Source organism: Humidesulfovibrio mexicanus (genome assembly GCF_900188225.1).
Classification (GTDB): Bacteria; Desulfobacterota; Desulfovibrionia; order Desulfovibrionales; family Desulfovibrionaceae; genus Humidesulfovibrio; species Humidesulfovibrio mexicanus.
This window is the reverse complement of sequence record NZ_FZOC01000008.1, coordinates 1-179,207: the sequence shown is the minus strand read 5'-3', so window position 1 is coordinate 179,207 and position 179,207 is coordinate 1. Positions and strand designations below refer to the sequence as shown.

Annotated in this window: 157 protein-coding genes, 2 tRNA genes, 1 other RNA gene, 1 pseudogene and 5 riboswitches; of the genes and pseudogenes, 75 read left to right on the top strand and 86 right to left on the bottom strand. The window is 65.9% G+C overall.

Features of this window, described 5'->3' with window-relative positions:
- The 5 genes from CHB73_RS16920 to CHB73_RS15005 all read left to right on the top strand — a co-directional run.
- Positions 1 to 271: hypothetical protein (locus tag CHB73_RS16920; protein ID WP_179217081.1), on the top strand; the 271-nt coding region annotated here is incomplete at its 5' end.
- Positions 272 to 446: 175 nt separating this feature from the next.
- On the top strand, positions 447 to 656 hold the full coding sequence (locus CHB73_RS15015) for a Com family DNA-binding transcriptional regulator (protein ID WP_089275418.1): 210 nt from the start codon (positions 447 to 449) through the stop codon (positions 654 to 656).
- Complete coding sequence (locus CHB73_RS16915; protein ID WP_179217080.1) at positions 604 to 777, top strand: hypothetical protein; 174 nt, start codon at positions 604 to 606, stop codon at positions 775 to 777. The genes CHB73_RS15015 and CHB73_RS16915 overlap by 53 nt, the downstream gene beginning before the upstream one ends.
- Positions 774 to 1,901 (top strand): ABC transporter ATP-binding protein, encoded by a 1,128-nt coding sequence (locus CHB73_RS15010; protein ID WP_089275417.1) that lies wholly within the window; start codon positions 774 to 776, stop codon positions 1,899 to 1,901. The genes CHB73_RS16915 and CHB73_RS15010 overlap by 4 nt, the downstream gene beginning before the upstream one ends.
- Positions 1,898 to 2,623, top strand: coding sequence for a formyltransferase family protein (locus CHB73_RS15005; RefSeq protein ID WP_089275416.1), 726 nt, complete (start codon positions 1,898 to 1,900; stop codon positions 2,621 to 2,623). The genes CHB73_RS15010 and CHB73_RS15005 overlap by 4 nt, the downstream gene beginning before the upstream one ends.
- A gap of 344 nt (positions 2,624 to 2,967) precedes the next feature.
- Here CHB73_RS15005 and CHB73_RS15000 read toward each other — a convergent pair whose 3' ends face one another.
- The 4 genes from CHB73_RS15000 to CHB73_RS14985 all read right to left on the bottom strand — a co-directional run bounded on the left by CHB73_RS15000 (position 2,968) and on the right by CHB73_RS14985 (position 11,234).
- Positions 2,968 to 4,518, bottom strand: coding sequence for a DUF3369 domain-containing protein (locus tag CHB73_RS15000; RefSeq protein WP_089275415.1), 1,551 nt, complete (start codon positions 4,516 to 4,518; stop codon positions 2,968 to 2,970).
- Positions 4,515 to 8,198: a PAS domain S-box protein gene (locus CHB73_RS14995; RefSeq protein WP_089275414.1), complete on the bottom strand. Its 3,684-nt coding sequence runs from the start codon at positions 8,196 to 8,198 to the stop codon at positions 4,515 to 4,517. The genes CHB73_RS15000 and CHB73_RS14995 overlap by 4 nt, the downstream gene beginning before the upstream one ends.
- Positions 8,191 to 8,457 carry a hypothetical protein gene (locus CHB73_RS14990; RefSeq protein ID WP_089275413.1) on the bottom strand — a complete coding sequence of 89 codons (267 nt, stop codon included), beginning with the start codon at positions 8,455 to 8,457 and terminating at the stop codon, positions 8,191 to 8,193. The genes CHB73_RS14995 and CHB73_RS14990 overlap by 8 nt, the downstream gene beginning before the upstream one ends.
- Positions 8,458 to 8,579: 122 nt before the next feature.
- The gene (locus tag CHB73_RS14985) at positions 8,580 to 11,234 is read right to left on the bottom strand and encodes a PEP/pyruvate-binding domain-containing protein (RefSeq protein WP_089275412.1); all 2,655 of its coding nucleotides are present in this window, start codon (positions 11,232 to 11,234) and stop codon (positions 8,580 to 8,582) included.
- A 208-nt stretch (positions 11,235 to 11,442) separates the two neighbouring features.
- Between CHB73_RS14985 and CHB73_RS14980 the strand changes: the two genes are divergently transcribed.
- From CHB73_RS14980 to CHB73_RS14965, 4 genes are all read left to right on the top strand, one after another.
- Positions 11,443 to 12,147: an acylneuraminate cytidylyltransferase family protein gene (locus CHB73_RS14980; RefSeq protein ID WP_089275411.1), complete on the top strand. Its 705-nt coding sequence runs from the start codon at positions 11,443 to 11,445 to the stop codon at positions 12,145 to 12,147.
- Between the two features lie 12 nt (positions 12,148 to 12,159).
- Positions 12,160 to 13,227, top strand: a complete 1,068-nt coding sequence (locus CHB73_RS14975) for a Gfo/Idh/MocA family protein (protein WP_089275410.1) — start codon at positions 12,160 to 12,162, stop codon at positions 13,225 to 13,227.
- Positions 13,228 to 13,244: 17 nt separating this feature from the next.
- Entirely contained in the window at positions 13,245 to 14,222 is a 978-nt protein-coding gene (locus CHB73_RS14970) for a Gfo/Idh/MocA family protein (RefSeq protein WP_089275409.1), read from the top strand.
- 82 nt (positions 14,223 to 14,304) lie between these two features.
- A complete protein-coding gene (locus CHB73_RS14965) occupies positions 14,305 to 15,396 on the top strand; it encodes a sensor histidine kinase (RefSeq protein ID WP_089275408.1) in 1,092 nt (363 codons plus the stop codon).
- On the opposite strand, the gene CHB73_RS14960 is transcribed toward CHB73_RS14965, so the two are convergent.
- Positions 15,375 to 16,151, bottom strand: a complete 777-nt coding sequence (locus tag CHB73_RS14960; protein WP_089275407.1) for a metallophosphoesterase family protein — start codon at positions 16,149 to 16,151, stop codon at positions 15,375 to 15,377. The genes CHB73_RS14965 and CHB73_RS14960 overlap by 22 nt on opposite strands.
- Positions 16,152 to 16,295: 144 nt before the next feature.
- Between CHB73_RS14960 and CHB73_RS14955 the strand changes: the two genes are divergently transcribed.
- Together CHB73_RS14955 and acs are read left to right on the top strand one after the other, a co-directional pair.
- Entirely contained in the window at positions 16,296 to 17,213 is a 918-nt protein-coding gene (locus tag CHB73_RS14955) for a LytR/AlgR family response regulator transcription factor (RefSeq protein ID WP_089275406.1), read from the top strand.
- Between the two features lie 161 nt (positions 17,214 to 17,374).
- Positions 17,375 to 19,318, top strand: a complete 1,944-nt coding sequence (acs, locus tag CHB73_RS14950) for an acetate--CoA ligase (RefSeq protein ID WP_089275405.1) — start codon at positions 17,375 to 17,377, stop codon at positions 19,316 to 19,318.
- Positions 19,319 to 19,446: 128 nt separating this feature from the next.
- On the opposite strand, the gene CHB73_RS14945 is transcribed toward acs, so the two are convergent.
- Positions 19,447 to 19,647: a hypothetical protein gene (locus tag CHB73_RS14945; protein ID WP_089275404.1), complete on the bottom strand. Its 201-nt coding sequence runs from the start codon at positions 19,645 to 19,647 to the stop codon at positions 19,447 to 19,449.
- A gap of 204 nt (positions 19,648 to 19,851) precedes the next feature.
- The gene (locus CHB73_RS16585; protein ID WP_143337416.1) at positions 19,852 to 20,055 is read right to left on the bottom strand and encodes a hypothetical protein; all 204 of its coding nucleotides are present in this window, start codon (positions 20,053 to 20,055) and stop codon (positions 19,852 to 19,854) included.
- Between the two features lie 161 nt (positions 20,056 to 20,216).
- Between CHB73_RS16585 and CHB73_RS14940 the strand changes: the two genes are divergently transcribed.
- A complete protein-coding gene (locus CHB73_RS14940) occupies positions 20,217 to 20,873 on the top strand; it encodes a lactate utilization protein (protein ID WP_089275403.1) in 657 nt (218 codons plus the stop codon).
- Between the two features lie 14 nt (positions 20,874 to 20,887).
- Here the strand turns inward: CHB73_RS14940 and CHB73_RS14935 are convergent, their stop codons facing one another.
- Entirely contained in the window at positions 20,888 to 21,760 is an 873-nt protein-coding gene (locus CHB73_RS14935; protein ID WP_089275402.1) for an energy transducer TonB, read from the bottom strand.
- Positions 21,761 to 22,414: 654 nt separating this feature from the next.
- Here CHB73_RS14935 and CHB73_RS14930 point away from each other — a divergent pair.
- From CHB73_RS14930 to CHB73_RS14920, 3 genes are read left to right on the top strand one after another with little or no spacing between them, the layout of a single operon-like run.
- The gene (locus tag CHB73_RS14930; RefSeq protein WP_235641624.1) at positions 22,415 to 23,257 is read left to right on the top strand and encodes a metal ABC transporter ATP-binding protein; all 843 of its coding nucleotides are present in this window, start codon (positions 22,415 to 22,417) and stop codon (positions 23,255 to 23,257) included.
- Entirely contained in the window at positions 23,257 to 24,072 is an 816-nt protein-coding gene (locus CHB73_RS14925) for a metal ABC transporter permease (RefSeq protein WP_089275426.1), read from the top strand. The genes CHB73_RS14930 and CHB73_RS14925 overlap by 1 nt, the downstream gene beginning before the upstream one ends.
- The gene (locus tag CHB73_RS14920; protein WP_089275400.1) at positions 24,069 to 24,548 is read left to right on the top strand and encodes a hypothetical protein; all 480 of its coding nucleotides are present in this window, start codon (positions 24,069 to 24,071) and stop codon (positions 24,546 to 24,548) included. The genes CHB73_RS14925 and CHB73_RS14920 overlap by 4 nt, the downstream gene beginning before the upstream one ends.
- Before the next feature lie 36 nt (positions 24,549 to 24,584).
- On the opposite strand, the gene CHB73_RS14915 is transcribed toward CHB73_RS14920, so the two are convergent.
- The 5 genes from CHB73_RS14915 to CHB73_RS14895 all read right to left on the bottom strand — a co-directional run bounded on the left by CHB73_RS14915 (position 24,585) and on the right by CHB73_RS14895 (position 31,192).
- On the bottom strand, positions 24,585 to 25,214 hold the full coding sequence (locus CHB73_RS14915) for a class I SAM-dependent DNA methyltransferase (RefSeq protein ID WP_179217079.1): 630 nt from the start codon (positions 25,212 to 25,214) through the stop codon (positions 24,585 to 24,587).
- A 267-nt stretch (positions 25,215 to 25,481) separates the two neighbouring features.
- Complete coding sequence (locus tag CHB73_RS14910; RefSeq protein ID WP_089275398.1) at positions 25,482 to 27,812, bottom strand: tetratricopeptide repeat protein; 2,331 nt, start codon at positions 27,810 to 27,812, stop codon at positions 25,482 to 25,484.
- Between the two features lie 12 nt (positions 27,813 to 27,824).
- On the bottom strand, positions 27,825 to 29,306 hold the full coding sequence (locus tag CHB73_RS14905) for an arylsulfatase (RefSeq protein WP_218819440.1): 1,482 nt from the start codon (positions 29,304 to 29,306) through the stop codon (positions 27,825 to 27,827).
- A gap of 547 nt (positions 29,307 to 29,853) precedes the next feature.
- Positions 29,854 to 30,348, bottom strand: a complete 495-nt coding sequence (locus CHB73_RS14900; RefSeq protein ID WP_089275397.1) for a DUF2867 domain-containing protein — start codon at positions 30,346 to 30,348, stop codon at positions 29,854 to 29,856.
- Between the two features lie 190 nt (positions 30,349 to 30,538).
- Positions 30,539 to 31,192 (bottom strand): Maf family protein, encoded by a 654-nt coding sequence (locus CHB73_RS14895; protein WP_089275396.1) that lies wholly within the window; start codon positions 31,190 to 31,192, stop codon positions 30,539 to 30,541.
- Positions 31,193 to 31,536: 344 nt separating this feature from the next.
- Here CHB73_RS14895 and CHB73_RS14890 point away from each other — a divergent pair, with 344 nt between their 5' ends.
- On the top strand, positions 31,537 to 32,244 hold the full coding sequence (locus CHB73_RS14890) for an OmpA/MotB family protein (RefSeq protein ID WP_179217078.1): 708 nt from the start codon (positions 31,537 to 31,539) through the stop codon (positions 32,242 to 32,244).
- Between the two features lie 11 nt (positions 32,245 to 32,255).
- Positions 32,256 to 33,197, top strand: coding sequence for a motility protein A (locus CHB73_RS14885; protein ID WP_089275394.1), 942 nt, complete (start codon positions 32,256 to 32,258; stop codon positions 33,195 to 33,197).
- A gap of 167 nt (positions 33,198 to 33,364) precedes the next feature.
- Here the strand turns inward: CHB73_RS14885 and CHB73_RS14880 are convergent, their stop codons facing one another.
- The 4 genes from CHB73_RS14880 to purM form a co-directional block, all read right to left on the bottom strand.
- Positions 33,365 to 34,762: a cobyrinate a,c-diamide synthase gene (locus tag CHB73_RS14880; RefSeq protein ID WP_089275393.1), complete on the bottom strand. Its 1,398-nt coding sequence runs from the start codon at positions 34,760 to 34,762 to the stop codon at positions 33,365 to 33,367.
- A gap of 4 nt (positions 34,763 to 34,766) precedes the next feature.
- The gene (locus tag CHB73_RS14875; protein WP_089275392.1) at positions 34,767 to 35,525 is read right to left on the bottom strand and encodes a tetratricopeptide repeat protein; all 759 of its coding nucleotides are present in this window, start codon (positions 35,523 to 35,525) and stop codon (positions 34,767 to 34,769) included.
- A 95-nt stretch (positions 35,526 to 35,620) separates the two neighbouring features.
- Complete coding sequence (locus tag CHB73_RS14870) at positions 35,621 to 36,391, bottom strand: tetratricopeptide repeat protein (RefSeq protein WP_089275391.1); 771 nt, start codon at positions 36,389 to 36,391, stop codon at positions 35,621 to 35,623.
- A gap of 162 nt (positions 36,392 to 36,553) precedes the next feature.
- Positions 36,554 to 37,606: a phosphoribosylformylglycinamidine cyclo-ligase gene (gene purM, locus CHB73_RS14865; RefSeq protein WP_089275390.1), complete on the bottom strand. Its 1,053-nt coding sequence runs from the start codon at positions 37,604 to 37,606 to the stop codon at positions 36,554 to 36,556.
- Positions 37,607 to 37,807: 201 nt separating this feature from the next.
- On the opposite strand from purM, the gene CHB73_RS14860 reads away from it, so the two are divergent.
- Positions 37,808 to 38,233, top strand: coding sequence for a hypothetical protein (locus CHB73_RS14860; protein WP_089275389.1), 426 nt, complete (start codon positions 37,808 to 37,810; stop codon positions 38,231 to 38,233).
- Positions 38,234 to 38,280: 47 nt separating this feature from the next.
- Complete coding sequence (locus tag CHB73_RS14855) at positions 38,281 to 38,910, top strand: CatA-like O-acetyltransferase (protein WP_143337412.1); 630 nt, start codon at positions 38,281 to 38,283, stop codon at positions 38,908 to 38,910.
- A gap of 882 nt (positions 38,911 to 39,792) precedes the next feature.
- On the opposite strand, the gene CHB73_RS14850 is transcribed toward CHB73_RS14855, so the two are convergent.
- The 4 genes from CHB73_RS14850 to CHB73_RS14835 form a co-directional block, all read right to left on the bottom strand.
- Positions 39,793 to 39,870: transfer RNA gene (locus CHB73_RS14850), tRNA-Glu, on the bottom strand.
- A gap of 14 nt (positions 39,871 to 39,884) precedes the next feature.
- Positions 39,885 to 39,958: transfer RNA gene (locus CHB73_RS14845), tRNA-Gln, on the bottom strand.
- 75 nt (positions 39,959 to 40,033) lie between these two features.
- Complete coding sequence (locus CHB73_RS14840; RefSeq protein ID WP_089275387.1) at positions 40,034 to 40,390, bottom strand: hypothetical protein; 357 nt, start codon at positions 40,388 to 40,390, stop codon at positions 40,034 to 40,036.
- Positions 40,387 to 40,941 (bottom strand): DUF721 domain-containing protein, encoded by a 555-nt coding sequence (locus CHB73_RS14835; RefSeq protein WP_089275386.1) that lies wholly within the window; start codon positions 40,939 to 40,941, stop codon positions 40,387 to 40,389. The genes CHB73_RS14840 and CHB73_RS14835 overlap by 4 nt, the downstream gene beginning before the upstream one ends.
- A gap of 202 nt (positions 40,942 to 41,143) precedes the next feature.
- Between CHB73_RS14835 and recA the strand changes: the two genes are divergently transcribed.
- From recA to CHB73_RS14805, 6 genes are all read left to right on the top strand, one after another.
- Positions 41,144 to 42,214 carry a recombinase RecA gene (recA, locus tag CHB73_RS14830; RefSeq protein ID WP_089275385.1) on the top strand — a complete coding sequence of 357 codons (1,071 nt, stop codon included), beginning with the start codon at positions 41,144 to 41,146 and terminating at the stop codon, positions 42,212 to 42,214.
- Between the two features lie 62 nt (positions 42,215 to 42,276).
- Positions 42,277 to 44,922 carry an alanine--tRNA ligase gene (alaS, locus tag CHB73_RS14825; RefSeq protein ID WP_089275384.1) on the top strand — a complete coding sequence of 882 codons (2,646 nt, stop codon included), beginning with the start codon at positions 42,277 to 42,279 and terminating at the stop codon, positions 44,920 to 44,922.
- 133 nt (positions 44,923 to 45,055) lie between these two features.
- Positions 45,056 to 45,484, top strand: a complete 429-nt coding sequence (rplM, locus tag CHB73_RS14820) for a 50S ribosomal protein L13 (protein ID WP_089275383.1) — start codon at positions 45,056 to 45,058, stop codon at positions 45,482 to 45,484.
- Between the two features lie 15 nt (positions 45,485 to 45,499).
- Positions 45,500 to 45,889 carry a 30S ribosomal protein S9 gene (gene rpsI, locus CHB73_RS14815; RefSeq protein ID WP_089275382.1) on the top strand — a complete coding sequence of 130 codons (390 nt, stop codon included), beginning with the start codon at positions 45,500 to 45,502 and terminating at the stop codon, positions 45,887 to 45,889.
- Between the two features lie 505 nt (positions 45,890 to 46,394).
- Entirely contained in the window at positions 46,395 to 47,429 is a 1,035-nt protein-coding gene (locus CHB73_RS14810; RefSeq protein WP_179217076.1) for a TIGR00180 family glycosyltransferase, read from the top strand.
- Positions 47,426 to 49,426, top strand: a complete 2,001-nt coding sequence (locus tag CHB73_RS14805) for a B12-binding domain-containing radical SAM protein (protein ID WP_089275380.1) — start codon at positions 47,426 to 47,428, stop codon at positions 49,424 to 49,426. The genes CHB73_RS14810 and CHB73_RS14805 overlap by 4 nt, the downstream gene beginning before the upstream one ends.
- 154 nt (positions 49,427 to 49,580) lie before the next feature.
- Here CHB73_RS14805 and CHB73_RS14800 read toward each other — a convergent pair whose 3' ends face one another.
- From CHB73_RS14800 to CHB73_RS14760, 8 genes are all read right to left on the bottom strand, one after another.
- Positions 49,581 to 49,943: a hypothetical protein gene (locus CHB73_RS14800; protein ID WP_089275379.1), complete on the bottom strand. Its 363-nt coding sequence runs from the start codon at positions 49,941 to 49,943 to the stop codon at positions 49,581 to 49,583.
- Positions 49,944 to 49,957: 14 nt separating this feature from the next.
- Positions 49,958 to 50,335: a NifB/NifX family molybdenum-iron cluster-binding protein gene (locus CHB73_RS14795; RefSeq protein WP_089275378.1), complete on the bottom strand. Its 378-nt coding sequence runs from the start codon at positions 50,333 to 50,335 to the stop codon at positions 49,958 to 49,960.
- A gap of 11 nt (positions 50,336 to 50,346) precedes the next feature.
- Positions 50,347 to 51,264, bottom strand: coding sequence for an ATP-binding protein (locus tag CHB73_RS14790; protein ID WP_089275377.1), 918 nt, complete (start codon positions 51,262 to 51,264; stop codon positions 50,347 to 50,349).
- A complete protein-coding gene (locus tag CHB73_RS14785) occupies positions 51,257 to 52,162 on the bottom strand; it encodes a nucleotide-binding protein (RefSeq protein WP_089275376.1) in 906 nt (301 codons plus the stop codon). The genes CHB73_RS14790 and CHB73_RS14785 overlap by 8 nt, the downstream gene beginning before the upstream one ends.
- Complete coding sequence (locus CHB73_RS14780) at positions 52,159 to 52,554, bottom strand: NifB/NifX family molybdenum-iron cluster-binding protein (protein WP_089275375.1); 396 nt, start codon at positions 52,552 to 52,554, stop codon at positions 52,159 to 52,161. Before CHB73_RS14780 ends, CHB73_RS14785 begins: the two co-directional genes overlap by 4 nt.
- A 295-nt stretch (positions 52,555 to 52,849) precedes the next feature.
- On the bottom strand, positions 52,850 to 53,707 hold the full coding sequence (locus tag CHB73_RS14770; RefSeq protein ID WP_089275374.1) for an Mrp/NBP35 family ATP-binding protein: 858 nt from the start codon (positions 53,705 to 53,707) through the stop codon (positions 52,850 to 52,852).
- Positions 53,700 to 54,131 (bottom strand): hypothetical protein, encoded by a 432-nt coding sequence (locus CHB73_RS14765; RefSeq protein WP_089275373.1) that lies wholly within the window; start codon positions 54,129 to 54,131, stop codon positions 53,700 to 53,702. Before CHB73_RS14765 ends, CHB73_RS14770 begins: the two co-directional genes overlap by 8 nt.
- A 184-nt stretch (positions 54,132 to 54,315) precedes the next feature.
- Positions 54,316 to 55,683, bottom strand: a complete 1,368-nt coding sequence (locus CHB73_RS14760) for a sigma-54 interaction domain-containing protein (protein ID WP_089275372.1) — start codon at positions 55,681 to 55,683, stop codon at positions 54,316 to 54,318.
- A gap of 191 nt (positions 55,684 to 55,874) precedes the next feature.
- Between CHB73_RS14760 and CHB73_RS17015 the strand changes: the two genes are divergently transcribed.
- The gene (locus tag CHB73_RS17015) at positions 55,875 to 56,126 is read left to right on the top strand and encodes a DUF5320 family protein (protein ID WP_143337411.1); all 252 of its coding nucleotides are present in this window, start codon (positions 55,875 to 55,877) and stop codon (positions 56,124 to 56,126) included.
- A gap of 219 nt (positions 56,127 to 56,345) precedes the next feature.
- Positions 56,346 to 58,052 (top strand): FAD-dependent oxidoreductase, encoded by a 1,707-nt coding sequence (locus tag CHB73_RS14755; RefSeq protein ID WP_089275371.1) that lies wholly within the window; start codon positions 56,346 to 56,348, stop codon positions 58,050 to 58,052.
- A gap of 608 nt (positions 58,053 to 58,660) precedes the next feature.
- Here the strand turns inward: CHB73_RS14755 and CHB73_RS14750 are convergent.
- Positions 58,661 to 59,860, bottom strand: a complete 1,200-nt coding sequence (locus tag CHB73_RS14750) for a pyridoxal phosphate-dependent aminotransferase (protein ID WP_089275370.1) — start codon at positions 59,858 to 59,860, stop codon at positions 58,661 to 58,663.
- A gap of 102 nt (positions 59,861 to 59,962) precedes the next feature.
- Between CHB73_RS14750 and CHB73_RS14745 the strand changes: the two genes are divergently transcribed.
- On the top strand, positions 59,963 to 60,319 hold the full coding sequence (locus CHB73_RS14745) for a type II toxin-antitoxin system PemK/MazF family toxin (RefSeq protein WP_089275369.1): 357 nt from the start codon (positions 59,963 to 59,965) through the stop codon (positions 60,317 to 60,319).
- A 69-nt stretch (positions 60,320 to 60,388) separates the two neighbouring features.
- On the opposite strand, the gene CHB73_RS14740 is transcribed toward CHB73_RS14745, so the two are convergent.
- Complete coding sequence (locus tag CHB73_RS14740) at positions 60,389 to 60,739, bottom strand: hypothetical protein (protein ID WP_089275368.1); 351 nt, start codon at positions 60,737 to 60,739, stop codon at positions 60,389 to 60,391.
- 212 nt (positions 60,740 to 60,951) lie between these two features.
- On the opposite strand from CHB73_RS14740, the gene CHB73_RS14735 reads away from it, so the two are divergent.
- From CHB73_RS14735 to CHB73_RS14715, 5 genes are all read left to right on the top strand, one after another.
- The gene (locus tag CHB73_RS14735) at positions 60,952 to 61,662 is read left to right on the top strand and encodes a Bax inhibitor-1/YccA family protein (RefSeq protein ID WP_089275367.1); all 711 of its coding nucleotides are present in this window, start codon (positions 60,952 to 60,954) and stop codon (positions 61,660 to 61,662) included.
- Between the two features lie 52 nt (positions 61,663 to 61,714).
- Complete coding sequence (gene lpxK / locus CHB73_RS14730; protein ID WP_089275366.1) at positions 61,715 to 62,824, top strand: tetraacyldisaccharide 4'-kinase; 1,110 nt, start codon at positions 61,715 to 61,717, stop codon at positions 62,822 to 62,824.
- A gap of 93 nt (positions 62,825 to 62,917) precedes the next feature.
- Complete coding sequence (gene rnr / locus CHB73_RS14725) at positions 62,918 to 65,353, top strand: ribonuclease R (protein ID WP_089275365.1); 2,436 nt, start codon at positions 62,918 to 62,920, stop codon at positions 65,351 to 65,353.
- Between the two features lie 15 nt (positions 65,354 to 65,368).
- Positions 65,369 to 66,250 (top strand): AraC family transcriptional regulator, encoded by an 882-nt coding sequence (locus CHB73_RS14720; protein WP_089275364.1) that lies wholly within the window; start codon positions 65,369 to 65,371, stop codon positions 66,248 to 66,250.
- A 51-nt stretch (positions 66,251 to 66,301) separates the two neighbouring features.
- Positions 66,302 to 67,129, top strand: coding sequence for a methyltransferase (locus tag CHB73_RS14715; protein ID WP_089275363.1), 828 nt, complete (start codon positions 66,302 to 66,304; stop codon positions 67,127 to 67,129).
- A 5-nt stretch (positions 67,130 to 67,134) separates the two neighbouring features.
- Here the strand turns inward: CHB73_RS14715 and CHB73_RS14710 are convergent, their stop codons facing one another.
- From CHB73_RS14710 to CHB73_RS14690, 5 genes are all read right to left on the bottom strand, one after another.
- Positions 67,135 to 68,097 carry an NYN domain-containing protein gene (locus CHB73_RS14710; protein ID WP_179217074.1) on the bottom strand — a complete coding sequence of 321 codons (963 nt, stop codon included), beginning with the start codon at positions 68,095 to 68,097 and terminating at the stop codon, positions 67,135 to 67,137.
- A gap of 239 nt (positions 68,098 to 68,336) precedes the next feature.
- Positions 68,337 to 69,710 carry a sigma-54-dependent transcriptional regulator gene (locus CHB73_RS14705; protein WP_089275361.1) on the bottom strand — a complete coding sequence of 458 codons (1,374 nt, stop codon included), beginning with the start codon at positions 69,708 to 69,710 and terminating at the stop codon, positions 68,337 to 68,339.
- Between the two features lie 16 nt (positions 69,711 to 69,726).
- Positions 69,727 to 71,223 carry a sensor histidine kinase gene (locus tag CHB73_RS14700; RefSeq protein WP_327438391.1) on the bottom strand — a complete coding sequence of 499 codons (1,497 nt, stop codon included), beginning with the start codon at positions 71,221 to 71,223 and terminating at the stop codon, positions 69,727 to 69,729.
- Between the two features lie 3 nt (positions 71,224 to 71,226).
- Positions 71,227 to 72,585 carry a glucose-6-phosphate isomerase gene (locus CHB73_RS14695; RefSeq protein WP_089275360.1) on the bottom strand — a complete coding sequence of 453 codons (1,359 nt, stop codon included), beginning with the start codon at positions 72,583 to 72,585 and terminating at the stop codon, positions 71,227 to 71,229.
- Positions 72,586 to 72,658: 73 nt separating this feature from the next.
- Positions 72,659 to 73,834, bottom strand: coding sequence for a pyridoxal phosphate-dependent aminotransferase (locus CHB73_RS14690; RefSeq protein ID WP_089275359.1), 1,176 nt, complete (start codon positions 73,832 to 73,834; stop codon positions 72,659 to 72,661).
- 387 nt (positions 73,835 to 74,221) lie between these two features.
- On the opposite strand from CHB73_RS14690, the gene CHB73_RS14685 reads away from it, so the two are divergent.
- Positions 74,222 to 76,261 carry a methyl-accepting chemotaxis protein gene (locus CHB73_RS14685; RefSeq protein ID WP_089275358.1) on the top strand — a complete coding sequence of 680 codons (2,040 nt, stop codon included), beginning with the start codon at positions 74,222 to 74,224 and terminating at the stop codon, positions 76,259 to 76,261.
- A gap of 84 nt (positions 76,262 to 76,345) precedes the next feature.
- Here the strand turns inward: CHB73_RS14685 and trxC are convergent, their stop codons facing one another.
- Genes trxC through CHB73_RS14660 form a run of 5 tightly spaced genes read right to left on the bottom strand, consistent with a single transcriptional unit; the run spans position 76,346 to position 79,785 of the window.
- The gene (gene trxC, locus CHB73_RS14680) at positions 76,346 to 76,777 is read right to left on the bottom strand and encodes a thioredoxin TrxC (protein ID WP_089275357.1); all 432 of its coding nucleotides are present in this window, start codon (positions 76,775 to 76,777) and stop codon (positions 76,346 to 76,348) included.
- Between the two features lie 60 nt (positions 76,778 to 76,837).
- On the bottom strand, positions 76,838 to 77,566 hold the full coding sequence (locus tag CHB73_RS14675; RefSeq protein ID WP_089275356.1) for a PilZ domain-containing protein: 729 nt from the start codon (positions 77,564 to 77,566) through the stop codon (positions 76,838 to 76,840).
- A complete protein-coding gene (locus CHB73_RS14670) occupies positions 77,563 to 78,531 on the bottom strand; it encodes a flagellar motor protein MotB (RefSeq protein ID WP_089275355.1) in 969 nt (322 codons plus the stop codon). Before CHB73_RS14670 ends, CHB73_RS14675 begins: the two co-directional genes overlap by 4 nt.
- Positions 78,532 to 78,560: 29 nt before the next feature.
- On the bottom strand, positions 78,561 to 79,427 hold the full coding sequence (gene motA / locus CHB73_RS14665) for a flagellar motor stator protein MotA (protein ID WP_089275354.1): 867 nt from the start codon (positions 79,425 to 79,427) through the stop codon (positions 78,561 to 78,563).
- A gap of 49 nt (positions 79,428 to 79,476) precedes the next feature.
- On the bottom strand, positions 79,477 to 79,785 hold the full coding sequence (locus tag CHB73_RS14660) for a twin-arginine translocase TatA/TatE family subunit (protein WP_089275353.1): 309 nt from the start codon (positions 79,783 to 79,785) through the stop codon (positions 79,477 to 79,479).
- Positions 79,786 to 79,969: 184 nt separating this feature from the next.
- Positions 79,970 to 80,108: riboswitch (cyclic di-AMP (ydaO/yuaA leader) on the top strand.
- 118 nt (positions 80,109 to 80,226) lie between these two features.
- Between CHB73_RS14660 and CHB73_RS14655 the strand changes: the two genes are divergently transcribed.
- From CHB73_RS14655 to CHB73_RS14635, 5 genes are all read left to right on the top strand, one after another.
- On the top strand, positions 80,227 to 82,119 hold the full coding sequence (locus tag CHB73_RS14655; protein ID WP_235641623.1) for a potassium transporter Kup: 1,893 nt from the start codon (positions 80,227 to 80,229) through the stop codon (positions 82,117 to 82,119).
- 78 nt (positions 82,120 to 82,197) lie between these two features.
- Positions 82,198 to 82,334, top strand: a riboswitch (cyclic di-AMP (ydaO/yuaA leader).
- Positions 82,335 to 82,382: 48 nt separating this feature from the next.
- Positions 82,383 to 84,359, top strand: coding sequence for a potassium transporter Kup (locus CHB73_RS14650; RefSeq protein WP_089275351.1), 1,977 nt, complete (start codon positions 82,383 to 82,385; stop codon positions 84,357 to 84,359).
- A gap of 131 nt (positions 84,360 to 84,490) precedes the next feature.
- Positions 84,491 to 85,705: a hypothetical protein gene (locus CHB73_RS14645; RefSeq protein ID WP_089275350.1), complete on the top strand. Its 1,215-nt coding sequence runs from the start codon at positions 84,491 to 84,493 to the stop codon at positions 85,703 to 85,705.
- Between the two features lie 47 nt (positions 85,706 to 85,752).
- Complete coding sequence (locus CHB73_RS14640) at positions 85,753 to 86,322, top strand: hypothetical protein (RefSeq protein WP_089275349.1); 570 nt, start codon at positions 85,753 to 85,755, stop codon at positions 86,320 to 86,322.
- 166 nt (positions 86,323 to 86,488) lie between these two features.
- Complete coding sequence (locus CHB73_RS14635) at positions 86,489 to 92,332, top strand: FecR domain-containing protein (protein ID WP_089275348.1); 5,844 nt, start codon at positions 86,489 to 86,491, stop codon at positions 92,330 to 92,332.
- Positions 92,333 to 92,369: 37 nt separating this feature from the next.
- On the opposite strand, the gene CHB73_RS14630 is transcribed toward CHB73_RS14635, so the two are convergent.
- Both CHB73_RS14630 and CHB73_RS14625 read right to left on the bottom strand, forming a co-directional pair.
- Positions 92,370 to 92,891 carry a methylated-DNA--[protein]-cysteine S-methyltransferase gene (locus tag CHB73_RS14630; protein ID WP_089275347.1) on the bottom strand — a complete coding sequence of 174 codons (522 nt, stop codon included), beginning with the start codon at positions 92,889 to 92,891 and terminating at the stop codon, positions 92,370 to 92,372.
- 17 nt (positions 92,892 to 92,908) lie between these two features.
- Positions 92,909 to 93,922, bottom strand: a complete 1,014-nt coding sequence (locus CHB73_RS14625; RefSeq protein WP_235641622.1) for a TIGR01212 family radical SAM protein — start codon at positions 93,920 to 93,922, stop codon at positions 92,909 to 92,911.
- 117 nt (positions 93,923 to 94,039) lie between these two features.
- Between CHB73_RS14625 and CHB73_RS14620 the strand changes: the two genes are divergently transcribed.
- The 20 genes from CHB73_RS14620 (at position 94,040) to CHB73_RS14525 (ending at position 112,483) form a co-directional block, all read left to right on the top strand.
- Complete coding sequence (locus CHB73_RS14620) at positions 94,040 to 95,080, top strand: rod shape-determining protein (protein ID WP_089275346.1); 1,041 nt, start codon at positions 94,040 to 94,042, stop codon at positions 95,078 to 95,080.
- Between the two features lies 1 nt (position 95,081).
- Positions 95,082 to 95,927 (top strand): rod shape-determining protein MreC, encoded by an 846-nt coding sequence (gene mreC, locus CHB73_RS14615; RefSeq protein WP_089275345.1) that lies wholly within the window; start codon positions 95,082 to 95,084, stop codon positions 95,925 to 95,927.
- 4 nt (positions 95,928 to 95,931) lie between these two features.
- Complete coding sequence (locus CHB73_RS14610; protein WP_089275344.1) at positions 95,932 to 96,399, top strand: hypothetical protein; 468 nt, start codon at positions 95,932 to 95,934, stop codon at positions 96,397 to 96,399.
- A complete protein-coding gene (gene mrdA / locus CHB73_RS14605) occupies positions 96,383 to 98,350 on the top strand; it encodes a penicillin-binding protein 2 (RefSeq protein ID WP_089275343.1) in 1,968 nt (655 codons plus the stop codon). Before CHB73_RS14610 ends, mrdA begins: the two co-directional genes overlap by 17 nt.
- Positions 98,347 to 99,462: a rod shape-determining protein RodA gene (gene rodA, locus CHB73_RS14600; protein WP_089275342.1), complete on the top strand. Its 1,116-nt coding sequence runs from the start codon at positions 98,347 to 98,349 to the stop codon at positions 99,460 to 99,462. Before mrdA ends, rodA begins: the two co-directional genes overlap by 4 nt.
- 242 nt (positions 99,463 to 99,704) lie before the next feature.
- The gene (locus CHB73_RS14595) at positions 99,705 to 100,127 is read left to right on the top strand and encodes an ATP synthase F0 subunit B (RefSeq protein WP_089275341.1); all 423 of its coding nucleotides are present in this window, start codon (positions 99,705 to 99,707) and stop codon (positions 100,125 to 100,127) included.
- Positions 100,128 to 100,185: 58 nt separating this feature from the next.
- Entirely contained in the window at positions 100,186 to 100,731 is a 546-nt protein-coding gene (gene atpF / locus CHB73_RS14590; RefSeq protein WP_235641621.1) for a F0F1 ATP synthase subunit B, read from the top strand.
- The gene (atpH, locus tag CHB73_RS14585) at positions 100,728 to 101,279 is read left to right on the top strand and encodes an ATP synthase F1 subunit delta (RefSeq protein ID WP_089275340.1); all 552 of its coding nucleotides are present in this window, start codon (positions 100,728 to 100,730) and stop codon (positions 101,277 to 101,279) included. The genes atpF and atpH overlap by 4 nt, the downstream gene beginning before the upstream one ends.
- A 4-nt stretch (positions 101,280 to 101,283) precedes the next feature.
- Positions 101,284 to 102,792, top strand: coding sequence for a F0F1 ATP synthase subunit alpha (gene atpA, locus CHB73_RS14580; RefSeq protein WP_089275339.1), 1,509 nt, complete (start codon positions 101,284 to 101,286; stop codon positions 102,790 to 102,792).
- Between the two features lie 18 nt (positions 102,793 to 102,810).
- Complete coding sequence (locus tag CHB73_RS14575) at positions 102,811 to 103,683, top strand: F0F1 ATP synthase subunit gamma (RefSeq protein ID WP_089275338.1); 873 nt, start codon at positions 102,811 to 102,813, stop codon at positions 103,681 to 103,683.
- Positions 103,684 to 103,701: 18 nt separating this feature from the next.
- A complete protein-coding gene (gene atpD / locus CHB73_RS14570; protein ID WP_089275337.1) occupies positions 103,702 to 105,105 on the top strand; it encodes a F0F1 ATP synthase subunit beta in 1,404 nt (467 codons plus the stop codon).
- 10 nt (positions 105,106 to 105,115) lie between these two features.
- Complete coding sequence (locus tag CHB73_RS14565) at positions 105,116 to 105,538, top strand: F0F1 ATP synthase subunit epsilon (RefSeq protein ID WP_089275336.1); 423 nt, start codon at positions 105,116 to 105,118, stop codon at positions 105,536 to 105,538.
- A gap of 127 nt (positions 105,539 to 105,665) precedes the next feature.
- Positions 105,666 to 107,042 (top strand): bifunctional UDP-N-acetylglucosamine diphosphorylase/glucosamine-1-phosphate N-acetyltransferase GlmU, encoded by a 1,377-nt coding sequence (glmU, locus tag CHB73_RS14560; protein ID WP_089275335.1) that lies wholly within the window; start codon positions 105,666 to 105,668, stop codon positions 107,040 to 107,042.
- Between the two features lie 31 nt (positions 107,043 to 107,073).
- Positions 107,074 to 107,256, top strand: coding sequence for a hypothetical protein (locus CHB73_RS14555; RefSeq protein ID WP_089275334.1), 183 nt, complete (start codon positions 107,074 to 107,076; stop codon positions 107,254 to 107,256).
- A 13-nt stretch (positions 107,257 to 107,269) separates the two neighbouring features.
- On the top strand, positions 107,270 to 107,521 hold the full coding sequence (locus CHB73_RS14550) for a cell division protein ZapA (protein ID WP_089275333.1): 252 nt from the start codon (positions 107,270 to 107,272) through the stop codon (positions 107,519 to 107,521).
- A 40-nt stretch (positions 107,522 to 107,561) separates the two neighbouring features.
- Positions 107,562 to 107,745, top strand: a non-coding RNA gene (ssrS, locus tag CHB73_RS14545) — 6S RNA.
- 163 nt (positions 107,746 to 107,908) lie between these two features.
- Entirely contained in the window at positions 107,909 to 109,477 is a 1,569-nt protein-coding gene (gene rny, locus CHB73_RS14540; protein WP_089275332.1) for a ribonuclease Y, read from the top strand.
- A 100-nt stretch (positions 109,478 to 109,577) separates the two neighbouring features.
- On the top strand, positions 109,578 to 110,027 hold the full coding sequence (locus tag CHB73_RS14535) for a Fur family transcriptional regulator (protein ID WP_089275421.1): 450 nt from the start codon (positions 109,578 to 109,580) through the stop codon (positions 110,025 to 110,027).
- A gap of 101 nt (positions 110,028 to 110,128) precedes the next feature.
- Positions 110,129 to 110,668: a bacterioferritin gene (locus CHB73_RS14530; RefSeq protein WP_089275331.1), complete on the top strand. Its 540-nt coding sequence runs from the start codon at positions 110,129 to 110,131 to the stop codon at positions 110,666 to 110,668.
- Between the two features lie 366 nt (positions 110,669 to 111,034).
- Positions 111,035 to 112,483, top strand: coding sequence for a catalase (locus CHB73_RS14525; RefSeq protein WP_089275330.1), 1,449 nt, complete (start codon positions 111,035 to 111,037; stop codon positions 112,481 to 112,483).
- Positions 112,484 to 112,631: 148 nt separating this feature from the next.
- On the opposite strand, the gene CHB73_RS14520 is transcribed toward CHB73_RS14525, so the two are convergent.
- The 9 genes and pseudogenes from CHB73_RS14520 to CHB73_RS14480 form a co-directional block, all read right to left on the bottom strand.
- The gene (locus tag CHB73_RS14520; protein ID WP_179217072.1) at positions 112,632 to 112,958 is read right to left on the bottom strand and encodes a hypothetical protein; all 327 of its coding nucleotides are present in this window, start codon (positions 112,956 to 112,958) and stop codon (positions 112,632 to 112,634) included.
- 14 nt (positions 112,959 to 112,972) lie between these two features.
- Positions 112,973 to 113,842, bottom strand: a pseudogene (locus CHB73_RS14515) (RHS repeat-associated core domain-containing protein); the annotation flags it as partial.
- Positions 113,843 to 113,857: 15 nt separating this feature from the next.
- The gene (locus CHB73_RS14510) at positions 113,858 to 114,091 is read right to left on the bottom strand and encodes an RHS repeat domain-containing protein (RefSeq protein WP_089275327.1); all 234 of its coding nucleotides are present in this window, start codon (positions 114,089 to 114,091) and stop codon (positions 113,858 to 113,860) included.
- Between the two features lie 481 nt (positions 114,092 to 114,572).
- Complete coding sequence (locus tag CHB73_RS14505; RefSeq protein WP_089275326.1) at positions 114,573 to 115,229, bottom strand: MgtC/SapB family protein; 657 nt, start codon at positions 115,227 to 115,229, stop codon at positions 114,573 to 114,575.
- Positions 115,230 to 115,486: 257 nt separating this feature from the next.
- On the bottom strand, positions 115,487 to 118,702 hold the full coding sequence (locus tag CHB73_RS14500; RefSeq protein ID WP_089275325.1) for a molybdopterin-dependent oxidoreductase: 3,216 nt from the start codon (positions 118,700 to 118,702) through the stop codon (positions 115,487 to 115,489).
- Positions 118,699 to 119,898 (bottom strand): NrfD/PsrC family molybdoenzyme membrane anchor subunit, encoded by a 1,200-nt coding sequence (gene nrfD, locus CHB73_RS14495; RefSeq protein WP_089275324.1) that lies wholly within the window; start codon positions 119,896 to 119,898, stop codon positions 118,699 to 118,701. The genes CHB73_RS14500 and nrfD overlap by 4 nt, the downstream gene beginning before the upstream one ends.
- A gap of 10 nt (positions 119,899 to 119,908) precedes the next feature.
- A complete protein-coding gene (locus tag CHB73_RS14490; RefSeq protein WP_235641620.1) occupies positions 119,909 to 120,808 on the bottom strand; it encodes a 4Fe-4S dicluster domain-containing protein in 900 nt (299 codons plus the stop codon).
- Positions 120,809 to 121,181: 373 nt separating this feature from the next.
- On the bottom strand, positions 121,182 to 123,371 hold the full coding sequence (locus CHB73_RS14485; RefSeq protein WP_089275323.1) for a sigma 54-interacting transcriptional regulator: 2,190 nt from the start codon (positions 123,369 to 123,371) through the stop codon (positions 121,182 to 121,184).
- Positions 123,352 to 124,332 carry a substrate-binding domain-containing protein gene (locus tag CHB73_RS14480; RefSeq protein ID WP_089275322.1) on the bottom strand — a complete coding sequence of 327 codons (981 nt, stop codon included), beginning with the start codon at positions 124,330 to 124,332 and terminating at the stop codon, positions 123,352 to 123,354. Before CHB73_RS14480 ends, CHB73_RS14485 begins: the two co-directional genes overlap by 20 nt.
- 1,083 nt (positions 124,333 to 125,415) lie before the next feature.
- On the opposite strand from CHB73_RS14480, the gene CHB73_RS14470 reads away from it, so the two are divergent.
- From CHB73_RS14470 to CHB73_RS14450, 5 genes are all read left to right on the top strand, one after another.
- Positions 125,416 to 127,569 carry an ATP-binding protein gene (locus CHB73_RS14470; protein WP_143337410.1) on the top strand — a complete coding sequence of 718 codons (2,154 nt, stop codon included), beginning with the start codon at positions 125,416 to 125,418 and terminating at the stop codon, positions 127,567 to 127,569.
- Positions 127,566 to 128,894 (top strand): hypothetical protein, encoded by a 1,329-nt coding sequence (locus CHB73_RS14465; protein WP_089275319.1) that lies wholly within the window; start codon positions 127,566 to 127,568, stop codon positions 128,892 to 128,894. The genes CHB73_RS14470 and CHB73_RS14465 overlap by 4 nt, the downstream gene beginning before the upstream one ends.
- Positions 128,895 to 128,899: 5 nt before the next feature.
- A complete protein-coding gene (locus CHB73_RS14460; protein ID WP_089275318.1) occupies positions 128,900 to 129,352 on the top strand; it encodes a very short patch repair endonuclease in 453 nt (150 codons plus the stop codon).
- 66 nt (positions 129,353 to 129,418) lie between these two features.
- Positions 129,419 to 130,414, top strand: a complete 996-nt coding sequence (locus CHB73_RS14455; RefSeq protein ID WP_218819435.1) for a DNA cytosine methyltransferase — start codon at positions 129,419 to 129,421, stop codon at positions 130,412 to 130,414.
- A gap of 689 nt (positions 130,415 to 131,103) precedes the next feature.
- Positions 131,104 to 131,667: a hypothetical protein gene (locus tag CHB73_RS14450; RefSeq protein ID WP_143337409.1), complete on the top strand. Its 564-nt coding sequence runs from the start codon at positions 131,104 to 131,106 to the stop codon at positions 131,665 to 131,667.
- A 235-nt stretch (positions 131,668 to 131,902) separates the two neighbouring features.
- Here the strand turns inward: CHB73_RS14450 and CHB73_RS16905 are convergent, their stop codons facing one another.
- From CHB73_RS16905 to CHB73_RS14435, 4 genes are all read right to left on the bottom strand, one after another.
- A complete protein-coding gene (locus tag CHB73_RS16905) occupies positions 131,903 to 132,058 on the bottom strand; it encodes a hypothetical protein (protein ID WP_179217071.1) in 156 nt (51 codons plus the stop codon).
- 186 nt (positions 132,059 to 132,244) lie between these two features.
- Entirely contained in the window at positions 132,245 to 132,652 is a 408-nt protein-coding gene (locus CHB73_RS14445; RefSeq protein ID WP_089275315.1) for a hypothetical protein, read from the bottom strand.
- Positions 132,653 to 132,666: 14 nt separating this feature from the next.
- Positions 132,667 to 133,719 (bottom strand): hypothetical protein, encoded by a 1,053-nt coding sequence (locus tag CHB73_RS14440; protein ID WP_143337408.1) that lies wholly within the window; start codon positions 133,717 to 133,719, stop codon positions 132,667 to 132,669.
- 1 nt (position 133,720) lies between these two features.
- Complete coding sequence (locus CHB73_RS14435) at positions 133,721 to 133,960, bottom strand: hypothetical protein (RefSeq protein ID WP_089275313.1); 240 nt, start codon at positions 133,958 to 133,960, stop codon at positions 133,721 to 133,723.
- 1,573 nt (positions 133,961 to 135,533) lie between these two features.
- On the opposite strand from CHB73_RS14435, the gene CHB73_RS14430 reads away from it, so the two are divergent.
- The 6 genes from CHB73_RS14430 to CHB73_RS14405 all read left to right on the top strand — a co-directional run bounded on the left by CHB73_RS14430 (position 135,534) and on the right by CHB73_RS14405 (position 142,775).
- Complete coding sequence (locus CHB73_RS14430) at positions 135,534 to 136,193, top strand: tlde1 domain-containing protein (protein ID WP_089275312.1); 660 nt, start codon at positions 135,534 to 135,536, stop codon at positions 136,191 to 136,193.
- Between the two features lie 82 nt (positions 136,194 to 136,275).
- Positions 136,276 to 136,878, top strand: coding sequence for a hypothetical protein (locus CHB73_RS14425; protein ID WP_179217070.1), 603 nt, complete (start codon positions 136,276 to 136,278; stop codon positions 136,876 to 136,878).
- Between the two features lie 161 nt (positions 136,879 to 137,039).
- Positions 137,040 to 137,104: riboswitch (Fluoride riboswitch) on the top strand.
- Positions 137,105 to 137,155: 51 nt separating this feature from the next.
- Positions 137,156 to 138,703, top strand: a complete 1,548-nt coding sequence (locus CHB73_RS14420) for a MutS-related protein (RefSeq protein ID WP_089275310.1) — start codon at positions 137,156 to 137,158, stop codon at positions 138,701 to 138,703.
- Positions 138,678 to 140,288 (top strand): MutS-related protein, encoded by a 1,611-nt coding sequence (locus CHB73_RS14415; protein WP_089275309.1) that lies wholly within the window; start codon positions 138,678 to 138,680, stop codon positions 140,286 to 140,288. The genes CHB73_RS14420 and CHB73_RS14415 overlap by 26 nt, the downstream gene beginning before the upstream one ends.
- On the top strand, positions 140,275 to 141,114 hold the full coding sequence (locus CHB73_RS14410) for a hypothetical protein (protein ID WP_089275308.1): 840 nt from the start codon (positions 140,275 to 140,277) through the stop codon (positions 141,112 to 141,114). The genes CHB73_RS14415 and CHB73_RS14410 overlap by 14 nt, the downstream gene beginning before the upstream one ends.
- The gene (locus CHB73_RS14405) at positions 141,111 to 142,775 is read left to right on the top strand and encodes a dynamin family protein (protein ID WP_089275307.1); all 1,665 of its coding nucleotides are present in this window, start codon (positions 141,111 to 141,113) and stop codon (positions 142,773 to 142,775) included. The genes CHB73_RS14410 and CHB73_RS14405 overlap by 4 nt, the downstream gene beginning before the upstream one ends.
- A gap of 15 nt (positions 142,776 to 142,790) precedes the next feature.
- On the opposite strand, the gene CHB73_RS14400 is transcribed toward CHB73_RS14405, so the two are convergent.
- From CHB73_RS14400 to CHB73_RS16565, 17 genes are all read right to left on the bottom strand, one after another.
- Positions 142,791 to 143,261 carry an HAD family hydrolase gene (locus tag CHB73_RS14400; protein ID WP_089275306.1) on the bottom strand — a complete coding sequence of 157 codons (471 nt, stop codon included), beginning with the start codon at positions 143,259 to 143,261 and terminating at the stop codon, positions 142,791 to 142,793.
- Positions 143,262 to 143,373: 112 nt separating this feature from the next.
- Positions 143,374 to 143,790, bottom strand: a complete 417-nt coding sequence (locus tag CHB73_RS14395; protein WP_089275305.1) for a universal stress protein — start codon at positions 143,788 to 143,790, stop codon at positions 143,374 to 143,376.
- Positions 143,787 to 144,998 carry a cation:proton antiporter gene (locus CHB73_RS14390; protein WP_089275304.1) on the bottom strand — a complete coding sequence of 404 codons (1,212 nt, stop codon included), beginning with the start codon at positions 144,996 to 144,998 and terminating at the stop codon, positions 143,787 to 143,789. The genes CHB73_RS14395 and CHB73_RS14390 overlap by 4 nt, the downstream gene beginning before the upstream one ends.
- Positions 144,999 to 145,040: 42 nt before the next feature.
- The gene (gene eno, locus CHB73_RS14385; protein WP_089275303.1) at positions 145,041 to 146,306 is read right to left on the bottom strand and encodes a phosphopyruvate hydratase; all 1,266 of its coding nucleotides are present in this window, start codon (positions 146,304 to 146,306) and stop codon (positions 145,041 to 145,043) included.
- Between the two features lie 86 nt (positions 146,307 to 146,392).
- Entirely contained in the window at positions 146,393 to 147,508 is a 1,116-nt protein-coding gene (gene cfa, locus CHB73_RS14380; RefSeq protein ID WP_089275302.1) for a cyclopropane fatty acyl phospholipid synthase, read from the bottom strand.
- Between the two features lie 62 nt (positions 147,509 to 147,570).
- Positions 147,571 to 148,152 (bottom strand): fused DSP-PTPase phosphatase/NAD kinase-like protein, encoded by a 582-nt coding sequence (locus tag CHB73_RS14375; protein WP_143337407.1) that lies wholly within the window; start codon positions 148,150 to 148,152, stop codon positions 147,571 to 147,573.
- On the bottom strand, positions 148,149 to 149,393 hold the full coding sequence (locus CHB73_RS14370; protein WP_089275300.1) for a DUF190 domain-containing protein: 1,245 nt from the start codon (positions 149,391 to 149,393) through the stop codon (positions 148,149 to 148,151). The genes CHB73_RS14375 and CHB73_RS14370 overlap by 4 nt, the downstream gene beginning before the upstream one ends.
- A gap of 28 nt (positions 149,394 to 149,421) precedes the next feature.
- The gene (gene crcB / locus CHB73_RS14365; RefSeq protein WP_089275299.1) at positions 149,422 to 149,796 is read right to left on the bottom strand and encodes a fluoride efflux transporter CrcB; all 375 of its coding nucleotides are present in this window, start codon (positions 149,794 to 149,796) and stop codon (positions 149,422 to 149,424) included.
- Between the two features lie 5 nt (positions 149,797 to 149,801).
- The gene (locus CHB73_RS14360; protein WP_089275298.1) at positions 149,802 to 151,289 is read right to left on the bottom strand and encodes an ATP-binding protein; all 1,488 of its coding nucleotides are present in this window, start codon (positions 151,287 to 151,289) and stop codon (positions 149,802 to 149,804) included.
- Between the two features lie 50 nt (positions 151,290 to 151,339).
- Positions 151,340 to 152,542 carry an MFS transporter gene (locus CHB73_RS14355; protein ID WP_089275297.1) on the bottom strand — a complete coding sequence of 401 codons (1,203 nt, stop codon included), beginning with the start codon at positions 152,540 to 152,542 and terminating at the stop codon, positions 151,340 to 151,342.
- A gap of 2 nt (positions 152,543 to 152,544) precedes the next feature.
- Entirely contained in the window at positions 152,545 to 153,771 is a 1,227-nt protein-coding gene (locus tag CHB73_RS14350) for an MFS transporter (protein WP_089275296.1), read from the bottom strand.
- 83 nt (positions 153,772 to 153,854) lie between these two features.
- Positions 153,855 to 153,916, bottom strand: a riboswitch (Fluoride riboswitch).
- Between the two features lie 54 nt (positions 153,917 to 153,970).
- Positions 153,971 to 154,507: a Chromate resistance protein ChrB gene (locus CHB73_RS14345; protein WP_089275295.1), complete on the bottom strand. Its 537-nt coding sequence runs from the start codon at positions 154,505 to 154,507 to the stop codon at positions 153,971 to 153,973.
- 141 nt (positions 154,508 to 154,648) lie between these two features.
- Positions 154,649 to 155,119, bottom strand: a complete 471-nt coding sequence (locus CHB73_RS14340) for an FBP domain-containing protein (RefSeq protein ID WP_179217069.1) — start codon at positions 155,117 to 155,119, stop codon at positions 154,649 to 154,651.
- A 129-nt stretch (positions 155,120 to 155,248) separates the two neighbouring features.
- Positions 155,249 to 155,668, bottom strand: a complete 420-nt coding sequence (locus CHB73_RS14335) for a universal stress protein (RefSeq protein WP_089275293.1) — start codon at positions 155,666 to 155,668, stop codon at positions 155,249 to 155,251.
- Between the two features lie 28 nt (positions 155,669 to 155,696).
- Positions 155,697 to 156,668, bottom strand: coding sequence for an inorganic phosphate transporter (locus CHB73_RS14330; RefSeq protein WP_089275292.1), 972 nt, complete (start codon positions 156,666 to 156,668; stop codon positions 155,697 to 155,699).
- A 158-nt stretch (positions 156,669 to 156,826) separates the two neighbouring features.
- Positions 156,827 to 158,221, bottom strand: a complete 1,395-nt coding sequence (locus CHB73_RS14325) for an ATP-dependent DNA helicase (protein ID WP_089275291.1) — start codon at positions 158,219 to 158,221, stop codon at positions 156,827 to 156,829.
- A gap of 75 nt (positions 158,222 to 158,296) precedes the next feature.
- Positions 158,297 to 158,358: riboswitch (Fluoride riboswitch) on the bottom strand.
- A gap of 175 nt (positions 158,359 to 158,533) precedes the next feature.
- A complete protein-coding gene (locus CHB73_RS16565) occupies positions 158,534 to 158,824 on the bottom strand; it encodes a hypothetical protein (protein WP_143337406.1) in 291 nt (96 codons plus the stop codon).
- Positions 158,825 to 158,932: 108 nt separating this feature from the next.
- On the opposite strand from CHB73_RS16565, the gene CHB73_RS16560 reads away from it, so the two are divergent.
- The gene (locus tag CHB73_RS16560; protein ID WP_143337405.1) at positions 158,933 to 159,145 is read left to right on the top strand and encodes a hypothetical protein; all 213 of its coding nucleotides are present in this window, start codon (positions 158,933 to 158,935) and stop codon (positions 159,143 to 159,145) included.
- A 504-nt stretch (positions 159,146 to 159,649) separates the two neighbouring features.
- Positions 159,650 to 160,567, top strand: a complete 918-nt coding sequence (locus CHB73_RS14315; protein ID WP_089275289.1) for a hypothetical protein — start codon at positions 159,650 to 159,652, stop codon at positions 160,565 to 160,567.
- A 138-nt stretch (positions 160,568 to 160,705) separates the two neighbouring features.
- Here the strand turns inward: CHB73_RS14315 and CHB73_RS14310 are convergent, their stop codons facing one another.
- The 5 genes from CHB73_RS14310 to CHB73_RS14290 form a co-directional block, all read right to left on the bottom strand.
- Entirely contained in the window at positions 160,706 to 162,382 is a 1,677-nt protein-coding gene (locus CHB73_RS14310; RefSeq protein ID WP_179217068.1) for a recombinase family protein, read from the bottom strand.
- Positions 162,383 to 162,769: 387 nt separating this feature from the next.
- Positions 162,770 to 164,053 (bottom strand): tyrosine--tRNA ligase, encoded by a 1,284-nt coding sequence (tyrS, locus tag CHB73_RS14305; RefSeq protein WP_089275287.1) that lies wholly within the window; start codon positions 164,051 to 164,053, stop codon positions 162,770 to 162,772.
- Positions 164,054 to 164,066: 13 nt separating this feature from the next.
- The gene (locus CHB73_RS14300) at positions 164,067 to 164,858 is read right to left on the bottom strand and encodes a TIGR00282 family metallophosphoesterase (RefSeq protein WP_089275286.1); all 792 of its coding nucleotides are present in this window, start codon (positions 164,856 to 164,858) and stop codon (positions 164,067 to 164,069) included.
- 159 nt (positions 164,859 to 165,017) lie between these two features.
- Positions 165,018 to 166,010 carry a GDP-mannose 4,6-dehydratase gene (locus CHB73_RS14295; protein WP_089275285.1) on the bottom strand — a complete coding sequence of 331 codons (993 nt, stop codon included), beginning with the start codon at positions 166,008 to 166,010 and terminating at the stop codon, positions 165,018 to 165,020.
- A 139-nt stretch (positions 166,011 to 166,149) separates the two neighbouring features.
- A complete protein-coding gene (locus CHB73_RS14290; protein WP_143337404.1) occupies positions 166,150 to 168,165 on the bottom strand; it encodes a hypothetical protein in 2,016 nt (671 codons plus the stop codon).
- Positions 168,166 to 168,422: 257 nt separating this feature from the next.
- Here CHB73_RS14290 and CHB73_RS14285 point away from each other — a divergent pair, with 257 nt between their 5' ends.
- Both CHB73_RS14285 and CHB73_RS14280 read left to right on the top strand, forming a co-directional pair.
- The gene (locus CHB73_RS14285; protein WP_089275283.1) at positions 168,423 to 169,019 is read left to right on the top strand and encodes an SIS domain-containing protein; all 597 of its coding nucleotides are present in this window, start codon (positions 168,423 to 168,425) and stop codon (positions 169,017 to 169,019) included.
- Positions 169,012 to 170,025 (top strand): lysylphosphatidylglycerol synthase transmembrane domain-containing protein, encoded by a 1,014-nt coding sequence (locus CHB73_RS14280; RefSeq protein WP_179217067.1) that lies wholly within the window; start codon positions 169,012 to 169,014, stop codon positions 170,023 to 170,025. Before CHB73_RS14285 ends, CHB73_RS14280 begins: the two co-directional genes overlap by 8 nt.
- A gap of 6 nt (positions 170,026 to 170,031) precedes the next feature.
- Here the strand turns inward: CHB73_RS14280 and CHB73_RS14275 are convergent, their stop codons facing one another.
- The 8 genes from CHB73_RS14275 to CHB73_RS16900 all read right to left on the bottom strand — a co-directional run bounded on the left by CHB73_RS14275 (position 170,032) and on the right by CHB73_RS16900 (position 178,199).
- Positions 170,032 to 170,604 (bottom strand): hypothetical protein, encoded by a 573-nt coding sequence (locus CHB73_RS14275; RefSeq protein ID WP_089275281.1) that lies wholly within the window; start codon positions 170,602 to 170,604, stop codon positions 170,032 to 170,034.
- The gene (locus CHB73_RS14270) at positions 170,604 to 171,134 is read right to left on the bottom strand and encodes a hypothetical protein (protein ID WP_089275280.1); all 531 of its coding nucleotides are present in this window, start codon (positions 171,132 to 171,134) and stop codon (positions 170,604 to 170,606) included. Before CHB73_RS14270 ends, CHB73_RS14275 begins: the two co-directional genes overlap by 1 nt.
- Positions 171,131 to 171,925 (bottom strand): glycosyltransferase family 2 protein, encoded by a 795-nt coding sequence (locus CHB73_RS14265; protein WP_089275279.1) that lies wholly within the window; start codon positions 171,923 to 171,925, stop codon positions 171,131 to 171,133. Before CHB73_RS14265 ends, CHB73_RS14270 begins: the two co-directional genes overlap by 4 nt.
- A 4-nt stretch (positions 171,926 to 171,929) precedes the next feature.
- Positions 171,930 to 172,973 carry an alpha-ketoacid dehydrogenase subunit beta gene (locus CHB73_RS14260; protein ID WP_089275278.1) on the bottom strand — a complete coding sequence of 348 codons (1,044 nt, stop codon included), beginning with the start codon at positions 172,971 to 172,973 and terminating at the stop codon, positions 171,930 to 171,932.
- Between the two features lie 3 nt (positions 172,974 to 172,976).
- Complete coding sequence (locus CHB73_RS14255) at positions 172,977 to 173,957, bottom strand: thiamine pyrophosphate-dependent dehydrogenase E1 component subunit alpha (protein WP_218819432.1); 981 nt, start codon at positions 173,955 to 173,957, stop codon at positions 172,977 to 172,979.
- Between the two features lie 9 nt (positions 173,958 to 173,966).
- The gene (locus CHB73_RS14250; RefSeq protein ID WP_089275277.1) at positions 173,967 to 175,034 is read right to left on the bottom strand and encodes a radical SAM protein; all 1,068 of its coding nucleotides are present in this window, start codon (positions 175,032 to 175,034) and stop codon (positions 173,967 to 173,969) included.
- Positions 175,035 to 175,128: 94 nt separating this feature from the next.
- Positions 175,129 to 176,685 carry a PfkB family carbohydrate kinase gene (locus CHB73_RS14245; RefSeq protein ID WP_089275276.1) on the bottom strand — a complete coding sequence of 519 codons (1,557 nt, stop codon included), beginning with the start codon at positions 176,683 to 176,685 and terminating at the stop codon, positions 175,129 to 175,131.
- On the bottom strand, positions 176,685 to 178,199 hold the full coding sequence (locus tag CHB73_RS16900; RefSeq protein ID WP_179217066.1) for an adenylyltransferase/cytidyltransferase family protein: 1,515 nt from the start codon (positions 178,197 to 178,199) through the stop codon (positions 176,685 to 176,687). The genes CHB73_RS14245 and CHB73_RS16900 overlap by 1 nt, the downstream gene beginning before the upstream one ends.
- Positions 178,200 to 178,501: 302 nt before the next feature.
- On the opposite strand from CHB73_RS16900, the gene CHB73_RS14235 reads away from it, so the two are divergent.
- The gene (locus CHB73_RS14235) at positions 178,502 to 179,206 is read left to right on the top strand and encodes a glycosyltransferase family 2 protein (protein WP_179216819.1); all 705 of its coding nucleotides are present in this window, start codon (positions 178,502 to 178,504) and stop codon (positions 179,204 to 179,206) included.
- The last annotated feature ends 1 nt before the right edge of the window (position 179,207 follow it).

Sequence of the window (179,207 nt, the reverse complement as noted above, 5' to 3'; positions counted from 1 at the left end):
GCCGGAACTGGGCACAAACGAGTGCGCCCTTGTGGTGGAGGTTGGGGACGACGTTGCGCCCGGCTGGCTGTGGACGCCGGAGGGCTGCACCGCGCCGCCGGAGCCGGACCCCTGGCCGTCAGCGCCGGATTATCTTGACGCGGCCGCGATCAGCATCGGCCACGCGGAGCGTCTGTACGCAGCCGCCCAGGCCGAGGCCGCCGTCATGGACGCCCAGGGCAACCCTGGCGACGGCCCGGCCACCGTGCTGCTGGAGATATTGGGGCTTTGAGGCGGGGCGACCAAGCGGCCGCCCCGCGCCCAAGAGAGTGGAGAGGCGGGGGAGATTGCGGCTCCCCCACTGGCCCGGCGAGGTAACGCCGGACCACGGCCGAAGCCGCTCTCCGGCCCGTGCGCACGGGTGCCGGAGGACTAGCAGGCGGAGGCGCAACACGTAAAGGCGCAAGATGCAGGAGATTAGATGCGGCAAGTGTAACAGGTTGCTGGCCAAGGGCGAGGCGTTGGACCTCGCCATCAAGTGCCCCAGATGCGGGGCGATCAATCATGTGAGGGACAAGATCCCCGACACTGAAGGCCAGGGAGCCTCGAACAAGGAGGCTCCCCATGGCCGAACCCAAAAAGCTGCCCCCCCTTCCGGCGGGCGCACCCGGTCATAACGCGTTCAGGTACAAGGAACAGTTCGGCGTTGTCGTCATTTGCCGCGATGAGGCCGAGCATAAGCATGTCTTTGAGCGCCTGGCCGCCCAGGGCTATAAGTTGAAGGCGGTGCGCGTATGAGGCTCGCCGTCACGCATGAATGCCCAGACTTCAGTAGCTACCGGGCGGCGCTGGTCAAGTCGCTGTACAATGTGGACACGGGCAGCCGCGTGAGCCTGGAGGCCGACCTCCCGCTTGAAGATGCGGGCTGGAAGCTGGGGCTCATTGTTGGACCGTCCGGCTCTGGCAAAAGCAGCCTCGGCCAAGCGGCCTGGGGCGGCGAGGCCGGGCAGCCCGCACATTGGCCCAACGACAAGCCGATCATCGACGTTATCGCCCTGAATGGCGACTGGCGGGAAGTAACTTCGGCCCTCGCCTCGGTGGGCCTTGGCTCTGTCCCGGCTTGGCTGCGCCCGTATTCCGCGCTCTCCACCGGGGAGCGCTTCCGGGCCGACCTGGCCAGAATCGTGGCCGATGCGCCGGGCCGGGTGGTCATCGACGAGTTCACCAGCGTGGTCGACCGGCAGATAGCCCGCGTCGGGGCTCACGCCTTCAGCAAGGCGTGGCGCAAGACCGGCGGCCAGGCCCTGCTCCTCTCCTGCCACTATGACATCATCCCCTGGCTTGCGCCGGATTGGGTGTTCGACACGGCCACGTGGGAGTTGCGATCTGGGAGGGGGGTTCAACGCCCCGGCATCGAGCTTGATGTGTTCCAGACCGACTGGCGCTACTGGCCGCTTTTTGAGCCGCATCATTACCTGAAGCTGCCGCACATGATCGCGGCCACGTGCTACGTGGGTTTTGTGGGCGAAACGCCCGTTGCCCACGTGGCCGTGTCCACCCGACCGGGCCTGCGCGAGGCGCGGGCCTGCCGCCTGGTGGTCATGCCGGAGTGGCAGGGGGCCGGGGTGGGGCTGCGTTTCCTTGAGGCCGTGTGCGCCATGTGGCGAGCCGGGGAGAACCGCTACGGCAAGCCCATGCCCACGCTCTTTCACACCTCGCACCCTGGCCTTGCCGCCGCCCTGCGCGTGCGTCGCGGCTGGACCCAGGTGAGCGGCAACCTCGTGGGCGAGAGCAAGGCCCGGTGTATCGAAAATCTGCGGAAATCGGCGGTGCGGTACGGGTACACAAACGCAGGATCAGGCTTTGGCGGGCACTTTCGCGCCGTTCAGGGCTTCCGCTATCTGGGGGAGGCCGAAGCATGAACGTGCTGCTCTCAGGACAGAAAGCCTTCGGCGCGGCGGTGTTGGAGCTGCTGCTGGCGCGTGGGCATGGCGTGGCCGCTGTCTCCTGCCCGCCGGAAACAAGCGATGGCCGCCCGGACCGGCTCTGGACGCTTGCGGCCCGGCTGGGTTTGCCGCTGCTCCGGTCTGGGACCCTCTCAGCTGCCACCATGCCGGGCGGGGTGGACCTCATCCTGTGCGCGCACAGCCACGACTTCATCGGCGCGGCCACTCGCGGCAAGACCCGGCTCGGGGCCATGGGCTACCACCCGTCGCTCTTGCCGCTGCACCGTGGCCGAGACGCCGTCTACTGGACTCTCCGAATGGGAGACAAGGTGGCCGGGGGCTCGGTGTACTGGCTCACCGATGTGGTCGATGGCGGGCCTATCGCCGCCCAGGGCTGGTGCTTCACCAGGCCCGGTGACACGCCAAGCGGGCTATGGCGGCGAGAGTTGTTCCCCCTGGGACTGCGGCTCATCGCCAAAGCCCTGGACGACCTGGACGCGGGGCTCATCGTCTCCGTGCCCCAGGACCAGGCCCTGGCGACCTGGGAGCCCTCCGTTGGGCGGCTCCCAGTCTACCGGCCGGACCTGATACCCATTGGCCCTGCGCCGGAGGGGTTTCGGGTGACTCGGGATAGGGCCGCTGAGCGGGAGGGGCTCCTGCGCAGCGGCCCTGTGGCCTTTCCGGTGGGTGATGAATAAGGTTGATTTCTGAAACGGCATTGCAGTATGTGCAACGGCGGGCGAGGGTCAATTATCGCGATTCTCGCCCGCATTTTTAACGACGCGCATCAACGCGGGTCCAGGGGCGCGCAGCCCCTGGCCTGCGGAGCACGAAACAGGCACAGCGTTGTGCCTGTTATGCCTCCGGCGGCCAAGGGGCCTCTCCGGCCCCTTGAAACCCCGGATAAGGGGAAGGCGAGGGAAGCGCCACCCCTTTCCCCATCCACGCGGGTCCAGGGGCGCGCAGCCCCTGGCCTGCGGAGCATGAAACAGGCACAGCGCTGTGCATCTCGCACCAGGCAAAACGTCCCCGAAGGGAACAGCTAGCCCTTGTAGAGTTCGCGCAATTTGAGGAATTCTTCCAAGTTGGCCAGGAGGATGTCTACGATGGCGGGGTCGAAGTGGCGGCCGCGTTCGGCCTTGAAGTGGGCGACGACCTGTTCCAGCGGCCAAGCCGGACGGTAGATGCGGTCGCTCATGAGGGCGTCGAACACGTCGGCCACGGCGGCAAGCCGGCCGTAGATGTGGATGTCCTGGCCCTTGAGGCCGGTGGGATAGCCGGTGCCGTCGTAGCGCTCGTGGTGCTGCAGGCAGATGACGGCCGCGGTCTTGAGCAGTTCCCGGTGCGAGGCTTTCAGGATCTCGTGCCCGATGGTGGGATGCGTGCGGATGACGGCCATTTCTTCAACGGTGAGTTCGCCGGGCTTGTTCAGAATCACATCCGGAATGCCCAGCTTGCCCACGTCGTGCATGGGCGCGGCCAGCCGCAGCAAGGTGCACTCGGTTTCCGGCAGACCGTAGCGCTTGGCCAGCATGTACATGTACTCGGCCACGCGGCGCACATGGTTGCCGGTTTCCTGGGAACGCCATTCGATGGTTTCGCCCAGGGTGAGCACGATTTCGCGCTGGGTGTCTTCCACTTCCTTGTTCAGGTGCAGATTGTCGAAGGCGATGGACACGTTGGCGAAGAAGATTTCCACCAGTTGCAGGTCAAGCTCGGTGAGTTCCTTGCCGCCTTCCAGGTAGATGACGCTCTCGGAGTCGTTCTGGCTGCGGAAGTAGCCGATGTAGCGCTTGCCGTCGAAGAAGAGGCTGGTGCGGTTTTTCACCGCCTGCTCGAAATGCGCGTAGACTTCCGGGGGCACCACGTCCTCCACGTTCTTGCGCACGTGGGGCTGGAATTCGCCGGTGCCGGCCAGAATGCTGAAATGCCCCTTGTTGTTCACCGCGGCGAAGCCCGAGGCTTGGCAAACCAGGGCGTTCCTGTTCAGCTCCAGGATGGAAATGAGCTGCGCAAGCACGCCGGTGGAGAACTTTTCCAAGGATTGCAGCTCGAAGATGTTCTCGCTGGCCTCGATGATCTTTTCCAGGCCCAGGCGGTTGGCCTCGATGGTGGCGATGTCGCTGCTGGTGCGCAGGGCGGAGACGATGGTGGTGAGGAGCTTCTGCGCGGTGAGCTCGGTCTTTTCCTTGTAGTCGTTGATGTCGTATTCGACGATGACGCGCTCTTCCGGGGCCTGGCCGGGCTGGCCCGTGCGCAGGATGATGCGCACGAAGCGGTTCTCCAACTCCTCGCGGATGTACTTGACGAGCTTGAGCCCGGTGTCGTTCTCCTCCATGACCACGTCAAGCAGGATGACGGCGATGTCCGGGTGGGCGGCCAGCATGGCCCTGGCCTCGGCCCCGGTGTAGGCGCTCAGGAACTCAAGCCCGCGCCCCTTGTAGCGGAAGCCGGAGAGCACCAGTCGGGTGACGTTGTGCACCTCGGCCTCGTCGTCCACGATGAGCAGCTTCCAGGCGACGGGGGTGTCCTGGAGCTTGTGTTCGGCCTCGTCGTCGCCGAGGAAGAGCAGTTCGTCCTTGTCGTCGGTCATGTGGGATCCGGTCCGCCCTGGGGCAGCGTGAGTGTGAAGGTGGCGCCCCGGCCGGGCTGGCTCTCGCAGCGCACTTCCCCGCCCAGCTTCTGCGTCACCAGGTTGTAGAGGATGTGCAGGCCAAGGCCGGTTCCTCCCTTGCCTCTACGCGTGGTATAGAATGGCTCGAATATCTTGTCCAGGTGCTCCGGGGCGATCCCGGCGCCGTCATCAGCGTATATCAGCAATACGTATCGCCCCTTTTCCAGGGCGGTGATGGTGATGCGCCCGGCCACGCCGGGCTCGAAGGCGTGCACCAGGGAATTCATCACCAGGTTGGTGACGACCTGCGAAAGCGCGCCGGGGTAGGAATCGAGCGTGAGTTCCGGGTCGCAGATGAGCACCACCTCGTGCTCGGTCTTCTTGAGATGCGGACGAAGGGACAGCAGCACCTCGTCCAGGTAGGCCCGCAGCTTGAAGGAGCGGCGCTCCTCGGTGGAGCGGTCCACCGCCACCTGCTTGAAGCTCCTGATGAGCTCCGCCGCGCGCCGGAGGTTGGAGAGGATCATGCGCGTGGATTCGTCGCACACGCCGAGATACTCTTCCAGGCTTGCGCGCTTGAGCCCCCCGGACCGGTACTCGGCCAGCAGTCCCTGGGTGCGGGCCTCCAGATGCGAGGCCGCGGTAACGCCCACGCCCACCGGGGTGTTGATTTCGTGGGCCACTCCGGCCACAAGCCCGCCAAGGGAGGCCATCTTTTCCGACTCCACCAACTGCTTGTGCGCACGGGTCAGCTGCTCCAGCGCGCTGGTCAGCTCGGCGTTCGCGGCCTCCAACTGCCGGGTGCGCTCGCGCACGCGCTCCTCCAGGCTCTCGTTCATGCGCAGAATGGTGGCCTCGCTCTCGCGCTGGGCGGTGATGTCCCGCGAGAAGCTGGCCAGCTGGCGCACGTTTCCGCCCTCGTCCAGAATGGGGTAGATGGTGATGGAATAGAAGAAGCCCTGGCGATCCTCCTCAAAGGTGCGCGGGCTTTTCGTGCGCAGGGCCTCGCGCACCTGCAGGCGGCGTATCTCCGCGGCGTTCGGCGGCAGGTGGTCGTAGATGTACCGGCCGATCATGTCCTCGGGCATAAGCCCGCGCCGCCTGGCGCCGTGGGCGTTTATGGCCAGCACCACCCCCTCCGGGTCCATGAGGATCACCGAATCCGAGGTGGCGTCGAACAGTGCGCGGATGCGCGCCTCGCTCTCGCGCAGTTCCTCCAGGGCGCGCTTCTTCTCGGTCACGTCGGACAGCAGGCCATCTATGCGCACCACCCGGCCCGTTTCGTCGCGCGTGGCGCGGGCGATGATGGAGCACCAGATGAGGCTGCCGTCCTTCTTGCGCATGGCCAGCTCCATGCCGTCCAGAACGCCCTTGTCCTCCAGGGTGCGCAGCACCCGCTCGCGCGCCAGGGGAAAGGCGTACACCTGGTCTCCCAGGCTGCCCACCAGCTCCATAAGCTCCTGGGGGGATTCGTACCCCAGAATGCGCGCCATGGCCGGGTTTGCGGAGAGGATGCGGCCCTTCAGCGTGGTCTGGAAAATGCCTTCCGGCGCGCTCATGAAGATGCCGCGATAGTTCTCCTCCGCCAGGCGCAGGGCGTCCTCCACGCGCTTGCGCTCCACAATCTCCTGGTCCCGCAGGCGCAGGGTCTCCTTCAGCTCCGCTGCGTGGCGGGTCAGCAGGTGCTCGCGCTCGATGTGGTAGTCGATGCGCCGGGCCATTTCGTCCGGGGAAATGCGCAGCCGCGCCAGCATTCCGCCATAGACATCGCTCAAGGCCCCGGTTTCCTCGGCCGTGAACACGCCCGCCTGCGAAAGGGCCTTGTGCGCAGCGGCCGCGCCCACCACGCCGGAAAAGGCGCGCTCCACCTCGCCGTACAGGGCTGCCAGGGCCGTCAGCGAAATGCGGGTCCTCCCGGCAAGCTTCTGGGACTGCAGGCACTCGTCGATGAGGGCGCGGGACTCGTCGCGCGGCAGATACTCGCGCAGGGGCCGCTCCATGAGGGCGCGTTTTTCGGACAGGTCCGCCTCATCCTCCGCTCCCGGCCCCACGCGGCGGTCGCCCAGGCCCGGCAGCCCCGTGAACTCCGGCAGCACCGCGATCTCCTCCTGCGATTGCCGCGTGTTCAGCGACACCAGCACGTAGAGGCCCGTGTTGAACAAAAGGGTCCAGAACACGCTGTGGGCCACGGGGTCCAGGGCGGTCATGCCGAAGAGCGATTCCGAGCGCAGGAAGGAAAGGCCGAAAAGCCCCTCGCTGACCGGGCCGGACCACACATGCCCGCCCTTGGACAAGGCGGGCAGCAGCATGGTGTGCATCCACAGCAAAAACCCGCCGGAAAGTCCGGCCAGGGCGCCGGACCTGGTTCCGGAACGCCAGAAAATGCCGCCCAGCACGGCCGGGGCGAACTGCAGCACCGCCCCGAAGGCGATGATGCCGATGTTCACCAGGATGTAGGAATCGCCGATGGCCCGCTCGAACCAGTAGGCGGTCAGCACCAGCACGGCCACGCAGGCCCAGCGGCACTGGAGCAGGCGGCGCTTGAGCCCGGCCAGGGCGGGCACCTTGCTGATGACCGGCAAAAGCACGTGGTTGGTCAGCATCACCGCGTTGGTCACCGAGGAGACCATGACCATGCTCATGGCCGCGGCGAAGCCGCCCAGGAACACCAGCAGGGCCAAGGCGGCGTTGCCCTGGGCCAGCGGCAGTCCCAGCACGAAGGTGTCGGCCCTGGCCGGGGAAAGCCCCGTGTCCAGGCCGGCCATGGCTACCGGCACTACCGCCAGGTTGATGCACAAGAGATACAGGGGAAACACCCAGGAGGCCGTGAGGATGTGCCGTTCGTCGGCGTTCTCCACCACGGCCAGGTGGAACTGGTGCGGCAGAAACACAATGGCCGAAAGGGACAAGACCAGGTACCCGGCCCACAGGACATAGGCCCCGCCTTCCTCCCGGCGCAGGCGCAAAATGTCCTCCAGCCGCTCCGGCGTCAGGCCGGAGGCCGGGCCGCCCGCCTCCTGCAAAAGCAGCCACACGGCGAACGCCCCCACGGCCAGCATGGCCGCAAGCTTCAGCACCGCCTCGGCCGTCACCGTGGCCACCATGCCGGGGTGGCGGTCGGTGGGGTCGATGCGGCGCACGCCAAGCACGATGGCGTAAACGATCATCACCGTCACCACCAGCGGGCCGACAACACCAAGCAGCTCGGCCTCGTCACCGGCCAGCATGGAAAAGGTGGAGGTGACGCTCTTGATCTGCAGCGCCACATACGGCACGGAGCCCACGAAGGCCACTGCCGTGGCCAGGGCGGCGACCCGGTGCGACTTGCCGTAGCGCGCGGCCAGCAGGTCCGCTATGCTGGTGACGTGGAAGCTGGTCTTGATCCGCGTGAGCTTGCGCACAAGCACCCACCACAGGGCCGCGCAAATGGTGGGGCCGATGTAGATGGTCAAGAACAGCGGACCGGAGACCACCGCCTTGCCCACGGAGCCGTAGTAGGTCCAGCTGGTGCAATAGGTGGCCAGGGAAAGGGCGTAGACCAGCGGACGGTTGGTGATGGACCGCCCGGCCTCGGCGCTGCGCTCGGCCCACTTGGCCAGCAGCAGCATAAGGCCCATGTACCCGGCCAGAACGCCCAGCACCAGAAACGGGCTAAACATCGCCGCCGCCCGCCCGCTCGTCGCCCGTGCAGGATTCGCCGGTCGCGGCGCCGGGCTCGACAGGCGTCCGGGGCCTCCTGTCCGGGTCGGCGCAGCGCGCCGCCAGGGCCAGCAGCCCAATGCCAAGCACCCAGGCCCCGAACAGCCAGAACAGCAGCCCCCCACGGGGAGGAATGCTCATCATGGGCCAGTTGAAGGCCACCAGAAGGATGGCGAAAACGAAGGCCGCGATGCCTGATCGTGTCCGGCAGCTCTCCATGGACACTCCTTGCGCGCCAGGGTTCCGGCGGACTGGCGCACCGGAACGTTAGCGCGAAACGCGGCGCGCGCGCAATGGCCGCGGGAAACTTTTCTCTGTCCCCGCGAGACCTTGCGCCCGTCCTACGGCAGAGCCCCGCCAGAAGGCGGCGTCTGCCCGTCCACAGGTGGCGGCGGCTGGCCGCCGTCGTCCGCGCCGCGCTCGAAGGCGTAGTTGCCTTTGAAAAACTCCTCCACGTACCAGTCAATCTGCCCATCGTCGGAGAGCAGCATGTCCAGCAGGCGCACCGCGCCCAGGAGCCGCCCCACCATGTCCAGCTTCTGCTTCAGGTCGGTCTGCGAATATTTCCGCACCTCGCCGCGCACCATGTCGCCCTTGATCTCGGTCTTGAACTCCAGGCGCTTCAGGATCTGGGCGATGAGCCTGGCCCGGCGCGAACGCCGGGCGATGTCCGCCGCGCCGCCCTTGAAGGAGAACACGACGTAGTTGTCGTTGATGCCGGGGCCGCAGTAGCTGTCCACCACGGCGAAGTGATAGCCCAGCCGAGTGTTGAAGTTCACATAGTGGTCGCTGACCACGGCGTAGCTGGGGCCGCCCATGGTCCCGTCGGCGTTGGGGTCGGAAAGGATGGACTCGGCCACGATGCTGGCGAAACCGCCAAGGCTCACTCCAACGCCCCCCAGCCAGCGCACGCGGGGGTCGGTCATGCCGTGCAGCAGGCCCTGGAAGGGCGCGCTCTTCACATGCTCCAGCTCCACAACCTTTTTCGGGGCCGTTGGCGTGAGCCCGCCGCCCAGGTCCACCACCAGGATGTTCAGGGGCACGCCCGCGCGCAGGCGCACGGCGCCTTCCGCGTCATCCAGCCCGTCGCCGATGTTGAACATCTCGCGCATCCCCATTTCGTGGGCGAAACGGATGATGTCGTGCAGGGTTCGGCAGCCCTCGGGCGAGAAATTAAGCGCCTTGGGGTCGATGAGGTTCAGCGGGGCCATGCGCCTCAAGGCCTCCTGCGCGGCCTTGTACACCGGGCTGCCGCGCATGAGGTTCACGCAGGGCCTGTCGCGGACAAGCTCCGGCACCACGCCCCGGTAGACAATGCCGCTCGTGGCGTCGAGGGTGATGGTCTCGCCGTGGGCGATGGCCCGGGAGGCGTTCTCCAGCCCCACCAGGGTCGGCACGCCGAACTCCCGCGCCACGGAGGCCATGTGCCCGGTGACGCTGCCCACCTCGGTGATGATGCCGCGGATGCGGCCCAGAACCGGCACATAGGCGGGCGAGGTCTTCCGGGCCACCAGGATGGCGCCTTGGGGCACGGCGGGCAGGTTGTGGTCGCTGTCCAGAACATAGACCGGGCCGGCGGCGCTGCCGGGAGAGGCCATTGCGCCCCCGCGAAGGAGGACCTCCCGGCCATGGACGGGCTCGGGCTGGGCCGCTGGGGAGCAGCCTTCCTCCTGCCCGTGGCCCATGCCCAGGGGCCTGGCCTGCAGGATGAACAGGCGTCCGCCCTGGTCCTGGGCCCACTCGATGTCCAGCGGCTGGCCGTAGTGTTCCTCCAGGCGAACGCCATAGGCCGCCAACTGGCGGATTCTGGTCTCGTCCAGGCAGGGGGCGCGGCGCAGTCCCTCGGGCACCTCCTCCTCGCGGATGCCGTCGTCGGCGCGCAGGCGCAGACGGCGGAGCTTCACGGCCACATCGCGCCGCACGATTGACGAATCCTTGCGTCGCACCGCGTAGAAATCGGCTCCGGCGCTGCCGTCCACCACGCTTACGCCCAGGCCCCAGGCCGCGCTGACGAGGATGTCGTCCGCGCCCTGGCCCGGGACGCCCGCCGCCGTGGGATCGCCCGTGTACATGACCCCGCTTGCGCGCGCGTCGACCATGGTGACGCACAGCACCGCCATGACCACATCGTCGTCGGAATAGCCCATGCTGCGGCGATAATACACCGCGCGCGGGCTGAAGGTGCTGGCCACCACCTCCTTCCAGGCCTGGCCCACGTTGTGCGCGCTGACGTTGAGCACGGTGGCGTGCTGCCCGGCGAAGGAGGCCTCGGAGTCCTCGCAGGTGGCGCTGGAGCGCACGGAGACGCGCACGTCCGGACCGAAAAGCCCGGCCAGTTCGTCCATGCAGGCGGCCATGCCGATGGAGAGTTCTTCGGGCAGGGGCGCGGCAAGGATCATGGCCTGCACTTCCTCGCATACGGCCATAAGCTCGCCGGTGTCTTTCACGTCGATGCGCCGCATCCGCCGCCCGATGCGCTCGGAAAGCCCCGTGGTTCGCAGAAAATGCTGGCAGGCGTAGGCCGAAACGGCGAAGCCGCGCGGCGTGGGCAGTCCGGCGCGGTTGGCCACCTCGCCCAGGTTTGCCGCCTTGCCGCCAACCTCGTCGGCCAGTTCGGCGGAAAGCGCGCGCATGGGCAAAATAAGCTCGCCCTTCTTGATGCGCCTGCGGTGGGCAAGATCCTTGAGAATGGCCACGCCAAGACGCTCGGTGGCGTCGAAGAGGCCGGGGTGCTTGCCTCCGGAAAGCGCGTTCAGATCCTCGGCCAGATCGTAGACCAGGCTGATCAGATCCTCGGAGAGGATGAGCACCTGCTCGATGGTGAAGGGCTTGTTTTCGTACAGCAGGTGCTCGAACTCGGTCAGCAGCTCCAGCGACCTGTTGTTCTTGATGAGCAGGCTCTTGAAATACTCGTATTTGCGCTTGGCCGCGCCGTCCTCCCGCGACACGGCCTGCTGCCTGCCGCTGCCAAGGAGCATGTTCAGGAATTTGAGCATGGCCGTCTCCAGTGCATAAGGGGAAAGACGCCGGTTTGCGACACTGTAGACGGTAGCGAAAGCGCGGCCCGTGCGCAAGGAAATCGTTGCGCAACGGGCGCGGACCGGGCGGCATTGCGGGCCATGGGCAAACAGGCTAGGATACCGCACAGTTTTACGGCGGACCCTAACGGTCCGTGCCGACACGGCGCGCAGCGGAGGTCGCATCATGTACAAGGGCAGGCGCATCCTGGCCACCATCAACGCCCGTGGCGGCAGCAAGGGCCTGCCGGGCAAGAACATCCGCGACCTCGGCGGCCTGCCGCTCATCGCCTGGAGCATCCGCGAGGGCAGGCGCTCGGCCTTCATCGACCGGCTCATCGTGTCCTCGGACGACGAGGGCATTCTGGCCGTGGCGCGCGCCCACGGAGCCGAAACCCCCTTCGTGCGCCCGGCGGAGCTGGCCCAGGACGACACCCCCGGCGTGGACCCGGTGCTGCACGCGGTGGCAGCCCTCGGGCCGGAGGCCTTCGATTACGTGGTGCTGCTCCAGCCCACCTCGCCCCTGCGCACGGTGGAGGACATCGACGGCTGCATCGCCGCCTGCCTGGACGAGGCGGGCCCCTGCATGATCAGCGTCAGCGAGGCCGAAAAGAGCCCCTACTACATGTTCACCATGGACGCGGGCAAGCGCATGGCCCCGGTGATTCCCCAGGAGCGCTTCCACACCCGCAGGCAGGACCTGCCCCAGGTGGTGACGCCCAACGGGGCCGTGTACGTGGCCGACTGCGCCTGGCTGGCCAGGACCAGAAGCTACCTGACCCCGGAGACGCGCGCCTACCTGATGCCGCGCGAGCGCTCCCTGGACGTGGACAGCCTGCTGGATTTCGAGATTTGCGAACTGATGCTGCGCAAGGCCGGACGCCTGGCCTGAAGCGGAGGAACCATGAAGGACATTCGCGCCGCCGTCATCGGACTGGGCGGCATGGGCAGGCGGCATGTGGCCGCCCTGGACGGCCTTGCGGACCTGGGCGTGCGCACCACGGCCGTGTGCGACATGAACATCGCGGCCGCGCAGGAATTCGCCGCCGCGCGCGCGCAGGCCGGTTTCGCCGCCCCTGCCGCCCATGCCCACTGGCGCGAGGCTCTCGCCGCCGGGGGGGTGGACCTGCTGTGCGTGGCCACCAACGGCCCCAGCCACCGCGACATCGTGCTGGCCGCGGCAGAGGCCAAAATTCCCTTTGTGCTGTGCGAAAAGCCCATGAGCACCAGCGGGGCCGCGGCGCGGGAAATGGCCGCCGCCTGCGAGGCCGCGGGCACGCGCCTGGCCGTAAACCTTTGCCGCCGCTTCCTCACGCGCTGCCTGCTGTTCCGGAACGCCCTGCGCGCCGGGCTGGTGGGCCGCCCCAGGCGCTTCTGGTCCGTGGTGGGCGGCGGCGGCGTGGGCTGCGTGGGCCTGCACTATTTCGACTACGCGGCCTGGCTCTTTGACGCGCGCCCGGTGTGGGTGAGCGCGGAGCTGACGGAGAACCCCGCGCCCAACGTGCGCGGGCCGCAGTTCTTCGATCCCGGCGGCCAAGTGAGCGTGGGCTTCGAGTGCGCGGACGGCTGGCGCTTCACGGGCGATTTCGAACTCTCGGAGGACGTGCCCAGGGCCTCGCGCTGCATGGTGGTGGGCACCGAGGGCGTGGCCGAGACCGACGACTACGACCCGCCCCCGGCCGGAGCGGCCAGGGCCAAGGCCCGCCCGGCCGACCAGCGCGGCGTGGTCAAGACCCGGCTGGTGCTGCCAGAGCCCGTGCCCCTGGACCACGGCCCGGCGCTGGACATCGTGCAGGCCACCCGCGACTGCCTGGCCGATCTCGTGGGCCCCTTTGCCCAGCCCACGGTGGCGGCGGGCGTGGAGTCCGTGGATGTGGTGCTGGGCGCGCACCTGTCCTCGCAAAACCGCGGCGCGCGCGTGGCCCTGCCCCTTTCCGGCGCAGGGCTCGCCCTTGACGTGCCCATAACCTGAGAAGGCGAGAATCCCCCATGCCCGCCCCCCAAAAAACCCTCCGCGTCGGCCTGATCGGCGCCGGGCTCATCGCCCGGCAGCATCTGCTCGCCATTGCCCAAAATCCCGGCGTTGCGGCCGTGGGAATCGCCTCGCGCACGCGGGACAAGGCACAAGTCCTGGCCGATGAATTCGGCGTGCCGCTGGTGGCCGACAGCCCCGCCGAACTGGCGCAGGCGGCCCGGCCGGACGCCCTCATGATCCTGGTCTCGCCCCAGGCCGTGGCCCAGGTGGCCCTGGACTGCCTGGGCCTGCGCCTGCCGCTGTTTCTGGAAAAACCCGTGGGCCTGTGCGTGGCCGAGGCCGAAGCAGTGGCCCTGGCCGCGCGTCGGGCGGGCGTGCCCGGCATGGTGGGCTTCAACCGCCGCCACTACTCGGTGTTCGCCAAGGGGCTGGAAATCCTCCGCGAACGCGGACGGCTTTTGGCCGTGCATGTGGAGGGCAGCGAGCGCATGGCCCTGGCCCGCTCCTCGGGACGCTTCAGCGAGGAGGTGCTGCGGGCCTGGATTTTCGCCAACGCCACGCACACCATCGACCTGTTGCGCCACTTCGGGGGCGAACCCGAGGAGGTCTGCGCCTTCTCCGCCAGCCTGCGCGAGCCCCTGGGCGACCAGTTCGCGGCCTGCCTGCGCTTCCCCGGAGGAACCCTGGGATCCTACGCGGCCAACTGGCACTCGCCGGGCGGCTGGGGCGTGGTGCTCAAGGGAGAGGGCGTGAGCGTGGAGTTCCGGCCGCTGGAAACCGGCCGCGCGATTTTTGCCGATGGAACGGTGCGGGACATCACGCCCGACGCCGCGGAAAAGGGCCTCAAGGCGGGCTTCGCCGGACAGCTGGCCGCCTTTGCGGACATGGTGCGCACGGGCCGTCTGGCCCCGCCCTCGCAGGATTTGGACGGCGCGCTTCTGACCATGCGCCTGGCCGAGCGCCTGGCCGGGCGGCCCGTGCCGCTCGGCTAGGGCCTATGCGGCAGGCGGAGGCGGCGCGCCACCCGCAGCAACTCCGTCGGCGCGGCCCGGCAGGCCCGCGCAAGGGAGGACCATGAGCGTCATCGACACGTCCCGCAGCCGCCCGCGCATCCTGGTGGCCGACGACGAGACCATCATCGCCATGCAGATCGGCGAGCTGCTGGAGTCCGAGGGCTACGCCCTGGCCGGGGTGGCCGCAACGGCAAGCCAGGCGGTGGACATGGCCAGGACCCTCCGGCCCGATCTCGTGCTCATGGACATCGTCATGCCCGGCGGCGCCGGGGATCCCGACATGGACGCCCCGTCCGACGGGCTGGACGCCTGCGCGGCCATACAGCGCGAGCTCAACATCCCGGTGGTGCTGCTTTCGGCCCACGGGGAGGAGCAGTTCCTGCGCCGCGCCCGCCGCGCCCTGCCCGCCGCGTACCTGATCAAGCCCTGCCAGAACACCCAGGTGCGCGCGGCCATAGAAATGGCCCTGGCCCTGCGCGTGCACAACGACCCCGCCGCCCCCTTCCGCCTGCGCGAGGCCCACCACCGCATCAAGAACAGCTTTTCGCTGCTGCACAGCATGTTGCGCATCCAGGAGATTCAGGCCACGGACGCCAAGGCCCGGCACGCCCTGGCCGATGCGGGCGCCCGCGTGCTGGCCCTGGCCCGCGCGCACGAGGCCATGCTCTTCGGCGGGCCGGAGAGCATGGTGGACGCCAAGGCCCATGTGGAACGCCTGGCCGAGGCGCTGTTCCAGGCCCAGTCTCCCCCGCCGCCCCAGGCCCCGCTCGCCCTGGAGCTGGACGTGGAGCCCCTGCCCCTTTTGCCCGGACAGGTTATTCCCTGCGGCATCTTCCTGGCCGAGGCCCTCACCAACGCCATCCGCCACGCCTTCCCCCCCCATTGGAACGGCGGCGGGAACGGGGACGGCGCAACGGTCCGCGTGTCGCTCACGGAGGAGGACGGCCAGGCCGTGCTCCGGGTGTCCGACAACGGCCGAGGCTTTTGCGGAGAGGTGCAGGAGCTTTGCCGCCGCTGCTTCGGGCTGCAATGCCTGAAGGCGGCTGCGGAGCAGTTGGAGGGCTGCATGGAGCTGGGCGACGGCCCGCTGGGCGGCGCTGTGGCCGCGGTGCGCTTTCCGCTGTTTTCCGGCTACCAGAGCCGGTCGGCGTAGACCGCGGGCAGCCCCTTCTCGATGATGGCCGCGGCGGTCTTGGCGATGTCGTAGGCCACGCGGCGCACCTCGATGCGGTCGGGCGCGCCGGGCGCGGCGGGCTCCCAAAGCAGATACTTGGCCTTGTTGCCGCCATCGCGCGGCTGGCCCACGGCCCCGGCGTTGATGATGTGCCGGGCGGCGGGGTCCAGCTCCATGACGCCCTTGCCCAGGGCCTTGCGCTCGATCCGGCCGCCGGGCTGCAGGCTCACCCGCTGCAGCTCGTGCGTGTGGCCCACGAAGCACAGGCGGTGGGGATACAGGCCAAAGGCCTCGCGCAGGGCCTCGTCGTCCAACTCGTACAGATACTTCGACACCAGCCCCGGCGGGCAGCCGTGCACGAACAGCGCGCCTTCAGCCTCCCGCGTACGCGGCAGGGTGCGGAAGCTCATGAGCGCTTCCTCGGACAGAAGCGCGCGCGTGCGGTCCAGAGCCTTGCGCGCTTGCGGATTGAACCAGCTGCGGGCCTGGGCTTCCAGCAGGCCGTGCTCGTGGTTGCCCAACACGCTTTCGGCCCCCCGCGCGGCAAGCAGCTTCACGCAGGCGTCGGGCTCCGGCCCGTAGCCCACCATGTCGCCCAGGTTCAAGATGCGCGGGACTCCCTGGTCCTTGCCGGACGCCGAAGCGTCGATGTCGGCCAAGACGGCCTTCAGGGCCTCCAGGTTGCCGTGCACGTCGGAGATGACGGCGATGCGGGAGCGTGGCGCTTGATTCATGCCGCCAAGCGTACAACACGCCGCACGGCGGCGCAACCCGGCCTTGCGCCGGGGCATGTTTTGCGGCACAAGCGCCTGTGAGGCTTCCGTCCATTCGCCCCCTGCAGCGGCGGGGGGCAAACCGCAGCCGGGATTCGCCCGCCCATGGCCAAGCTCAAGACGCTTCTGCTGCACCCCGACCCCATCGTCCGCCGCGACCTGCGCCGGGCGCTCTCCGGCGCGGGCTTCCTCTCCGTGCTGGGCGAGGCGGTGACCGCCTTCGAGGCCATGGAGCTCATCGAGGCCATCCCCTACGGCGCGCTGTTCGTGGGCCTGGACTTGCCCGGCGGGGTCTCCGGCCTGGAGCTGGCGCAGATGCTCTCCGGACGCAAGAACAAGCCCGCGCTGGTGTTTTTGGCGGGCAGCGAGGTCCACGCGTACGCGGCCATCGAGCAGGGCGCCACGGACTACCTCATCTGGCCCGCACCGGAAGAACGCGTGCAAAAGACCCTGGCCAAGCTCTCCGAGTTCAAGGCCCGCTTCCGCGAAGTGCCCATGCCCGCTACCTGGTCCGAGGCCGCGCCCCCGGCCCCCGGCTTCGACTCCGGCCCCGGCGGGCCGGACGGGTATGGAGGCTGGGCCGAGGGCGAGGGCAGGACCGTGTCCCTGCCCCTTGAGGACGACGAGCAGGAGCATTTCCTCTCCGCCCTGAAACAGGCCTGGGACACCAACCAGACCCGCACCCCGGAGATAGAGAAGCTGGCGGTCTCCCAGGACGGGCGCATGTTCCTGGTGCCCTACGGGCAGATTGTGTTCGTGGAGGCCTACGAGGACTATTCCTACGTACACACCGCGCAGCAGAAATATCTCACCAGCTACCGCGTGAAGTACCTGGAGGAGCGCCTGGCCCCGCACCGCTTCTTCCGCGTGCACCGCAAGTACCTGGTGAACCTGGACATGGTGACGGAGATCGCGTCGCTGCCGGGCAGCAACTTCATGCTGCGCACGGCGGGCAGAACGCGCATCGAGCTGCCCATCAGCCGCAGGCGCATCGCAAGCCTGAAGCAGGTGCTGGGCTTCTAGCCCGGGCCATTCACCGCGCCTGCGCCGCCGTCCGTCGAATGGCGGAACGCGAAGCCGGGCGCGCTGGTGTATATGAACCGTCATGCGGCCCGCCACGACGCGGGACGCCCTGGCCCTGTGGCGCGGCACGCCCCCCGCCGCCGCCCAAGGAGGACACGCACATGGACAACAGCGGAACCCTGGACAGCCTGGCGCAGGAGCTGCGCGTGTTCCGGCCCCTGCCCCAACTGGTCATAGAGGCCAACGTGAACCCCCAGGAGCTGGAGGCCTTCCGGCGCCAGGCCGCCCACGACCCACTGGGCTACTGGGAGGAGGCCGCCGACGAACTGGACTGGTACAAGAAGTGGGACCGCGTGTTGGACGACTCGGACGCGCCCTTCTGCCGCTGGTTCCCCGGCGCGCGCTGCAACATCGTGTACAACTGCCTGGACCGCCACATAGAGACCGCCAACAAGAACAAGCTGGCGCTCATCTGGGAGGGCGAACCCGGAGATTCCCGCAAGTACACCTATTACGAGCTCTACCGCGAGGTGAACCGCTTCGCCGGAGCCCTGCGCACCCTGGGCGTCAAAAAGGGCGAGTGCGTCATCATCTACATGCCGCCCCTGCCCGAGGCCGTCATCGCCATGCTGGCCTGCGCGCGCATCGGCGCGCCGCACTCCCTCGTGTTCGCGGGCTTTTCCGCCAGGGCGCTCAGGCAGCGCATCAAGGACGTTGAGGCCAAGCTCGTGGTCACAGCCGACGGCTTCTACAGAAACGGGCAGATCATCAAGCTCAAGCCCGTGGTGGACGAAGCCCTTGTGGGCGGCAGCGCCGACTGCGTGGACTCCGTGGTGGTGGTGCACCGCGCCAAGGTGGACACCGACATGCAGGAGGGCCGCGATTACTGGTACGACGACGTGGTGCGCCGCGAGCGGCCGGAATCGCCCGCCGAGGTGATGGACGCGAACGACACGCTCTTTCTGCTGCACACCAGCGGCGCCACCGGCGCGCCCAAGGTGGTGAGCCATTGCCACGGCGGCTATATGGTGGGCGTGCACCGCACCCTCACCCATGTCTTCGACATCAAGCCCACGGACATTTTCTGGTGCACGGCGGACCTGGGCTGGATAACCGGGCACAGCGCCGTGGTCTACGGCCCGCTTCTGGCGGGCACCACCACGCTCATCTACGAAGGCCACCCCAACTACCCGCAGGCCGACCGCATGTGGCACATCGTCAGCAAATACGGGGTGACCATCTTCTACACCGCGCCCACGCTCATACGGATGCTCATGCGTTTCGGGCCGCAGTACCCGCGTATGCACGACCTCTCCACCTTGCGCCTCTTAGGCACCGTGGGCGAGCCCATCGGCCCGGAAACTTGGCTGTGGTTCTACCGGCACATCGGCCGGGGGGAATGCCCGCTGCTGGACACCTGGTGGCAGACGGAAACCGGCATGTTCATGATCTCGCCGCTGCCCATCTCGCTTTTGAAGCCCGGCAGCGTGACCAAGCCCCTGCCCGGCGTGGAGGTGGACGTGGTGGACCGCGAGGGCGCAAGCGTCCCGCCGGGCAAGGGGGGACTGCTCGTCATCACCCGGCCCTGGCCGGCCATGATGACCGGGGTCTTCGACCCCTCCGCGAAAGCGGGCGGCGCCGGGCGCGAGCGCTTTGCGGAGTCCTTTGCGCGCTTCCCCGGCAAATATCTGGCGGGCGACGTGGCCAAGCGCGACGAGGACGGGTTCCTCTGGATCGAGGGCCGCGCCGACGACGTGCTGAACATCGCCGGGCACCGGCTGGGCACCGCGGAGCTGGAGAACGCCTTCCGCGCGCACCCCGCCGTGGCCGAGGCCGCGATCATCGGCGTGCCGGACAAGATCAAGGGCGAGGCGGCCAAGGCCTTCATCATCCTGAACCAGGGGGTAGCCCCGTCCGACGAGCTGATTCTGGAGCTGCAAAACCACATGCGCAAGGAGCTGGGGCCGGTGGCGGTGATCAAGGGCGTGGAGTTCCGCGACAGTCTGCCGCGCACCAGAAGCGGCAAGATCCTGCGCCGGGTGCTCAAGGCCCAGGAAACCGGGGAGTCTCCGGGCGACCTTTCCATGCTGGAGGACGCCGACTAGCCGTGGAGCGCCCCTGCGCAGCGCCGGGCGCAGGCTTGCCGCGACGGAAAACTCCGTCGGCCCGCGCATTCATGAAGGGGAAGAGCGTGTGCCCAGGGCCGCAAGACGCGGCGGGGCAGGCGAAAGCGTCAGGAACGGGGAACGCTGTTGCTACGCCCGGCTTTGCAAGGGGCGCAGGCGTCGTTATGGGACAGGAGCGTCAGCTGACAGGCGGCCAGCGTCTCGGCAAGCCCGTCCGCTCCACCAAGGCCGCAAAAGGGAAAGCCGCCTTCCGTCCGGTCGCACTCCAGGGGTCGCAGCTCCTCGCCAATGCCGTGCTTCTCAGTCATGGCCGCCTCTCTGTATCGCTGTTTATTATGTCACGGGTGGCATAATTACGGAGTCTGGTCAAGCCCAAAGCGTTCCGGCGCGATCGTGAGGGGCGTCCGGCCGAGCGTGTCGTTGCGGAAACGACGGCGGGGTGTGGACGGCCGCCTGCGGCAGCGGCGGCCCGAATGGCGAGGGCGAAACCCGGCCGCAACGGCGGGCCGGGCTCAGTCGGGGATGGCGGAAGCCATGGTGGCCTCGCCGGGCTGCACAAGCTCCCAGCTGACCACGCGGCCGGCCGCCCCGGGCATGATCTCCCCTTTGCGCACCAGCAGCGGGGGCACGGACGAGTCCAACGCGCGCCACACGCCCGTGTGCGGACAATCCTGCCCGCTGACGGCTATGAACGCTTGATGATGCGCATATGTCATATGCTATGCAACCTCTCCGATTACGTAGAGAAGGGCCGCAAAAAAAGCAAGGCGTGTATTCATATTTATGATCGCGCTGCATCCCCGGCCCTGTGGAGACGCTGTTGACCCGGCGCAGAGCTCCCGGCATACTGCCCGCACACCCCAAGAGAGAGGTACCCATGGACGCACCGATTCTGGCGCAACGGCGGAAGCTCGCCGGACAGATCATGAAACAGCTGGGTTCGCGCCGCATGGCGTCCAGCTATTGCGACACCGCCGCCCAGGCCAGGGACGAGATCCTCGGCCGCATTCCGGACGGGGCCTCCGTGCTGCGCTGCGGCTCGGAGTCCGTCGTCGGCCTGGGCCTGTGGGAGGCGCTGGAAAGCCGACCCGGCGTCACGGTGCTGAACCCCTACGCCCCCGGCCTGAGCCCGGAGCAGGCCTTCGACATCCGCCGCCGGGGCTTCCTGGCCGACGTGCTCTTGACCAGCACCAACGCCCTCACCCTGGACGGCCGCCTGGTGAGCCTGGACGGTTCCTGCACCCGGGTGGCGCCCATGCTCTTCGGCCCGCGCAAGGTCATTCTGCTGGTGGGCATGAACAAGGTGGTTGCCGATCTGGAAGCCGCGTACGCCCGCGTGCGCACGGTGGCCGCTCCGGCCAACAACATCCGTCTGGCGGGCGTCATGGGCCTCAAAAATCCCTGCGTCGAGGATGGCCGCTGCCACAACTGCCGCAGCGAAACCAAGATTTGCAACGCCTGGACCGTCATCGAGGGCTCAAGCGTCAAGGATCGCATCCATGTGGTGCTGGTGGGGGAAGACCTGGGCTACTAGGGAAGTCGGCGCGGCTAGCGCTCCAGGGCGAAGCGCACCGGCAAGGTGAGCCACATGCCCACGGCCGCGCCCTTGTTCATGGCCGGGCTGAAGCGCCACTTGCGCACGGCCTCCAGGGCGCTCTCCTCGAACAGGCCCTCGGGCTCGGCCTTGAGCACGGCCACCTGCCCCACGCGGCCCTCTGCGTCCACGAAGAGCCGCAGCAACACCTGCCCCTCCTGCCCGGCCCGTCGCGCGGCCATGGGATAGCGAGGCTTCACCGTGCGCAGGGGCGCGGGCATACGATCCACGGCAAGGCCGCCCTGCCCCGTTCCCGGACCGGTCGCCCCGCCGCGCCCCGTGCCCTGGCCGCCGCCGGAGCCGCCGCCCGAGCCCCCAAGGCCATCGGACTGTCCAGCGGACTGGCCAGCGCCTGCGGATGCTGTCGCGCCCGTGGTCCGGGCCGCCGTGGCCTGCACCGCCGTCTGCGACACGCTCTCCGGAGCCGCCTTTGGAACTGGCGGGGCGAATGTGCTTGGCACGGGCACGGCCTTGGGCGGCGCCTGCGCCGCGCGCGCCGCTTTTGAGGCCTGGGGCGCCGCGACCTTGGACGCTGATGCGGCAGAACCGCCGCCGCCGCGCGCGCCGCCGATCTCCACGAACTCCACGTCGATGAGGGCGGGCGGCTCGGGCAGGGGGGCATCCAACCCGGACGCCAGCAGGGCAAAGACCAGCAGGGCGTGCACCAGCGCGGAAACGCCCAGGGCCAGACTGCGCACCCGCACCCCGCGCCCGCCAAATCCGGGGACCAGCAAACGCGAGGGCGCGCGCCGGGCAGGACCGCCCTCGGGCAGGGCGTGGGAGGACGGATGCAGACCGCCTGAATCCAGTGCGCAACCATGCTCCATGGCTAGCCCCTCGCGTCGGCGGCGCTTTTCACCAGGCCGCAGGCGTCCAAAGACCAGGCCGCCAGCAGCAAGACCATGGGCGGCTTGAGACGATCACCAGCAGGCCAGCGGCAGGCAACGGCACGGCAAAAGGGGGTGGCCTGGCCGCAATGCCGGTCCTTGCGGGCATGGCCTGGACCGCCTGGTTGCGTCCCATTCCCGGCGGTCACGCCGCGCCCCCACCAAAGATTCGCTGCCTTGCCAAACATGGCGGAACTCTAGCATACGATTTTTGAGCCAACAATCATATTGTGACACGACATACACGTTCGTATCCGCAGGGGCCATATCCTGCACCGGCCACGGGGCAGGCAGCCGAGCATCGTTCTCCCTATGGCAGGCGCCCGGAGCGGGAGGACCGCACCGTCACGCCGCCGCGCCCCAGTCCCACAGGCCCAAGGCCGCAGCCGGACAGACGCGCCATGGCCCCTTTGCGCAGCGGGCCGAACAGTGGCGTTTCCCATCGGAAATGGCCGCCGCCGCCATGCGCGTCCCCGTCCGCCCGGAACAGGTCCGCGAAACCCGTTGCCACGCCCCCGCCCACGGGGGTACAGGACCGGGGATGTGCTCCGCGCGGGCGTCCAGCCCGCCGATGCGCCGTTCAGGAGGTTTTGCTTGGAGAACACCCCGGCCATAGAGATTTCCGACCTCTGGTTCAGCTACGGCGCCGCGCGCGTGCTGGACAAGGTGAACCTGACCCTGCCCGCGGGCGAATTCCTGGCCGTGCTTGGCCCCAACGGCGGCGGCAAGTCCACCCTGCTCAAGCTGCTGCTGGGCTTTGTGCGGCCCGGCGGCGGAAGCATCCGCGTCCTGGGCCGCCCTGCCGGCCAGGCGGGCGGACGCATCGGCTACCTGCCGCAGTTCACCCAGGTCTCGGCCAGCTTTCCCATCACCGTGCTGGGCGCAACGCTTTTAGGCCTTGTGCGGCCCGGCATCGACTGCTTCCGCAGTCTGGAGCGCCGCAGACGGGAGCGCGAGGCCGCCCTGCACGCCCTTTCCCGCGTGGGCCTGGCCGACCTGGCCGGCCGCAGGCTCTCGGAGCTCTCCGGCGGACAGCGCCAGCGCGTCTTCATCGCGCGCGCCATCGTCTCCGGACCGGAACTGCTGCTGCTGGACGAACCCACGGCCAGCGTGGACGGCAAAAGCAGGCAGGAGCTCATGGCCCTCTTGGCCGAGCTCAACCGCGACATGACCATCGTCATGGTCAGCCACGACATGTCCACCGTGGACGGCTGCGTGAACTCCATCGCCTGCGTGAACCGCACCCTGCACCTGCACAAGGACTCGCGCCTTACCCCGCGCATCTTCGCCGAAGCCATGGGCATGGACCTGACGGCGGGCTGCCCTGTGGAGCTCTTCGCCCACGGGCCGGTGCCGCACCGCGTGGTGCTGAGCCACGACGACCCCGGCTGCGGCGACTGCGGCCACGCCAAAAACGATGACAGGAGCCCTGAATGATCCTGGAAGCCCTGTCCTTCGACTTCTTCCGCAACGCCCTCATGGCCGGGCTGCTGGTCAGCGTCATCTGCGGGGTCATCGGCTCGCTGGTGGTGGTGAACCGCATCGTGTTCCTGGCCGGAGGCGTGGCCCACGCCTCCTACGGCGGAGTCGGCCTGGCCTTCCACCTGGGCCTGCCCGTGCTGCCCGTCACCGCCGCCTTCTCCACCCTGGCGGCCCTGGGCATGGCCTGGGTCACCCTGTCGCGCCGGGAACGCGCCGATACCATCATCGGAGTGCTGTGGGCGGCGGGCATGGCCTTGGGCATCATCCTGCTGGACCTGACCCCCGGCTACAACGCCGACCTCATGAGCTACCTCTTCGGCAGCATCCTGGCCGTGCCCGACGCGGACCTCAAGCTCATGGCCTGGCTCTGCGCCCTGGTGCTGGCCCTGGCCGCGCTCTTTTCGCGGGGGCTGCTGGTCATGAGCTTCGACATGGAGTTCGCGCGCGCGCGCGGCGTGCCCGTGCGCTTCCTGCACTTCCTGCTCATGGGCCTTACGGCGCTGTGCGTGGTCATGGTCATCCGCGTGGTGGGCCTCATCCTGGTCATGGCCCTGCTGACCATCCCGCCGTTCATCGCCGAGCGCCGCGCCCGCTCACTGCCGGGCATGATGTTCCTGGCAGGCTGCTTGAGCGCGCTGTTCTGCGTGCTTGGCCTGTACCTGTCCTTCAGCCTTGATCTCACCTGCGGCGCCAGCATCATCGCCGTGGCCTGCGCGGGCTTCGCAGTGTCCACGCTGCTGCCCCGGCGTGGTGCGCTGGAGGAGACATGACGGACGCGGACGACGGCGGCCACCAGAACGCGACACGGGGCAACAACGCGGGTTCCGGCTCGGCCCTGGACATCGCGCGGCGCATCCAGCGCATGGCCCTGCTTGTGCGGCGAGGCGCCGTCCAACACCCGCCTTCCGACACCAGGACGCGCCCCGTGCGTGGAGATGTCCCCGCCAGACCCGGCCACGGATGGACGAACGATGCGCCGCGGCGTCAGCTGGGCTGGTGGGTGCTGGCCCAAGGCCGCGCCCTGGACCCGGAGAATTTCGCCTCCCGCGAGGCCGCGCGCGAGGAACTGCTTGACGCGGTGCGCCGCGCGGGCGCGCTGGTGACGGAAAACGTCTGGGTGTGGGACGAAACGGCCAGGGCGCAGCTGGTGCTGGCCACCCTGCCCACGCGCGAGCGCGCCCAACGCGTGGCCGAGCGCCTGCGCGCCAAGGGGCTCCGCGTGGTGGTGCGCCGGGAGATGCCCTAGGTCCGCGCGCCTTGCGCCAGACCGGGCTGCCCAGCCCTACGCCGGGCTGGCGGCCAGGAAGAACAACGGGTATTCGCGCATGGTTCCGGTGGCGTCGGGTCTGCGCAGCACATGAAACGGCAGCAGGCGGCGCACGGCGAACCCGGCCTCTCCGCACATGGCGCGCATCGCCTCGGGGTCGAAGCCGTTGTGCGCGGCGGAGCCGTCGGCATGAAAACTGCCGTCCTCGGTGAACAAATCTCCCGCCAAAAGCAGCCCGCCGGGCCGCAGGAGCGAACGCAGGCGCGCCAGCATGGGCACGATGTCCGGAACGTGGTGCAGGGCCATAAGGGTCACGGCCAGATCCTGGCTGGCCGTGCCCACGGACAGCCGGGCGATGTCGCCCTCAAGCACCGTGGCCCGTGGCGCGCCTTCCAGCTCCAGCTTGCCGCGCAGCACCTCCAGCATGGCCGGAGAGGTGTCCACGAAGGTGAGCCGCGCCCCGTGTCCGGCCAGACGCAGGCCCAGGGCTCCGGTGCCGCAGCCGAACTCCAGCACGGAACGTCCGTCCAGGCCGCCGTTCTCCTCGGCGGTGCGCAGCACCAGCTCATAAAACGCCCGGTGCATGGCCGCGCGCACGGGGTTGGCGTCCCACTCTGATGCGCGTGCGGCGAAGGCGTCGCTCATGGCCGCCCCCTGCGTCCTGCCGGGAGCGCCACGATGAAGCCAAACGGGAGAATCGCGCCGTGGCGCTCCGTCCATGGGTGGTCCAGATGGTTCATATGCTGTCTCGTGCCTTGCGCGGAGTCGTGGGGGGGGGACCGGAACCGCCGCCGACTCCAGCTGCGGCGGCGCGGATGCACCCAAGGCTTTTGCCGCTTCCGCAAGCACTCTGTCAATGCGCACGCACGCGAAGAATGCGCTCCTGGTACGGTCCGGCTCGCTTGCGCCGCGTCAACGGCCGCGTCCCTGTATCTCCCGCAGCAGCCGCTGCGCATCCAGCTCCCGCGGATGGCTCCGGAGCAGGGCGAAGAGTGTACGCTTTGCGCCATCGGGATCCCCGGAACGGTCCTGGAAGAAGGCCAGAGTATAGGCGTAGCGGGGCTCTTGGGGCCGCAGCCGGGCGGCCTTGCGCAAGAGCGCCAGGGCCTCGGGCATCCGCGTGGGGGCCAGCAGCACGCCCAGATTCAGGGCCGCTTCCGCCATGTCCGGGGCTTGTGTGAGGGCGGCGCGCAAATGCCGCTCCGCGCCTGTGCGGTCTCCGCTCCCGGCCTTGAGAAGCCCCATGTTGAAGTGGGCGGGCGCGTGTCCCGGATCAAGACCAAGGGCCTTTCGCAGCATGGCCTCGGCGTTGGCCGCCTGGCCCATGCGCGCATACGCCAGCGACGCGTTGACCAGCGGGGGCACGCCCTCCGGGTTCAGCCGCATGGCCGCCTTGTAGCGCTCCAGCGCGCGGGCGTCGTCGCCCTGGCTCTGATAGTGGTTCCCCAGGTTGTACTGCGAGGTCCACAGGTCCGGGCGGACTTTCAGGGAGGCCTCAAGTTCGCCGCGCGCGCGCGCCAGGGCGGCGGCCTCCGCCTTGCCCGGCCGGAGCAGCCCGTGCGGCAGGACGGCCAAGGATTCCGCAGCGCGGATGCGCACCACCCGGCATTCGTCCGACACTGCGGCCAGGAGCGCCCCCGCCGACTGACGCGTGGGCAGGGCGCCCAGGGCCTCCGCCGCTGCTGCCCGGACCAGCGGCGATGCCGACGCGGCGGCCCGGAGCACGGCGCTCCACTTGCCGGGGTCCGGACAGACGCGCAACAGGCGGAGCAGCGATGCACGGGCCACGGGATCGGCCTCGCTTTCGTCCAAGAAACGCAGCATCTCGCCAAGACGGCTCCAGTCGCCTTTCCTGGCCGCGTCCACCAGCCCGGCCAGGTGCAACACCGGGGCCTGGTAGTCGCGCGGGAACCAGGCGCGCACCAGCGCATCGGCCCAGGCCGCGTCCTTGTCCTGGTGGCAGGTGTTGCAGGCGTTGGGGGAGCCATGGGCCAGGGTCGCGGCCGGGGTCGGAGGCAGCATGGAATGGTCGCTGCGCCGCATCCGGGCGAACTCGGTCATGGGCATGTGGCAGGAGACGCACCTGCTGCCCGCGCTGCCCTCCGGATGCCGCGAGTGCCGCACGGCCTCGGCCACGCGCTTGGCATGACAGGGCAGGCAGGCCCCGTTGGCCCGGGCCGGGTCCGCGAACCGGTAGCGGCCGCTTGAGGTGTGGCAGTGCAGGCAGTCCAGCGCGCCGCCCTTGGCGCAGGGGCTGCGCGACCAGGAGGTGTAGGTGTAGTTCTCGCCCAGGTCGCGGCCGTCCGGGGCGTAGTCCGGGCTCTCCCAGGTCACCAGGTCGAAGTGGTCGGAGAAGCGGTCGCCGGGCTTCATGCCTGCGGTGAGCTGCCGGGCCTTGGCGTGGCAGGAGGAACACAGGGCGTTGTTCTGCTCCGCGCTGAAGGACGAGCCGCCGCGGATGAGCTTAAGGTCCTTTGGCGGCCTGTCCTTGGGCGCGGCCAGGCAGACGCGCGCGTGCTCCTCTCCGGGGCCGTGGCAGGTCTCGCAGTTGATGCCGGGCTCCAACCAGGTGGTGCGGTAGGTGTCGCGCCTGGGGTCGTAGCCGTCGGAGAGCTGGCTTACGTGGCAGCCCCGGCACGCGGTGTTGAAGGTGTAGGGCCAGGCCTTCCAGTCCAGGGGGCGCTCGTCCGGGGACAGGAAATGGCGCAGGCCGCTGCCCGCCATGTCGAACCACTCGCCCCGGCGCACGTCATAGGCCAGGGGCAGGGTCTGCAGCCGGCCCCTGGGCATGGGGGTCAAAAAATAAAAGACGTTCTTCCCGCCGAGGACGTGGGCGATGGGATAGGTTGTCTCCCGCGCGCCCGTGCGCTCGGTCATCCAGCCCTGGCCGGGGCCGATGGACACCCGGAAACGCGAGCGGCCAATCCCCAGTTCCTGCGGCTGGGGCTTGAGGGACTGCGCGGCGAAGGCGTCGGAATAGGGCCGCATGGCCAGGCCGTGGAAAGAGGTGGACCAGAGCTGGTAGAATTTCTCATGGCAACTGCGGCACCCCGCCGATCCGGTCACGCCCTGTGCCGGGTTCTGCGTGGTCCGGGCGGAGCGGGCCATGGCCCCCCCAGAAGGGAAGGCGACGCCGAGGACGAGGACCATGGCCAGCCATGTGCCCGCTGCGCGGGCGAATCCCGCAATCCGGGCCGCCTGGGCGCTCCAGCGCACCTGCTCGTCTTCGCGTGCTCCCGCCATGGGGCGCCTGGCCTAGGGCCTGGGGTTCACTGGCGGCTGGTAGGGCTCCGGCGTGCCCATGGGAATGGGCGGATATTCCTTGAAGCTCTTCAGCAAATCGTCCGTGATCTTCATCAGGTGCTCGGCCACCCAGGAATTGTGGGGGCCCACGTCGCGCTCCTCCCTGGGGTCCGCCAGCAGGTTCACCAGCTTGGGGATGGGCAACGCCTGCGGGGTGTCGAACATCTTTTCCTGCCACAAGACATGGCCTTTCCAGTTGCGCCACTTCACCGCGGTCAACCGGTTGGCCACAAAGGCCGGGAAGCCCTCGCGGCTGGAACGCTCCTGCCTGCCCTGGAAGAACGCCATCTGGTCCACGCCGTCGATGGGCCGGTCCTTGGGTATCTCCGCCCCGCCCGCGCGGGCCATGGTGGTGAAGCAGTCCACGATGTGCACGATCTCGTTGCTCACGCGTCCGGCAGGAATCTTTTTCGGCCAGCGCACGATGAACGGCGCGCGCAGGGAGCCCTCCATGGCGGTGAAGTACGTGCCGCGCCACGGCCCGGCCGACCCCTCCCACGGGTGGATGGCCTCCGGCCCGTTGTCGCTGGCGAAGATGACCAGAGTGTCGTCCTCCACGCCCAGCCGTTTCAGCGCGTCCAGCACTTGGCCCACGCGGTGGTCCATTTCCGCCAGGCAGTCGGCCCAGTCGCCGTTGCCGGTCTTGCCCGCGAACTCCGGGCCGGGAAGGGTGGGAAAATGCATCAGCGAGAAGGACAGGTAGGCGAAGAAGGGCCTGCCCGCCTTCACCTGCCGGGTCATGAAGTCGATGCCGCGGCGGGTGATCTCCCCTTCCATGAGCCGCCGCTGCTCCAGGTCCAGGGTGCGCAGAACCTTCGGCTGTTCCCCCTTGCGGGCCTCGTAGATGGGCTGGGGCGGGTCGGCCTTTGGGTTCCACCCCTGCGCGTCGCCCACGGCGGGCCAAAGCCCCTTGGACTCGTTCTGCCCCGTCCAGAGGGCCTCGTCGTAGGTGCGCGGAATGCCGAACCACTCGTCAAAACCCTGGTTGGTGGGCAAGCGGTCCAACCCGCTGCCCAGGTGCCACTTGCCCCACATGCCCGTGGCGTAGCCCTGGCGGGACAGAAGCTCGGCGATGGTCTCCTCCCACAAGGTCAGACCATCTGGCTGGCCGCCCAGGGGCACGGCGTAGGTGCCGGAGCGTATGGCCAGGCGTCCGGTCATCAGGGCCGAGCGCGAGGGCGTGCACTGGGCCTCCACGTTGAAATTCAGCAGGCGCAGGCCCTGTCCGGCCAGGGTGTCGATGCGTGGGGTGGGCGCTCCGCGCAGCACGCCGCCGCCGTACACGCCCAGTTCGCCGTAGCCCAGGTTGTCCACCAGCATGAAGACGATGTTGGGCTTGGCCGCCGCCAGGGCCTCGCCCCGAAGGAGCAGCGCCAGGGCCAGCGCCATCCAGAAAACCGCGCCGCGAAGACTGCGCCCGTGCATGTTGACCATCCCGGCTTGAGGTGGGGAAGACGTTTCGCAAAAAAACAAGCGGCCGCCACTGCTTGTGGCCCAATGCAAGAACGAATGCCCCAGCCCGCGCGGGCAGTCAAGAGGGTGCGGCGCGCTAGCCCCGCCGCCCGTGGCGCACGGACCGGGGGGAAAAGGGCCGAAGAGTCAAGAAAGGGAGGGGAAAGCGTTGGCGGTCCGGCTTCGGGCATGGCGCGCCAACGGCGGCGGTGCGCCCCTGGACGCTCGCATCCGGTGCGCAGCTGCTGGCGCCGGTGTAGAGAAGCCCGCGCCCCGCCTAGGAACGCCCGCGCCCCGCCGGACGCGCCGCCACGAGGCCGTGCTCCAGGAGCGCCGCCACACACTCTGTCACGGGCAGGCCCACCACGCCAAACAGCGCTTTTGGGCCATGATTATCCATCGTCATTGACCTTGGCATTACATTGGTGAGGAGTTGTGCGGGACTGCCCAGCCTGACCATGATGCTCCGCCAGTGGAACCCGCAAGGAACATCAAGGGGGAAAGTCGGCCATGCGCGTTGTATTGATTCCTACTTCGCCGCATGGCGCATCATGGCCCATGCAACCACATGATGAAACGGTCGGATGATGTTGAAATAGACCCTACCCGTCCAATGACGATACTGCACAACGGAAGCCATATGGTACCGCTTCACCCCGTCAGGCAAAGGCTCTACGGCTATGACGAGGTCTCCAGAAAGGTGCTTTTCGGTTGCCCCCGCTATCCAGTAGCGGTCTTCCTCGCCAGCCTTCACTGTAAAAAAGCTCCCCATCTTGCCGGGAGAAAAGATGATGTCCTCCGGGTCGATCTTCTCCGCGCCGGGATAGCCGCCTTGCTTCAAGCCCAGCAGTCGGACAAACACAGCCCTGACCTTGTAAAGCGCCACCATCCAGCCAGGCATGTACGATAAGACAGAGGCGAGGAATTCACGCATGGGCTTGGTTGAATCCACATGCTTGATGTCAAGATAGTCCGCACCTTCGAGGACGGTGTTGATTTCCGGAATGGCGTTTATGTACGACATGCGTCACGACCTCTCGCTTTCACCGTTCGAGGGGACAGTCCAGCGGTATGGGGCCTGTGCGGCTGCGACTCCACCGGTCAACTTGTCTTCGGGCCTGTCCAGTCGCCCGTGTGAGCTTCCCGCCCCCTGGCGCCCCCCTCGTGGGAGCTGGTGGAGACTGCGTCTGGATCATTCCGCAAATGCAGTTTCTTCACACTCGCCTTGCAGCAATAACCCCCAAAGACACTAAGGCCGCCACGCACTCTGTCACGGGCAGGCCCACCACGTTGGTGTACGAGCCGCACACCCGCTCCACCAGAAATCCGCCCAGGCCCTGGATGGCGTAAGCCCCGGCCTTGTCCGCGGGCTCGCCCGTGGCCACGTAGGCGGCCAGTTCCTGGCGCGTGCTTGCGCGCATGAATACCTCGGTGGTCACCGCGAAGCACAGCGGCTCCGGCCTGCCGGGCAGGGCCAGGCAGCAGCCCGTCACCACCAGATGCCCCCGGCCGGAAAGCCGCGTGAGCATGTCCAGGGCGTGGGCCTCGTCCAAAGGCTTGCCCAGCACCGTGGCGTCGCGGCCTGGCGCGCCGGGCAGCACCACGATGGTGTCGGCCCCGAGCACTGCGGATTGCGGATACAGGGCGGCAACGTCCATGGTCTTGGCGCGCGCCATGCGCCGGGCATAGGCCTCCGGGGCCTCGCCAGGGGCCGGTGGCGGCTCCGGGGCGTTGCTGGGGCACACTTCGAACTCAAGGCCCAGGGAGCCCAGAAGCTCGCGGCGGCGCGGCGAGCTTGAGCCCAGCACCAGGGTGGACAGGCTGCGGTAGGCGCCGGGGCCGGCGGGAGGGGTGCAGGCGTTGGTCATGGGCGGCTTGTGCCGTCATTTCGCGGCGGAGTCAATGTGCTTGGCGAGCCGTTGCAGGTGGGTGTTCCCGCGGGTCGGTCCGGCCAAACCGGTTGCGCCAAGACAGCGTCGCAAAAATGCCGCCCGGTAGCAGTTCCGGCGTTCGCCTATGCGTTCCCGGCACACCGGAATCCGCCCAGGCCCCCTCTTCCGCCGGACTTTTGGCCAAACACGTTGCGCAAGGGCTGAGCGCAAACATAAAAGTCCGCAATATCGAATAGGTAGGCACTTGGCAGGCATCTTGCTTGACCGAAAGCGCACGCCCAGGAATGGACCACGGGCGTCAGAACGCAAGGAAGTGCGGCATGGGTGCACGGGACGGATTCGGATTGCGGCGCGAGGACGGCGCAAGCACGGCTACCACGGGCGGGAACTTCGCCGAGTGGTCGGTGCCCTGGTCGGACCTGATGATGATCATGTTCATGGTCTTCGCCGTGCTGTTCATCTACTCCGGCGCAAAGGACCGCGCCCGGCCAAGGGCCGCCGAACCCGCCGCGACGCGCGCCCCGGTCGATCCCGGGCAGGCCTTCCTGGGCGAACTGGACGCTCCGGTGAAGGACGGCAAGGACTTCAAGGCCGCCAGCGGCGTGCCCATGAAGGAAACCTACTACCAGTCCGACAACCTGGGCATTTCCGTTGTGCGCGAAACAGACCGGCAAGTGCGCGTGTTTTTGCGCGGGGACCTGTTCTTCAGCCCCGGCGGCGACGCCCTTTCCGCCAACAGCGGCCAGTACCTGGAGCGCATCGCCGAAATTCTGCGCGTAAGCAACGGAGCCGTGCTGGTGGTGGGGCACACCGCCGAGGGCGAGACCGCCACACCGGAGGAGGGCCTGGATCTCTCCGCCCGGCGCGCGGCCAGCGTGGCCCAGCATTTCATCCGCACGGCGAGCCTGGACGCCAAGCGCTTCATGGTCACCGGGCGGGGCAGCTTCCAGCCGGAGGTCCCGGCAACGGCACCTGACGCCGAAAAGCGTAACCGACGGGTCGAAGTGCTCGTCTTGACAGATATTTAAGGAGACATGCCATGAGCAAGAAGAACATGCTTGGAGTGCTCTTGTGCGGCGCCATCTTCGTGGGCGGCTTCTGGATGAGCGGCGGGCTCGCCGTGTACTGGAACCTGGCGGCCTTCCTCATCGTGGTGGCCGGCCTCTTCGCCGCGCTGTTCATGAGCTATCCCTTTGCGCGCATCCGCACGGCCTTCCTTGTGGCGCGCAGCGTGTACACCGAGCGCCAGCCAACCCCGGACGACATCGTGCGCATTCTGCTGGAGCTTTCGGTGAAATCCCGCGTGGAGGGCGTGCTCTCCCTGGAGTCCATCCGTCAAAAGATTGGCGACAGCTTTCTCCGGAACGCCGTGGCTTTCCTGGTGGACAACTACAAGGAGCGCGACATCCGCGAATTCCTGAACACCGAGATGGCCTTTTTCCGCGAGCGCAGGCAGCAGAGCGAACGCGTGTTCCAGACCCTGGCCAAGGCCGCACCGGCCTTTGGCGTGGCGGGCAGCGTCATCGGCCTCATCGGAATGCTCTCCGGCATCCAGGACACCCAGGCCCTGGTGTCGAGCATTCCGGTCGCCTTCGTGTCCACGCTCTACGGGGTGGTGCTCTCCAACATGATCCTCGCGCCCATCGCCGAAAGCATCAACTTCCACACCGGGGCCGAGATGCTCAACCAGAAGCTCATCATGGAGGGCATCATCGCCATCGCCAAGGAGCAGAACTCCCACCGGCTGGAAAAGAAGCTCACCAGCTTCCTGTCGCCCTCGGAACGGGAAGGCAAGGCCGAACTCTTGAAGGCCATCACCAAGAAGTACATCACCCGTCAGCGCAAGGCCCAGGCGGAACGCGAGCAGGACGCGCAGCCAACGGCCCAGGCCGCTTTCGACGACGCCGTGCCCATGCCCCAACCCAGGGAGGAACCCTCCCGGGGCGGCCTGCGCCTGGCTCCGCTGGCGCGGCTGGGCTAGCCGCGGAAACGCAAGGCCGTGCCCCCCACCGGGCTGACGGACGGCATGTTCTGTAACGCGGGCTGAGCGCAGCCCAAAAGGCATTCAGGGAGCCAGCGGGGAAACTCGCTGGCTCTTCGCGTCTGCGGCGGAAGGCTGGCGCAGCGCCGGGCAAAGGCGCGACACGGCTACGAGGCCCCGCCGACGCGCCAGGCCCGGCAGGCGGCCACAAAGGCCTGTGCAATCTGCGGATTGGAGGCCAGGTGCGCGTGGAAATATCCGCCCACCACGCCGCCCAGGGCCTGGCCGTCCGCAGCCTCGCCGCCCTGGGAGTCCGCCAGGACGAAGGCCGGGGCCTCCGGGGTTCCCTCGTATTCGGAATAGTGGAACTCGTGCCCGCGCACGCTGGTCCCGGCCGGGCCGAAGGGACCGGGGACAAGGGTGCGGGCCGCGCGGTAGCCCAGGGCCGCGCGGCGCTGCCGCAGCACGGCCCGGCCCGGCAGCGCCGCGCACATGGGCCAGCGCCCGCCCTGGCCGTCGTCCAGTTCCTCCAGCAGATACATGTACCCGCCGCATTCGGCCCACACCGGCCCACCGGACGCGCAAAAGGCGCGCACCGCCGCGCGCATGGCCGCGTTGGCGGATAGCTCGCGCGCGGCGAGTTCCGGATAGCCGCCAGGCAGGTACAGACCCTGCGCGTTCTCGGGCAGAACGGCATCGGCCAGCGGAGAAAAGAAGAGCAGTTCGGCTCCGGCCTGCGCCAGCAGCCGCAGGTTGTCCTCGTACAGGAAGCAAAAGGCCCGGTCGCGGGCCACGGCGATGCGCGCGCGCGACGCACCTGTTTGGGCGGCGGGAACGGCTGGGGCGGAGCCCTTCGGCGGCGTCCAGTCCGGCAGGGCCGCCAGCAGCGCCGGGATGTCCAGCCCCTGCTCCACCCAGTCGGCCAAAGCGTCCAGGGTGGCCTCCAGGCCCTGCGCATCCTGGTCCTGCGCATCCTGCGCGGTGACCAGGCCCAGGTGCCGGGAAGGCAGCGCCACGGCATCGTTTCTGGGCAGGCAGCCGAACAATGGCGGACAGCCGTTTGCAGCAAGGGCCTCGCCCAACATTTCGGCGTGGCGCGGCCCGCCCACGCGATTGGCCGCCAATCCGGCCAGGCGCAGGCCGGGGTCGAATCGGCTGAAGCCCTGCGCCAGGGCCGCCGCCGAACGCGCCTGGCCCTTGGCGTCGAACACCAGCAGCACAGGCAATCCCAACAGCTTGGCCAGATGCGCGGTGGAGCCGGATTCGTCCGTTCCGCCCCGGCCGTCAAAGAGCCCCATCACCCCTTCCACCACGGCCACGTCGGCCCCGGCGGCGTGACAGGCGAAACATTCCAGCAGGGCGCGCTCCGGTTGCATCCAGGTGTCAAGATTGTGGCTGGGGTGTCCGGCGGCCACGGCGTGCAGGCCGGGGTCGATGAAGTCCGGCCCGGCCTTGAAGGGCTGGACCGCGAGGCCCCGGCGGCGCAATGCGCGCAGCAGCCCCAGGGTGAGCGAGGTCTTGCCGCAGCCGCTGTGGGTTCCGGCAAGGACAAGGGCCTTGGGCACAGGCCTATCCTCCGGCCTTGGAGCCGCGCTTGAGGAAGGCTTCGAACTGCAGGGCCTCCGGGTGGCGCGGGTTAAGGGCGAGGCAGGAGGCGAGATGCCGTCCGGCCGAATCGGCATTGCCGTTGCCGAATGCGGCGCGGGCCATGTTGTAGTGCAGGTTCTCGTCGTCGCTGCACAGCTCCAGGGCGCGGGCGTAATAGGCCAGGGCCTCGGCGAACATGCCCGCTTTGCGCAGGCTGATGCCGAAGGCGTTGAACAGATGTTTGTGCCGGTCCTCGAATGCCGCGTCGATCTTGACCAGCCGCTCGAAAACCTCGCGCGCCTTGTCGCGCTCCCCGCGCGAAAGGTAGCACAGGCCGATGCCGAAATTGGCGCGCACGTTCTCCACGTCCAAGGCCAGGGCCTTGCCGTACTCGAACTCCGCGGAGAAGGTCTTGCGCTGCTTGAAATACCTGTCCCCGCGCGCCACGGCCTTGCCCACGGCCTCCTGGCGGCGGGCCTCGTCGCGGGCGAAATCCAGCGACATCTGCGGCTCAAGCAGATAGCTTTGCAACAGTTCTTCGCGGGTGATGGAGCGTTTTTCGCCAGAAGGCTGGCCGTCCGGCCCCAGGGTGTGCAGTTCGAGGGTGTCATCCCCGCTTTCGCGAACGTAGTAATACAGGTACTGTTCGGTCTTGCGCGTGGTCGTGCCTGTGCCGATGGTCGCGAAGGCTCTTTGGAAGAACACTCCGGTGAGGTGCTGTTCTGCTGGTATCGTATTCATTGATTAATCCAAGAGAAAGATTCGGCGCTTTTCAATATATGCACTTTCCCCCGCCCAGGGAAGCGGGAAAAATGGCCGAATCGCGCAAGGGCTGATCAGGAATCGGGATTTTTTTTGCGCTTCAGATAGTCCACGAACTGCCTGGCCTCGGCATGTTCCGGGTTGAGGGCGAGGCAGGCGGCCAGGGCCTGGGCCGCCGCCTTCACATCGCCCTTGCCGAAGGCGGCCCGGGCCAGGTTGTAGTGCAGGTTCTCGTCCTCGGAAGAAAGGTCCAAGGCGCGGCGGTAGTATTCCTGAGCCTCGTCGTGCATTCCGGCCTTGCGCAGGTTGATGCCGAACTCGTTGAACAGGTGCTTGTGCTCGTCCTGGAAAGCCGCGTCCAGATGGACCACGCGCTCGAAGACCTCCCGCGCCTTGGCCTGCTCGCCCCGGGCAATGTAGCACAGGCCGATGCCGAAATTGGCGCGCACGTTGCCCATGTCCAGAGCCAGGGCCTTGTTGTACTCGAACTCCGCGGTGAAGCTCTCCCCGCGCTTGCGGAACTTGTCGCCCCTGGCCACCGCCTTCTGGATCTCCATCTCCTTTGGGGAAAGGGCGGACACCTGGCGCGCCAGGGTCTTTTGCGGTTCGGGGAAATAGTTGGCCAAAAGCTCGTCGCGGCCAATCTGCTTCTTGGGGCCGAAGGGCTGGTCGTCCGCAGTAAGCGCCTGCACGTCAAGCTGCCCATCGTCGCGCTCGCACACCAGGAAATACGTGACCACCTCGGTCTTGCGGGCGGTCGTCCCGGTGCCGATCTTGGCGGTCTTTTTCTGCGAAAACACGCCGCTGATGCGTGCGGACGCGGCGTCCTGCGGGGACTGGGTCATGGCTGGCCTGCCTGGGCTTGTGGTTTCGCCGCCGCAATGGAGGGCTGCGGCGGCGCTATACGTATACACGGATTGCGGGCGGGGGAAAAGGGGCCAATTCAACGGGGGCCCCAAACAAAAAGGCCCCGGTGGTCCGGGGCCTTTGCAATGCTCGCGTGGCGCCTAGCCGGGAAAATGCACCTGCACCTGCTCCTGCTCGTCCACGCGGGACTTGATTTCCCCGATGACGTAGCCCGGAACCTCCATGCCGGCGAGCCGGTCCATGACGTCCTGGGCGACATCCTTCTTGGCGATAAGGACAAACCCGATGCCGGTGTTGAAGATCTGCAGCATCTCCGGCCAGGAGAGCTGCCCCTGGTTCTTGAGCCACAGAAACACCGGGGTGATGGGCCAGGACCCGAAGCGGATGTGCGCGGTGACCGCCATGGGCAGCACGCGGGGCAGATTGTCGTAGAAGCCGCCGCCGGTGATGTGCGCCATGCCCTTGATGGGCAGGTCGCGCAGGAGGTTCAGCACGGGCTGCACGTAAATGCGCGTGGGCGCGAGCAGGGCCTGGGCCACGGTCTGCGTGTCGCCGGGCAGGATGTCGGTTCCCTTGAGTCCGGAGGAGTCGAGGATCTTGCGGATGAGGGAATAGCCGTTGGAGTGCGGACCGGTGGAGGCCAGGCCGATGATCACGTCGCCGTTGGCGATCTGCGAGCCGTCCACGATGCGCTCGTAATCCACCATGCCCACGCAGAAGCCGGAAAGATCGTACTCGCCGTCGGGATAGAAGCCGGGCATCTCCGCGGTCTCGCCGCCGAGCAGGGCGCATTTGGCCTGGTTGCAGCCCTCCACGATGCCGGAAAGCACGCGCACGGCGACCTCGCTCTCCAATCGGCCCGTGGCGAAGTAGTCGAGGAAGAACAGAGGCTTTGCTCCCTGCACCAGGACATCATTGACATTCATGCCCACAAGATCGATGCCGATGGTGTCGTGCCCGTCAAAGGCGAAGGCCAGCTTAAGCTTGGTGCCCACGCCGTCGGTCCCGGAGACAAGCACTGGCGCGGCCACGTTGGTGAGGTCGGGCTTGAACAGACCGCCGAAGCCCCCGATGCCGGAGAGCACCCCCTTGCTGTGGGTGCTGGCGGCAAGGGCCTTGATGCGGTCGACGAAGGCGTTGGCTTCGTCGATGTTGACCCCGGCGGCTTTGTAGGCATCGGCGCGATTGGACATGGGCTTCTCCTTGTGCATGGGCTTAAGCGGCGTAAACAGGTGCGTTTCTGGTATGCTGCGCCAGGGGCCAACGGGCCGCCTGGGCGGGTGAGCCATTGATTCTTTCAATCCTGCTAGTGTATACCGAAACCGGAGAAGATTCAAATCCTTATTCCGGGTCCGCCCGGCCAGGGCCCGGCCAGGGCCTGAAAGGAATCCGCCATGTTCCCGAAGCGACATGTGATTTTTTCCCGGGCAGGCGTCTGCGCGGCCATTGCCGCACTGACCCTTGCGGCGGGGGCAACGGCGCTGGCCCAGAACGCGGTGCGCGGGGCGGCCGCCGTGCCGCCGCAAAGCGCCGCAGCGGGGAAGGACGCCGCCGCCAAGGGCGATCCGGCCAAGGCCGCTCCCGCACACGGGCAAGAGACGCCAGCCGGGCAGACGAAGTTTCCCAACAAGGATACCGCCAAGAACCGCCGCGACTACGAGATGGGCACAGGCTCGGCCAACATCGAGATCGGACGCGACGAGGCCAGCGGGGACACGGTCATGCGCAGCAATCCGCCCAAGAAGCAGCAGGAGCCCTCGCCCCTGGAGATGCAGCCCGTACAGGTGTGGCCCGTGATTCCCGGCCACAAGGGACGTTAGCCCCGGTGGCGGCTTGCGAGCGGACGACCGCGCGGCGCGGCATCGACATGGCCGCCTGGGAGCGGCGCGAGGCCTACGCCTTCTTCAACGCCATGGGGCAGCCCTATTGCTCCGTCACCTGCGAGCTGGACGTGACCCCGGCGCTGGCCTTCATGCGGCAGGTCGGCATTCCGTCCTACGTGGGCATGATCTACCTGACCACCAAGGCCGCCAACGCCGTGCCGGAGCTGCGCGTGCGCATTGAGGACGGCCAGCCCTGCGCCTACGACGCGGTCCACCCCTCCTTCACCCTGCTGGACGAGGCCGAACGGCTGCGCTTCTGCCGCGCGCGCTTCCGCGAAAACATCCGGGAGTTCATCGCCCACGCCAAGGAGCGCATGGCCCAGGCCGAGGCGGGCGATGACGGCGGACTGCGCAACTGCGGCCAGGATGTGCTCTACCTGAGCTGCCTGCCCTGGATGCACTTCACCTCCGTCAGCCATCCCATGCCCATGAACGGTCCCGACGCCATCCCGCGCATCACCTGGGGGCGCTTCACGCCCCGCGCGGAACGCGTGGTCATGGCGGTGGACCTCATGGTCCACCACGGCTTGGCCGACGGCCTGCACATGGGGCGCTTCATGCAGACGCTGCAAGGCTTCTGCGCAGAGCCGGAAGGCGCGTTCACCGGGGCCTGACCGGCGCACCAGGAAGCCAAGAGGCGGCCCCTGCCCCCCCGTGCCGTCCGGGCGAGCCGAGTGGCCGGAAGCCAGCCTCTTGCGCCGTGATTGCGGGCGCGGGGTGAGGATGCCCGGAAGACGTGCTCTCGCCGAATTCGACACGAAATCGGGACGGGGCTGAAACTTGACCTCGCTTACGCCATGTTCCAATAGACTGGCCGGAGTATACGCAACCGTACACGGAGTGGTAATGCCCCCTCTCTCTGAAGCCGCACATGCCCTCATTATAGAGCTGTTGCCACAAAAAAGTGACAATGAGATTGCCATTGCTGCAAACTGTTCCCCTCGTACCGTAGCGAGATTTCGCAAGAAATACGGCCACGCTCGAAGACAACCGGTCGTCGCATGGGAACAGTTTGACCATCTGCTCGGCACAATCTCGGACACGGAATTGGCGGTTCTGATTCAGAGATCTACGGCAGCGGTTTTCCAACGCCGGGTTTTGCTTGGCATTCCCCCATTTGGAAGATCTGCAAAAAAAGCGTTTGATTGGAGCTCGTACGACCATTTGCTTGGCTCAATGGCAGACATTGACCTGGCGTTGTTGATCGGGTGCGCACCTCCGACTGTGCGTCGCAGGCGCATAAAGCTTGGCATTGCAGTGTACAAGCCAGCCCCTCAGATACAAAGATTTCATTGGAAGTGAGGAGCACTTGACGCTGCCCCCAAAGGATACCGAAAGGTGAGACCATGTATCTCAATTGGCCCACGAATAGAAGGCTTTTTCACCTGTGGCCTGTGAGATAATCGATTCCCAGGGTTGGAAATGCGGTTGGAATTTAATTTTTTGCGAACAGAAAAGGCGGCCAGGATTTACTCCTAACCGCCTTAAATAATTGCTGGCGTCCCCAAGGGGATTTGAACCCCTGTTAACGGCGTGAAAGGCCGTCGTCCTGGACCAGGCTAGACGATGGGGACTTTTGGAAAAATTGTGGCTGGGGGACGAGGAATCGAACCTCGATTGGCGGGACCAGAATCCGCTGTATTGCCGTTATACGATCCCCCAGCGTGTTGCGAGGCGCCCTTTTACGGGGATTCGCGCCATGCTGTCAAGCGCGAAACCAGCCGCCCCGCAAAAAAACTACAGCGCGCGCGACAAGCGGCGGGTGCGCTTCTTGAGCTTGTTGATCTTGCGGCGCAGCTGGGTGCGCTCCTGGCGCGCCTCAACAGTGCCCTTCTGCACGCGCATCTCGCGGATCATGCGCTTCATGCTGAAGATCTGGTCCTTGTAGGGGGAGATGGCGCCCTCTTCCTCCACGATGCCGAACACGCCCTTGATGGCGGTGACGAGCTCGTCCTTCTGCATCCCGCTGGCGCCCACGATGGAGGGGATCTTCTTGGCCACCACCAGCGCGCGCAATTCCTTGGCGGTCATCTTGTCCAGGGGCTTGGTCAGGCCCAGGCTCTCAAAGCTCATTTCCAAAGTTTCCTGGCTCATTTCCGTCTCCTTGACGCCCCTTGGGGGCGAGTATTCGCGACTTCCGGCGCAGTGTCGCCGGGCAGGCCCTCAAAATAGCGCACATAGGCCGCATAACAGCGGCCAACCGCGCTCTCCGGGTCGATCTTTCCGACCAATCCGCCGAGATTGCACGGCTTTTGGGGACGCCGGGCCGGAGGCGGCGCCTCCACGCTATTATGCAGCCCCAAAGGAACTCTGCCATCTAGCAGCTCGAAGCGCACCTTGTCAAAGACTTCTTTTCCAAAAAACGCATTCACCCGTTCCAGCAGCTCCGGAGCGTAGTAGCTCAGCTGTTGCGCGGCCACGGAATCCTGGGCGCAGAGCACAAGCGCCCCCTCGCGATGGCCCAGAGGCCGGGCCAGCTCGGCGACCTCCGGCCCCACTACCTCCTCCCAGCTGCGCCACAGGCGCGCAAGGGGCAGGCCGCCTTTCTTGTCATAGCGCGAGAGCAGGCGCAACAACGCCTCGTCGCTCACCTTGCGGTGGCGCGACTCGCGTCCCGGATGCTGAAGGCGGCGGCGGGCCCTCATGCCCAGGCCCCGTCCTGCGGCGCTGCGAAGCGGCTCATACGCGCCTCCTACCCGTGAACGCCAGCGCACGCAAGCCCCGGATGCGCCATCCCACCCCCTTTGCGGCCCGCCGGGGCGCGGTCGCATCCTTTAGTTGCCGCCGGGCCGGGCTTCTGGTAACAGGCCTCTTCTACGTTCCACTCGTCACCCCGGAGGACACCCCATGGCCAAGAAACCCACCGCCAGCCCTGAAGAATTGCGCCAGGAGGCGCTCTCCACCGCGCTGACCACCATTGAGCGCAAATTCGGCAAGGGCGCCATCATGCGCATGGACGACGGTGCGGCCCTGACCGCCATTCCAGTGATCCCCACGGGCTCCATCGGCCTGGACCTGGCCCTTGGCGTAGGCGGCATCCCCAAGGGCCGCGTGACGGAAATCTACGGCCCGGAGTCCTCGGGCAAGACCACGCTGACCCTGCACCTGGTGGCCGAATGCCAGAAGCGCGGCGGCACCGCGGCCTTCATCGACGCCGAACACGCGCTGGACGTGGCCTACGCCAAGCGCCTGGGCGTCAAGACCGAGGAACTGCTCATCTCCCAGCCGGACTTCGGCGAGCAGGCGCTGGAGATCGCCGACCTGCTCGTGCGCTCCAACGCCGTGGACCTCGTGGTCATCGACTCCGTGGCCGCCCTCATCCCCCAGGCGGAACTGGAGGGCCAGATGGGCGAAACCCAGGTGGGCGGCCAGGCCCGCCTCATGAGCCACGCCCTCAGGAAGCTCACCGGCACCATCCACAAGTCGCGCGCCGTGGTCATCTTCATCAACCAGATCCGCATGAAGATCGGCATGACCGGCTACGGCAGCCCGGAGACCACCACCGGCGGCAACGCGCTCAAGTTCTACGCCAGCATCCGCATGGACATCCGCCGCATCGGCAGCCTGAAGGACAAGGAAGAGGCCTACGGCAACCGCACGCGCATCAAGGTGGTCAAGAACAAGGTCGCCCCGCCCTTCCGCGAGGCCCTGGTGGACATCCTCTACGGCACCGGCATGAGCCGCGAGGGCGAGATCATCGACCTGGGCGTGGAGCACAAGGTCATTGAGCAGTCCGGCTCCTGGTTCGCCTTCGGGTCCGAGCGCCTGGGCCAGGGCAAGGAGAACGTGCGCGCGCTTTTGACCGAAAACGCCGAGCTGCGCCAGAAGATAGAGGACAAGCTCCTTGAGCACCTGGGCGTCACCCCGCCCACCTTCATCCCCGCCGCGGCAGAGCCCGCGGAAATGGACGAGATGTAGCGCCGCCGACCGCTCCCGGTCCGCAGCGTGCACCATATATTATTCTGGAGAACATACCCCGCATGAACGCCGCAGAAATCCGCTCCCGCTTCTTGAAATTCTTTGAAAAGAACGGCCATACCGTGGTGGACAGCTCCACCCTGGTGCCCAAGGACGACCCCAGCCTGCTGTTCACCAACGCGGGCATGGTGCAGTTCAAAAAGGTCTTCCTGGGCCAGGAGAAACGCGCCTACGTGCGCGCCACAACCAGCCAGAAGTGCCTGCGCGTGGGCGGCAAGCACAACGACCTGGAAAACGTGGGCCGCACCGCGCGCCACCACACCTTCTTCGAGATGCTGGGCAACTTCTCCTTCGGCGACTACTTCAAGGCCGACGCCATCCGCTTCGCCTGGACCTTCATCACCGAAGAATTGAAGCTGCCCAAGGACAAGCTCTACGTCTCCATATACAAGGACGACGACGAGGCGGGCGAACTGTGGCAGAATGTTGCGGGCGTGGCCCCGGAGCGCATTTTCCGCCTGGGCGAGAAGGACAACTTCTGGTCCATGGGCGACACCGGCCCCTGCGGCCCCTGCTCCGAGATCTACGTGGACCAGGGCGCGGACATGGCCTGCGGGCCAGACTGCGGCATCGGCAAGTGCGACTGCGACCGCTACCTTGAAATTTGGAACCTGGTGTTCATGCAGTACGACCAGGCCGCCGACGGCACCCGCACCGCGCTGCCCAGGCCCAGCATCGACACCGGCATGGGCCTTGAACGCATCGCCTCCGTGGTGCAGGGCAAGCGCTCCAACTTCGAGACCGACATCTTCCGCGCCCTCATCGACTTCGTGGCCGACAAGGCGGGCGTGAAGTACCACAAGGACAAGGACACGGACACGGCCCTGCAGGTCATCGCCGACCACAGCCGCTCCATCGCCTTCCTCATCACCGACCAGATTCTGCCCTCCAACGAGGGCCGCGGCTACGTGCTGCGCCGCCTCATCCGCCGGGCCTTCCGCTTCGGGCGGCTCATCGGCCTCACGGACCCCTTCCTGCACGAGACCGCCCGGCAGGTGGTGGCGCAAATGCGCGACGCCTACCCCGAACTGCTGAGCAACCAGGAGTTCATGGCCAAGGTCATCCGCGAGGAGGAGGAGCGCTTCTCCCAGACGCTGGACAAGGGCCTCGCCATCCTGGAAGAGGAGCTGGCGCGCCTGAAGGCTGAGGGCAACGGCGGCGGCGTCACCGGGGAATTCGCCTTCAAGCTGTACGACACCTTCGGCTTCCCCCTGGACATCGTCAACGATGTCGCGGGCAAGCTGGGCGTCAGCGTGGACGAGCCGGGCTTCATGGCCTGCATGAAGGAGCAGAAGCAGCGCGCCAAGAAGGCCTGGAAGGGCTCCGGCGAGAAGGACGTGGCCAGCATGTTCCAGAGCCTGCTGGAAAGCGGCCTCAAAACGAAATTCGTGGGCTACGGCGCCATGGAGGCCGACGGACGCATCGTGGCCCTGCTGGACGGCGAGGGCCAGAGCGTGGAGACGCTGGAGCAGGGCCAAGGCGGCTGGCTTGTGGCCGCGGCCACGCCCTTCTACGGCGAATGCGGCGGCCAGGAGGGCGACACCGGCGAACTGAACACCGCCACCGGCGGGGCCGACGTGCTGGAGACCCTCAAGCCCTCCCCGGACCTCACCGTGCACAAGATCTTCGTCAACGATGGCGAGCTCGCCAACGGCCAGGTGGCGCAGCTGCAGGTCAACGCGCGCACGCGCATGGCCAGCGCCCGCAACCACACCGCCACCCACCTGCTGCACGCGGCCCTGCGCCAGGTGCTGGGCGACCACGTCAAGCAGTCCGGCTCGCTGGTGGGGCCGGAGCGCCTGCGCTTCGACTTCACGCACATCGCGCCCATGACCCCGGTGGAAATTTCCCGGGTGGAGCAGATCGTCAACCGCGCCATTCTGGACGACATTCCAGTGGGCCGCGAGTACGTGAGCCAGAAGGAAGCCATTGCGCGCGGCGCCACGGCGCTGTTCGGCGAAAAGTACGGCGACACCGTGTGCATGGTGGAGGTGCCCGGCGTGAGCATGGAACTGTGCGGCGGCACGCACCTGGCCAACACCGGCCAGGCGGGCAGCTTCGTCATCCTTTCCGAAACCGGCGTGGCCGCGGGCATCCGCCGCATCGAGGCCGCAACGGGCTGGAACGTGCTGCACCATTTGCAGACCCTGCGCCAGGAGATGGCCGAGGTCCAGGCCGTGCTGAAGGCCCGGCCCGAGGAGGCCGCCGCCCGCGCCAAGGCCATGGCCGCCCAGGTCAAGACCTTGCAAAAGGACGTGGAGCGCCTGCAGACCAAGCTGGCCTCCGGCGAGGGCGGCGCGCGCATGGCCGAAGCGGAAGACATCGCCGGGGTCAAGGTCATCGCCGTCAAGGCCGAGGCCGCCAGCATCAAGAGCCTGCGCGAGCAGATGGACGCGCTGAAAAGCAAGCTGCCCTCCGGCGTGGCCATGATCGCCGCGCCCACCGAGGACGGCAAGGTGGCCGTGCTCATCGCCGTCAGCAAGGATCTGCTCGGCCGGTTCACCGCTCCCGCGCTCATCAAGGATGTGGCGGCCGAGGTGGGCGGTTCCGGCGGCGGCAGACCCGACATGGCCCAGGCCGGGGGAACCAACCCGGACGGCATCGACAAGGCCGTGGCCAAATTGAAAGAGTTGATCGCCAAGGCCTAGAAACCCGCTGCCGCCTTCGGCTGCGGCTTTTGCGCGCCGCCTGGGCGAAAGAAGGTTGCGGGTTATGGCTTGACAGGTACGGCCAAAGTCAGTAAGAGCCCTGTTTCCAGTTTGGATGAAGGAGCAGCCCCACATGAATACGTACAGCCCGGTTCCTGCGGACCTGAAGCACGAGTGGTTCGTGGTCGATGCCACGGACAAGGTGCTCGGCCGCCTGGCCACCGCCATCGCCCATCGCCTGCGCGGCAAGCACAAGCCCGGTTTCGCCCCCCACATGGATGGCGGCGACTTCATCGTCGTGGTCAACGCCACGAAGATCAAGGTGACCGGCGACAAGATGAACAAGAAAATGTACTACAAGCACACCTTGTACCCCGGCGGCATCAAGAGCCGCACCCTCAAGGAAATGCTTGAGAAGAACCCCGAGCTGGTGATCATCCAGGCTGTGCGCGGCATGTTGCCGAAGAACCGCCTGTCCCGTCAGATCATCAAGAAGCTCAAGGTGTTCCCCGGTCCCGACCATACCCACGCCGCCCAGAAGCCTCAGGCTCTGGACCTGTAAAGAGGAGCGGAACCCATGTCCGATTTCAACTACGGCACAGGCAAGCGCAAGAACGCCGTCGCCCGCACCCGTCTGTACCAGGGCACCGGTCAGATCACCGTGAACGACCGTCCCTACGAAGACTACTTCCCGCGCAAGACACTGCAGATGATCGTGCAGCAGGCGCTGAAGCTCACCAAGAACGCCGACAAGTTCGACATCAAGGTCAACGTGTCCGGCGGCGGTGTGGCCGGCCAGGCCCAGGCTGTGCGCCACGGCATCGCCCGCGCCTTGCTGCTGGTCGATCCCGAACTGCGCGGCACGCTGAAGCGCGCCGGGTTCCTCACCCGCGACGCCCGCAAGAAGGAACGCAAGAAGTACGGCCAGAAAGGCGCCCGCGCCCGCTTCCAGTACTCGAAGCGCTAGGCCATACCCGCATCCCCCCTGCCCATTACGGGCCGACACCTCCCGCAGGTGTCGGCCCTTTTTGCGTTTGGGGCGCGAAGCACAATCCAGCCTGCGCACGCCACGCATGGCCCCCCCCCCTCGCTCGGAAGCGACAGTCGCAAGCGCTGTGGTGCCCTGGATTGCGGAGAAAGACCATGCGCGCGCATCGAACCGGCACGTTGCCTTCGCAGGCGCCGACACACTGGAATCCTCCTCGGCTTCGCATCGCTGCGGGCCGCAGCCCCACGCAGCCGCGCGCCTTTCCCTTCAGATCACTCCGCGACGCCACGACCTCATGCCGTGCGCACAGCGGGGGAAGTTCTCCCACCCTTCTAGAGACGTTATCGAATGGCGCTCGCGGACGGTCCTTCCGTTGCGGCACAACCGGGGAACGCTGCACATCGGCTGTAAACAGGGTCTTTGACTTTGACAGCATCCATAAAATCAAGATATAGGTTTCGACATGTCCACCTCTCCTGTACCCTTGACTCTCATCATCCCCACACATGAGAGACAGCAATATCTTTTTCGCGTCCTCAACTACTATGCCGAACGAATGCCAGGGAACATCACTGGGCTGGTGGTCGATTCTTCTGCCGATAGATATTCCGGCATCGTGCCTCCCGGCTTCGCCTATCATCACGCGCCGGGTGTGCCCTTAATGGAGAAGATCCGCCGCATCATCCCCCTTGTGCTTAGTCCTTACGTGGTTTTTTGTGCCGATGACGACTTCATCTTGCCCCGCGCAGCGCTGTCCTGTGTCGCTTTTTTGGACGCAAACCGCGATTTCGCCTCGGCTCAAGGCCATTACATCATGGCTAAGCTCAATGCGGGCTCGGTGGATCTTGATGCGGGCTACGCTGCCATCTCCCAGGTTCACATCCAGTCCAACGATCCCGCCGAGCGGCTGCTCCAGCTGTTCTCGCCGTATGTGCAAAATTTTTACGCCGTGCACCGGCGCAGCACCTGGGAGGCGTTCTTCACGCTCCCCACGCAGCGGGTTCCCCACTACTGCGTGCTGGAACTGCTACATGCCATGCTGGCGGCCATACATGGCAAACACGCAGTTCTTCCGCTTTTCTATTCCGTTCGCGACCGTTCGCTGGAAGAGGACCGCAAGAACCCACTGCGCAGAGTGAACATCCGAAGCATTTCCACCATGCCGACGTACTCTGACGAATACGAGGCGTTCCTTTCCGGTCTGGCTGGCCAACTGCAACAGACCGCCGGTTTGGACGATGCTTCCGCCCGCCACGCTGTGCAAAACGCAGTGGACCTCTACATCAAGAATTACACTTCGCCCCCGAAGGCAAAAACTTTGCGCCGCCGAGTGGAAAAAATCGCAGGCAAGGTCGTCGATCTTTTTGGTCGAGGGGCCAGACGCAAACGGGTTGAGGAGGAGTCGCGCCGTAACGAGCTGCGGCGCCTGCTTGAGGGCTTCGATGTTCTCTCCAAAACGGAGCTGACTGACATAACGCGGCGCATTGGCGCACCGCAAAGGGAAACCCCACGGACATGAACGAAAACCTCATCTATCTCTGCGACCTGACCCACACCGCGCACGGAGTTGTCTCGGAATTCGTTCCTTATGGCATAGGGTGCATCAAGTCCTACTTCCACACGCACTCTCGCTTCGGCAAGGATGTGGAAGTCAAACTGTTCAAGTATCCTGCGGATCTCGCTGCAAGTTTCGAGCGCGACATGCCCGGAGTGGTCGGTTTTTCGAACTATGTCTGGAACCACAGTTTATCCCATGGATTTGCTCAGCGCATCAAGGAGCTGGCCCCGGACTGCCTGGTGGTGGCTGGCGGGCCGAACTACCCCCTGGAAGCCGAGCAGCGCGAACGGTGGCTGCGTGAGCATCCGGCATACGACATCTACACCGCAGGGGAAGGCGAGCGCGCCTTCACCATGATGATGGACGCCTGGTTGCCCACCCGGGACAAGAAAGCCATGTGGGAACGCGGCCTGCCCGGTTGCCATGGCCTGGAGAACGGCAAAGCGCACCTGGACGACGTGATCCCCAGACAGGACAACCTGGACGACTTCCCTTCGCCCTATCTGGCGGGCTACCTGGACGACTTCCTGCTCCGTCCGAACAGCATCCCCCTGGTGGAGGCGGCGCGAGGCTGCCCCTTCACCTGCGCCTATTGCGAGCGCGGGTCGGTAAAATGGACCAGAATCACTCGAAAATCCGTTGACGTATTCGAACAGGAACTCGCCAGCATTTCGGCCAAGACCAAATCCACCATCCTGCTCCTTGCCGACTCCAATTACGGCATGTATCCCCAGGATGTGGAGATCGCGCGGGTCATCAAGCGCTCACAGGACAGCGCCGGCTATCCGCTGTACGTATCCGTCAGCACAGGAAAAAACGCCGAGGACAACATCCTGAAGTGCGTTGAGATCCTGGGCGACAGCCTGCCTCTTACCGCGGCCGTGCAGTCCCTGGCGCCCGATGTACTGCGCAATGTCAAGCGACAAAACGTTTCCACGGACAAACTCATCAGCATGGCCAAAAGCGCTCATGCCCGCGACTCCATCACCCGCAGCGAGGTCATCCTGGCCCTGCCCGGAGACACTCGCGAAAAGCACTTCAGCACGGTCTTCCAGCTTGTGGACGCCGGCATGGACTTGATTCTGCTCTACACCCTCATGCTTCTGGATGGCAGCGAGCTGAACACCACAACATACAAAACGCGCTACAGAATGCAGACCCGGCATCGCCTGAGCCACCGCTGCTACGGAAACTACCCGTTCGCGGGCGCCACTGTCCATGCAGCCGAAACAGAGGAGGCAGTGGTCGCCCTCGACACCATGACCTTTGACGATTACCTGGAGTGCCGGGCCCTGGCCTTGACGTCCAGCATCTTTTATTCTGACGAAATCATTTACGAACTGTATGCGTTCCTTGATCGTCAAGGCATCAAGGCCTCGGCGTTCCTGCGCACTGTGCATGAGCAGCGCGACCGGCTCATGCCCAGTGGTCTGGCCGACTTGTACCGGGCCTTCCAGTACGACACCGCCCAAGAGCTTTGGGACGACCGCGAGGCGCTCAAGGAACTGCTGCGCACGGGCGACGAGGAGACCATCCGCACCAAGGCCGTCGGCTACAACATCCTCTTCAGCTACCGGGGCCAGGCGTTCTTCGAGTTGGTGGATGAAATCGTCCACATGGCCTTCAACGCTGCCCGCGAGCTGCTCCCCGCGGAGGTGCTCGCCAACGCCAACGACTACCTGCACGAACTAGAGCGCTATGTGGTCTTCAAGAAACGCAGCCCGTTCGACTGCTCGCTGACTTTCAGCGACAGCTTCAACTACGACTTCCCGGCCATGGAAGAGTGCCGCTTCGACACGGAGCCTCTGAAACTTGACGCCCCGCGTGTCCTGGACTTCCGGCATACGGAGCGGCAAGCGGCGCTGCTCGGCAGCTTCGAGCCGGGCATAGAGGGAGCAAAGCGGGCCATGCCCAGACTCTCGGTGCCCAAGATATACCGGCAGGTGCACTGGGCCTGAGCGCATCCGCGCCGACATCTGGGGCTTAGGACCAATCGTCGCCCCGCATGAACAGGCCTGCGCCCGGCCGCCAAACCGCTGCGCAGGGATTCCGGGGGGCGCTTTCGCCCCCCGGCGGAGTTTCCAGGGGCAGCGCCCTGGGCCTCCATTCCCGCTACAGGAAACGCCTGAACACCTGCGCCAGGGCCACGCCATCGGCGGCCCCGGGAGTGACGGGGATCGGGGCGAGGATGCCGAGGCCCTCGCTGGCCTCGTGGAAGTCATCCGCGCCAAGGGGGCTGACCACGGCCATGTTGACCATGGCGTTGACCATAAGTACAGCCTTGGACAGTTCCAGGGGATCGCCCTCGGCAAGCCCCTGGTCGATGATCAGGAACTGGTGAGCCTTGCCTTTGAGCCGCGCCAGGGCTTCCTCCCAGGTGGCAAGGGCCTCCACGGGCAGGTTCGACGCCTCACCAAGCGCCCGGGAAAACTCCGCCAACTGCGCTCCGCGCGGGGTCACAAGCAGGATGGACATGATCCCTCCCCGGCCTATTGCCCGCCGCCGCAGGTGAATTCCGTGGTGAAGGCGGGAAGCTGCCCCTGCAGAAAGGCGGTGACGGCATGGCCCACGGTTGGCGCGCCCGCGCCGAAGTACACCTGCACGCCCACCTGCTGGAAGCCCATAAGCGGACGCATTCCCATGCCGCCGGCGATGAGCACGTTGACGCCGTTTCCGGCCAGGTGGTTCACCGGGGCCATGCAGCCCCCCTGCTGGTGGGGCACGCACGGCAGGGTGCGCACGTTCTGCACCTTGCCGTCCTGCGCCTCCACGATGGTGTACACGTCGCAATGGCCGAAGTGCTGTCCCACTCCGGCCTCCAGTCCGCCGGGCATTTCAGAGGGGATGGCGATGACAATGGTCTCCATGGCTGTTGCTCCTATTTCGCTTGCATGGTTGGGATGATGGTTTTGGGACGGTACGCGGCCACGGAAGCAAGACGCTCCCACACGCCGCGCAGGGCATCGGCAAAGGGGCTTTGCGGCAGCTCGGTGACCGCCTTGCCCTGAACCATGGCCCGCACCACGATCTCGTCGTGGGGCAGGCGGCCAAGCACCGCAATGCCGCGCTCGCGGCACTGCCGCTCCAGCTCGTCGGTGTTGGCCTCGTTCAAGTCATACTTGTTCACCACCACAGCGACCGGAATGCGGAAGTGCGCGCAGAGGTCGGCCACGCGCAACAGGTCGTGCAGGCCGGACGGCGTGGGTTCGGTGACGATGACGGCCTGGCTCGCCCCGGAAAGCGAAGCGATGACCGGGCAGCCGATGCCGGGCGCGCCATCGCAGAGGATGGTCTCCACGCCTTGGGCTTCGCAGCGTTCGCGGGCTTCGGTCTTGAGCAGGGCCACCAGCCGTCCGGAGTTCTCCGACCCCGGGAACAGCTGGGCGTGGACCATGGGGCCGAAGCGCATGGACGACGACCACCACTGCCCGCAGTGGCGCGGCTCAAAACGCACCGCCCCGGCAGGGCAGAATTGCACGCAGACCTTGCAGCCCTCGCAGCGCATGGGATCCACGCTGCACGCACGCGGCCCCTGCACAATGGCCCCGAAACGGCACAGCCCTGCGCACAGGCCGCAGTTGACGCACAATTCGGGGTCGATGACGGCCTCGAAACCGCTGACGAATTCATGCTCCTCGGCACGATCCGGCTCCAGCAGCAAGTGCAGGTCCGGGGCGTCCACATCCAGGTCGCAGAGCATCACCGGGCCGTCTTGCGAGGCCAGGTGGGCCAGGGCGGCCGTAACGCTGGTTTTTCCCGTGCCGCCCTTGCCGCTGATGACGACGATCTCACGCATGGGACGCCTCCTTCCCGGCGGCCAGGCCGGAGGTTGAGGCGGCGGCCGCGTCCTTCATGCGCGCCATGAGCGCCAGAAACACGGCGCGCAGTTGCGGCAGGGCACGGGCCGCCACCTCGCCGCGCGAGTAGGCTTCCGCCACTGCGCGGCTGAAGGGAATCTCCGCCCACACGGGCACGCCTTCGTCAGCGCAGTAGCGCTGCACCCGGTCGTCTCCCGCGCCGGCCCGGTTCACCACCACGCCCATGGGCTTGCCCATGGGGCGGAAGGCGTCCACGGCCAGGCGCAGGTCGTGCAGACCAAAAGGCGTCGGCTCGGTGACGAGCACGATACAGTGCGCGTCCATGACAGCGTTCACGGCGGGACAGCTCACGCCCGGCGGGGCGTCAAGCAGGGCGTCGCGGCTGTCTCCGGGCTTGGGCAGCAGGGCCTTGACCTGCCGCATGAGCGGCGGGCTCATGGCCTCGCCCACGCGCAGGCGGCCCATAAGGAAACCGCCGCGCCGCCCCGAATCGGCGTCGAAGAAACCGGTAAGCACCCGGCCCAGCTCGCGCCCGGCGGGGGACAAGGCCCCCTCCGGACACAGAGCCAGGCATCCCCCGCAACCGTGGCACATCTCCGGGAAGATGAGCAGCTTCTTGCCCATGACCGAAAGCGCCTTGAACTGGCAGAACTCCGCGCATTGTCCGCAAAGGGTGCAGCGCTCGGGGTCCACCTCCGGCACTTCCAGCATGGCGGGCGCATCGCCCGTAAGGGCCGGGTGCAGGAACAGGTGCAGATTGGGCTCCTCCACGTCCAGGTCCGCGGCCACAAGCGGCCGGTCCCAGATGGCGGCAAGGGAGGCCGTCACCGTGGTCTTGCCCGTCCCTCCCTTGCCGGAGGCAACGGCGTAGATCACCGCCCGCCTCCCATCCCCGGCTTGTTGCCGCCGGAGGCGGCGTTGGGCGCATCGGCTGCGGAAAGCTGGCCGGTCTTGTACTTCTCCACGGCCTGCCCCACGGTCATGCCCTCGACATTCTGGATGACGGCGATGCCTGCGGCGGACAGGGCCTGAAACGCCTTGGGGCCGACTGATCCGGTGAGCACAACGCTCGCCCCGGTCTTGGCCACGTTCTCGGCCGCCTGGATGCCCGCGCCCTGGGCCATGGACTGGGAGCCGCCATTGTCGATGTAGCTGTGCTGGCCGGTGGCGATATCCACCACCACGAAGCCGGCGGCCCGGCCGAAGCGCGGATCCACCAGATCGGTAAGGGCCGGTCCTTCGCTGGTCACGGCGATGATGCCTGTCATGTTCGCTCCTGGTGTTGTCTGGTTCACGGGCGCATTCTGCGCAATGGTCGCGCGCGCCCCAACAGTTTGTCCCGTGGCCATGCCACGGCCTCCGCCGCCCATGCCACGGCCGCAACCGCCCATGCCACGGCCTCCGCCGCCCATGCCACGGCCTCCGCCGCCCATGCCGCGGCCTCCGCCGCCGCCCATACCAGCGCCTATGGGGCCTGATCCTGTCGGTCCTGTTCCGTCTCCTCGTGGCATGGCCGTTCTCCTTTTTTAAAAGTATAGGCCCGAAACGTCTTCCCTGTCCCGGCTAGATTTTCCCTTCCTGGCGGGCCAGCCCGGCCGAATACAGCCGCACACGCTCCACCACATCGGCAAAGGCCTTGCGCACGGCATGGTCCTGCGGCAGGTCTGCCAGGGTGCCGCCGCTCTCGCCGGAGGCCATGACCTCCTGCGCCAGGGGGATGCGCCCCAAAAACGGCACGCCAGCCTCGGCGGCCAAAGCCTCGCCCCCGCCAGCGCCGAACACCTCGCATACGGCGCCGCAATCCGGGCAGGTGAAGCCGCTCATGTTCTCGATGACGCCCAGCATGGGATTGCCCATGGTGCGGCAAAAGCCCACGGAGCGGCGCACGTCGTCCAGGGCCACGGCCTGCGGCGTGGTCACGATGACCGCGGCGGCGTCCTGCCCCATGAGCTGCAGCACGGAAAGCGGTTCGTCGCCGGTTCCGGGGGGGCAATCAACAATGAGATAGTCCAGGTCGCCCCACTCCACGTCCTGCAAAAACTGCCGGATGACTCCGGCCTTGGCCGGACCGCGCCAGATGGTGGCCGCGTATTTGTCCTCCAGCAAAAAGCCCAGGGACATGACCGACAGGGTGTCGCTGAAGGGAACCGGGATCATGGCCTGCCCCTCCATGCCCAGGGTCTTGCCGGTAAGGTGCAGCAGGCGCGGAATGCTCGGGCCGTGCACGTCCACATCCAGCAGTCCCACCTTGGCCCCGGTGGCGGCAAGCGCCACGGCCAAATTGGCGGAAACCGTGCTTTTTCCCACGCCGCCTTTTCCGGACAGCACCGCGATCTTCTGGCGAATGCGCGTCATACGCCCTTTGAGCCGGGCATCCTCGGCCTTTTTGCGGGCGTCTTCGGCCAAATCCTTGTCACTCATCGCTCAGCTCCTTCTGATGTATCCTGCGGGGCCGCGGCGCGCGCACCCGGCCTCGACAATTCGCCCGCCGGGGCTGGCAGTGCCCCGCGCAGCAGCCTGGCAGGCGCAGGGCGTCCAGTCCCTGCACCCCACGCGTCGCCCACACGCGGGCCACGTCCTCGGCCACTCCGCCAATCCAGGCGGCCACGGCCACGCCGGACTGCCTGAGCGCCGCCTGGGCGCAACCGTTCACGCCGCCGCAGATCAACAAGTCCACCTTGGCCGCGGCCAAAAGATCGATAAGCGCCAGCACGCCGTTTTGCGGGGCCGGGGTCACGCCGCAGGGAACCAGCTCCGCGCCGTCCTTGCGGTACAGGCGCAGTTCCGTTGCGGTCTCAAGCAGCGTCGCCACGCGATCCGCGTAACAGGCCAGACACACGAGCATCGTTTCCTCCATTTGCTCTGGCTGGCGACCGTGGGGCCGCCTGCCGCGCTGTCTCTGGCATCCTTCGTGCCGCAATCCATAAAATCTATCATAACAGCAAGCTACACGACACAGGCGCGCAGTGCGCCTCAACTTGGGCGCAAAACGCGCCCGGTGGCGTTCCCCATGCGCGGCAATGGCCGCATCAGGCGCCCTGCTCGCCAGACGGTGTACGCACAATGCGCCTCAGGGTGTCCTTGGAAATCTTAAGCTCGCGGCAGGCGGCCATGACGCGTCCGCCGTGCCGGGCCAAGGCCTGCTCCACGGCCTGGCGCTTGATGTCCGCCAACGGGCCGCCGACAAACGCCGAAAGCGCCGTATGAATCTGCGCGTCCTGGGCGGAAGCTGCGCCCTCGGCCGGACGCGCCAGCTTGTCCGGCAGGTGCTCCCTCTGAATGAGCCCGCCAGGGCACAGGATGAAGGCGTACTCGATGATGTTCTCCAGCTCGCGCACGTTGCCGGGAAACGGATGCCGCATGAGCAGGCGCAGCACCTCGTCCGAAAGCCCCGCGACCTCCTTGCCGGTGAGGGCGTTCTGCCGGGAGATGAAGTGCTGAGCCAAAAGCGGCACGTCCTCGGGCCGTTCGCGCAGGGGGGGCAGGGCCAGGCGCACCACGTTGAGGCGGTAGAACAAATCGCTGCGGAAGGTCTGCCGGGCCACCATGTCCTCCAGGTCGCGGTTGGTGGCGGCGATGACCCGCACGTCCACGGGCTGCCCCTTCACCGCGCCAAGCGGCTCCACGATCTTTTCCTGCAGCGCGCGCAGTATTTTAACCTGCAGCGGCAGAGGCATGTCGCCAATCTCGTCAAGGAAGAGGGTGCCGCCGTCCGCGGCCTGGAAACGGCCGGGCTTGTCGCGCTTGGCGTCGGTGAAGGCCCCGGCCTTGTGGCCGAACAATTCGCTTTCCAGCAGGTTTTCGGGCAGGGCCCCGCAGTTCACGGCCACAAAGGGCTTGCCCGCGCGGGCGCTCAGGTTGTGAATGGCCCGCGCCACCAGTTCCTTGCCCGTGCCGGATTCGCCCAGCACAAGCACAGTGGCCCCGCTGCCGGCTATCTGCGGCAAAATGCCCAGAATGCGCTGGAAGGCCGGGCTCCGGCTCACAATGTCCTCCACGCGGTAGAGGCCGTCGAGCTTCTTCTGCATGAGCCGCAAGGCCGAAAGATCGCGGAAGCTCTCCACGCCGCCCACGATCCTGCCCTTGCGGTCGCGCAGCGGGGCCGCGCTGATGCTGATGGGCACCTTTGTGCCGTCGGGACGCACAAAGAAAATGGAGCGGTTGCCCCGGCTCTCGCCATCGGCAAGCGCGGCCTTGAGGGAGCAGGAACCGTCGCAGATGCTGGAGCGGAACACCTCCCAGCACTTGCGGCCCAAAGCCTCGGCCCTGGACACCTTGGTGATGGCGCTGGCCGCGCGATTGAAGAAGGTGATGTTCCAGTCCAGGTCCACGGTGAACACGCCGTCGGCCAAGCTGTCCATGATGTACTCGCAGGAAATGTCCTTCAGGAAGCTCATGCATCGCTCCGGGGTCGCCTGGGCGTGTTATGCGCCCGGCGCAACAATATGGGCACAATTTGCGCCCAAGAACGAGAGAACATTGTCCGATGGTCTTGTCAAGCCCTCAAAAAGATATCATGATTCCATCGCGGCACGCCTTGTGCTCCTCCTTATGGCAAACGGCCGCAAAGTCGGCCAAGGAGGAACACATGCCGAACAGAGACGGCACCGGCCCCATGGGCCAAGGAGCACGGACAGGCAGAGGGCTCGGCCCCTGCGGGGGTGGAATGGGCTACGGACGCCAGGACCAGGGCCAGGGCAACGGTCCGGGCCAGGGCTACGGTCCAGGCCAGGGATTCGCTCCGGGTCAAGGCTACGGGCCGGGGTACGGCGCGGGCCAGGGCTTCGGAAGGGGACGCGGCGGACGCGGCCGGGGAGCCTGCAGCTGGCGTTGGCGCTAGCCCACTGAAACGCGAGGGCGCAGGTGCCCGCAGGCCCCACGACGGGCCGCGCCTGCGCCCGATGCGCCGTCTGGCGGCAGGGTGCGCAGCCATGCCCGAGGACCCTTGAGGTCCCCGGGCCATAGGTTATGGCGAAATCATATTTCCGCGCCGGGGGCCGGGCTCCCAGAAGGGCGCGAGCTGATTCCTCCCGCACCCTGTAACGTAAAGGAAGCACCCATGGCCCAGCATGTCGTCGTCATCGGCGCGGTGGCCCTTGGCCCAAAGGCCGCCGCGCGTTTCAAACGTCTGGAGCCCGACAGCCGCGTCACCCTGGTGGACCGCGACGCCCTCTTCTCCTACGGAGGGTGCGGCATTCCGTTTTATGTTTCCGGCGAGGTGCCCGATGTGGACGCGCTGCGCAAAACCGCCTTCCACATGGTCCGCGACGAAGAGTTCTTCCGCAAGACCAAGGGGGTGGACGTACGCGCGCGGACCGAGGCCGTAGCCATCGACCGCGCGGCAAAAACCGTGACCCTGCGCCACCTGCCCAGCAAAGCCGAAGAGGTGCTCCCCTACGACAAGCTGGTTCTGGGCACGGGCAGCAGCCCCATCGTCCTGCCCATTCCCGGCGCAAATCTGCCCGGCGTGTTCACCGTCAACAACCTGGGCGCCGCCCAAAGCATCCGCGAACTGGCCGCCTCCGGCAAGGTGGGCAGCGCGGTGGTGGTGGGCGCGGGCTTCATCGGCCTGGAAATGGCCGTGTCCCTTTCCGACCTCTGGGGCATCCAGACCACGGTCATCGAGTTCCGCGACCAACTGCTGCCCGGGGTCAGCGGCCCCAACATCGCGCGCATGGCCATGCACCACATGCGCGAAAAAGGCGTCGAATTCCGCCTGGCCGAACAGGTGCAAGGCTTTGAGGCCGGGGCAGACGGCCGCGTGGCGCGCGTGGTCACCAACGCGGGCGCCGTGGACGCCGACCTCGTCATCATGGCCGTGGGCGTGCGCCCCAACGACGAGCTCGCCCGCGCCTGCGGCCTGGACGTGCACGAACGCGGCGGCATCATCGTGGACAAGACCATGCGCACCTCCGATCCGGACATCTTCGCCGGAGGCGACTGCGTGGTGCTTGAACACGCGGTCTCCAAGGGCGCCACCTACCTGCCCATGGGCTCCATGGCCAACCGGCAGGGCCGCGTCATCGGCACCAACCTGGCGGGCGGCCACGCCACCTTCCCGCCCGTCGTCGGCTCCTGGTGCGTCAAGCTTTTCGACCTGGCGGCCGCAGGCGCGGGCCTTACCCTCGCCGCAGCCCAAAACGCCGGCTTCGACGCCCTTTGCGTCCACGCCGGGCTGGTGGACCGCGCGCACTTCTACCCCGAAAAAGGGCTTATGAGCCTGGACCTGGTGGTGGAGCGCGGCAGCGGCCGCGTGCTGGGAATGCAGGGGCTGGCCGTCAACGGCGACGCGCTGGTGGGCAAGGTGGACGTGGTGGCCGCGCTGCTGCCCTCCGCGCCCACGGCCTTCGACCTGGGCAACGTGGAGATGGCCTACTCGCCGCCCTTCTCCGCCGCGCTGGACATCCTGAACGTGCTGGGCAACGCCGCCGACAACATCCTCACCGGCCGGAACGCGGGCATCCACGTGGACGAATTCGCGGCCCTGCTGCACGACGGCACGGACCGCATCGTCTTGGACTGCCGCGAGGCCAAGGGCACCGAAGCCCTGGTGGAGAAGTACCCCGGCATATGGATCAACATCCCGCAGGGCGACCTGGCGGAACACCTGGGCGCATTGCCCCGCGACAAGCAGATCGTCCTCATCTGCAGCACCGGCGCGCGCTCCTACGAGGCCTTCATCACCCTGGCGCACAACGGCTTCGAGAACATCGTCAGCGTCGAAGGCGGCATAACCGCCGTCACCGCTGCGGGCTTGGACGTGTAGACGCCAGGTATCCCCCTACTCCGGGGTTCCAAGGGGCCGGGAAGGCCCCTTGGCCGCCGGAGGCATCAACCGGCGCGACACGGTGCCGAGAATTGCTCCGCAGTCCAGGGGCTCCGCGCCCCTGGACCCGCGAAAAGGAAAATGGGGCAGCGCTTCAACGCCTCCCCCCACTCCGGGGTTCCAAGGGGCCGGGAAGGCCCCTTGGCCGCCGGAGGCATCAACCGGCGCGACACGGTGCCGAGAATTGCTCCGCAGTCCAGGGGCTCCGCGCCCCTGGACCCGCGAAAAAGGAAAATGGGGCGGGGTTTTACGGCCTCCCCCACTCCGGGGTTCCAAGGGGCCGGGAAGGCCCCTTGGCCGCCGGAGGCATGAACGGGCACGACACGGTGCCGAGAATTGCTCCGCAGGCCAGGGGCTCCGCGCCCCTGCACCCGCGAAAAAGGAAAATGGGGCAACGCTTCAACGCCTCCCCACTCCGGGGTTCCAAGGGGCCGGGGAGGCCCCTTGGCCGCCGGAGGCATGAACGGGCACGACACGGTGCCAACAAAGATGCCCACGCCAGTCCTGAAGGATCGACGCGGGCTTTTTTTGTGTGCGGAAACAGGGAGCTACTTGGACGCTTTGGCCTTTTCCATAGCGCGCTTGAAGCCGTCCGCCGAGCGTTCGATGACAGCCTCGTCCACGCAGAAGGCCAGGCGGAAGTGCCCGGGGCAGCCGAAGCCCTTGCCCGGCACGGCCAGAATGCGCTCCTCCACCAGCAGACTCACGAAGGCCACGTCATCGCCGCCGGGAGCCTGGGGGAAGAAGTAGAACGCCCCGCGCGGCATGGGGTAGGCATACCCGGCCGCGTCCAGCACGCGCTTCATGGCATCGCGCCTGCGGGCGTAGATGGCGGCATCCACCTGGGAGCCCAAGGCCTTGGCGAGCAGCTTCTGGGCCAGGGCCGGAGCGTTGACGAAACCCAGGATGCGGTTGGCCAGAATGATGCCCGCCACCAGTTCCGCATGGCCCGGCATAGCCGGGTTCACCAGGGCGTAGCCCACGCGCGCGCCCGCCAGCGACAGATTTTTGGAGAAGGAGCTCACCACCACCGTGTACGGGTACAGGGGCAGAAGCGAGGGCACCTCGGCCCCGTCAAAGGCCAGAAAGCGGTACGGCTCGTCCGCCAGCAGGAAGATGGGGCGCTGGCGGCCCTGGTTCTTGCGTTCCAGCATGGCGGCCAGTTCCTTCAAGGTCTCGCGCGGGTAGATGACGCCCGTGGGGTTGTTGGGCGAGTTGATGAGCAGCACGCGGGTCTTGTCGGTGATGGCGGCCTCCAGCGCGGCCACGTCCAGGTCGAAGGTTCCGGGCTTGGCTGGCGCGGTCTTGAGCGTGCCGCCGTGGTTCTCCACGTAGAAACCGTACTCCACGAAGTAGGGCGAGGGACACAGCACCTCGTCGCCGGGCTCGATGACCGCGCGGTAGAAGGCGTTGATGGCCCCGGCCGCGCCGCAGGTGATGACGAGGCACTCGGCGGGCACGTCCTGGCCCTGCTCGCGAGAGACTTCCTTGGCCAGGGCCTCGCGCACGTGGGGGTAGCCGAAGTTGGGCATGTAGCCGAAGGCGAAGGGCTGGCCGGCCTCGTCGGCGATGTCGCGCAGGCCTTGGCCGATGCAGGCGGGGGGCGGCAAATCCGGGTTGCCCAGGCTGAAGTCGCACACCTGGTCCTCGCCATACTGTTTTTTGAGCTCGATGCCCGCCTCGAACATGCGGCGGATCCACGACGAGCGGTCCATGTAGGATTTAACCTGGGATGAAAGGATCTGCATGAGGGGTCTCCTTGGGGGTTGCACAAAGCCCGACCTGGCAGGCTTGCAATCATACCGCTTTTTTCATATCTATAATCAATAAATGCATACAGGAGGAACTATATGGCAATCCACCGTGGCGAAATCTATGAAGTCGACCTTTCCGGAGCCGTGGGAAACGAAAAGGCGAACGGGAAACTCGGCTCGCGGCCCTGCGTCATCGTCCAGAACGACGTCGGCAACGCGAAATCCCCCCTGACCATCGTGGTCCCCCTCACGGATGCGGCGCAGTACAAGAAGCTGCCCGTCCAGGTGCTGGTGACCACAAGCGACGGCGTGCTCAAGGACAGCGTGGTGGAATGCGGGCACATCCGCACCGTCGATGTCGCGAAACGCGTGGGCAAGCTGCTGGGGAAGCTTTCCACCACCGCCATGAAGTCCGTGGACAAGGCTCTCAAAGTCTCATTGGCACTGTCCTAGCCAGCGTTTCGCGCAAGCCTAGCCCAAGGGCCCTGGAAAGCAAAGGGGCGGCTGGCCGCCCCGCCGCCCCTACTCCTCCAGCCGCTCGGCGGGCCAGGTGAGCAGAAAGATTTTTTTAAGCCCCAGCTCCTTTTTCAGGTAGCCGCCGATCTCCCTGGACAGGTTCTTCGGTGCGGACACGGTGTAGCTCAAATTCTCCGGGGCGTAGCCCGCGCCGAAGCTGGCGGAGTCGCCGCCGGTGCTGCGCGACACGGTGTAGCCCCCGGCGTTTTTGACCAGGAACGCGTTGAAGTCGTGCAGCTGTTCCGAGGGCAGGGCTGCGGGCACCACGACGAAATGCACCGTGGCCTTGGCCGCCAGGGCGGACCCGGCCATCAGCAGCACCAGGGCAAGAGACAGGGCAAGACGCGTAAGCTTCATGGGTCGTTTCCTCCATCGCAGGATATTGGCGTTGGCGCGCGCCAAGCGCATACCATCGAGATTACCCCAGCGACGCGCCCTTGCCAAGGCGCTGCGGGCAGCCAGCCAGGGGGTCCCCTTGCCAAAGCCTTGCCCAACGCTTATCTTGACCGGAATATGCGGACTTTCCGCAAACGCACCCTAGCCCGCATTCCTGCAAGGAGGATCGGCACATGGCTCAATATCCCAGCTATCCCGGCGCCCGCACCGTGGGCCGCGCCGAAACCGTCAACGCCTTCATGCGCGGCGTGTACGGCTGGATGTCCCTCGGCCTCATGCTCACCGCGGGGGTGGCCTGGTTCACCGCCGCCAGCCCCCTGGGCCTGACCATCATGCAGAGCCCGGTGCTGCTCATCGGGCTGGTCATCGCCCAGTTCGGACTGGTCATCGCCCTGTCCGCAGCCATCCACAAACTCTCGGGCTCCGCGGCCAGCCTCATGTTCGCAGGCTACAGCGCGCTTACCGGGCTCACCCTGTCGTCCATCTTCTACGTGTACAGCGGGGCCAGCATCTTCCAGGCCTTCGTGGTCACGGCGGGCATGTTCGGCGCCACCAGCGTATATGGCATGGTCACCAAGCGCGACCTCACCGGCATGGGCAGCTTCATGTTCATGGGCCTCATCGGCATCGTCATCGCCTCGCTGGTGAACATGTTCCTGCAAAGCTCGGCCATGAGCTTCGGCATCTCGGTCATCGGCGTCATCGTGTTCACGGGCCTGGCCGCCTACGACACCCAGAAGCTCAAGTACATGGGCGAGACCATGCCGCTGGACGACGGCACCGCCGTGCGCCGGGGCACCATCCTGGGCGCGCTGACGCTGTATCTGGACTTCCTGAACCTCTTCCTGATGCTGCTGCGCCTCTTCGGCTCCAGCCGCGACTAGGCACCCTTCGCGGGGCTGCCCGGACAAACCGGAGCGGCCCCGCATCCTCCTCATGGACATCTCCGAACTGCAACGCCGCCTCGCACCAGCCCTCATTCCCTTTGGCGTGCTCTACGCCCAGGCCATGCGCCTGCGCCGCCGGGCCTTCGAGTCCGGCCGCCTGCACCAGTGGCGTCCCAACTGCCCGGTGGTCAGCGTGGGCAACATCGGCTGGGGCGGCAGCGGCAAAACTCCCATGTGCGGGCACATCCTGCGGCTGGCCACCGCCCGCGGGGAGCGCGCCGTGGTGCTGACGCGCGGGTACGGGGCCAAGCCCCACCGCCTGCCGCTCTTCGTCACCCCCACGGAAAACCCGACCAGCTGCGGCGACGAGCCTTTGCTGCTGGCCCGCAGCCACCCGGACGCCCGCGTGGTGGTGGATCCCGTGCGCAGGCGTTCCGGCCCCTGGGCTTACGAGCGCTTCGACCCGGATTTCGTGCTCCTGGACGACGGCTTCCAGCATCTGCCCGTGGCCCGCGACCTGGACCTTGTGCTCCTGACGCCCCACGACCTGGGCCAGGGTTGGGACCGCGTGTGCCCGGCCGGAACCTGGCGCGAGGGGGCAAGCGCCCTTTCCCGCGCAGGGGCCTTCTGCGTCAAGGTCGGGCCATCCTGCACTCTAAACGGCGAAACAGGCGGCGACGACATTGCGGCGGCCATCCGCCGCAGGCTCGCGCCCCTTGGGCGGCCCGTGTACACCTTTTTCCTCCGGCCCGGCGGGCTCAAGCGGCTGGACGGCAAGGCCCGCGCGGCGGACCTGGGCGGCGAGCGCTACGTGCTGGCCACCGGCATCGCCGATCCGGCCCAGGCCGCGGCTACGGCCCAGGCCCTGCTGGGAAGCCCCCCGGCGCTGCTTATCCCCTTCGCCGACCACCATGCCTTCACGGCCAAGGACGTGACGGACATTTTGGCCAAGGCGGCGGGCGCACAGGTGCTGGTCACGGCCAAGGACGCCGTGAAGCTGTCCCGCCTGTCCGAGGCAGGGGCATTCTGGGCCCTGCGCACAAAGCTCGAATGGGGTCCGGCGCACGGCGCCCCGCAGCCCTTCGACCAGTGGTTCACGGCCGAACTCGATGCCCTGGCGGAGCGCTACCGTCCGCTGGCCGCCAGTGAGCACCTCTAGGTTTTGTCCCTCCGCGCCGGAGTCCTTCTCCCGGCCGCGCGTCAACCATCCGAATTTCCTTTCAACCGCGCGCCTTCGCGCATCGAGACCCTCATGAAACCGAAGAAGAACAGAAACCCCAGCGCCCCGCCGCCCCCGGCGGACCACAAAACCCTGCTCCGGCTGCTGCGCGAATCCAGGCGGCCCCTGGCTCCGGACGACCTCCTGCCCGCCCTGGGCCTGCACCGCCGCAAAAAGGGCGAAGTGGGCGAACTTTTGGACGAACTGGTGGCCCAAGGCAAGCTCATCCGCCTGGGCCGGGCCTACGCGCCCATGGAGCGCGTGAACCTCATCACCGGCACGGTGCAGGTGCAGCGCTCCGGCGTGGCCTTCCTGATCCCGGACGACCCCAGGCGCAAGGACGTGTTCCTGGGCCAGGACACGGCCGGGGCCTGGCATGGCGACAAGGTTGCCGCGGCCATCACCCGCGAGAACGCCCGCAAGAACCACGAGGGCCGCGTGGTGCGCATCATCGAGCGCGGCAAGCGCGTGCTCACCGTGCGCATCATGCGCTCCGCCGGGCCGGGCAGCTTTTTGTGCCGCCCAACGGATCCGCGCCTGGACTTCGCCATCCTCACCCATGGCACGGACCCTGCCCTGGGCCTCGCCAAGGGCGACATCGCCCTGGTGGCCCCGGAGGACCAGGTGGACGCCGCCGTGTGGGAGGGCGTGGTGCTCTCCCGCCTGGGACCGGAGGACGAATCCGCCGTGCAGGAGGCCCTGGTCAAGACCAACCACGGCGTGCCCACCGGCTTTCCGCAGGCCGCCCTGGACGAGGCCGCCCTGCTGCCCGCGGTCCCGGCCGAGGCCGACTTCGCGGGCCGCGAGGACCTGCGCGCCACCCCCTTCGTCACCATCGACGGGGCCACGGCCCGGGACTTCGACGACGCGGTGTTCGTGGAGCGCAAAGGGCGCGGCTACCGCCTGTGGGTGGCCATCGCCGATGTGGCCCACTACGTGCCCCTTGCCTCGGCCCTGGACCGCGAGGCCTACGAGCGCGGCAATTCCTACTACTTTCCGGCCTCGGTGGAGCCCATGTTCCCCCACGCCCTCTCAAACGGGCTATGCAGCCTGAACCCGGACGTGCCGCGCCTTGCCGTGGCCGTGCGCATGGACATGGACGCGCGCGGCCTGCCCGGCGAGGTGCGCGTGATGAACGCGGTCATCAAGAGCCACGCGCGGCTGACCTATGACCTGGCCCGCGACCTGTGCGTGGACAAGACGCCCCAGGCGCGCGCGGCCTTTGCCGCCGACAAGGGCCAGTCGGGGCGGGATGTTCTGGCCATGCTGGACCTGGCCGAGGGGCTCGCCCGGCAGATGCGCCAGCGCAGGCTGGAGCGCGGCAGCCTGGACTTCGACCTGCCGGAGGGCGAGGTGCGCTTTGACGAGGCCGGGCGGCCCGTGGCCTTCGAGCCCAGGGAGCGGCACTTCGCGCACCAGCTCATCGAGGAGTTCATGATCGCGGCCAACGAGGCGGTGAGCGAATACCTGGCCGCCCACGCCCTGCCCTGCCTGTACCGCGTGCACGGCGAGCCCGACCGCGAGAAGCTGGAGACCCTGTACACCCTGCTCTCCCGCCTGGATGGCGAGGCCGCGCCCCGGCGCACGCGCGCGGGCAAGTTCTCCAACGAGGACTTCACGCCCGAAGCCATCGGGCGGCTGCTGGCCTCTGTTGCGGGCACGGAGCGCGAATTCCTGGTGCACCGCATGGTGCTGCGCGCCATGAAGCAGGCGCGCTACCAGCCGGACAACGAGGGGCACTTCGGCCTGGCCAGCGAATCTTACGCGCACTTCACCTCGCCCATTCGCCGCTACGCGGACCTGGTGGTGCACCGGCTCATCAAGCACGCTTTGGGCCACCGGCACATGCCCGTGCCGGGCTTCAAGAAGCTCGCGGAGATGGGCCAGCACCTCTCCGGGCGCGAGCGCGTGAGCCAGGAGGCCGAGCGCGAGTGCAACAAGCGCTACGCCTGCATGGTGCTGCGCGGGCAGGAGGGCCGCGTGCTGCGCGGCGTGGTCAGCTCGCTTACGGACTACGGCTTCTGGGTGGAGTTGCCCGAGGTCATGGCCGATGGCTTCATCCGCCTGTCCACCATGTTGGACGACTACTACGGCTACCTCAAGGAGCGCGAGATGCTCCTGGGCCAGCGCACGGGCCGGGTCATCCGGGTGGGCCAGGCGGTCAAGGCCAGGCTCATGGGCGTGCACATGGACCGGCTGGAAATCGATCTGGAGCTGGCCCAGGACAAGGCCCAGGGCGACGCCCAGGGCTCGGAGGACGGGGCCGCCCCGCTCTCGCGCAAGGAGCGCCGGGCCGTGGAGGAATCGCGCCGGGCCGGGCGAGCGCGGGAAAAACGCCTGGCCGCCAAATCCGGCGGGACGAAATCAGGCGGTTCCCGATCCGGAAAGTCAAGGCGTTCGGACAACTCCGCCGCAGCCGGAGCGGCGTCCGCGTCCAGGCGGAGTTCGGGCAAGGCCCGGAAACGCTAGCCGGAGGCGCTCTGCATGACCAGGCGGCACGCCCCCAGGCGCGACGATGTTCGCGTGCTGCGCCCGGCGCATGAGCCGGGGCTGGAGCTCATGCGCGCCAGCTTCTTCGGCCAGCGCTTCGCCCGGCACAGCCACGAGGGCTTCGGCGTTGGCGTCATCGAGACCGGGGCGCTGGGCTTCCGCTATCGCGGCGAGGAACTGGTGGCCCCGGCCGGGGCCGTCAACACCGTGAACCCCGACGAGCCCCACGACGGGTACGGCGCGGGAGGATGCGGCGCGGGCGGACATGGCGCGCCGGGCTGGACCTACCGCATGTTCTACTTCCCGGCGGCTTTCCTGGCCCGCATGGCCGAGGACGTGGCGGGCGCTCCCACGCCTCTGCCCTTTCTGAACTCCGGGGTCGTGCGCGACCCGGAACTTGCCGCCCTGCTGCTGCGCGCCCACGCCCTGCACCTGGACCATGCCGCCGCCCCCGGCCAGCGCCTGGGGCGCGACTCGGCCCTGCTCGCCGCCTTCGCCCGGCTCATCACACGGCACACCTACGCGCCCCCGAACCTGCCCCGCGCCCGGCCCGAGCACCATGCCGTGGCCCGAATCAAGGAACGTCTGCGCGAGCGCCTGGACGAAGACCTGCCCCTGGCCGAACTGGCGCGCATGGCCTGCCTGAGCCCCTGGCATCTGGTGCGCGTATTCGCCCGGCACACGGGCCTCACCCCGCACGCCTGGCTCATGCAGCAGCGCGCCCGCGCGGCCCGCGACCTGCTGCTCCGCGGCACGCCCATCGCCGAGGCCGCCGCCCGCAGCGGCTTCGCCGACCAGAGCCACCTTACGCGGATCATGAAGCGCCTGACCGGACTCACGCCGGGCCAACTGCGCAATTCCGTCCAAGAATCATAGTCCCGCGCCGCGCTACACCCTTCCGCGACACCAATCACGGAGGGCTTTTCCATGACCGACTACGTTCACGGCTACTGCGAGACCGAGGCCGCGCGCCTGCAGGACCAGTCCGACGCCCTGGCCGGGCTGCTGTACGGCGATGTGCTGGACGGCTCCGGCCGCTACCCGGAAGGCGCGCTGGTGCTGGAAGCAGGCTGCGGCACCGGCTGCCAGACCGTGCGTCTGGCCGCGGCCAACCCGCACGCCCGCTTCCTCTCCGTCGACATCTCCGCCGCGTCCCTGGAGACCGCGCAGCGGGCCGTGGACGCGCGCGGCCTGCGCAACGTGGAGCTGCGCCAGGCCGACCTCATGCGCCTGGCCGACGACCCGGCCAACGCCGGGCGCTTCGACCACGCCTTCGTGTGCTTTGTGCTGGAGCATCTGCCCGATCCGGCCGGAGCGCTGGAAGCCCTGCGTCGGCTCATCCGGCCCGGCGGCAGCATGACGGCCATCGAGGGCGACCACGGCTCCTTCTCCTGCCACCCGGAAACGGCCCGCGCCCGGCGCACGGTGGAGTGCCTGGTCACGCTCCAGGCCCGGGCCGGGGGCGACGCGCTCATCGGCCGCAGGCTGTACCCATTGCTCTCCGGCGCGGGCTTCGGGCAGGTGCGGGTGGAGCCGCGCATGGTCTATGTGGACGGCAGCAATCCGGCGCGCATAGAAGGGTTTTCGCGCAACACCTTCATCGCCATGGTGCGCGGGGTGCGCGAACGCGCGCTGGAGGCCGGGCTCATGACGCCGGAGGACTGGGACGCGGGCATTGCGGAGATGGAGCGGGCCGCCACTCCGGAAGGGACGTTCTGCTACACGTTCTTCCGGGCGGATGGGGTGCGGGGGTGAGCGAACTACTGGACGCCAACAAGTAACGAGTCGGCGCTCAACAATTCTTTCAACTGCCGCCGCAACTCCCGGCGATCCGCATCGCCAACACGCGCACCGAAGTGCCTGCGCGCGAGATAGAGCAGCTTGCGGTCAATCTCAGGGGGCAGCCCTCTGCCTGTCTTGGCCTCTTCCCGCTCTTCCTCGGATAATTGCTCATGACAGGAAACGGCGATGATGCGCAAACCATCCGCGTGTGGCGTCGATTCGTCCAGGCATGGCAAAGAATCTTGAGAGGGCTGGGCTTGCGCCGACAGTGCGGCGTCAGGAGCAGACTGTGCGGCGACCACATGCCCCGCCACAGGCGAATGCGGAGCCAACTGCGCTTGCGTCTCCCGCCCCGCCATGTTCGCCCTTCTCGTGGCACCCCGGACGGCTGGCGCAGGGGAAGACATAAAGGCGGCAGCATAGCTGTATATATCCCACTCGTTCCACCGGCACTTCCGGTCAACTTCGGCTTTGAGATACGGAGAAGTCGCCTCTCCATTGCCCAGGGAGAGCAGATGCACACGTAATCCCAGTCCTTGTGCCGCCACAACTCCCGGAGTCAAATCGGCATCTCCAGACACGATAAGCGCTTCCGTAATGGCCTTGTTCTGCGCAAGCCCGATCAGATCGGCGATGATCAAGCCATCAACAGCCTTTTGTTTTCCCAGCCTGTTGCGGGTGCCCATGCGCAACTTGAAGTCATCCAGCGACTCAATCTGGCTGTGCTCACTGGCCTTGCCATTGTCGCCGGGGCCATCGTACCAGTATATACGCAACAAACTTGCATCCGCAAATTCCCGCTCGGCGGTCTCAAGCAGCAGGACACGCAAGGAAGGATAGTCCATGCACACCTGGCTGCGATCGGCTTTCCTGCCAAACACGGCCTGGATGGTCTGCGCCCAGAAGTAGCCCGCATCAACAAAGACCGCCAATCGGCGCATACTGCCTCCAAAACAATAAGGGGAACGCTTTCGCATTCCCCTTTTGGCTAATCGGTGCCTTTTGGGCACCTTCATAGTGGTCGCCCCTGCAAAACGAGGAGCGCGCTAATACGATAGAGTCTAGGGAACACAAGCGTGGCTGTCAAGCCTATTTCTTAGCGGAACACCCGACAGCAACACGCCAACAAACAAATGGATAAACCGACTACGTTAATCCGTCAAGTGCTTCTAGCCACCCGCTACTTCGCCGAGATGGTGTACTTTTTCAGCTTGTACTGGAGCAAGCTCTTGGAGATGTTCAGCAGCTCCGCGGCCTTGACCTGCACGAAGTCGGCCTTGACCAGCGCCCGGCGGATGACGGCCGCCTCGATCTTCTCCAGGGTCTCGGAGAGGTCGAGCTTGGTGGGCAGCAGGTCCACCGCGCTCTTGAACTGCGCGTCCTCGTCCTTGATCTCCGGCGGCAGGTCGTCGGCGTCGATGGTCTCGCCCCCGGCCAGCACCACGCAGCGCTCGATGACGTTCTCCAACTGGCGCACGTTGCCCGGCCATTCGTAGGCCGAGAGGTAGTCCATAGCCGAGGGGCTGAAGCCCTTCATCTCGCGCCCGTTCTCCTTGGCGAACTTGTCCAGGAAGTGCGCGGCCAGAAACGGGATGTCCTCCCGACGCTCGCGCAGGGGCGGCAGCTGGATGCTCACCACGTTGAGCCGGTAGAACAGGTCCTCGCGGAACAGTCCATCGGCCACGGCTTTTTGCAAATCCCGGTTGGTGGCCGCCACGATGCGGATATCCACCTCCACGGCTTCGGTGCCGCCCACGCGCTCGAAACGACGTTCCTGCAAAACGCGCAGGAGCTTCACCTGCATGTCGTGCGAGAGCTCGCCGATCTCGTCCAGAAACAGCGTGCCCTTGTCCGCCAGCTCGAAGCGGCCGCGGCGACGCGACACCGCGCCCGTGAAGCTGCCCTTCTCGTGGCCGAAGAGCTCCGACTCCAGCACGCCGGGATTGAGCGCCATGCAGTTGACCGAGACGAAGGGCCCGTCCTTGCGCGGGGATTCGTTGTGGATGGCCTTGGCGATGAGCTCCTTGCCGGTGCCGGACTCGCCGGTGACGAGCACGGTGCTGCGGCTGGGCGCGGCGCGGTGCACCATGTCCAGCACGTGGCGCATACTCTTGTCGCGGCCCACGATGTTGTCCGCGCCGAAACGCTCCTGTATCTGCCGCCTGAGCTGCCTGTTCTCCTGCTGGGCTCTCGCGTACTGCATGGCCTTGGAAAGCGAAAGCAGCAGCTCCTCGTTGGAGAAGGGCTTGGTGATGTAGTCGAAGGCCCCGGTGCGCATGGCCTCCACCGCGGCCTCGATGGAGCCGAAGGCGGTCATGATGAGCACGGGGATGTACGGATAGCTCTTCTTGACCCGGTCCAGCACGTCCTTGCCGGTGAGCTTGGGCATCTTCATGTCCGTGACCACCACGTCCACTTCGGACTCTTCCAGGAAGGCCAGGCCCATCTCCGGGTCGGAAAGGGCGGTGACCTTGTAGCCCGCGTCGGTAAGGATGGCGTCCAGCACGAGCAGGTAGTTCTGCTCGTCGTCCATGATGAGAATGTTGCCTGACATGTGGTGCTCCGTTGGGCTATTGAGCGTCCTGCCGCACTGGTGCGGGGGCGGTCTCCCCCTTGTCCGGGCAGGGCAGGGTCAACTCCACCACTGCGCCGCCCTCGGGGTGGTTCTTCAGGGTCACCTGGCCGCCGTGGCTCTCCACGATGCTGGTGACGATGGCCAGCCCCAGGCCCGTGCCCGTGTCCTTGGTGCTGAAGAAGGGGTCTTTGAACTTGTCCAGATTCTTCTCGTCAAAACCGGGGCCGGAGTCGCGCACGCGCAGGGTGAGCGTGGGCCGGGCGTCGTCGCCATCGGCGGCCGGGCTGGCAAGCACGTCCACCTCGATTGCGCCCCCTTCGGGCATGGCCTGCATGGCGTTGCCCAGCACGTTGTACACCGCGCGGTACAACAGGTCGCGGTCGCCCAAAACCAGCGTGCCCTCCGGGCAGCTGTGCGCCATGCGGATGCCCTTGTCCTCGCACTCGCGCTCCAGAAACACGCAGGCCTGCTCCAGAATGCGGCACAGGTCCACCTCGTCCTTGCGGGGCTGCCGGGGCCGCGCATAGTCCAAAAATTCGTTCACCGTGCGTGAAAGCCGCCTGCTCTCGTCGTAGATGGCCTCGATGATGCGCGTGTGGGGATGGTTGTCGGCCTTGGCCTTTTTGAGCACCAGCTCTGCGCTGGACTGGATGATGCCCAGCGGGTTTCTGATCTCGTGGGCCACGCCGGAGACCATGCGGCCCATGCCGGCCAGCTTTTCCTGCTGGTGCAGCTCGGCCACCAGCTTCTCCTTCTCGGCCTGGCGCTCCGCGCTTATCTTGTCCACCCGGCGCAGAATGCTGATGATGAGCCAGAAGAGCACCAGGCTGGTGACGATGGAGGAGGAATACACCAGGCGTTCGAAATTCACCACGGCCATGTAGTCGTCGGTGATGTCCTGGCTGAACTCCAGGATGCCCATGATGGGATTCTTTGCGCCGGGGCCGAAGCTGCGCTCCATGCGCAGGGGGGTGAAGCCGCGCATGACCACGCTGCCGGGCTTGAGCTCCAGCTTGAACATGGCGGAGAAGCCCGACTCCCTGCTGAACAGCTCGAAGCTCGGCTCCTCGTGGGTCAGGGCGCGTTTGACCCCCTCCCCGGCCAGGCCCGTGCGCAGCACCAAATTGGGATCGGTGCAGTAGGTCACGCGCAGGTCGGGGTCATAAATGCGCACCTCGCGCACGTGGAAGCTGTGGATGGTGCTGCGCACCACCTGGTCCAGCCGGGTGAACTGCTCCGGCACGCGCAGGCTTATCTGCCCATAGCCGATGATGGTGGGCAGGGTGAAGCGGGTGAATATCTGGTGCGAGAGGTTCTCGGCCAAAAGCAGCCCGAATTCCTTCTGCTTCTCCAAAAGCACGCGCTCCGCGCGTTTGGAAAGAAACACCGAGAGCATCAGGTTGGTGCCCAGGATGAGGATCAGGAAGGTCCAGGTGAGAACCTTGACGAACTGCAGGGGCTTGTGCGCCCCCAGCATGGAGGAGATGCTCAAGGATTAGAACTCCCGCTCGTCGCGGCAGCAGCCGGTATAGGCGGCAAGGTCGGACTTCTCGGCCGCCAGGCCGTCCGCGCCCAGGCGCGCCTTGGCCAAACGCTTGCCCAGTTCCACGGCGGGCTGGTCCACGGGGTTCACGCCCATGAGCCAGCCGGTCAAAAGCGTTGCCGCGCCCAGAAGCGCCATCATCCGGCCCGCGCCAAAGGCGTCGTCTGCCGTCAGGCGCAGGGCCACAAGGGGGACCTCGTTGGCGCACAGGGCCATGCGCGTGCCCAGGGCCTCGGCGGGCAGCAGCTCGCCAAAGCGCTTGCCGCGCAGGTAGTCGAAGATCTCCGGCAGGTCCGCCGGGAAGGTCGGCCCGGCAGGTCCGGCGGCGCGCTCCACGAACAGGCAGGCCTTGTTGCGCGGGCCGTCCAGGAACATCTGGTTCACGCTGTGCTGGTCGGTGACGCCCACGGCCGGGACGGGCTGGCTTCCCTGGCCGTCCTTGCCCAGGCTCTCGGCCCAAAGCTGGGCGAACCAGTCGGCGAAGGAGGACCAGGCCGGAATGTAGAAGAAGGTGATGAGCTCGGAGTAGCCCGCGTCCATGAGGGCCTTGGCCCACACCGCGAATTCAAAGGACGGCTGTGCGGCAAGCCCGCCCGCGGAAAGCCCGGCATGGGCCAGGGGCGCGGCCACGGACTGGAAGCCCTGCACAAGACCGCGCCAGTCCATGCCCAGAAAGGCGGCCGGGACCAGTCCCACGGCGCTCAAGGCGGAATAGCGGCCGCCCAGGTTGTCGGGCACGGGCAGGGTGCGGATGCCGAACTGCGCGGCCTCCTGGCGGAGGTACCCTTTCTGCGCATCGGTGTTGAGCAGAAGATGGTCCTTCCAGGCATCGGGCAGCTCGTTTTTGAGCCACTGCTTGACCAGGAAATACTGGCCGATGGTCTCGATGGTGTCGCCGGACTTGCTGACCACGTAGACCAGGGTCTCCGCGGCGGGCAGACGCGAAAGGTGCGCCTCAAGGCTCGCCGCGTCCACGTTGTCCAGAATCCACAGGCTTTTGCCCGCGTGCCCGGGCAGGTCCTGGGAGGGCGCGAAGGCTTTTTGCAGAGCGCGGGCCCCCAGGGCCGAACCGCCGATGCCCAGAAGCAGCATGTGCCGGAAGCGGCCCAGGAACCCAGCCTCCAGTTCCGCCAGGGACTGCGTGAGCTCCGGCAGGAAGGGCATGGACAGGAAGGGCAGCCGCCCCCCGGCCACCTCGGCCGCGAGCTTCTGCGCCATTTCCCCCGCGCGGTCGCGCAGGGCCGGGGCCGTGGGCAAGCGGTCCCAGCGGGCGTTGGTCCAGTCCAGAACGTCCTTGCGAGCTGCGGTCATGGAGCCCTCCCTTGCCGCGCCACGCGGGCGCCGGGTTGATGGTTGCGGCACGCCGCCGGGAAAACCGCCCCGGCTACTTGCCCAGCAGCACCTTGCCCACCCTGGCCAGCGCGCCGACAAGCACCTCGTCGGCCACGGCGTAGGAAAACCGCACGCAGCGGTCGTCGCCGAAGGCGCTGCCCGGAACCAGCGCCACGCCCGCCTCTTCCAGCAGGCGTGTGCACAGGGCGGCGGAATCGGGCATGTCCGGGGTGTAGTACTTCTCCACCACGGGGAACAGGTAGAAGGCGCCGTCGGGCTTGGGGCACACCACCCCCGGCCAGGAGCGGATGACCTCAAGGGCCAGGTCGCGCCGCCGCACAAAAGAGGCCTTCATCTCGTCCACCAGGGTCCAGGGGCCGGTAAGCGCGGCCACGGCCGCCTTCTGGGCCACGCTGTTGACGTTGGAGGTGCTCTGCCCCTGAATCTTGGCGCAGGCCTTCACCAGGTCGGGGTGCGCCAGGGTCCAGCCCACGCGCCAACCGGTCATGCAGAAGCTCTTGGACAGCGCGCCCACGATGGCGATGCTCTCCGGGTGGCGCTGCCACATGGGCGAAAGGGTGCTGGGCTTTGCCGGCTCGTACACCAGGCGGTCGTAGACTTCGTCGGAAATGATGAACACGCCGCGGGCGCGCGCCCAACGGGCGATTTCGTCCAGGGCGTCCTGGGAATAGTGGCCGCCGGTGGGGTTGGAGGGCGAGTTGAGGAGAAGCACCGAGGTGCGCGGGGTGCACACGGACTCCAGGTCGCGCACGCTGACCAGAAAGCCGCTGTCCGGGTCCGTGGGCACGATGACGGGCACGCCGTCGGCCAGCTCCACCATGGCCGGGTAGCTCACCCAATAGGGCGCGGGGATGAGCACCTCGTCGCCGGGGTTCAGAAGGGCCATGAGCAGGTTGTACAGGGCCTGCTTGCCCCCGCAGGAGGCGATGGCGTTCTCGCCCTTGGCGCACACGCCGTAGAACTGGCCGTAATACCCGGCGATGGCCGCGCGCAGGTCCGGAATGCCCGGCACCGGCGTGTAGCGGGTGAAGCCCTCGTCTATGGCGCGCTTGGCGGCCTCGCGCACATGGTCCGGGGTGCCGAAGTCCGGCTCGCCCACGGCGAGGCTCACCACCTCGCGTCCCTGGGCCTTGAGCTCCTGCGCCTTGGCGTTGACGGCCAAGGTCGCCGAGGGCTTGAGTTTCCTGAGTCTGTCGGAGATGCGCATGGGGGGTACCGTCCCTGTGGCGAAAATGTAGGAGGCGGGGCGAAGTCCGCCTGCCCGACCTTCTAGAGCAAAATCAACCGCAGGGAAAGGGGGGGGCGGACGCGCCGCGCCAGGGCACGGCACTGCACCACACTGCATTGCGCCCGCAGCAGCCTTTTTGTGCGGAGCGCACGGGCGCACATCCGCCCCGGTTCAGGTTCGGCGATTCGCCTCCCAATCCTCCATCCCGTCCCAGGGCCGTGGTCGAGCCCATCAAAACACACTTTTTTCGACCTGTTTTGCGCGACCCCTGTTGCGTTGTTACGAATTGACCGATATAGGTGTGACATCCCGGTTACGATCGATTATGCAAATAAATGTATTGCATTTTCTGCAAGGAGTCCCCCCATGAAACTCAACATCTTTGTCAAAGTCACCGGAATGGTCATCGGTGCGGTGCTGGTCACAAGCATCAGCCTGTTTCTCGCCGCGCACTACTTCGCCCAAAAGGGATTCAACGCGGAAGCCAAAGACAACATCCGGCTTTTCCAAACCGTTGTAGAAAAAAGCGTGCACGGAAGGCAGGACGACGTTCTGAAGGGCACGGCCTCCCTGGCGCTGAACCCGGCACTGTCCCAGGCCATGGCCGACGGCGACATCGCGAGGCTGCGCGCCATGCTCAAACAGCAGCTGGACATCTTCCACGCCAGCACCGTCTTCATCACCGACGCGCGGGGCGTCATCCTGGCGCGCGGGCACTCGGACAAGGCCGGGGACAGCGCCGCGGACCGCTACGCCGTGGCCCAGGCCCTCAAGGGCCAGGGCAGCGCCTCCATCGAGCAGGGGAAAATCGTCAAATACGCCATCCTGGGCGCGAACCCGGTCATGCGGGGGGGCGCCGTGGTGGGCGTTGTGGCCATGGGCTTCGAGCTCTCGGGCGAGGCATACGTGGACGAGGTGAAGGCCCTCACCGGGCTTGAGGTCACCATCTTCGAAGGCGACACGCGCATCTCCACCACCATACTGAAGGAGGGCAAGCGCGCGGTGGGCACCAAGATGGACAACCCCGTTGTCCTTGAGACGGTGCTCAAAAAAGGCGAACTGTTCCTCTCCCAGAACGTCATCCTGGGCAAGTCGTACGAGACCGCATACTGGCCGCTGAAGGACGGCTCCGGGGCCATCCGCGGCATGTTCTTCATCGGCAAGGACCGGCAGATCATCGAGGCCACAGAGTCCGACATCTCCTGGGCCATCTTCCTGGCGGGCACGATCATCTCTCTGGTCATGGCCGGACTTGGGCTGCTGTTCGCGCGCTCCCTGGCCCGCCCCCTGCAACGCACGGCAGACTTCGCTGAAGAGGTCGCCGCCGGACGCCTGGACCACCAGCTCGACGTGCGCCGCGACGACGAGATCGGCACCCTTGCCGACACGCTGCGCCACATGGTGGAGCGCCTGCGCAGCATGATCGCGGAAAGCGAACAGAAGAGCATTGAGGCCAAGCAGCTTGCCGAGGAGGCCAGCCAAGCCAAGGCCGTGGCCGAGGACGCTCTTGTCCAGGCGGCGAAGGCCAAGCGCGAGGGCCTGCTGCATGCCGCGAACAAGCTGGAGCAGGTGGTGGGCGTGGTCTCCTCCGCCTCCGAGGATCTGTCCTCGCGCATCGAGCAGTCGCGGCGCGGGGCCGACCACCAGTCCCAGCGCGTGGCCGAGACCGCCACGGCCATGGAGGAGATGAACGCCACAGTCCTTGAAGTGGCCCAAAACGCCGGACGCGCCGCGGAAACCAGCGAGAGCGCCCGCAAGGAGGCCGCGCGCGGCGCCCAGGTGGTGGCCCAGGCCGTGGGCGGCATCAGCGAGGTGCGCCAAAGCAGCCTGGCCCTCAAGGAGGACATGGCTTCCCTGGGCAAGCAGGCCGACGGCATCGGCCAGGTGCTCTCGGTCATCACCGACATCGCGGACCAGACCAACCTGCTGGCGCTCAATGCCGCCATCGAGGCCGCGCGCGCGGGCGACGCCGGGCGCGGCTTCGCCGTGGTGGCCGACGAGGTGCGCAAGCTGGCCGAAAAGACCATGACCGCCACCAAGGAAGTGGGCAACGCCATACGCGGCATTCAGGAAGGCACGCGCAAGAGCATCCATGGGGTGGAGCGCTCGGTGGAAGTCATCCAGCGCGCCACGGAACTGGCCGAGCAGTCCGGCCAGGCCTTGCAGTCCATCGTGGGGCTGGTGGACGCCAGCTCCGACCAGGTGCGCTCCATCGCCACCGCGGCCGAGCAGCAATCCGCCACCAGCGAAGAGATCAACCGCAGCGTGGACGACATCAACCGCATCTCCAACGAGACTGCGGGGGCAATGAGCCAGGCGGCAAGCGCCGTGTCCGACATGGCGCACCAGGCGCAGACCCTCAAGGCCCTCACCGACCAGCTGCGGGCCGAGGGACAGGAGGCGTAGCGCGCAATACGGGGGCGCGGCCCCTGTGCGCCCATGTGGAGGAGCCGGCGGGAAGGCCCGTCGGCTCTTTTTTTGTGATGGGAATCAGCCGCGCAGGCCCAGGCGCTGGTTGGCCCAGGCCACGATGTCGCCCGCTGGCCGCGCGCCCATGAGGCGGTCCAGCTCGCGGCCGTCGCGAAACAGAATCAGCGAGGGAATGGAGCGCACCTGAAAACGCGCGCCCAGCGCCGGATGCGCCTCGGTGTCCACCTTGCCCAGGCGCACGCCGGGACCCAGCAGTCTGGCCGCCTCGTCAAAAGCCGGGGCCATGCTTCGGCAGGGACCGCACCAGGGCGCCCAGAAATCCACCAGCAAGGGCAAAGCGTCGCGGGACAGCAGCGTGTCCAAAAGGGAGGCGTCCAGATGCAGAACGCCTCCGGCCAGGGGCCGGGCGCACTTGCCGCACACGGCGTTTCCCAGGCGGGCCGGGTCGGCGCGGTTCACGGCATGGCAGGAAGGGCAGACAAGGTGTTTCATGAGCGCGAAATAAGCATCCGCCGCCTGCTGACAAGGGGCGCGGCCGGACAGGCGGCCCGGCTACACGTACCCGGCGTCGCCCTCGCGCTGGCGGCAGGCGGAGACCACCCGCGCCACCATGCGCTCCAGATAGCGGATGTCGCGGATCTCCATGTTGGTGAAGAAAAGCCCGCAGGTGGCGCGGTCGTCCTCCCGCCGCAGGCTGCGCACCACCGCATCGCCCGCGGCGTAGCCCGAGCCCACGAACAGCAGGCGGAAGGGAATGCTTTTGCCCACGGCCAGATCGGCGTAGGCCTGCTCCGAGGCGTCCACCAGCACCCTGGCCCCCCCGGCGGAAAAATCCAGCAACTGCGGGGTCTCGAACCCCTCCAGCAGAATGCCCACGCCCATGTCCTCCTCCACGGGCACACGGTAGTGCATCCGCAGGGACGTTTCGAACAGGTCGCACGGAGTCGGCGCGCTCACGGCAATGGCCTCCACGGCCAGCCCGGCGCTCGGATAGTCGGGCCGCACATCCAGGACGCGGGCCACGTAGCCCATGGGCCTGAGCTCCTCCCCGCAGGCAGGGGCCAGGGCCACCACCTCGGCTTGCGCCCCGCTGGCCTCGCGCGGCACGGGCGGGTCGGTCTGGGCCAGAAACAGCACATCGCCCTCCCAGTCCAGCACGCGCGTCTGGCGCACGTCGATGCGTTCGCGCAGGGCGTCCTTGTGCAGGACGATGAACGCCTCCGCCCCGGCCCGCAGCAGGACCGCAGGGTCCAGGGCCAAGCACGCGGTCTCCGGGCTCATTGCTTCACTCCTTTGAGGGTGATGATCGGCCTGGAGGGCGTTTGCTCCTCCGGCTTGGCAACGGGCTGGCGGCCCTCCACGGAGAGCATCCGCTCGATGGTGGCGTTCACTTCCTCGGCGATGTTGGGCTCCTTGGCGCGCGCCTTTTCCGCGCCGATGCGCTCGGCCAGGCCGTCGCCCTCCTGTGGCGGCACGTAGTTGCGCACCAGAATGCTGATGCGGCGGTTGCGCGGATCGGTGGGATTGTCCGGATACAGGGGCTGGGTGGCGGCGAAGCCGGACACGCGGGCCAGACGGTCCTCCGGCAGGCCGCCCTGCTCCAGGGCGTAGCGGGCGGTGCTGGCGCGCTGGGTGGAAAGCTCCCAGTTGGTGTACTTGCCGCCGGAATAGTTCACCGCGTCGGTGTGGCCCTCCACCTCCACCTTGTTGGGCAGGTCCTTGAGCTGGGAGCCGATGAACTGCACGGCCTTACGGCCCTTGGCGGTCAGCTCCGGGCTGCCCTTGGCGAACAGCGGATCGTCCTCGTTGTAGCCGATCTGGATGCGCACCCCGGCCTCGGTGACATCCACCGTGATCTGGTCCTTCACGTCGGGCAGGTTCAGGTTCAGCGCATCCTGCATACTGGACTTGAGGCGCTCGGGCTGCACGGCGGGCTGTTTTCCGTGCTCGGCGGCCTCGGTAAGCTGGTCGCGCTGGGGCACCGGGGGCTTGTCCTGGTCGGGAATCATGGCCCCGCCCTGGCGCACGTCCAGGCTGCTCTGCTTGTCGAACAAACTGAATTCCTTGAAATACTGCTCCACGCCGGCGCGTTTCTCCGGCACCACCATGGACAAAAGCCACATGAGCAGAAAAAAGGCCATCATGGCGGTCATGAAGTCGGCGTAGGCCACCTTCCACGCGCCGCCGTGGGCGCCGCCGTGGCCCTTCTTGACCTTCTTGACGATGATGGGCTTGTTCTCGGCCACCTGCCTTCTCCCTTAAGCCGGGGCCGCGCCTACGCGCCGCCCTTCTTGCTCTGGCGCAGCAGTTCCTCCAGCTCGTCGAAGCCGGGGCGGTCGTGGGCGGGAATGGCGCGCCGGGCGCTCTCAAGGGCCATGGCCGGGGGCCAGCCCATGGCGAAGGCGTTCATGGCGGCCTTGACCACGTTGAGCTGGGCGCTGGTCTCCTCCACCAGGGTGCCCATGATGGCGGCCAGCGGCCCGGCCACGCCATAGGACAGCAGCACGCCCAGGAAGGTGCCCACCAGCGCCGCGCCGATGGAGTGGCCGAGGACTTCGGGCGGCTCGGAGAGCTTGCCCATGGTGAGCACCACGCCCATGACCGCGGCCACGATGCCGAGCGCCGGGAAGGCGTCGGCGATGCGGTTCAGGTTGGTGGGGGCCTGGAGCGCGTCGGCGTGGTGGGAGTCGATGTCGATCTCCATGAGCGCCTCGAACTCGTGGGGCTCCATGCTGGCGGCTGTGTAGGCCTTGAAGTTGTCGCAGATGAAATCGAGCACGGCGTGGTTCTTCAGGACCGACGGCCTGTTGGTGAAGATGGCGCTGCCGTCCGGCTTGTTCACGTGGGACTCCAGGGCGATGACGCCCTCGCGCCGGGCCAGGGACAGCAAATCGAACAGCACGAGCAGGATCTCCGTGTAGTCGGCCTTGCCCTTGGGCTTGCCCGTGAACACGGTGACGAGGTTCTTGCCGATGGCGACGTTGACCTTCATGGGCGAACTGATCAAAAGCGCCCCGAAACCGGAGCCGCCGATGATCAAGAGCTCAATGGGCTGCCACAGCACGTGCAGGTTCCCGCCTTCCAGCAGGTACCCGCCGATGACGGCGCCCATAACAACGACAAGGCCGATGATCGCGAACATTGCTCTCCCTTTGCGCGGGTCCGGACCTGAAGCGTCCGCCTGCCCGCCGTCAGGCCTTTGGCGGGGTTGCGCCGTCCTCGCCGCCCGCTGGCGGGGCCTGTTTCGCGCCCGAAGTCCCGTCTGCGGCCTGCGCCGTATCCTGCGCCGGGGCTGCCGCAGGCCCGGCAGCCTTTTCCTGGTCGGCTGGCGCATTGCTCGGCTTCGGCGCGCCCACCTCCACCTCTTCCGGCTCGGAGAGGCCGCGCTTGAAGCTGGTCATGGCCTTGCCGATGCTTCCCGCCAGGTCCGGCAGCTTGCGCCAGTTGAACAGCAGCAAGCCGATGACGATGATGACGAGGATCTCCTGCATACTGGTCATGTGGCGGCCTCCCTGCGGCGCGTTGGGCCGTGGAGCTCCACGGCCAGAGAAACATGCAAAACCCATACCTGTCGACATCGTCAATTCCAGGCTCCCGGTTTTGGGACGGGCATGAACCAGACTACCCTGTTCCGGCCCGGCTTGGCAACCGCCGACGTGTTGACAGCCGCACGCCGCGGGCGTAGTGCGGATTCTGCCGAATCCCGGAAGCGTTTTCCGGGAGCGGGGGACCCACTCCCTTGGGGCGCATCGCTTGAAAAAGCGTAGGACACCTTTCGGTCCGAGCCCGTCAGCTAACCTCGCAGGCGTCGAAGGGGAAGACCTCCGGTACACGGGGCCATCCCCCGTTATTCATGCGTACCGGAGGTATCGAGCATGTCTTCCTTCCGTTCGGCCGCAAATCGGCCGCCTTTGCCTGACGCCGGGCGTCAGGATTCTTCCGTGCCCCCCGTCCAAAAATCCACGGGCGAAGCCCCGCACGGCAAACCCCTGGCCTTGGCCCTGGCCGCCCTGGGCGTGGTCTACGGCGACATCGGAACCAGCCCGCTGTACGCCGTGAAGGAGTGTTTCCACGGCGCACACGCCATGGCCCCCACCCCGGACAACATCCTGGGGGTGTTGTCCCTGGTGCTCTGGTCCCTGTTTGTGGTGGTGGGCGTCAAGTACGTACTGTTCGTCATGCGCGCCGACAACTCGGGCGAAGGCGGCATTTTCGCCCTGCTGGCCCTGATCCGCCCGCACGCCTCGGGCCGAACCGGCGCGGCCCTCACGGCGCTTGCCGTGTTCGGCGCGGCGCTGCTCTACGGCGATGGCGTCATCACCCCGGCCATTTCCGTGCTCTCGGCCATGGAGGGCCTGAGCGTGGCCAGCACGGCGGCGGAACCCCTGGTGGTGCCGGGAACCTGCGCCGTGCTGGTGGCGCTGTTCCTGGTGCAAAAGCACGGCACGGCGCGCATCGGGGCCATCTTCGGCCCGGTGATGGTCCTCTGGTTCGCGGTCATCGCCGGGCTGGGCCTGGTGGCCATCGCGCAGGAGCCCGCCGTGCTCGCGGCCATCAACCCCGTGCACGCGGCGGGGTTCTTCGCCAGAAACGGCCTCCACGGACTGGTGGTGCTGGGCTCCGTGGTGCTCTGCATCACCGGCGGCGAAGCCCTGTACGCGGACATGGGCCACTTCGGACGCGGGCCCATCCGCCTGTCCTGGTGCGCCATGGTCATGCCCGCGCTCGCGCTCAACTACTTCGGTCAGGGCGCGCTGCTGCTCTCTCGGCCGGAGACGGCCTTCAACCCCTTCTACGCCCTGGTGCCGGAAGTCCTGCTGTACCCCATGGTGGCCCTGGCCACGGCGGCCACGGTCATCGCCTCCCAGGCCATGATCTCCGGCGTGTTCTCCCTTACCCAGCAGGCCGTGCAGTTGGGCTTCTGCCCGCGCATCCGCATCGTCAACACCAGCGCGGAGGCCAGGGGCCAGATCTACCTGCCCGGCGTGAACACGGCCATGCTGGCCGCCTGCCTGGGCCTGGTGCTGGCTTTCAAAAGCTCCAGCGGACTGGCCGCGGCCTACGGCATCGCGGTGACGGCCACCATGGCCATCACGACGCTGCTTTTCTTTTATGTTGCGCACGTCCTGTGGGCCTGGCCCGTCTGGCGCACCATCCCGCTCATGGTTCTGTTCCTGCTCTTCGATCTCTCCTTCCTGGGCGCCAATCTGCTCAAGGTGGCCGACGGCGGCTGGTTCACCCTCACCGTGGCCGCCCTCATCATGACCGCCATGGCCACCTGGCGGCAGGGCAAGGCCGCCCTAGGCCGCCAGTTCCAATCCATGGGCCTGCCCATCGAGCTGTTCCTGCAAAGCCTGGCCGCAGGCACGCCGCCCCAGCGCGTTCCGGGCACCGGGGCGTTCCTGTCCGTGTCGCCCACGGGCACGCCCATCACCCTGCTGCACCACTACAAGCACAACAAGGCCCTGCACGAGCAGGTGCTGCTGCTCTCCATAGGCAGCGCGGACACGCCCTTCGTCCCTGCGGCGGAGCGCGTCGCCGTCACCCCGCTGGAGCACGGCTTTTTCCGCATCACCGCGCGCTACGGCTTCATGCAGACCCCCAGCGTGCCGGAAATTCTGCGCCTGGCCCGCGCCCGCGGCATCCACGCCGACATGAGCGACACCAGCTTCTACCTGGGCCGCGAAAGCCTGCTCACCAGCGGGCCGTCCAAAATGATGCGCTGGCGCAAGAGCCTGTTCGCCTTCATGTCGCGCAACGCCTGGAACGCCACCACCTTCTTCGGCATTCCGCCAGGCCGCGTGGTGGAGCTGGGAACCCAGGTGGAGTTGTAGGACCGGACGGCAGCCCCCTGGAAGCGCATGGCGCCGCTTCCGGGGGGCTGCCTTGACACCCCCTTTGCGCGGCGGCTATGAATGCCGTTGCCGAATTCCGGGTTTCTCCCTGGAAGCGGGGAACCCACTCCCTTGGGGCGCATCGCTTGAAAAAGCGTAGGACACCTTTCGGTCCGAGCCCGACAGCTAACCTCGCAGGCATCGACAGGGTAGCCCTCCGGCAAGCGGGCGATCCCGCAGCCCCCCAGTTCCGGAGGAAAACAATGCCGTCCGATTCCACCCCACAGCAGCCCGGGCAGCCCGAAACGCAGGCCCACGGGCATGTCCCCGACCAGACCGCCGCGCAGGCCCCCGCCCCGACGGACGGGCACGGCTCCGGCCGCAGGCTCGGCCTGGCCCTGGCCGCCCTGGGCGTGGTCTACGGCGACATTGGCACAAGCCCGCTGTACGCCGTGAAGGAATGCTTCCACGGCCCCCACGCCGTGCCGCTCTCCGCGGTGAACATCATGGGCGTGCTCTCCCTCATCCTCTGGTCGCTGATCATCGTAGTGAGCGTGAAATACGTGGTGTTCATGCTCCGGGCCGACAACAAGGGCGAAGGCGGCGTGTTCGCCCTGCTCTCGCTGTTGAGCGCCAAGAACGACACCACCTCCCGCGCGGGCAAGGCCGTCTTCGTGTTCATGGCCATGTTCGGGGCCGCGCTGCTTTACGGCGACGGCATCATCACCCCCGCCATCTCCGTGCTCTCCGCCATGGAGGGCCTGGGCGTGGCCACCGATGCGGCCCAGCCCTTCATCGTGCCCGGCACCTGTCTGGTGCTCGTCAGCCTGTTCATGGTGCAAAAGCACGGCACGGCGCGCATCGGCAGAATCTTCGGGCCGGTGATGATCCTGTGGTTCGCGGCCCTGGCCGCCCTGGGTCTGGCGGAAGTTGTGCGCGAGCCCGCGGTGCTGGCCGCGCTGAACCCCTGGTACGCGGCCCGCTTCTTCATGGAGAACCACCTGCACGGCATGGTGGTGCTGGGCTCGGTAATCCTCTGCATCACCGGCGGCGAGGCCCTGTACGCGGACATGGGCCACTTCGGACGCGGGCCCATCCGCCTGTCCTGGTGCGCCATGGTCATGCCCGCGCTCATGCTCAACTACTTCGGCCAGGGCGCGCTGCTGCTCTCCCGGCCGGAGACGGCCTTCAACCCCTTCTACGCCCTGGTGCCGGAAACCCTGCTGTACCCCATGGTGGCCCTGGCCACGGCGGCCACGGTCATCGCCTCCCAGGCCATGATCTCCGGCGTGTACTCCCTTACCCAGCAGGCCGTTCAGCTGGGCTTCTGCCCGCGCATCCGCATCGTCAACACCAGCGCCCAGACCAAGGGGCAGATCTATCTGCCCGGCGTGAACACGGCCCTGATGTTCGCCTGCCTGGGCCTGGTGCTGGCCTTCCGCAGCTCCAGCGGGCTGGCCGCGGCCTACGGCATCGCGGTGACCATCGACATGACCATCTCCTCGCTGTTCTTCTTCCTCATCGCCCGGATGCTGTGGGGCTGGAGCCTGTGGAAGGCCCTGCCCCTGGTGGCGCTGTTCCTGCTCTTCGACCTCTCCTTCCTGGGCTCCAATCTGCTCAAGGTGACCGACGGCGGCTGGTTCACCCTCACCGTGGCCGCCCTCATCATGACCGCCATGGCCACCTGGCGGCAGGGCAAGGCCGCCCTGGGCCGCCAGTTCCAGTCCATGGGCCTGCCCATCGAGCTGTTCCTGCAAAGCCTGACCGCAGGCACGCCGCCCCTGCGCGTTCCGGGCACGGGCGTGTTCATGTCCGTGTCGCCCACGGGCACGCCCATCACCCTGCTGCACCACTACAAGCACAACAAGGTGCTGCACGAACAGGTGCTGCTGCTCTCCGTGGGCAGCGCGGACACGCCCTTCGTCCCCGCGGCGGAACGCATCGCCGTCACAGCCCTCGACCACGGCTTTTTCCGCATCACCGCGCGCTACGGCTTCATGCAGACCCCCAGCGTGCCGGAGATTCTGCGCCTGGCCCGCGCCCGCGGCATCCACGCCGACATGAGCGACACCAGCTTCTACCTGGGCCGCGAAAGCCTGCTCACCAGCGGGCCGTCCAAGATGATGCGCTGGCGCAAGAGCCTGTTCGCCTTCATGTCGCGCAACGCCTGGAACGCCACCACCTTCTTCGGCATTCCGCCAGGCCGCGTGGTGGAGCTGGGAACCCAGGTGGAGTTGTAGCCGCACGGCGCATTGCGGCACGCCCGGCCTTTACCCCGAGGCCAGGACGCGCTATGTCCCCCTTCGGGGACACATCCCCGGATGAGGCCCATGCAGCCAAGCAGCCACCAGATCCCCTTTCAGGAGCGCTCATGACCCTCCGTCCCGCCGCGCTCGCCGCCGCGCTGCCGCTTTTCGCCGCCTTTGTGGCCGCACCTCTCGCCGTACTGGCGGGTAAGCTGAGCGGCCGGGAGGACGTGCTCCTGCATTTCGGGCCACGGGGCCTGGCACCCTGGCTCGTCCTCTCCGGCGGAGCGTTGGCCTACAGTCTGGTCATGGCGGCGCGCACGCGCAAGGCGGCGCAACAGCGCCTTTGGCCCGTAAGCGCCCTGGGCCTTGGCCTGGGCGCAGCCGCAGGCCTGCTTGCCGCGCTGCTGCCCCCCCTGCTGGAACAGGCCGTGGGCCTGGCCCCGTTGCTGGACGAACTGCGCCTGCCCGCGCTGGTCCTGTTCGCCGCCCTGTGGGCCTGGAGCTTCGGCACGCCGGAACGCGGCTTGCTGGCGCGCAGCGGGGCCGTGCTGGGCGCGCTCTGCGTGCTGGACTTCCTGCTCACGGCCATCATGGCCCGCAGCCTGGTGTTGGGCGGCGGCTTTCTTTTCGGCGAAGCGAGCGGCACGGCGGACATCCTGGCCTTCCTGCTCTGCATCGGCCTGGCCGCCACCCTGGACGACACCGTCGACCCCCGGCAGCCGAGGCTGGCGCGCTGGCTCATCCTGGCGGGCGTGCTGTCCACTTTCTCGCGGCCCGGACTGTGCGCGGCCGGGATCATGTGCCTGGTTCTGGAGCGCGGCCCGCTGAAAAACCGTCTCGCCGCGGCCCTGGCCTGCGGGCTGGCGGTCTGGGTCTCCCTGTCGCTGCCCCTGCCGCTTTTTGACGAAAGCGGAGACCTTGGACTGGCCTGGCACCTGACCGCCACCACGGAAGCGCTTGACCAGGAACCCTGGGGCTACCTGACGGGAATGCCCCTGGACCAGCCTTTGGCCCTGGCCGTGCCGGAATTCCAGGGACTGCTCTGGGAAGAGGATTTCCAGGGCCTGCCCGTGTACGCCTTCGACATTCCTTCCTCCGGGCTGCGCCTGCTGGCGGCTTGGGGGGCGGCGGGACCGCTGGCCGTGCTGGGCGGAGCCGGTCTGTGCGCCCTCAAGGGCCGCGGGCGCTTCGGCCTGGGCCTTCTGGTGGCGCTCTTCTTCTGCGCGGCGCTTTCGCCCGTGCTCCATGTCCCGGCCACGGCGGCGGCGTTCGCCCTGGCCCTGGCCTCCGCCACGCGCAAGGCCCCGGACCCGGCCGCCCCGGAGCAGGCGGCCTAGACACCTCCGACGTCGGCGTTCCCGGCGTCATCAAGCGGAGAGAGACCATGACGGCACCGAACCGGCTCACCGCAGCCTCACGCCCCCTGTCCCGCCTGGCCGCAGCCCTTGTCCTGGCCGGCGTCCTGCTCGCCCCCGCCTCCCCGGCCTTCGCCGTAAGCGACGATGCCGTGCTCCGGCGCATGGACGCGGTCATTGAGGAGAACAACCGCCTGCGCGACGAGGCCTGGAAGGCCAAAAAGCACGGCAAGGAGGCCGCCCGGCAGGCCCAGGAAGCCCTGGACGCCTCCGATGCGCGCCTGGAACGGACCCGCGCCGAGGCCCTGGCCCATGTTGCCGGCGTAAGTCCGGCCCAGGTGGAGACCCTGCGCCGAGACGGCAAATCCTGGGGCCAGGCTGCGGGTGAACTGGGCGTGCACCCCGGCTTCCTGGGCGTGGGCAAGACCCCGCTCTACCAATCCCTGCCAAAGGCCAAGAAGGCCGGCTCCAAAATCAAGGCCAAGGGCAAGGGCGGCAAGAAGCACACGCTCAAGGCCAAGGGCAAGAGCACGCGGAAGGCCGTCAAAAAGGCCCCCACGACCAAGAAAAACAACGCCGTCAAAAAAAAGGCCAAATAGCCTGCGCAGCAACGCAGCGCACGGCGTTGCAGTCCTTGACGCGCCCTTGATCTCCTGGTACGCAAAACAATAATACGTAGAGCCAGGACATGCGTTGCGCGCCCTGCCCCAATTCCCTGCGGCGACGCGCTGTCCTCGGACCACCCGACGCGAGGAGAGCAAGCCCATGGCGCAAAACATCGGCACCGCCAAGGCGATCCAGGGACAGGTGACGGCCACAGGGCCCGAGGGCGCGCGCGGCCTTTCCGTGGGCAGCCCGGTATTCAAGGGCGACACAATCTCCTCGGCCAAGGGGGCGGGCGGGTCCATCCAGTTCCTGGACAAGACCGTGCTGAACGTGGGCGAAGGCTCCAAGGTCAGCCTCGACCAGTACGTGTTCGACGCGAACAAGAGTTCGGGCCAGGCGCTGTTCAAAATGGCCCAGGGCACCTTCCGCGCCGTCACCGGCGAAATCGTCAAGCACAATCCCGAATCCTTCAAGATGCAGAGCCCGCTGGCCACCATCGGCATCCGCGGCACGGAAACGGCGCACACCGTTCCCGGCCCCGGCAACCCGGACGCCAGCGAAAGCCACCTCGTCATGGTCTTCGACGGCAAGCCCGTCATCGTGCAGCCCTTGGGCGGCGGGGCCTTCCAGGTTCTGTCCCAGGCCGGGGTGAAGGTGGAGGTGGGCAAGTTCGGGGCAGGCCCCGTGCTGGTGATGACCCCGCAGGAATTCAAGTACTTCCAGGCCCTCACCGAGACGGGCCTGCAGCAGGGCGTGCCCCAGGACGTGCTCTCGCCCACGGCGCCGCAAGGCCAGAAGGATCCAACCGTGCAGGGGGCGCAGGACGCGGCCAACAAGGCCACGGCCGAGGCCCAGGCCAAGGCGGCGGCGGAAGCCGAGGCCAAGGCCGCGGCGGAGGCCGCGGCAAAGGCCGCCGAAGAGGCCGCGGCCAGCGGCGATCCCGAAGCCAAGGCCGCGGCGGAGGCCGCTGCAAAGGCCGCTGCGGAAGCCGCCGCAAAGGCCGCGGCCGAGGCCAAGGCCGCGGCGGAAGCCGCTGCCAAGGCCCAGGCCGAAGCCTTCGCGGCCCAGCAGGCCCTCATCATGGCCCAGGCTGCGGCCGAGGCCGCCAAGGCCGCCCAGCAGGCGGCGGAGCAAGGCCAGCAGCAGGGCCAGGGCATGACCCTGACCCCCGGCTCGGTCATCACCCTCACCACCACCACAAACGCCCAGGGCCAGACCAGCACCACCTTCACCGTCACCAACCCTGGCGGCCAGGGCGGACAGGGCGGACAGACCACAAGCCCGGTGATCATCTCCGAGGTGGCCCAGGACCAGTTCAAGCCCATCGACACCCAGAACGACCCCCTTCCCGGCGGAGACACCACGCCCCCCACGCCCTCGGTAAACACCCTGGACCTCTCGGCCCTGACCTGCCCCGTGTACGTGGACCTGGGGATGGGCTACTATTTCAACGAACAGACCCACCAATCCGTCACCTTCGACTCCAGCATCGTCAACGTGGTGGGCACAAGCGAAAACGACACCCTGGTCGGCGATGAGAACGCCAACAGCCTCTCCGGCGGCGACGGCAACGACTCCATAAGCGGCTTGTGCTGCAACGACACGCTCAACGGCGGGGCCGGTTCCGACAGCCTGTACGGAGGCAACGGCGACGACGTGCTTCTCGGCGGGGACGGGGCGGACATCCTGGACTCCGGCATCGGCGTGGACAGCCTCTCCGGCGGCAACGGCGGCGACGCCTTTTTCCTGGGCACGGCCCTGAACGATACCATCGGCCTGGACACCATCCAAGGCGGCGCGGGAACGGACTTCCTCTACTTCACCGACAACGGGGCCGGGACGAACGACCTGGACACCACGCGCGGCGTGGAAGCCGTGGTGCTGGGCGACGCGGCCACGAACATCGTGTTCCCGTCCGGCTATTCCGCAAGCGACTGGGCCGCCGTGGGCGGCATCGTCAACATCGACGGCAGCGCCCTCACCAGCGACCACAGCATGGTTTTCGACGGCTCCTCGGGGAGCGCGGCGGGCAGCTTCATCATCCGGGGCGGCGCGGGTGCGGATTCCCTCTCCGGCGGGGCCGGGCACGATTCCATACGGGGCGGCGACGGCGACGACACGCTGTCCGGCGGCGCGGGGAACGACACCCTGGACGGCGGCGGCGGGACCAACACCGTAACCTATGCCACAGCCACAGCCGGAATCTTCGTCGCGCTGGACGACCACCTCGCCGAAGACGGCATGGGCGGCCAGGACCAGCTTGCGGACATCCAGAACGTCATCGGCTCCGCCCACGACGACACCATCTACGGCGACTCGCTCGACAACCGCATCGAAGGCGGTGCGTGCCACGATTCCCTGGACGGAGGCGCAGGCCACGACACCATCCTCGGCGGCAGCGGCGACGACTCCATCTACGGCGGCAACGGAAACGACATCCTCCAAGGCGGGGACGGCAACGACTCCATCCACGGGGGCGATGGAAACGACTCCATGGCCGGAGACGCAGGAGACGACTCCCTCACCGGCGGCGATGGAAACGACACCATTCAAGGCGGCAACGGCAACGACTCCATCATCGGAAGCCTGGGGGCCGACAGCATCGACGGCGGGGCCGACAACGACACCCTGAGTTACCAGGGCTTCGGCTTCAGCGTGGAGGTGAACGCCCAGAACCGCACCGTGGAGTACGTTGACGGCTCCCCCGTCATCCAGGGCTACTTCAGCATCGAAACCATCATCGGCAGCGGCCTGGACGACACTTTCAAGGCTTCCGCCGATGCCGACAAGTTCGACGGCGGCGGCGGCCGCGACACCCTGAACTATTCCCTGTCCACCGCCGCGGTCGCCGTGAACCTCGCGGCCGAGACGGCCTCTGGCGGCTACGCCCAGGGCGACGTCATCAGCGGCTTCCAGGACCTGGTGGGCTCGGACTATGCGGACACCCTCACGGCCCACGCCTCGGGAAGCGTCATCGACGGCGGCGCGGGAAACGACACCCTGCACGGCGGGGCGGGCAGCGACAGCCTGCTTGGCGGCGATGGCGACGACCTGCTCAGCGGCGGCGCGGGAAACGACACCCTTGACGGCGGCGGCGGCGCCAACACCGTGAGCTACGCAGCGGACACCGGCGGCGTCAACGTCCTCCTGGAGGACGGCTGCGCAACGGACGGCGGCGGCGGCGAGGACCAGCTCATCGACATCCAGAACGTCACCGGCTCCGCCTACGATGACACCATTTATGGCAACAATGTGGCCAACGTGCTGCAAGGCGGAGCGGGCAACGACTCCATCGAGGCCCGCGACGGCGACGACACCATCACTGGCGGCGCCGGTGCGGACAGCCTCTACGGCGCGGACGGCGCGGACACCTTCGTCTTCAGCACTGGCGATGGAGTGAGCGGCGAAATCATAGACGGCGGGGCCGGCGCCACCACCATCAAGACCTTGGGCTCCGTGGACTTCACCGAGGTGGGCGGCTTCGGCCTTGACCAGACCGGGCCGACACACACTCTGGACCTGGCCGCAGGCAGCACCACCCGCTTCGACTGGGACGCGTTCGAGGGGCTGGCAACGGGCAAGGTCATCCTGCTGGGTTCGGACGCCACCGCCGAGCGCATCGAATTCATCTCCTTCGACAACGGCAACACCTTCAAGCCGGGCGCCTTCGCCTACGGCCAGGGCATAACCGCCAACGACACCCTGTACTTCGAGGGCGACGACCAGCCCGACCCGGACATCATGGACTACTCCGGCCTCAGCTCGGCCTCCATCAGCCTTGAGGGCACGGGCGACGGCGCGGGGACCATCCTCTTCGACTCCATGACCCACAGCTTCGCGGGCATCGAGAAGATCAAGGGCACGGATCTGGCCGACGCCATGGACCTGACCCAGAATTGGACCACGAACGCCTGGCTGTACGGCGGCGCGGGAAACGACACCCTGCAAGGCGGCGCGGGCAGCGACGCCCTCTACGGCGAGGCCGATGGCGACCTGCTCTTCGCAAGCGAGGGCAACGACACCCTGGACGGCGGGGAGGGCACGGACACGGCCAGCTTCGAGGAATCCTCGCACGCGGTGGAGGTGGACCTGCAGACCGGCAGCGCCATCGTGGGCGGCGAATGGACGAACAGCCTCGTGAGCATTGAAAACATCGTCGGCTCCAGCCACAACGACACCATCGCGGGCAACGCATCCAACAATCTCATAAGCGCCGGGGTCGGCAACGACTCCATCATCGCAAGCATGGGAGCCGACACCATCGACGGCGGGGCCGGGCACGACGTGCTGGACTACAGCCCCTTTGTCAGCGACACCCCCCTGAACATCGACCTGGGCACTGGAATCGCCACCTACTTTGACGGCCAGCTCTTCACACAGACCATCAGCAACATTGAGGAGGTCATCGGCGGCCGGGGCACCGACAGCATCACCGGCAGCAGCCGTGCCGAGACCATAGACGGCGGCCTGGACGACGACACCCTCACCGGCGGCGATGGCGGCGACACGGTGAGCTACATAAGCGCTGAATCCAGCGTGACGGTGAACCTGACGGCGGGCACGGCCACAGGCGGCGCGGGCAGCGACAGCCTGAGCGGCTTCGAGAACATCATCGGCTCCGACCATGCCGACACCCTCACCGGCGACTCCGGCAACAACGTCATCGAGGGCATGGACGGCGACGACAGCCTTGTCGGCGGCGGCGGCCGCGACACCGTGAGCTACCTGCGCGCAAGCGCGGCCGTGAGCGTAAGCCTGCTGGCCGCCCTGGCCACGGGCGGCGCGGGAACCGACACCCTGAACGGCTTCCAGGACATCATCGGCTCCGGGCAAAACGACACCCTCACCGGCGACACGAACGACAACTGGATTCGCGGCGGCGCAGGCGACGACTCCATCACCGGCGGCGACGGCTCAGACACCCTGGACTACGCGGACGCCAGTTCCTCCGTCACCGTGAACCTCTCCACCGGGCTTGTTTCCGGCGGCGGCGGCAACGACTCCATCTTCGGCATGGAGAACATTGTCGGCTCGGCCCACGACGACAGCCTCACCGGCGATGCCGGGAACAATTGGATCACCGGCGGCGCGGGCGACGACCAGATATTCGGCGGCGCGGGCGACGACACCGCCGTATTCTCCGCCGCCGCCGGAAGCGTCACCGCAAGCCTGCTGGCTGGCACGGCCAGCGGCGACGGCCAGGACATCCTGGACGGCTTCGAGAACCTCGTGGGCTCGGCTTTTGCCGACAGCCTCACCGGCGACTCCGGGGACAACGCGCTCACCGGCGGCCTGGGCGACGACACACTCCAGGGCGAAGGCGGAAACGACACCCTGGACGGCGGAGAAGGGCACGACCAGATATTCGGCGGCCTGGGCGACGACCTCATCATCGGCGGCCTGGGCGACGACACAATTGACGGCGGCGACGGCATCGACACCCTGGACTTCAGCAGCCTGTCGAGCCTCATGGCGGCCAGCCTGTTCAATGGGCAGGCCGTCATCGGCAACGATTTCTTCACCCAGGTGCTCTCCGGCATCGAAAACCTCATAGCCAGCAATTTCGGGTGCCAGTTGTTCGGGTCCAGCGGGGACAACATCCTCACCGGCGGCACGGGCAACGACTTCCTCATGGGATACGGCGGCGCGGACACCCTCACCGGCGGGAACGGCGACGACCTCTTCTACTTCCTTACCCCGGGAGCGGCGGTCGCCATCGAGGACTTCACCAGCGGCGCCGACACGCTCTCCTTCTTCATCGAGAACGGGGGCTTCGAGGGCCTGGCGAGCCCCTGGACCTTCGACACGGTGGCGGGCGGCAGCCACTCCGGCTCCGAAGCCAAGGCCTCCCTCGTCTTCGACACCAGCGACTCGACCCTGTACTACGACGCCGACGGCAGCGGCGCGGGCACAGCCACGGCCGTGGCCGTGCTGCAGGACGGGGCCACCCTCTCGCAGTCGGACATCGTCACCCTGAGCGGCGGGCCGCCCGTCGTCTTCTAGATGATTCCGCCCTGAACAGCCACGGCCCGGCCGGGAGTCAGCTCCTGGCCGGGCCGCTCTCCATTTCAAGCAGCAACGCCTTCAATGCCAGGCCGTGGGGATTGGTGTAGCCGGTAAGCGCGCCGCCAACGCCCAGCACCCGGTGGCAGGGCACGACCAGCGGCCAAGGGTTGCCCGCCATGGCCCGGCCCACGGCCCGCGCCGCCCCAGGACGCCCGCAAAGCCGCGCAAGCTCGCCATAGGTCACGGTGGCTCCATGGGGCACGCGCGCAAGCAGACTGGAGAGCACCAGCCGGGCGAAGGGCGTCAGGGCGTCCCAGTCCAGCGGCAAGGGCGGGAAGTCCGCCGGGCGGCCCTGCGCCAAACGCGACAGGGCCTGAAACACGGCGCGGGCCTCGGGGCTCGCATCGACCGCCAGGCCGGAGGCCTGCGCCCTCTCCAGGCGCAGCGCCACGATGCGCCCGGCGCGCTCCCCTGTGCCCCAGAGGATATCCAATCCCAGCGGCGAAGCGGCCACGCGCTCCACCCGGCCGTCCTCAATGCGCTTCCCTTGGGCCATGGCTCCTCCTTGCGGGTTCAGGTCCAGTCCGGCCGGGCGTGCGGGCATTGCGCCCGGCCCTGCCAGGTGTCGCGCCGCACAAGCTCCCGGCGCAGCAGATCAAGATTCGCGGCCTTGTCCTGCGCCCAATCCGGGGCCAGCAGCTCGCCCGGCGCGGGATCGGCGAAGACCCGCTCCACGCGGATGTCCGGCCGCAGCAGTTCCAAAGCCCGAATGAGCGCCTCCAGGTACGCTCCCCGTTCCGGCGGGCGAAATGCTCCGGCGCGCCAAGCCCGCGCAAGGGGCGCGCCCCGGCACACCAGCAGGTTGTGGAACTTCACCGCCGCCACGGGCAGGGCGTTCACAAAGGCCACCGAGCGCTCCAAATCGTCCGCGGCCGCACTGGGCAGGCCATGCAGCAGGTGCGCGCACACCTCCAGCCCGCGCGCGGCCGCGGCGCGCGCCGCCAGGGCGAAGGCCTCCGCCCCGTGGCCCCGGTTGGCGCGCAACAGCACGGCATCGTCGGCGGATTGCAGGCCCAGGTCCAGCTGCAGAAACGGCTCGCCGCCGGTTGCGGGCAGCAGGCGCAGCGCCTCGGCCAGGATGTCCAGGCGCTCCTCCCCCGCGCCAATATCCAGGCAGTCCGGCCGGGTGCCCAGGCAAAGTCCGGCAAGGCCTGGCAAGGCGACCGCCTCGGCCATAATCGCCCGCAGGCGCTCGGGCGCGGCGTGGGTGTTGGTGTAGGCCTGCAAATAGCCCAGAAGCCGCACACCCGGCTGGCGGGAAAGCAGGCGCGGCGCGAACCGCTCCCACTGCTCCGCCAGGCCGACCCCCTGGGCGAAAAGGCCGGTTCCGGAGCCTGCGGGATTGCAAAAGCTGCACCCGGCGCGGGAAATGGTTCCATCGCGATTGGGGCAGGAAAGCCCGGCGTCCAGGGGCACCTTGCGCGCGCGCGCGCCCAGCCGCCGCCGGTAGTACGCCGATGCGGCGAACCAAAGCGGCGTGTTCAGCGGCGGGAAATGCCCAGGGTCCGGGGAGGGGCGCGTGCTCATGTATTGCCTGCCAAGATTTCTTTTGGTACGGGTGGCTGTTCCACGGCTGATGCGTTGATACACGCCGCCCGTCAAGGGTACGTGCGGTGAAGCAATATTTCAAGAACCGGGGGTCATATGGTCAAGTTGTTTGACAAATTCTTCGAATACCTTTCCACGGACCTGGCCATCGACCTGGGCACGGCCAACACGCTGGTCTACGTGAAGGGCGCGGGCGTCATGCTCTCCGAGCCTTCCGTGGTGGCCGTGAAGCGCGACAGCCGCGGCGGCAAGGTGGTGCTGGCCGTGGGCACCGAGGCCAAAAAGATGCTGGGCCGCACGCCCGGCAACATCGTGGCCATACGCCCCATGAAGGACGGCGTCATCGCCGACTTCGAGGTCACCGAGGCCATGCTGCGCCACTTCATCTCCAAGGTGAACAACTCCCGCCGTCTGGTGCGCCCCCGCATCATGATCTGCGTGCCCACGGGCATAACCCAGGTGGAGAAGCGCGCCGTGAAGGAAAGCGCCCAGAGCGCCGGCGCGCGCGAGGTGTACCTCATCGAGGAGCCCATGGCCGCGGCCATCGGCGCCAACCTGCCCATCACCGAAGCCACGGCCAACATGGTGGTGGACATCGGCGGCGGCACCACGGAAATCGCCGTCATCTCGCTTTCCGGCATCGTGTACGCCAAGAGCGTGCGCATCGGCGGCGACAAGATGGACGAGGCCATCATGCAGCACGTGAAGCGCAAGTACAACATGCTCATCGGCGAAAGCACCGCGGAAGAAATCAAAATGACCATCGGCAGCGCGTACCCGGTTGAGGGCGCGGGCGAGATGGAGGTGCGCGGCCGCGACCTGGTCACCGGCATCCCGCAGAACCGCGTCATCACGGCGGAGGAAGTGCGCGGGGCCATCAGCGAGCAGGTGGAAGGCATCGTGCAGGGAGTGCGCATCGCGCTCGAACAGACCCCGCCCGAACTCGCGGCCGACATCGTGGACCGGGGCATCGTGCTCACCGGCGGCGGCGCGCTTCTCAAAGGCCTGGACAAGCTCCTCCAGCACGAGACCCAGCTGCCCATCACCGTGGTGGACGATCCGCTCACCGCCGTGGTGCTCGGCTCGGGCAAGGCGCTTGAATGCATCGACCTGTACAGGGAAGTGACCACGGACTAGCGTGAATCTGAAAAAGATCGCCATCTTCCTCGTCGCCGGGCTCTTCGTCTACCTGAGCCTCTACACCTGGAACCTGCGCTCCGGCCACCTGACGCGTCTGAGCACCTATTCCGGGCTGGACAGCGTGGGGACGGTGTTGCGTCCGGGCCGGTGGGCGGGCTCGGTGGCGGACGGATTCGTGGACCGCTACGTGGACCTGGTGGGGCTGAAGCAGCAGAACGAGGCCCTTGAGGCCGAGGTGAAGGCCCTGCGCCTGGAGAACATGACCCTGCGCGAGCGCGCCGAGGCCACGGCCCGGGTGGAGCGCCTGCTGGCCTTCCCCGAGCCGCCCGACTGGCGGCGCGAGGGGGCGCGGGTCATTGCGCAGCGCGTGGGCCCCACCGCGATCCTCGAAACCATTCTGGTGGACCGGGGCAAGCTGTCCGGCGCTGTGGAGGACACCCCCGTGCTCTCGCCCGAGGGCGTGGTGGGCCGCATCTACCGCGCGGGACTCACGGCCTCCACCGTGCTGCTTTTGACGGACCCCTCCAGCCGCATCGCCGTTGTGGGGCGCGACAACCGCGCCGCGGGCGTGGTGTATGGCATGGGCGAGGGCGAGAAGCTCGTGGTCAAGTACGTGGGGCTCACCTCAACCATCGAGCAGGGCGAAATCCTGGTCACATCGGGCATGGACGGGGTGTACCCCAAGGGCCTGCCCGTGGCGCGCGTCACCAGCGTGAAGCGCGAGGAGGCCACCCTGTTCATGGAAGTGCGCGCGGAGCCCATGACCGACAGCGCCCGTTTGGAAGAGGTGTTGCTGCTCAAGCGCGCGGCGCAGCCGGAAGACACCCGCGCCCTTTGGGAGTAGCCCCATGCTCGCCGCGCTGTGGTGGACGCTTTTTACCGTCTGCGGCATATGGGGACAGGCGCTGGTCCCAGGGGTGGACTTTTTCGCTCCGGGCATGGCCATAAGCCTGCGCTGGCAACGGCCCGCCGTCACCGTGATCCTGGCCATCGTCTGGATGGCCATTCAGGAGGGCGCGGGCGGGCTGGCCTTCGGCTATGGCATTCTATGGTATTTCACCCTGTTCTCCCTGCTCACCCTGGGCCGCTGGCTGCTCGACCCGGACAGCTTCCAGTTCCAGGCGCTCATCGGCCTGGCCTTGGGCGCGGCGCACTTCCTGCTCCTCTACCTCATGGCCGTGCTGGAGCTGCGCGCCTTCCCCCTGAACCGGGTGCTGCTTGAGTGTCTGCTGCAGACGGCGCTCTACCCGGCGCTGTGGTACACGGCGTCCAACCTGTTTCCGGAACGCCTGAAGCGCGATGAAGAACCTGCTTAGCGGCTCCAGCCAGAACATGCCCCGCCACGGGGCCACGCTGCTCCAGTTCCTGGTGCTGGGGCTGTTCTGCCTGTTCCTGGTGCGCCTCTGGTATCTGCAAATCCACCTTGGGCCCGTGTTCACGGAAAAAAGCCGCAACAACCAGCTGCGCATCGAATACCTCTTCGCCCCGCGCGGCTTTCTGCGCGACAGAAACGGCGAACTGCTCGCCGTCAACGAGCCCGCCTTCGCCCTGGGGCTGGTGCGCGAGGACTGCGACGACATTCCCGCAACCCTGGCCAAGGTGTCCGAGCTCACGGACATTCCGCTGGAGCGCCTGCAGGAAATCTACGCCCGCAACAAGCCCAAGGTGAAAAGCTTCGAGCCGCTGGTGCTGGTGCCGGACCTGAATTTCGAGACCATCGCCAAGATCGAGGGCATGAGCGTGCGCTGGCCGGGGCTCGAAATCCTCTCCCGCACGCGGCGCAAGTACAATTACGGACACCTGCTTTCCCACGTCCTGGGCTACGTTTCCGAGGCCAACGAGTCCGAGATGCAGGCGGACCCCACGCTTTCCCTGGGCGACTTCGTGGGCAAGCAGGGGCTGGAGAACCGGCTCGACTCCCGTCTGCGCGGGGCCAAGGGCAAGCGGCTCATCGAGGTCGATGTCACGGGCCGCAGGCTCTCTGAGGAGCAGCAAGGCGAGCCCAAGGCCGGCGAGGAGGTGTTCCTGTCCATCGACCTGGGCCTGCAGCAGTTGGGGCACAAGATGCTGGAGGGCAAGAGCGGCGCGGTCATCGTCATGGACCCCGACTCCGGCGAGGTGCACGCCCTTGTCTCCGAGCCCAGCTACGACAGCAACATGTTCACCAACGGGCTTTCCAGCGCCCAGTGGGCCCAACTGCGCGACGATCCCCTGCACCCGTTGCAAAACCGCGCCACCCAAAGCGTGTACCCGCCGGGATCGGTGTTCAAGCTGATCATCGCGGCCGCCGGACTGCACTACGGCGTTGTTGACCCCAAGGACACCGTGACCTGTACGGGCGAGGTGGCCCTGGGCAGCCACGTGTTCCGCTGCTGGAAACACTCCGGCCACGGCACCGTGGACATGCGCCGCGCCCTGGTGGAAAGCTGCGACGTGTATTTCTACCGCCTGGGCATGAAGCTCGGCGTGGACCGCATGAGCGCATTCGCCAAGGCCTGCGGCTTCGGCTCGCCCACCGGCATCGACCTGCCGCACGAAAAAGGCGGGCTCATCGCCAGCCGCGAGTGGAAGCTCAAGCGCTTCGGGGTGCGCTGGACCAAGGGCGAAGACTTGAACATGTCCATCGGCCAGGGCTACACCGTCACCTCGCCGCTGCAGGTGGCCCGGTACATCGCCGCGGTGCTCAACGGCGGCAAACTGCTCAAGCCCTCGCTCATAAAGGGCGAGCCCGCGACCGTCACCGGCCAAATCCCCCTTACCCCGCAGCAGGCCGAACTGGTGAAGCAGGCCATGGTGGCCACGGTTGAGGATCCGCGCGGCACCTGCCACAGGGTGCTCACTCCGGGCGTCGTGGTGGGCGCAAAGACCGGCAGCGCGCAGGTGGTGCGCCTGACGGAAGAGCTGCGGCGCATGGGCGACAGCGTGCCCTACAAGTACCGCGACCACGCCTGGATGGCCGGATTCGGCGAACAGGGCGGCAAGCGCTACGTGGTGGTGGCCATGGTGGAGCACGGAATGCACGGCGCCTCGGGCGCGGGACCGGTGGTCAAGGCCATGCTCAACGCCCTGTTCCTGGGCAAGCGCGAACTGCCGCCGCAGGACATCGCCGGCGCGGAAAGTCCGGCCGAAAGCCCGGCCGCCAGGCTGGAGGCCGTGGAGACCCAGTTCCCCGAGCCGCCGCAGCCCATGCCGCCAAGCTTTGGCGGTGACCGCCCGGCGCAGGAGCCCCTCCGGCCAGGGCCGAGCGAGCAGGAGGCCCCCCAGTGAGCCCCATCGACCGGCGGGTCTTCTACCATGTGAACTGGAAGCTGGCGGGCCTCATGGCCGCGCTGTTCGCCATCGGCGTGCTGAACCTGTATTCGGCGAGCGGAGTGCGGCTTGACGTGGGGGTTCAGGTGGAGAACTACTACCAGAAGCAGCTCATCTGGGGCGCCATGGGCCTGCTCGGCATGGCGGTGTTCATGGCCTTCGACTACCGCCGCCTGCACGCCGCGGCTTGGCCGCTGTATACGGTGACGCTGCTGCTGCTGCTGGCCGTGCCCATAGCGGGCAAGACCGTGCTTGGCGCGCGGCGCTGGCTCGATCTGGGCCTGTTCAACCTCCAGCCCAGCGAGCTGGCCAAGTTCGCGATGCTGCTGCTGGGCGCGCGGCTGCTTTCCGAAGACTCCGAGCGCTTGCATCTCAAGGAACTCGCCTCGGTCCTCGGACTGGGCCTGCTCCCCGCCCTGCTCATCATCAAGCAGCCGGACCTGGGCACGGGAATGCTGGTGCTGCTGCTGCTCGGCGGTCTGGTGCTGTACCGCGGCGTGCAGCCGTGGCTGTTCCGCACGCTCTGCGTGCTGGTTCCGTTGGTCATGCCGCTGTTCTGGTTCGTGCTCAAGGACTACCAGAAGCGCCGCATCCTCGCCTTCCTCGACCCCGCCACCGACCCGCTTGGCTCCGGGTACCACATCCTGCAGTCGGAAATCGCCGTGGGTTCGGGCAGAGTGTTCGGCAAGGGGTTTCTGGGCGGCACGCAAAGCCAGCTGCGCTTCCTGCCCGAAAAGCACACGGACTTCGCCGTGGCCGTGTTCGGGGAGGAGTGGGGATTCTTCGGCATGACCGTGCTGCTCTCGGTCTTTTGCGCTTTCCTCTACCAGCTCGCCGTGGTGGCCCGCGACGCCAAGGACCCGTACGGCAGCTACCTGGCCGCCGGGGTGTTCTTCTATTTCTTCTGGCAAATCCTCATCAACATGGGCATGGTCATGGGGCTCATGCCCGTGGTCGGCGTGCCCCTGCCCTTCATCAGCTACGGCGGCAGCGCCACCGTGGTGAACTTCTGCCTGCTCGGACTCGTGCTCAACGTGTCCATGCGGCGCTATCTCTTCAAACAAACCTGAGCCCTTTCCCGCGGCCAGGCCGCCACACCCGCCCGGAGCATGGCACAGATTTCACAAAGCAGGGCTGCGGTTCCGCAAATTCGGCGCCTTGCACAATACCCCTACAATTTCGGCATATTGCAAGGGCTCAAGAACCCGAAAAATAGAAAAAAGGCTTTGACAGGGCCAAGGCGGTAGTGTAAGTCCCCTCTGACTTTGGACCAAATTTCACAATCCCAATTCCAAAGCGCTGGGGGCCGTCTATGATAGATCTCGACAAAACGTTCGCGATTCAGCTGGTCAATTTTCTGGTCACGGTGGCGGGGCTGAACGTGTTCCTGATCCGTCCCATTCGGGAAAAGATCAAGGAGCGCAACACGCTCATGGCCGATCAGACGGCCAGCATCGAAAACTTCAACTCCAGCGCCGACGAAAAGCTGAAAAGCTACCAGCAGGCCCTGGACACCGCGCGTCAGCAGGGGCTTGAACTGCGCAAGCAGCTGCGCGCAGAAGGCGCGGGAGAGGAACAGCTGATCATGGCCGCGGCCGGCAAGGAAGTGGCTGCGACCATGAAGGCGAACCAGGACGAAATCGCCGCGCAGGTGGCTGGCGCCAAGAAGGCCCTTTCCGCCGACGTGGAGACATTCGCGCAGAAGGCCACAGCCAAGATCCTTGGCGCGGCCTAAGCCCACAGGCAGAAGGAGGGGGAACACCTTGAAAGTTGCACGGCACACAGTACTGACCTTGATCGGCGTTCTTGCGTTCACGGCGCTGGCCTACGCCAGCGGCGGGGAAGCGGGCGAGGATCACGGGCTGCCCTGGGCCAACTTCGGCTGGCGCATCCTGAACTTCGTCATCTTCATCTTCCTGCTCTACAAGTTCGCCGGGGCCAAGGCCGCGGCCTTCTTCGGCGGTCGCCGCACGCAGATCAGGAAGGATCTTGAGGATCTTGAGCTGCGCAAGGTCGAGGCCGAAAAGAAGCTCAAGGACGTGGAGACGGGCATCCGCAACCTGGAGCAGGAACGGGCCGCCATCCTGGCCGAGGCCAAGACCCAGGGCGACGCCATCAAGGCCGCCATCCTCGAAAAGGCCCACAAGGACGCCGAGGCCATGAAGGCCCAGGCCGTGACCAGCGCCGAGAACGAGGCGCGCGCGGCCTTTGACCGGGTGCGCGGCGAAATCGCCGACCAGGTCATCGAGCAGGCGACAAAGATCGTGCGCGAGAAGCTCACCGAGAAGGATCATGAGCGCCTCGTGGATGAATACTTAACAAAGGTGGTGCTCAATTGAGCGGGAACATCGTCGCGCGCAGGTACGCCAAGGCGCTGTTCGCCGTGGGCATGAAGCAAGGCGATGCCGAGCTTGAGGCCTATGGGAAGCAGCTTGCCGGGCTGGCTGGGGCATTGGCGGAGTCGCCGGAGGCCTTGCGGTTCTTCAAGAACCCGGTCTTCAGCGTCGAGGAGAAGAAGGCTGTTCTCAAGCAGATAACGGATGCGCTGGGTCTTACGCAGACCATGGTGAACTTCGCGAGCCTGCTTGCCGACAAGAACCGCCTGGTCTCCCTGCCTGAGATCGCGGAAGACTTCGGCGCCATGCTTGACGAGAAAAACGGCATCGTGTCCGGCAAGCTCGTCACCGCCGTCGCGCTTTCCGATACCCGGAAGGTGGAATTGAAAGAACGGCTTGAGAAGCAGACCGGCAAGAAGCTGGTCCTCGGGTTCGACACCAACGCCGAGATTTTGGGCGGTGTGGTGCTGCAGATCGGGGACTCCGTGCTTGACGCCAGCCTGCGCGCTCAGCTGAACATTTTGAAAGAAACCATCAAGAGGGGTGAGTAGGGCCATGCAGATCAAAGCGGAAGAAATCAGCAAAATCATTGAGGGACAAATCCAGAATTACGAGTCCCGCGTGGAAATGAGCGAGACCGGCACCGTGCTCTACGTCGGTGACGGCATCGCCCGCGTGCATGGCGTCAAGAACGCCATGGCCATGGAGCTCCTGGAGTTCCCCGGCGGCCTCAAGGGCATGGTGCTCAACCTCGAAGAGGACAACGTCGGCGTCGCGCTTCTGGGCGACTGCACCGACATCAAAGAGGGCGACCCGGTCAAGCGCACCGGCCAGATCTTCTCCGTGCCCGTCGGCGAGGCCGTGCTCGGCCGCGTCATCGACCCCCTGGGCAACCCCATCGACGGTCTCGGCCCCATCCAGGCCAAGGAGACCCGCCCGGTGGAGCTGAAGGCCCCCGGCATCATCGCCCGTAAGAGCGTCCACCAGCCCATGATGACCGGCCTCAAGGCCATCGACGCCATGACCCCGGTCGGCCGCGGCCAGCGCGAACTGGTCATCGGCGACCGCCAGGTCGGCAAGACCGCGGTCTGCATCGACGCCATCCTCGCCCAGAAGGGCGGCGACGTGAAGTGCTTCTACGTGGCCATCGGCCAGAAGAAGGCCACCGTCGCCCTGGTGGCCGACACCCTGCGCCGCTATGGCGCCATGGACTACACCACCATCATTTCGGCCACCGCCTCCGAGCCCGCGCCCCTGCAGTTCATCGGCGCGTACTCCGGCTGCACCATGGCCGAGTACTACCGCGACTCGGGCCAGCACGCGCTGATCATCTACGACGACCTGTCCAAGCAGGCCGTGGCCTACCGCCAGATGTCGCTGCTGCTGCGCCGCCCCCCCGGACGCGAAGCCTTCCCCGGCGACGTGTTCTACCTGCACTCCCGCCTGCTGGAGCGCGCCTGCAAGGTGAACGACAGCCTCGGCGCCGGTTCGCTGACCGCCCTGCCTATCATTGAGACCCAGGCCGGCGACGTGTCCGCGTACATTCCGACCAACGTCATCTCCATCACCGACGGCCAGGTGTACCTGGAGCCCGCGCTGTTCAACGCCGGCATCCGCCCGGCCATCAACGTCGGCCTCTCGGTCAGCCGCGTGGGCGGCGCCGCCCAGATCAAGGCCATGAAGCAGGTCGCCGGCACCCTGCGACTCGACCTCGCCCAGTACCGCGAGCTCGCCGCCTTCGCGCAGTTCGGCTCCGACCTGGACAAGGCCACGCAGCAGAAGCTGAACCGCGGCGCCCGCCTGGTGGAGCTCTTGAAGCAGCCCCAGTACCAGCCCATGCCCGCCCAGGAGCAGGTGGTCAGCCTCTACGCCGGCACCCGCGGCTTCATGGACGAGGTGCCCCTGGACGCCGTGCGCAAGTTCGAGACCGAAATGCTTGAATTCCTGCGCAACTCCAAGGCCGACATCATGAAGGACATCATCGAGAAGAAAGCCCTGGACGCCGACCTCGAAGGCCGTCTGAAGGCCGCCATCGAAGAGTTCAAGAAGGGCTTCCGCGCCTAACCGGCGCAGGAGGGTGCAATGGCTTCCCTGAGGGATGTCAAAACAAAAATAGGCGCGGTCAAGAAGACCAAGCAGATCACCAAGGCCATGAACATGGTGGCCTCGGCGAAGCTGCGCAACGCCCAGAGCCGCATCGAGCGGTTCAAGCCGTACGCGCAGAAGTTCAACGAAATGCTTGGTGATCTTGCCGCCGGGGCGGATGAGTCGGTCCATCCGCTTTTGGCCAAGCGCGAGGACAAAAAGACCGTAGGCATCGTCATCGTCACTTCCGACCGCGGACTGTGCGGCAGCTTCAACGCCAACATCATCAAGGCCGCCCTCAAGCTGGCCCGTGAAAAGAAGGCCGAGGGCCTGGGCGTGAAGTTCTACTGCGTGGGCAAGAAGGGCCGTGACGCCATCCGCAAGGCGGAGCATGAAATCGTCGTCCAGTATGGCGATGTCATGAACCACTTCGACTTCACCCTGGCCAGCAAGCTGGGAGGAGAGATCATCAGCTCCTTCCTGGACGGCACGCTGGATGAAGTGGTCCTCTGCTACGGCGAGTTCATCAGCATGGCCCGGCAGGTTCCGGTGACCCAGACGGTGCTGCCCATCAGCGGCGCACCTGCTGGCGAGTCGAAGCCCTCCGGCAAGGAGTACGTGTACGAGCCCTCGGTCGAGGGTCTTCTGGCCGAACTCCTTCCCCGCTTCGTGAAGGTGCAGGTGTACCGTGGAATGCTCGACACGTCCGCCAGCGAACATGCCGCCCGCATGAGCGCCATGGACAACGCCACGCGCGCCTGCGACGACATGATCGGCAGCCTGACGCTTCTGTTCAACAAGACCCGTCAGGCCGCCATCACCAGGGACCTTATGGATATCGTCGGCGGCGCTGAGGCGCTGAAAGGATAATCAAGGGGGCGAAAGAAAATGAGTGCGAACGTAGGGAAAATCGTTCAGGTTATCGGCGCCGTCGTGGACGTCGAATTTCCTGAGGGACAGCTGCCTCAGATCCTGAGCGCGCTGCAAATCAACAATCCGAACAACACCGATGCTCCGGACCTGATCTGCGAAGTCGCCCAGCACCTGGGCAACAACGTGGTCCGGACCATCGCCATGGACGCCACCGAGGGTCTGGTCCGCGGCATGGCCGCCACCGACACCGGCGACTCCATCCAGGTGCCCGTCGGCCTTCCGGCCCTGGGCCGCATCATCAACGTTGTCGGCCGTCCCGTGGACGAAATGGGCCCGATCAACACCGACAAGCACATGTCCATCCACCGCTCCGCTCCGCCCTTCGTGGACCAGAACACCAAGGTCGAAGTGCTTGAGACCGGCATCAAGGTCGTGGACCTCCTGATCCCCTTCCCCAAGGGCGGCAAGATGGGCCTCTTCGGCGGCGCCGGCGTGGGCAAGACCGTTATTCTCATGGAGATGATCAACAACATCGCCAAGCACCACGGCGGTCTGTCGGTCTTCGCCGGCGTGGGTGAGCGCACCCGCGAGGGCAACGACCTCTACCACGAGTTCAAGGACGCCGGCATTCTGGACAAAGCCGCCTTGGTGTACGGGCAGATGAACGAGCCCCCGGGAGCCCGTGCCCGCGTGGCCCTCACCGGCCTCACCATCGCTGAGAACTTCCGCGATGCCGACGGCCAGGACGTGCTGCTGTTCATCGACAACATCTTCCGCTTCACCCAGGCGGGTTCGGAAGTGTCCGCGCTGCTCGGCCGCATGCCCTCCGCGGTGGGTTACCAGCCCACGCTCGGCACCGACCTCGGCGAACTGCAGGAGCGCATCACCTCCACCACCAAGGGTTCCATCACCTCGGTGCAGGCCGTGTACGTGCCCGCAGACGACTTGACCGACCCCGCCCCGGCCACGACCTTCTCGCACCTGGACGGCACCCTCGTGCTTTCCCGCCAGATCGCCGAGCTGGGCATCTATCCCGCGGTGGACCCGCTGGACTCCACCAGCCGCATCCTTGACCCGCTGGTTCTGGGCGTGGAGCACTACTCCGTCGCCCGCGCCGTGCAGCAGATCCTCCAGAAGTACAAGGAACTGCAGGACATCATCGCCATTCTGGGCATGGACGAGCTCTCCGACGACGACAAGCTCCTCGTCGGCCGCGCCCGCCGCATCCAGCGCTTCCTGTCCCAGCCGTTCCACGTGGCCGAAGCCTTCACCGGCAAGCCCGGCCGCTACGTCAAGCTTGAAGACACCATCAAGGGCTTCAAGGAGATCATCGACGGCAAGCACGACGAGATCCCGGAGAGCGCCTTCTACATGGTTGGCGACATCAACGAGGCCATTGAAAAGGCCAAGCAGGGATAGGTAGGACGCCATGTCCAAAAAGCTGCTGCTTGAAATCGTGACGCCTGACCGCAAGGTCCTCTCGCAGGACGTTGACTACGTCGGCGCTCCCGGCGCGCTGGGCGAGTTCGGTGTGTTGCCGAACCACATCCCCTTCCTGTCCGCGCTGGGCATCGGCAACCTGTACTACAAGGACGAGGGCAAGATCCACTACGTCTTTGTGTCCGGGGGATTTGCCGAGGTCAGCCCCGAGAAGGTCACCGTCCTGGCCGAGGCGGCGGAAAAGGCGACGGATATCGATCTGGAACGCGCCCGCAAGGCTCAGGAGCGCGCCCAGCAGCGCCTCCAGCGCGCCCAGGAGAAGATCGACCATGCGCGCGCCCAGGCCGCGCTGCGTCGAGCCCTGGCCCGCATGAGCTGCCGCAATTCCGGCGAAAAGGCTGGCACCTGCTAGCACGGCCGGTTACGGCGCAAGGCACCACCACAACCACGGCAGGCCGGACTCGTTCCGGCCTGCCTTTTCTTTTTTTTGAAATAATGCGAAAAGCGCCGCAGACATCACGGCTTCCACAGGAGTCCCCATGCCCAACCCGAACACCGTCGCCGTCATCCTTGCCGCAGGCAAGGGCACGCGTATGCATTCCGACCGGCCCAAGGCCCTGCAGACCCTGCTGGGAGACACCATGCTCGCCCACGTGGCCAGGACCGCCGCCTCGGTGGCCGCGCATGTGCTGACCGTGGTCGGCCACGGGCACGAACTGGTCCGCGCCACGCACCCGGACCTGGCCCAGGGCTTTGTGCTCCAGGAGGAGCAGAAAGGCACCGGCCACGCCCTGCAATGCGCCTGGGACGCCGTGCGCCAAAGCGGCGCGGCGCACTGCCTTGTGCTGAACGCAGACGCCCCCCTGCTCTGCCCCCAGGACCTGGACGACCTTCTGGGCTTTGTGCGCGAGGGCGCGGACATCGCGTTTTTGACCACCGTGCTGCCCGATGCCGGCTCCTTCGGCCGGGTGCTGCGCGGAGCGGACGGGCGGGTGACCGGCATTGTCGAGGCCAAGGACTTCGACCCCGCGCGGCACGGGACCGACACCGGCGAGGTAAATACCGGGGTGTTCTGCCTTTCCGTGGCGGCGGTGGAAGCCGCGCTCTTTTCGCTCACCAGCGCCAACCGCGCCGGGGAGTATTACATCACCGATCTGGTGGCCAACGGCCTGGCCGCCGGGTTGGCCGTGCGCGCGCACCGGCGCGACAACGCCCTGGACCTACTCGGCGTCAACTCGCCCCTGGAGCTGGCCCAGGCCGAGGAACGCCTGCGCGGGCGCATCGTGTCGCGCTTGCTCAAATCCGGCGTCATCCTGCACCACCCGGACAGCATCGTGGTGGGACCGCAAGCGCAGGTGGAGCCAGGGGCGGAGCTCATCGGCCCTTGCCGCGTGCTCGGCGCAAGCAGGATTGCCAGCGGGGCGCGGGTGGGAGCGTTCAGCCAACTCACGGACAGCGTGCTCGAAGCCGGAAGCACCGTCCGCGAGCACAGCCACCTGGAGCAGGCCCGCCTTGCCCCAGGCAGCGACTGCGGGCCCTTCGCCAGGCTGCGGCCCGGTGCGGAGCTGTGCGAACGCGCGCATGTGGGCAACTTCGTGGAGATGAAAAAGGCCGTGCTCGGGTCTGGGGCCAAGGCAGGGCATCTCTCCTACCTGGGCGATGCGGAGGTTGGCGCGGGCGCCAACATCGGCGCGGGCACCATCACCTGCAACTACGATGGCGCGCGCAAACACAAAACCGACATCGGCGCGGGCGCGTTCATCGGCAGCAATACGGCCCTTGTGGCCCCGGTGCGCGTGGGGGAAAACGCCCTTGTCGGCGCCGGTTCCGTGATTACAAAAGACGTTCCGGACAGGGCGTTGGGCGTGGCCCGCTCCAAGCAGATCAATCTTGAGGGGCGGGGCAAGAAACCTTGATTTCGCCCGCCGGAAGCGTTAGAACAAAACCATGGAACTTATCGAAAGGCTGGAAGCGCGATTTGAGGAACTCATGACGCGTGTTCGGCAGTTGGAAGAGGAAAATCTGACCCTGGCTGGACAGCTTGAAGCCGAGGCCGGAAAACGGAAGGAAGTGCAGGACCGCATCGAGGCCCTTCTGACGAAGGTGCAGGCGACCCTCGGCGGGCAGTAGACCGTAGAACGCCATGCCGAGCTACACCATAACGGTCAACGGTCTTGAAATTTCCTTCAAGACGGATGCGGACTTTGAACGCATCCAGGTTGCCCAGGCCCTGCTCGAAGAACGTTTCTCCGAGTTGAGCAAGGGCGGACGGTACATAAGCAGGGAGAAACTGCTCACGCTTCTGGCCCTTGGGATGGCGGACGACTATCTCGAAACGAGGCGGAAGCTTGCGGCCCTTGAGGCCCGAATGCAGGAGCTCTTGGAGAGGCGATAACAGGCTGGATAATGCAGCCTTGCGCATACGAACAGCGGCAAAACCCCTGGGGAGTTCGTGATTGTTTTTGAGTTCTTGAGCCAATACGCATTAAACGGGATCCGCCAGTTCCCTCCCGTGTGCACACCCGCCCTGGAGCGGGCAGCCTGACGGAGAGACGGAGGACCCCACCTCGTTAAACGAGGTTCAAAACTCCAAGAGCAACACGGCGCCCCGGGGCTAAATGGCCCCGGCGGCTGTTTGTATTTTCCGCAACGGACAAAAGTCCACCCTCCTCTCCAAGACACCTGCCCCAAACGGTTCACGCACGAGCTTGGCTGGCGTTTTCGCCCGCCGGCGCGCATCAGGCCAGCATGGCCTGTCAACATAACCGGCAAGGAGCAGCGCATGTCTGATTCAATCCTGTTGCTCATCGCCCTCGATGGCCTGGCGCTCATCATCGGCCTCGCGGGCGGCTACTATCTCAACAGCTACCTTTCCAAAAAACGCAACCAGGACGCAAGCGACCTGGCTGAACGCATCGTGGAAGAGGCAAGGAAGGAGGCCGAGGCCACCCGCAAGGAGGCCAGGCTGCAAGCCCAGGACGAAATTTTCGCCCTCAAGAAGGAGCAGGAGCGCGAGTACAAGGACCGCGAGCAGACCCTGAAGCGCGAACAGGGCCGCCTGCAGGAGAAGGAAGAGCGCCTGGAAAGCAAACTCGAAAAGGTGGCCCAGAAGGAATCCGGCGTGGTGGAGCTGGAAAAGCGGCTCATCAAGCAGGAAAAGAGCCTGGCTGAAAAGCAGGAGGCCCTGGACGCCGCCCACGACATCCACGAGCGCAAGCTGCAGGAAATCTCCGGCCTCACCGTGGAGGAGGCCAAGGAACGCCTCATGACCGAGGTGGAGTCGCGCACGCGCCACGAGGCCGCGCGCATGATCCGCAACATCGAGACCGAGGCCAAGGAAGTGGCGGGCAAGAAGGCCAAGGAAATCCTCTCCCTGGCCATACAGCGCTACGCGGGCGACTACGTTTCCGAGCAGACCGTCACCGCCGTGCCCCTGCCCAGCGAGGAGATGAAAGGCCGCATCATCGGCCGCGAGGGCAGGAACATCCGCGCCCTTGAGGCCGCCACAGGCGTCGACCTCATCATCGACGACACGCCCGAAACCGTGGTCCTTTCGGCCTACAGCCCCCTGCGGCGCGAGGTGGCCAAGCAGGCCCTTGAGCGCCTCATCCACGACGGCCGCATCCACCCCGCGCGCATCGAGGACATCGTGCGCAAGGTGGAGCAGGAAATGGACGTGAAGCTGCGCGAAATCGGCGAGCAGGCCACCTTCGACGTGGGCGTGCACGGCATCCATCCGGAGCTCGTCAAGCTGCTGGGCCAGCTGCACTACCGCACCAGCTACTCCCAGAACGTGCTCCAGCACTCCATCGAGGTGGCCTTCCTCTGCGGCATCATGGCCGCGGAGCTGGGCCTGGACGAAAAGATGGCCAAGCGCGCAGGCCTGCTGCACGACCTGGGCAAGGCCGTGGACCATGAGATCGAAGGCCCCCACGCCGTCATCGGCGCGGACTTGGCCAAGAAACACGGCGAAAGCCAGGACATCGTGCACGCCATCCAGGCCCACCACGAGGATGTGCCCCCGCAGACCGCCATCGCCACCCTGGTCCAGGCGGCGGACAGCCTCTCCGGCGCGCGGCCCGGCGCCCGCAAGGAGCTCCTGGAGAACTACGTCAAGCGCCTGGAGGAGCTGGAAGGCATCGCCACCAGCTTCGGCGGCGTCAGCAAGGCTTACGCCATCCAGGCCGGACGCGAGGTGCGGGTGATGGTGGACGCCGAGCGCGTGCCCGACGAACAGACCTACCTGCTGGTCAAGGACATCGCCTCCAAAATCGAAAGCAACATGACCTACCCCGGCCAGATCCGGGTCACGGTCATCCGCGAAAAGCGCGCCGTGGGCTACGCAAAGTAGGCGGTGCCATCTGTTGTCGGCAAAAAAGGCCGGAGCATCAGTGCTCCGGCTTTTTTTTGCCCCCTTGCCCGCCGCTGTCCGCTGCCGTACACTTAAAAACATGAACACCTGCGCCGCCACACGCCTTGACGAGCTGCTCCAGCGCCTGCGCAAGGCCGGGCACAGGCTCACGCCGCAGCGCGTCGCCATCGTGCGGCAGCTGCTGGAACGCGACGACCACCCCAGCGTGGAGCAACTGCACACGGCCATCCTTGCCGAATTCCCCACCACCAGCCTGGCCACGGTGTACAAGACCATCCACCTGCTGAAGCAGCTGGGCGAGGTGCTGGAGCTGGGCTTCGGCGAACTCGGCAGCCGCTACGACGGTCGCCACCCGCGCCCGCACCCGCACCTCATCTGCACCCGCTGCGGCAGCATCACCGACCCGCCCTGCCCAGATGACGAAGTAGACGCACTGGCGTCCCGCATCGCAAAGCAGAGCGGCTTCGCCGTCAGTTCCCACCGCTTCGACCTCTTCGGGCTCTGCCCGGCCTGCCGCGCACGGTCCTAAGCTCTCCCCCTCAAGCCTTGCCTCGCCCTGCGCTTTGCCCTAAAGTGACAGGGAGTGGAAACCCTGTGGACCGACCCTCAACATACCCGGAGGTGCCAGTCATGGCAGTTGAAAGCAGAGAAAAACGCAAGGCCAAGGTGCTTGATGTCCTGAACAAGGCGCGCGCCATGGAGCTCACCGCCATCACCCAGTACATGAACCAGCACTACAACCTGGACAGCATGGACTATGGCGAAATGGCCGCCAACATGAAGCTCATCGCCATCGACGAAATGCGCCACGCAGAGATGTTCGCCGAGCGCATCAAGGAACTGGGCGGAGAACCCGTGACCGCAGGCGACGGCACGGTCATCAAGGGACAGGACGTGCGCACCATCTTCCCCTTCGACTCCAAGCTCGAAGACGACACCATCGACGCGTACAACCAGTTCCTGCAGGTCTGCCGCGACTGCGGCGACAACATCAGCACCACCCTCTTCCAGACCATCATCGACGAGGAGCAGGTGCACTTCAACCACTTCGACAACGTTGCCGGGCACATCCAGAACCTCGGCGATTCCTACCTCTCGCGCATCGCGGGAACGCCTTCCTCCACCGGCGGCACCACCAAGGGCTTCGCCCTGCCCGGCGCCGGGGCATAGCACCCGAAACGAACCGCAGGGGGCCCTCTCGCCCCCTGCTCCCACCAAAGGGCCACGGCCCGTGCCCCGCCATGAAGCCTCCGGACGGTCATGCATCCGCATGGCCGATTGGGGACCTTTCGCCTGTGCGCAGACACAATACTCCACGGCCTCGGCCATGCGAGGCGATCCCCCAGGCGCTGTTCCCGCAGCCCAAATGCGTGGCCCTGCTGCGGACGCCAGTTGACAGGAGCGACTCTCTATGGATAATAATTATCCAAACAAAGAGTCTTCTCCTGAGACGACAACTTGTATTCCGCAACACGTATGCTATGTACCTGCGTAATTCCCGGAAACAGCCCGCCTCTGGCGGAAACGGAGGAAAGCATGGTCAAGAAGAAGCTGACCACCAACGCTGGCGCGCCCGTGCCGGACAACCAGAACGTGCTCACCGCCGGGTCGCGCGGCCCACAGCTTTTGCAGGATGTCTGGTTCCTGGAGAAACTTGCGCATTTCGACCGCGAGGTGATTCCCGAGCGCAGGATGCACGCCAAGGGCTCCGGAGCCTACGGGGTCTTCACCGTCACCCACGACATCACCAAATACACGCGCGCCAAGATCTTCGGCAAGATCGGCAAGAAGACCGACCTGTTCGTGCGCTTCTCCACGGTGGCGGGCGAGCGCGGCGCGGCCGACGCCGAGCGCGACATCCGCGGCTTCGCCATCAAGTTTTATACAGAGGAGGGCAACTGGGACCTGGTGGGCAACAACACGCCGGTGTTCTTCCTGCGCGATCCCCTCAAGTTCCCGGACCTGAACCACGCGGTGAAGCGCGACCCGCGCACAAACCTGCGCAGCGCCAAGAACAACTGGGACTTCTGGTCCAGCCTGCCTGAGGCCCTGCACCAGGTCACCGTGGTCATGAGCGACCGCGGCATACCGGCCAGCTACCGGCACATGCACGGCTTCGGCAGCCACACCTTCAGCTTCATCAACAAAAAGAACGAGCGCTTCTGGTGCAAGTTCCACCTGCGCACCCAGCAGGGCATCAAGAACCTTACCGACGCCGAGGCCGAGGCCCTGGTGGGCAAGTGCCGCGAAAGCCACCAGCGCGACCTCTACGACGCCATAGAGCGGGGCGACTTCCCCCGCTGGACCCTGTTCGTGCAGGTGCTTACCGACAAGCAGGCCAAGGCCCTGCCCTACCACCCCTTCGACCTCACAAAGGTATGGAAGCACAAGGACGCGCCGCTCATGGAAGTGGGCGTGCTTGAACTGAACAGGAACCCGGAAAACTACTTCGCCGAGGTGGAGCAGGCCGCCTTCAACCCGGCCAACGTGGTGCCCGGCATCTCCTTCTCGCCGGACAAGATGCTGCAGGGGCGGCTCTTCTCCTACGGCGACGCCCAGCGCTACCGCCTGGGCGTGAACCACCACCTCATCCCCGTCAACATGGCCCGCTGCCCCTTCCACAGCTACCACCGCGACGGGTCCATGCGCGTGGACGGCAACCACGGCAGCACGCTGGCCTACGAGCCCAACAGCTACGGAGAATGGCAGGAGCAGCCCGAATACCACGAGCCGCAGCTGGAGCTCTCCGGCGCGGCCAAGCACTGGAACGCGCGCGAGGACGACGCCGACTACTATTCCCAGCCGGGCGAGCTCTTCCGGCTCATGAGCAAGAAGCAGCAGCAGGAACTCTTCGAGAACACCGCACGGGCCATGGGCGATGCGCCCAAGGAGATCAAGCTCCGGCACATCGGCAACTGCGCCAAGGCCGACCCGGCCTACGGCGCGGGCGTGGCCAAGGCCCTGGGACTGAAGGTTCCGAAGTAACAAAAAACAGGGGTCCCGCCCCCGCCCCCCGGTCAAGGGGAGAAATGTAACACCCGGCCGGGCGTATCCCAAAACGACGACGGGGCGGGGAGTTTGTGCGCTCCCCGCCCCGTTTGCTTTCAAATGGGACATGCCTTGGTAATCGCGGCTATGGTTTGTCCAGACTCTTTGCTCCATCTCGTTTGCGCAGGAATTCGCTGAAGAAGCCACGCAGGCCACCGAGGAGAACCACGCCGGCGATGATGCCGCCCAGGCCGAGAGCCGTATCTGCGGAGCCAGTGACAGCATAGGTCAGAGCGGCAATGGCGCTGGCGCCGAGAATGCCACCGCCGACCACCTGCTGGACTGCTCGGAAGGAATACGCATCACGAATTGGCTTCCCCGCCGCTCTTCTGCGTTCGATGAACGCCACCGCAGCGATAAGCATGGCGGCTATCCCGCCCATGAAGGCGACGTTTGTCCAGTCCATCAGCATGCTCCCTGTAAAATCTAATGGCGATTCCGTAAGTCCTCGGGCTCCTTGCCCCACTGGTCCCAGTACTCTTTGCTCTCCTCGTAAACATCATTGACCGGTGTCGGGTCGAGCATGTCGCCAAGCGGAGCGGTGAGAATTCCAACGCCTGTGGCGACCTTCGTGCCGATGACTTTCGCCTGCTTGAGTGCTTCTGTCGCAATGGTTGAACCATAGGAGGCAACGTCAGCCCAACCCCAATCCAGCCCCCACGCATCCACCCGGTTCACCGGATCATCCACGCAATAGCCGTACCAGTCGCTGTCGCCGCCTTTTGCGCCCATGGGGTCAAGCGCCGTGAAGCGGCCGGTGTCGGCGTCGTAGTCGCGCCAGCCGAAGCGCGTCAGGCCGGTGTCGGCGTCAAAGAGCCCGCCCGCGAAGCCGATGGGCAGGCGCACCACGTCACCCCGCACCTGCAACAGGTTTCCGAAGCTGTCGTATTGCATCGTCTGTACAACATGACCATCCGTGGTGGCAAGGGCCAACGGCGTGCCCACTTGGTCGCAGAGCAGCAAGTACGAGTCGTCGCCGTTCGTCACACCAACGGGCGTCCGGCCCTCAAGGTATGCCAGCCGCCACCACTCGCGTTCATCGTGGAATTCCGAAAGACGCAGCGGATCGAGCCAACGATAAGCCTCGACCAGCCGCCCGTTGATGCGCTTCTCGCGCCGCAACCCGTCGGCATCGTAGGCGTAGTCGATGCGCCTGCCGTCGGGCAGGTCCACGCCCATGAGCAGGCCGCCGGGCTCGTAGTGGTATCTCGTCTCGCGGCCGCCTTCGAGCTTCAGGTTGCGGAAGCCCGCCTTGTCGTGGCCGTATTGAGTGGCACCGGCCTGCCCCAACCGGTCGCCCGGGTTATAGCTCTAGCGCCGCTCGCCGCGGAAGCGCTGCGGGTTGATGTCGGCGAGGCGTCGGCCCTCGTGGTCGTACTGGTAGGACTCCAGCAGACCGCCGGTGCCATCGGTGACGCGGGCGAGGCGTCCGGCGGAATCATAGGCGTAGTGCCGAATTTCGGCCTCGCTGCCGAAGTTCAGAGTGCGTTCTGCGATGCGGCCCTGCGCGTCGCGCTTGATGGAAAGCAGTGAGGGCTGAGGCATGGGGGCTCCTTACGGTTGCGCAACGGGCGGGCTGCCCATCGCAAATTCCGCAAGGATACCAGTGGTTTTTAGGTCGGACAAAAAAGGCATGTTTTGGGCCGGGAAAAGGACAAAATAAGCAGGTTGACAGGGTTCGGAAAGATCAAGGGGTCCCGCCCCCGCACCCCGCCTCATGGATTTATTAAAAAGTGTGTAAGTACAAATTGTTGGCTTGTTTTATGTACAGCATGACACTGCCAATGCGTTCTGTGCGCGCCAACTTGAATGCCATCCAGCCGGCGGCATGGCGCATGCCCTGAAATCGTGGTTGAATTTTGCATACCAACAAGAAAACGACCGTTGGGCGACATCTGCTGTGTCGTTTTGGGCGTGCAGGCCAGCCCGTCGAGGCGGTTGTCTCGAACTGCCCGGACGGAGGGGCTCTCGTTCCCGGCAGCGATTGCAGGCGTGGCGCGGCGCGTGTGCTGCGGGGTCGCGCGGTTCAGCGCACCTCGATCTTGTGCAGGCCCTTCACCGTGAGCAGCTGCTGATAGATGCCCGCCGGCTTCTGCCGTGCGGAGAGCGTGACCTCAAGGGTCATCTCGCAGAAGGTGGCCTCGCCGTCGCAGTGCGAGATCGTCAGCGGTCCCGGCCGGATATGCAGCTTCTGCAGCGCCAGGAAGACCTCCGCGACGCTTTCCGGCAGCACGGAGAGCTCGATGAAATGGCGGCTGCCCATGAGCCTGTCGCGCAGCTGGCGCACCACCTCCAGCACGATGAGGGTCATCACCGTGCCGTAGACCCCGATCTCGTACATGCCGCTGCCGACCACCAGGCCGATGGAGGCGGTGACCCAGAGCCCCGCCGCCGTGGTCAGGCCCTTGACCACCTGCTTGTTGATCAGGATGGTCCCCGCGCCCAGGAACCCGACGCCGCTGACGACCTGCGCCGAGACGCGGCTGGGGTCGAGGGCGATGTGCTCCCCGGCCAGGATGTCGCCGAAGCCGTACTTCGAGACGATCATGAACATGGCGCTGCCGATGCACACCAGGACGTGCGTGCGCAGACCGGCCTCCTTGGCCCGCAGCTGGCGCTCAATGCCGATCAGGGCGCCGAGAACCCCGGCCAGGGCGATCCGCAAGAGAAAGTCCGTCGTCATCGCTGCTCCCGAGAGGTTTTTCCCGGCAAGCGCCCACCGCTGTCCGCGCAGCGTGGGCGTCCGGGGCTTTCCGCCATTGCCGACCCCCAGCCAAGCCAGTGCGTTCAGTCGCAGATTCGTTTGTACATGTCTACCTCTCCACATGTCGTTTTGAGGTGGGCGACCGGCTGCGGCGGAGCCCTGCGCAATGAAGAAGGCGGGACCCGGAGCGGCCATCGCCACCGCCGAGCCCCGCCCGTGGTTCAACGCGTGGTCCTTCAGCGCGATGCCCAGCCGGCCGGAACCCAGCCCGCCAGCGGTGCGCGCGGTCCCTTGGACGAGGCCACCTTGACCAGCTTCACCCGCGAGCCGGTGAACGCGCTGTCGCCCGCGATGGGATCGGTCAGGCACACGTCCTTGAGGTATCCGTCCACGGCGCTGGCGGCGTTGGTCACCAGCCCCTTACCGCGCACGGGTTCGCCGGGAATCCTCTGCCCATCGATCTCCACGTCGCGCGCGCCGTACGCCCAATGACCATAGTGCCAGGACACGCTCACCACGCCCGGCCGCAGGCCCTGCGTGACGCGCAGCTTGCCCTCGACCCTGGCCGGGGCCTGGCCGGAGCCGATCTCGAAGCTGCCGCCGAAGCCGGGACTTTCCAGGCGCACCACATCGCCGTCAGTCAGCTTCAGGCGGCTCGCGTCGAGCTCGTTCAGGAAGACGAAGTTCTCCGGCATGATCGCCAGGTGCCCGGCGTAGTTGCCGGAGGTCCTGGACTGCCCGCCGTGGATGTCCTTGTAGGTGATCATCTCGAACTCGTACTCCGCCGGAAACGCCACCGGCTTGCCGTCGAAGGACTCCATTTCCTCGTACACCGGCACGCCGGACAACCGCTTGCCCTGTACGGAGTGCTTTCCGCCCGCCACGGGCTCGACGTAGATGTTCAGTTGGTTGCCGTAGGCGTGCTTGGCGAAGCCCTCGTCATAGGCCCCCGAGGCCTTCTCGAACCGGCCGCCGCGGTTGAGCAGGTAGACCACGCGCCGCCAGAGGGGCCCCACGGCGGCCTGCCACTTCTGCTCGTCGAAGACGGCCTTGGGCAGGTGGCGGCGGGCCTTGCGCAGCAGCTCCAACTCCGCGTCGTCGGCCTCGGGCGCCTCGTCGCCGGCCTTGTTGCCCGCGGCGAGGTTGGCGACCATCTTCAGGTGGAAGTCCTCGGGCCGGTTCAGGCCCTGGCCGGGACCGAAGGCGTCCTTGCCGAACCCGGACAGCCCGAGGCGCTTGGCCACGGAGATCATGACCGACTCGATGCTGATGGGCATCTCCTCGCCGTCCACCGTGACGACCTCCGGGACCGGCGCGGCGGCTGGCTGCCGGAACTTGCTGATCTGCGAGAGGACCACCGGGCTCGTGCCCAGGGGGTTGGACCAGCGCTCCAGGTAGGACAGGTCCGGGAAGATGTAGTCCGCGTACATGCTCGTCTCGCCGATGACCACGTCGGTGGCGATGAAGAGCGGGAACTTCGCCGTGTCCTTGAGCATCTTGATCTGCAGATGACCCGCGGGCGCGGCCAGGGCGGGCGTGCCATAGTGCAGCCAAAGGATCTTGATGGGGTACGGATAGCCCGCGTTGGCCGCCGGGATTATCTCCTGGTACACGTCGTCGGTGAAGGGGAACCAGGGCCGCTTTGCCGGATAGCCGTCGCGCTTGAACAGGGTGCTGGTCTCGTAGGGACCGGAGGCCTCCCGCGTGAGCTTGACGCCAAAATGCGCCAGCGCGCCCGGGTGCATCTTGCCCACGGGGAAAGGCTGGTCCGGCTTGCCGCCGGAGCCGTCCCAGGCCCCGCCGCCCTTCATGAACCCGCCGACATGGTCCACGTTGCCGATGAGGAAGTTGAGCAGGATGATGGCCTGGGCGGAGTAGTAGCCGTAGGTGGTCTTGATGGGGCCGCGGTAGAAGTCGATGGCCGCCTTCTTGCCGTGGGCCGTGAACTCCCGCGCGAGCTTCTCGATCTCCCCAGGCTCCAGCCCGGCTATGCGCGCATATTCCTCAAAGCTTTTCGCGGCGGCGGCATCCTTGAGCATTCGGAAGCTCGACGCGACCTCAACTCCCTTCACGCTGCCGGCCACGTCCAGGTCGCCGACCACGGACTTCTTCTCGTCCGATGGATCCACCGCCACCGGAACCCCGTTGACCAAGGCCACGAACTGGTTGGCCGTGCCGACGCCGGCGTCGGCGGCGCGCAGGAACTTGCCCGTTGCAGTGTTCACCAACCAAGTGGCGTTGGACCAGCTCTTCTCGCCGCCGGCCTTTGCCGCGGCCTTGTTGGCGTTGCGCAGGAAGGCCTCGTCATAGCGCTTGCCGGCGATGATCCACTGGATCATGGCTAGGGCCAGGGCCAGGTTGCCGCCCGGATGCACGGGAAGCCACCAGCCCTTGGCCGCGCTCTTGGAGAGGCGCGGGTCGATGACGGCGATTTTGAGCTTGCCGTCGGTGATGGCCTGGGACACGCGCGGGCTCATGGGGGTGGGACCGAAGTTGGCCTCGTTGAAGCCCGTGCCCCAGAAGATGACGAACTCGGACTGGGTGTAGTCCGGCTTCATGTGGTTGGGTCCCTTGGCCCAGGAGAACTTGTCGTCCTTCTCCTGCCACTGCGCCAGGGAATACATGAAGGCCACGTGGTGCGCCTGCTCGCAGATGGTCGTGTGGCCGAACCAGTTGACCGAGCCCAGCGTCCCGAAGGTGAAGCGCTTGGTGATCACGTCGCGGTCCGGGCTGATGCGGCCGCCCTGCAGGACGAATTGGTTGTTCTTGGGGCCGAGGTCCGGGTGGTCGGAGTCAAGGAGCTTGCCGAGATGGGCGGCGTTCTTGGCCTTGAACTCGTCCACGGTCATCTCGCCCTTGCGGATGGCGCCGACGTCGGCCGCGAGCTGCTTGGCCAGCGCGGCGTCGCGCAGCGCCACCACGCTGTTGAACCCGGCGATTTCGCGGTCCTCTCCGATGTCGGCGAAGAGCTTGCCGCCGTCGCAGATTTCCTTGATGGCCTGGTCGAAGGGGATGGACTTCCACCTGTTCGCGCCGCGCGGTCCGGTGCGCTTGAGGACCTTGCGCACCCGGTAGGGGTCATAGAGCGTCTGGACGCCGGCCTGGCCCTTGGGGCAGATCGCGCCGTCCACGGCCACGGCTTCGGCCGGCGGCGTATCGTAGGGCAGATTCGGGTGAACCGTCATCGGGCTGTATGGATTGCCGTCGATCTTGACGACCAGGCCATCCTGGACCTTGACCTTCAGCGTGCACTGCGTGTTGCACTGCAGGCAGCTGGTATGGATGATGTTCTCGGCCTCGGCCATGGGGTAGGGACCCGGCGCGGTGCCGTCCAGCCCCTTGCGGTTGGCGCAGCCGCCCAGCACGCCCAGCGCGGCGCCGCCCGCCAGGGCTGCGCAGGCCCCGAGGGCCGCGCGGCGGCTCATCCCTTGGGTCTTGGATTCTTCGCTCATGACTTCACCTCGCTGGATTGGGAGGGACTGGGAAAGACATTCGGGAAGCGCTTGGTCCCCGCAAGCCACAGGGCGACGCCCACGGCGACGACGCCGATGAGGATCTGCCACTCGAACAGGCTCGGCAAATAGGCGAAGGAGAGCTTGCCGCCCACCGGGTCGGTGTAGGCCTGCTCCAGGCCGCGCAGCTCGGGCACGATGAGCCCGGGGATAACGAGGTTCAGGCGCACGGCGAAGAACATCACGGTCACCAGCGCCGCGGCCAAGCCGACGTCCTTGGGCTCGGGCCGCCTGGCCAGCAGGTACAGGGGCACGGCCACGCCGAGGCCTAGGTGGAAGATCCAGAACACATACCAGTACGGCCCGAACAGCACGTACCACACCAGCTCGAAGCCGGAGCCCACGCCGTACCAGGCTGGGATGGTGAACTCGGCGAACTCCAGCACGCACTCCAGCAGCACGAGGCCCAGGACGATGCGACCGAGCAGTTGGACCATCTCCTTCCAGGCCTCGTCGCGGCCGGGCCAGAGCCAGGCCGTCAGGGCGGTCACGAGCGCCGCGCCGGAGGTCAGCGCTCCCGCCAGGAAGAAGACCGGGAACAGCGAGGAATGCCAGTATTCGCGCGCCGCCACGGTGCCGAAGAGCGCGCCCACGCCGCCAGCGAAGCCTATGACCAGCGGGATGCCGGCGAGCATGAGGCCGGGCGTCTTGCCGGCGTCATCGCTACCCGCCGGGCCGGGCCGCAGGCTGCGGCGCAGCAGGAGTACGAGCAGGATCAGGTAGGCGGTGTACAGCCAGACCATCCAGGCCATCATGGAATGGAACTGCGGCCGCAGGAGGACCAGCAACGCCCGCTCCATGTGCCCCAGGTCCAGGCCGATGGTGATGAGCCCCAGGGCCAGAGTGATGAAGGATGCAAACAGGCACAGCTTGGCGATGGGTTCGAGGGCGCGGATGTTGAAGACCCTGATGCCCGCCGCGAGCAGGAACGCCCCGGCGGCCAGGCCGCTGAAGTAGGTGTACGCGGCCACCCAGAGCCCCCAGGGCACGTAGCTGCCGAAGCCGGCGGCCTGGTCGCCGTAGAATAGCCGCTGGAACAGCCCCAGCGCGCCGACGGCCAAGGCCAGGAGCCACAGCCCTTTCAGCAGCCGCGCCCGGTCGCCGTGTCGCAGATTTTCAAGGAACGAGGCGTTCATTCTGACCTCCTTAGACCAGGTAGAAGACCTTGGGGGCGGTGCCGAGCTCACCCTTGAGCAGGACGGCGTTGTTGCGGGCGACAAGGCCCGCGACCAGCGACTTCGGGTCGTTCATATCCCCGAAGAAGGTGGACCGGCCGATGCACGTGCTCACGCACATGGGCAGCTGGTAGTGCTCCAGCCGATGCGCGCAGAACGTGCACTTGCGGGCGTTGCCCACCGGGCTCTTGGGGAGCAGGCCCTCGCCCCTGGTCCAGGTCGAGCCGTACTCGAAGGACGGCTCCTTCTCGTACTTGCGGCCGGTGTCGAGCGCCAAGCCGCCGTCCTTGCCGCTGGCGGCGTTCTGGCTGAAGTTCTGGCCGAAGTCGTAGGTGCGCGCCTGGTAGGGGCAGGCCGTGATGCAGTAGCGGCAGCCGATGCAGGCGTCGTAGTCGATGACGATGATGCCGTCGGCGCGCTTCCAGGTGGCCTTGACCGGGCAGACCGGCACGCAGGGCGGATTTTCGCACTGCATGCAGGGCCGCGGCAGGAACTTGCGCCCGACGTTGGGGTAGGCGCCGCTCTCCATGTCGATGACCGGGCGGTACACGACGCCGGGCGGCAGCTTATTCTCCATGACGCAGCCCACGGTGCAGGAATGGCAGCCCACGCATTTGCGCGTGTCGATGACCATGCCCCAGCGCCGTTCGGCCAGGGGTTTCTTCATGGCGCGCACCAGCTCGCGCTGCATGCGGATGTGCACGTCCTCGCCGGGCGCGGGCTTCACGCGCTCCAGCACCGCCGGCGCCCCGGCCTTGGCCTCTGTTTCCCCGGCCAGGACGGCCGAACCGGCGGCCAGCTTGCCCAGGGCGACCGCCCCGCCGAGCACGGCCCCGGCCTTCAAGATGTCTCGCCTCTGCATGTCGTTCATATCCACTCCACGGTTGATGGCCGTTGCTCCACGCGTTGCGCCGGGGTTTCGCCCACCCGGCCGGGCCCTTGTCTTGGGCCTGAGCAACGTCCATGCCGTGGGGCAACGCCGCGTGGCGAGTGCGTAACATATCGAAATATTGGTATGTCTTGTGGCCGTGCGCGGCGCGGGGGAACAGTGGCACGCGTTTGCCTGTCCGCGTGTGTCCCTATTTCAGACATTCCCGTGCGGTTTTAATATAACATACTGAAAACGCAGTGGTTACTTTGTGTCCAAAAAGCGGACACGTTCCGGCGTCTCCAGCGCCCGCGGCAGGGCCTGCCGTCCGGGCACGGGCAAAAAAAAGCGGATTTTCGCGGAGGCGGGGGCGCGGCTACTGGACGCTGGAGTCCTTGATGCCGTGCTTCTTCATCTTGGCGTAGAGCGTGCTCCGGCCGATGCCCAGGCGCTTGGCGGCCAGCTTCTTGTTCCAGCCGCACTCCTCGAGCGTCTCCACAAGCAGGCGCTTCTCGTGTCCGTGCATGCTGCGCTCCGGCGCGGCCTGGGGCTCGCGGAAGCGGGTCGGCAGGTCGGAGGGGGCGAGCACGCCGCCGCGCGCCAGGATAGTGGCCTGCTCCAGCACGTTTTCCAGTTCGCGCACGTTGCCCGGCCAAGCGTAGTCCAGGAGCAGGCGCATGGCCTTGGGCGCGATCTCGTCCATGACCCGGCCCTGCTCGGCGGAGAAGCGGCGCAGGAAGTGCCGCGCCAAAAGCGCGATGTCGTTGCCGCGCTCGCGCAGGGGAGGCATGTGGATGGGGATGACGTCCAGGCGGTAGTACAGGTCCTCGCGGAAGCGCTTCTCGCGCACCTCCGCCAGCAGATCGCGGTTGGTGGCGGCCAGGATGCGCACGTCCACGCTGAGCGTGCGCTCGCCGCCCAGCCGTTCGAAGGTGCGCGTCTGGAGCACGCGCAGGAGCTTCACCTGGGCCGTGGGCGGTATTTCGCCGATCTCGTCAAGGAACACGGTGCCGCCGTCGGCCTGCTCGAAACGGCCGGGCTTCTGGCGTTCCGCCCCGGTGAAGGCGCCCTTCTCATGGCCGAAGAGCTCGCTCTCCAAAAGCGCCGCCGGATAGGCCGAGCAGTTGATGACCACGAAGGGCTTGCCGCTGCGCGGGCTCTGCTGGTGGATGGCCTTGGCCACGAGCTCCTTGCCCGTGCCGCTCTCGCCCTGGATGAGCACCGTGGCGTCGGTGGGGGCCACGTCGCGGATCAGGCCGTAGATGAGCTGCATCTTCGGATCGCGGCCGATCATGCCGGCGAATTCGGCCGTGGAATCGAGCCGCTGGCGCAGCTCGCCCATGGCGTCCTGGTGCAGCACGGTGCGCCGGATGCTGCCCGCGGCCTGGGTCATGATCAGGTCGAGCACGGCCATCTCCTCGGCAGTGCACGAACAGCCCTGCTGGCAGGCGATGACCATGGCCCCGCACAGGCTGCTCTCGTGGTGCAGGGGCAGCACGGCCTGGCGCGCCGCCTGCATGAACTCCTCGGGCACCAGCGGCGGGCGGAACACGCTGTCCTCGGACATGGTCATGCCCTCGACGCCCTCCAGGGCCGCCGCCGCGCGGCTGGCCAGCTCCCGGTCGCCCACCAGCCGCACCTCGCCGTCCTCGATGCGGAAGAGGCCGTCGCGCGCGGAGTTGAAGACCAGGAGCACCATCTGTCGGCAGCGGACGATCTCCCGCGAGCGCTCCAGGAGGTACAGGCCGATGGCGCGCAAATCCTCCAGGGCCGCGGCCCCCTTCACGATCTCGCAGGAGGTGCGCATCTGGCGGTGGGAGAGCTCCAGCGCCGCGGTCTGCTCCTCCAGCCGGCGCATGTAGTCCTGGATGCGCCCGGTCATGTGATTGAAGGACTCCGCCAGTGCGGCGACCTCGGCCTGGCCCTGGACGTTGACGCGCACGTTCAGGTTGTTCTGGTCCACGGCCTGGGTGGCCTGCACCAGCTCCGCGATGGGCCGCGTGATGCGTCGGATGAACAGCAGGCCGCCGGCCAGCGCCGCGGCGAGGATGCACAGGGAGATGAGCCCTATCTGGAGCCAGAGGTGCCGGACCCTGGCGTCGCGCTGGCCCTCGGAGATGCCCAGCCGGAGCACCCCGGCCTTGCCTTCGAGGATCGGCCAGGCGAAGTCGATGTAGCGCCCGCCGCCGACGGCGCGGATGTCCTGGGCGTGCGCGCGGCCGTCCTGCGTGGGCGCGTTGGCGTCGATGAGCGCCACGGGAATGCCCCGGTCGAAGGTGTGGGCGATGATCTGGCCGTCGCGCACCACGAAGGCGTAGCTCAGGTCCGGGTTGCTGCCGAGCTGGCGAGTGAGCGTCTTCTGCACCCCGGCCAGGTCGTTGACCAGGATCAGGTCGGTGAGCTGCAGGGAAAGGCCGTGGGCCAGGTTCTCCGCCTGCGCCGCGAGGGTTTCCTGAAGGCTGTTCACGTAGTAGCGCGTGGCCAAAAGCGTGGTGAGCAGGCTGCTGGCCATGACCAGCGCCGCCACCGCCGCGAGCAGCGTGCGCTTAAGGCTTCGCGCCGCCATGGCCCTTGTCCTGCGTGGCGGAGAGCATCGTGCGCTCCAGGTTTCTTATGGACGCGTACCATTCGTCGCTGGGCGCGATGAAGCGGTCGATGGACAGGTCGCCGAGGATCTTCTTGCCCTCCGCGTCCTCGTGCATGTGGAAGAGCACCTCCTGGATGCGTTCCTTGCTCCCGCGGTCCAGATGCTCGGACACGACCACCGGCGGGATGCCGAAGGGCTCGGACTTCAGGATGACCCTGGTCTGCGCGGTGAACTCGGGATTGCGCCTAGCGTAGAACTCCCAGATCAGGCCGTCCACGGCCGCGCCGTCCACCAACCCGCGCGACACGGCGAGGATCGAGTTGTCGTGGCTGTAGGTGTAGATCGTCTTGGAGAAGAAGCTGTCCGGCCGCTCGCCCAGGGTGGCGAGCCAGTGCAGCGGTACGAGCCGCCCGGTGTTGGAGTCCGGGTCGGTGAAGGCGAAGGTCTTGCCCTTGAGGTCGCGCAGCTCCTTGCAGGGGCTGTCCTTGCCGACGATGAGGTAGGCCTGGTAGAAGTGGCTGCCGCGAATCTCCGGCGTGGCCAGGAGCTCCAGGCCGTATTTCTGCTTGCCCGTGGCGTAGGGGCCGGAGCACACAAAGGCCACGTCCACCAAGCCTTGCCGGAGCAGTTCGCTGATCTCGGCGTAGGTTTTGCGCTGCACGAACTCCAGCTCCACGTCCATCCTGCGGCTGATGTACGTCAAGAGCTGGCGGTACAGGTCAAAGGTGTCCTTGGGCGAGATCATGGCGGCCACGGCCATCCGGAGCTTGCGGCCGCCGCGCTGGTCCTCGCTGGGCCGGTCGACCTGCACGGTGCGGGAGAAGTCGACGGTCTTGGCCGCGCCGCCCCCATCGCACCCGTGGACCGCCAGAAGGCACAGGATGACGAGGGCAAGCCGCGCAAGACGGTTGTGGAAAGGCTCAAGCGTCGCCCACATCATGGCTCCCCTGGTCGCAACCCCAGCTCCGCAGAACGATTCGCAACTACCCGACCATTATTGTCTTCTAATCTGGCACTTCGGCGAGAGGGAGTCAACCAAGGGGTGTGCGAGGGAGCCGCGTCGCCAAGCGCACCTAGTCGGCACCAGCCCGCGGATGATCATCAAGAACTACTACGAGCCGCATGCTTCGGAGACGGAGAAGGCGGCCGCGCTGCTGCCGAAGCTCGGGGAGGCGATGGACGCACCGTTGCGGTTGGTCAGACCGGTGTAGGTGGCGTGAGGAATCGACACGGGAAAGATGAAGGGGCTTGCCTTTGCGGAGGCAAACCCTTCATCTGGGCAGTGGGAAGCTCCCATAGAGCGGAAGGGGGCCCTCGTTATGATTGTTCTCCTTGGTCGTTCAAACGAGAAGGCATGCGAACGCCTTTGAGCCAGGGGGACAACAGACCGCCCACGAGGAGACAGACGTATGCGGGCAAACACATTTTGAAGCTCCGCACGACCCGATACATGGAGAATTTCGTTGGCGCCCCAGCCACCCAAGCGGCCTGAAACCACTGCATCACAAGAAAGAGCCACAGCAGGACTGTCACTACAAGGGCAGCAGTTCCTGCGCGTCGTTTCAGGATTAAAATCCGCGCTCCACTTTGATCCACCTTCCGCCAGAGCAGCCAAAACAGACAAAGACATACTGGACAGACAGAAAGGAAAATGTTTCTAGCGGCTTCGGGAGTTAGCGGGCGGCATCCGGTGGCCAACCTGTTGTGGGCCAGAGCCATGAGTGGACAAGCGTTTTGACCAGCAGGGTTACCCCCAAGAACGCAAAAGGCAACCAGCGCTTCATCGCCTTCATCTTTCTCTCCCAACGCTCACCATGGACGGTGTCTACCCTTTGGCAGGCAATAATCGCCTCCTGGCCAGACGTCCTGTCACGTATGGATTCTTGGCAGATAGTCATGTAGGTATTTTCTGTAACAGTGATCTGGCGAAGCGATGAGCGGGACCGAACTGCCCATGGCCGGAGACCGGTGAAGCGGTTCGAGTCCCTGTTGAGGGTCTTCCCGGGCATGCGAATACTCGCGTGTGGCAAAACAGCAGGAAGGGTTGACGATGGCACATACTCACAGCGCCCACTTCAAGGCGAGAGCCCATATCCTGCGCCTGCTCGGCGATCAGCTCATCGGCAATGATCGGTTGGCGGTCTTTGAGCTCGTCAAAAACGCCTATGATGCCGACGCGACAAGGGTGACAGTTACGCTGAAGATGGAAAGTGAAAAGTCATCCATCACGGTGGCGGACAATGGCTGCGGCATGACTCTCGATCAGCTACGCAATGGGTGGCTGGAGATTGGCACGGATGCAAAGCGAGGGGACAACAGGAGCGCCTGGAGCAGCAGGTTCAAGCGGGTGCCCCTTGGTGAAAAAGGCGTTGGCCGTTTGGCCGCCTGCAAGTTGGGGGATCGGCTGATTCTCACCACCCGAGCAAAGGGCCAGCCGGAATACCACATGCGCATCGACTGGGCCAAATTGATTGACGACCACGACTACATTGACAAGGTTGGGATCGACATCCTGCAAAGGGATGAGCCCGAGCTATTCATGGGGAACGAGATTGGGACCCGGATACGCATTCTGAAGCTCCTCCGGGCAGAATGGACACGCGGTGAAGTCCGCGCCCTCAAGCGGATGCTCACATCGTTGACAAGTCCGTTCCATGCGCCGGACAGCTTTGCCGTCCAGTTCAAAGTCCCTGGCTACGAGGAATGGCTGGAAGAACTTTTTGAACCAGAGGACATCCTTGCCCAGGCCGTGTGGGAGTTCTCATTTGGCATTGATGAACGCGGTTTCACATGGAATTATCGCTTCAACCCTCCTCACCGCTTCAAGAGTCTCAAACCGAAGGAAGCTTCCAGCGCTCCAGGTGAGCGTCTCGAAATGTCAGAAGACGATCCCTCGTGGGACCGAAAAAAGGTTCACCTGGACTCCGAGTATCTCAAGGGAATCGGCCCGATTAAGGGGCAGTTCCATGTCTATGACCGCCGCTCCAAGGTTCTCAATCTGACAGGGAACACAAATCAAGTTAAGCAGTTCCTCAACGAGCAAACCGGAGTCCGGGTATACCGGGACGGGATCCGAGTCTACAACTACGGGGAGCCCGACGATGACTGGCTCGGCCTCAACGCAAGACGCATCAACCGCCCCGCGTTGAAAATGGGGACCAATTCCGTCATTGCCGCAGTGCATATCCGCCACTCCAGCACATCGGAATTGCACGAAAAGACAAATCGGGAAGGTTTTGACGAAAACGACTGCTTCTTGCGGTTCCGCTCTGTCATGCAGAACGTCGTCGAATTTTTGGACCGTACGCGCCGAGAGGATCGCGAGAGTCTGGATCGAGCCATCAAGGGGGAGGCGTCCGCCTTGACGACAGGGACGGAGCGGTTCGAGCAGACCGTGAGCGCCCTACGTAAGACCCTGAAGAAGCATCATCTAGAGAATGAGCTCGGCCCCAAACTCGATGTCATTGAAAAGGAGTACGACAGCCTCCGCGAAGTTGCCATGTCAGCCGGTGCCGCTGGCATGAACATCGTCGTCATCTTCCATGAGGTCGAACGCGAGGTCCGTGACTTGGACGCCGCCATCCGGAACAGGCTCTCCGAGGAGCGCATCGCGCAGCACGCGAGGCACTTGGTCCAGTTGCTCGAAGGTTTCGCTCCCCTGCTGAAAAAGAACAAACAGCGCCGAGTGAAGGTGAGCGATATCCTGGCCCATGTCAAATTCCTCACGGAGAGGAGATTCAGTCTTCATGAAATCACGTTCAGTTGTCCTGTCCTGACCGGCGAGGATGTGGACTTTGAGGTGTCTGGTGCGGACAACCTCTACCTTGGGGCAATCATCAACCTCGTGGACAATGCAATCCACTGGTGCAAGAAGCGACGCGAACTGGACAGCCAGAAACGGCAGATGGCCATAGCCATCAGGACCCTGCCTGATTGGGCTGAGGAGGGACCATGCCTCGCCGTCATCGATACGGGGCCCGGATTTGAAATCGATTTCGAAGATGCCGTGAAGCCTTTTGTCTCGACCCGGGCGGGCGGTATGGGACTGGGATTGTATTACGCCCGTTTGGTCATGGAGTCGCAAGGTGGCGCCGTCATGCTTGCGGACCTCTCCGAGTTGGACCTTCCCAAGGTCTATGATGGCGCGGCGGTCATCTTGCGCTTCAGGAGGAAATGATCATGTTCCCCTCGGCAAAAGTCCTGGCAATTGACGATGATGAAAATGATCTCAATAATATCCGAGATGGATTGCATGCGGCAGGAATCGCCTGCGTTCCCATCCACTTTACACTCCCTTTGCCCGACTTGGCACCCGCCCAGGGGGTTCGGATCGTTTTCCTGGATCTCAACCTTGTGGGCGGGCACAGGAACGCTGCAGAACTCGCGGACATTGCTGGGCAGGCCCTGAAGAGATATCTCGCAACAGGTCCATACCTCCTGGTCTTCTGGTCCGTCCAGGCGGCTGACGTGGATGAGGTGGTGAGGCTCTTGAAAGTGCGGCATGCTGATGCCCCAGCCCCGCTCGCCGTTGGCGTCATGGATAAGGCGGAACTCAGGCTGCCCGAGCAGACTGCGGAGGATTACGACACTCGGCTTGATGCACTCAAGCAACGCATTCTCCGTGAGGTCGCAAAATCGCCCCAGTTGGTCGCCTTGCTGCATTGGGAGGCAAAGCTGGCTGAATCCGCGGGGAAAGCCTTTGGTGAGCTGTCTACGCTGGCGGCGGGCGCCAACCCCTGGGATTTTGACTCAGTCGAAGGGCGGTTCAGGACCATTCTGGGAAAAATCGCTCGCGAGTCTGGCGGAGTTCATGCCGACGACAATCGCGCCAAAGCCATGCAGAGGGGCTTGGCTCCGCTCCTGGATGACTTCATGGGGGCAATTCCAACGGACGAAGGCTATAATTCTGTGTGGAAAGCGGCAACACCTGAGCCCTTGGGGCCCTGCGGGCAACTCCCGGAGGGCGTGAGCAGTGCGCAGTTGAACACGCGGTATTTGTACGACCTCATCGTGCCGTTGAAGGATGAGCGAGGGGCGTTGGTTGAGATTCCAGAAGACGCGGCCTGGGAAGCTCACTTCGGCTATGGCCGCGAGCAGTTGGTGAGCCTGTCCCTCAACCTTGAGGAAATGACTGATGCCCAAGGAGCGTTGAGCAGGTGTCGCTGCTTTCTGCTTGAATGCAGCACAGCCTGTGACTACGCCCAAGGGAATGAGCGCCTGCTCCGTTACGTGTTTTGCACCTTGGTTCCATCAGGCAAGTTGAAAACCAAAAAGGGCAAGAGGGTCAAGGAATGCCACCAAGGCATCTACCGCTTCCCCATTTTGAAGATCGGCGACGAGGATGTCATCCTTGAAGCCAACTTCCGACATGTGCTGGGACTCCCCTCGGGGCACGCGATTCTTGGGACGCCTCTCCTCCGTGTTCGACCTCAGGCCTTGGATGCCATGCTACAGCAATACGCTCATCACACATCCAGGCTTGGCCTCTTGAGCTTTCATTAGCCACCATGTCCGGCATACCCAATCCCAGGACTGCGAGGCGGCATGCAGGCGACATCATGTCGCCGGAAGCCCGCAGCAAAGTCATGTCCAGAATACGTGGCAAGGACACTGCCCCGGAGCGGGTGCTGGCTTCGCTTCTGGAACCGCACGGGATACTGTGGGAGGCCCATGTCCGAAGCTTGCCAGGCCGCCCGGACTTCGTGTTCGCCGAGCAGAAAGTCGCGGTCTTCGTGGACGGGGACTTTTGGCACGGATGGCGGTTCCCGCTCTGGAGGCATAAGCTTCAGGAGAAGTGGGCCGCCAAAATTGCCGCAAATCGCGAACGCGACCGGAAGAATCATCGTCGGCTGCGGCGGTTGGGATGGACCGTGATCCGGATTTGGGAGCATCAGCTCAAAAAGGCCCCGGAGGCCTGCCGGGAGCGGGTGCTGCACGCCTTGGACACCCCCTATCTGTGAGCATTTATCGCATGGTGCTGGACATGGTGGCCACAACCTGGCAATGTCCACGCCATGCCAGTCAGGGTGCTTGATCTCTTCTGCGGCGGGGGCGGCAGCAGCCGCGGTGCCGCCATGGCCGGTGCTGAAATCGCTTGCGGAGTTGATGCGAACGCTCTTGCTGTCGAGGTGTATAACGACAACTTTTCCGGCTGCGGGGTGGTTGACCGGATTACCGCAGAGAGCGAGCCCCGACGACTGGAAGGCCACGGCCCCTTTGACATGATTCTGGCTTCGCCCGAATGCACCAGCCACACCTGCGCAAGGGGACGCCGCGCCCCATGTGACACCAGCCGCATGACTGCCTTGCACACCTTACGCTACGTGAGGCACTTCCAGCCTCGGTGGCTGGTGATTGAGAATGTCGTCCACATGCGCACTTGGGAGCGGTACGAAGAACTCCTGCGTGAGATCGAGGACCTCGGGTATGGGGTGACCCCCCAGGTACTCGACGCCTCGATGTTCGGCGTACCTCAAAGCCGACGCAGGCTGTTCATCCTCTGCGAATTCGGCAAGAAGCCCCTTGAACTTGCCCCGACGTGTCTACACCCTGTGCCCGCGCATGTGATTCTGGATCCCCCTGGAACATGGCGCTGCTCTCCGCTTGACAATGGACGCAGGGCGAAAGCCACCTTGGAAAGGGCTGCGCGGGCCATGCAAACCCTTCCTGTCGATGAGGACTTTCTTGTCGTCTACTATGGCAGTGATGCCGCCGGCGGCTGGCAGAGGCTGGATCGCCCATTGCGCACCATGACGACACTTGACCGCTTTGGGCTGGTGCAGCGCGCGCCAGGGGGGGCAACCCTGCGCATGCTGCAGCCGCGAGAACTCCAGCGTGCCATGGGCCTGCCGGATGAGCACCTGATCGCACGTGGATGTCGGCGGGACCAAGTCAGGATACTCGGGAACGGAGTCTGTCCTCCTGTCATGGCGGCGGCTGTGCGCTCCTTGGCTGGCGAGGAGATTGATCGCATGCGGCAAACCGACGGCGAAACAGGTCCGAGACTGGCTGTAGCCTTCTAGCTCGTTTTCGCCCCCTCCATCTTCTTTGTGGATTTGTCTTTCCACTGCCACGCCCTCGACAGCTTTGGGGCGTTTCTTTTGGCTTTCATTGCACAGCACCCCTGAGCCCGAGCGAAAGTCGCCGCTCCCCCTCGCCGTCGCATGAACACACTCCACGGCGCGCCAGGTCACGTGGTCACAGGAAGCGCAGGGCGCGACCTTTACCGCGTGACTTGGCGCGCGGTCGTCATCCCGGACGACGGCGAGAGGAAGTGTCCCGCGCTGCCTTCCCGTGCGCGCACCGGCCTGCGCACCATCCGCCTTACACTGACCCGCGCCCACTCTTCCCATTCGATCTGACGAGCGCAGCTCCCACACTACGATGGACTTCCCCCCGAGATGGCACAACGCGGCGGCGGCTTCCGACACGGCCTGGCCGCCATGGCCTTTGATGCCTGGAACTCGTGCCTCCGACCTGGAAGGGTTCTTGCCCTTCGCGGAACTGACCTTCAAACATTTGTAATAAATTTGGGGCGCAATTACGGCCATAAAAGCCGCCCAGTGACCATATCCTTTCAACTGTGAGTGGGGCCCAGGGGCCAACCACGCATGAGGCTTTCAGAGCATTCCAGCCCCCTTCTTGCTACCCATTTAGTGGACGCCGTATCTTGCCAGCTTGACGCGCGTCTCAATTTATTGTTTGAAATCAAATGTTTATTGACCAAAAATATAATGCTGCGTTATGCGGCAGCTGCATCTCACGGAAGCGGCAGCGGCGTTGCGCAAGCGTGCGCAGGAAAAGCGAACAGCCATTGAAAGGAGCCTTGAATATGGAAATGGGCAGAATGGTGATCATCGGAGAGAAGGACAGAAGCCTTACCGTCATGACCATTACTCAAGAACAAATCGACAGGGGCGAATTCTCAGCGTTCGAGCACGTGTCGCAGTTCTTCCAGCCGGATGTCTGGTACTGGAAGATTACGACGAGGGAAGGCAAGGCCGGGCTCTTCATGCTGTTCTGGGAGCTGCATGGATGCTTTGCGACAGACGACGGAGCGGTGATCTGGGGGAAGTGGATTCAGCGTGAGGAGGGGCTTCTCATTGACAACAATCTCCTCATCGATGCGGTCACCGGTGAGAAGGTCGTTCCTCTCCTAGACAGCAATCTAAAGCTGATGAATATCAAGCTTGACCCCAAGTACCGGGTGAAAATCCCGACGTTCGAAGAAAATCCTGGCGCTTGGCTTCCGATCGGTCAGACCCCCTTCAAATAGAACTTGGGTCGCGTCTAGCTGGCGACGGACGGGACTGAGCGCTGCAGGTTTCTTGCTCCGGTCAAAAAGAAAGGCGGCCCGAAGGGCCGCCTATTAAAATGGGGAGGGTGCTGCAGTTTCGCCATTTTCGCCAAGCAGCCGGTTTCAGGGGCCGGCTTGCCTGCGTGGCGTTCATGGGCCTTGCGGCCTGCCAATGAGCTTCAAGGAGCTCACACACATTGCGGCTGGTTTTCTGTTACCGGCCGCGCGGTCTCTCCACGCGAATCCTGGCATACGCCAAGCTCGGATGAAGAAAGCTGGTTTCGCGCCGAAGCACCAGCTTCCGGGCGAACAGTCGTTTCGAGATGGCGGCATCAAAATGTGTTGCCGCCGCGATCAATCGTCTGATCATGTTTGCGCCTCCTTTTGGGACTTTGTGGCCCTTGGTTTCATCAAACCACCTCGGGCTTTTCGTGCGCAAGGGCCTGGAGGACAAAGCGAAAAGATAACGGGAAGGTTTTCGTGGTTCAGGCTGGCACCGGCAAGCCGACGTTGCCGCGTCCGTTTCGAACCGGTCCTGCCGCCAGCCTGTTGCGAGCTAGGGTTCTGGCCCCCAGATGCATACGGGCGCCAGGGCCTGAAGGGCTTTTCCTACAGCTACCTCAAGCCGCGCGACATCGAGATGTGCGAGGTACGCCTCCTCGACCACACGGCCTGAGGCCACGCGTTGCATGTGCAGGTAGAGCACCTTGTCCTTTTGTTTGATCGCGAACCGTACGCATTCACCCCCAGTGCCGAGCAGGGGCTGCGGCTCGCCACGGGCAAGCTGGCCTCGGCGAAAGCAGTCCAGGCACGCCTTGAGCGCCGCCAAGGCTTCAAGGCTTGAACATGGGTACCCCATGAAGCTCGCCAGAACGCGCGTCCACCTGCGTTTTCCGAGCTTCTCGTCTGATACGCCAGCGTTGATGGCCAGTTTGAATCCCCCCAGGTCATAGTTCAGGCTCATCGCTTTCCCTCCCGCTATCTCCGCGGATTCCAGATGTTCAGCCAAGCCTCGTCCGTCACCCCTCTGTCCAGGAGATATGACGCACGGCCGAAGTGAAGTTGCGTGTCTCTGGGCGCTTGGCGCAGGTTGAAATAGCAAGCGGCAAGTGGCGGCGTATTCTGCACGATGTGCCGATTGACGCGCCGCCAAACCCACGCTTCGAGTTCCTGCGCTTGCTGCTGTGCGTCAAAGGCGTAGCGCGCCCAGTGGTGGAATGTTTTCGCCGCCGCATTGATCCGGCGTAGCTTGTGCTCAGGCAACGCGTCCGTAGCCAGGACCGCCTTGACGCTATCCTTCAGCCGCTGCACCACAGGTTGTGACAGCTGCGCGTGAAGCTTGCCGTCAGCTACCCAGACCGACCACGACAGCATATCCGCGGGCGCTTCGCGCAGGTCGGCCCAGACTACGCCATCCGCCAGGAACGGCTTCTGCGCCAGAAACCAGAGCTCCTGCTCATTCCACATGAATCCCGCCTGCTCCGCACGGGCTCGCGCAAGCGCGGCGTCGGCCTTCTCGCGCCAAACGAGCCCTCCCAGCACGTACCTGGCGAAGCCGGCGCGCAAGGTGTCGCCCAGAGCATGGTCGAGCAACGCTTCCATATGTGCGATGAATGCGGCGTCCTCGATTCTGCTCGCTGGGGCGCCAGGCGCAACCTGCGCCGTTGCCCAGTCGAAGGAGAGGCGGCCCAGGCACATACGCTGGAAGCGGTTGACCTCCGTACGCAGCCAACTCATCACCACACCAGGGCTCCACCAGGGCCGCCAGTAGCCTTGAGCGCGGTTCGAGATCGGCGCCAATACGAACCACGCGGAGTAGAGCTCTCGGAACACTTCAGATATCTCCAGCCGCTTGGCCGCCGAACGCGGCATGTAGCGCCCGACCAGCATGGCTGCGACGTTTTGGAAGCTGTCGCGCTCAAGGTACCTCATCAGATCCTTGTGCCGACTGGAGAGAGCGAGAGAGCGTTGCGCGCGGCGCACGAGCGCAACGTCCCCTGGCCCGGGCCGATGCAGCTTGTCGATGCCCAAGCTACGCGCTCACATCCGACTGGGAAGCCTGCTTCGCTTCGGCCTTCTCGGCGGCAGAAAGCTCCTTTTCCGCCGAGACCAGCTGCGCGTTCAGCCATTCCGTGAACTCGGGCTGCAAACTGAAGTCCCAACCCTTAAGGCGGCAGGCGTTCTTCACCTTCTGGTAACGGTCATGCGCCTGGCCGGTAATCTTGATGTTGACCTGCTTTCCCAACTTGCTGTTCTTCTTGACGATGCTCATGGCTATTTCCTTGTTGATGTTGCGGGCGCGGCCCGATTCACAACAAGGCTACGACCTCCGGGAGAATTTCTGCAAGGATCCCGAGGAGGGTATTTGCGCTTCAGATCATCTTTTTTGTGACGGCGCGCGGCTAGAGCATTCATCTCAACTGAACATGCCGTCGGGACAGGAGAAGCTGGATTCATATTTGAGGTGGATTTGTCTCGAGCTTTTCGCGCTTTTGCCCCTTGCGGAGCACCTGCCTTGAAGTGGTATGCTTTCCGTACACCCGCTCCCTGATCAGCCGACCGCCAAATCGGCACGGCCGTCGCGTCGCAATCCGCGGCAGCGAGAAAGGGCGCTCAAACCCTGACAGGAGGAAACAAAGAAAGGAGAGGTCGAGTCTCTCGGAGAGAAGCTGCTGCCACGCCGCGCCACGGCCGACAGCATGCAGGATGAGTCTCGATCAGCAGTTCAGCCAGGACAATTTCAACTGCCTGATGACCGAGGGCAATGACCGGCCAGCCAGCCGGTATCCGACGCCTAGCCAGCCGGATGTCTCATGTTGCCCGCCCTGGAAAGCCGTGTGCTACGGAAACGGGCCTGCACGGTTTGGGGACCAGGAGTACAAGCTACTTGGGCGGAAGCCTAAGGTGTGAAGTGCGCTTGAGTCCATTCTACCTGGACGGTGGTGCGACTGGATACTTTGAATGCCGCAAGCCCAGGAGACCTGGGCCACGGGACGATGCCTGCGCCTTTTGGGTATGGATCGTGACGTGAAAGGGACATGACGGCCGCGCGTGGCGAAACTGGTTGGCTACCAGAGATAAGCGCGAGGCGGTTAGAGCAGTCATGTTGAAGGGCGAAAGCCCGACCCCATTCGCTATGGTGACGAGAGAAACCCCCGACATAAAACCCGCGAGATAGCTTCGGAGTAACACTCTGCTGCGACACCTCGAGAGTTGAAAGATGCATAAGTCAGGAGCTACGCCCTGGCGGTGAATGCGCGGGCACAGGGGGCACCTACGGCGGATATCGGCATGTGCGGTAAGAGCGCACGATGGCGTACTGCCCGACCAGCTTGCTGGCCGGGAAAGTGCCGTTTCAAGGGAATCGGTGATGTAACCTGTCCGTACCTATACGGGCAGGACACAGAGCTTCCATAGTAATCTCCCGAAAGGGCAACGCTTGTCAGACCTCATGCGAACAGCATGGGGCGGATGCTGGTTGGCTACCGGCACGTAAGCGAATGACAAATGCGGCGAGGAAATGCGCCGGGACGAAGGGAAGCAGGGAGGTCAAGGCAGTGGATCTGGCTGAGCTGAACGTTGAATGAAAAGGGGGCCTTACGGCCCCCTTTGTCGCGCACAGAGGCGGAAAACACGATCCGCGGCCTTATGTAGGAAACTCAAAACAGAATCAAAACAGGTTGTTGCCGACAAGTCGGTCACTTGTTTGTTTTGATGTGGCCGGGGAGCTCCGCGCACCCCTGTCAAGAGGGAATTTTTGTCCTTTTAGCGGCTAAAATAGGTGCTTTTTGTCGGGCGCATAAAAGCCGTGCTATATTCCGTTGAAAGACCTTGGGAGGTCAGATATGGAAACAAGAAGCACGGACAATCGAATTTGGACCTGGGTGAGCGACGACGGCAAACACGCCGCCGCAGGCATGAGCCTGGGGCCGGTGGGCATGAAGCCTGGTGGGGGCGGCGAGGAGCAGCCCTACAACGGACTCGGCCAATATCTCGGGAAAGCGGGTCCGGACGGCATCTCGGGCGGCAGCGAAGTGCGTGGCAAGGCCACGCCGCCGCCAAAGCCGAAGTATCCTCCCCCGCCGCCAGCGCCCAGAGAGCCGCACCTGGTCTACAGCATCGAGAGCCACACCCTGCGCAATCCTGAAGGCGGGGTCATGACGGACGATGCTTACAGCGGCAAAGGCCAGCACAGGAACAAGGCCGCCAGCCAGGACATCGAGAACTTCGGCCCCATCCCGGAAGGCAACTGGCGCGTGCAGGAAATCACGGACCCGAAGTACTGTAAGGAGCACCATCTCACTCCCCCGGTCTTCCGCTTGGTGCCCGACGAGGAGACCGAGAAACGCGTGGGCAAGGACGGCATGGGGCGTAAGCCGAAAACGTTCCTCGTTCATGGCGACAGGCCAGATCGCAACGCCTCCCAGGGCTGCATCATCCTGAATAAACCGGCCAGAGAACGGCTCAGGAACTATGAGGGGGAATGGATTCGTGTCACGAAGTAATTGCGCTTTGGCGCTGATGGCCCTCTGCCTCTGCCTTGCACTACCTGGAAACGTCCTGGCCAAGCGGTACAGCTCGCGTATTTTGGTTGGCGAGGAGGTCTACGGATACATCGAGCCGCGGCATGAAAAGCCGCCGTATTCCGCAGTGCTCGACGACGCCCACTACGCCTTGGTGGGCCTGGGCGAAAATCAGGACAAGCGTTTCGAACTGGACCTGAAGTCGGCTCAAGACGTGTTGGCGTTTTTCGGCCCGTCCCCGCGAACGGACTTTGGCGAAAACGATAGCAAGCTCTACTGCTATCTCTCCTCCCGTCCCGGTGACAAGACGGCCGTGGTGTTCACCGTATACCCCGACAGCCTGTCCGTTGTTGATGTGCATGCCGACAGGTCGGCCATCATCCAGGCGAAGAAGCGCTGCCGGGAGACGCCCATGGTGAGCACCGCCGTGCGCACGCCCGGAGGCTTGCGCCTGGGCATGACCCGCGAGCAGGCCCTGACCATGTTTGGCGCCCCGCACAAGGCTGTGGGTCGTCGGCATATCGAATACTCGTCCATGCGGCCGGGGCGGCCGGGCGAGTTCGTCGGCAACTCGCTCTGCACCGATACCTGGCGCAACGTGGAGATCTACTTCGGCGAGGACGACCGCGTGAACGGCTTCGCCATCCTGGTCAACGGCTGTGACTGAAGATCGGAACAGAGCGTCCGCAGCATGGGCGTCAATTTCGCCGTATCCTGCTGCAACCATCTGAATCAAAACAATTTTGAGTTTCCTACATAAGGGCGCGATCCGTGAGCGCGCGGTCCCGACCCCCCCAGGATTGACTCCCGCCGGACATAGGCTATACTCTCCAACAAGGCGAAGGAGTTCGCCTCTAACCGCTTCCGCTGAAGCTGATGACTCCTGTCCAGGCAATGGGCGGGAGTTTTTTGTTTTTGCACTTCCCAAAGAAGCGGTGACGGCCATGATCAGCATCCTGTATCCGAATGTCCAGGCAGTGCCCCTGGAAGAGCCCCGCGAGTCGGAGAGCTTCCACGACCTCGGCCTCGACGCCCTGGAGGTCGCGCTGGTCAAAGGCAGGGCGCGGTACCGCCTGCACGAATACTTCCGCCGCAGCCTGGGCGACATCGAAACCATCCGGTTCCGTCAGGACGTGATGCGGGACATGGAGCGCGAGGCCGTATCCTCGGCGTTCCGGACGTTCTCGGAGCGCTTCAACGCCGTGCGCTTGGCGCTGGAGCGCATCGGAAAGATGGCCAACGCGCTGCAGAAGGATCGCCTGTTCCTCGACGCCGTGGCGGACTATTGCGGGGGCGTGCTGGAACTGGCCGAGCGTCTCGCCCGCGCCGGCTGCGCCTCGGCCGGAATGGCGCGGCTGACCGCCTACCTGAACGGGTACGCCGCCTCCGAAGCCTTCGTCGCCATGCACGACGATGCGCGCAGGATCCGCATGGCGCTGGAACGCATCCGGTACTGCGTCCAGACCGGCCACTACATCGTCGTGCGCAACGCCGCCGGCCAGCCAGACCTCACGCGCGAGGTCGAGGCGACCTTCGCCATCTTCAGGCCCTTCGGGCCGCAGCACAAGTACGAGTTCACGTTCAGCGACTTCGTGGAAGTGAACCACATCGAGGCGAGCATCCTGGCCCTCGTGGCGGCGAACAACCCGCGGGAGTTCCGGGACGCGGCCGAGTTCCGCGCCGGGCACGAGGAGTTCCTGGACGCCGGCATTGCGAACGTCGAACGGGAGGCGCAGTTCTGTCTCGCCTATGGCGACCTCGTCGCCGGCGTGCCCGGCGAGGACACCCCTTTCTGCTATCCCGTCATGACCGCCTCCCCGGACGGCTCGCGCTGCCTCCAGACCTTCGACCTCGCGCTCGCCCGCAAGCTCAAGGCCGAGGGCGGCACGCCCGTGTGCAACGACTTCCTGCTGCAAGGCGGCGAGCGCATGCTGGTGGTCACCGGCCCGAACCAGGGCGGCAAGACGACCTACGCGCGCACCGTGGGCCAGATCCACCACCTCGCGAGCCTGGGAATGCCCGTCCCCGGCCGTGAAGCCAGGCTTTGTGTCTTTGACCGCATCTTCACCCACTTCGAGCGCGAGGAGAACCTCGACACCCTGCACGGCAAGCTGCAGGACGACCTCGTCCGGGTCCACGCCATCCTGAAGGCCGCGACGCCCGGCAGCCTCGTCATCATCAACGAGATATTCGCCTCCACCACATTCCGCGACGCGCTCACGTTGAGCGGGCGCATCGCCGCAACGCTGCTGAATCTCGACGTGCGTTGCGTCTGGGTGACCTTCATCGAGGAGCTGGCGGAGCTGGGTGAGAAAGCGGTGAGCATGGTCAGCACAGTGGAGCCCGACAATCCTGCGCAGCGGACGTACCGGATCGTGCGCCGTCGCCCGGACGGCCTGGCCTACGCCGTGTCCATCGCGGAGAAGTACGGCCTGACATACACGCGCATCAAGGAGCGCCTGGGACATGGACGCGCACCTGCTCTTTCCTGACCGGCCCTTCGACCTCCAGGCCGAGTTGCCCTGGCAGGCCGACGCGCTGGTCAGCGACCTCCAGCTGGACATCCTGTTCGCCGCCATGGCGCAGGGCGACGAGCACATCCTGGCCGTGGCCAAGCGGGTGGTCCTGGCTGGCGTGGGCGCGACGCCGGACATCGTGCTGTACCGGCAGGGCGTGCTCGCGGACTGCCTGCGTCAGCCGGAACTTGCGCGGGAACTCCTCGCCTTGGCGGCGGAAGGGGTGGCGCAGTCCATGAAGCGGTACTGGGGCTACCTGCCGGGCTCGACGCGGCTCACCCTCTGGAGCGCGCTGGAGCACATGACGGAGTTCCTCGGCCTGCTGAAGAAGCTGCGGCTCTTCTCCACGGCGCATGGCGCGAAGTTCTCCGCGCCGGGGTGGCGGGCGTTCTTCCAGCGGGTGGACGCGGAGCTCGACGACATCTTCTTCGCGGCGGCGGCGGAACACCTGCGGCAGCTCAAGTTCCCTCACGGAGCATTGTTGAGCGCCGGCCTCGGCCCTGGCAACAAGGGGCGCGACTACGTCCTGCACAGGGCGCCGGGGGGGAACCGCAAGACGTGGCTGCACCGGCTGCTCGCCTGGCTTGTCTCGTTGTTCCAGGACATTCAGCCCCTGCCGAGCAGCTTCACCATCCACCCGCGCGACGAGGCCGGGCATCAGGCCATTGAGGAGATCCAGAGCCGTGCTGTCAGCCAGGCCGCCAAGGTTCTCGCGCAGGCCAGGGACAACATTTGCAGCTTCTATGTCTCGCTGCACGACGAGCTGGCGTTCCACGTCGGCTGCCTGAACCTGTGCGAGCGGCTCGCCGCCTTGGGTTGCCCCTGGCGCCTGGGCGCGCCGCTCGCGGTCGGCGGACGCGAGTTGTCCTTCCAGGGGCTTTACGATGTCTGCCTCGCGCTGCGCATGGGTCGGCCGGCCGTCGGCAACGACGTGAATGCCGGCGGCAAGGCGCTGGTGGTGGTGACCGGCGCGAACCAGGGGGGCAAGTCGACCTTCCTGCGCAGCATCGGTCTGGCGCAGCTGATGCTCCAGTGCGGCATGCCCGTTGCGGCCGAGTCCTTCGCCGCGAGCCTGTGCGACGGCGTGTTCACGCATTTCCGGCGCGAGGAGGACGCCAGCCTCGTCAGCGGCAAGCTGGACGAGGAGTTCTCACGCATGAGCGGGATCGTCGACCACATCGCCCGGCATCCCCTGATCCTGCTCAACGAGTCCTTCGCCGCCACCAACGAGCGGGAGGGGGCGGAGATCGGCAGGCAGATCATCACGGCGCTGGTGGTCGGCGGCGCGCGGGTGGTCTGCGTCACCCACCTGTTCGAGCTGGCGGACTGGTTCCACGCCCGCAACTCGGATCATTTTCTGTTCCTGCGGGCGGAACGGATGGCGGACGGGAGCAGGACCTTCCGCCTGCGTGATGGCGGGCCGTTGCGCACGAGCTTTGGCGAGGATCTGTACCGGCAGGTCTTCGGCGCGACGGGCGCGACGCCGGAGCAGACCGCCCCGGCCGGGGCCGTAACCAGCAGCGAGGCGGCAGATGGCGAGGCGACGAATGGCGGCGTCTGAACCGACACGCGCGCGGCATGGCTGCTCCGATGCCGAGGTGGCGGAGTTGGTGCGCGACCTGGACTCCTTGGCCGATGGCCCGCGCGCGGCTGAACTGCTGGCGGCCTGCGGCGAGCGCGCTGTGGCCCCGCTGCGCACCTTTCTCATGCAGGGCCGGCCCAGCGGCGTGTTCCAGCCCCGGCAGCGGGCCGTGGAGACCCTGGCCGCACTTGGCGCGAAGGACGTACTGATGGAGTACCTCACCGGCGAGATGGCCATTCCTGACCCCGTGGACGCCTACGGCGAGGAGGCGGTGGTGAACACTGCGGCGCGGCTGCTGGCGCGCTGGCGCGACGACAAGGTCTATCGAGTTCTTCTGGCGCTCCTGCGCCGCAAGGCCACGCCCGGAGCGATCGACGCGGTGGGGGAGTTCCGGCGCGTCGAGGCCATCCCCGTGTTCATCGCCGCCCTGGGCGACAGCATCTCCCGGACCTTTGCCGAGGAGGCCCTGCGCAAGGCCGGGGCCATCGCCCTGCCGGCCCTGCTGGAAGCCGCCCTGCGCCCCTGGCCGTCTGCCCGGGAGGAGACGCCAACCAGCCGCATCCGCAGGCGCGGCGTGCTGCGGCTGCTTGCGGAGCTGGGTCCGCCCCCGGGCGCGTGGGAGCAGTTCGCGCCGCTGCTACGCTCCAGCGACCTGGAGATCGCCGCGCGTGCAAGCCGCCTCTGGCTGGACAGCAAGGACGAGGGATTGCGCCGGGCCGCTGTGCGCAGGCTGGCCAGCCTCTTTCCCAAGGCCTCCTGCTTCCTCCAGTTCGAAATGGCGGATTGGCTGCGAGCGCGGCCATGAACCTGCGGGAATACGAGCGAGCCAAGTTCGAGCTGGCGGCCATCCTGCGGACGGCGCTGCCCTTTGCGCAGGCTGGGCCAGATGGGGAGGAGGCTTCGTTCCGCGAACTCTTCGCCCGCTTGGCCGAGGACCGCTTCAATCTGGCCGTGGTCGGCCGCTTCAACCGCGGCAAGACCTCGCTGATGAACGCCATGCTCGGCACGACGCGCCTGCCGGTTGGCGTGGTGCCGCTGACCTCGGTCATCACCACTATGGCCTACGGCAGCGGCGAGCAGGTTGTCATCGATTACGGCCGCGGTCGGCTGCCGCTGCGCATCAATATCGAGGAACTCCCGGCCTACGTCACGCAGTGCGGCAACCCGGAGAACGCGCGCGGCGTGCGGGAGGCCCGGGTGCAGCTTCCCTCGGAGCCGCTCCGCCTGGGCTTCCGGCTCATCGACACGCCCGGCCTGGGCTCGTCCGTGGTTGCGAACACGCGCACCACCGAAGCCTTCCTGCCGGAGGCGGACGCCCTGCTGCTGGTGACCAGCTTCGAGAGCCCGCTTTCCGAGGAGGAGCTGCGGCTGCTGCGGGCCGGCCCCTTGACGCCGGGCCGGGCGTTCCTCGCGGTGAACAAGCACGACACGGTGTCCGCTGCGGAGCGGGCGGAAATCCTCGCACACATCCGCGACCAGTTGGCCGGCGCGGAGGTTTTGCCGACGCCGCAGATATTCTCCGTCTCGGCCCGGCAGGCCCTGGAGGCCACGGCGCGGTCCGACGCGGCGGGGTGGGAGGCCAGCGGCCTGCCGGCACTCCTGGCGAATCTGGAGCGGTTCATGCTTGAGGAGCGGCGGACGGCCTTTCTCGACCGCATGTGCGCGCGTATCGAGTCCCTGCTCGCCGCGACGCCGCAGGCGGCGCCTGAACTCCGGCGGCTGCGGGAGCTGCGCCGGAGCCTCTTCACGGCCTCGACGGGGGACGCGCCCGCCGCCATGTCCGCCGTTGGCTCCGCTGCGGCCCTTGCCCCGGAACGGCCGGGCTGGTTCGCGGCGTGCGCGGTCTGCCAAAGGGTGGAACGGGAGGTTTTCGACTTCCTTTGCGGGTTCCAGAACGCCATCGCGTCAAACCCGGACGCGCGCGCCGACCTGGCCGCGCGTGGCGGCCTGTGCGACTTCCATACCTGGGTGTACCAGGCCATGGCCAGCCCGCAGGGGACATGTCTCGCCTATCCCGAGGTGCTGGAGCGCCTCGCGGCGGGGTTGCGTACGGCCGCCACCCTGCCGGAGGAGGGCGCTCCCCTCTCCGAGGCCGTCGAGAGGCTCCGCCCGCGGGAGGACGCCTGCGAGGTCTGCCGCGTCCAGGCCTTGGCGGAGCGGGCCGCCGTGGAGGAGCTTCTGGCCATGATTAAGACGGACGACCGCTTCGTCCCGGATGTCTGCATGCCCCACTTCCAGCTTGTGCTCCGCCGTTTAGAAGACCACCACGAGGCCGCCCACCGTCTGCTGCTCGGCCAAGCCGGGAGCCTGGACCGGCTCGCGGCGGACATGCGGCGCTACGCGCTCAAGGTCGACGGCGTGCGCAGCGCGCTGGTCAGCCAAGAGGAGGATCGCGCGCACATGCGGGGCCTGATGCTGCTCGCCGGTCATCCCAGCGTCACCGGGCCTGGCCGGCGACGCCGTTGATGCGACCTCCTCGCCTCACGAGCGCAGGGTCGCCGTGAGCCGCAGCGGATGGGTGAACAGCCCCAGAGCGGACAGGATGTCCGTGACCACGATGTCCGCCGCCGACAGGGTCTCCACCGCCGCGCCCTCGCCGCCCAGGACGGCGATCCCCAGCCGGCCCGCCGCGAGCATCAGCCTGTCGTTCCGGCCGTTGCCGACGCAGGCCGTCACGGCGTTGCCCAGCGTGTGGACATAGGCCGACTTGGCCTTGTCCTGCGTCTCCGGGGGCAGGATCGAAAGCCGGCACGGAACGCCCTTAAGCTGCGCCGCGGCAAGGCCGAAGGTGTCCGCGGTCAGGACATGCACCGTGACCAGCCGGGCCAGCTCCTCCAGCGCTTCGGCCACGCCGGGCAGCAGTTCGCCGTCCACGGCGAGGGTGCCGTTGTAGTCGAAGACCACATGCTCGATTTCCAGCTCCCCGTATCCCGGTATCCGTAGCGTGAACATGGAGTGCCTCCTGGTGACTGGCGCCGGACCGGCGCCCTCGCGTGCCGCACGGCGCGGCCGACCTGGGAGCGTGGCGCTCCCCTTTCGCCTTCAGCCAATCCGCCGTTTGTGTTCAGCGGACCACGGACACGGTGCAGTTGGCGTAGTTGATCACCCGCCGGCACACGGAGCCGAGCATCCACTTCTCCACGAGTGTGTTGCCCCGGTGCCCCATTACGATCATCTGCACCCCTTCCTCCTCGGCCAGGAGGATGATTTGCTCCGCCGGGTGGCCTACCTTGAGCTCAAAGCGCGGGGTGATGCCGCCCGCCGCTGCTCGGGCCGCCAGCCGGGTGAAGTGCTTCTTGTAGAACTCCTCCGCGTGGTCCAGCACGGCCGATATCTCCACGCTCACCGGAGGCTCGGGCAGGGTGGCGACGGAGCAGACGATGAGTTCCGCCGCGAACTTCGCGGCGAGACCCAGGCCGAAATCGAACGCCTTTTCGGACTGGGGCGAGGCGTCGTAGGCGACAATCAGCTTTTTGATCATGGGGTGTCTCCTTGCGCGGTGAGGGGTTGCTGCGGGGGAATGACGATGGTCCTGCCAGCCCCGGCCCGGAGCAGGTGGCGCGGCAGGAAAAACTTGTTGGCGATGAGGGTGGGCACCACGGCGCTGGCGATGACCGTCGCGACCAGATAGGAGTACTGGGCGTCGTCGATGATGCCCTTGTTCAAACCGAAGAGCGCCGCGATGCTGCCGAATGTCAGGCCGGTGGACATGAGCATGGTCGAGTACATGCCTTCCTGCCTGGAGTTCTGAAAGAACCGGGTGATGGGATATACGGAGGTCAGCTTTGTCGCCACCTTGACGAGTAGCAGCGCCACGAAAATCATGGGCGCTGCGGCCAGGGCGGAAACCGAGACGAGTGAGCCGGCCCGGATGAAGTAAAACGGCGTGAGCAGGCCGAAGGTCAGGGTGCGCAGCCGACGGATGAGCGCGTGGTCCTTGCCCACGGTTCCGGCCAGGACCATGCCGATGAGGTAGGCCGGAAGCACCGCCTCGCTCTCGGCCCAGGCGGCAAGGCCCCCGAGGCCGAAGAGCAGCAGGAGCAGGTACTTGGCCTCAAGTTCGGATGGCCGCCCGCCATACCTTGCGAAGAACCGGACCGTGACCCACGGCAGCACGAGGAACACCGCCGTGCCCACCCCGGCGAAGGCCAGCGTGCGCAGGGTGAAGGGGGCGAAGATCAGGCCCAGGGCCACCACAGTGCCCAGGTCCGTGACGAAGCACGCGGCCAAAAGCGTCTTGCCGAATTCGGTCTTGTTCAGGCCGAACTCCAGCATGACCGCGTAGACCACTGCCACCGAGGTCGTGGACAGGGCCACGCCGGTCAGCCAGCTCGCCGTGGCGCTCCAGCCGAGAAGCCAGTGGGCCGCCGCCGCGCAGCCGAAGAACGGCGCGAGGAAGCTCAGGAGCCCCACGGCCGTGGCCTCCTTCCATTTCTGCCGGAAGATGGCCGGGTCGAGTTCCGCGCCCGCCAGGAAGGTCAGGAGGATGGCCCCGGTGCCGGAGAGGAACCTGATCCAGGAATCCCCCACGCCAAGCGAGGAGCCGAGCACGGCCCCCAGCACCATCTGCGCCACGGTGCCCACGACGATCTCCGAGAGCGCCGTGGCGACGCGGAACCAGATGGACAGCAGGGTCGCCAGCAGGGCGAGCCCGATCCAGATCGTGGCCAGAAACCAGGTTTCGGTCATGGCGTGCTCCTAATCTTGAGGTGCGTGTCCGTGGCGGCGGCGCTACCGTCCGAACTTGGCCGCGCCGCCAAGCTCCCGCTCGATCTCCAGGAACCGGTTGTACTTGCACAGACGTTCGCTGCGGCACACCGAGCCGGACTTGATCTGGCCGCCGTCCATGGCCACGGCGAAGTCAGCCAGGAAGGAGTCCTCGGTCTCGCCCGAGCGGTGGGACATGAGAGTGGTCCAGCCAGCCTTTCGGCAGAGCTGCACGGTCTCCATGGTCTCGGTGACGGTGCCGATCTGGTTCAGCTTGATGAGCACGGAGTTGCTGGCCTTCTCGCGGATGCCGCGCGCGACGAAGCTCGCGTTGGTGACGTAGATGTCGTCGCCCATGATCTGGATGCGCTCGCCGAGCTCCCTGGTCAGGGCCGCGAAGCCGCTCCAGTCGTTTTCGTCCAGGCCGTCCTCCAGCAGGATGATGGGATACGTGTCCGCCCAGGCCTTCCACAGCGCCACCATCTCCGCGCTGGTCTTCACCCCCTGGCCGGACTTCCTGAGGTTGTATGCGCCGTTCTCGGCAAAGGACGAGGCCGCCGGGTCGATGGCCAGGGCCACGTCCTTGCCCGGCGTGTAGCCGGCCGTCTGGATGGCCTCCAGAATGACCTCGCAGGCCTCCTCGTTGCTGCGCAGATTGGGCGCGAAGCCGCCCTCGTCGCCCACGGAGGTGGCGAGGCCTATCTTCTTCAGGATGCCCTTGAGCGCGTGGAAGGTCTCCGATCCATAGCGCAGGGCCTCGGCGAAGCAGGGAGCGCCGATGGGCGCGATCATGAACTCCTGGAAGTCCACGCTGTTGTCCGCGTGCTTGCCGCCGTTCAGGACATTCATCATGGGGACCGGGACACGCACAGCGCCGGAGCCGCCCAGGTAGGCGTAGAGCGGCAAGCCGCTGGCCTGGGCTGCGGCGCGGGCCACGGCCATGGACACGCCCAGGATGGCGTTGGCTCCGAGCTTGGCCTTGGTCGGCGTGCCGTCCAGCTCGATCATGAGCCGATCGATCTCTGCCTGCTTGGCGCTGTCCATGCCGAGCAGCACGGGAGCGATGCTGTTGCGGACGTTGGCCACGGCCTTTTGCACGCCCTTGCCGCCGTAGCGCTTGGGGTCGCCGTCGCGCAGCTCCACGGCCTCGTTCTCTCCGGTGGAGGCCCCGGAGGGCACGGACGCCGCCACCCGCACGCCGCCCTCCAGCTCCACGAACACGCGCACCGTGGGGTTGCCGCGCGAATCCAGAATCTCCATGGCGTCGATGCTCCTGATACTTCTGTTCATGCTCCGCTCCTTGAGTTGATTGTGAGAATTCGGGTGAGCCGTTTTCACGCCCATTCCTTGCCCCGCGACCGGGGCCGTCTCGCCGTTCATCCCCAGCGGCAGCGCGGCTGGACGCTTCCGGGCGTTCCGAACACGACCTGCCAGAGCTGGATGTCGCGCGCGCGGAAGGCCCCGGCGCAGCACTGCAGGTAGTACTCCCACATGCGCCGGAAGCCCTCGCCGTACGCCTCGCGCAGGCGGGGCCAAGCGGCGCGGAAGTTGTCCAGCCAGGCCATGAGCGTGGGATCGTAATGCGGCCCCAGGTTGTGCCAGTCCTCCATGACCAGCCGACCTTCGGCCGCGCGGGCGATCTGCGCGATGCTCGGCAGCATGCCATTGGGGAAGATGTACTTGGCTATCCAGGGGTCGCAACTGTGCGCGGAGACGTTGCCGCCGATGGTGTGCAGGAGAAACACCCCGCCGGGCTTGAGGCAGCGTGCCACCACGTCCATGAAGGTCTTGTAGTTCCTGCCGCCCACGTGCTCGAACATGCCCACGGACACGATCTTGTCGAAGGGTTCGTCGAGTTCGCGGTAGTCGCAGGCGCGTATCTCCACCGGCAGGCCGGCGCAGAACTCCCGCGCATAGGCGATCTGCCGCGCCGAGATGTTCACGCCCACCACGCTCACGCCGAATTGTTCGGCCGCGAACTTCGCCAGACCGCCCCAGCCGCAGCCGATGTCCAACAGCCGCTCGCCCTGCCTCAAGCCCAGCTTGGCGCAAATGAGACGCAGCTTGCGCTGCTGGGCCTCGGCCAGGTCGGCCGTGTCCTTGAAATAGGCGCAGCTATACTGCAGGTAGGGGTCCAGAAAGGCGGTGAAGAGCTCGTTGCCCAGGTCATAGTGCCGCCGGGCCACCACCTGCGCGCGCGCCGGGGACTGCAGGTTCAGCACGTAGGCCGGTAGAAGCGAGCAGGCCAGGCGCAGCCCGCCCTTGACGCGCATCGCCGCGCCGCTGGCGAGCACGCGTTGGATGAATTCGTCGATGCGTTCGCAGTCCCACCAGCCCGCCGTGTAGGCCTCTCCCAAGGCGAGGTTCCTGCGCGCCAGCACGCTCGGATACAGGCGCTCGTCGTGCACGTGGATGTCCCAGGGGTTGGGGCCGTCCACCGTGACGCCGGCGCTGGCCAGAAGCCCGGTAAAGAACGACTTGGATTCCGACATGCGATCACCTTCCCGGATGCGGGCGTCCGCCTGGGACGCCGAGAATCGCTCAGCCGTGCCCTTTACCGCGGCGTGCCCGCAGCTTGGCGCACGTAGTTCCAGAAGCTCTTGTCCATGGCGTCGGTGTTGCTCCAGAGGTAGGGGAAGTGCCCGTAGCGCAGGGATAGCTGCTTGTAGGCCTCCTCAGTCGGCCGATGACCGCGTGAGAAGACCCAGGCAGCGATGACCAGCCCCGTGCGGTCCGAGCCTCCTTCGCAATGGACCAGAAGCGGCTTGGGCGCGCGGTCCATAAGCCGCAAAACGTCCTCCAGCTCGTCGGGCGAGACCTCGCGCTGTGCCGAAAGCCCATGATTCAAGAGCAGCACGTCGGCCGCTTGCGCCGCCTCCATCTCCTTCCTGTACCAATTGGAGCCGGGCTTCTCTCCGCGGAGGTTGAGGATCGCCTTGATTCCCTTTTCCCGGATGGTGTGGCGGAGCGTGGCCGCGTCCATCTGGGCAGAGCGATAGACCATCCCGTCCGCCACGGCGTGGAGATTGTCCGGCCCGCGCACACCGAGCCAGAACCCGCCGCACAGGACCAGGAGCAGGGCCGTGGCGATGCTCCACGCCCTCCAGCCGCGGCGAGATCTGCGTCTTCGTCTCACTGCGTTCCCCCGATGACCTTGAGCACGGTGTCCCGGTCCACCATGCCGCGCAGACGTCCGTCGACGTCGAGCACCACGAGGCGCTTGCCGCCGGTCTCCACCATGCGTTGCAACACCTCGGTGAGCGGCGCGTCCTCCTGCACCAGGAACACGTCGGGCCGCATGGCCTCGCGTACGGTGACCCCGGTGATCCGTCCCGTGGTCGCCCCGGGCGTGAGGAGATCGGCCAGGGTGCGCAGGAGTCCTGGCTTCTCCTGCTGGCTGAAGCGCCGGATGAGCTCCCGGTCCAGCACGATGCCCACCACGCGGCGCTCCCCGTCCACCACCACCACGCGGCGCAACGGAGTGGCCACGAGCTTGTTCAGGGCCTCCTCCAGAGGCGTGTCGGGCGTGGCCGTCGGAACGTCCCGGATCATCACGTCGCCGGCGGTGAGGTTCAGTCCTTGCGGCAGTTGCGGGTGCAGCTCGTCGGACACGGCGGTGGCCGTGGCGATGGTCTTGAGGATGTCGACGCGGCTCAGGATGCCGCACAGGTCGCCGGTGTCGTCCACCACGGGCAGGCGCTTGAGCTTCTTCGCGGCCATGAGCGCGGCGGCGTCGGGCACGCGGGCGCGGATGTTCACCGTCACTGCGGGGAAGCTCATGACGTCGCGAGCGGTCTTGCCCAGGACGTTGAGCTTGCGGACTTGCTCACCCTGAAGTTCTTGGGGCAGTTCGCCGTGCAGGCTGACCCGCAGCCCCATGCCCGCCCGCTTGAGCAGGTCTCCGCCGGTGACCATGCCCGCCACCTTGTGTCCCTGGACCACCGGCACGGCCTTGATGCCCTTGTCCAAAAGCAGTTGCAGCACCTCGGAAAGCGGCGTGTCCGGCGTGACGGTGGCCACGTCGGAGGTCATGACCTCGCGCACGCGCATGGTGCAGTTGAAGACGGCCTGCACCGTGTGGCGGGTGATGGTTCCCTCGCCCACCATGTCCTCCAGGATGGGCACGAACGCGGCGATGCGGTCAGGTTTGTCCACGATCTCGACCACCACGGGCAGGTCCTCCGAGAGCCGCAGTATCTTGGCCGTGTGCACCAGGCTGTTAGCCCCGAACCCGATGACGCCGTGCATCACCGTTGCGCCGGCCATGCCGCGCCGGCGGGCCTCCTCCACGATGGCCTCATGCAGGAGCCGTCCGCCCAGGCGGTCGCTGTCCCCGATGTAGACGCGCAGCACCTCGGCCTCTCCGCGAATCTTCATGTTGTCCCTCCTTACTGTGGCGCGGGCGTCAGATGACCCGGCCGATGACGGCCCCGATGGCGAAGGCCACGAAGCCAAGGATGTTCTGCCCCACGAGGTTCAGGGCCGCCCTGGCCCATTGCGCGCTGCGCATCAGCTCGCTGGTTTCGAAGACCAGCGAGGAGAAGGTGGTGAACGCGCCCATGAAGCCCACCAGGATCACCACCCGCGCCTCGCCCCCGATGACCTGCCGTTCGTCGGCCATGACCCAGGCCAGCCCGAAGAGCAGGCAGCCCAGCAGGTTCACCGCCGCGGTCCCCCAGGGGAAATCGCGTCCCATGACGCCGTACACCGCGCCCGACAGCCAGTATCGGGCCAGGGTGCCGAGCGTCCCGGCCACGGCCAGCAGCAAGATCTTCTGCATCTACCTCATTCCTCCTGTTTGGCGGCGGAAGCGTCCCCGTCGTCCTGGTCTTGCAGGACCGCCTTGTTCCGCTTCCGCAGTTTCCCGAGCGCCGCCAGCAAATCCGCCTCGGACACCTTGAGCTTGCGCAGCGTCGCCTCGGAAAACGCCCCGGCCTCCCGCAGCGCCACCCCCAGCGGCATGGAGCGGCGCAGGCAGGCGTAGGCCGCCTCCCGCACCACATAGGCCACGTCCGCTCCGGTGAGCCCGGCCATCCGGCGCGCCACCTTGCCCAGGTCCACCCCTTCCGCGAGTGGAAGCCTGCGCGCATGGATCTCCAGGATGCGTTTGAGGCCCGCCTGATCCGGTCGCGGAATCTCGATGACCGCATCGAAGCGGCCGGGCCGCAGCAGCGCCTGGTCCAGCAGGTCCGGCCGGTTGGTGGCGGCCAGGATGAACACCCGCCCCAGGTCGTAGATGCCGTCCATGAGCGTGAGCAGTTGGGCCGTGAACCGGGCGTCCAGCCGCAGGCTCTCGGACGACGAGCGGGCCTGGGCGATGGCGTCGATTTCGTCGAAGAAGATGATGGTCGGCTGAGCCTCCTGCGCTTGCTGGAACAGTTCGCGCAGCTTTTCCTCGGACTCGCCGTGCCACTTGGTGATGAGCTCCGGCCCGCTCACCGGCAGGAACCGCGCCCCGCTCTCGCAGGCCACGGCCCGGGCGAGCAGCGTCTTGCCGCAGCCCGGCGGACCGAAGAGCAGCACGCCCCGGTGCGGCGTCACGCCCAGCCGCCGCAGCACCTCCGGGTGGCGGATGGGCAGTTCAATGGTTTCGCGCAGGGTCGCCACCACCTCGTCCAGGCCGCCCACGTCGGCATATGTCGTCATCTGGATCGTCCGGTCCGGGGCCGAGGGCGGCGCGCCGGGAGCCGACAGCACCAGTTTCACCGGCTTCGCCGCAGCCGGCCTGTCCTTGGGCAGGGAGTTCAGGGCCGCGTCCGGCAGGGCATCCACCTTGCCCGCCACGCGGGCATGGTCGAAGTGCGGGCACAGGGTGAGCCAGCGGGTCTCGGCTTCACGGTCCAGCGCCTCCTTGAACGCCTTGCGGTCGACGCCTTGCGCGCCGGCCTGCGGCGGGACATCGGCGAGGTACAGGCAGCCCCAGTCCCAACCACTGCGCGGGACGCAGTGGGCATCCCCGCGCCGCTCCTGGTCGTAGGCCCGGCCGCAGTCCAGGATCTTCAGCGCCTGCCGCAGATCGTCCGGGGCCATGGGCCGGGAGTCCAGCAGCAGCTTCGCCCCTGGCCGCGCGTGAATCTGCTCCCAGAGATCGATGACCACGTCGCGCAGAGCCGCGGCCTCCTCCAGGCCGCAGCGCACCCGGCAACGGCCGGACTCACCGGCCTGGGCGTCGAAGCCCGGCAGGAGCCGCGCCGTGCGCAGGGGGCTTTCGTCCTGCTCGGGATCCCGGGACAGGGGGAATTCCAGAAGCACCATTTTCTCAGGCGTCTCCATGCGTCGTCTCCGTCAGTGGTTGCCGGTCCTGAACCTTTTGTGGCCTCCCGTCATGTCCCGATCCGTGCGCTTGCGCGCGCCAGCAGAGGGACCGCCAGCGCCTGCGCGGCGACGGAGAACGCCACCAGCCACGGGATGGAGGCGTCGTACAGCACGCCCATGAGCGCGCTGCCCGCGAACCAGGCGATGCCGAAGCTCATGTTGTAGACGCCGAAGGCCGTGCCGCGCCGTTGCACCGGAGCCATGGTCGCCACAGCCGCCTTGAGCAGGGATTCCTGTGCCCCCATGCCGAGGCCCCAGATGGCCGCGCCGACTGTGGCCGCTGCCGGGCCGCCCAGAAAGACGAGCGGGGCCATGGGCACGGCGACCAGGGCCGTGGCGACGACGCTTCTGACACCCAGGCGGGCGTACAGCCAGCCGCAGAGCAGGGCGCCCAGCGCGTGCGCGCACATGGCCAGGGCGTAGAGGACGGGAATGAGTTCCGGCCGGATGCTCGCGGTCTTCTGGAAATGGAAGGCGATCAGGGGATAGTCAGCGAACCCGGCGGCCACGCAGCCCGTCGCCGCCAGGAAGAGCCAGAACGCCCGCGGCATTCCGCGCGTGTCGAGTTCGGGAGTGATGGTCTCAAGCTCCCTGGGCCGGGGAAACGCCTGTCGGGCGAACAGCAGCGCGGTCAGGGACAGGATCGCCGGGATGAGCAGCAGCCCGAAGCTCAGCGGATAGTCGCTGCGCCAGTACATCACCGTGGCCATGAGCAGGGGGCCGATGGTGGCGCCGGTCTGGTCCATGACCTCATGCATCGCGAAGGCCCAGCCCACGCCCATGCGCCTGCCTGCGAACGAGAGCATGACGTCGCGAGGGGGCTGGCGCAGGGCCCTGCCCGTACGCTCAATGAACAGGAGCGCTGCCGCATATTCCCAGTTCCCGGCCAGGGCCAGCAACGGGACGGCCAGAAGATTCACGAAGTAGCCGACGATGGCCAGGGTCCAGTATTGCCCGGTCCTGTCGGCCAGCCGGCCGGAGAAGAAGCGCACGGCGTAGCCCAGGAGCTCACCGAGCCCGCTGACTACGCCGACGACCGTGGCGCTGGCGCCCAGGACCGCGAGGAAGGGGCCGACGATGCTCCGCGCGCCCTCGTGCGTCATGTCCGCGAACAGGCTGACGATGCCGATGGCGAGAACGAAGTGGACGGCCTGCGCCTTGGCCGTGCCGGGAGTTGGCGCGCCATGCGCTGATTTTACTTCGGATCGCATTGCTACTTGCCTCCCTCGGCTGCCGCCGCCTTGCCCAAGCGTGGGGCAAGGAACAGTCCCATCACCGCGGCGGCCAGGGCCACGGCGCCGCCCAGGCGGAACGGCGCGGACGGGCCGACACGGTCCCACAGCAGGCCAGCCACCACGCTGCTCACCAGGGCCGTGAAGCCGAGGCCCATGTAGAACACCCCGAGCGCCGTCCCTTTGCGCAGCACCGGCACATGGCCGCTGATGAGCGCTTTGCCCACGCCCTCGGTGAGGCCCATGGTCAGGCCATAGAGCGGGAACAGCCACCAAGCCGCCTGCGCGTCCAGCGCTGAAAAGCCGAAGTACACAGCGGAATACAGCGTCCAACCGGTGATGATCATGCGCCAGCGTCCGATGCGGTCGCTCAGGACCCCCAGGGGATAGGCGGATGCTGCGTAGGTCAGGTTGAACAGCAGATAGCCCAGGATCACCTGGGTGTCGTCCCAGCCCAGGTTCTTGGCCCGCAGCAAGAGCAGCGCGTCGCTGGAGTTGGCGAAGGCGAAGAGCATCAGCAGGCCCAGGGTGCACCAATAGGCAGGGGAGAAGCCCAGAGGTCCGGCCTGGACAGCAGCTTCCTCGCGGGGTTGCGGCGCATGCGCCGGCGCGGGGCAGACCATACGATGTTCACCGGCCTTTTGTAGCTCCCGCAGCCGGAAGGTAAGCCACACCGCAGCCAGCCCCGGCACGCCGGCAATCAGGAAAATGAGCCGGTACTTGCCCGGCAGGAACTTGAGCAGCAGCAGGGCGAACAGCACGCCGACGATGGCTCCGCCGGTGTCCATCATGCGATGGAAGCCGAAGGCCCGGCCCGCGATCGAGCAATCCACGGCGTCCGCGATCATGGCGTCCCGGGCCGTGGTGCGCAGGCCCTTGCCCAGGCGGTCCACGGCGCGGGCCAAGAACACCACGGGCCACGCATAGGCCAGGGCCAGGAGGGGCTTGGACAGGGCAGCCATTCCGTAACCCAGGCGGACGTAAGGGACTCGCTTGCCGACCTTGTCGCTGTGCCAGCCGGAGAGGCCCTTCATGACGCTGACGATGGCCTCGGCCATGCCCTCGATGAGGCCAAGGACCGCAACGGGCGCGCCCAGAGCCGTCGCAAGAAACAGAGGCACAACGGGATAGACCATTTCCGACGCGAAGTCGGTGAAGAAGCTGATCCAGCCCAGGTTGCGGACTGGTTTGGGAAGCTTGTGGGGCATATGTCGACTCCTCGGAGTGTTGCACAACAAAAAACCCACGCTCGTCTGGCGTGGGTTTCACAAAATGATCCTACCGCCAGTATCGGGCAGCAGGAGTCATCAGCGTCTGTCGCGGTTCAAGGGGAACTCCATCCCCTCTGGTCATGGGTCGGGATCGTCTTGCGCTCTTCTCTCCGTAGTGCCGGAGTCCGGCGATCCCCTATGCGCTGCCCTTGGCGTGGAGGTGGTCGAAGACCATCTGGGAGAAGTCCTCAAGCGCCTTGTCGCACAGGCGGATCTTCTCCATGGTCACCTTGCGCAACGGGGCATCGCAGACGCTGCGCTTCTCAACCTTCGTGAGCCATTTTTTGATCTTGGCGAGTTCTTCTTCGTTTTCCTCCACCTCGGCGAAGATGAAGTTCTTCCTCTCAATTTCCATCTCGATTTCCTTGAGGAAGTCCTCCGCCACGTGGAGCAGTTCGCCGTACTCCTCGTCGCTCGCCGCAGACGCCGCGGCCAGCAGCCGTTTTTCGTCGTCCTCGGTCAGCGGCTTGCCGACGGTCAGGAACGCCTCTCCCTTCCAGGTGCGGATGTCCTCGGCCAGCCGCTCCAAGTCCTTGAGCTTGTCTGCGGCATGGGGGATGGCCCAAACGTTCTGGAAGTTCACCGCCCCCAGGCGCTTGAGCTGCCGCCACGCCTGCACCCGGTACTTCGAGGGCTTGGTCGGCATACTGTAGGAGAGGAATATCCACTTCATAGTCGGCCTGTATGTTCATCGTCCGGCGAACTCGTCTGCATGAATGAATTATGCCTCCAACCGCGCTGAAAGTCCACCCTTGGCCGCCATGTTCCGCGCGATTCCTCCGCCGCTTCGGCAAAGCCCGGCGAGCAGCAACGGCTACACTTGCGCCCCCTCGCCATACACGGATCGGATGAAACGCTCCACATTGGTTCGCAGGCGGGCGACGCGCTCGCCCACAGTGATGGTTTCGCGCATCTGCCCGACGCCCGTGCGCAACAGCCCGCGCACGTATGCGCTGCACCTCAAGTCGTTGCACACATAGTCGCCATGAACCCTTGCCGCGTTGTCCCCTATCTGCGCGGTGAACAGGTTGACCCCGCAGCCCTGGTGCGTTGTCAGGCACCAGGAGCACAGCTTGGGGCGCTGCGCCCCGGTCAGCTTCGTCCGGCGCAGCACCAGTCCCACGGCGGGTCGCTCGTGGTTGTACACGACGTAGGCCATGTGCCCGGAGGCGTGCGCCCAGCCGAGGTAGTCGAGCCTCTCCCAATCCACGCCGCCAAGGTCCGGCAGGACCACATATCGGCGCTGCCGCCTGGTGAAGGCTGCGAGGATCGTTGCTGCGGTCATTGATTCCATTGTGTCCTTTCATGGTGCTGCGGTTCTGCCCGATTTTCCCCCGGCCGTCGGGGCGAAACACGGGCGGGGACGCCGGATGGAGCCTGCGGACGGCGTTCTGGCGTTCCCGCCTTGCGTGCTTCAACGGACCACGAACACGGAACACTGCGCATGGGCGATGACCTTGGCCGTCACGCTGCCCAGCAGGAACCGGTCGAGCCCTTTCTTCTCGCGGTGCCCCATGACGATGAGGTCCGCGTCCTCCTCCTCGGCCCAGTCCAGGATGTTCTGCGCCGGGGAGGGGCCCGCCTCCACGATGACGGTCGGGGGCACGCCATGTTTGATGGCTTCGAGCTTCACCGCGTCGGCCTTTCGTCTGACCTGCGTGAACAGCGCCTCGTTCGCCCCGCTCAGGCCGGCGTAGTCGTGTTCGGTGTCCCGGAACGTCTCCGCCACCGCCAGGATGGTCAGCATCGCATTCAGGCTTTTGGCCTGCCTCACCGCCTCGTCGAGAACCTTTTTGGAATCGCCGAACGGGTCGAGCGCCATGAGAATCTTCATAACGACCTCCTTGCGTTGTTTCGCTTGGTCAATGGACGTGCAGCAGCATGGACAGCAGATGGTAGAGCAGGAACGAGATGAGCCCGGCCAGGGCCGGCGTGAAGAACCAGGAGAAGACGATCTCCTCCAGCGCCTTGCGGTTGAGCGTCTGCATGCCGCGCGCCGTGCCCGCGCCGAACACCCCGCCGATGAGCGCCTGGTTCATGGACGTGGGGTAGCCCAGCGAGGCAGCCAGGTGCGCGGTGAGGCTCTGGCCCAGTTTGGCCCCCACGCCCATGTTCAGGTCCAACTGCACGATGCCCTTGCCCACCTTCTCCAGGATGGGCTTGCCCCAGGTGAGCGCGCCGATGGCCATGATGATGCCGCCGACGAACCCGGCCTTCATGGGAGTCATGAGCTTGAGGCCGAAGAACACGCCCACCGCGTTGCCAGTGTTGTTGGCGCCCAGGGTGTAGGCCGCGTAGCAGCAGGCGGCCAAGAGGCCCCATTCCAGCGCCTTGACGGCGGCGGCCGAGCGTCCCGCCATCACCGAATCGGTGAGCTTGGTCAGGAGCCAGCCCAGGGCGGCCGCCAGGATGGGCGTGCCGATCCAGGTGGCGAAGAGGAAGACGATGGTCGACTCCCAGAACACCGGCGCACCCATGGCCAGGGCCGCGCCCACCACGGAGAAACAGGCCAGCTGCGAGGTGGACACCGGCCACTTGAACCAAGTGTTCGCGGCCGTGACCAGCGCGGCCGTGAACATCATCACCATGGCCCCCAGCGGGGTCATGTCCTCGCCCCGGATGATGCCAGTGCCCACGGTCGTGACCACGTTGTGGCTTTCGAAGGTCGCCCCCAGGATCACAAAGAACGCGATGAGCAGACAGGCGTGCAGCGGCTTCTTGATTATGCCGGCTCCATACGCCATGCCCATGGTCGCCCCGGTGTAGTGCGACCCGATCGTCCAGCCGAAGAACAGGCCCGAAACGACCATGCCGATTGTGAGAAACTGTTCCATGCTACCTCCCTTTTGCTTTTCGCAAAATGATGTAGCAATTGCTACAATTTTATCTTGAATAATGTCAACACAAATTTGTGACGCATGTGAGCAGCGGGGATTTCTCTCATATTTCGGTGGTCTCGTTGTGGGCAATTTCCCGCGATAGAGGGGCGCGGCTATCCGGCCATGAACCGGAGCACTTCCGGGTCGATGATCAGGTCCTGCGGTCGGATGGGCGCTGTCAGGTAGATGTCGGCAAGGCTCCTGGCGCGGCTCAGGGCCACGTAGAACTGGCCGTGGGCGAAGCAGCGGCCGCCCAGGTTCAGGCAGACGCACGGCAAGGTCATGCCCTGGCTGCGGTGGACGGTGAGCGCCCAGGCGAGCCGGAGCGGGAACTGGACGTAGGTCCCCACGACCTCGGCCACCATGCGCCGCTGCGACGCGTCGTACCTGTACTCCTTCATGGACCAGGCGTGCCGCTTCACCTCCACCGCGCCGCCATCCCTGTCGAGCCGAACGCGGATGCAGCCCGAAGGGCCGTCCGCGTCCTCGATGTCGGTCACGCTGCCCGTGTCGCCGTTCACGAAGACCGATCGTCCGTCGGCGTATTCGTTGACCAAGCAAACGACCCGCGCGCCAGGCTTCAGACGGAGTTCCTCGGGCGCAGGATAGTCGCCCTCCCTGATGCGGCCGGCGATTTCCGCCAGGAACACCCCTTCGTGGGTCGGCAGTTTGGCCAGGTTCATGGCGTTGGTGTCGTCCGCTGCCCTGTTGGTGGCGCAGAGGAAGACCACGTGCTCCGGCGGCCGAAGGCCAAGGCGCGCGTTGACCGGCGCGAGGGCGGCGAGGTCCCCGGCGCGGACGTGGCGCAGGATCTTCTGCAAGGCGCCGTCGCCCGCGTGGCGGTGCGGAGCGGTGAGCTGGTGGTTGTGGAAGCCGCCCGCCCGCCAGGCCTCGGCGTTGAAGACGAACGCGCCGCCGAAGCGGGTTTGCAGGTAGTCCCGCTCCTCGGCGCGGACGACCGGCGGGAGCTGGGCGAAATCGCCCACGAGGATGAGCTGCTTGCCGCCGAAAGGCCTGTCACGGTCCTGCTCCGTGGCGGCGAGGCGCCGGCAGCGGGCGTCCACGCAGGCCAGGAGATCGGAGCGGAGCATCGAGACCTCGTCGATGACCAGGACGTCGGCGTGGCGGACGGCCAGTTCCCGGCGGTTCAGGCCGTCCTCGCCGCGTACGGGGTCGGCCGACCCCGGGTCGTCCGGCTCAAGCAGGCCGACGCCAAACCCGAAGAAACGGTGGATGGTCGAACCGCCCACATTGATGGCCGCCACCCCCGTGGGCGCGAGGACCGCGAGCGCGCCGCCGCCCTTCCTGGCCATGAACTCCCTGACCAGCGTGCTCTTGCCCGTGCCTGGATCACCGGAGAGGTGGACATTGCGGCCAGCGAGCATGTCCCGCAGGGCCGCCTCCTGCCCCGGGTCGAGGCGCACGCCGGGCGTGTCTTGCTGGAATGTTCCGCCCAGGTGGCGTCCCTGACTCGCTGCGCGAAATTGTCCGTCATGATCCCGTTGCATGCTGCCGCCCTCCGCTGCGCAAAGAAAAACCCACGTCCGATCCGGCGTGGGTCATGCATGCCCCCACCGCCGAGGTCGGCGGCAGGAGTCGTCAGCGGTTGTCGCGGTTCACGGGGGACTCCATCCCCTGAGCCATCCAGGCTTGTCCAGTCTTGGCCCAGAATCGGCGAAATGTCCATCAGTCGAGCTCTCGCCAAGGTCGGAGGTATGGCTCGCTTGCCTGAACCGGGCAACATGAGCATCTGGCAGTAGCAAAAGGAGAGGAGGCTTTCGCCTCCTCCTTTTCAGGCCGTGCGGTTTCGCATCCGAAGGTTAGTCGTTGAAGCTGCTGGACGAGAAGGAGTCGCTGAAGCTGCCGCTGGACCAGCTGTCGTCGCAGCTGCTCGACGAGAGCGAGTCGTCGAAACTTGCCGTGCTGCTCGACCAGTCGTCGGAGTTGGACAAGCTGTCGCCGAACGAGCTTGAGCAGCTATCGTCGGAGCTGCTGGTGCTGCTCCAATCCGTGTACGTCGGGTCCATGAATGTGTTGTGGTAGATGTTCCCTGCCATGAAAGCGTAAGCCGGGTTCGTCCACCAGTCGGTGTCGAAGCTTGAACTTTGCATGCTGCTGGCCGGCCACTCGTCGTCGAACAACGAACTGTTGCTGGCGCCGGAAGCCCCATCGGTGTCAGAGACCTTGTGAACCGCCACGCAGGCACTAGGCTCCTCCTGATGCCCATGACGGCGGAGGGAGACGATGGCGATGACGAGGGCGATGCAGACGAGAATTCCGTCCATGGTTTCTCCGTTGGTTTTGTGCGTTTTGGGAATCAATCTATAGCACAAACCGAGAGAAGAGCCCAGGGAAAAGTGATCTACTTCAGCTGGTTAATGAAAATTGTATACGAGATGGTTAGCCGCCCAGAACTGGGCGCAAGCGCCTAGGTACTCCGCTGCCTTTCAGCGCCCACAAGCCTTGTGGAAGATGACCTCACCCTTTCAAAGTGGACTGGTACGCCCCCCCTACAACATCTATGACCCGAGCCCCCCGCCTGCGGCGAGACATCTTCGACCGTCGCCCCATAGCGACGCGTTGCACGAGCAAGCGGCGGGCGGCAAGGCGCGGCGTAGCCGCCCCCGAAAGGGGTTGCCTTGCTGCGCGCCGTGCTCGTGCTAATCTGCCGGTAGCGATGGTCTAGTCGAAGGAAACAAGGAAACAAGGAAACAAGGAAACAAGGAATGGGGAAGCACATGGAGCGGCTCTCTCCGGCTAGGCTGACGGGCAGCGCGGCAGCCTCTGCAAAATTTCTTCATCTCGCCATGGGCCGGTAGGAAAACGGTCAAGGAATTCAACGACTCGAAGATCTCGAATATTGAATGTACTGGGCTGGACTACCAGGATATTTTCTGGGAGATCATGATCCCTTTCAACTCCAACCCGGAGGGATCATGAGCCAGAAACTCACGCTCACCACACTCGCGCAAGCCATCTTGTTGCCTTGCCTGTCTCGGCGGACAGGCAAGCCATGCCGCTCCATCATCACCCGGCAGCTCCTTCTCGGCCAGGCCGAGGACGGCATCCAGTTACTTGGCTGCCTCGATCCAGAAGGCCACGTCCAACGCACGGCCGTCCGCGATGTGCTCTCTGTGCAGCGCCGACTCGTCATCTACGCGGAAGCGCTTGGTGGGGCTGGGCGTATCTGGCGTGAACTCGAAGCCATGCCGCCAGCCTCATTCTCTCTAGACGCCACCGGCTCGCCGTACACCTTCGTCTCGCTCGGCTCCAGGGAGGCGATTGATCTCATCGGCGCATGGCCGTCGTCCTGCGGCGACATCACTGCGATGTTGCGGCCGGTGTGCGGCATGCTCATCTCGGCGGCGGACTCCGTCATGCCGCCGTTTCGGCAGATCGGACATCTTTGGCCGAATGGCGGCTTTGCGAGGCCGGCCGGGTCGCTCGTGCTGTCGTTCGCGCGCCGTCCTGGCGTGCTCTTCGCCGCGAAGTATCCGCTCGAGTTGGCCGCCAAGATCATCGTCCGCAACAGAACGGCATGGGGCGAAGCATGGGAGCCCGAAGCGCCAACAGACACGAACCGCCGCTCGGCGGAACTCATGGCTGCGCAGTTCAAGCCGCGTCCGCAAGTGCCGCTTACTGACGAACTCCTCCGCGAAGCCGCGCTGTCGAAGCCGGTCGAAGACCTTGGTGATTGGTGGCACGAGTGTTCCCTCTGGCACGCCAGTGGCTGGCCTCGCTGGCGCAATGGCCGCAATCGCTCCGGCGTTCTCGTTTCGAACGATGATCCGGGGCTGCGGCATCTGTTCGTGATCAAGGGCGGCGAAGACTCTGTGCCGTCGCGGGTGCGATAAAATGTGGCGCCTCGAACGAGGCGCTGCGAAGTGTCGCCGCCGGGCTTGATGCCCGGCGGCTTGCGTTTGATGTCATGCGGTCACTGCAAGGAAATGAAGGAAAGGACAAGGAAACGGAGAAGGAAAGGAGGATGTCGGCTACTCCGCATTTTCGTCATCTTCCGTGCCGAGCTGCATGACCGCACGACCGGCATAGCTGCGGGCAACCAGCGTGCCCTTGGCGCCGATGCGCTTGCTCTTCTCGATGCGCGTCCATTCCCGGTTCACCAGTTCGTAAAGTGTGCCTGCGCGCGTCTTGATGCGGATGAGGTGGTCTTCATGGAACGCCACGTCTTCAATGACTGCGCGCATCTGGTCGGCGATGCTGACGCGGCGTGAGTAAACGGCTGCGTCGGACATGTCGATGCCCTCGGGCATTTCCTCACCATAGGCTTCTTCCACGAGGCGGAACAGATCCGCGGACTGCGCGGCACCGCGGGCCTCGGCTGCTGCCGCCCGCGCCGTTGCAAGCTGTTCTTCAAGCTCCCTCTGCTTCCCGCGGTTTCTCGCCAAAGCGTTCAGTATTGCCGGCATGCCTTCAAGATCATCTTGCTCTAGGGCTTCAACAAAGCGTGAGATATTGGCATTCACCCGGGTGAGTTGGGCGTCCAACTCTTTCACCCGCTCAAGGTGCTGCTTCTGACGCTCGACGTGCACGCCAGCGGCCTCGATGATGTCGATGTCCGACATGATGCCGGACAGGATGAAGTTTTCCATATGCAAGTAGCTGTAGTACTGCTTGTTCTTGCACCCGTTCTTCTTGAGCGAGTCGGAGCAGGCGAGGTAGAGCGCCCAGGGCCGCAGTCCGGTCTTCCGCGTGACGTCTTTGGTATGGTTGAGGTAGCGCATCCGCGCGCCGCACACGGCGCAGCGGGTCATGCCTTGGAAAAGGTTCGCGTACTTCTTGCCTTTCCTACCGGCGTGGTTCTCGCGACGAAGCCGGGTCTTATCCTGGATCAACTCGAAGGTGTCTCGGTCGATGATAGCCGGGTAGTAGTTTTCGACTATTTCGGCTGCGGTTCTCTTGCTGTCGAGGGTCACTTCGGGCTGGTACTGGCCGATGACCGCGCGGTTATGAAGGAGCTTGAAGATGTAGCTCTGGTGCCATACCGGCTTGCGTCTGTTCCACGGCGTCACGCCCTGCTCCGTCAACAGGTCGGCGATTTTGCCCTGTCCTTTGCCCTCCAGGTACCAGCCAAAAATCTGCTTCACGATTTCGACCCGTTCTGGAATCAGCTTGAACTTGCCGCTCTTGACCTTCATCCAATGCGGACACTGACGGGTGACGGGGATCCCCTTCTTTGCTTTTTCGCGCTTTGTCTCCCAGTTCGCGAGAGAGCGTACGGACTTCATGACACTTTCTTTGTTTGAGCGCGACATGTCATTGAGCAGCTGTAGGAAATCATCGAAGTTGATTTCGCTGAAAATCTTGTCCTCGGAGATGATGCCGAGCAATAGACCATAATCAAATATATTGAGCAAAAGCCGTATGGAGGGTTGTAGCTCGTCTCGCGACAGGCGATCCACTGACTCGACAATCAGGAGCGTTCCCTTTTCGAGGGTCCCTTTTTGTGCGATCTTAAGGAACTCGGCCAATTCGCCGTGTAAGGCATTTGAGCTTCGAAACGCAGACTTGCCGATATCTTGGAGGTACTCGACAATCGTGTACCCGTGCCGACCAGCGAACTGCTGCGCAGATTCACGCTGGCGGCGCTCGCCATCGCCGGCGGCTTGCGCTTGGGAGGAGAGGCGGATGTACGCGTACGCCTTGTCCATGGAGCGAGGGGCTGGAGCGGGTGCGGTGGGTTTCTTCATGTACCCATTATAGCGCCCCACGAGGCAGGCAGCCAGGAAAATTTTCAGGGTGCCAAAAGGAGTCTGCAGACGACAAACATAATCATGTCTGGTGTTTGGTTATGCGACGGAAAATAAATTTAATACATCCATTGAGCCCCGCCGGGGGGCTACGCGCCCCCCGGAGCCCCTGCTCACGGCGCGATTCCTGCGGGCAGCAGCCCGCAGGAATCGCGCCGTGAGCAGGTCCCCTTCCATCTTCCCTCCACTCCGCAGCGGGGACTGCCAGGACATCCCCTTTAAAAGTCTTTGGAAAGGGGGTCCGGGGGGAGAACCTTTCTTCAGAAAGGTTTCCCCCCGGCTCGTCTTCTATCCCAGCCGCACCAGCCCATAATTCTTCTTCCCCTTGCGCAGCACGGAGAACGCGCCAAAGGTGGCGTTCACCTCGCCCAGGAAGTCGTCCTCGGTAAGGTTCCGGGCCTCGGCGACCTTTTGGCCGTTGATGGAGATGGCTCCGGCCTGGATGTCCTTGCGAGCCTGCCCCTTGGACGGGCTTAGGGAGAGGTCCACCAGGAGTTGCGGCAGGTCGGGCAGTGCGTCGAACTGGTAGTCGCGCGCAGGCGCGGACTCCAGGGCAGCAGCCAGTGTGCCGTGGTCGATGGCGCGCAGGTCGCCCTTGCCGAAGAGCGCCTCGGTAGCGGCGAGGACCTTTTTCAGCTCATCCTCGCCGTGGACCATGATGGTGGTGGCGGCGGCGAGGGCCTTCTGGGCGGCGCGCTCCTGGGGGGCGCGCTCCACCTCCGCGGCCAGTGCGGCGACCTCCTCCTGGGAAAGGAAGGTGTAGTACTTGAGGAAACGGGCAACGTCAGCGTCCTCTGTATTGATCCAGAACTGGTAGAAGGCGTAGGGGCTGGTATGGCTGGCGCTCATGAAGATGGCGCCCTTCTCGCTTTTGCCGAACTTCTTGCCGGATGCCGTGGTGATGAGCGGGAAGGTGAGGGCGTAGGCCTCGCCTGCGCCTTTTTTGCGGATGAACTCGCAGCCGGTGGTGATGTTGCCCCACTGGTCGCCGCCGCCGATCTGCAGCCGACAGCCGTATTCCTTGCAGAGGTGATAGTAGTCGTAGCCCTGCAGGATCATGTAGCTGAACTCGGTGTAGGAAATGCCCACCTCGTCGCGCTCGATGCGGCCGCGCACGGATTCCTTGGCCAGCATCCAATTGACGGTGAAGTACTTGCCCACATCGCGCAGCAGCTCGATGGCGCTCATGTCTTTGACCCAGTCGTAGTTGTTCACCACGGTGGGCAGAACGCCGGTGTTGCGCTCCACAAAGGCCTCAATCTGGGCCTTGATGCGGGCCACGCGGGCGTGCACGGCGGCGGTGTCGGAAAGCTCGCGTTCCTTGTCCTTGCCGGATGGGTCGCCGATGAGGCCCGTGGCGCCGCCCAGCAGGAACAACGGTTTGTGCCCGGCGCGCAGCATCCGCACCAGGGAAAGAAGCGGCACCAGATTGCCGATGTGCAGGCTTTCGGCCGTGGGGTCGAAGCCGCAGTACATGGTCTGCCCCGGGGCATCGAGGTATTTGCGCACGCCATCGGCGTCCGACACCTGGTGCACCAGCCCGCGCCAGGAAAGCTCATCGAAAATGTTCATGCTCGCTCCACGTTTAGTCTGCGTCAAAACGCCAGGCCGCGATGTTCCGCGCCTGACCGCTTTCGTCGTCGATATCAAGGACAGCCCCGCACAAGGCGACAGGGCCGCTGGCCACTTCAAACCGTTCCGGCGCGGCAGTCAAGAACTTCCGCAGAATGGGCGCAACGCTCATGCCCAGGCAGGAATCCACCGGTCCGCTCATGCCCAGGTCGGTGATGAAGGCCGTGCCCCGCCCAAGCAGCCGCGCGTCCGCCGTCTGCACGTGGGTGTGCGTGCCCAGCACCGCGCTGACCCTCCCGTCCAAATGCCAGCCCAGGCCCGCCTTCTCGCTTGTGGCCTCGGCATGGAAATCCACCAGCCGGATGCGCACATCCGGTCGCGTGGCGTCGAGCTCCGCCAAAATGGCGTCGGCCATGCGGAACGGGCAGTCCAGGGGGGCCATGTATGTTCGGCCCATAAGGTTGATGAGCGCCACGGGCGACAGCCCCGGATTCTCCAACACGGTCCAGCCCCTGCCGGGCAGCCCGGGCGGATAGTTGGCGGGCCGCACAAGCCTGGGCTCGCGGTCCATGAACGAGGGCATGTCCTTGAACTTCCAGATGTGGTTGCCGCTGCTCAGGGCATCAATGCCCGCGCTGAACAGTTCCTTTGCGCCCTCCGCCGAGAGTCCGAGCCCGCCGGAGGCGTTTTCGCCGTTGGCGAACACAAGGTCCACGCCCAACTCCGCGCGGATGGCCGCCAAATGGCGTTTGACCGCCGTGCGGCCCGGTCGGCCCACGATGTCGCCCAAATACAGGATTCGCATGGGCGGAAGCTTACGCGAGCCCGCCCGGTCGGGCAAGTGGCCCCAGACGGACCCAGACGGACGCCTGACCTGTCCAGCCAAAGGTCACACGACCGCCAGCCCTCCCGTGCCCCTGTCCGGTCCGGGCAATTCGCAAGAGAGAAAAAAGCAGTGTTTTGTCTATGGCTTGTGAACGTAGCCCAACGGCTGCTTCTGGATGGCCTCCCAATACCTGTCCACCCACCGGACCACGCCTTCCAGGCCCTGGTCCAGCCCGACACGGGGGGCCCAGCCCAGTTCAGTGCGCGCCTTGGTGGAGTCGATGATATAGGCCTTATCCTGTCCAAGCCGCTCGGTTACGGTCTTCACGCTGGAGTCGAAGTCCTTCCCCATGCGCTGGCAGATGGTCGCCACAACGTCGCGAACGGCCACGCCGCCATCGGGGGAAAAGTGGTAGATATCGCCGTTGTTGCCCCGCTCCATGACCTGCAATTCGCCCTGGGACACGTCGCGGATATGCACGTAGGACTTGACGGCCTTTCCTCCTCCGTGCAGTTCGATGGTGCGGCCGCTCTTCAGGTAGATCACCGTGCGCGGGATGATCTTGAACAGCTGCTGGTGTGCGCCGTATACGTTCGTGGCGCGAACGGTGGAGACCGGGAAATTGAAATTCTTGTACAACGTCAGCAGCATCAAGTCGCTTGCGGCCTTGGACGCCGCATAGGGCGTGCTGGGATTGTACCGGGCGTCCTCCTTCACCACTCCTTCGCAGGGGCCGTAGACCTCGGGCGAGGATATGTGCACATAACGCTTGATGAACGGCATGTCCTTCAGGCGGATGGCGAGGTTCGCCAAAGCCACGGCGTTGGTCTGGAACCACTGTCCAGGATTCTCCCAACTGGGGGCGACTTCGCTCTGGGCAGCAAAATTGACGATGTATGCTGGCCGCTCCGCCTCAATAAGGGACAACAGCGCCGCCAAGTCGTGATTCAGGTCCACCTGATGAAAACTGAACCGGGCGCGGTTGGGATTGCCCTTGTAGGACAGAAAAAGGTCGTCCTTCTCCGGGGAACGGCTGGCGCCCAAGACCTTGTACTCGCGCTCGGAGAGCAGCAAGTCGATGAAGTCGCTGCCGGAAAAAGAATTGCTCCCGATGACCAGAACCGTTTCCATGAGGACTCCATGATTTCAGGGTTGTACTGTCGAAGGCCGTAAGCTTCCGACCCTTCCGGCTCAAAGGCCGAACGTGAAAAATATAATGGAGTTCCGGACAACGGTCAAACACGCCTCCGCGTGGACGTCCGGCCCCGGGTCACTGTGCCGCGGCAGGCCGGACGCGCTCCAGCACCAGCCAGCCCCCCTCGCTGCCCACCGTGCCATACTCCTGCCCCAGCGAAGCGAGAACCTTGGAGATGAAGGCCTTGCGCTCCAGAAACACGAGTCGCGACCCGCCTCCATCGGAGAGGAGCACCACATCCGGGGCATATGCCCTAACGGCCGCGACATTACGCGCAAAGCCCTCCGGGGAGAGGCTTTCCGTCAGCAGGTCCTGTGCGGGCAAAGGGAAAAACACCCCGCTCTCCAGTTGCAGCAGGAACATGTTCGGGCCGACGAAAAAGAGGCGCTTTTCTGCAGCCAAGCGGCGGACGACCAGACTTCTCTCCCGAATGTCCCGGGCCTCCTGCGCGTCAAGCCAAAGGCCGGACAACCGCTCCTGCCCCGAAGGATTGCGTTCCAAAGCAATGCGCTGCGCCAGCGCGCGCCACACGACCTTGACCTCGGACAGGCCGTTGTTCATGAAGGTCGGCCCCAATATGAACACCAGCACCAGGGCCATGGCCGGGACCTCGGCGCGTTTCCGGCGCAGGCCGCTTTGCAGCCGAGCCAGGATGTTCGTCGGGTTCGGCAGCAGGTCAAGCAGCAGGTACGTCAGCAGGAATGTATGGGACCACAGATTCTGGCGGTGCACCCTGTTGAAGTAGTAGGCCAGCCAAAGCAGGATGAGAAACGAGACACAGAACTTGAACCGCATCCGTTCCGAGAGCCCCGCTCCGAGCCAGACGCGGGTCAGCCGCGCAATCAGGCAGGCGGGGTACAGCAGAACCAGCAGGGCGAGCGGGTCAAAATACAGAGGCAGCCCGGCGAAGCCCGACGAGAAGAGGCGGATGAACTGAAACAGGTCCGCCGAGCTTGCCGTGGGCCAGCGGTCCAGCCCCAGGTGAAACAGGAGAAGAAAAGCCGCAAAAGACATAAGACATCCGGCCAGAAGCAACAGTTCGTCCCGCAGCATTGCCAAAAAACGGCTCGGAGGCCGTGAAATCACGTTGTACACGGCAAAGCTCAGGAAGACGCAGATGCCCGTTTCCAGGTTGTGCAGAAGCGCAAAACCGGCGGTCAGCCCGAACACCAGACTTCTGATGCGGTCAGGCAAACGTCCGGCGCAGAGCAACACCAGGATGGCCACGGGGAAATTCATGAAGCGCAGCCCGGAAGCGGTGGGGCCGAGGATGGCGACCCCCGAGGTGCTGATCCAGGGCAACCAAAGCCCCACGCAAAACAGACTGGCCAGGGGACGCGAGGGGGCCAGTAGACGATAGCCCAGCACTCCAAGCAGGGTAAAAACCACCTGGGAGGCCTGGACGAACAGGACATAGCCCCCCATATCCATGTGCGCGCCCATGCGCTGCGCGGTGGCCAGCAGCGTTTGGGGCAGCAGCCCGTAGAACGCCTGCTTGTTGGCGAGGACATCGCCGCCAGCGGCCAGCAGAGGGGCCAGGCCAAGTTGGCCGAAATAATGCATGAGCGCAGGCTCGAGAGCCGCGCCAAAGGTGTACGTTCCCCAAAACCCCGGCAACAGCAGAAAAAGCGCGTAGATGACGAGGCCCGCCCCGCACAGACAGCGTGCAGTCCGGTTGGCGGCCAAGCGACCGCCAAAGAAGTACAATCCCCCAAACACGGCCAGCCCCAGCAGGTTCTGGTCCTTGTCCACGCCCTTATAGACCCAAAGCGCCAGCAGCAACACCGGCAGAGCGAACAGGGCCGGAATTCTCCGAAGACGAGCCGCGAAGCGGTTCACCGCGGCGGTCTTCGCCGGGCCGAGCAAACCGCCCAACGCCCCAGCCAGCCAGGGGCTCAGCAGCCCCAGCGCGGCGAGAAGACAAAGCAGCAGCTTGTGCGCGAGCCGCTGGGAACTGGTGTCCGCTGTGGAATAGGAGATAAGGTAGCCGCAGGGACCCTGCGACCCATGTGCGGCGGGCAGGAGCAAGGCCAGCGCGGCGAGGCATGTCGCCGCGAGGGCGATGACCAGTCCGAGGGCGTTAGGATTCACGCTGGGCCGCATCGTCGACGGTGTTGACACCTCATCCTCCAGAACCGGCAAAGCAGCGGGCTCCGGTCCCAGCTTGCCTCAAGCGAAATTCTATAAACCAAGGGTCGGCCAAAGTACACCAGAAAGCGTGGGAAGGCGCAGCGCGTCACGGCGGGGGCGGAACCCGCGCGCGGGCACCAGGTTGCAACACGGCACGAAATCGAGTAGTCGTCGCACACTCGTATTGCGGCAAAGCCGCAGGCAACCACCATCAACGCATGGATGCAGGTCGAATGCACACAGTCAGCTGGGAACAATACGTTTGTGATCTCTCGGCCGTGATGCGCGCGCTATCGCTGCGCGATGCAAACGGCCAAGAGCTTGGCTCCGCAGGGTTGGACGCCTGGGTGGAGCGCACCGTGGACCTGGCGCATGGCGGCGGTTGTGTGTTTTTCGCTGGGAATGGGGCAAGTGCTTCCATGGCCAGTCATTTTTCCGCGGACATCGCAAAAAACGTCCGGATCCGCTCCATGGTGTTCACCGATGCCGCGCTCATCACCTGCGTCGGCAACGATCTGTCCTACGAAGACGTCTTTTCCGAGCCCCTTTCCTGGCAGATGCGCCAGGGCGACATGGTCGTGCTCGTAAGCAGTTCGGGAAATTCTCCGAATGTTGTCAAGGCGGCCAAGCGCGCCAGGGAACTGCGGGGCACCGTGGTCACGCTCTCGGCCATGAGCCCGGAGAACACGCTACGGAGCCTGGGCGACCTGAACATCTATGTGCCCGCGCAGTCTTACAGCCACGCGGAAACCAGCCACGCCGCCATCCTGCACCACTGGATCGACGCCGTGCAGCGGGCACGGTCACTTGGCTAAAGCCGCGCAAACGGCTGACGTCAGGGGCCTTGTCCGCCGCTACATCCCCCCGGCCCTGCTGCTTGCCGGGCTGATCGCCGCAGCCTGCGCGGTCATTGACCTGCGCCGCCTGGGTGAACTGCTGCTCGCGGCGCGGCCCTGGCCCCTGGTAGCCCTGCTGGCCTGCCACCTGGCAAACATTTTGGCGCACGTCTTGCGGCTGTATGTGCTCATGGACCGCGCCGTTCCCCTGCGCGCGCTCTACCACGCCAACAATGTTTGCAACATGGTCAACAGCCTGCTGCCCTTCCGCGCCGGCGAACTGGCCATGACCCTGCTTTTGTCCCGCCAGGTTCCGGGCGGCGGGGCGGAAGTCCTGTCCTGGCTCTTTGTCGACCGGCTCATCGGACTCATCGCCATCCTGCTCGTCTTCCTGGCCGCGCTGCCGGGATTCTCGCCCCACGGCGCCGCCGCCGTAAGTCTTGCGAACAGCTGGGTATACTACGTGGCGGCCTTCGGCGGCATTGTGTTGCTTATGCTTGTGGCGGTGCTCTTTGAGGAGCCCCTCATGTCGCTTGCGCGCAAGATCCTGGACCGCCTCCCCCTGGGCACGGAATCCACCCTGGCGCGGCTGCGCGCGGGCATCGGCGGGCTGAGGTCGCTGTTCCGGCTGCGCACTTCGCTCCCGGTCTTTCTGCTGGCGCTGTGCTGCTGGGGCTTCATCGTGGCCTTGAACTACTTCGGCATGCTCTCGGTGATCCCGGACCCGTCTCCCACGGCCGCAATCTTCGTCACCTTCCTGACCATCGTCGGCATTATGCTCGTGTCCACCCCTTCAGGCGTGGGCACTGTGCACGGGGCCACGGTGCTGGTCCTGTCCATGTTCGGCATCGGGGCGGAGCAGGCCCTTGCAGTGGGCATCCTCGCCCACGCACTGGTCACTGCGGCGAACATTGGCCTGGGGATGCTGAGCGCGCACAGCCTGCAGTTCAGCATCGGCCGGCTGCTGCGGCGCGAGCAGATGTAGAAGCGGCTAGCCGCGGCGTCGGCGCGAGAGCGGATCGCCGCAGCCAAGCAGCGCACGCCAAAAATCAAACAGCCGCGCCACCACCAGAAAAACCCCGCCAGTGGCATAATATCGGCCGTTTTCTTCACGAATCTGCCCCAACTCGACCAGCCGCACCAGGCGCACGGCCATGGCCTCGCCGGTTTCGGCATGGGCGTCCATGGCCCGGCGCTCGGCGTCGGCCTCGGCGTCCATTTCCGCTCCAGCCCCCAGATGCACCTTGACAAGGGCGTGGATGTGCAGGGAGTTCTCGCTCAAGGCAAAGCATTGGTAATAGAAGCAGCCCAGGACATTGTGCAGGCACAGGGCGAAGGCCATGCCAAGGGCCTGCTCCATGCCGCCTTCCATGCGGCAGACGGCCAGGAGCCAAGCCGCCGCCAGCACCGGGACGTTGGCCCAAAGGGCGCAAAACAACACCGTGCGCTGTGGCACGATCGGCCGTCCCAGGCGGCGGTAGACCCGGTGTACAGCGATGTTGATGGCGAACACCAACAACGGCGAGGCCAGCAGCACAAGAATCAGGGACAGGCGCGGATCCATCAGCCGCCCCCCAATTCGGGCAGGGCCAGCATCCTGCGGAAGGACACGAAGACCCTGGCGATGCGCGCGCCCTTGACCGTAGCCGCCAAACGCCCGTCACGGCGCTCAATCATGCCGGCCTTGAGCAGGTTCTCAATGCGCATCCCCACCATGTGCTCGGCCCCGAACAACGGCATGTCCAACTCGGCGGCGCGAAGGCCGCGGGTGCCGCTGGCGGCGATGGCCTTGGCGATTTCCGTGGTGGGACTGAAATGGATGACGCCCGGATAGGCGATGGCGTAAACCCCGCTCAACCCGCCGTGCAACACCCAGGCCCCAAAACACTGGATCAACAGCCCGGGGCCGAAAAGCGCACTGCCTGAGGCGGCCAGCCACAGCAGCCAGCACGCCAGACCAACCGTGGGCAGGACCACGAAGATCCCCAGCAGCCAAAGCGGATAGGCCTCTGGGATGCGCACGCGCCACACGGCGATATGCACCAGCTGGCACAGGGCGAACAGCCCCAGGCCGCCCAGGAGCATCCCGGTCATCGGTCCGGACCTTGCGGCTTTACGCCCTGCACAAGCACGCTGGCCGGCATTCCCGGAAACAGGATGCGGTTCACGGGCTGCGCGTACCGGCGCTTTTCGTCAAAGTGGATGGTCTTGACCAGGCGGGCGATGGCCAGACACACGCTGACCACGTTCTTGGGCTTGAGGGCCGTGGACCGCCCGCCCAGGCGCGGCCGAAGGTACATGGGCACCTCGATGAACGAGCGTCCGCTGCGCACAAGCCGCACCAAGAGCGTGGACTGGAAGGCGAAGCCGCTGGTGTTGATGGGCGTGGACATGAGCACGTCCCGGCGGTGGATCACCGGGCCGTTGTAGTACTGCAGCTCGCAGGTGAAAAGCATGTTCATGATCAGGGTGTAGAGCCGCGAAAACAAACGGCGCGAGTACGGCCGCACTTCCATGTTCATGGTGAAGGGCACGATGATGTCCGCGCTTCCCACCAGATCCAGAATGGCCGCGATGGAATGCCCCACGATCTCGTTGTCGCCGGGGATGATGCCCACGTAGTTCATGCGGGCCAGGCTCACGCCGCGCTTGTAGGATGCGCCGAAACCCATGTTGTGCGGGTTGTGCTCGGCCCGGATATGCCGGTTGGAAGCGGCCAATTCGTCGATGATCCGGCCCGTGGCGTCGGCGCTGCCGTCGTCAACGATGATCAACTCGAAGTCGTGAAAGCGGTCGCCGATGGCCCAGAGGATGTCCTCCACCGTGGCCCGGATGTTGGCCTCTTCGTTGTAGGCCGGTATCACAATGCTTAACGTCTTCTCCATCCGTCTAGGCCTTCATTGTCTCGCGCACGGCAGCCGCGATGTGGGTATGATCAGGATAATAGGCGGCCTCCAGCGGCGGACTGGCGGGCGTGGGGGCGTCCGGAAAGCACACCCGGCGCACGGGGGCCTTCAGCTTTCTCACCGCGCCGGATTCAGCCACGCTGGCGACGATTTCGGCCGCAACGCCGCCGCCGGGACAGGCCACGTCGGCCACCACCAGGCGTCCGGTGCGCTCCACGGACCCTCGGATGAGCTCGACATCCAGAGGCCGCACCGTGCGCGGGTCGATGACCTCCACGTCGATGCCCTCCTCGGCCAGGATGTTTGCGGCGCGTATGGCCGCCCACGCCATGTGCGACACGGCAACGATGGTGGCGTCGCGCCCCGTGCGGCGCACAACGCCCTGGCCCAGCGGCACCTCGTACATTTCCTCGGGAACGTAGCCCGTGTTGGCGTAAAGCCAGCGGTGCTCTATGGAAAGCACCGGGTTGCCATCGCGCACAGCCGCAATGAGCAGGCCCTTGGCATCATAGGGCGTGCTGGGCAGAACGACCTTGAGGCCCGGAATCTGTGCGAACAGGCCGTGCAGACCCTGGGAGTGTTGCGCAGCCGAACCCCAGCCCCGGCCGATGATGCTGCGCACCACAAGGGGGACATGGGATCTGCCTCCCGTCATGTAGCACCACTTGGCCGCGTGGTTCACCAGCTGGTCCATGCACATGGGCACGAAGTCCACGCGCATGTGAATGAAAATGGGCCGCATTCCGGCCAAAGCCGCGCCAATGGCGACTCCGGTCATGCCGTTTTCGGCCAGGGGGATATCCATGACGCGGCGCGGGCCGAAGCGCTCGGGCAGGCCCAGCACGGTGCCGAAGGCGCCGCTGGGTTCAAGCAGCCCTTCTCCCAGAAGAAACACGGACGGATCGGACTCCAGAAGCTGGGCGTGCGCCTCGTGCAGGGCCTCGCAGTAGGTCGCGGCGCGCAGCCCGGCCTGGCCCAGTTCGGTCAAGGCCTCGCCCTTGTCGAGAATGATTTTCGTCCAAGGCATGGCTTACGGCCTCTGGTGGTAAACGTGGGTGAGAAGGGAATCCGGGTCAGGGAAAGGCGCAACCCTGGCCTTGGCGATGTCTGCGTCCAGGCGGGCGTCGATTTCGGCCATGCGCGCGGCGTATTCCGCCTCGGCGACACGGCCCTCGGCAAACAGCCGTGAACGGTGCAATGCCAAGGGACAGCGCTCCATCCAGGCCTCCAGCTCGGCCAGGGGCCGCACCCCCCGGGCGCAGTCGCAGTCCGGTCCGACATGGCCCTTCCAGATGTACGTCTTGCAGTCCAGAAGCGTTGGGCCGTGGCCTGCGCGGGCGCGGGACACGGCTTCGGCCGCGGCGCTGAACACCGCCCGCGCATCGTTGCCGTCCAGCCCGACGCCGGGGATGCCGTATCCTGCCGCATGGCGCCACACGTCCTGATGGGGCTGGCGCAGGGCGATGGGAGAGCCCGCGGCATAGGCGTTGTTCTCGCACACGAACACCACGGGCAGCCGCTTCAACGCCGCGAAGTTCAGGCTCTCGTGGAACACGCCCTCCTCGGAAGCGCCATCACCAAAAAACACCACGGATACGCGATCTTCGCCGCGCAGGAAGCTGGCCAGGGCCGTGCCCACCGCCGTGGGGATGCCGCCGCCCACAATCGCCGAGGTGCCCAGGATACCGATATCCGGATCGGCCGGGTGCATGGAGCCGCCCTTGCCCCCGCAGCAGCCGTCGGCGCGGCCGTAGAATTCGGCATAGAGCCGATACGGGGCCATGCCCTTGGCGAGGCAGTGGCCATGGCCGCGGTGGGTGGTGGAGAGGTAGTCTTCCTGGCGCAGATGGGCGCAGACACCGGCGCACACCGCTTCCTGGCCGATGCACAGGTGCACCGGGGTCTTCATGTCCTGCGCGGCGTACACCTCGCAGATCTTCTCCTCGAAGCGGCGGATCAGCAGCAGCATCCACAGCAGGTCGAGGTCGGCTTGGGCGGGAATGGTCTGCACCGCTGTCCCCTAGATGAAATTGACGTGCGGCCCGGGGTGCTTGAGTTCCCACAGGTAGCGGTTGATCTCGTCCATGCGGCAGTTCACGCGGCAGCCGGAGCAGTCGAACTCGGCGTCGAACCACGCCAGGGACTTGCGCCGGGTCTCGCCGGACCAGATATCCGCAAAGCCCGTCTCGTTGATGTTGCCGTAGAGGAAGCGCTCCTCACCCAGGAACACGCTGCACCCCCACACCCCGCCGCGCGAGTCGACGTAGGACCAGAAGGGCAGGGCCTGGCACTTGCCATAGGGCCGCGACTTCTCGTCCCACTTGCGCATGGCGCTCTGGCGCACCACCACGTTGAAGCTGTCGGTGGACAGGGCGCGCAATTCCTCGGCGAATTGCTCGGCGTCCTGGTAGCTCACGTCCTTGTAGCGGTCGGTGACGCTTGACGGATGCTGCGAGTAGGGCTTGACCACCAGATAGTCCAGGCCGATGTCGCGGGCGGTCCGGGCCAGCGTCGGCAGGCTGGCGCGGTTCTCCGGCAGCAGCAGGCTCTGCACGCCAAGCGTGCAGGCGCTGCCCAGTTCGCGGCGCAGCTCCACGGCCCTGGCCATGTTCTTGACGGCAAGGTCGAAGTGCGCGGCCTTGGTGCGGTGCACGGCGGCATAGGTTTCGGCGTCGCCAGCGTTGCAGCTCACCTTGATCCAACTGGTCACCGGCAGGACGCTCCGGGCCGCATCCTCGGTCATGAGCGTGCCGTTGGTGGTGAGCGCCACGTCTATGCCGACGGCCTTGGTGTGCAGGACGATATCGACCATGTCCGGATGCAGAAAAGGCTCGCCCTCGCCCGCGTACATGACGCTTTTCAGGCCCATGGCGCTCATTTCCGCAAGCCGGTCCTTAAGCATGGCGGTGTCCAGGCGGTGGGGGCCGTAGCCCATGAAGTCCAGCCCGCAGAAAGTGCAGCGGTGGTTGCACGCGCCCGAGGGGCTGATTTCCATATAGATTGGGGCGATACACTCGCCGTCGGCCCAGGCGGCGACCCGCGCCGGATGGTAGTTGAGTTTGTGGCTGTCGATTTTGAACTTGTCCATGAGCGATAGTCCCTGCTTGCACCGGCGCTGGCGACCGGGAACGTCTGAATTACCCCCTGTCCAGCGGGGGGGATGGAAACAAAAGACCGGCCACTCAGGCCGCGCCGGAAGGCGTCGGGTCCTTCCGCTGCAAAATCACGGAAATGAACTGCAGCAGCTCGTGCTTCTCCACGGATTTCTTGTTGCAGACGATCTGCACGGCCAACGCTCCCACCACGTTGCCGATGAACTGGATCAGCTCCAGGGGCAGGCCGCAGGCAAAGCAGATGGCGGCGTAGGAAAACACCGCATCGCCCGCGCCGATGGTGTCCACCACGCGCGAGGAGAAAATGGGCGTGAAGCGCGGCGCGCCGCCCTGGGACATGCCAACGGAACCCTTCTTGCCGAGAGTGATGATGACTTCGCGGGCCGGCACCGCTGCGGCGAGGCTCTGGAGCACATCGGTGATGTCGCCGAAACGGTTCTGCATGGCCAACCGCGCTTCGGGTTCGTCCAGACAGATGAAGTGGGGGGCGCTGTACTTGGTGACCATGTTGAAGCCGGTGTTGGCCGCGTTGGTCTGGGTGTTCACGCACAGCAGCTTCGCGTGCTCCTCCAGCGTGCGGATGATGCGCGGGCTAATGAAGCCGTGGCCGAAGTCGGAAACCAGCACCACATCGTACTCGGGCAGCACCTCGACCAGATGCCGCACCACGGCGTCCTCGCAGTCGGCGTCGATGTCGCGCTCATTCAGGTAATTGACTTCAAAGACCTTCTGGTTGGAATGGATGTCCAGGTAGCGTTTCTTGATGATGGTCGGCCCATCGGCGCGGTGGAAAAAATCGGCCTGAATGTTCGACTTGAGGCTGGTGGACACGAACTCCTCGTCGGGGTCGTCCTGTCCGAGCACCGTGACCAGCCGCACATGGTCGCAGATGCAGGCCACGTGGTTGGCGATGGCGAACACCCCGCCGGCGAAGCGCTCGTGGGTCAGGTACTTGTTGACCACCAGGTTGGACTTGCCGGCCCGGCCCATGGCCGTGCAGTAGTGGTACTCGTCGATGATGCCATCGCCGATGATGAGGGTCCGCGCCCCGGACAGGGAATTCACCGCAGCGGCGATATCCTCGAAGCCGTGCCGTTCGGCCATGCGGTGCAGATACTGCTTGGTCTCGTCAGGATAACCGTCCCAGTTGTTGCTTATGTACTGGGTGGAGCTGAAGGACACGCCGCGCGTCTCGAAAATCTGGGTGCGGCCGAAGTAGAGGTGGCGCTCGGTCTCGAAAATTTTGTCGTGGATATGCTTGTCACGCTGCTTATGGTCGTGGCCCTTGGCGAAGAAGCTCGGATTGATTCGCTTGACGCATTCGAAGGGGATGTCCTCGGGCACGATGGCGACCATGTCCACCATCTCCAGCGAGGCCACGTTCTCAGCGCGCAGGCGGTCGGGGAACACGGGGCGGCCAGGTCCGCGCCGCACGTCGGCATCCTGGATCACCGTCACAACCAACACGTCGCCGATGCCCTTGGCCTCGTTGAGGTGGGAGATGATGCCAGGATGGATGAGGTCGAACACGCCGTGCGACTGCACCACAATACGTCCGGCCTTTTTGAGCTCCTCGACACGCTGGACCATCTCGTCCAGCCCGATGATCTTGTCGGCTACAGGCATCACTCTCCATGTCCGTTTTCCGGCGTGGCGCGGAAATAGGCGTTCAAAAGCCGGGTAGAGGAAAAAACGATTTCGTGCGTGAACGCCATCTCGATGCCAAGCTCGCGTGCTACGGCATATTCCTGCTGCAGCTTGCCGGTCCTGTCCTCAAGCTTTTCGAACTCCTGCCCCTTGACGTAAACGTCCGGACGCAGCAGGCGCAGCGTCTCCACGGCCGTGGGCCACTGGTTGACGGCCACAAGGTCCACGCACTCCAACGCGGCGATGCTCTCCGCGCGCAGACTCTCGGAGTATGCTGGCCGCCCAGGCCCCTTGTCCACAAAGCGGTCCGGGGAAAGCGTGACCACAAGGGCGTCGCCCATGCGCCGGGCGGCCTGGAAATACTTGATGTGCCCGGGATGCATCAGGTCAAAACAGCCGTGGCAATGCACCACCTTGAGCCCGTGCGCGCGCATCTGCGCCACGCGTTCGGCCAGAACGCGCACATCCAGCACCTTCGGATTCTCAAGAACGACGGCTCCAGGCTCGACGACCGGAGGCGCGGGTTCGCCTCGCTCCAGGGCGCGCAGTTCGGTCCACAGGGCCGGAACGGTGTCGGCATGGCGGCCGCGCACGTAATAGCCTTCGCCACCCTCGCGCACGGTTCGCGCGAGCATCGTCTTCCACGGCCGGAAATAATAGGCCGGGGTTGTTTTGAGCGGCTCGACGCGAGGGTTTTCTGGCAAGTCGTGGAGGTCGCACACCAGCGTGGTGAACCGCGTGATGCTGCGCCCGTCGGCATGTGCCGTGTTGCGGACCATGCTCAAGGCCTTGAGGTACACCTCCGGGGCCATGACGGCGGAACCGAAATTCATGAGCACTCCGCCCTCAAGTCCCTGAAGCTGCGCCGCAAAGGTCAAAAAATCATTGTAGGACATGGCCCCGGTGGCCGCAGCGTCAAAGTTCGGGTGCTCATGCACGATATCCTGGCCAATGGCCACATGGACTGTGGTTGCAACCCCAAGGCGGTAGGCCCATGCAAGCAGACTGTGCTCCTTGTGGGGGTAGTCGCCTTCGGCTATCGCCCGGCCGAGGGCCAAACCCATGCCCTCTCCGGGATTGGCGGCGTACGCCGCGTTCACCACGTCGTTGAGCTGTCCGGTCTCGCACCAGAGGCCGAACTGGCCGCTGGCGATGTACCGGGCCACGCTTTCCGTGGTGGCTCCGATAAGCGCGAACTCGAAGTCGTGGATGGCGCAGGCCCCGTTCATCGCGATACAAGAAATCAGGCCCCGTCGCATAAGGTCCACAAGATACGGCTGCACACCGGAACGGATGACGTGGCCGCCCATCATGAGGACGCGGGCCGCGCCATTCTCCCTGGCCTGGGCAAGCCTTGCGGCGATAGGCCGCATACGGTCTCGAATGGGGCTGGGCCCCACGGGGGACAGCTCCATGATCACCTCAAGGGTCAGATCATGGCGGCGCTCGTGGAGCGGAAGCAAGCGCAACTGGCTGCGGTCAAATCTACTCATGGCCCCGGAGCGCTCTCCTTGTCTTCCACATCATATTGAAACGATGATTTCCATAGGGGAACGCTTTTGCAACGTCAAGCGCCGCAGCCCTTGCCCCCAAAGCTGCGCGGCCAACACGGCCCCTGTCGCCCGCACGATGCCCCGGAAACGGGCCATGACGGCCGCCTCCTGACGCGGGGTGTTCGCCCCAGGGTTGCGCGCATAATGGGTCTCCCGAAGAAAAAGAGACTGGACAGGGGCAACACCGTCATATAATTTGCCACCGCCCTGAAAAAGCGCCAACCCCTTCTGGACGGAACACGATGAAGACAACGCTTCTGGTCATGACGCTTAATGAAATCGATGGCATGAAGGCCATCATGCCGCGCATCAAGCGCGAGTGGGTGGACCAGATCATCGTGGTCGATGGCGGCTCCACAGATGGCACCATTGAGTGGGCCAAGGAGCAGGGCTATCAGGTGTACGTGCAGAAGAAGCGCGGTTTTCGCCACGCCTACGAGGAAGTCATGCCGCTTATCGAAGGCGACGTGATCGTCACCTTCAGCCCGGACGGCAACTCCGTGGCCGAAATCCTGCCCGACCTCATCGCCAAGATGCGCGAAGGCTACGACATGGTCATCGCCTCACGCTACCTTGGCCCGGCCAAGAGCGCGGACGACGACATCGTCACCGGCTTCGGCAACTGGCTCTTCACCAAGACGGTCAACCTGCTGCACGGCGGCAAATACACCGATGTCATGGTCATCTACCGCGCCTATAAGAAACAGCTGGCCTACGACCTGGAGCTGATGGGCGATTCGGCTTTCGCCCTGCCGGAAAAACTCTTCGGCACCAAGATCAGCTGGGAGCCGCTGCTCTCCTGCCGGGCGGCCAAGCGCAAGCTCAAAATCGCGGAGATCCCCGGCGATGAGCCACCACGCATCGGCGGCGAGCGCAAGCTGCAGGTCCTGCGCTGGGGCGCCGCATACTACTTCCAGTTCCTGCGCGAAGTGGTGTGGTGGAAATAGG

What these genes read in the sequence shown, in the direction of transcription:
- CHB73_RS15015 (WP_089275418.1), top strand. Translation starts at nt 447, where the DNA reads ATGCAGGAGATTAGATGCGGCAAGTGTAACAGGTTGCTGGCCAAGGGC.
- CHB73_RS16915 (WP_179217080.1), top strand. Translation starts at nt 604, where the DNA reads ATGGCCGAACCCAAAAAGCTGCCCCCCCTTCCGGCGGGCGCACCCGGT.
- CHB73_RS15010 (WP_089275417.1), top strand. Translation starts at nt 774, where the DNA reads ATGAGGCTCGCCGTCACGCATGAATGCCCAGACTTCAGTAGCTACCGG.
- CHB73_RS15005 (WP_089275416.1), top strand. Translation starts at nt 1,898, where the DNA reads ATGAACGTGCTGCTCTCAGGACAGAAAGCCTTCGGCGCGGCGGTGTTG.
- CHB73_RS15000 (WP_089275415.1), bottom strand. Translation starts at nt 4,518, where the DNA reads ATGACCGACGACAAGGACGAACTGCTCTTCCTCGGCGACGACGAGGCC.
- CHB73_RS14995 (WP_089275414.1), bottom strand. Translation starts at nt 8,198, where the DNA reads ATGTTTAGCCCGTTTCTGGTGCTGGGCGTTCTGGCCGGGTACATGGGC.
- CHB73_RS14990 (WP_089275413.1), bottom strand. Translation starts at nt 8,457, where the DNA reads ATGGAGAGCTGCCGGACACGATCAGGCATCGCGGCCTTCGTTTTCGCC.
- CHB73_RS14985 (WP_089275412.1), bottom strand. Translation starts at nt 11,234, where the DNA reads ATGCTCAAATTCCTGAACATGCTCCTTGGCAGCGGCAGGCAGCAGGCC.
- CHB73_RS14980 (WP_089275411.1), top strand. Translation starts at nt 11,443, where the DNA reads ATGTACAAGGGCAGGCGCATCCTGGCCACCATCAACGCCCGTGGCGGC.
- CHB73_RS14975 (WP_089275410.1), top strand. Translation starts at nt 12,160, where the DNA reads ATGAAGGACATTCGCGCCGCCGTCATCGGACTGGGCGGCATGGGCAGG.
- CHB73_RS14970 (WP_089275409.1), top strand. Translation starts at nt 13,245, where the DNA reads ATGCCCGCCCCCCAAAAAACCCTCCGCGTCGGCCTGATCGGCGCCGGG.
- CHB73_RS14965 (WP_089275408.1), top strand. Translation starts at nt 14,305, where the DNA reads ATGAGCGTCATCGACACGTCCCGCAGCCGCCCGCGCATCCTGGTGGCC.
- CHB73_RS14960 (WP_089275407.1), bottom strand. Translation starts at nt 16,151, where the DNA reads ATGAATCAAGCGCCACGCTCCCGCATCGCCGTCATCTCCGACGTGCAC.
- CHB73_RS14955 (WP_089275406.1), top strand. Translation starts at nt 16,296, where the DNA reads ATGGCCAAGCTCAAGACGCTTCTGCTGCACCCCGACCCCATCGTCCGC.
- acs (WP_089275405.1), top strand. Translation starts at nt 17,375, where the DNA reads ATGGACAACAGCGGAACCCTGGACAGCCTGGCGCAGGAGCTGCGCGTG.
- CHB73_RS14945 (WP_089275404.1), bottom strand. Translation starts at nt 19,647, where the DNA reads ATGACTGAGAAGCACGGCATTGGCGAGGAGCTGCGACCCCTGGAGTGC.
- CHB73_RS16585 (WP_143337416.1), bottom strand. Translation starts at nt 20,055, where the DNA reads ATGACATATGCGCATCATCAAGCGTTCATAGCCGTCAGCGGGCAGGAT.
- CHB73_RS14940 (WP_089275403.1), top strand. Translation starts at nt 20,217, where the DNA reads ATGGACGCACCGATTCTGGCGCAACGGCGGAAGCTCGCCGGACAGATC.
- CHB73_RS14935 (WP_089275402.1), bottom strand. Translation starts at nt 21,760, where the DNA reads ATGGAGCATGGTTGCGCACTGGATTCAGGCGGTCTGCATCCGTCCTCC.
- CHB73_RS14920 (WP_089275400.1), top strand. Translation starts at nt 24,069, where the DNA reads ATGACGGACGCGGACGACGGCGGCCACCAGAACGCGACACGGGGCAAC.
- CHB73_RS14915 (WP_179217079.1), bottom strand. Translation starts at nt 25,214, where the DNA reads ATGAGCGACGCCTTCGCCGCACGCGCATCAGAGTGGGACGCCAACCCC.
- CHB73_RS14910 (WP_089275398.1), bottom strand. Translation starts at nt 27,812, where the DNA reads ATGGCGGGAGCACGCGAAGACGAGCAGGTGCGCTGGAGCGCCCAGGCG.
- CHB73_RS14905 (WP_218819440.1), bottom strand. Translation starts at nt 29,306, where the DNA reads ATGGTCAACATGCACGGGCGCAGTCTTCGCGGCGCGGTTTTCTGGATG.
- CHB73_RS14900 (WP_089275397.1), bottom strand. Translation starts at nt 30,348, where the DNA reads ATGTCGTACATAAACGCCATTCCGGAAATCAACACCGTCCTCGAAGGT.
- CHB73_RS14895 (WP_089275396.1), bottom strand. Translation starts at nt 31,192, where the DNA reads ATGACCAACGCCTGCACCCCTCCCGCCGGCCCCGGCGCCTACCGCAGC.
- CHB73_RS14890 (WP_179217078.1), top strand. Translation starts at nt 31,537, where the DNA reads ATGGGTGCACGGGACGGATTCGGATTGCGGCGCGAGGACGGCGCAAGC.
- CHB73_RS14885 (WP_089275394.1), top strand. Translation starts at nt 32,256, where the DNA reads ATGAGCAAGAAGAACATGCTTGGAGTGCTCTTGTGCGGCGCCATCTTC.
- CHB73_RS14875 (WP_089275392.1), bottom strand. Translation starts at nt 35,525, where the DNA reads ATGAATACGATACCAGCAGAACAGCACCTCACCGGAGTGTTCTTCCAA.
- CHB73_RS14870 (WP_089275391.1), bottom strand. Translation starts at nt 36,391, where the DNA reads ATGACCCAGTCCCCGCAGGACGCCGCGTCCGCACGCATCAGCGGCGTG.
- purM (WP_089275390.1), bottom strand. Translation starts at nt 37,606, where the DNA reads ATGTCCAATCGCGCCGATGCCTACAAAGCCGCCGGGGTCAACATCGAC.
- CHB73_RS14860 (WP_089275389.1), top strand. Translation starts at nt 37,808, where the DNA reads ATGTTCCCGAAGCGACATGTGATTTTTTCCCGGGCAGGCGTCTGCGCG.
- CHB73_RS14855 (WP_143337412.1), top strand. Translation starts at nt 38,281, where the DNA reads ATGGCCGCCTGGGAGCGGCGCGAGGCCTACGCCTTCTTCAACGCCATG.
- CHB73_RS14840 (WP_089275387.1), bottom strand. Translation starts at nt 40,390, where the DNA reads ATGAGCCAGGAAACTTTGGAAATGAGCTTTGAGAGCCTGGGCCTGACC.
- CHB73_RS14835 (WP_089275386.1), bottom strand. Translation starts at nt 40,941, where the DNA reads ATGAGGGCCCGCCGCCGCCTTCAGCATCCGGGACGCGAGTCGCGCCAC.
- recA (WP_089275385.1), top strand. Translation starts at nt 41,144, where the DNA reads ATGGCCAAGAAACCCACCGCCAGCCCTGAAGAATTGCGCCAGGAGGCG.
- alaS (WP_089275384.1), top strand. Translation starts at nt 42,277, where the DNA reads ATGAACGCCGCAGAAATCCGCTCCCGCTTCTTGAAATTCTTTGAAAAG.
- rplM (WP_089275383.1), top strand. Translation starts at nt 45,056, where the DNA reads ATGAATACGTACAGCCCGGTTCCTGCGGACCTGAAGCACGAGTGGTTC.
- rpsI (WP_089275382.1), top strand. Translation starts at nt 45,500, where the DNA reads ATGTCCGATTTCAACTACGGCACAGGCAAGCGCAAGAACGCCGTCGCC.
- CHB73_RS14805 (WP_089275380.1), top strand. Translation starts at nt 47,426, where the DNA reads ATGAACGAAAACCTCATCTATCTCTGCGACCTGACCCACACCGCGCAC.
- CHB73_RS14800 (WP_089275379.1), bottom strand. Translation starts at nt 49,943, where the DNA reads ATGTCCATCCTGCTTGTGACCCCGCGCGGAGCGCAGTTGGCGGAGTTT.
- CHB73_RS14795 (WP_089275378.1), bottom strand. Translation starts at nt 50,335, where the DNA reads ATGGAGACCATTGTCATCGCCATCCCCTCTGAAATGCCCGGCGGACTG.
- CHB73_RS14790 (WP_089275377.1), bottom strand. Translation starts at nt 51,264, where the DNA reads ATGCGTGAGATCGTCGTCATCAGCGGCAAGGGCGGCACGGGAAAAACC.
- CHB73_RS14780 (WP_089275375.1), bottom strand. Translation starts at nt 52,554, where the DNA reads ATGACAGGCATCATCGCCGTGACCAGCGAAGGACCGGCCCTTACCGAT.
- CHB73_RS14770 (WP_089275374.1), bottom strand. Translation starts at nt 53,707, where the DNA reads ATGAGTGACAAGGATTTGGCCGAAGACGCCCGCAAAAAGGCCGAGGAT.
- CHB73_RS14765 (WP_089275373.1), bottom strand. Translation starts at nt 54,131, where the DNA reads ATGCTCGTGTGTCTGGCCTGTTACGCGGATCGCGTGGCGACGCTGCTT.
- CHB73_RS14760 (WP_089275372.1), bottom strand. Translation starts at nt 55,683, where the DNA reads ATGAGCTTCCTGAAGGACATTTCCTGCGAGTACATCATGGACAGCTTG.
- CHB73_RS17015 (WP_143337411.1), top strand. Translation starts at nt 55,875, where the DNA reads ATGCCGAACAGAGACGGCACCGGCCCCATGGGCCAAGGAGCACGGACA.
- CHB73_RS14755 (WP_089275371.1), top strand. Translation starts at nt 56,346, where the DNA reads ATGGCCCAGCATGTCGTCGTCATCGGCGCGGTGGCCCTTGGCCCAAAG.
- CHB73_RS14750 (WP_089275370.1), bottom strand. Translation starts at nt 59,860, where the DNA reads ATGCAGATCCTTTCATCCCAGGTTAAATCCTACATGGACCGCTCGTCG.
- CHB73_RS14745 (WP_089275369.1), top strand. Translation starts at nt 59,963, where the DNA reads ATGGCAATCCACCGTGGCGAAATCTATGAAGTCGACCTTTCCGGAGCC.
- CHB73_RS14740 (WP_089275368.1), bottom strand. Translation starts at nt 60,739, where the DNA reads ATGAAGCTTACGCGTCTTGCCCTGTCTCTTGCCCTGGTGCTGCTGATG.
- CHB73_RS14735 (WP_089275367.1), top strand. Translation starts at nt 60,952, where the DNA reads ATGGCTCAATATCCCAGCTATCCCGGCGCCCGCACCGTGGGCCGCGCC.
- lpxK (WP_089275366.1), top strand. Translation starts at nt 61,715, where the DNA reads ATGGACATCTCCGAACTGCAACGCCGCCTCGCACCAGCCCTCATTCCC.
- rnr (WP_089275365.1), top strand. Translation starts at nt 62,918, where the DNA reads ATGAAACCGAAGAAGAACAGAAACCCCAGCGCCCCGCCGCCCCCGGCG.
- CHB73_RS14720 (WP_089275364.1), top strand. Translation starts at nt 65,369, where the DNA reads ATGACCAGGCGGCACGCCCCCAGGCGCGACGATGTTCGCGTGCTGCGC.
- CHB73_RS14715 (WP_089275363.1), top strand. Translation starts at nt 66,302, where the DNA reads ATGACCGACTACGTTCACGGCTACTGCGAGACCGAGGCCGCGCGCCTG.
- CHB73_RS14710 (WP_179217074.1), bottom strand. Translation starts at nt 68,097, where the DNA reads ATGCGCCGATTGGCGGTCTTTGTTGATGCGGGCTACTTCTGGGCGCAG.
- CHB73_RS14705 (WP_089275361.1), bottom strand. Translation starts at nt 69,710, where the DNA reads ATGTCAGGCAACATTCTCATCATGGACGACGAGCAGAACTACCTGCTC.
- CHB73_RS14695 (WP_089275360.1), bottom strand. Translation starts at nt 72,585, where the DNA reads ATGACCGCAGCTCGCAAGGACGTTCTGGACTGGACCAACGCCCGCTGG.
- CHB73_RS14690 (WP_089275359.1), bottom strand. Translation starts at nt 73,834, where the DNA reads ATGCGCATCTCCGACAGACTCAGGAAACTCAAGCCCTCGGCGACCTTG.
- CHB73_RS14685 (WP_089275358.1), top strand. Translation starts at nt 74,222, where the DNA reads ATGAAACTCAACATCTTTGTCAAAGTCACCGGAATGGTCATCGGTGCG.
- trxC (WP_089275357.1), bottom strand. Translation starts at nt 76,777, where the DNA reads ATGAAACACCTTGTCTGCCCTTCCTGCCATGCCGTGAACCGCGCCGAC.
- CHB73_RS14675 (WP_089275356.1), bottom strand. Translation starts at nt 77,566, where the DNA reads ATGAGCCCGGAGACCGCGTGCTTGGCCCTGGACCCTGCGGTCCTGCTG.
- motA (WP_089275354.1), bottom strand. Translation starts at nt 79,427, where the DNA reads ATGTTCGCGATCATCGGCCTTGTCGTTGTTATGGGCGCCGTCATCGGC.
- CHB73_RS14660 (WP_089275353.1), bottom strand. Translation starts at nt 79,785, where the DNA reads ATGACCAGTATGCAGGAGATCCTCGTCATCATCGTCATCGGCTTGCTG.
- CHB73_RS14650 (WP_089275351.1), top strand. Translation starts at nt 82,383, where the DNA reads ATGCCGTCCGATTCCACCCCACAGCAGCCCGGGCAGCCCGAAACGCAG.
- CHB73_RS14645 (WP_089275350.1), top strand. Translation starts at nt 84,491, where the DNA reads ATGACCCTCCGTCCCGCCGCGCTCGCCGCCGCGCTGCCGCTTTTCGCC.
- CHB73_RS14640 (WP_089275349.1), top strand. Translation starts at nt 85,753, where the DNA reads ATGACGGCACCGAACCGGCTCACCGCAGCCTCACGCCCCCTGTCCCGC.
- CHB73_RS14635 (WP_089275348.1), top strand. Translation starts at nt 86,489, where the DNA reads ATGGCGCAAAACATCGGCACCGCCAAGGCGATCCAGGGACAGGTGACG.
- CHB73_RS14630 (WP_089275347.1), bottom strand. Translation starts at nt 92,891, where the DNA reads ATGGCCCAAGGGAAGCGCATTGAGGACGGCCGGGTGGAGCGCGTGGCC.
- CHB73_RS14625 (WP_235641622.1), bottom strand. Translation starts at nt 93,922, where the DNA reads ATGAGCACGCGCCCCTCCCCGGACCCTGGGCATTTCCCGCCGCTGAAC.
- CHB73_RS14620 (WP_089275346.1), top strand. Translation starts at nt 94,040, where the DNA reads ATGGTCAAGTTGTTTGACAAATTCTTCGAATACCTTTCCACGGACCTG.
- CHB73_RS14610 (WP_089275344.1), top strand. Translation starts at nt 95,932, where the DNA reads ATGCTCGCCGCGCTGTGGTGGACGCTTTTTACCGTCTGCGGCATATGG.
- mrdA (WP_089275343.1), top strand. Translation starts at nt 96,383, where the DNA reads ATGAAGAACCTGCTTAGCGGCTCCAGCCAGAACATGCCCCGCCACGGG.
- CHB73_RS14595 (WP_089275341.1), top strand. Translation starts at nt 99,705, where the DNA reads ATGATAGATCTCGACAAAACGTTCGCGATTCAGCTGGTCAATTTTCTG.
- atpA (WP_089275339.1), top strand. Translation starts at nt 101,284, where the DNA reads ATGCAGATCAAAGCGGAAGAAATCAGCAAAATCATTGAGGGACAAATC.
- CHB73_RS14575 (WP_089275338.1), top strand. Translation starts at nt 102,811, where the DNA reads ATGGCTTCCCTGAGGGATGTCAAAACAAAAATAGGCGCGGTCAAGAAG.
- atpD (WP_089275337.1), top strand. Translation starts at nt 103,702, where the DNA reads ATGAGTGCGAACGTAGGGAAAATCGTTCAGGTTATCGGCGCCGTCGTG.
- CHB73_RS14565 (WP_089275336.1), top strand. Translation starts at nt 105,116, where the DNA reads ATGTCCAAAAAGCTGCTGCTTGAAATCGTGACGCCTGACCGCAAGGTC.
- glmU (WP_089275335.1), top strand. Translation starts at nt 105,666, where the DNA reads ATGCCCAACCCGAACACCGTCGCCGTCATCCTTGCCGCAGGCAAGGGC.
- CHB73_RS14555 (WP_089275334.1), top strand. Translation starts at nt 107,074, where the DNA reads ATGGAACTTATCGAAAGGCTGGAAGCGCGATTTGAGGAACTCATGACG.
- CHB73_RS14550 (WP_089275333.1), top strand. Translation starts at nt 107,270, where the DNA reads ATGCCGAGCTACACCATAACGGTCAACGGTCTTGAAATTTCCTTCAAG.
- rny (WP_089275332.1), top strand. Translation starts at nt 107,909, where the DNA reads ATGTCTGATTCAATCCTGTTGCTCATCGCCCTCGATGGCCTGGCGCTC.
- CHB73_RS14535 (WP_089275421.1), top strand. Translation starts at nt 109,578, where the DNA reads ATGAACACCTGCGCCGCCACACGCCTTGACGAGCTGCTCCAGCGCCTG.
- CHB73_RS14530 (WP_089275331.1), top strand. Translation starts at nt 110,129, where the DNA reads ATGGCAGTTGAAAGCAGAGAAAAACGCAAGGCCAAGGTGCTTGATGTC.
- CHB73_RS14525 (WP_089275330.1), top strand. Translation starts at nt 111,035, where the DNA reads ATGGTCAAGAAGAAGCTGACCACCAACGCTGGCGCGCCCGTGCCGGAC.
- CHB73_RS14520 (WP_179217072.1), bottom strand. Translation starts at nt 112,958, where the DNA reads ATGCTGATGGACTGGACAAACGTCGCCTTCATGGGCGGGATAGCCGCC.
- CHB73_RS14510 (WP_089275327.1), bottom strand. Translation starts at nt 114,091, where the DNA reads ATGCCTCAGCCCTCACTGCTTTCCATCAAGCGCGACGCGCAGGGCCGC.
- CHB73_RS14505 (WP_089275326.1), bottom strand. Translation starts at nt 115,229, where the DNA reads ATGACGACGGACTTTCTCTTGCGGATCGCCCTGGCCGGGGTTCTCGGC.
- CHB73_RS14500 (WP_089275325.1), bottom strand. Translation starts at nt 118,702, where the DNA reads ATGAGCGAAGAATCCAAGACCCAAGGGATGAGCCGCCGCGCGGCCCTC.
- nrfD (WP_089275324.1), bottom strand. Translation starts at nt 119,898, where the DNA reads ATGAACGCCTCGTTCCTTGAAAATCTGCGACACGGCGACCGGGCGCGG.
- CHB73_RS14490 (WP_235641620.1), bottom strand. Translation starts at nt 120,808, where the DNA reads ATGAACGACATGCAGAGGCGAGACATCTTGAAGGCCGGGGCCGTGCTC.
- CHB73_RS14485 (WP_089275323.1), bottom strand. Translation starts at nt 123,371, where the DNA reads ATGGCGGCGCGAAGCCTTAAGCGCACGCTGCTCGCGGCGGTGGCGGCG.
- CHB73_RS14480 (WP_089275322.1), bottom strand. Translation starts at nt 124,332, where the DNA reads ATGATGTGGGCGACGCTTGAGCCTTTCCACAACCGTCTTGCGCGGCTT.
- CHB73_RS14465 (WP_089275319.1), top strand. Translation starts at nt 127,566, where the DNA reads ATGATCATGTTCCCCTCGGCAAAAGTCCTGGCAATTGACGATGATGAA.
- CHB73_RS14460 (WP_089275318.1), top strand. Translation starts at nt 128,900, where the DNA reads ATGTCCGGCATACCCAATCCCAGGACTGCGAGGCGGCATGCAGGCGAC.
- CHB73_RS14450 (WP_143337409.1), top strand. Translation starts at nt 131,104, where the DNA reads ATGTTTATTGACCAAAAATATAATGCTGCGTTATGCGGCAGCTGCATC.
- CHB73_RS16905 (WP_179217071.1), bottom strand. Translation starts at nt 132,058, where the DNA reads ATGATCAGACGATTGATCGCGGCGGCAACACATTTTGATGCCGCCATC.
- CHB73_RS14445 (WP_089275315.1), bottom strand. Translation starts at nt 132,652, where the DNA reads ATGAGCCTGAACTATGACCTGGGGGGATTCAAACTGGCCATCAACGCT.
- CHB73_RS14435 (WP_089275313.1), bottom strand. Translation starts at nt 133,960, where the DNA reads ATGAGCATCGTCAAGAAGAACAGCAAGTTGGGAAAGCAGGTCAACATC.
- CHB73_RS14430 (WP_089275312.1), top strand. Translation starts at nt 135,534, where the DNA reads ATGGAAACAAGAAGCACGGACAATCGAATTTGGACCTGGGTGAGCGAC.
- CHB73_RS14420 (WP_089275310.1), top strand. Translation starts at nt 137,156, where the DNA reads ATGATCAGCATCCTGTATCCGAATGTCCAGGCAGTGCCCCTGGAAGAG.
- CHB73_RS14415 (WP_089275309.1), top strand. Translation starts at nt 138,678, where the DNA reads ATGGACGCGCACCTGCTCTTTCCTGACCGGCCCTTCGACCTCCAGGCC.
- CHB73_RS14410 (WP_089275308.1), top strand. Translation starts at nt 140,275, where the DNA reads ATGGCGGCGTCTGAACCGACACGCGCGCGGCATGGCTGCTCCGATGCC.
- CHB73_RS14405 (WP_089275307.1), top strand. Translation starts at nt 141,111, where the DNA reads ATGAACCTGCGGGAATACGAGCGAGCCAAGTTCGAGCTGGCGGCCATC.
- CHB73_RS14400 (WP_089275306.1), bottom strand. Translation starts at nt 143,261, where the DNA reads ATGTTCACGCTACGGATACCGGGATACGGGGAGCTGGAAATCGAGCAT.
- CHB73_RS14395 (WP_089275305.1), bottom strand. Translation starts at nt 143,790, where the DNA reads ATGATCAAAAAGCTGATTGTCGCCTACGACGCCTCGCCCCAGTCCGAA.
- CHB73_RS14390 (WP_089275304.1), bottom strand. Translation starts at nt 144,998, where the DNA reads ATGACCGAAACCTGGTTTCTGGCCACGATCTGGATCGGGCTCGCCCTG.
- eno (WP_089275303.1), bottom strand. Translation starts at nt 146,306, where the DNA reads ATGAACAGAAGTATCAGGAGCATCGACGCCATGGAGATTCTGGATTCG.
- cfa (WP_089275302.1), bottom strand. Translation starts at nt 147,508, where the DNA reads ATGTCGGAATCCAAGTCGTTCTTTACCGGGCTTCTGGCCAGCGCCGGC.
- CHB73_RS14370 (WP_089275300.1), bottom strand. Translation starts at nt 149,393, where the DNA reads ATGAAGATTCGCGGAGAGGCCGAGGTGCTGCGCGTCTACATCGGGGAC.
- crcB (WP_089275299.1), bottom strand. Translation starts at nt 149,796, where the DNA reads ATGCAGAAGATCTTGCTGCTGGCCGTGGCCGGGACGCTCGGCACCCTG.
- CHB73_RS14360 (WP_089275298.1), bottom strand. Translation starts at nt 151,289, where the DNA reads ATGGAGACGCCTGAGAAAATGGTGCTTCTGGAATTCCCCCTGTCCCGG.
- CHB73_RS14355 (WP_089275297.1), bottom strand. Translation starts at nt 152,542, where the DNA reads ATGCGATCCGAAGTAAAATCAGCGCATGGCGCGCCAACTCCCGGCACG.
- CHB73_RS14350 (WP_089275296.1), bottom strand. Translation starts at nt 153,771, where the DNA reads ATGCCCCACAAGCTTCCCAAACCAGTCCGCAACCTGGGCTGGATCAGC.
- CHB73_RS14345 (WP_089275295.1), bottom strand. Translation starts at nt 154,507, where the DNA reads ATGAAGTGGATATTCCTCTCCTACAGTATGCCGACCAAGCCCTCGAAG.
- CHB73_RS14340 (WP_179217069.1), bottom strand. Translation starts at nt 155,119, where the DNA reads ATGACCGCAGCAACGATCCTCGCAGCCTTCACCAGGCGGCAGCGCCGA.
- CHB73_RS14335 (WP_089275293.1), bottom strand. Translation starts at nt 155,668, where the DNA reads ATGAAGATTCTCATGGCGCTCGACCCGTTCGGCGATTCCAAAAAGGTT.
- CHB73_RS14330 (WP_089275292.1), bottom strand. Translation starts at nt 156,668, where the DNA reads ATGGAACAGTTTCTCACAATCGGCATGGTCGTTTCGGGCCTGTTCTTC.
- CHB73_RS14325 (WP_089275291.1), bottom strand. Translation starts at nt 158,221, where the DNA reads ATGCAACGGGATCATGACGGACAATTTCGCGCAGCGAGTCAGGGACGC.
- CHB73_RS16565 (WP_143337406.1), bottom strand. Translation starts at nt 158,824, where the DNA reads ATGCAAAGTTCAAGCTTCGACACCGACTGGTGGACGAACCCGGCTTAC.
- CHB73_RS16560 (WP_143337405.1), top strand. Translation starts at nt 158,933, where the DNA reads ATGCCCATGACGGCGGAGGGAGACGATGGCGATGACGAGGGCGATGCA.
- CHB73_RS14315 (WP_089275289.1), top strand. Translation starts at nt 159,650, where the DNA reads ATGAGCCAGAAACTCACGCTCACCACACTCGCGCAAGCCATCTTGTTG.
- CHB73_RS14310 (WP_179217068.1), bottom strand. Translation starts at nt 162,382, where the DNA reads ATGGACAAGGCGTACGCGTACATCCGCCTCTCCTCCCAAGCGCAAGCC.
- tyrS (WP_089275287.1), bottom strand. Translation starts at nt 164,053, where the DNA reads ATGAACATTTTCGATGAGCTTTCCTGGCGCGGGCTGGTGCACCAGGTG.
- CHB73_RS14300 (WP_089275286.1), bottom strand. Translation starts at nt 164,858, where the DNA reads ATGCGAATCCTGTATTTGGGCGACATCGTGGGCCGACCGGGCCGCACG.
- CHB73_RS14295 (WP_089275285.1), bottom strand. Translation starts at nt 166,010, where the DNA reads ATGGAAACGGTTCTGGTCATCGGGAGCAATTCTTTTTCCGGCAGCGAC.
- CHB73_RS14285 (WP_089275283.1), top strand. Translation starts at nt 168,423, where the DNA reads ATGGATGCAGGTCGAATGCACACAGTCAGCTGGGAACAATACGTTTGT.
- CHB73_RS14275 (WP_089275281.1), bottom strand. Translation starts at nt 170,604, where the DNA reads ATGGATCCGCGCCTGTCCCTGATTCTTGTGCTGCTGGCCTCGCCGTTG.
- CHB73_RS14270 (WP_089275280.1), bottom strand. Translation starts at nt 171,134, where the DNA reads ATGACCGGGATGCTCCTGGGCGGCCTGGGGCTGTTCGCCCTGTGCCAG.
- CHB73_RS14265 (WP_089275279.1), bottom strand. Translation starts at nt 171,925, where the DNA reads ATGGAGAAGACGTTAAGCATTGTGATACCGGCCTACAACGAAGAGGCC.
- CHB73_RS14260 (WP_089275278.1), bottom strand. Translation starts at nt 172,973, where the DNA reads ATGCCTTGGACGAAAATCATTCTCGACAAGGGCGAGGCCTTGACCGAA.
- CHB73_RS14250 (WP_089275277.1), bottom strand. Translation starts at nt 175,034, where the DNA reads ATGGACAAGTTCAAAATCGACAGCCACAAACTCAACTACCATCCGGCG.
- CHB73_RS14245 (WP_089275276.1), bottom strand. Translation starts at nt 176,685, where the DNA reads ATGCCTGTAGCCGACAAGATCATCGGGCTGGACGAGATGGTCCAGCGT.
- CHB73_RS16900 (WP_179217066.1), bottom strand. Translation starts at nt 178,199, where the DNA reads ATGAGTAGATTTGACCGCAGCCAGTTGCGCTTGCTTCCGCTCCACGAG.
- CHB73_RS14235 (WP_179216819.1), top strand. Translation starts at nt 178,502, where the DNA reads ATGAAGACAACGCTTCTGGTCATGACGCTTAATGAAATCGATGGCATG.